The 230,686-nt window shown below is 40.6% G+C and carries 216 protein-coding genes, 2 tRNA genes and 1 pseudogene (1 of these 219 cut by a window edge); 131 read left to right on the forward strand and 88 right to left on the reverse strand.

All coding sequences use genetic code 11. From position 1 onward, the window contains the following. On the reverse strand, nucleotides 1-1,629 hold the 5' portion of the coding sequence (locus EHO58_RS13500) for a cyclic nucleotide-binding domain-containing protein (RefSeq protein WP_135680281.1). The gene continues 906 nt to the left of window position 1, outside the view; the window shows 1,629 of its 2,535 coding nt (coding positions 1-1,629); its start codon is at nucleotides 1,627-1,629; its stop codon lies off the left edge, out of view. Nucleotides 1,630-1,803: 174 nt separating this feature from the next. On the opposite strand from EHO58_RS13500, the gene EHO58_RS13505 reads away from it, so the two are divergent. Continuing rightward, nucleotides 1,804-2,940, forward strand: a complete 1,137-nt coding sequence (locus tag EHO58_RS13505) for a DUF1343 domain-containing protein (protein WP_135680282.1) — start codon at nucleotides 1,804-1,806, stop codon at nucleotides 2,938-2,940. Between the two features lie 180 nt (nucleotides 2,941-3,120). Here the strand turns inward: EHO58_RS13505 and EHO58_RS13510 are convergent, their stop codons facing one another. Both EHO58_RS13510 and EHO58_RS13515 read right to left on the reverse strand, forming a co-directional pair. Then, complete coding sequence (locus EHO58_RS13510) at nucleotides 3,121-3,357, reverse strand: hypothetical protein (protein WP_100709420.1); 237 nt, start codon at nucleotides 3,355-3,357, stop codon at nucleotides 3,121-3,123. Between the two features lie 6 nt (nucleotides 3,358-3,363). Further along, nucleotides 3,364-3,957, reverse strand: coding sequence for a hypothetical protein (locus EHO58_RS13515; RefSeq protein WP_135680283.1), 594 nt, complete (start codon nucleotides 3,955-3,957; stop codon nucleotides 3,364-3,366). 260 nt (nucleotides 3,958-4,217) lie between these two features. Between EHO58_RS13515 and EHO58_RS13520 the strand changes: the two genes are divergently transcribed. From EHO58_RS13520 to EHO58_RS13545, 6 genes are all read left to right on the forward strand, one after another. Further along, nucleotides 4,218-4,475 carry a hypothetical protein gene (locus tag EHO58_RS13520; protein WP_135680284.1) on the forward strand — a complete coding sequence of 86 codons (258 nt, stop codon included), beginning with the start codon at nucleotides 4,218-4,220 and terminating at the stop codon, nucleotides 4,473-4,475. Between the two features lie 63 nt (nucleotides 4,476-4,538). Next, nucleotides 4,539-5,066 (forward strand): hypothetical protein, encoded by a 528-nt coding sequence (locus EHO58_RS13525; RefSeq protein ID WP_135680285.1) that lies wholly within the window; start codon nucleotides 4,539-4,541, stop codon nucleotides 5,064-5,066. A gap of 90 nt (nucleotides 5,067-5,156) precedes the next feature. After that, complete coding sequence (locus tag EHO58_RS13530) at nucleotides 5,157-5,786, forward strand: CDGSH iron-sulfur domain-containing protein (RefSeq protein ID WP_135680286.1); 630 nt, start codon at nucleotides 5,157-5,159, stop codon at nucleotides 5,784-5,786. A gap of 528 nt (nucleotides 5,787-6,314) precedes the next feature. After that, entirely contained in the window at nucleotides 6,315-7,508 is a 1,194-nt protein-coding gene (locus EHO58_RS13535) for an LIC_11904 family protein (protein ID WP_135680287.1), read from the forward strand. 22 nt (nucleotides 7,509-7,530) lie between these two features. Next, the gene (locus EHO58_RS13540; protein ID WP_135626012.1) at nucleotides 7,531-8,598 is read left to right on the forward strand and encodes a putative Ig domain-containing protein; all 1,068 of its coding nucleotides are present in this window, start codon (nucleotides 7,531-7,533) and stop codon (nucleotides 8,596-8,598) included. A 9-nt stretch (nucleotides 8,599-8,607) separates the two neighbouring features. After that, the gene (locus tag EHO58_RS13545; protein ID WP_135626013.1) at nucleotides 8,608-9,054 is read left to right on the forward strand and encodes a hypothetical protein; all 447 of its coding nucleotides are present in this window, start codon (nucleotides 8,608-8,610) and stop codon (nucleotides 9,052-9,054) included. Between the two features lie 46 nt (nucleotides 9,055-9,100). Here the strand turns inward: EHO58_RS13545 and EHO58_RS13550 are convergent, their stop codons facing one another. From EHO58_RS13550 to EHO58_RS13560, 3 genes are all read right to left on the reverse strand, one after another. Further along, a complete protein-coding gene (locus EHO58_RS13550) occupies nucleotides 9,101-9,301 on the reverse strand; it encodes a hypothetical protein (protein WP_135680288.1) in 201 nt (66 codons plus the stop codon). A 138-nt stretch (nucleotides 9,302-9,439) separates the two neighbouring features. Then, nucleotides 9,440-10,900, reverse strand: a complete 1,461-nt coding sequence (locus EHO58_RS13555; RefSeq protein ID WP_135680289.1) for a bifunctional ADP-dependent NAD(P)H-hydrate dehydratase/NAD(P)H-hydrate epimerase — start codon at nucleotides 10,898-10,900, stop codon at nucleotides 9,440-9,442. 1 nt (nucleotide 10,901) lies between these two features. Then, nucleotides 10,902-12,056 carry an LIC_12708 family protein gene (locus EHO58_RS13560; RefSeq protein ID WP_135680290.1) on the reverse strand — a complete coding sequence of 385 codons (1,155 nt, stop codon included), beginning with the start codon at nucleotides 12,054-12,056 and terminating at the stop codon, nucleotides 10,902-10,904. Nucleotides 12,057-12,417: 361 nt separating this feature from the next. On the opposite strand from EHO58_RS13560, the gene rimP reads away from it, so the two are divergent. From rimP to EHO58_RS13670, 22 genes are all read left to right on the forward strand, one after another. After that, on the forward strand, nucleotides 12,418-12,843 hold the full coding sequence (gene rimP / locus EHO58_RS13565; RefSeq protein ID WP_244241195.1) for a ribosome maturation factor RimP: 426 nt from the start codon (nucleotides 12,418-12,420) through the stop codon (nucleotides 12,841-12,843). 2 nt (nucleotides 12,844-12,845) lie between these two features. Further along, nucleotides 12,846-14,213 (forward strand): transcription termination factor NusA, encoded by a 1,368-nt coding sequence (nusA, locus tag EHO58_RS13570; protein WP_135626017.1) that lies wholly within the window; start codon nucleotides 12,846-12,848, stop codon nucleotides 14,211-14,213. Between the two features lie 70 nt (nucleotides 14,214-14,283). Further along, nucleotides 14,284-17,055, forward strand: coding sequence for a translation initiation factor IF-2 (infB, locus tag EHO58_RS13575; RefSeq protein ID WP_135680291.1), 2,772 nt, complete (start codon nucleotides 14,284-14,286; stop codon nucleotides 17,053-17,055). A 7-nt stretch (nucleotides 17,056-17,062) separates the two neighbouring features. Further along, the gene (gene rbfA / locus EHO58_RS13580; protein WP_086446695.1) at nucleotides 17,063-17,416 is read left to right on the forward strand and encodes a 30S ribosome-binding factor RbfA; all 354 of its coding nucleotides are present in this window, start codon (nucleotides 17,063-17,065) and stop codon (nucleotides 17,414-17,416) included. Further along, nucleotides 17,373-18,299 carry a tRNA pseudouridine(55) synthase TruB gene (gene truB / locus EHO58_RS13585; protein ID WP_135626019.1) on the forward strand — a complete coding sequence of 309 codons (927 nt, stop codon included), beginning with the start codon at nucleotides 17,373-17,375 and terminating at the stop codon, nucleotides 18,297-18,299. The genes rbfA and truB overlap by 44 nt, the downstream gene beginning before the upstream one ends. Before the next feature lie 51 nt (nucleotides 18,300-18,350). Next, nucleotides 18,351-18,617 (forward strand): 30S ribosomal protein S15, encoded by a 267-nt coding sequence (gene rpsO / locus EHO58_RS13590; protein WP_100723501.1) that lies wholly within the window; start codon nucleotides 18,351-18,353, stop codon nucleotides 18,615-18,617. An 11-nt stretch (nucleotides 18,618-18,628) separates the two neighbouring features. Then, the gene (gene pnp / locus EHO58_RS13595; RefSeq protein ID WP_135626020.1) at nucleotides 18,629-20,716 is read left to right on the forward strand and encodes a polyribonucleotide nucleotidyltransferase; all 2,088 of its coding nucleotides are present in this window, start codon (nucleotides 18,629-18,631) and stop codon (nucleotides 20,714-20,716) included. 41 nt (nucleotides 20,717-20,757) lie between these two features. Continuing rightward, nucleotides 20,758-22,050 carry a M16 family metallopeptidase gene (locus EHO58_RS13600; protein ID WP_135680292.1) on the forward strand — a complete coding sequence of 431 codons (1,293 nt, stop codon included), beginning with the start codon at nucleotides 20,758-20,760 and terminating at the stop codon, nucleotides 22,048-22,050. Between the two features lies 1 nt (nucleotide 22,051). Beyond that, nucleotides 22,052-22,486 carry a dUTP diphosphatase gene (gene dut, locus EHO58_RS13605; protein WP_135680293.1) on the forward strand — a complete coding sequence of 145 codons (435 nt, stop codon included), beginning with the start codon at nucleotides 22,052-22,054 and terminating at the stop codon, nucleotides 22,484-22,486. 80 nt (nucleotides 22,487-22,566) lie between these two features. Next, on the forward strand, nucleotides 22,567-25,419 hold the full coding sequence (locus tag EHO58_RS13610) for an FtsK/SpoIIIE family DNA translocase (RefSeq protein ID WP_135680294.1): 2,853 nt from the start codon (nucleotides 22,567-22,569) through the stop codon (nucleotides 25,417-25,419). A 102-nt stretch (nucleotides 25,420-25,521) separates the two neighbouring features. Then, a complete protein-coding gene (locus EHO58_RS13615) occupies nucleotides 25,522-26,253 on the forward strand; it encodes a LolA family protein (protein WP_135626024.1) in 732 nt (243 codons plus the stop codon). A 25-nt stretch (nucleotides 26,254-26,278) separates the two neighbouring features. Next, nucleotides 26,279-27,406, forward strand: coding sequence for a helix-turn-helix domain-containing protein (locus tag EHO58_RS13620; RefSeq protein ID WP_135626025.1), 1,128 nt, complete (start codon nucleotides 26,279-26,281; stop codon nucleotides 27,404-27,406). A gap of 8 nt (nucleotides 27,407-27,414) precedes the next feature. Beyond that, entirely contained in the window at nucleotides 27,415-28,740 is a 1,326-nt protein-coding gene (gene rimO / locus EHO58_RS13625; RefSeq protein ID WP_135680295.1) for a 30S ribosomal protein S12 methylthiotransferase RimO, read from the forward strand. Continuing rightward, complete coding sequence (pgsA, locus tag EHO58_RS13630) at nucleotides 28,737-29,471, forward strand: CDP-diacylglycerol--glycerol-3-phosphate 3-phosphatidyltransferase (RefSeq protein ID WP_135626027.1); 735 nt, start codon at nucleotides 28,737-28,739, stop codon at nucleotides 29,469-29,471. Before rimO ends, pgsA begins: the two co-directional genes overlap by 4 nt. Further along, the gene (trpD, locus tag EHO58_RS13635; protein WP_135680296.1) at nucleotides 29,461-30,471 is read left to right on the forward strand and encodes an anthranilate phosphoribosyltransferase; all 1,011 of its coding nucleotides are present in this window, start codon (nucleotides 29,461-29,463) and stop codon (nucleotides 30,469-30,471) included. The genes pgsA and trpD overlap by 11 nt, the downstream gene beginning before the upstream one ends. Before the next feature lie 54 nt (nucleotides 30,472-30,525). Then, nucleotides 30,526-30,864 (forward strand): preprotein translocase subunit YajC, encoded by a 339-nt coding sequence (gene yajC, locus EHO58_RS13640; protein ID WP_100708269.1) that lies wholly within the window; start codon nucleotides 30,526-30,528, stop codon nucleotides 30,862-30,864. A gap of 40 nt (nucleotides 30,865-30,904) precedes the next feature. Next, nucleotides 30,905-31,615, forward strand: a complete 711-nt coding sequence (locus EHO58_RS13645; protein WP_135680297.1) for an SRP-less Sec system protein — start codon at nucleotides 30,905-30,907, stop codon at nucleotides 31,613-31,615. Between the two features lie 10 nt (nucleotides 31,616-31,625). After that, on the forward strand, nucleotides 31,626-33,566 hold the full coding sequence (secD, locus tag EHO58_RS13650; RefSeq protein ID WP_135626030.1) for a protein translocase subunit SecD: 1,941 nt from the start codon (nucleotides 31,626-31,628) through the stop codon (nucleotides 33,564-33,566). After that, the gene (gene secF / locus EHO58_RS13655; RefSeq protein WP_135626031.1) at nucleotides 33,559-34,497 is read left to right on the forward strand and encodes a protein translocase subunit SecF; all 939 of its coding nucleotides are present in this window, start codon (nucleotides 33,559-33,561) and stop codon (nucleotides 34,495-34,497) included. Before secD ends, secF begins: the two co-directional genes overlap by 8 nt. Then, nucleotides 34,494-35,777: a bifunctional diaminohydroxyphosphoribosylaminopyrimidine deaminase/5-amino-6-(5-phosphoribosylamino)uracil reductase RibD gene (locus tag EHO58_RS13660; RefSeq protein ID WP_135680298.1), complete on the forward strand. Its 1,284-nt coding sequence runs from the start codon at nucleotides 34,494-34,496 to the stop codon at nucleotides 35,775-35,777. The genes secF and EHO58_RS13660 overlap by 4 nt, the downstream gene beginning before the upstream one ends. Then, nucleotides 35,762-36,367: a riboflavin synthase gene (locus EHO58_RS13665; RefSeq protein ID WP_135680299.1), complete on the forward strand. Its 606-nt coding sequence runs from the start codon at nucleotides 35,762-35,764 to the stop codon at nucleotides 36,365-36,367. The genes EHO58_RS13660 and EHO58_RS13665 overlap by 16 nt, the downstream gene beginning before the upstream one ends. Nucleotides 36,368-36,579: 212 nt before the next feature. Next, nucleotides 36,580-37,785, forward strand: coding sequence for a bifunctional 3,4-dihydroxy-2-butanone-4-phosphate synthase/GTP cyclohydrolase II (locus EHO58_RS13670; protein WP_086446677.1), 1,206 nt, complete (start codon nucleotides 36,580-36,582; stop codon nucleotides 37,783-37,785). On the opposite strand, the gene pdxH is transcribed toward EHO58_RS13670, so the two are convergent. From pdxH to EHO58_RS13685, 3 genes are read right to left on the reverse strand one after another with little or no spacing between them, the layout of a single operon-like run. After that, nucleotides 37,782-38,423 carry a pyridoxamine 5'-phosphate oxidase gene (gene pdxH / locus EHO58_RS13675; protein ID WP_135680300.1) on the reverse strand — a complete coding sequence of 214 codons (642 nt, stop codon included), beginning with the start codon at nucleotides 38,421-38,423 and terminating at the stop codon, nucleotides 37,782-37,784. The genes EHO58_RS13670 and pdxH overlap by 4 nt on opposite strands. Before the next feature lie 5 nt (nucleotides 38,424-38,428). Next, on the reverse strand, nucleotides 38,429-39,274 hold the full coding sequence (locus EHO58_RS13680; RefSeq protein ID WP_135680301.1) for a prepilin peptidase: 846 nt from the start codon (nucleotides 39,272-39,274) through the stop codon (nucleotides 38,429-38,431). Nucleotides 39,275-39,284: 10 nt separating this feature from the next. Then, a complete protein-coding gene (locus tag EHO58_RS13685; protein ID WP_135680302.1) occupies nucleotides 39,285-40,400 on the reverse strand; it encodes a pyridoxal phosphate-dependent aminotransferase in 1,116 nt (371 codons plus the stop codon). 133 nt (nucleotides 40,401-40,533) lie between these two features. Between EHO58_RS13685 and EHO58_RS13690 the strand changes: the two genes are divergently transcribed. The 7 genes from EHO58_RS13690 (at nucleotide 40,534) to EHO58_RS13720 (ending at nucleotide 48,240) form a co-directional block, all read left to right on the forward strand. Next, entirely contained in the window at nucleotides 40,534-43,563 is a 3,030-nt protein-coding gene (locus EHO58_RS13690) for an AAA family ATPase (RefSeq protein ID WP_135680303.1), read from the forward strand. 33 nt (nucleotides 43,564-43,596) lie between these two features. Further along, complete coding sequence (gene smpB, locus EHO58_RS13695; RefSeq protein ID WP_135615770.1) at nucleotides 43,597-44,079, forward strand: SsrA-binding protein; 483 nt, start codon at nucleotides 43,597-43,599, stop codon at nucleotides 44,077-44,079. Beyond that, nucleotides 44,080-45,456 (forward strand): ribosome biogenesis GTPase Der, encoded by a 1,377-nt coding sequence (der, locus tag EHO58_RS13700; RefSeq protein WP_135680304.1) that lies wholly within the window; start codon nucleotides 44,080-44,082, stop codon nucleotides 45,454-45,456. It begins immediately after the preceding gene. After that, on the forward strand, nucleotides 45,453-46,085 hold the full coding sequence (plsY, locus tag EHO58_RS13705) for a glycerol-3-phosphate 1-O-acyltransferase PlsY (RefSeq protein WP_135680305.1): 633 nt from the start codon (nucleotides 45,453-45,455) through the stop codon (nucleotides 46,083-46,085). Before der ends, plsY begins: the two co-directional genes overlap by 4 nt. 79 nt (nucleotides 46,086-46,164) lie before the next feature. Further along, on the forward strand, nucleotides 46,165-46,851 hold the full coding sequence (locus EHO58_RS13710; protein ID WP_135626040.1) for a hypothetical protein: 687 nt from the start codon (nucleotides 46,165-46,167) through the stop codon (nucleotides 46,849-46,851). Nucleotides 46,852-46,987: 136 nt separating this feature from the next. Then, the gene (locus EHO58_RS13715; protein ID WP_008592748.1) at nucleotides 46,988-47,200 is read left to right on the forward strand and encodes a hypothetical protein; all 213 of its coding nucleotides are present in this window, start codon (nucleotides 46,988-46,990) and stop codon (nucleotides 47,198-47,200) included. A 113-nt stretch (nucleotides 47,201-47,313) separates the two neighbouring features. Continuing rightward, a complete protein-coding gene (locus EHO58_RS13720; protein WP_135680306.1) occupies nucleotides 47,314-48,240 on the forward strand; it encodes a DMT family transporter in 927 nt (308 codons plus the stop codon). Here the strand turns inward: EHO58_RS13720 and EHO58_RS13725 are convergent. The 9 genes from EHO58_RS13725 to EHO58_RS13765 form a co-directional block, all read right to left on the reverse strand. Further along, nucleotides 48,237-48,458, reverse strand: a complete 222-nt coding sequence (locus EHO58_RS13725) for a hypothetical protein (RefSeq protein WP_135626042.1) — start codon at nucleotides 48,456-48,458, stop codon at nucleotides 48,237-48,239. The two genes, EHO58_RS13720 and EHO58_RS13725, sit on opposite strands and share 4 nt — an antisense overlap. A 12-nt stretch (nucleotides 48,459-48,470) precedes the next feature. Then, nucleotides 48,471-49,685 (reverse strand): EAL domain-containing protein, encoded by a 1,215-nt coding sequence (locus tag EHO58_RS13730; protein WP_135680307.1) that lies wholly within the window; start codon nucleotides 49,683-49,685, stop codon nucleotides 48,471-48,473. A gap of 121 nt (nucleotides 49,686-49,806) precedes the next feature. Next, nucleotides 49,807-50,517, reverse strand: a complete 711-nt coding sequence (locus EHO58_RS13735; RefSeq protein ID WP_135680308.1) for a hypothetical protein — start codon at nucleotides 50,515-50,517, stop codon at nucleotides 49,807-49,809. Nucleotides 50,518-50,576: 59 nt separating this feature from the next. After that, complete coding sequence (locus EHO58_RS13740) at nucleotides 50,577-51,575, reverse strand: outer membrane protein assembly factor BamD (RefSeq protein WP_135680309.1); 999 nt, start codon at nucleotides 51,573-51,575, stop codon at nucleotides 50,577-50,579. A gap of 85 nt (nucleotides 51,576-51,660) precedes the next feature. Next, complete coding sequence (locus tag EHO58_RS13745; RefSeq protein ID WP_135680310.1) at nucleotides 51,661-52,755, reverse strand: hypothetical protein; 1,095 nt, start codon at nucleotides 52,753-52,755, stop codon at nucleotides 51,661-51,663. A gap of 319 nt (nucleotides 52,756-53,074) precedes the next feature. Further along, nucleotides 53,075-53,482: an acyl-CoA thioesterase gene (locus EHO58_RS13750; protein WP_135680311.1), complete on the reverse strand. Its 408-nt coding sequence runs from the start codon at nucleotides 53,480-53,482 to the stop codon at nucleotides 53,075-53,077. 3 nt (nucleotides 53,483-53,485) lie between these two features. Further along, entirely contained in the window at nucleotides 53,486-54,091 is a 606-nt protein-coding gene (locus EHO58_RS13755) for a TetR/AcrR family transcriptional regulator (protein WP_135680312.1), read from the reverse strand. A gap of 28 nt (nucleotides 54,092-54,119) precedes the next feature. Further along, entirely contained in the window at nucleotides 54,120-55,370 is a 1,251-nt protein-coding gene (locus EHO58_RS13760; RefSeq protein ID WP_135680313.1) for an MFS transporter, read from the reverse strand. A gap of 3 nt (nucleotides 55,371-55,373) precedes the next feature. Then, nucleotides 55,374-56,054 (reverse strand): biliverdin-producing heme oxygenase, encoded by a 681-nt coding sequence (locus tag EHO58_RS13765; RefSeq protein ID WP_135680314.1) that lies wholly within the window; start codon nucleotides 56,052-56,054, stop codon nucleotides 55,374-55,376. Between the two features lie 153 nt (nucleotides 56,055-56,207). Between EHO58_RS13765 and EHO58_RS13770 the strand changes: the two genes are divergently transcribed. Beyond that, nucleotides 56,208-57,380, forward strand: coding sequence for an SH3 domain-containing protein (locus EHO58_RS13770; protein ID WP_135680315.1), 1,173 nt, complete (start codon nucleotides 56,208-56,210; stop codon nucleotides 57,378-57,380). A gap of 12 nt (nucleotides 57,381-57,392) precedes the next feature. Here EHO58_RS13770 and EHO58_RS13775 read toward each other — a convergent pair whose 3' ends face one another. Beyond that, complete coding sequence (locus EHO58_RS13775) at nucleotides 57,393-58,445, reverse strand: serine/threonine protein kinase (protein ID WP_135680316.1); 1,053 nt, start codon at nucleotides 58,443-58,445, stop codon at nucleotides 57,393-57,395. Between the two features lie 45 nt (nucleotides 58,446-58,490). Next, nucleotides 58,491-58,919, reverse strand: a complete 429-nt coding sequence (locus EHO58_RS13780; RefSeq protein ID WP_167483219.1) for a tautomerase family protein — start codon at nucleotides 58,917-58,919, stop codon at nucleotides 58,491-58,493. 107 nt (nucleotides 58,920-59,026) lie between these two features. On the opposite strand from EHO58_RS13780, the gene EHO58_RS13785 reads away from it, so the two are divergent. Further along, nucleotides 59,027-59,599, forward strand: coding sequence for a TetR/AcrR family transcriptional regulator (locus tag EHO58_RS13785; RefSeq protein ID WP_135626054.1), 573 nt, complete (start codon nucleotides 59,027-59,029; stop codon nucleotides 59,597-59,599). Between the two features lie 31 nt (nucleotides 59,600-59,630). Here EHO58_RS13785 and EHO58_RS13790 read toward each other — a convergent pair whose 3' ends face one another. Next, nucleotides 59,631-61,454 carry a motility associated factor glycosyltransferase family protein gene (locus EHO58_RS13790; RefSeq protein WP_135680318.1) on the reverse strand — a complete coding sequence of 608 codons (1,824 nt, stop codon included), beginning with the start codon at nucleotides 61,452-61,454 and terminating at the stop codon, nucleotides 59,631-59,633. A 77-nt stretch (nucleotides 61,455-61,531) separates the two neighbouring features. On the opposite strand from EHO58_RS13790, the pseudogene EHO58_RS13795 reads away from it, so the two are divergent. The 3 genes and pseudogenes from EHO58_RS13795 to thiH form a co-directional block, all read left to right on the forward strand. After that, nucleotides 61,532-64,189, forward strand: a pseudogene (locus EHO58_RS13795) (chromosome segregation SMC family protein); the annotation flags it as partial. A gap of 135 nt (nucleotides 64,190-64,324) precedes the next feature. Then, nucleotides 64,325-65,137, forward strand: coding sequence for a thiazole synthase (locus EHO58_RS13800; RefSeq protein WP_135680319.1), 813 nt, complete (start codon nucleotides 64,325-64,327; stop codon nucleotides 65,135-65,137). Further along, nucleotides 65,118-66,254, forward strand: a complete 1,137-nt coding sequence (gene thiH, locus EHO58_RS13805) for a 2-iminoacetate synthase ThiH (RefSeq protein ID WP_135680320.1) — start codon at nucleotides 65,118-65,120, stop codon at nucleotides 66,252-66,254. The genes EHO58_RS13800 and thiH overlap by 20 nt, the downstream gene beginning before the upstream one ends. Nucleotides 66,255-66,257: 3 nt before the next feature. Here thiH and EHO58_RS13810 read toward each other — a convergent pair whose 3' ends face one another. The 3 genes from EHO58_RS13810 to EHO58_RS13820 form a co-directional block, all read right to left on the reverse strand. Beyond that, nucleotides 66,258-66,545, reverse strand: coding sequence for a Cys-rich protein (locus EHO58_RS13810; protein WP_135626059.1), 288 nt, complete (start codon nucleotides 66,543-66,545; stop codon nucleotides 66,258-66,260). A gap of 23 nt (nucleotides 66,546-66,568) precedes the next feature. Further along, a tRNA-Met gene (locus EHO58_RS13815) sits at nucleotides 66,569-66,642 on the reverse strand. A 124-nt stretch (nucleotides 66,643-66,766) separates the two neighbouring features. Beyond that, a complete protein-coding gene (locus tag EHO58_RS13820; protein WP_135680321.1) occupies nucleotides 66,767-68,014 on the reverse strand; it encodes a hypothetical protein in 1,248 nt (415 codons plus the stop codon). A gap of 319 nt (nucleotides 68,015-68,333) precedes the next feature. Between EHO58_RS13820 and glnA the strand changes: the two genes are divergently transcribed. Together glnA and EHO58_RS13830 are read left to right on the forward strand one after the other, a co-directional pair. Then, entirely contained in the window at nucleotides 68,334-69,755 is a 1,422-nt protein-coding gene (gene glnA, locus EHO58_RS13825) for a type I glutamate--ammonia ligase (RefSeq protein WP_135615791.1), read from the forward strand. A gap of 151 nt (nucleotides 69,756-69,906) precedes the next feature. Next, the gene (locus EHO58_RS13830) at nucleotides 69,907-71,622 is read left to right on the forward strand and encodes a glycosyltransferase family protein (RefSeq protein WP_135680322.1); all 1,716 of its coding nucleotides are present in this window, start codon (nucleotides 69,907-69,909) and stop codon (nucleotides 71,620-71,622) included. A 43-nt stretch (nucleotides 71,623-71,665) separates the two neighbouring features. Here the strand turns inward: EHO58_RS13830 and EHO58_RS13835 are convergent, their stop codons facing one another. Further along, nucleotides 71,666-72,424: a hypothetical protein gene (locus EHO58_RS13835; protein ID WP_135680323.1), complete on the reverse strand. Its 759-nt coding sequence runs from the start codon at nucleotides 72,422-72,424 to the stop codon at nucleotides 71,666-71,668. 329 nt (nucleotides 72,425-72,753) lie between these two features. On the opposite strand from EHO58_RS13835, the gene EHO58_RS13840 reads away from it, so the two are divergent. After that, a complete protein-coding gene (locus EHO58_RS13840; protein ID WP_244241179.1) occupies nucleotides 72,754-74,586 on the forward strand; it encodes an alginate export family protein in 1,833 nt (610 codons plus the stop codon). 229 nt (nucleotides 74,587-74,815) lie between these two features. Beyond that, nucleotides 74,816-76,222: a cytochrome c biogenesis protein CcdA gene (locus EHO58_RS13845; protein ID WP_135680483.1), complete on the forward strand. Its 1,407-nt coding sequence runs from the start codon at nucleotides 74,816-74,818 to the stop codon at nucleotides 76,220-76,222. A gap of 58 nt (nucleotides 76,223-76,280) precedes the next feature. Here EHO58_RS13845 and EHO58_RS13850 read toward each other — a convergent pair whose 3' ends face one another. Both EHO58_RS13850 and EHO58_RS13855 read right to left on the reverse strand, forming a co-directional pair. Further along, complete coding sequence (locus tag EHO58_RS13850; RefSeq protein WP_135680324.1) at nucleotides 76,281-77,243, reverse strand: prolipoprotein diacylglyceryl transferase; 963 nt, start codon at nucleotides 77,241-77,243, stop codon at nucleotides 76,281-76,283. Nucleotides 77,244-77,314: 71 nt separating this feature from the next. Continuing rightward, nucleotides 77,315-78,331 (reverse strand): M23 family metallopeptidase, encoded by a 1,017-nt coding sequence (locus tag EHO58_RS13855; RefSeq protein ID WP_135680325.1) that lies wholly within the window; start codon nucleotides 78,329-78,331, stop codon nucleotides 77,315-77,317. 59 nt (nucleotides 78,332-78,390) lie between these two features. On the opposite strand from EHO58_RS13855, the gene pcnB reads away from it, so the two are divergent. Next, a complete protein-coding gene (gene pcnB / locus EHO58_RS13860) occupies nucleotides 78,391-79,869 on the forward strand; it encodes a polynucleotide adenylyltransferase PcnB (RefSeq protein WP_135626066.1) in 1,479 nt (492 codons plus the stop codon). Between the two features lie 7 nt (nucleotides 79,870-79,876). Here the strand turns inward: pcnB and recJ are convergent, their stop codons facing one another. The 6 genes from recJ to EHO58_RS13890 form a co-directional block, all read right to left on the reverse strand. After that, nucleotides 79,877-81,781: a single-stranded-DNA-specific exonuclease RecJ gene (recJ, locus tag EHO58_RS13865; RefSeq protein WP_135680326.1), complete on the reverse strand. Its 1,905-nt coding sequence runs from the start codon at nucleotides 81,779-81,781 to the stop codon at nucleotides 79,877-79,879. A gap of 2 nt (nucleotides 81,782-81,783) precedes the next feature. Next, nucleotides 81,784-82,104 (reverse strand): bactofilin family protein, encoded by a 321-nt coding sequence (locus EHO58_RS13870; RefSeq protein WP_010515397.1) that lies wholly within the window; start codon nucleotides 82,102-82,104, stop codon nucleotides 81,784-81,786. A gap of 72 nt (nucleotides 82,105-82,176) precedes the next feature. Then, nucleotides 82,177-83,346, reverse strand: coding sequence for an iron-containing alcohol dehydrogenase (locus EHO58_RS13875; RefSeq protein ID WP_135626068.1), 1,170 nt, complete (start codon nucleotides 83,344-83,346; stop codon nucleotides 82,177-82,179). A gap of 82 nt (nucleotides 83,347-83,428) precedes the next feature. After that, nucleotides 83,429-83,752 (reverse strand): flagellar biosynthesis anti-sigma factor FlgM, encoded by a 324-nt coding sequence (locus tag EHO58_RS13880; RefSeq protein WP_008592868.1) that lies wholly within the window; start codon nucleotides 83,750-83,752, stop codon nucleotides 83,429-83,431. Between the two features lie 12 nt (nucleotides 83,753-83,764). Next, the gene (gene rsmI, locus EHO58_RS13885) at nucleotides 83,765-84,514 is read right to left on the reverse strand and encodes a 16S rRNA (cytidine(1402)-2'-O)-methyltransferase (RefSeq protein WP_135680327.1); all 750 of its coding nucleotides are present in this window, start codon (nucleotides 84,512-84,514) and stop codon (nucleotides 83,765-83,767) included. Continuing rightward, nucleotides 84,511-85,218, reverse strand: a complete 708-nt coding sequence (locus EHO58_RS13890) for an LIC11073 family putative lipoprotein (protein WP_425269456.1) — start codon at nucleotides 85,216-85,218, stop codon at nucleotides 84,511-84,513. Before EHO58_RS13890 ends, rsmI begins: the two co-directional genes overlap by 4 nt. 77 nt (nucleotides 85,219-85,295) lie before the next feature. Between EHO58_RS13890 and EHO58_RS13895 the strand changes: the two genes are divergently transcribed. Continuing rightward, on the forward strand, nucleotides 85,296-86,015 hold the full coding sequence (locus tag EHO58_RS13895) for an LIC_20245 family lipoprotein (RefSeq protein ID WP_425269450.1): 720 nt from the start codon (nucleotides 85,296-85,298) through the stop codon (nucleotides 86,013-86,015). Here the strand turns inward: EHO58_RS13895 and nadE are convergent. Beyond that, nucleotides 86,012-87,901, reverse strand: a complete 1,890-nt coding sequence (nadE, locus tag EHO58_RS13900) for an NAD(+) synthase (RefSeq protein ID WP_135680329.1) — start codon at nucleotides 87,899-87,901, stop codon at nucleotides 86,012-86,014. The two genes, EHO58_RS13895 and nadE, sit on opposite strands and share 4 nt — an antisense overlap. Nucleotides 87,902-87,928: 27 nt before the next feature. Continuing rightward, nucleotides 87,929-89,173 carry a 3-deoxy-D-manno-octulosonic acid transferase gene (locus EHO58_RS13905; RefSeq protein WP_135680330.1) on the reverse strand — a complete coding sequence of 415 codons (1,245 nt, stop codon included), beginning with the start codon at nucleotides 89,171-89,173 and terminating at the stop codon, nucleotides 87,929-87,931. 6 nt (nucleotides 89,174-89,179) lie between these two features. Between EHO58_RS13905 and EHO58_RS13910 the strand changes: the two genes are divergently transcribed. After that, nucleotides 89,180-89,797, forward strand: coding sequence for an HAD family hydrolase (locus EHO58_RS13910; RefSeq protein ID WP_135680331.1), 618 nt, complete (start codon nucleotides 89,180-89,182; stop codon nucleotides 89,795-89,797). Here EHO58_RS13910 and EHO58_RS13915 read toward each other — a convergent pair. Further along, nucleotides 89,769-90,509, reverse strand: coding sequence for a flagellar filament outer layer protein FlaA (locus tag EHO58_RS13915; protein ID WP_135626074.1), 741 nt, complete (start codon nucleotides 90,507-90,509; stop codon nucleotides 89,769-89,771). The two genes, EHO58_RS13910 and EHO58_RS13915, sit on opposite strands and share 29 nt — an antisense overlap. Nucleotides 90,510-90,608: 99 nt before the next feature. On the opposite strand from EHO58_RS13915, the gene EHO58_RS13920 reads away from it, so the two are divergent. From EHO58_RS13920 to proC, 3 genes are read left to right on the forward strand one after another with little or no spacing between them, the layout of a single operon-like run. Continuing rightward, nucleotides 90,609-91,292, forward strand: coding sequence for a hypothetical protein (locus EHO58_RS13920; RefSeq protein ID WP_244241180.1), 684 nt, complete (start codon nucleotides 90,609-90,611; stop codon nucleotides 91,290-91,292). A 2-nt stretch (nucleotides 91,293-91,294) separates the two neighbouring features. Then, nucleotides 91,295-91,960 carry a YggS family pyridoxal phosphate-dependent enzyme gene (locus EHO58_RS13925; RefSeq protein ID WP_135680332.1) on the forward strand — a complete coding sequence of 222 codons (666 nt, stop codon included), beginning with the start codon at nucleotides 91,295-91,297 and terminating at the stop codon, nucleotides 91,958-91,960. Further along, nucleotides 91,957-92,736, forward strand: coding sequence for a pyrroline-5-carboxylate reductase (gene proC / locus EHO58_RS13930; RefSeq protein ID WP_135626077.1), 780 nt, complete (start codon nucleotides 91,957-91,959; stop codon nucleotides 92,734-92,736). Before EHO58_RS13925 ends, proC begins: the two co-directional genes overlap by 4 nt. 118 nt (nucleotides 92,737-92,854) lie before the next feature. Here proC and EHO58_RS13935 read toward each other — a convergent pair. Next, nucleotides 92,855-92,927, reverse strand: a tRNA-Met gene (locus tag EHO58_RS13935). A 199-nt stretch (nucleotides 92,928-93,126) separates the two neighbouring features. Between EHO58_RS13935 and EHO58_RS13940 the strand changes: the two genes are divergently transcribed. The 12 genes from EHO58_RS13940 to EHO58_RS13995 all read left to right on the forward strand — a co-directional run bounded on the left by EHO58_RS13940 (nucleotide 93,127) and on the right by EHO58_RS13995 (nucleotide 107,068). Further along, nucleotides 93,127-94,191, forward strand: a complete 1,065-nt coding sequence (locus EHO58_RS13940) for a sensor domain-containing diguanylate cyclase (protein ID WP_135626078.1) — start codon at nucleotides 93,127-93,129, stop codon at nucleotides 94,189-94,191. Between the two features lie 65 nt (nucleotides 94,192-94,256). Continuing rightward, nucleotides 94,257-94,487, forward strand: a complete 231-nt coding sequence (locus EHO58_RS13945) for a hypothetical protein (RefSeq protein WP_020770850.1) — start codon at nucleotides 94,257-94,259, stop codon at nucleotides 94,485-94,487. Nucleotides 94,488-94,596: 109 nt separating this feature from the next. After that, nucleotides 94,597-95,616 (forward strand): retropepsin-like aspartic protease, encoded by a 1,020-nt coding sequence (locus tag EHO58_RS13950; protein ID WP_135680333.1) that lies wholly within the window; start codon nucleotides 94,597-94,599, stop codon nucleotides 95,614-95,616. Further along, nucleotides 95,609-96,763: a tRNA 2-thiouridine(34) synthase MnmA gene (mnmA, locus tag EHO58_RS13955; RefSeq protein WP_135680334.1), complete on the forward strand. Its 1,155-nt coding sequence runs from the start codon at nucleotides 95,609-95,611 to the stop codon at nucleotides 96,761-96,763. Before EHO58_RS13950 ends, mnmA begins: the two co-directional genes overlap by 8 nt. Next, nucleotides 96,760-99,024, forward strand: coding sequence for an alpha-hydroxy-acid oxidizing protein (locus EHO58_RS13960; RefSeq protein ID WP_135680335.1), 2,265 nt, complete (start codon nucleotides 96,760-96,762; stop codon nucleotides 99,022-99,024). Before mnmA ends, EHO58_RS13960 begins: the two co-directional genes overlap by 4 nt. 208 nt (nucleotides 99,025-99,232) lie before the next feature. Then, complete coding sequence (locus EHO58_RS13965) at nucleotides 99,233-100,444, forward strand: PilZ domain-containing protein (protein WP_135680336.1); 1,212 nt, start codon at nucleotides 99,233-99,235, stop codon at nucleotides 100,442-100,444. Then, a complete protein-coding gene (locus EHO58_RS13970) occupies nucleotides 100,419-101,408 on the forward strand; it encodes a pseudouridine synthase (RefSeq protein WP_425269452.1) in 990 nt (329 codons plus the stop codon). Before EHO58_RS13965 ends, EHO58_RS13970 begins: the two co-directional genes overlap by 26 nt. Further along, entirely contained in the window at nucleotides 101,405-102,853 is a 1,449-nt protein-coding gene (nhaC, locus tag EHO58_RS13975) for a Na+/H+ antiporter NhaC (RefSeq protein ID WP_135680337.1), read from the forward strand. Before EHO58_RS13970 ends, nhaC begins: the two co-directional genes overlap by 4 nt. A gap of 187 nt (nucleotides 102,854-103,040) precedes the next feature. Continuing rightward, nucleotides 103,041-105,047 (forward strand): right-handed parallel beta-helix repeat-containing protein, encoded by a 2,007-nt coding sequence (locus EHO58_RS13980; protein WP_135680338.1) that lies wholly within the window; start codon nucleotides 103,041-103,043, stop codon nucleotides 105,045-105,047. A 50-nt stretch (nucleotides 105,048-105,097) separates the two neighbouring features. Next, nucleotides 105,098-105,412, forward strand: coding sequence for a PLDc N-terminal domain-containing protein (locus EHO58_RS13985; RefSeq protein ID WP_100709492.1), 315 nt, complete (start codon nucleotides 105,098-105,100; stop codon nucleotides 105,410-105,412). Nucleotides 105,413-105,428: 16 nt separating this feature from the next. Continuing rightward, nucleotides 105,429-106,463 (forward strand): multicopper oxidase domain-containing protein, encoded by a 1,035-nt coding sequence (locus tag EHO58_RS13990; protein WP_135680339.1) that lies wholly within the window; start codon nucleotides 105,429-105,431, stop codon nucleotides 106,461-106,463. Next, entirely contained in the window at nucleotides 106,460-107,068 is a 609-nt protein-coding gene (locus tag EHO58_RS13995; RefSeq protein WP_135680340.1) for an SCO family protein, read from the forward strand. Before EHO58_RS13990 ends, EHO58_RS13995 begins: the two co-directional genes overlap by 4 nt. On the opposite strand, the gene EHO58_RS14000 is transcribed toward EHO58_RS13995, so the two are convergent. From EHO58_RS14000 to EHO58_RS14010, 3 genes are all read right to left on the reverse strand, one after another. Then, nucleotides 107,069-107,410 (reverse strand): DMT family protein, encoded by a 342-nt coding sequence (locus EHO58_RS14000; protein WP_135626087.1) that lies wholly within the window; start codon nucleotides 107,408-107,410, stop codon nucleotides 107,069-107,071. A gap of 87 nt (nucleotides 107,411-107,497) precedes the next feature. Then, entirely contained in the window at nucleotides 107,498-107,893 is a 396-nt protein-coding gene (locus EHO58_RS14005) for an Hsp20/alpha crystallin family protein (RefSeq protein ID WP_135680341.1), read from the reverse strand. A 10-nt stretch (nucleotides 107,894-107,903) separates the two neighbouring features. Further along, nucleotides 107,904-108,311 (reverse strand): Hsp20/alpha crystallin family protein, encoded by a 408-nt coding sequence (locus EHO58_RS14010; protein WP_135626089.1) that lies wholly within the window; start codon nucleotides 108,309-108,311, stop codon nucleotides 107,904-107,906. Between the two features lie 267 nt (nucleotides 108,312-108,578). Between EHO58_RS14010 and purU the strand changes: the two genes are divergently transcribed. The 4 genes from purU to EHO58_RS14030 all read left to right on the forward strand — a co-directional run bounded on the left by purU (nucleotide 108,579) and on the right by EHO58_RS14030 (nucleotide 113,724). Then, nucleotides 108,579-109,442 (forward strand): formyltetrahydrofolate deformylase, encoded by an 864-nt coding sequence (gene purU, locus EHO58_RS14015; protein ID WP_135680342.1) that lies wholly within the window; start codon nucleotides 108,579-108,581, stop codon nucleotides 109,440-109,442. Nucleotides 109,443-109,477: 35 nt separating this feature from the next. Continuing rightward, nucleotides 109,478-110,884, forward strand: coding sequence for an SLC13 family permease (locus tag EHO58_RS14020; RefSeq protein WP_135680343.1), 1,407 nt, complete (start codon nucleotides 109,478-109,480; stop codon nucleotides 110,882-110,884). Nucleotides 110,885-111,011: 127 nt separating this feature from the next. Further along, on the forward strand, nucleotides 111,012-112,451 hold the full coding sequence (locus EHO58_RS14025; RefSeq protein ID WP_135680344.1) for an SBBP repeat-containing protein: 1,440 nt from the start codon (nucleotides 111,012-111,014) through the stop codon (nucleotides 112,449-112,451). A 64-nt stretch (nucleotides 112,452-112,515) separates the two neighbouring features. Further along, nucleotides 112,516-113,724, forward strand: coding sequence for a CapA family protein (locus EHO58_RS14030; protein WP_135680485.1), 1,209 nt, complete (start codon nucleotides 112,516-112,518; stop codon nucleotides 113,722-113,724). Here EHO58_RS14030 and EHO58_RS14035 read toward each other — a convergent pair. Together EHO58_RS14035 and EHO58_RS14040 are read right to left on the reverse strand one after the other, a co-directional pair. Further along, entirely contained in the window at nucleotides 113,721-114,125 is a 405-nt protein-coding gene (locus EHO58_RS14035) for a type II toxin-antitoxin system VapC family toxin (RefSeq protein WP_135680345.1), read from the reverse strand. The two genes, EHO58_RS14030 and EHO58_RS14035, sit on opposite strands and share 4 nt — an antisense overlap. Further along, on the reverse strand, nucleotides 114,109-114,387 hold the full coding sequence (locus tag EHO58_RS14040; RefSeq protein WP_135626095.1) for a FitA-like ribbon-helix-helix domain-containing protein: 279 nt from the start codon (nucleotides 114,385-114,387) through the stop codon (nucleotides 114,109-114,111). Before EHO58_RS14040 ends, EHO58_RS14035 begins: the two co-directional genes overlap by 17 nt. A gap of 318 nt (nucleotides 114,388-114,705) precedes the next feature. On the opposite strand from EHO58_RS14040, the gene rpsF reads away from it, so the two are divergent. The 14 genes from rpsF to EHO58_RS14110 all read left to right on the forward strand — a co-directional run bounded on the left by rpsF (nucleotide 114,706) and on the right by EHO58_RS14110 (nucleotide 128,441). Then, on the forward strand, nucleotides 114,706-114,981 hold the full coding sequence (gene rpsF, locus EHO58_RS14045; protein WP_008592451.1) for a 30S ribosomal protein S6: 276 nt from the start codon (nucleotides 114,706-114,708) through the stop codon (nucleotides 114,979-114,981). Then, a complete protein-coding gene (locus EHO58_RS14050; protein WP_008592888.1) occupies nucleotides 114,974-115,414 on the forward strand; it encodes a single-stranded DNA-binding protein in 441 nt (146 codons plus the stop codon). The genes rpsF and EHO58_RS14050 overlap by 8 nt, the downstream gene beginning before the upstream one ends. Before the next feature lie 14 nt (nucleotides 115,415-115,428). After that, on the forward strand, nucleotides 115,429-115,743 hold the full coding sequence (rpsR, locus tag EHO58_RS14055; protein WP_086446611.1) for a 30S ribosomal protein S18: 315 nt from the start codon (nucleotides 115,429-115,431) through the stop codon (nucleotides 115,741-115,743). Between the two features lie 10 nt (nucleotides 115,744-115,753). After that, nucleotides 115,754-116,218 (forward strand): 50S ribosomal protein L9, encoded by a 465-nt coding sequence (gene rplI / locus EHO58_RS14060; RefSeq protein WP_135626096.1) that lies wholly within the window; start codon nucleotides 115,754-115,756, stop codon nucleotides 116,216-116,218. 12 nt (nucleotides 116,219-116,230) lie between these two features. Further along, complete coding sequence (dnaB, locus tag EHO58_RS14065) at nucleotides 116,231-117,553, forward strand: replicative DNA helicase (protein WP_135626097.1); 1,323 nt, start codon at nucleotides 116,231-116,233, stop codon at nucleotides 117,551-117,553. A 96-nt stretch (nucleotides 117,554-117,649) separates the two neighbouring features. After that, a complete protein-coding gene (gene aspS, locus EHO58_RS14070; protein WP_135680346.1) occupies nucleotides 117,650-119,455 on the forward strand; it encodes an aspartate--tRNA ligase in 1,806 nt (601 codons plus the stop codon). A 4-nt stretch (nucleotides 119,456-119,459) separates the two neighbouring features. Then, on the forward strand, nucleotides 119,460-120,428 hold the full coding sequence (locus tag EHO58_RS14075) for a PhoH family protein (protein ID WP_100723575.1): 969 nt from the start codon (nucleotides 119,460-119,462) through the stop codon (nucleotides 120,426-120,428). Further along, nucleotides 120,428-122,836, forward strand: a complete 2,409-nt coding sequence (locus EHO58_RS14080; RefSeq protein ID WP_135680347.1) for an HD family phosphohydrolase — start codon at nucleotides 120,428-120,430, stop codon at nucleotides 122,834-122,836. The genes EHO58_RS14075 and EHO58_RS14080 overlap by 1 nt, the downstream gene beginning before the upstream one ends. A gap of 82 nt (nucleotides 122,837-122,918) precedes the next feature. Beyond that, the gene (gene ybeY, locus EHO58_RS14085; RefSeq protein WP_208728823.1) at nucleotides 122,919-123,320 is read left to right on the forward strand and encodes an rRNA maturation RNase YbeY; all 402 of its coding nucleotides are present in this window, start codon (nucleotides 122,919-122,921) and stop codon (nucleotides 123,318-123,320) included. Continuing rightward, nucleotides 123,293-124,066 (forward strand): DNA repair protein RecO, encoded by a 774-nt coding sequence (gene recO / locus EHO58_RS14090; protein WP_135626101.1) that lies wholly within the window; start codon nucleotides 123,293-123,295, stop codon nucleotides 124,064-124,066. The genes ybeY and recO overlap by 28 nt, the downstream gene beginning before the upstream one ends. After that, nucleotides 124,059-124,316: a hypothetical protein gene (locus EHO58_RS14095; RefSeq protein ID WP_135626102.1), complete on the forward strand. Its 258-nt coding sequence runs from the start codon at nucleotides 124,059-124,061 to the stop codon at nucleotides 124,314-124,316. Before recO ends, EHO58_RS14095 begins: the two co-directional genes overlap by 8 nt. Before the next feature lie 20 nt (nucleotides 124,317-124,336). Next, entirely contained in the window at nucleotides 124,337-126,103 is a 1,767-nt protein-coding gene (gene argS / locus EHO58_RS14100) for an arginine--tRNA ligase (RefSeq protein ID WP_135680349.1), read from the forward strand. Continuing rightward, the gene (locus tag EHO58_RS14105; protein ID WP_135680350.1) at nucleotides 126,100-127,356 is read left to right on the forward strand and encodes a CinA family nicotinamide mononucleotide deamidase-related protein; all 1,257 of its coding nucleotides are present in this window, start codon (nucleotides 126,100-126,102) and stop codon (nucleotides 127,354-127,356) included. The genes argS and EHO58_RS14105 overlap by 4 nt, the downstream gene beginning before the upstream one ends. Next, complete coding sequence (locus EHO58_RS14110) at nucleotides 127,353-128,441, forward strand: TolB-like translocation protein (RefSeq protein WP_135680351.1); 1,089 nt, start codon at nucleotides 127,353-127,355, stop codon at nucleotides 128,439-128,441. Before EHO58_RS14105 ends, EHO58_RS14110 begins: the two co-directional genes overlap by 4 nt. Nucleotides 128,442-128,540: 99 nt before the next feature. Here the strand turns inward: EHO58_RS14110 and EHO58_RS14115 are convergent, their stop codons facing one another. The 9 genes from EHO58_RS14115 to EHO58_RS14155 form a co-directional block, all read right to left on the reverse strand. Beyond that, nucleotides 128,541-129,536: a response regulator transcription factor gene (locus EHO58_RS14115; RefSeq protein WP_135626106.1), complete on the reverse strand. Its 996-nt coding sequence runs from the start codon at nucleotides 129,534-129,536 to the stop codon at nucleotides 128,541-128,543. 1 nt (nucleotide 129,537) lies between these two features. Further along, nucleotides 129,538-130,662, reverse strand: a complete 1,125-nt coding sequence (locus EHO58_RS14120; protein ID WP_135626107.1) for an LIC_12097 family sensor histidine kinase — start codon at nucleotides 130,660-130,662, stop codon at nucleotides 129,538-129,540. A gap of 5 nt (nucleotides 130,663-130,667) precedes the next feature. After that, nucleotides 130,668-131,432, reverse strand: a complete 765-nt coding sequence (gene lenA / locus EHO58_RS14125; protein WP_244241182.1) for an endostatin-like outer membrane lipoprotein LenA — start codon at nucleotides 131,430-131,432, stop codon at nucleotides 130,668-130,670. Further along, on the reverse strand, nucleotides 131,368-131,748 hold the full coding sequence (secG, locus tag EHO58_RS14130) for a preprotein translocase subunit SecG (protein ID WP_135680352.1): 381 nt from the start codon (nucleotides 131,746-131,748) through the stop codon (nucleotides 131,368-131,370). The genes lenA and secG overlap by 65 nt, the downstream gene beginning before the upstream one ends. A gap of 134 nt (nucleotides 131,749-131,882) precedes the next feature. Next, nucleotides 131,883-132,635: a triose-phosphate isomerase gene (tpiA, locus tag EHO58_RS19740; protein ID WP_135626109.1), complete on the reverse strand. Its 753-nt coding sequence runs from the start codon at nucleotides 132,633-132,635 to the stop codon at nucleotides 131,883-131,885. 24 nt (nucleotides 132,636-132,659) lie between these two features. Continuing rightward, complete coding sequence (locus tag EHO58_RS19745) at nucleotides 132,660-133,841, reverse strand: phosphoglycerate kinase (protein WP_135626110.1); 1,182 nt, start codon at nucleotides 133,839-133,841, stop codon at nucleotides 132,660-132,662. Nucleotides 133,842-133,844: 3 nt separating this feature from the next. After that, complete coding sequence (gene gap / locus EHO58_RS14145; protein ID WP_100709523.1) at nucleotides 133,845-134,852, reverse strand: type I glyceraldehyde-3-phosphate dehydrogenase; 1,008 nt, start codon at nucleotides 134,850-134,852, stop codon at nucleotides 133,845-133,847. A 150-nt stretch (nucleotides 134,853-135,002) separates the two neighbouring features. Further along, nucleotides 135,003-135,560 carry a signal peptidase I gene (lepB, locus tag EHO58_RS14150; RefSeq protein WP_135680353.1) on the reverse strand — a complete coding sequence of 186 codons (558 nt, stop codon included), beginning with the start codon at nucleotides 135,558-135,560 and terminating at the stop codon, nucleotides 135,003-135,005. Between the two features lie 69 nt (nucleotides 135,561-135,629). Then, nucleotides 135,630-137,201, reverse strand: a complete 1,572-nt coding sequence (locus tag EHO58_RS14155; RefSeq protein ID WP_425269453.1) for an LA_3751/LA_3752 family putative glycosyltransferase — start codon at nucleotides 137,199-137,201, stop codon at nucleotides 135,630-135,632. 113 nt (nucleotides 137,202-137,314) lie between these two features. Here EHO58_RS14155 and EHO58_RS14160 point away from each other — a divergent pair, with 113 nt between their 5' ends. The 5 genes from EHO58_RS14160 to topA all read left to right on the forward strand — a co-directional run bounded on the left by EHO58_RS14160 (nucleotide 137,315) and on the right by topA (nucleotide 142,960). Continuing rightward, the gene (locus tag EHO58_RS14160) at nucleotides 137,315-137,872 is read left to right on the forward strand and encodes a gamma carbonic anhydrase family protein (protein ID WP_135626113.1); all 558 of its coding nucleotides are present in this window, start codon (nucleotides 137,315-137,317) and stop codon (nucleotides 137,870-137,872) included. Nucleotides 137,873-137,923: 51 nt separating this feature from the next. Next, on the forward strand, nucleotides 137,924-138,994 hold the full coding sequence (locus EHO58_RS14165) for a hypothetical protein (protein ID WP_135626114.1): 1,071 nt from the start codon (nucleotides 137,924-137,926) through the stop codon (nucleotides 138,992-138,994). Nucleotides 138,995-139,117: 123 nt separating this feature from the next. Beyond that, a complete protein-coding gene (gene cysK / locus EHO58_RS14170; protein WP_135615849.1) occupies nucleotides 139,118-140,047 on the forward strand; it encodes a cysteine synthase A in 930 nt (309 codons plus the stop codon). A 181-nt stretch (nucleotides 140,048-140,228) separates the two neighbouring features. Beyond that, nucleotides 140,229-141,077, forward strand: coding sequence for an oxygenase MpaB family protein (locus tag EHO58_RS14175; protein ID WP_135680355.1), 849 nt, complete (start codon nucleotides 140,229-140,231; stop codon nucleotides 141,075-141,077). Between the two features lie 38 nt (nucleotides 141,078-141,115). Continuing rightward, nucleotides 141,116-142,960, forward strand: a complete 1,845-nt coding sequence (gene topA / locus EHO58_RS14180) for a type I DNA topoisomerase (RefSeq protein ID WP_135680356.1) — start codon at nucleotides 141,116-141,118, stop codon at nucleotides 142,958-142,960. Here topA and EHO58_RS14185 read toward each other — a convergent pair whose 3' ends face one another. Together EHO58_RS14185 and EHO58_RS14190 are read right to left on the reverse strand one after the other, a co-directional pair. Then, complete coding sequence (locus EHO58_RS14185) at nucleotides 142,961-143,761, reverse strand: ABC transporter ATP-binding protein (RefSeq protein WP_135626118.1); 801 nt, start codon at nucleotides 143,759-143,761, stop codon at nucleotides 142,961-142,963. Then, entirely contained in the window at nucleotides 143,748-145,229 is a 1,482-nt protein-coding gene (locus EHO58_RS14190; RefSeq protein ID WP_135626119.1) for an HDOD domain-containing protein, read from the reverse strand. The genes EHO58_RS14185 and EHO58_RS14190 overlap by 14 nt, the downstream gene beginning before the upstream one ends. A 114-nt stretch (nucleotides 145,230-145,343) precedes the next feature. Here EHO58_RS14190 and EHO58_RS14195 point away from each other — a divergent pair, with 114 nt between their 5' ends. Both EHO58_RS14195 and EHO58_RS14200 read left to right on the forward strand, forming a co-directional pair. Continuing rightward, a complete protein-coding gene (locus tag EHO58_RS14195; RefSeq protein ID WP_135626120.1) occupies nucleotides 145,344-145,631 on the forward strand; it encodes a hypothetical protein in 288 nt (95 codons plus the stop codon). An 80-nt stretch (nucleotides 145,632-145,711) separates the two neighbouring features. Continuing rightward, nucleotides 145,712-145,954, forward strand: coding sequence for a hypothetical protein (locus EHO58_RS14200; protein WP_135626121.1), 243 nt, complete (start codon nucleotides 145,712-145,714; stop codon nucleotides 145,952-145,954). Between the two features lie 66 nt (nucleotides 145,955-146,020). Here EHO58_RS14200 and EHO58_RS14205 read toward each other — a convergent pair whose 3' ends face one another. From EHO58_RS14205 to EHO58_RS14215, 3 genes are all read right to left on the reverse strand, one after another. Beyond that, the gene (locus EHO58_RS14205; protein WP_135626122.1) at nucleotides 146,021-146,869 is read right to left on the reverse strand and encodes a hypothetical protein; all 849 of its coding nucleotides are present in this window, start codon (nucleotides 146,867-146,869) and stop codon (nucleotides 146,021-146,023) included. 187 nt (nucleotides 146,870-147,056) lie between these two features. Then, on the reverse strand, nucleotides 147,057-147,413 hold the full coding sequence (gene panD, locus EHO58_RS14210) for an aspartate 1-decarboxylase (RefSeq protein ID WP_008592788.1): 357 nt from the start codon (nucleotides 147,411-147,413) through the stop codon (nucleotides 147,057-147,059). Nucleotides 147,414-147,419: 6 nt separating this feature from the next. Then, complete coding sequence (locus EHO58_RS14215; RefSeq protein ID WP_135626123.1) at nucleotides 147,420-147,953, reverse strand: type II toxin-antitoxin system antitoxin SocA domain-containing protein; 534 nt, start codon at nucleotides 147,951-147,953, stop codon at nucleotides 147,420-147,422. Between EHO58_RS14215 and lipB the strand changes: the two genes are divergently transcribed. From lipB to EHO58_RS14245, 5 genes are all read left to right on the forward strand, one after another. After that, complete coding sequence (gene lipB, locus EHO58_RS14220) at nucleotides 147,931-148,620, forward strand: lipoyl(octanoyl) transferase LipB (RefSeq protein ID WP_135680357.1); 690 nt, start codon at nucleotides 147,931-147,933, stop codon at nucleotides 148,618-148,620. The two genes, EHO58_RS14215 and lipB, sit on opposite strands and share 23 nt — an antisense overlap. 65 nt (nucleotides 148,621-148,685) lie before the next feature. After that, nucleotides 148,686-149,657 (forward strand): LIC_12071 family protein, encoded by a 972-nt coding sequence (locus EHO58_RS14225; protein WP_135680358.1) that lies wholly within the window; start codon nucleotides 148,686-148,688, stop codon nucleotides 149,655-149,657. 6 nt (nucleotides 149,658-149,663) lie between these two features. Then, the gene (locus EHO58_RS14230; protein ID WP_135680359.1) at nucleotides 149,664-150,368 is read left to right on the forward strand and encodes an STAS domain-containing protein; all 705 of its coding nucleotides are present in this window, start codon (nucleotides 149,664-149,666) and stop codon (nucleotides 150,366-150,368) included. A gap of 37 nt (nucleotides 150,369-150,405) precedes the next feature. Then, nucleotides 150,406-151,995, forward strand: a complete 1,590-nt coding sequence (murJ, locus tag EHO58_RS14235) for a murein biosynthesis integral membrane protein MurJ (RefSeq protein WP_135680360.1) — start codon at nucleotides 150,406-150,408, stop codon at nucleotides 151,993-151,995. Nucleotides 151,996-152,093: 98 nt separating this feature from the next. After that, on the forward strand, nucleotides 152,094-157,067 hold the full coding sequence (locus tag EHO58_RS14245; RefSeq protein WP_244241183.1) for an LA_1737 family protein: 4,974 nt from the start codon (nucleotides 152,094-152,096) through the stop codon (nucleotides 157,065-157,067). 54 nt (nucleotides 157,068-157,121) lie between these two features. On the opposite strand, the gene groL is transcribed toward EHO58_RS14245, so the two are convergent. Together groL and groES are read right to left on the reverse strand one after the other, a co-directional pair. Continuing rightward, nucleotides 157,122-158,762 carry a chaperonin GroEL gene (gene groL / locus EHO58_RS14250; protein WP_100723604.1) on the reverse strand — a complete coding sequence of 547 codons (1,641 nt, stop codon included), beginning with the start codon at nucleotides 158,760-158,762 and terminating at the stop codon, nucleotides 157,122-157,124. Between the two features lie 18 nt (nucleotides 158,763-158,780). Further along, a complete protein-coding gene (gene groES / locus EHO58_RS14255) occupies nucleotides 158,781-159,068 on the reverse strand; it encodes a co-chaperone GroES (protein WP_100707090.1) in 288 nt (95 codons plus the stop codon). Nucleotides 159,069-159,250: 182 nt separating this feature from the next. Here groES and EHO58_RS14260 point away from each other — a divergent pair, with 182 nt between their 5' ends. The 3 genes from EHO58_RS14260 (at nucleotide 159,251) to amt (ending at nucleotide 163,673) form a co-directional block, all read left to right on the forward strand. Next, entirely contained in the window at nucleotides 159,251-160,762 is a 1,512-nt protein-coding gene (locus tag EHO58_RS14260; RefSeq protein ID WP_135680361.1) for a cryptochrome/DNA photolyase family protein, read from the forward strand. Nucleotides 160,763-160,841: 79 nt separating this feature from the next. Further along, a complete protein-coding gene (locus EHO58_RS14265; protein WP_135626129.1) occupies nucleotides 160,842-161,177 on the forward strand; it encodes an Mpo1-like protein in 336 nt (111 codons plus the stop codon). 222 nt (nucleotides 161,178-161,399) lie between these two features. Beyond that, nucleotides 161,400-163,673 carry an ammonium transporter gene (gene amt / locus EHO58_RS14270; protein WP_135680362.1) on the forward strand — a complete coding sequence of 758 codons (2,274 nt, stop codon included), beginning with the start codon at nucleotides 161,400-161,402 and terminating at the stop codon, nucleotides 163,671-163,673. Nucleotides 163,674-163,677: 4 nt separating this feature from the next. Here the strand turns inward: amt and EHO58_RS14275 are convergent, their stop codons facing one another. After that, the gene (locus tag EHO58_RS14275; protein ID WP_244241184.1) at nucleotides 163,678-165,021 is read right to left on the reverse strand and encodes an adenylate/guanylate cyclase domain-containing protein; all 1,344 of its coding nucleotides are present in this window, start codon (nucleotides 165,019-165,021) and stop codon (nucleotides 163,678-163,680) included. 236 nt (nucleotides 165,022-165,257) lie between these two features. On the opposite strand from EHO58_RS14275, the gene EHO58_RS14280 reads away from it, so the two are divergent. Continuing rightward, entirely contained in the window at nucleotides 165,258-165,947 is a 690-nt protein-coding gene (locus tag EHO58_RS14280) for an oxidoreductase (RefSeq protein ID WP_135680363.1), read from the forward strand. A 6-nt stretch (nucleotides 165,948-165,953) separates the two neighbouring features. Here EHO58_RS14280 and EHO58_RS14285 read toward each other — a convergent pair whose 3' ends face one another. After that, nucleotides 165,954-168,314: a PP2C family protein-serine/threonine phosphatase gene (locus tag EHO58_RS14285; protein WP_244241199.1), complete on the reverse strand. Its 2,361-nt coding sequence runs from the start codon at nucleotides 168,312-168,314 to the stop codon at nucleotides 165,954-165,956. 216 nt (nucleotides 168,315-168,530) lie between these two features. Here EHO58_RS14285 and EHO58_RS14290 point away from each other — a divergent pair, with 216 nt between their 5' ends. Beyond that, on the forward strand, nucleotides 168,531-169,292 hold the full coding sequence (locus tag EHO58_RS14290) for an SDR family NAD(P)-dependent oxidoreductase (RefSeq protein ID WP_135680365.1): 762 nt from the start codon (nucleotides 168,531-168,533) through the stop codon (nucleotides 169,290-169,292). On the opposite strand, the gene EHO58_RS14295 is transcribed toward EHO58_RS14290, so the two are convergent. The 3 genes from EHO58_RS14295 to EHO58_RS14305 all read right to left on the reverse strand — a co-directional run bounded on the left by EHO58_RS14295 (nucleotide 169,284) and on the right by EHO58_RS14305 (nucleotide 172,718). Beyond that, entirely contained in the window at nucleotides 169,284-171,038 is a 1,755-nt protein-coding gene (locus tag EHO58_RS14295) for an acyl-CoA dehydrogenase family protein (RefSeq protein WP_135680366.1), read from the reverse strand. The two genes, EHO58_RS14290 and EHO58_RS14295, sit on opposite strands and share 9 nt — an antisense overlap. 241 nt (nucleotides 171,039-171,279) lie before the next feature. Further along, nucleotides 171,280-172,086 (reverse strand): major surface lipoprotein LipL32, encoded by an 807-nt coding sequence (gene lipL32, locus EHO58_RS14300; protein ID WP_135680367.1) that lies wholly within the window; start codon nucleotides 172,084-172,086, stop codon nucleotides 171,280-171,282. A gap of 233 nt (nucleotides 172,087-172,319) precedes the next feature. Continuing rightward, a complete protein-coding gene (locus EHO58_RS14305) occupies nucleotides 172,320-172,718 on the reverse strand; it encodes a ParB N-terminal domain-containing protein (RefSeq protein WP_086446566.1) in 399 nt (132 codons plus the stop codon). Between the two features lie 195 nt (nucleotides 172,719-172,913). Between EHO58_RS14305 and metK the strand changes: the two genes are divergently transcribed. From metK to EHO58_RS14320, 3 genes are read left to right on the forward strand one after another with little or no spacing between them, the layout of a single operon-like run. Continuing rightward, nucleotides 172,914-174,074, forward strand: coding sequence for a methionine adenosyltransferase (metK, locus tag EHO58_RS14310; RefSeq protein WP_100709548.1), 1,161 nt, complete (start codon nucleotides 172,914-172,916; stop codon nucleotides 174,072-174,074). Further along, on the forward strand, nucleotides 174,074-175,033 hold the full coding sequence (locus EHO58_RS14315) for a transketolase family protein (protein WP_135626136.1): 960 nt from the start codon (nucleotides 174,074-174,076) through the stop codon (nucleotides 175,031-175,033). Before metK ends, EHO58_RS14315 begins: the two co-directional genes overlap by 1 nt. Before the next feature lie 41 nt (nucleotides 175,034-175,074). Further along, nucleotides 175,075-175,389 carry an ATP-dependent Clp protease adaptor ClpS gene (locus EHO58_RS14320; RefSeq protein ID WP_135680368.1) on the forward strand — a complete coding sequence of 105 codons (315 nt, stop codon included), beginning with the start codon at nucleotides 175,075-175,077 and terminating at the stop codon, nucleotides 175,387-175,389. A gap of 109 nt (nucleotides 175,390-175,498) precedes the next feature. Here the strand turns inward: EHO58_RS14320 and EHO58_RS14325 are convergent, their stop codons facing one another. Further along, entirely contained in the window at nucleotides 175,499-176,674 is a 1,176-nt protein-coding gene (locus tag EHO58_RS14325; RefSeq protein ID WP_135680369.1) for a MaoC family dehydratase, read from the reverse strand. 73 nt (nucleotides 176,675-176,747) lie between these two features. Continuing rightward, complete coding sequence (gene lsa23, locus EHO58_RS14330; RefSeq protein WP_135680370.1) at nucleotides 176,748-177,347, reverse strand: surface adhesion protein Lsa23; 600 nt, start codon at nucleotides 177,345-177,347, stop codon at nucleotides 176,748-176,750. A 96-nt stretch (nucleotides 177,348-177,443) separates the two neighbouring features. Here lsa23 and EHO58_RS14335 point away from each other — a divergent pair, with 96 nt between their 5' ends. After that, entirely contained in the window at nucleotides 177,444-179,408 is a 1,965-nt protein-coding gene (locus EHO58_RS14335; protein ID WP_208728813.1) for a M3 family metallopeptidase, read from the forward strand. A gap of 5 nt (nucleotides 179,409-179,413) precedes the next feature. Here the strand turns inward: EHO58_RS14335 and EHO58_RS14340 are convergent, their stop codons facing one another. After that, nucleotides 179,414-179,650 carry a hypothetical protein gene (locus EHO58_RS14340; protein ID WP_135626140.1) on the reverse strand — a complete coding sequence of 79 codons (237 nt, stop codon included), beginning with the start codon at nucleotides 179,648-179,650 and terminating at the stop codon, nucleotides 179,414-179,416. 121 nt (nucleotides 179,651-179,771) lie between these two features. After that, nucleotides 179,772-180,425, reverse strand: a complete 654-nt coding sequence (locus EHO58_RS14345; RefSeq protein WP_135680372.1) for a glutathione S-transferase family protein — start codon at nucleotides 180,423-180,425, stop codon at nucleotides 179,772-179,774. 175 nt (nucleotides 180,426-180,600) lie between these two features. Here EHO58_RS14345 and EHO58_RS14350 point away from each other — a divergent pair, with 175 nt between their 5' ends. From EHO58_RS14350 to EHO58_RS14370, 5 genes are all read left to right on the forward strand, one after another. After that, nucleotides 180,601-181,383 carry an SDR family NAD(P)-dependent oxidoreductase gene (locus tag EHO58_RS14350; protein WP_135680373.1) on the forward strand — a complete coding sequence of 261 codons (783 nt, stop codon included), beginning with the start codon at nucleotides 180,601-180,603 and terminating at the stop codon, nucleotides 181,381-181,383. A gap of 18 nt (nucleotides 181,384-181,401) precedes the next feature. Further along, entirely contained in the window at nucleotides 181,402-182,586 is a 1,185-nt protein-coding gene (locus tag EHO58_RS14355; protein ID WP_135680374.1) for a sterol desaturase family protein, read from the forward strand. 153 nt (nucleotides 182,587-182,739) lie between these two features. Further along, nucleotides 182,740-183,921 carry an acyl-CoA dehydrogenase family protein gene (locus EHO58_RS14360; RefSeq protein WP_008592059.1) on the forward strand — a complete coding sequence of 394 codons (1,182 nt, stop codon included), beginning with the start codon at nucleotides 182,740-182,742 and terminating at the stop codon, nucleotides 183,919-183,921. 87 nt (nucleotides 183,922-184,008) lie between these two features. Continuing rightward, the gene (locus EHO58_RS14365) at nucleotides 184,009-186,180 is read left to right on the forward strand and encodes a 7TM diverse intracellular signaling domain-containing protein (protein ID WP_135680488.1); all 2,172 of its coding nucleotides are present in this window, start codon (nucleotides 184,009-184,011) and stop codon (nucleotides 186,178-186,180) included. Between the two features lie 109 nt (nucleotides 186,181-186,289). Further along, nucleotides 186,290-186,928: an START domain-containing protein gene (locus EHO58_RS14370; protein ID WP_135680375.1), complete on the forward strand. Its 639-nt coding sequence runs from the start codon at nucleotides 186,290-186,292 to the stop codon at nucleotides 186,926-186,928. A gap of 11 nt (nucleotides 186,929-186,939) precedes the next feature. Here the strand turns inward: EHO58_RS14370 and EHO58_RS14375 are convergent, their stop codons facing one another. After that, nucleotides 186,940-187,875, reverse strand: coding sequence for an LIC_11366 family protein (locus EHO58_RS14375; protein WP_244241185.1), 936 nt, complete (start codon nucleotides 187,873-187,875; stop codon nucleotides 186,940-186,942). A 65-nt stretch (nucleotides 187,876-187,940) separates the two neighbouring features. Between EHO58_RS14375 and asd the strand changes: the two genes are divergently transcribed. The 3 genes from asd (at nucleotide 187,941) to EHO58_RS14390 (ending at nucleotide 191,087) form a co-directional block, all read left to right on the forward strand. After that, entirely contained in the window at nucleotides 187,941-190,163 is a 2,223-nt protein-coding gene (gene asd / locus EHO58_RS14380) for an archaetidylserine decarboxylase (RefSeq protein ID WP_135680376.1), read from the forward strand. Between the two features lies 1 nt (nucleotide 190,164). After that, nucleotides 190,165-190,494, forward strand: a complete 330-nt coding sequence (locus tag EHO58_RS14385; protein WP_135626147.1) for a DUF971 domain-containing protein — start codon at nucleotides 190,165-190,167, stop codon at nucleotides 190,492-190,494. A gap of 86 nt (nucleotides 190,495-190,580) precedes the next feature. After that, entirely contained in the window at nucleotides 190,581-191,087 is a 507-nt protein-coding gene (locus EHO58_RS14390; protein WP_244241186.1) for a hypothetical protein, read from the forward strand. Nucleotides 191,088-191,119: 32 nt separating this feature from the next. Here the strand turns inward: EHO58_RS14390 and ilvA are convergent, their stop codons facing one another. From ilvA to EHO58_RS14425, 7 genes are all read right to left on the reverse strand, one after another. Then, on the reverse strand, nucleotides 191,120-192,637 hold the full coding sequence (gene ilvA / locus EHO58_RS14395) for a threonine ammonia-lyase, biosynthetic (RefSeq protein ID WP_135680377.1): 1,518 nt from the start codon (nucleotides 192,635-192,637) through the stop codon (nucleotides 191,120-191,122). An 80-nt stretch (nucleotides 192,638-192,717) separates the two neighbouring features. Then, nucleotides 192,718-192,936: a hypothetical protein gene (locus tag EHO58_RS14400; protein ID WP_135626149.1), complete on the reverse strand. Its 219-nt coding sequence runs from the start codon at nucleotides 192,934-192,936 to the stop codon at nucleotides 192,718-192,720. A 132-nt stretch (nucleotides 192,937-193,068) separates the two neighbouring features. Continuing rightward, nucleotides 193,069-193,506 (reverse strand): SRPBCC family protein, encoded by a 438-nt coding sequence (locus EHO58_RS14405; protein ID WP_135680378.1) that lies wholly within the window; start codon nucleotides 193,504-193,506, stop codon nucleotides 193,069-193,071. Nucleotides 193,507-193,526: 20 nt separating this feature from the next. Beyond that, nucleotides 193,527-193,997: an SRPBCC family protein gene (locus EHO58_RS14410; RefSeq protein ID WP_135680379.1), complete on the reverse strand. Its 471-nt coding sequence runs from the start codon at nucleotides 193,995-193,997 to the stop codon at nucleotides 193,527-193,529. A gap of 66 nt (nucleotides 193,998-194,063) precedes the next feature. Further along, a complete protein-coding gene (locus tag EHO58_RS14415; protein ID WP_135680380.1) occupies nucleotides 194,064-194,519 on the reverse strand; it encodes an SRPBCC family protein in 456 nt (151 codons plus the stop codon). Between the two features lie 30 nt (nucleotides 194,520-194,549). After that, on the reverse strand, nucleotides 194,550-196,118 hold the full coding sequence (locus EHO58_RS14420; protein ID WP_135680381.1) for an MFS transporter: 1,569 nt from the start codon (nucleotides 196,116-196,118) through the stop codon (nucleotides 194,550-194,552). Between the two features lie 63 nt (nucleotides 196,119-196,181). Then, nucleotides 196,182-196,541 (reverse strand): ArsR/SmtB family transcription factor, encoded by a 360-nt coding sequence (locus tag EHO58_RS14425; protein WP_135626154.1) that lies wholly within the window; start codon nucleotides 196,539-196,541, stop codon nucleotides 196,182-196,184. A gap of 202 nt (nucleotides 196,542-196,743) precedes the next feature. On the opposite strand from EHO58_RS14425, the gene EHO58_RS19835 reads away from it, so the two are divergent. The 19 genes from EHO58_RS19835 (at nucleotide 196,744) to EHO58_RS14520 (ending at nucleotide 213,856) form a co-directional block, all read left to right on the forward strand. Then, nucleotides 196,744-196,974, forward strand: coding sequence for a hypothetical protein (locus EHO58_RS19835; RefSeq protein WP_135626155.1), 231 nt, complete (start codon nucleotides 196,744-196,746; stop codon nucleotides 196,972-196,974). Then, complete coding sequence (locus EHO58_RS14435; RefSeq protein ID WP_135680382.1) at nucleotides 196,971-197,171, forward strand: DUF2283 domain-containing protein; 201 nt, start codon at nucleotides 196,971-196,973, stop codon at nucleotides 197,169-197,171. The genes EHO58_RS19835 and EHO58_RS14435 overlap by 4 nt, the downstream gene beginning before the upstream one ends. A 161-nt stretch (nucleotides 197,172-197,332) precedes the next feature. Beyond that, nucleotides 197,333-198,406, forward strand: a complete 1,074-nt coding sequence (gene fliN, locus EHO58_RS14440; RefSeq protein WP_100723630.1) for a flagellar motor switch protein FliN — start codon at nucleotides 197,333-197,335, stop codon at nucleotides 198,404-198,406. Next, a complete protein-coding gene (fliO, locus tag EHO58_RS14445; protein ID WP_135680383.1) occupies nucleotides 198,403-199,191 on the forward strand; it encodes a flagellar biosynthetic protein FliO in 789 nt (262 codons plus the stop codon). Before fliN ends, fliO begins: the two co-directional genes overlap by 4 nt. A 56-nt stretch (nucleotides 199,192-199,247) precedes the next feature. Continuing rightward, complete coding sequence (fliP, locus tag EHO58_RS14450; protein WP_208728825.1) at nucleotides 199,248-200,042, forward strand: flagellar type III secretion system pore protein FliP; 795 nt, start codon at nucleotides 199,248-199,250, stop codon at nucleotides 200,040-200,042. Then, on the forward strand, nucleotides 200,039-200,302 hold the full coding sequence (gene fliQ, locus EHO58_RS14455) for a flagellar biosynthesis protein FliQ (RefSeq protein WP_100707118.1): 264 nt from the start codon (nucleotides 200,039-200,041) through the stop codon (nucleotides 200,300-200,302). The genes fliP and fliQ overlap by 4 nt, the downstream gene beginning before the upstream one ends. A 9-nt stretch (nucleotides 200,303-200,311) precedes the next feature. After that, nucleotides 200,312-201,091, forward strand: coding sequence for a flagellar biosynthetic protein FliR (gene fliR, locus EHO58_RS14460; RefSeq protein ID WP_135626158.1), 780 nt, complete (start codon nucleotides 200,312-200,314; stop codon nucleotides 201,089-201,091). Then, a complete protein-coding gene (locus tag EHO58_RS14465) occupies nucleotides 201,091-202,326 on the forward strand; it encodes an EscU/YscU/HrcU family type III secretion system export apparatus switch protein (RefSeq protein WP_425269454.1) in 1,236 nt (411 codons plus the stop codon). The genes fliR and EHO58_RS14465 overlap by 1 nt, the downstream gene beginning before the upstream one ends. A gap of 15 nt (nucleotides 202,327-202,341) precedes the next feature. Beyond that, nucleotides 202,342-204,459, forward strand: coding sequence for a flagellar biosynthesis protein FlhA (locus tag EHO58_RS14470; RefSeq protein WP_135626159.1), 2,118 nt, complete (start codon nucleotides 202,342-202,344; stop codon nucleotides 204,457-204,459). Between the two features lie 39 nt (nucleotides 204,460-204,498). Next, a complete protein-coding gene (gene flhF, locus EHO58_RS14475; RefSeq protein WP_135626160.1) occupies nucleotides 204,499-205,776 on the forward strand; it encodes a flagellar biosynthesis GTPase FlhF in 1,278 nt (425 codons plus the stop codon). Nucleotides 205,777-205,817: 41 nt separating this feature from the next. Continuing rightward, entirely contained in the window at nucleotides 205,818-206,723 is a 906-nt protein-coding gene (locus tag EHO58_RS14480; protein ID WP_020770813.1) for a MinD/ParA family protein, read from the forward strand. Beyond that, nucleotides 206,720-207,208, forward strand: a complete 489-nt coding sequence (locus EHO58_RS14485; protein WP_135680384.1) for a hypothetical protein — start codon at nucleotides 206,720-206,722, stop codon at nucleotides 207,206-207,208. The genes EHO58_RS14480 and EHO58_RS14485 overlap by 4 nt, the downstream gene beginning before the upstream one ends. A gap of 186 nt (nucleotides 207,209-207,394) precedes the next feature. Further along, nucleotides 207,395-208,195 (forward strand): RNA polymerase sigma factor WhiG, encoded by an 801-nt coding sequence (gene whiG, locus EHO58_RS14490; protein WP_100709575.1) that lies wholly within the window; start codon nucleotides 207,395-207,397, stop codon nucleotides 208,193-208,195. A gap of 104 nt (nucleotides 208,196-208,299) precedes the next feature. After that, the gene (locus EHO58_RS14495; protein ID WP_135626162.1) at nucleotides 208,300-210,282 is read left to right on the forward strand and encodes a FapA family protein; all 1,983 of its coding nucleotides are present in this window, start codon (nucleotides 208,300-208,302) and stop codon (nucleotides 210,280-210,282) included. A 5-nt stretch (nucleotides 210,283-210,287) separates the two neighbouring features. Next, nucleotides 210,288-210,653 (forward strand): hypothetical protein, encoded by a 366-nt coding sequence (locus EHO58_RS14500; RefSeq protein ID WP_100709577.1) that lies wholly within the window; start codon nucleotides 210,288-210,290, stop codon nucleotides 210,651-210,653. Nucleotides 210,654-210,714: 61 nt separating this feature from the next. Continuing rightward, a complete protein-coding gene (locus EHO58_RS14505; protein ID WP_135626163.1) occupies nucleotides 210,715-211,923 on the forward strand; it encodes a hypothetical protein in 1,209 nt (402 codons plus the stop codon). Then, a complete protein-coding gene (locus tag EHO58_RS14510) occupies nucleotides 211,923-212,204 on the forward strand; it encodes a DUF370 domain-containing protein (protein ID WP_008597280.1) in 282 nt (93 codons plus the stop codon). Before EHO58_RS14505 ends, EHO58_RS14510 begins: the two co-directional genes overlap by 1 nt. A 14-nt stretch (nucleotides 212,205-212,218) precedes the next feature. Beyond that, nucleotides 212,219-212,752, forward strand: a complete 534-nt coding sequence (gmk, locus tag EHO58_RS14515) for a guanylate kinase (RefSeq protein WP_135626164.1) — start codon at nucleotides 212,219-212,221, stop codon at nucleotides 212,750-212,752. A 69-nt stretch (nucleotides 212,753-212,821) separates the two neighbouring features. Continuing rightward, a complete protein-coding gene (locus EHO58_RS14520) occupies nucleotides 212,822-213,856 on the forward strand; it encodes a DUF3089 domain-containing protein (protein WP_135680385.1) in 1,035 nt (344 codons plus the stop codon). 52 nt (nucleotides 213,857-213,908) lie between these two features. Here the strand turns inward: EHO58_RS14520 and EHO58_RS14525 are convergent, their stop codons facing one another. From EHO58_RS14525 to fliF, 7 genes are all read right to left on the reverse strand, one after another. Beyond that, nucleotides 213,909-214,304: a TOBE domain-containing protein gene (locus EHO58_RS14525; protein WP_135680386.1), complete on the reverse strand. Its 396-nt coding sequence runs from the start codon at nucleotides 214,302-214,304 to the stop codon at nucleotides 213,909-213,911. Between the two features lie 6 nt (nucleotides 214,305-214,310). Further along, entirely contained in the window at nucleotides 214,311-214,952 is a 642-nt protein-coding gene (locus EHO58_RS14530) for a periplasmic-type flagellar collar protein FlbB (protein WP_100707131.1), read from the reverse strand. A gap of 157 nt (nucleotides 214,953-215,109) precedes the next feature. Then, nucleotides 215,110-215,682 (reverse strand): flagellar export protein FliJ, encoded by a 573-nt coding sequence (gene fliJ / locus EHO58_RS14535; protein ID WP_135680387.1) that lies wholly within the window; start codon nucleotides 215,680-215,682, stop codon nucleotides 215,110-215,112. 3 nt (nucleotides 215,683-215,685) lie between these two features. Continuing rightward, a complete protein-coding gene (locus tag EHO58_RS14540) occupies nucleotides 215,686-217,050 on the reverse strand; it encodes a FliI/YscN family ATPase (protein WP_135680388.1) in 1,365 nt (454 codons plus the stop codon). A gap of 198 nt (nucleotides 217,051-217,248) precedes the next feature. Continuing rightward, nucleotides 217,249-218,172 (reverse strand): flagellar assembly protein FliH, encoded by a 924-nt coding sequence (fliH, locus tag EHO58_RS14545; RefSeq protein ID WP_008592071.1) that lies wholly within the window; start codon nucleotides 218,170-218,172, stop codon nucleotides 217,249-217,251. Nucleotide 218,173: 1 nt separating this feature from the next. Continuing rightward, entirely contained in the window at nucleotides 218,174-219,142 is a 969-nt protein-coding gene (locus EHO58_RS14550; protein WP_135680389.1) for a FliG C-terminal domain-containing protein, read from the reverse strand. Further along, on the reverse strand, nucleotides 219,142-220,842 hold the full coding sequence (gene fliF, locus EHO58_RS14555) for a flagellar basal-body MS-ring/collar protein FliF (RefSeq protein WP_135626170.1): 1,701 nt from the start codon (nucleotides 220,840-220,842) through the stop codon (nucleotides 219,142-219,144). Before fliF ends, EHO58_RS14550 begins: the two co-directional genes overlap by 1 nt. 244 nt (nucleotides 220,843-221,086) lie before the next feature. Here fliF and EHO58_RS14560 point away from each other — a divergent pair, with 244 nt between their 5' ends. Together EHO58_RS14560 and EHO58_RS14565 are read left to right on the forward strand one after the other, a co-directional pair. Next, a complete protein-coding gene (locus EHO58_RS14560) occupies nucleotides 221,087-221,827 on the forward strand; it encodes a TrmH family RNA methyltransferase (RefSeq protein ID WP_135680390.1) in 741 nt (246 codons plus the stop codon). Between the two features lie 27 nt (nucleotides 221,828-221,854). Then, a complete protein-coding gene (locus tag EHO58_RS14565; protein ID WP_135680391.1) occupies nucleotides 221,855-222,736 on the forward strand; it encodes a DUF4349 domain-containing protein in 882 nt (293 codons plus the stop codon). Here EHO58_RS14565 and EHO58_RS14570 read toward each other — a convergent pair. The 6 genes from EHO58_RS14570 to EHO58_RS14595 all read right to left on the reverse strand — a co-directional run bounded on the left by EHO58_RS14570 (nucleotide 222,733) and on the right by EHO58_RS14595 (nucleotide 230,583). Beyond that, nucleotides 222,733-223,839 (reverse strand): M23 family metallopeptidase, encoded by a 1,107-nt coding sequence (locus tag EHO58_RS14570; protein WP_135680392.1) that lies wholly within the window; start codon nucleotides 223,837-223,839, stop codon nucleotides 222,733-222,735. The two genes, EHO58_RS14565 and EHO58_RS14570, sit on opposite strands and share 4 nt — an antisense overlap. Nucleotide 223,840: 1 nt before the next feature. Then, nucleotides 223,841-224,854, reverse strand: a complete 1,014-nt coding sequence (locus tag EHO58_RS14575) for an N-acetylneuraminate synthase family protein (protein WP_135680393.1) — start codon at nucleotides 224,852-224,854, stop codon at nucleotides 223,841-223,843. Between the two features lie 94 nt (nucleotides 224,855-224,948). After that, a complete protein-coding gene (locus tag EHO58_RS14580) occupies nucleotides 224,949-226,904 on the reverse strand; it encodes an LTA synthase family protein (protein WP_135680394.1) in 1,956 nt (651 codons plus the stop codon). 2 nt (nucleotides 226,905-226,906) lie between these two features. Beyond that, complete coding sequence (gene feoB / locus EHO58_RS14585) at nucleotides 226,907-229,048, reverse strand: ferrous iron transport protein B (protein WP_135680395.1); 2,142 nt, start codon at nucleotides 229,046-229,048, stop codon at nucleotides 226,907-226,909. Between the two features lie 3 nt (nucleotides 229,049-229,051). Further along, nucleotides 229,052-229,285: a FeoA family protein gene (locus tag EHO58_RS14590; RefSeq protein ID WP_135680396.1), complete on the reverse strand. Its 234-nt coding sequence runs from the start codon at nucleotides 229,283-229,285 to the stop codon at nucleotides 229,052-229,054. Next, nucleotides 229,282-230,583: an ABC1 kinase family protein gene (locus EHO58_RS14595; RefSeq protein ID WP_135680397.1), complete on the reverse strand. Its 1,302-nt coding sequence runs from the start codon at nucleotides 230,581-230,583 to the stop codon at nucleotides 229,282-229,284. Before EHO58_RS14595 ends, EHO58_RS14590 begins: the two co-directional genes overlap by 4 nt. Between the last annotated feature and the right edge of the window lie 103 nt (nucleotides 230,584-230,686).

Here is a 230,686-nt window from a genome sequence, read left to right on the forward strand (position 1 = left end):
ATCCGATTCTTTTTTGAAAACAGCGTTTCGGTTGTCCATCTTGACTTTGTCGAAGAAGTTCTGACCGAGTTCATCTAAGGAAGTAGGACACTCTCTTTTATAAATTTTTTCCAACCATTCCGTTCCATAATGGATCGGAATATCGGACACGGAAGTGATCGCATCCTTGAATGTGGACATGAACACTAACTGAGAATCATCCAGCATCGTTTCATCGAAGAAACCGTATTTCAACATCAGGTCTACAGGTTTCGGAACATTCTTATTTGAGTTGACGTATTTTTGGAAACATGCTGCGTAAATATCAAAGTAGGTTTTTGTAATAGACCTTCTTAATTTACGAGTATCGTTGTCTGAATCCAGAGGATTTTTTAAGGACTTGAGTTTCACCATCATCGCGGAAAACTCTTTAATTGCATCCCCACCTAAACCTGAAAATTGAATGATGCTAGATGCCGAATTCGCCAATTCTTTTCGAATTGCGGTTGCGTCAGCGGAACCATCCACAGAAATTCCGCTTCCATTCGATGCTGCTTTTGCAGTAGGATTAGAAGCCTCAAATTTTTTAGCAAGACCTGCAGTCTTTTCCAAAAACGATTTAATATTAGGAGAAGGGCTCGGGATCGCTGAACCGAAAATTGCCTGATGACCCGCAAGTGCTCTTTCTATCTTTTGCGAAACCACTTGTAAGATAGGAACTACGAATTCAGGAGGGGCGGTAGCATAACCATTTGCTGCCATATCCAGGATCAGGAAGTATTTTTCAGTAAGGCTTTCTACTCCGCCTAAAAGAAGAGAGAAGTTTTCATCTAATTCTTCTAATATACCTTTTGCGTTTTCCGTAATATTGTTCTGCACTCTTCCGAGTTTGTCACAGACATAGGAAACCATACTTGGATCGGGAGCGAATAATTGTGCGAGAAGATTCGGATCCGCTAAGATAACCTTACGAACAAAATTGAATTCTCCATCTTGGAATTCGATTTCTTCCGGATAATATTTCACAAGAAGCTGAGAATGATCTTCTTCTACATAATTTGCAGTCGGTCTTTCCGGAAGGATCCCGCCGTTATCGAAATAATGTTTTAAATTTTCACGAGCAAGTCGTAGTACCGGGTCCACAATTTCAGAACTCGGATCTGCAATCGGTTGTCCCGGTTTGATATCAGGAAAAACACTCGGATTGAATTGATAGTATAGAAGAGAAAGATTATCGTTTGTCTTTCCCATATCAGAAGCGATCTTTCTGAGTTGGTTTACTCTTTTGAAAGACTCAGTGATCTCTCTTAAAAGAGAACGACCTACCATGATCCCTAAAGAACTTCTGGCTGCGAGAGAACGACCCACAGTAGACGGGGACATAACATATGTAGAGAGCACACAGTCTTGTTCTGCAACAATAGTAAAAGGATAACGTCCACTACCGAAAAGAGCGGATGCACCAGGAGTCAAATTAGCTCCTGAAATTTTGAATAACTCCAGTTTTCTGCTACCGGGAGCTTCTACCAAATAACGTAAGGCTCCACTATGCAATACGTTGAGAGAATTTGCGGCGCTTCCTTCCGGAAATAAAACCGTCCCGGCTTTTATTGTTACTTTTTGATTTGGTACGCTTGTATCTAATGCCATACGATCGCTGTTGGGGCAAATTAAGAAGAAAACTATCCTTCCCCAAGAATGGAAACTCTTTTTTAAAGGAATCTCTAAAAAGGACCTTGGGGATAAGGCAAAAGATTTCCAAGACTAAGGCGCTTATAGTCCTGCTTGACTCCTAAACTTTCCGGGAAATAACCTCTTTAGAAAATGAAAAAAAGCAAAATTCTCTCCGATGCAAAATCCATTGGAATGATCACCAACCAGAGCGCATACGGTTGGAAAGGCGACTATCATTTCCGGATCATCCAAAAAGAGTACGGACTTAAAAAACTATTTTTGCCTGAGCATGGACTTTTTGCAGAACTGCAAGATCAGGTCTCAGGAAACGGGCTTATTTATGATTTGGGAGAAACTCAAGTCCTAAATTTGTATGGGGACAATGAGGAAAGTCTCGCTCCTGCAGAAGAAGTTTTATCCGATCTGGACACTCTGATCATAGATATCAGAGATGTAGGCGCTCGTTATTATACATTTTTAACCACTGCTTTATATGCGATGCAAGCAGCGGACAGGCTCTCTAAAAAAGGAAAACCGAGACCTAGGATTTTAGTATCAAATGCAAAAAATCCCGCAGGTTCTAAGATAGAAGGTTCTCCCTTAGAAAAAAGATTTTCATCATTTGTAGGGGTACAAGGTACACTACATAGACATGGCCTCTCTGCCGCGGGACTTTTAGAATATTATAAGGATAAATTCGATTTAAATCTGGAGCTCTATCGATTGGATCTGTATCCCAAAAAGAGTTCTGAGTTTTTATGGGTTCCACCTTCTCCCAATATACCTGCCCAAACAACTTGTTATGTTTACACCGGACTTTGTCTTTTAGAAGGAACTAATCTTTCGGAAGGAAGAGGGACCACTCGTCCATTCGAAACATTTGGAGCTCCTTATATCGACGATCTAGACAGATCCCTTTTGGAAAAACTCCAAGAAAAACAAAAAGGAGTTTTTAGACTCAGGCCCCTAAAGTTTATTCCGACCTTCCATAAACATGCGGGAAAAGTTTGTGGAGGTTATCAAATCCTATTAGATAAGCCTAAAAAATTCCATAGCCTATTATTCGGATTATTACTCATTCGCACCCTAAGAGAATTTTATCCTGACAAGTTTGAATTCCTACAAGGACCTTACGAATTCAGATCGGATTTACCGGCGATCCAACTTTTAGTGGGAGACCAATTCCTTCTGGATTATCTAGACGGAAAAAGATCTTATTCAGAGATCCAAGATTATTTGGAAGAAACAGAAAAGAAATGGAAGAAGGTCACGAAAAATTATCACTAATAGAGAACTTTATAGCTACGATGTAGGAATTCCAACATTGGGTGTTGGGATCGCCCCCGCCCAGGTTCGGGTGGGGGGAGTGGCCCGTGGGAGAGCTCCGTTCCTATATCATAAAATTCAAATCTTTACAATAAAATTTTACATCTTTTATTTGTAGGAATTCCAACACTTCGAAATTGCCTAAAGCGGTAGCCTGGAAAACTCAGCCTTCAATTTCTGCAAATCCCCCAGAAGGTCGTTAGGTGCAGGACGAATATTTTTAGCTAATTGAAGAGCGTTTTCGATTAGATCTAAGATCAGTTTTTTCTCAGTTATTGCCCTGATCTTAGGCATATGGCTCCAATCCTTTTTGAATAAGGAAGCTTTCTCATCCACGATCGCGACTATCTTGTTTAATGCTTGGATCTCTTCGTTCATAATATCTCAAAAATTAGGAATTTCTAAAGAAATGTTTTCAGCTTTACGGAGAATTTCTGCATGAAAGGATCTTTTTTTTCCACCTTGGAAAACATTGGTAATATTATTCAAAATTGATTTTTCCTGAGTTTTGCATTCAGGAGGAAGGTGAGTAAGAAGCTCTGAAGAAATTTCGTACCTGAAAAAATTCGTACTTCCAGGTTCTAAATTTTTAGAAGGCAAGGTCCAAGAATCTTCCAGACAATTCAGATCTCCACTTTTAATGAAAACTTTGATCTTATCTTCCGTATTCGGAAAAGACAAACTTTCAGTTCCTTTATTTTTTAAAAATAGGAAGAAGATTGGAAAGTCCTTAGAATTCTCTTTGCTGGAAGAAAGACGATAACTTACAAAACCGGAAGAAATTTCCTTAGATTCAGTCTGACCGGTAAAAGCCAAAGGATTCAGAAGTTTGGCAACTACGGAAAAAATAAAGAGTAATAGTATAACATCAAAAAAAAGGATTAGTTTAGAACGGTTATTTGATTTGCCCGCATCCTTGCTCTTGCGCAGGAAATCCTGGAATTCATCCGGAGAACGAGAGTGGTAACCTTTACTCATTATAGAAATTCCTGGTCCTTTTTCCATACATTACTTTTTTGCAGAAAAGATTGCAAGCATTCCTAAGAGAAATAATGACACTTGGTTTAGGATTAACGACTGACTAAAATAATCGAAAAGTATGTGAATTTGCACCAGAATTCGAAGAGCGAGAAATAAGGTGCCTTTACGAAGAAGCTTAAGTCTGTATTTACAAAATAACTGAAGATATTGGATATGCCGTTGCCTTGGTGCACGGATTGAAGATTTTAAGAATAAGTATGGAAAACATAAAATCTATAATTCTTGGCCCGGAGTATGATCAGGATTTGCGGAAGAAATTAAGAGACATTATCATCTCTTTGCAGGGGAAAATGGGGGAAAGTTCTTGGGGGCTTGCAGGTAGTCAGGAAATATTTAAAATTGATGCAATATTTCCTGAGACAATACTATCTGTTGAAGCTGAAACATACGTTGGTCTTTCTATCACTGGTGACGCAGGGTTGGTAGATAAAATTGCAGATTTGATAAAACGATGATTTTTACTACTGTTTTGAGCTCCGCATACTTCGTTGGGTGATAGAAGTCGAATCTTCAGTCTAATGATTTTTGAATATTGGAAAAAATTAGGAAGTAAGGTTAAGGCAAATAAAATAATGCTCCCTGAAAAGTTTAGTCCTAAGAGAAAAGAAAGTTATGATTTAATTACACTAGAGGATATACTGCATTCAGATGATTTGCATTTGATTTTTGCGCCTGTTTTAAAGGAAAAATATCCTGATCTTTATGATTCTAATAGGAATCAATATATCGGAAAAGTATCTTCGGGTTTACGCGATGATGGACGATTCCAGGTTACTGAAGAATTCGTAAGAGATGTTTTGAGAATGAATCCGAAGGGGTTTACTGCTGTGGATAATTATTTTATCTATTGGAATACAGAACCTAATAAAAAGATAATCCTTGAGGACATTAAGAATTATGGATATGATCGGCAAATTGATCCACGAAAAGTCGAATTTTTAACATCGTTAGAAGCTTACGATAGATTTGGATTATTTCTTTTAGCTGAGGCTGCTAATAACGGGCTGACTGGAATTAATTCTGCCGCAAACGATTCGGATTGCTGAAGTTACATTTATCTGCAGAAGGAAGAGAAGATCTCTTTAAAAAGCTTGTCGTTGGGCCTTTTTTAATAGAAGATTCGTTCGAGGCTTATCATGGAAATTGTAAAAGGAAAAGATGCCACTATTCTTTTCGATGGCAAAAAATGTATTCATTCCCGCAATTGTGTACTTTCTCGTCCTGATGTATTCGTTCCGAATGTAGAAGGAGAATGGATCTATCCAGATAAAGCAAGTGTAGAAGAGATCAAATCTTTAGCGTTAAATTGTCCTTCCGGCGCAATCCGTTTTGAATCGAATGATCCTTCTTTCAAAGAAACTGCTCCCCCCGTAAATGTTTTGAGAGTTAGGGAGAATGGCCCTCTTGCAATCCACGCTGATATTGAGTTAGAAGGTGTGGAAAAACAATATAGACTTACACTTTGTAGATGTGGGGCTTCTACCCATAAACCTTTTTGTGATGCAACTCATGTGAGCATTGGATTTACTGCGACTGGAGAACCTCCTGTCCAAGAATCTCAACCTTTACCTATTCGGAATGGAATCCTAAAAATAGATCCTACTAAAAATGGTCCTTTGAAGGTGAATGGGAATTTGGAAATTTGTTCCGGGACCGGAAAAGTAACAAATAGAACCACCGAAACGTACCTTTGTCGTTGTGGTGGTTCTTCGAATAAACCTTACTGCGACGGGACTCATCGCAAGATCAAATTTAAGTCTGAATGACTTAATCTACGAATCTCTCGTTTAAGTTAGAGTATAAATAAGGTCGATTCGGTTTTAATCTTCCATTTGAACCGAAAATCTAATTATTGCTCTTGCGATGTTCGTAAGCTTCTGTCTTTAAAGGAGAAATGGAACACAATGTCTTTGATAAAATCGTCGACGCTACTTCAGATTTCTTTGATTATATAGAAGTATTTTATAACAGACAATGGTCTTATTCCTTTTTTAGGTTTTATGAGTTCTGCAGAATAGGTATAACGAATTACTTAAAAAAAGGGCCTTCGAAAATTTAAATAGGTTGGGCAATAAAAATTCATAGCCTGTCACTCTAAAAGTCATCCCGGTAAGACAATTACTTAGATGAGAAATTTTCTAATACCTTGCTTAGGATACGGAACAAATTCGATTCAATTTCAATTTAGCTGACACTAGCTTTATGATTTTTCTCATTGAAAATTTTTACAGAAAATCGTTTTACACCTACTCTTTATGCATTTTTCGTGTCAATCATGCTGAAGGTTGTCGTAAATGCGCATTGTTCTACCGATTTTACTGATATTTTCCATTATTTCTTGTAATAAGCCTAAAACGATGGATTCCACTTATTTCGGTGGAATTGCTAATATTGGCTTAAATGATCCAGAAGGTTCGAAACCTAATATCGTTTTTTCTCAGGATCTACAGGTTAATTCTGAAATTTTAGGAAGGGCTCCAAAGCTGTTTTTTGGCCAAGGGGCGAGCATCGATTTGAGAGGAATTGAGGCGGTAGACGTCGCCGTTCTTGAATTCGGAAAAGGTGATCCGAGTTTAACGAAGACCCAAGAAACGCTCGTGATACTTGATTCTACTAGCGGCTCCATTTTGTATTCGAAAGGTAGCAATTCACTTTCTTATATCACAGATTCTTCTCTTAAAAATGCAAAAGGATTAGCTTTATTAGCAAATGGAGAAGTCTACGTTCTGACCGTTGAGAAAAAGGTGTCCGATTTATTTAGATTTACCGGAGGTATTCTGATAAAGAATTCCACACCGAAGGAATTGTTCGGTCCTTTTTTTAAGATCAAATCCGGAGACAACAAAAAGTCTCTATATGCATTTCAAGGTGATTCGATTTTTAAAATCGCACTAACCTTGGACTCTTTTGTTGATATATCTTCTTCTTTTGAACAGAAATTTAACGGAATAACTGCATTTGATATCGAGGGAAATTTATCTGTCGTTTCCGATACTTCCGGTACTAGAGTTTCCTATTTCAAAAAGCAAGGAAACATATTCAAGCTATACTCATCAAAACTAAATTTGGTTAAAACTTTAGGCGAGGTAGAGATCTCACATATTGTTTCGGATTTGGAGTTCTTGAAAAACGATTTTGTGGCAATCTCTTGCGTTTCAGATAATTATATCTTTATTGCTGATCCTGATTTTCAATTAAAGGCAAGTTATATGTCTTTGCCAGATGTTCGTCCATTCAAAGGGGTAAATCCTATTTTAGGATTAGCTTTGGATAATACCGCAGGGTCGTTATATATTTATAACTATAAAGTGCTTCAATCGTTAAAAGAATCTTCCGTTCAAAAAATCTACGCGTCCAGATGGCAATCGCCTGAAATTTCGGAAACTCTTTATAATTCAGTTGTCGGCAGAATTTTCGACGGAAGCTTGTCGCTCTCGACCGATCTTCTATCCCTTCCAGAAGTAATAGATTTTCTAAATAAAAATTGAAATGCAGAACCAAAAATCATCAATGAAAAAGATAATCATAACCTTAAACGTCGTTTTATTTTTAACAATCGGTATCTTCGGTGCGTATAGATGCGGTTCTAAACCGAACACTATGGAAATAATTCAATTGGTCTTAGTCCTTTGTTGGCCTATTCCAGAAGAAGATCGTCCGCAAATTTGTTTCGATGCCGCGCAATTGTATCTTGCTTTGACCAACGGATGTACAAGTTGCCCTGTCAATTATTCAATAGGATATTGTAGGAGATTGGATTACAATCCGGACGCTGTAGAGATTGGAAATGTTTGGGTGCCACAGAATGGAACTGGAAAATGCGGTCGAACGACAATTGTCTCAACGGGAGTAGTCACTTCCTATGATTGCGCTTATTCAACATGTAATACTACTGGTGCGGCTCAATCTTCGGCTATGTTGGATTCAGCTGGAGCATTTGCTACCGGAGCGAGTACTTGTCTGCCAGCAGGAATTAGTTCTCTTACACCTGCTAATGGAAGCGTAATCGCAACTAATACTGGAATCTCTGTTACTTTAAATAAGTCGGTTGATATTACCTCTTTGAATGTTGGGGGTAGCCTTGGAAATATTGATCCAAATTCTCTGCAGATTTCTCAGAAAAATCAGTTTAGAGATACAATTACGATACCTCCACAACCTGAATGGTTGACTGGAGCAAACAAGAATATTACGATTACTGGAGTAGATTTGGATGGGCTCCCTATTTCCCTGGACTTGAAATATAGCGTGTATGCCAATAATGCAAAACCTTTACCGGACTTCTTCAATTGTATGCCTAATTGCAAATTCGGATGGGGAGCTTCCTACTCCGTGCAATTCCAGGCAACTGGTGGATTTGCTCCATACACTTGGACGAAAGGCTCTGGAGCTCCGCCTGGAGCAGTTATGACTTCGAGCGGCTTACTTAGCGGCCCTGCAACCAATAACGTACTTGGACAATATGGTTTTCCTGTGACTGTAATGGATGCCGCCGGAACTACTATAACTAAGAATGTAATGATCGATACAGTGGATCTCGTTACCGCTTGCTTTTTGTTCGGTATTTGCTCACTATAAGGAATTGAAATGAAAAAGAAATTTGTTATTGTTCTTCTATTTTTCGCGGTATTTACTCATTGCGAATTTGAAAATGAAAATCGTAATTCAGAAACGAATTCATTGGAAGCTTTTTATAGTACGATCATAAGAAAACCGGCTCAGGTTCAATTTCGAAACAGCTCTTCTGTTGTTCAGAATTATACTTTGTGGCAAATGGACGTATGTCCAGGATCCAACATGTTTAAAGTATTAGAGTCCGGAAACGTAAATCCGGGAGAAACTTCTTCAAAATTTCAAATTTCCCAAGTTAGTAATTCGGATATTCAATATTTTCGCTTGGAAGTAAATTCAACTTGTTTGCCTACGAATAATTCGCCAGGTATCTATTCATTGTCTATTTATTCTCCCGCAAGTGTAACGATATGTGATTTTACATCTGATGATGGTGCAACTTACTCCTGCGAATTAAATTAGGAAATTGATAAAATATTTTTTCCAAGCTAAGTCGAAAGAATGCCTATCAAACCCATTTCATTTTACGTAACCACAGATAGACGGTCCAGATCGTTGTAATTGCAAAAACGATTAGAATTAGAAAGCGATATTGTAGGAAAAAATCGCTGAAGTAGGCACCGATTAACACATAAACGGATGCAACACAGAGTTTAAATATGATAAATTCCGCATTCGACCAACTCGTTTCTGCTTTAAAAAAATTCATAGATAATCTCCTTCTTCGATTATTATGAATAGTCTGTGATTAAAATTTTCGGCCAGTCAAGCTATATGCTCATCTTTGGGCGATTGATATATATTACTAATAGTAGGATTACCCGCAATCCCTCTGGACTTCGCGTTCCTAATCGATCAGCGTCCGGATCTTCTTTCTTATCCTACCTGCTGTAGGATAACCTTTACATAATTCAGCACAGTAAAGAAGAAGACTTTGGGAAAGCCTGACCGATTCTATTATATCTTCTCCTCTGGATAAGAAGAATGTTAGAATTCCTACAAGTAGGTCGCCTGTTCCCATAACTGCAAGTTTAGGTTCCTGGAATTCCCAAAAATACGAATTCCCTTCAGGTGTGAATAGAATGGAAACGGGTCCTTTTAAGAGTAAATAAGTTCCCTTTTCTTTTGCCCAAATTTTTGCATCTTCTAATGCGGAATATTGGCTTTCGTATTTTTTACCTATGATGGAAGACCATTCTCCCAAATGAGGAGTGAGTATTGTGCGAGGGCCAAGATGTTTTTCATCCAAATATTTCAAAGCACCGGCATCAAAAATCAGAGTTGTTTCTTTGGAAAATGAAAAGTGAGGAAGATCGGAAGCAGCAAGTCCTGGTCCAACACATGCCACACTTGCCTTTTTCAAAAATGGATAATCGGAAGATTTTTTAGAAGTTTCTAATCCGGAAACCATAAAGGAAGGATCTTTTTTTAGAACTTTTATGAGAGTATTCGCGGAAGGAGTGAGTATTTGGGAAATTCCTCCTCCTAGTTCCTGGAATGCAAGTGCAGAAGATAAAATTGCGCCTGACATTCCTTCCGAGCCGCCAACAAATACTGCCGATCCGTTTTTATATTTATGGGAATCTTTCGCTCTCGAAAGTTTGGAGACTAACTCTTCCTTGTTTGCTCTGGGAAAAAGATATTTGGAAGTTTTGGATTCTTGTCGGACAAATCCGATCGGATGAAATGATTTTCTGTCCTTGGACAAAGGATAGAATACATTTTTGATCTTAGGAGATCCTATTTCGGCTAGAATATCTGCAGCAAATCGGATCTTTTCATCGGGAGTATAACCGGAAACAGAATCGATACTTAATACCAACAAAGAATTTTTCAGTCTTTCTTTGGCGGAATGGATTTCCGTAATTATTTTAGAAATTTCTCCAGATAATGGACCTTTGAATCCTGTTCCTAAAAGAGAATCTACTAACACTTCTCCTGGGTTTACGGAATCGTTTTTAAATTTTTCCAAAGGAAAATTTGGGATCTTTAACCCTTCCGTTAGATTTTTATAATATTTCGTTTCTTCTGAGAAATTCCCTTCTTTGGAATAGATCTCCACAAGTGCACCTTCTGCCCTTAAAAATTGGGCTAAGGCGTATCCATCTCCTCCGTTATTTCCGGAACCGCAGAGTATAATGATCTTTCTTGCGGATCTAAAAATATCTTCCCAGGTTTTAAAAATGGAAAGTGCCGCAAATCCCATGAGCAAGGTCCCCGAAATTTTTCTGTCTCGGATGGTTTGTTCGTCTAGGAGTTTTGCTTCTTCTTCGCTGAATAAAACCTGGAAATGAGTAGATCGGCTCATTTTATTTCCATTTATGGATCTCTAAATAACCGGATCTGATCTTCATGGAATAGATCTCATCGTTTGTATCCATCCAAGTTTCTCTCCAAAGTCCGCGAGGAGGAGGGTAGTTGAGACGGATATTATTTACATGGTTTCCGTCTTCATCGTGGACCTGTAGTCTGATTGAATTTCCTTCTTCTACTTCTGTTTCCCAGATGAAGAAGTTATCATTGTTTAGGACCCAATATAATGTTTCGGAAGGATCTTGGATCTCTTTGATCGGAGTGATCCTTTTATCTTTGAGTTCATATTTTATGATCTTTCTGTTCTTGAATCTTCCGGATTTAGTTTCGTAAAAACTAAATGAGCCGAGTACATATTCTCCGTCCGGATGTGAGATAAAAGAATCAACATACCAAGTATAAGCTTCTCCCTGGTTCAAAGAATCTTTAAAATCGGAACCTTCTACCTTTTGTTTTAATTTTCCGGACTCATCAAAAATGCTAAGTCTCATCACTCCATTTTGTCTATGGAAAACGAATAATAGATCGTTGTTCCCTGCTTCCATTCTTTCCACATAACCGAATGGAATGGAACCGCCTATACCATCTGCGTAGATTGTTTGGGAAAGTTTTCCGGAATCATTTATTTTTAAGATCACGGAAGGAACTGCTTCTTCCGCTTCCGTACGGAACTCTCCGGATTTTTTTGTATAAATATTTTCAGCTACTTTGTCCGACTTTGCATCTTCTCTCGAAATTCTGGACTGAACATAGATATCATCTCCGTCGGAAACGGTAACCAATCCGATTCTTCCTAATTTGATATTATAAGTTTTGATTTTGTCCTGTTTTTCTTTGGAGTTTCCGATCACAAACTTCAGATCTCCGTCAGAGTTGAATGCTTTGATCAGGGATTGTTCGAAATCCGGAACGTAAATCACTCCGGAAGCGACTGCAACTTGGTTCGGAACATTTGTCGGAACCCGATTGACTATGCTCACCTGTAATTCTTTTAAATCTTTTCCTAATTTAACTCTTCCGTATAGGTAAGGATTATAATCATCCACTCGGAATTTGGAACAAGCTCCTATCACTAAGATAGAAGATAGAAAAAATGGAAGGTATTTGCGGACAGATGAGGTCCAAATTTTGGAAGTAAAAGAATTTTGCATGGTTCTAATAAAAACCCGAGCCTATTTTTGGTTTGCCCGGGACATTTCGTTACCATCCTTCTTTTTAGTATATGAAAACAAGCAATTTCGTTCGTATCGATAGGATGGCTCGGAACTAGGCGTATTTTTTACTTTACACTAGGGTTAGCCAAAAATATTTTGAATGAATATCGGGAACCACCCATTGAATGTATGGGAAAAACCTAAAAAATTCGGAGATAATCCTTTTTTGTAGGTTGTTTTTTCCTCTTTTTTGAGGCAAAACGAAGCGGTTCAGAGACTCTCTGTAAGGCCGGCATTGACAGTCAGTAAAGAAGTTATCGAAACGATCTTAGATCGAATCCTTCTCACTCCCGTCAAGCTGTATGCACTCATGGTTAGCCAAAGGCCAAACCATACGCTGATCGAGGTAGAGTTGGATCACCTCGAACACCCGTACGGTTCCGTCAGCCTTCTGGAATGTGAGCAAGTTTCCAGAAAACTGAATGAAGAGTTGGAGCAGATCTCACCAGATCTGAACTATACTCTTAAGGTTTCTTCCGCTGGTGCGGAAAGAAAACTGGTGATTCCCGAGGATCTGGATAGATTCCGTGGAATACCGGTCCGACTCGTCTACAAGTTAGAAGGGTCGGGCGATAAAGAAGGAATCTTTAAGATTCTGGATAGGAAAGAAGACAGGATCTTTTTAGAACCGTTTTCCAAGAGGAAGACAAAGGGTTTTAAAAAAAAGGAAGTCATTCTGGAATTGAAGGATATACTGAAAGGAAATTTGTACGTAAGTATTTGATTATGGCAGTTAAGAAGAAAGAAGTCGAAGTCAATCTGTTGGAAGCGATCCAGCAATTTTGTGCCGACAAATCCTTAGACAGGGAAGCCGTGATGGGAGTCATTCGTGATTCTTTGATTACCGCGTACAAAAAGAAGTCGGGCATCGAAACTCTTGAAGAAGAGGAAAGTCCGATCAAGGTAGAATTTGCTTCCTCCGGAGACGGAGAAAATGTAGTTATAATAGTGTCCCGCAAAGTTGTGGATTCTTCTCCTGCAAACGGTTTGGAAATTTCCTTAGAAGATGCTAAGGCTGTTTATCCTAACGCAACAGAGGGAGAAGTCCTGGACTTTAGAGAAAAGCCGATGGAGCTTTCCAGGATCATTTCATCTCAAGCAAAACAAATGGTATTCCAACGTTTGAGAGATATGGAAAAAGAACTTCTGTATCAGGAATACAAAGCAAAAGAAGGCGAACTAACTCACGGATATTTCCAACGTTGGAAAAAAGACGCGATGTCCATCGATCTTGGTAAGGTCGAGGGAGTTATGCCTAAGCGTGAGCAAAACCCCGGAGAAAAATATCATAGCGGGGATCGTCTAAAAGCAATCATACAAAAAGTTGAACTTCGTCCAAGAGAACCGATCCCTGTGATCACTCTTTCCAGAGCTTCTGCGGACTTTGTTCGTAAACTTTTCGAAATGGAAATCCCGGAGATCTACGACGGACTCGTAGAGATCGTAAACGTGGCTCGTCAACCTTCCATTCGTACCAAAGTAGTAGTTTATGCTACCAGAGGAGATATTGATCCTGTGGGAGCCTGCGTTGGTATGAAAGGGGTTCGTATCCAGTCCATCGTTAGGGAATTAGGAAACGAAAGAATAGATATCGTTCAATACTCTTCGGACCCGACAGAGTTTATCGCAAACGCGATCTCTCCGGCAAAACCTTACGATGTAAAGGCAGATTCCGTGGGTAGAGAAGCAATGGTAATCGTTCCTGAAGAACAATTATCTCTTGCAATCGGGATTAACGGTTCCAATGTAAAGCTGGCTTCACAGTTAACCGGATTTAGGATCGATATCAAAACAATAGCCCAGTATAACGAAGAGTTTTCTTCTCCAGAAGCGAGAGAGAGATTGGATAAATTATTCAGTCCTCCAGCTCCTACCGAGGAAGAGGAAGACGATGGAGCAACTGCTCTAGAAGATTTACCTGGACTTTCTACCCGCTTGATTGGCCTATTAAGGAGCGCAGGGATCAATAACGTCGAGACGTTGATCGAGATCAGCCAGGATGACTTGGCAAAACTCCCAGGCATAGGACAGACTACTGCTGCACAAATTCTTAGAATATTGGCGGAATCAGTAGAGTGGGTGGAGGAGAGCTAATCTCTCAATTTTGAGGGTTTGGGCTTAGGGACCCGTTTTCAGTACATCGCGTACTTGACCAGGACATTATATGGAAGAAAAGAATAAATCAATCAAGGAAAAGCTCCAGGGCTCTGCTTCTGCTGACGCAAGTAAGAAGAAGAAGCTGGTTATCAAAAAGAAGCCGGACGAAAAAACGCCTTCTACTTCTGCAAAGAAAGAAGCCCCCGCAGATCCAGCTCCAAGTAAACCGGCTGCTGCAGCTTCCTCCTCACCAAGCACTCCTAAAAGTTCTACTCCTCCTAAAAAAGAACCTCTCTTTCCGGAACCAAGCACTCGCCAAGAGCCTCCGGTTCCAAGATCTGCTCCTCCGGAACATATTTTGGGAGAAGGTAGACCTCCATTCCAGAGAGAAGACAATAATATTATAGTATCTCGTCCAAATCAGAGACCGACGTTCCCGAACCAAAATCGTGAGGGCGGCGGAAATTACCGAGGCAATCGTTCTGACGGAAACCAAGATTACCAAAATCGCGAAGGTGGTGGTTACCAAGGAGGCCAGGGTGGTCAAGGCGGCGGATACCAAAACCGTGAAGGCGGTGGTGGTGGATATCGCGGAGGCCAAGGTGGTCAAGGCGGCGGATACCAAAACCGTGAAGGCGGCGGCGGTGGATATCGCGGAGGCCAAGGTGGTCAGGGCGGTGGTTACCAAGGCGGTCAAGGTGGCGGCGGATATCGCGGAGGCCAGGGTGGTCAAGGCGGTGGCGGTTATCGTGGAGGCCAGGGTGGTCAAGGCGGCGGCGGATATCGTGGAGGCCAAGGTGGACAGGGCGGCGGATTCCGTGGTGGTCCAGGTGGCGGCCAAGGCGGTGGTTTCCGAGGAGGCCCAGGCGGTCAGGGTGGCGGATTTAGAGGCGGCCCTGGAGCAGGAACTCCACCTCCAGGTTTAGGACCTGTAGAAGGCGGAAGGGGAGTACCTTCCGGCAAAAAACGTAATGATAAAGATAGAGGCGGAAGACCGGAAGGTCAGGAAGGTTCTGAAAACTCTAGATTCTTCAGACAGAATTATAAAAAACAGAAAGTAAGCGGGCCTACTGGAGTTTCCGTACCGAAAGAGATCACTCTTTTGGAGAATGTCCAAGTAGGAGAACTGGCTAAGAAAATGAATCTTAAGCCGGGAGATGTCATCGGAAAACTCATGAAAATGGGAATGATGGTGACCATCAATAATATCATCGATGCAGAAACAGCATCCATTCTCGCTGATGAATACGGTTGTAAGGTAAAAGTAGTTTCTCTATATGAAGAAACTCTAATCGACGAAGAAAAAGACAGTCCAGAAGATTATATCCATAGACCTCCTGTCGTTACCATCATGGGTCACGTTGACCATGGTAAGACAAGATTATTGGATACTATCCGTAAGTCTTCCGTCATCGATACCGAATCCGGTGGAATTACACAACATATCGGTGCTTACCAGGTAAAAACAAATAGAGGGGAAATCACCTTCTTGGATACTCCTGGTCACGAAGCGTTTACCTCTATGAGAGCAAGGGGAGCTAAGGTTACTGATATCGTGATCTTAGTGGTTGCCGCTGACGATGGAGTAATGCCTCAAACTTTAGAAGCATTGTCTCACGCGAAAGACGCAAAAGTTCCTATCATAGTTGCAATCAACAAAGTGGATCTACCTGCTGCAAATCCTGATAAGATCATGCAAGAACTCGCTAACCATGGACTCCAATCGGAAGAATGGGGCGGGGACACGATGTATTGTAAGATCTCTGCGAAAGAAAATATCGGGATCGATAAACTTTTAGAATCCGTACTTCTACAAGCGGAAGTTCTGGATCTGAAAGCGAACCCTAAACGTAGAGCAAAAGGTACAATCGTCGAGGCGAAACTGGATCCGGGCCGCGGAGCAGTTGCGACAGTTCTTATCCAAAACGGAACCCTAAGAGTTGGAGATCCGTTCGTAGCTGGAGTATTCTCCGGTAGAGTTCGTGCGATGTATGATGATTACGGTCATTTGATCAAGGAAGCAGGACCTGCTTTCCCTGTTCAGGTAACCGGACTTGATGGAGTTCCTGATGCAGGAGCGCCTTTCGACTCTGTAGAAGATGAGAAGGAAGCAAGAAACATCTCTCAACACCGTATCGAATTCGAAAGAATTGGAAACGCGGGAGCTGCAGGTTCCAAAGTCACTCTGGAAAACATGAACGAGTTCATCAAACAGGGTGCATTAAAAGAACTGAAAGTAATTATCAAAGCAGACGTTCGCGGTTCTGCGGAAGCGATCAAGGAAGCCCTGGAAAAACTTTCCACTTCGGACGTAAAACTGAACGTGATTCAGTCCGGAGCGGGAGCTATCGTAGATATGGACGTGATGCTTGCATCCGCTTCTAACGCGATCGTGATCGGTTTCCATGTTCGTGCGAATCCTAAGACCATCGCACTCGCCGAGAAAGAAGGCGTTCAGATCAAATACTACAACATCATTTATCAGGTTGTGGACGAGATCAAGATGGCGATGGAAGGACTCCTCGAACCGGAAAGGATCGAAGAAGTTATCGGAACTGCAGAGATCAGAGAAGTTTTCAAAGTTTCCAAGATCGGAAATATCGCAGGTTGTATGGTTACTTCCGGAAAGATCACAAAAGCTTCCGGTATCCGTGTGATCAGCGATGGGGTCCAAGTATTCGACGGAAAACTCAAATCTCTTCGAAGATTCAAAGACGAAGTCAACGAAGTGGTGAACAATTTCGAATGCGGTATCCAGTTAGAAAACTATAACGACTTCAAAGCAGGCGACACAATCGAAGCCTATACCGTCACAGTAGTAAAACGGAAACTGGAGTAGTGTTAGAGTGAATCCGATCCGTAAAAGGAAAATCGAAGCGGAGACGGTTCGGACCGTTGCCATGATGATCCTGGCCGGAAAAGTCAAGGACCCTCGGGTTCATATGGTTTCCGTTCACAGATCGGAACTCTCGGACGATTCCAAAAATCTAAAGGTGTACGTAACGGCTATCGTAACGGACAAAAAAAAGGAAAAATTACTCGCTGGATTAAATAGCGCCTCGGGTAAATTTGCCGCGACTCTTTCCACAAAACTCAATCTTAGGATCACACCTAGAATGAGTTTTGTTTGGGACGAAGAATATATCCAAGGTTTAGATGAATCCCTCCGACTTACGAGAAAACCAACAAATCCGGACTGAATTCGGATTTCTACTCTTGGATAAACCGATTGGAATGACTTCCTCCGATCTGGTTTTAAAAGCCAAAAAGACTCTCGGACTCAAAAAAGTAGGTCATACAGGTACCTTGGACAAGGCTGCCTCCGGTTTGATGGTATTGCCTGTAGGCACTTCTACAAGTTTCTCCCAAGTATTTTTAGGAAAAGACAAAGAATACGAGGCTGACGTACAGTTCGGCTTCTCCACTGACTCTGGAGACAGAGAAGGTTTAGTGGTAGAAGATTGGGAAACTTCTAAGATCCAAAAATGGTACCAAGAATCCATGCCCAAATTGGAAGAAATTCTTTCCAAGGTTTCCAGTTGGGAAGAACAGGTTGCGCCGGAAGTTTCCGCACTCAAGGTGCAGGGGCAGAGAAGAGCCAAATTATTCAGAGAAGGGATCTCTGTTCCACCAAGCATTCGTAAGATTAAAATATTCGAATTTTCGGCCGGAGACTTCTGCCCGGAAGGTTTCAAATTGAAGACTAGGGTTTCTGGCGGAACTTATATTCGTAAGCTTGTCATGGATATAGCGGAAGAAGCAGGTATCCCGATGTGCCTTAAGTCTTTGAATAGGACTAAGGTGGGCAAACTCAAGCTGGAGCAAGCCGATACCTATGAGGCATTATTGCTTGGAAAAGCAATCATCCATCCTCCGGAAGAAATTCTGGATATTCCTTCTGTTGAGATCCCAAGTACCGAGGTAAAAGACGTTTTTCACGGGAAAAAGATCAAACTGGACTGGATCCCGGCTCAGGAATTCCTACTTACCTCTCCGGAAGGAGAGATTTTGGCATATTGCAGAAGGGAGGGACTTCCTGGCAGCCTTTCTTATAAATATTTGAAGGTCTTTTCTAAAATTTAGCTTGGACAGGGGGCTAGGCCCCCGAAAATTGGCAACAGGTACAATCAAACTATGGTAACTACGGAACAAAAGAAGCAAATTATTTCCACATTTGCAAAAGGGCAAGGGGACACTGGTTCAACAGAAGTCCAAATCGCTCTTCTAGACGCTCAAATCAAAGATCTTAACGAGCATTTTAAAACTCATAAGAAAGATTTTCATTCTAAAACCGGTCTTCTTAAACTTATTAGCAAGCGTAAAAGATTACAAGAATACCTAAAACGTACTGATCTAGAACGTTATAAAAAACTAATCGAAGCTCTCGGACTCCGCAAGTAAGGAGTTCTCTCATGGCTAAATCTATTAATGGCCAATTTGGCCGTGATTCAATCACTCTCGAAACGGGAGATTGGGCGAAGCAAGCCCACGGGTCCGTAGTATATAAAACCGGAAATCTAGTTTTATTAGCAACTGTTTGTGCCGCAGACGAACCTAAAGAAGGCCAAGACTTCTTCCCACTTACTTGCGAATATTCTGAAAAAGTTTATTCAGTAGGTAGATTCCCAGGTGGATATTTCAAAAGAGAAGCAAAACCTTATGAGCATGAGGTTTTAAATTCAAGGATCATCGATAGACCGATCCGTCCTCTTTTCCCTGAAGGATATTTCTGCGAAGTTCAATTGCAGGTAACTGTTCTTTCTGCGGATAACGAAATTTCTACAGCTGGTCACGCGCTTAATGCTGCTTCTGCTGCATTAACGATCTCTAATATTCCTTTTAATGGTCCAATCGCTGGAGCAAGAGTAGGAAGAATTAACGGAGAACTCGTAATCAATCCTAGTAACAAAGAGATCCTGAATTCCGATCTGGATCTGGTAGTTGCAGGAACTAAAACCCATATCGTAATGATAGAGGGAGAGGCAAAAGAATTATCCAACTCTGAAATGTTGGAAGCGTTAAAATTTGCCCACCAACATATCGCTAAATTTGTAGAACTTCAAGAATCCTGGGCGAAAGAACTCGCTGTAGTTAAAAAAGAAGTCAAACTCAGAGTAAAAGATGAAACTCTTTTAGGCGAAGTTCGTAAATACGCATTCGATAAGGTTTCTGCTGCAAACAAAACTGCAGATAAAGCTTCTCGTAATAAAGAAATTTCTAATGCAAACAAAGAAGTTGTAGAACACTTCAAAGAAACCGTAACTGAGTCCGAAAAGATCAAGGACATCAAAAACTTCTTACATGAACTCGAGTATGAGATCGTAAGGGAGCAGGTATTAAAAGAAGGAGTTCGTTTCGACGGAAGAAAGTTGGACGAGATCCGAAATATCAGCGTAGAGATGAGCCCTCTTCCTGGAGTTCACGGTTCTGCAGTATTTACAAGAGGCCAAACCCAGTCTTTGGGAACAGTAACTCTCGGAACTGCATCTGACAACCAACGTTATGAAACATTGGAAGGCCAGAAAGAAAAGAACTTCATGCTTCATTATAACTTCCCTGCATTCTCAGTAGGAGAAGTAAGAAGATCTTCCGGACCAGGTCGTAGAGAGATCGGTCACGGAAACTTGGCAGAAAGAGCTCTTAAATTGGTTCTTCCTAAGCCGGATGATTTCCCTTATGTAATCAGAGTTGTGTCCGAAATTTTAGAATCCAATGGATCTTCTTCCATGGCTTCCGTATGTTCCGGATCATTGGCTCTAATGGCAGCGGGTGTTCCGATCAAGTCCGCAGTTTCCGGAATTGCAATGGGATTATTCTCCGATGAGAGTGGAAGATTTGCAGTATTATCCGATATCGCAGGATTAGAAGATCATTTCGGTGATATGGATTGTAAAATCGCAGGAACCAGAAAAGGGATCACCGCATTCCAAATGGACTTAAAAGTAACCGGTGTTGCGTTTAACGTTCTAGAAGCGGTCTTTGCTCAGGCAGAAAAAGCTCGTTTCCATATTTTGGATGTAATGGAAAAATCCATCTCCAAAGCTGCGGATTCGGTTTCTCGCACAGCTCCAAAAATTATCGTTAAATATATACCTAAAGATCGTATCGGGGAACTCATCGGTCCAGGTGGTAAAAATATCCGCGGGATCATCGAAGCATCCGGTGCGGATATCAATATAGACGACGATGGAAAAGTGACTATCGCTGGAGCCAACCAAGAGCAGGCAGAAAAAGCTGCAGGCATGGTAGAAGGTTTCTTCGCGGAAGTCGAAGTAGGAAAAATTTACGAAGGTAAAGTGAAACGTATTACCGATTTCGGTGCCTTTGTGGAGATCCTACCAGGTAAAGAAGGACTTTGCCATATTTCCAAATTGGATTCCAAACGTGTGAATTCAGTGAAAGACGTAGTGAAAGAAGGTGAGATCATCCGTGTCCGCGTATTGAACGTGGATAAAACAGGTAAGATCGATCTTTCCAGAAGAGACGCTCTCGAAGTTTAAAAACAAATAAGACCGGCGAAACTTTTTCGCCGGGTAGTACATTGGTTTTTCTGGAAGAAAAAAATCATAAAATAACATTAGGGAACGGGCTTGTAGTCTTGTTCCAAAGAGCTCCCTATTCAGTAAGCGTGTCTATGGGAGTGTATGTAAAAGTGGGATCCAGGTCCGAGACTTTGGAAAACGCTGGTTACTGTCATTTCCTAGAACATATGCTTTTCAAAGACACTGAAAAGCGAACTGCAAAACAACAAGCGGAAGATTGGGAAAGAGTAGGAGCTTACTCTAACGCGGCCACTTCCAGAGAATACACTTACTTTCATGCAACCTTAGCTTCCAGAGATCTGGAACTCGGATTGGAATTACTTTCAGAGATGATGTTCCAACCTTTGTTTAGAGACCAAGATATCCGTACAGAAGCGGAAGTTGTCTTGGAAGAAATGAAAGGTTACGAAGATTCTCCGGAAGACGCAATCCACGATTTTTATTATAATAATTTATTCAGAGAAAATTCTTTAGGAAGAGATATTATAGGGACTGAAGCCTCGATCAGAGGAGTTACTCCTACAAGTCTTAGAAACTTTTACGAAACCTATTATCATCCGGAGAATATGATACTTTCTCTTTCCGGAAATTATGAGCCGGAATTTGTATTCGATCTGATTTCCAAATATTTCTCCCAGTCAGTTAAAAAAGGAAAAGAAGGAACATTCGAAACTCCTAAAAAAGAATTCGGATATTTCCGCAAAGGGAATAAGGAAACCGAGCAAGCCTATTTCATTTTAGGCGGAGAAGGTTTTCCTCGTAATTTTCACGATGCAACTAGACTTTCTCTTCTCACACATGTTTTAGGTGGGGGGATGTCTTCTCGTTTATTCCAAAAAGTCAGAGAAGAAAAAGGACTTTGTTATCATATCACAAGTTATCCTTCTTCTTATCGTGATGTTGGGATCAATTCGATCGTATGTTCCACTTCCAAAGAAAGATTTGCAGAAAGTCTGGAATTAATCTTAGAAGAAGTTAAACTTTTTGTAGATAAGGGAGTTACTTCCCAAGAATTGAAAGATGCCAAGACCAACCACGAGGGAAGTCTTTCCATAGGTTACGAGCATACTGAAAGTAGAATGAATAATATCGCTTTCCAAGAGCTTTATTATGGAAAATACAATTCTTTAGAAAATAGGATCAAAGAGATCCATTCAGTAACTGAAGAAGAGATTAATCAAACCGTTCGAAAAATATTCGCACTTCCGGAGTTACATCTTTCCGTTTTGGCAAAATTAAAAGCGAAAGAAGAACAAAAAATAAAATCCATTTTCGGATCCTATTCGTACTAATATGAAAATCCCGGTTAAAAAGTTAAAAGAGAAAGCATTACTCCCGGAGATCAAAACTTCAGGTTCCGCCGGTTATGATATTGCTGCCTGTTTGGATTCCACTCTTACATTACCTGTCGGGGAAGTAGTTTTAGTTCCTACAGGACTTTCTTTTGCGATCCCGGAAGGATTTCATTTTGAGATCAGACCCCGCTCCGGATTTTCTACAAAGTTTAAGATCTTAATTCCGAATACTCCAGGCACAATCGACTCAGATTATAGAGGAGAATTAATGGTGCCTCTGCTGAATCTGGGAAAAGAACCTTATCTTCTCGAAGACAAAACTAGAATTGCTCAATTATTGATCCGTCGTACCTGGCATACTGATTGGGAGTTGGTGAACGAACTTCCTGAATCGGAAAGAGGAGCGGGCGGTTTCGGAAGTACAGGGTTCTGAACCTTTTTTCTAATCTGCGTCTCTTTTCTCGGAATTAAGTCTCTTTTCGGATTCCGGATTTCTGCCGATCCTTAGGGAGTATGGATAGAAGGGACCAAATTATCGGACAAAATATAGCGATTTGGGAAAAGGGACGGGCGGCATTGCCGTATCTTCTACTTTTCACCGGGATTTTTCTGACCCTTTCTCTGGGTTCTTTTACCATCGCCGAAAATGGAGTGGAAGCTAACCTTTTTGGTAGGCTCGGCCATTATCTTTCCTGGGGATTTTTATACTTATTCGGGAATGCTTCTTTTGTTCCTGGGATCATGCTTATCTTAACTGGTGGGATCCTTCTTGCGAAACCCGCTCAGGATGTTACGAACAAACTTCTTACCATTCCATTATTCTTACTCGCAGTCGCTGTGAGTTTGAATGTTTTCGGAAATGTTTCTACAGTTCCATTTGCATCTAACGGTGGAGTTCTTGGCCAAGCATTAGCTGTGGCCTTGGAATATCTTCTAGGTTCTACAGGAAGACTTCTCATCCATTTCGTGGTCTATTTTTACGGCATACTTGTTTATTTGAACGAATCTCCGGTCCATTTTTTAGGAAGGCTTCTTGCACAAAGCGGCGGGGACTGGAAGGAGCAATGGCTTTCCGGTTATATGAGTGGAAGAACCAAAAAAGAAGATGAGATCCCAAATTACGAACCCGCATTTGGCAAAACCAAATCTACTGATTGGTCCAAGGGTCTTTCCGGTATGATGAATTCAATTCCTTCTTGGAAAGAAACAAACACTGAAGTTTCGGAAGAGAATGTACCTCCTTGGTTTCGCAGAGAAGTTTCGGGACCTTCTTCGGAGAAACAAAACCCTGCGAAAACTCCTACAAATTTAGAATCTTATATCCAAAAAGCAAAGGGAAACTCTAAGTCCCCAGACTTAAGAGAATCTAACGTGCAGTATAAAAATTCGGGTCTTCTCCAAGGTTTTTTTGAAGACGATAGAAAAATTTTCCAATTCCAAACCGCTTCTTCTCGTCTTGTGGAGAAAGTTTACGGAGTTCCCGAAAGAAAAGAAGAAGTTCCGGCTGCTTCTTCTAAAAAGGCCTGGGAGATCTTGGATTTGAGAAGTGAAACTTCTACACTTACTTCTTTTGTCGAAGAAGAAGTTTTGCATGCGGTTCCTGAAACGGAAGAGTTTGAAGAAGAAATCCGACCATTTGTTTCTAATAAAGAAATTATAGAAGAAGTCTCGGCTGAAGAGGAAGAACTCCAAGAAGAAGGCGAAGAATTCGAAGAATGGACCGAAGAGGAAGATTCTTTAGACGAATTAGAAAACTCGGAAGAAGAATACGAGGAAGAAATAGAAGAATCTGAGGAGCCAACGGTAGTAGTAGAGGCGGAGCCGATCGTTATTCCTAACACTTTACTTTCTCCTCCTGTAGGAACTCCTACAGCTGCTCCTGAGAAGAAACAAGAGAAACCGAAACAATCTGAACTTCCATTTACTCCAGTTTCTATGGTGCCGGTATTCCGTTCTAAACGTTCCGTGTATCATATTCCTCTGAATCGTTTGAAGAGTAATCCTACAAAAGTCCAGGATGCACTTTTCAAAGTTGAATCCGAAAAGGTAGCTTTCGAGATCGAGAACGCACTGAAAGTGTATGGTTACGAAGCTAAGGTAGTAGGTTGGGAACGAGGCCCTATTATCACTCGTTACGAACTCACTCCTCCTCCTGGCGTAAAATTAGGAAGGATCACTTCTTTGACTGACGAGCTTAGAATGTATCTTGCAGTTAAAAATATCCGTATTGTTGCTCCTATCCCGGGTAAATCCACGATCGGTATCGAGGTTCCTAACAAACATAGAGAAGATGTTTTCCTCGGAGATATATTACGTTCTTCTTTAGCTCCTAAACCTAAAAAAGATCTGAATATAGTGATCGGTAAGGATATCTCAGGTAAGCTTGTTTCCATCGATCTAAATAAACTTCCTCACTTGCTTGTGGCGGGAACTACAGGTTCCGGTAAATCGGTTTGTTTAAATGCGATGATCGCTTCTCTCGTCCTGAATCTTTCTCCGGAAGAAGTTCGTTTTATCATGATAGACCCTAAGATGGTGGAACTCACTCTGTTTGAGGATATTCCTCATCTTCTTATGCCTGTGATCAAAGATGCTCGTAAGGCAACCAAGTCTCTTTCTTGGGTGATCCAGGAGATGGAGGCGCGTTATGAGGCTGTATCCCAATTGAAATGTAGGGATTTCCGTTCTTATAATGAGAAGGTAGAGGAGCATTATCACAAAGAAGGTTATAATAAAATGCCTTATCTTGTGGTGTTCATCGACGAGCTTGCCGATCTCATGATGGTTTCCGGAAAAGATCTGGAAGATGCGATCACTCGTATCAGCCAGAAGTCCAGAGCGGTCGGGATCCACTTGGTGATGGCGACCCAAAGACCTTCCGTTGATGTGATCACCGGTCTTATTAAAGCGAACTGTCCTGCAAGGATTGCATTCCATGTGGCACAAAAAACGGACTCAAAGATCATTCTGGATATGAATGGTGCTGAGTCTCTTCTTGGAAAAGGAGACATGTTGTACAAGTCTCCTACTTCTGCGGACCTGGCAAGGATCCAGGCTCCATTTATCTCTGAAGAAGAGATCGAGAAGATCGTGGAAGAGGCCAAAAAATACGGAGCTCCTACCTACGTAGAATTCGATTTGGAAGAAGAGACCGAATCTGAATCTGCAGAAGAAATGGATGAGGAGCTATTTGATAAGGCCTGGGAAATCGTAAGAACGGATAGAAAGGCGAGCGCGAGCTACTTACAGAGACGTTTGAAAATCGGCTATAACAGGGCGGCCAGGATCATGGAATTAATGGAAGAAAGGGGATACGTTTCTCCGATCCTGGGATCTAAGGGACGGGAAATTTTAAGGTCCGCATAAAAATTCGACCCGGTCTAGGAATTTCCAGGCCGGGAAAAGAAACCAAGTGACAGTGGGGCGGATACTCGCCATCCTGGAAAAAAATCCCTGCATTACCTGAGAATGAAAGATACCTTAAGCAATCGTTCTATATTTATCGCCTTAAGCCTGACCGTATTATTCGGCAGCTCCTCTCTAGGCGCTCAGTCATCCGCAAAACACCATTGGAATTCACCTTCTGAAGTGGTTAAAAAAGTCAGAAAAACTTTTTCGGACCTAAAATCTTATAAGGCTGATTTTGTAATCCAAACGGAATCGAACAAAAAAGTGGTCACTAAAAAAGGTGTCTGCTATTATAAGAAGGGTGGAAAGATCAAATATGAATTTTCAGATCCTTCCGGTGATGAGATCGTTTCCGACGGTAAAACTCTTTGGATCTTTATCAAAAGATTGAATGCCGCCGGAAAGCAGGATCTTACATTAAATAAATCTAATAAATCCGGCCCTATTTTTTCCCCAATGACGGAAGAGGGTCTTTCCAGGATTTTCAGAAAGTATCATTATAAATTCGAGTCCATAGAACAACCTCAGGTTTCTCCTAAAGACAATCGTCAATATTTCGTATTGGCTTTGGAACAGAGAGAGAAGATCGGCGGTTACGAAACTATGACCCTCTACGTAGACGCACAAACTTCCTTTATCAAAAAGGCAGTGGCGAGTGACGGAAGAGGTAAGACTACAACTGTGGAATTTTTCGGATTAGATCCGAATGCGGATATCGAGGATGGAGTATTTAATTTCCGTCCTGACGGTAATTCTAAAATCGTAAATAACCCCTTGGTGTCGGAAGAATAAATCTTCCTAGGAAAGGAGAGCGAAATTGAATCAGAAACGAGTAGGGCAAATCCTTAGAGAGGCTAGGGAAGAAAAAAAGCTCACTGTAAAGGACGTATCCAAAGATACGAATATTTCCGTTAAGTACATTCTCGCATTGGAGACTGAGGACTATGCTCAGTTTCCCGGAGAAACATTTACCATAGGATTTTTAAAAAACTACGGTAGTTACTTAAAGTTAGACACGGGGATGCTGATCAATTTATACAGAGGTGAAAAGATAGAAGAGTCTCAGGCTCCTTTAGAAGAACTCACCAAACCTACTTCTAATTTTTATTATGATCTAAATTTCGATAAAAACAAACTGATCACTGCTATTTCAGTTCTGGTAGTAGCGATCGCTGCGGTTTTAGTTTATACCATTATCGACGGATCTTCATCTGATGATGATGTCGCGGAAGAAAGTGGAAGAAGACTGGAGATCCCGGAAAATATAGATTTTATCAATCGTTCCGTTCCGGAAACAAGACCTGAAAGTTTTATCTTAACTGCGAACCAAGGTGTGAGCTTTAGCGCTTCCAACCAACAGTGTAAACTTTTCATCTCTTCCGTAGAACAAGGATCTGATACAAATACCGCAGTTCTTGCATTCAATGTGTATCCTGAATTGACTGTTTACAAATTCAGATTGTCCGAAGGTCAGGAAAAAGTTCTGAGCTATTCGATCCCTGAAATTTCTTCCTTACGTAGAAGTATCAGGATTGCCGCTCAAAGTGTGACCGGAAGTTCCGCAAAAGTTTTAGTTTCTTTAAGTGAAGAAGAGAAACAAGGCACTACTGTACAGTCTAATCCTCAAGGAGAGGATTCCACCAAAACTTTAGGTGATGTTCCGATCCAAGTTACATTATTTTTCTCTAAACCAAGTTACGCTGAGTTCATGATCGATGGCCAAATGGGTTTCAGAGGTCTTGTGCAAGGTGGAGAAAATAAAACTCTAGAAGCGAAAGATCGTCTGGAGATCAAAGTAGGAGACGGTTCCGCAGTGGAGATGATCCAGAACGGAAAACCTAAAGTGGTTTTAGGACGTCCCGGAAAATTAGTGAAGAAAGTTTATATAAAAACACCAAACCCTTACGATAGCACACAGTTTATCATTAAGGAGTTGGGCGAGTAAGGCTTCGTTTGGATAAAAAGTTCTACATCACCACTCTCGGATGTCCCAAAAATACCGTGGACTCCATGAGCATGCACCACTCCCTTTTGGAAGAAGGTTTTCTTCCGGCAACAAAACCGGAAGAGTCCGATTTCCATCTGATCAACACTTGTACTTTTATCCGCTCCGCAACGGAAGAAACCATTCAAACAATACTTGGTGCTGCCCACGCCAAAAAACAAGAAGGCCAGAAACTAGTCGTTGTAGGATGTTTTGCAGAAAGATATCCTAAAGATATCTCTGCAGAAATTCCGGAAGTGGATCTGGTTTTTGGGACCGGAAAATATTCCCAAGCAGGAAAGATTATCAAGGAAGCTTTCCGTAGAGATATTTCTTCTCCTGCAAAAACCGAATTCAACTCGGATATCGTGGAGAGAATGAAACTTTCTCCTGAGATAGAGAATTATTCCAAACCTTATGCATACGTAAAGGTTTCGGACGGTTGTAATAGAGGTTGTGCATTCTGTATCATTCCTTCTCTTCGCGGAAAATTCGTGGATTCTCCTCTGGAAGAGATCGTCCGAGATACGAAAAGGGCAATTGCTGCAGGTGCAAAAGAGATCTGTTTAGTTTCCCAAGATACAGTGTATTATGGAAAAGACTCCGACAAACTTCTGGATATGATCAAAACTGTATCTGATATAGAGAACCTGGAAATATTAAGATTATTATATCTATATCCGGACAAGAAGACTGAAAAAATCCTGAGACTCATGGGCGAGACTCCTAAGATCGCTCCTTATTTGGAATCTCCTCTCCAACATGTTTCCGAAAGAGTATTAAAAAACATGAATAGAAGTGGGGGATATTCCCAATTCAGAGATTTATATTCTCTCGCAAGAGAAATGAGACCTGATCTTGAGATCAGAACTTCTTTTATACTAGGTTTTCCCGGAGAAACAGGGGAAGATGTGGATGAGATCCTACGATTTGTAGAAGAGACTCGTCCTGAAAAATTGAATTTATTCTCTTATTCTCCTCAAGAAGGAACTAAAGGTGCAGATTTGTCCCAAACAGTTTCCGACAAAGAGAAGGCGAAAAGGATCAATCTGATCCGAGATACACATTTGAAAATCCTACAAGAGATCCACGAATCCAGAATAGGTAAAACTTATACTGCGATCGTAGATGGACTGGAAGGTAATACTGCAATCGTCAGACGTTTGCAAGATGCTCCGGAAATAGACGAAGTGGTTTATGTAGAAGATCCTTCTTTGAAGCCGGGCACAATCGGAAAAGTGAAAATCGAATCTTTTTACGAATACGACATGATGGGAACTTGGTTGGAATCTTGAATCCGAATATTAACTTACCCAACGCTCTTACCGTACTGAGAGTTGCTTCTCTTCCTTTTTTCATCTGGTTCCTGTACCAGAAGGAGCAGGCTTACCATATCGCCGCTTTGGTTTTATTTTCTCTGGCATCTCTCACAGATTTTATTGATGGTTATCTGGCCAGAAAATGGAAACAAGAGACCGAGTTCGGAAAATTTTTAGATCCACTCGCGGATAAGATCATCGTAGTGGGCTGTTTTACAACATTCATATTTTTACACGAACAAATCGAACTTTGGATGGTAATACTGATCATCGGAAGAGATATGCTGATCACGACCTTACGTTATCTTGCGATCCGTTTGGGAAAATCTATCCGAACCACAATGCTTGGAAAGGTAAAGACCGCCTTTCAGATGGGTGCCATTATTCTAATTTTGATCTTCTTTATATTAGTTTCTTCGAATAAAAGAATTTTGATCAATGAGGTCTACCAAAGCGGTAAACTTGCAGGAATGAGCGTTTTTGGGATAGCTTCCGAAAACGCAGTTGCATTCGTTAAGGTTTGGCAGGAAAACGGTGCCCCTGGCTGGAACGAATTGGTATTCGGACTAGGTGGATTTGTTCCGTATTTCGGAATGCTTTTGACCACTCTAATCACTGTACTTTCAGGAATACGTTATTTGATCTCAAACAGGGAAGTGATCCGTTACAGCTCTATACGGAAGGCCTTCGGTAAAAATGGAAATTAGACAAGCTATCATCAAAGTTCTAGAAAAAAAGAATCTTACAGTTTCGGAAGCGGAAATAGTGATCAATTCCGTAATGAGAGGAGAAGTATCAGAGATCCTACTTTCTTCTTTTTTGACCGCAATGAGAGCAAAGGGAGAAACCGTAGACGAACTATTAGGTTTCTGTTTAGCACTTCGCCGTAACGCGCTCAAACCTAAAACTGCTTTTCCATTCGATATGCTGGACACCTGCGGAACAGGAGGAGACGGAAAAGGAACAGTTAATATCTCCACACTTTCTGCGATTGTAATTTCTTCTTTAGGGATCAAGGTTGCAAAACATGGAAACCGTTCCGTTTCTTCTCATACCGGTTCCAGCGATATCCTCGGAAGACTAGGTTATAATACGGAAAAAACCCAAGAAGAGGTGGAATCCCATTTAGTGGAAAACGGATTTGCATTCTTATTCGCTCCGATGTGGCATCCATCCATGAAGTTTGCAGGACCTGTCCGTAAAGAATTAGGTTTCAGGACCTTATTCAATATGATCGGCCCTTTGAGTAATCCATTCTCTCCTCAGTACCAGATCATAGGAGTGTACGAGCCTGAATTGACCGAAACTTTTATCCGGGTTCTGCAAGGTTTGGGTTTGAGAAGGGCTCTAGTATGTCATTCTAGAGACGGACTGGATGAATTTTCCATTTTCGAAAAAACGGATTATACTCTGTTAGAAGACGGAGTTATTTCCAGGAAGGACTTCGATCCTAAAGATCTGGGTCTAAAAGATCTGAATCCTGAGGAAGTATTTACCAGCGGGCCGGACCAAGCCGAGTCTTTGGCTAGAAAGATCCTGGCAGGGGAGAAGATCGCGGGCACCCATGCAGTTGCCTTGAACGCTGGAGCCGGGCTTTTCACCTTGGGTAAAGCTAATTCTATCCTAGATGGATATAAAACGGCATTAGAACAGTTGGCTTCCGGAAAAACAGGCGCCTTCTTTCAAAATTTAATTACCAAGGGATAATAAAGGAAAATACTGGTCTCAAAAAGGACCAAAAAAGGAAACACAGGCTTCATCATGCTTAGCAATTTTCAAAATTTATTAATATTAGCCCAAGCGGATCCGGCTGGGGCACAAGGTGGTGGGTTTAATACTCTATTATTCATCCCGATCCTATTTATCATTCTGTATTTTATAGTGATCCGCCCTCAAAGAAACGAAGAAAAGAAAAGAAAAACGATGATCGAGAGCCTACAAAAAGGCGACGTAGTCATCACTTCTTCCGGGATCCATGGCAAGGTGGTAGAATTTAAGGACAATAACGAATCTGTTGTTTTGGCAATCGCTAAGGACACCAACGTTACCTTCAATTCCAGCACGATTTTAAGAAAGAAGGAAAAAGAGAAAGAGGCCTAATTCCCTTTTTCCGATAGTATCAGTATAATCGGTGCGACTCATGAATAAGATCCTATGCCTCCTTCTTTGTATTTCTTTGGCCCTTCCAATATTTGGACAGGACGGAGAAGAAATCGATTTTTTGGATAAGGTTTCCGAACCTAAGAAGACAACCACTTCTTCCAAAAAGACCCCTCTTGCAAAAGCTTCTAGAAAGAAAAAAGTAAAGAAGAACGCGGGTAAAAAGAAGAAGGTAGTCGAGTCCAAAGAGACCGAGCAGAAAGAATCAGAGCCTAAGAAAAAAGTAGATCCTGAGATCGCACCGGAAGATCCCTCTCAAGGAAAAAATTCAGGAGATCCTAACGGACCGAATGAAACCTCTGAGAGAAATCTAAATAAAGAAGTTTCTAATCCGGAAGTTTCGGCTGAGATCCAAAAGCCTTACTGGTTAAATGAAGAAACAAATTTAAGCCCTAAAAATCTGCCCGGTTATAATGCTAGCGCTTCTTCTTTACCTAAAGAAGATATTTCTATCAGAGAGAAGTTGGGAGAGATCCTAAAACTCGGAGACGATAAGAAAAAAGAAGAAGAGAAAAGAAAGGCCGCAGAACAAAAAGAACAGGGAGCAATCGCAGGATTTTTCTCTGAACATAAAAAGGCGATTATCATCATCGCAATCATACTTGCTTTTGCTTTATATCAATTCAGAGCCAAAGGCGCACGCGTCACTCGACGTTCCCCTGTGACCATCAATAAAGTGAGAAGAGACTAGGAGTCCGAATTTGAAATCTGTCCAATGGATTTTTGTTCCAATATTGGTAGTAGCGTCTTCATTGACGCTTCTTTATCCAAACTTCGCCGAAAGGGAATTGGAACTCGCAGTAAGAAAAGAATTTAAAGAATTACCTGAAGAAACCCGCAAAGAAGTTCTTTCTAATTTTGCGGAAAGATGGAAAACCGATTATAACCCGAAAAGCGATTGGCAGATCGAACCTGATCCTAATATTTTCCCGGACCAGGATTATTATCTAGTCAAAGGAAGATTTATCACTTCCGCAAAGATCAACCAGCTTTCTCAGGAAAACCAGGAACTCATCTTAGAACCTAAGAATAAACTTAGACCTACTTGGGTAGAAGAGTATATTTTCGGTGGAAGACCTTTGGCGATCCGTCTGGGATTGGACTTACAAGGTGGAATGAGAGTCGTTCTGAAAGGTGATTTCGACGACTATACTTCTAAATTAAAAGATTCTTATACAAAAGAGATCGAAGAGCTTACTCGCAAAAAAAGTGACGCTAGTCTTTCCGAAAAAGAAAGAAAAGAAGCTCAAGACAAACTGAAAGAGATCGAAAGTTATTTCGAATTAACTCCTAGTAGAAAACTTGCAGAGTTAGAAAAAGCTAAGTTGATCATCGACAACCGTCTGACCAACCAAAACTTGACCGAACCTCAGGTGCGTATCCAGAAGGACCAAGATTCTATCGAGGTTTCTTTACCAGGTGTAAGCAACTCTTCTCAGATCCTAGACATTATCAGAAACACTGAGACCGTGGAATACAGATTGAGAGAGCCATCTGATTCAAACGCAAACTCCAGAGGAACTTACCACGACGCGATTGAGTTGGAAGAAATGAAACTCATGAACGAGGGCAGAAAGGAAGAAACTGAGATCGTAAAATTCCAGAATATAGTTAAACAGAAACTGGGAAAAGACGAGCAGGATAAATTCCTGGCGGCTATGGAGAAGAAGTATAATATCCCTGAAAAGTATAAATTATACGTAAAATGGTCCAGAGCAAATAACCCTAAGGCATCCCTACTTCCTAGAGAATTTGTAGTTCTGGAAAGAGCTATCTCTCTCGACGGAAAGGACATGAGAAACGCTCGTGAGAGTTACGACCAAAACAGACTTTCCTATTACGTTTCCTTCTCCTTAACTTCTCAAGGTGCTGAGAAATTTTTCGATATCACTTCTAAAAACGTAGGAAGACAACTTGCAATCGTTTGGGGAGACAAAGTTATCTCTGATCCAGTAATTCGTAGTCCTATCGCAGGCGGTAACGCTCAGATCGACGGAGAGTTCGGACAAAAAGAAGCTACGGATCTCGCAAATGTGATCAGCGAGGGTGCACTTCCGATCCCATTAAACGTTCTGGAAATGAGATTTATAGGTCCTACTTTAGGGATCGAATCCATCGAAGTAGGATTAAAAGCGGTTCTTTTAGGATTCGCACTCGTGATCGTATTCATGTTGGTAATCTATAGATTGTCCGGCTTTGTTGCGGATATTGCACTTCTTGTGAACGTAATCGTGCTTATGGCACTTCTTTCCTTGATGGGATTCACTTTGACCTTACCTGGTTTTGCGGGGATCATCCTCACCGTGGGTATGGCGGTGGACGCTAACGTTATTATCTACGAAAGAATTAAGGAAGAATTGGCTTCCGGAAAACATGTGTCTGCCGCGGTTGCCCAAGGATTTGATAACGCTTTCTGGACGATTATGGACAGTAACGTGACTACTTTGATCTCAGGGATCTTGATGATCAAACTTGGAAACGGACCGATCAAAGGATTTGCGATCACTCTTTGTTGGGGTATCATCACTTCCCTGTTTACCTCATTGTTCTTGAGTAGAATGATCATGGATCTATTGGTAAACAAATTCGGAGTTCGTAAACTTCGGATCGGATTCAAAAAACTGGAGTCCAAAAATGTTTGATTTTATAAAATATAAATACGTATCCATTTCTTTCTCTGCCATCCTGATCGCTGTCGGGTTTGGAGTTACCTTCGGAAAATACGGAGGATTCGCTACTTCTTTGGATTTTGACGGTGGTTTAAGAGCCGTCGTAGAGTTTCCGGAGAATGTAGAACGTAAAAACTTGGAGGAGTATTTCTCCGCTAAAAATTTAGAAGCAGTTTTGGTTCTAATGGATAAGGATAAAAACGATTACCAAATCGATATAGGCCTTGGTTCCGTTGATCAGATCAAACAACTTTATATAGAAAGAAAAGGTAAAGATAGTGTAGAAGCAAAACAAGCTTCTGCGATCGACGCATTGATCGGTCTTTTACAAGAAGACTTTAAATTAGAAAAAAAGAAAATTCTCTCCGCGAACCAAGTAGGTTCCGTGGTGGGGGCTGAGTTAACTTCTACAGGGATCTCTCTTTTGGGCCTAACTCTTTTCTTTATCATGATATATTTGAGCTTCCGCTTCCAATTCAAGTTTGCATTGGGAGCTATCTTAGCTCTAATTCATGACTTAGTGATCACGATCGCATTTATCGGATTTTTCCAGATTAAACCGAGTGTTCCTATTATCGCGGCTCTTTTGACATTACTCGGATATTCAATCAACGATACGATCGTGGTGTTCGATAGGATCCGTGAAAATGCTGGGAATTTGAGAGATACATTTTCTAAAGTGATTAACCTTTCGATCAACCAAACACTTTCCAGAACTTTCAATACTTCTGTTGCAACTTTGATTTCCGTAGTTGCGATCATCATAGGTGGAGCAGTGGAGTTATACGATTTCGCGTATGTTCTCACTTTCGGGATTATACTCGGAACATTCTCCTCCGTGTTCATTGCTGCACCACTCGTGGATATCTACGATACTCTGAGTCAGAGGTGGAAACGCTCTTGAGTTCTTCCCTCCCGGATCGGATTCGGGAGGAATTGACTCGCTATTCCTTTGTCTCCACCGGATATTCCAGCCCGAATCCTCCGGTGGCCTGCGTTTTAGAAGACTCAAACACCGGTGAAATTTTGTCTTCTGCTTCCACACAAAAAGCCGGACAAAACCACGCAGAAAGAGAAGCATATCGTTTGCTTCGAGAAAAATTCCCGAACGGAAAACTCCCCGACCATAATGCTTACGTAACTTTAGAGCCTTGTTCTCATTACGGTAAAACTCCTCCTTGTATTGATCTTTTCCTAAAAAAAAAACCTGTTCGATTGGAATATGGCTGGAAGGACCCGAATCCTTTGGTGTCTTCTCATTCCGGTTTAAATAAATTATCAGAGATCGGAATTCAGGTGATTGAAAACGCCGAGTTAGCCGAAATCTCTTCCCAATTCCTGTTCGGTTTTAGATCCAGAATAGAAAAAAGAAGGCCTGCTTTTTTACTCAAAACTTCTCTCAGCAAAGAAGGTTATTTCAGTTCGGGAGAAGGTCTCAGAGAGAAAATATCTTCTTCCGAGTCGGATGTATTTCTTTCTATGCTAAGAGCTAAAGTTGATGCGATCTTAGTCGGGCCGAATACCGTAAGGGTAGACGATCCAGGTCTGGATTTTAGAATACCTTCTTCTTTGCCGAAGATCGCACCGCAGATTTTGCATGTGCCTGAGAATGTCGGTGTGAATCAAAATATAGGTAGGAACTCCTACAAAGGATTTTCGGGACTTGTCTCTAAGGTTTTGGAATATTCTTCTGATCCTGAAGTTTTTCAGATCCATAAAGAAAAAGAGAAAGATTACCAACCGCTTAGAATTTTCTTTTTATCGGATCAAAATTCGATCAGTCAAAACTTTTTGGAAAAACAAAATAATATAAACGATCGTATCGGAAAGAAGAATGCCGCATTCTTCTTGGATGAAAAAAAATCTTATGATGCAAATTTTCTTAAACGATTAGAAAATTTTTCTAGGTTTCCATTAGAGAAGGTTTCTTTCTCTGATATCCCCAGAATTTTAGAAGTTTTAGATTCTTGGGAGATTAACACGGCACTCGTAGAAGGTGGAAATTTTCTATACAAACTATTTTCTTCCATACTTTCGGAAGAAGATGCTATCTTACAAATCAGATCGAATGCCGTTTCTTTTCCAAAAGGAATCTTGCCTGAATGGAATGGAAAATTTTCCATGGAATGGAAGGCGGAACTCGGTTCTGATCTTTGGGAGTTGGGAAGATGTTCACAGGATTAATAGAGACTACCGGAAAAATTGAATCCGTCCAAGACACTGGGGATGGTAAAATATTTAAGGTAATAACCGCTTGGAAAGATCCGGATCTAAAAAACGGCGACTCTATTTCGGTCAACGGAGCATGTCACACCGTAACTTCCTTCCAAGAAAGCGGAAACAAATTCGAATTTTATTCTTCTTACAAAACTTTAGAGCTCACCAATTTCGGAAGTTTCCAAGTAGGAACAAAGATCAATTTAGAAAGATCGGTCCAACCCCATACCAGAATGGGCGGCCATTTTGTGACGGGGCATGTGGATCTTACAGGTACGATTCTTCTTTCTGAAGAAAAGGATTCAGGAAAAGTAAGAAGGTTCGTAATTTCTCATGATCCATTATTTACCAAATATTTTGCGGTCCGGGGTAGCGTAACTGTGGACGGAATTTCTCTCACGATCGTGGATTCTAAACCCGGTGAGTTTGAACTAGTTTTGATCCCGGAGACTCTTATTGTCACCAATGCTTCCGAAGCATGGAAGGTCGGAGCCAAGGTAAACTTGGAAGTGGACCTGATCGCGAGATATTTAGAGCAACTAGGTAAACACGGCTAAGGGTTTTTCACGCGAAGCCGCGAAGAAAAGAAGGTCTTGATTTTTGACTCCGAAAATCTTAGCGGTCTTTGCGCCTTTGCGTGAGCATCCGATTAAGAAGTTTGTTCCCCTGGCAGTATCTTTTGTTCGAATTACCAACTATCAGTCTCACTTTTCCGCGCCAGCCAGGATTTATCATGGAAAAAAAACAGTCCAAGAAATGAGGTGGAATCATGATCGGCTCCATTGAACAGGCAATCGAAGATATAAAAGCGGGGAAGATGATCATTCTCGTGGATTCCGAAGATCGGGAAAACGAGGGAGATCTGGTTTGTGCCGCCCAATTCACTGATAAAGAAAAGGTGAATTTTATGGCCACTTACGGGAGAGGCCTAATTTGTTTTCCTATGGAGGGAGACAGACTCAGACAATTAGGTCTGAACAGAATGGTGGACGACCTAAGTTTGGGTGACAAACACGGGACCGCGTTCACAGTTTCCGTTGACGCAAAAAACGGAACTACTACTGGGATTTCTGCCCAGGATAGAGCGACTACAATCCAAGTACTGATAGATCCTAAAACCACTCCGGGTGACCTAATGAAACCTGGTCATTTATTTCCTTTGCAAGCAGTTTCGGGTGGAGTGCTCAGAAGAGCTGGTCACACAGAAGCGTCTGTAGATCTTTCCAAACTTGCGGGTCTTTATCCTGCTTCTGTAATCTGCGAGATCATGAATGATGATGGAACCATGTCTCGTCTTCCTGATCTGGAAAAATTCGCAGAAAAACACGGACTCAATATTTACACTATCGAAGATCTGATCCGTTACAGAAGGAAAAAAGAAAATCTAATTCATTTGGAAGTGGAGACAACTCTTCCGACTGAGTATGGAGATTTTTCCGTCAGAGCTTATTCTACAATCATCGACGACAAAGTCCATGTTGCATTAGTAAAAGGTAAAATTGATAAGAACGACCCTATAATGGTCCGCGTACATTCCGAGTGTTTTACCGGGGATATTTTCGGAAGCGGCCGTTGTGATTGTGGGCCTCAACTCCATTCCGCTCTTTCTATGATCGCTCAAGAAGGGAAGGGAATCCTTCTTTATATGAGACAAGAAGGTAGAGGGATCGGTCTGATCAATAAACTTAAGGCTTATAATATGCAGGACCAAGGTTTGGATACTGTAGAAGCGAACGAGAAATTAGGATTTGCTCCCGACCTTCGAGAATACGGAGTGGGCGCTCAGATCCTGAAAGATATAGGTGTAGGTAAGATGAAACTTCTTACGAACAACCCTCGTAAGATAGTCGGTTTGGAAGGTTATGGTCTGGAAGTTACGGATCGAATTCCTATAGAAATTAAACCTACAGGGAATAATCACCATTATCTATTCACTAAAAAAATGAGAATGGGGCATTTGCTCGGACTGAACTAAGGTTGTAGTCTGGTTTTTGCCCAAGAGCCGCTTTCTTTTCGGAATAAGATACGATCATGTAAGCGGCTTCTTCGTCCCTGCCAAAATTCTATTTCAGAAGCTTCTAATATATATCCTCCCCAGTTTTCAGGTAGAGGAACGGTTTTGCCTTCGTATTTTAGTTTTAGATCTTCATAATGTTTATCTAAAATAGATCTGTCATCGACCGGATCACTTTGAGAAGAAGCGAGTGCGCCTATTTGACTTGCGAAAGGTCTGGAATGAAAATATTCTTCCGAATTTGCTCTCGAAACTTTGGAGATCTTTCCCCTGATACGGACCTGTCTTTCTAATTCCGCCCAGAAAAATACAAGGCAGGCATTCGGATTTGATTCTAATTCTTTTCCCTTAGCGCTTGTGTAATTGGTATAAAATTGGAATCCTTCTTTGTCGATCCCTTTGAGTAATACGATCCTTGCGTCAGGCATTCCGTCTTTTCGAACAGTTGCCAAAGTCATAGCAGTAGGCTCTCTTACTTCCGAATGTACAGCTTGGTCGAACCAGGTTTTGAAAAAATCGATGGGGGAATCTCCGATATCTTTTTCGTCCAGAGATGCTTTGCTGTATTCGTTACGGATATCAGAGATCTTATTTTCCATATTTCTTATAGAATGAGATCTGCCCAGTTGGGAAGTAAACCTGAATTTGAAAGCATTCTGGCTATAAATGTCAATACTAGTCCGATCGAAAAATAAACTCCCATAGGGATTGGGACTTGTCTTAAACTTTCTCCTTTTTTTCTTTTCAGGACAGTGATAATGATCGCGATCCCATAAGAAGAATTTAAGAAAAATATCCACCAAGGATGTATGCTTAAGAATGCAAATGCGGGTGCGAATATTGCGTCCGCAAATCCCATACTCGCAGGAAATATAAAATAAATTAAGAAGAATACAGCGGAGAAGGAAACATAAACGATTAACTCAGCTTTTCCCGGAACAGAATCAAATAATAGATAATTTGCCAATGCACCGAACAGAACGATAAAAGGCAAATTTTCATAATCCAAGGAAAACTTTTTGAAGTCGGTGCTTGCCGCGACTAGTAGATGCCCGCATAAGGCCACGAATGCAAAACTTCCTAATAATTTTCCGGAAAGAAGAAAGGAGACTACGAATAATAATCCGAATACTGCCTCGCATAGAGAGTATAATGGATTGATCGGAGCCTTACAATTCCTACATTCTTTTTTAGAGATCCAATATCCGAATACTGGAATGATTGAAGCACCTTTGATCTGTGTTCCACAGGATTCGCAGGAGGAAGGTTCTATTAAGATCTTTTTAAGTCTAAAAAGTTTAGAACCGATCTTTCTTTCTTTTCCGTAATAGAATCTAAGGATCCTATAGGCTAACGTAGAATAAAAACTTCCCATGGAGAAGGAGACTAAAATGCCTCCAATCCAAATGAAAAAGATCAAATATGGGAATTCGGAATAGTACTCCGCCAAAAATTTTCTCTTAAGAAGCCAGTTCTTTTAGTGCAGTTATGCCTCGTTTCAGATTCTCCCATTCGGAAGCAAAACTGATACGGATATATTCTTTGGAATCTACGAATATATAACCAGGGACTAAGATCAGGCCTTTTTCTTTTACTGCTTTTACGATAAAATCATCATCCTTCTCCTTTATTTTTAAGAAGAAGTAGAAGGCACCCCCGCTTTTTTTCAGCTGGTAATGATCCTTTAGATTTTCGTAAACAAAATCCCTTTTTTCCTTATAATCATCTATATAAGGTTGCATATCGGTTTTAAGAGCTTCTATCCCCATCCATTGGGTCACAGAAGGTGCACAAACTAAAGTGTATTGTTGTAAGGTGGTTAACGTTTTTATAATAGGAGCTGGAGCGACTATGGATGCTAATCTAAGTCCCGTCATACTATATGTTTTGGAAAACCCGGAAAGAGTGATCGCTCTTTCATAAAAAGATCCAACGGATAAGAAAGACTTATCGTAATCGAACTTCTCGTAGATCTCGTCGGAGATCAAATAAGCCCCCGTTTTCTCTGCGAGTTCCGCAAGCGCCGTTAGTTGTTTTTTAGTCAAAACGGTTCCGGTAGGATTAGAAGGAGTGGAGAAGATGATGATCTTCAACTTTTTGTCCTTGAATACATTCAGATCTTCCGGTTGGAAATCTTCCGAAACAGTATTCATCTTCCCGCCATAAATTTTGATATAAGCAGGATACATCAAGAAATGAGGAGTTACTACAAGGCACTCATCTCCTTCGTTCAAAAGAGAATTGAAAAGTAATAAAAACGCGGAGCTGATCCCGGAAGTAACTAAAAGACGTTCCGGACTTGCGTAATCGATCCCGTTTTCTTGTTTGTATTTTTGGGAGAGAGCTTCTTTCAGTTCCGGAATTCCCGCCGTTAATGTATAAGCGGTTTTTCCGTCGCGTAAAGCTTTGACTCCGGCTTCTACAATATTCGGAGGACAAGGAAAATGAGGTTGTCCAATGGAAAGATTGATCGGGTCTTTTAAGGTCCCGGCAAGTTCGAATGCTTTTCGGATGGCTGAGGAATCCAAACCTTGGATTCTTTGCGCTAGTACATAATCAAGGGTACTCTGGCTCATATAAATACGCTAATGTAGGACCTATTTGTTCGTCAAACTGGATTCGTGGAATCAGTTGGAGTGTCCAACCAATCGTTCTCAGAAATAACGAAATGAGATTGCCTCGGAATTCCACTTTCCGGATCTTGGGGACATGGATACAATTTCAATCGCCGGCATCAAAGTACCTAAGTCTAAATTAGGAAATAACTCCGGCTCTTTAGGTTCCGATCTGGTGGAGACTGATTCCACAGTTAGGAATTTGCAAAATATTCTGTATCCTCTTCTGGAATCCCGCCCGGTGCTACTCGTTGGAGATGCTGGTGTTGGAAAAAACGCACTCATCTATTATATCAACTTCAAGAGAAATCATCCGACTGCAAGATTCAGTTTTAACGAGGACACTCTTCCTGAAGATCTAATCGGTTCTTATCGTTTACTTTTGGATGGAAAAGGTTTCGCTTGGGGAGATGGCCCATTAACTTCGGCAGTCAGAAGTGGTGCAAGTTTTGTGGCGGATGAGATGAACCTTTGTCCACCTCATATCATCAAACGTTTTTCCACTGTTTATGAATCCAATTATCTAGAACTGATCGAGGGAGATGGAACTCGTATCCATGGTGCGGAAGGTTTCAATTTTATAGGAACCCAAAACCCATCGGAAGGATTCGAAGGACGTAAACCTCTTCCTTTTGATATCACCAGATATTATTCTACTGTATTCATAGATCCTCATACTCCAGATGAGATTTTGTTCATTTTAGGAAAATTATATCCGAACATGGATACTGATATTCTTAAATCCTGTATCCGTATTTCACTCGAGACTGAGACCAAAGTTGTTTCAGGTAATTTAGGAAAAGGTGATTTAGAAAAATATCACTTCAATATCCGAAATCTTAAAAAACTTTGTAATCGTATTCTCGCCCTAAAGGCTGATCAACCTGAGCTTAGATTCAGGGAACTCTGGAATTTCTACGTAGAACCATTCCGCAAAGAAGATGATCGCAATTCTCAAATTGAACTTCTACTCAAAGAAACTGGATTAAAATCCAAGCCGAACCTTCCTGAACCTAAGTTCGAAGTTCATAAGGGATCCTTATTCTGCAACGATAAGGAAATCCATGTAACGAATGAGAAGACTGCAAAAGAAATTCTATCCTCTGTTCCGATGCCTTTGAAACTAAGAGAGTTTGCGGAGAAGGTTTACTCTGCGGTTCAATTTAAAGAAAACGTTCTGATCGAATATTCTGAAGAGCAGGATCCTCAGCTCATTCTACCTTTATTCACTGAGATCAGCGGTGTTCCTTTAGAAGCAGTTCATCTTTGTAAAGGAATCCACACCGCTGATATTATCGGTGCTTTAAAACCGATCGCGGGTTCCCAAGTCGGGTGGGTAGACGGCCCACTTACTAAAGGTATTCGAGAAGGTGGAAATATACTGATCACCAACTTGGAAGCGGCAGGAGCGGAACTCGTAGAAAAACTGAATATGCTTACGGATGATGCAAGAGCACTTGTTCTTCCTCCTGAAAGTTCGGAAGATAAACCTCTTTCTTTAAAAGAAGATTCTCGTATCTTCGCATTGAAATTATTCAGAAAAACTAAGTCTACTCCTACAATTTCTAGAGCATTCCGTAACAGATTCACTTCTGTTCTGTTCCCGGAACTGGAAGATAATGCGACACTTAAAGAAATCCTAAACTTCTATCTGCCGGAAGGAGACCTTGTCTCTAAAATGGCGGAGTTTCATACTAAGATTAAGGATCTTGCCAAAAAGAGAACCATCGGTTCTGCGAATTTAATGCCTTATACATTCGGACTTTCTAATCTTCTGCAATGGAAGGATCATATTCTTCGCTACGCGGATGAGTCTCTCGGAAAAGAGGGCTTGCGTGAGATCGCTCTTAGAGGCGGAAAGATCGCTTATTCCAATCAGGTTTCTGATCCTGGAGAAAGAAAAGAGTTGGAGAGAATTTTAGAATTCTCCTTATCAGGAATCGAGATTGTATCGGACTTCTTCCAAACCTTGGAGGATAAGAAAAAAAAAACTCTGACCCCTTCTACCGAAATCGAAAAGAAACGTTGGTGGGATCCTGAATTACATAAAAGAGAACCTCTTACCGGAAAAGCGGAACTTAAAAACTCAGGAAGAGAATTAAGAGAAGGCCTGGAGATCAATACTCCTGAAACGGGCGGCCAAAGAAAAGAAGGCCCGGACGCCTGGTACGGACAAGAGACCAGAGGAAACATGGGCCAAGGTGAACCCGCAGGCGGAGGTGGAGCCTGGGGTTATCGCACTGAAGAATTATATAAAGCATTCTTAGCAAAGCGCAGGATACTTTGGGAATACACAATCCAAACAAGCATCAAAGAATTTAAGGAAGTATTCGGGCGCAGTTTGGAAGAAGTAGAACTGAACCTAGAAAGACTTTTTGATCCGGAAATAGATATCAACCGGATGTATAGAAGTGAAGGTTCTCGCATCGACACCAGAAAATATATATCCTTTCTCTCCGGAAAAGGGGACTCTAAGGTATTCGATAAGACCACGATAGATAAGGATGAAGAAAAACTAAAAGGTGTAGAAGTCGCCTTCTTGGTTTCCAAGTCCCGTAGGATCTTCAACTTCGAATATTCTGTCGCTACATTATCCGCAATGCTCTCCAGCGCTCATATCCTGGATGAACATGACGTAAACTTCTCCGTAACGGCTTATTCTGATAGAATGAACCGAAAAGACAGGATCGATTTGGTTCAAGTGAAACGAATGGACGAATACTTCGACTCCAAAAAGGAAGAGGAGATGTTCGATTCTCTCCGCTCGGACTGGCAAGGGGATTCAATCGAAGAATACCAGCTCTTAGAACAGATAGAATCCTACTTTTCCCCGGAGGCCCAGACGAAAATACTGGTTATGATTTCGGACTTTAGGGGACAAAGGGGTAAAACGGAGATCGAACAGGAGATCCAATCCCGAGACAATAAACGTCTAAAGGCAGAGATCCTTAAACATTCGAATAAAAATTACGTGTTTTTGGGTGTGGGACTGGGACGCAGATATATTGCGGAACATTTATTTCCGGATTCTATCCAAATCACTTCCGAAAACTTTTATAATATGCCGAATTTAATCGGAGCAGAACTGGGAAGATTGATCCTGACTCACCATTCTTCCCGATAACGGCAGTGCGGGTATGCCCCGCGCTTGGGAACTATGGCAACGAAGAAGGAAAAAGACAATAGCCCTCAACCTCTGGTAAATAAAAAAGCCAAGTTTAACTTCGAATTGATCTCATTCATCGAAGCAGGCATCGTTTTGTCCGGATCGGAAGTTAAAAGTCTCCGAGAAAAAAAAGCAAACCTCACTGATGCATTTGCTAAGATAAAAAACGGAGAAGTTTACCTGGATAGTTTTTCCATCACTCCGTATAAGAACGGGGGATATACAAACCATCCTGATATTCGCCCACGTAAACTTCTACTGAATAGAAAAGAGATAGATAAACTAGATAAACAGATCAAAGAAAAGGGATTGGTGCTCGTCGCTACTAAAGTATATTTCAAAGAGAACCGTTGGGCGAAAGTCGAGTTAGCATTAGGAAAACCTAAAAAGCTCTATGATAAACGGGAAGATATGAAAAAAAGCGACGCAAAACTGGAAATCGCGAGAGCGATGAAGACCAAGAATTACTCCTAAATGTCCTCTAAAAAAAGAGTTCCGATTATAAGTATCGTAGGACGCCAGAATGTTGGTAAGTCCACATTATTCAACGCACTTCTTAAAAAGAAATTAGCGATTACCGAGGATTACCCCGGTGTGACGCGTGATGTTCTTCGTGCTCGTGTTTTAAATCCGGAGAAGGGACTAGACTTTATTCTGGCAGATACTCCTGGTCTGGATATAGAAAGACCGGAAAGTCTGGAAGAAGCAGTTCTTGAAAATGCTTTCAGACAAGTTGCTGAATCCGACCTTGTAGTTTTTCTTCTAGACCTACATGAGGTCACTTCTTACGATTCCAAACTCATTGATAAATTCAGAAAAGACCCTGAACTAACTCAGATACCGGTTCTATATTGTGTAAACAAAGTGGATCATCCGGAAGACGAAGAAGACCTGGATTCTTTTTATAAGATGGGTCTGTCAGAGATCTTACCGATCTCTGCAATAGGAAGAAGGAACCTTCCACTTCTTCTGGAAAAAATTGCATTCTTACTTCCAACCGCGAAAAGAAAAAACCAAACCACGGAAGAAGAGGAAACGCCTTCTGTTTCTACCGAAGATTTCAGTCTTGCGATCGTAGGAAAACCGAATGCTGGAAAATCCAGTTTATTAAATGCACTTTGCGGATATGATAGAGCGGTTGTGAGCGAAGTTGCAGGAACAACTAGAGACTCGGTAGATACGACAGTTACCTTCGACGGAAAAAAAATCCGTATTACGGATACTGCAGGTATTCGCAGGAAATCGGATAAGGCAGAGGCCCTGGAATTTTATTCTTACCAAAGAACAAAAAGAACCATTCAAAATTCCGACGTGGTCATTCATCTTTTGGACGCGCTCAAAGGTTTTGGGGAATTCGATAAAAAGATCGTAGGAATGCTCCAAGAAGAAGGAAAACCTTTCTTACTCGCCGTAAATAAATGGGATGCAATAGAAGAAAAGGATAATGATTCCTTTAAAAACTACCAAGAACGTTTATACTCCAGATTTCCTCTCCTTAAAGAAATACAGATCATCACTCTAAGCGCTAAGGAAAAACAAAGGATCCATAAGATGATGGAAATGACCATCGATCTTGCGGCCCGTTCTAAGAAAAAGATCTCTACCTCGGAATTAAACCAATCTCTTCGGGCTTGGATGGCGGAAGCGGGTAGGTCCTTCTCCGCAAATAAACCTCCTAAGATGTTGTATTGTACACAAGTTTCCGTTTCTCCGTTTCATCTCATCTTATTCGTGAACCATATAGATTATTTCAAATCAAACCTATTAACTTTTATAAAGAAGAAGTTAACGGAGAAGTATAATCTGAAAGGGATCCCGATCCGTTTAGAATTGAGATCTGATCGAAAATGAACGAGCTATACTTATTCTTCTTACCTGCATCTTTCCTTTTAGGCTCAATTCCTTTCGGATTTTTAGCCGCTAAATTTAAAGGAATAGATATCAGACAAAAAGGAAGCGGGAATATCGGTGCCACCAATGTAACTCGCATGCTTGGTTGGAAGATAGGACTTCCCGTTTTACTTTTGGACATTGCTAAGGGCGCGGTGTTTCCACTCGTGATCCGGTCGATCTATGGAGAGTCCCAAGAATATCTTTCTCTTTTTTGTGGAGTGGCAGCGGTCCTTGGTCATATGTTTTCTCCTTTTTTAAAGTTTAAAGGGGGGAAGGGAGTGGCCACGAGCTTTGGAGTATTTGCAGTGCTTGCTCCAGGACCGACTCTTATCACCTTAATTGTATTCTTAAGTTTGAAGAAGATCTTCGGTTTCGTATCGATTGGATCGATAGGAGGAGCAATCACTCTACCTATTTCGTACTATCTACTTTCTTTAATAGACGGTAAAAGTTTTAATACTCCTGTCTTTTGGGCAATCATATGTATCAGTTCAACTATCTTGGTTTTACATAGGACAAATCTGATCCGTTTGATCAAAGGCCAAGAATTTGCTTCCGATAAAGAGAAGTATAAAAACCAAGAATAAACTTTTTCTAAAATTCTCAAAGATCAGTTTTAGGCTTGAATTTGAGGATGACCCGATCTAAAAATCTCCCTTAAGGTTTATGATTCACAAGGAGATAGACGAAAACCGTACCAGAGAAGAAAAGATCGAGAGTTTGAATCGATTCTTGCAAGCTCATCCTTTGGCAGAGATCCAGGACCTGTACAAATGGCTCTATTACGGGGAATTTGGAGAGATCGCCATTCAGGAATTTTATACCGAAAAAAAGAATGCTCCTGCTCTTCACTCCATGTTAGAAGAGTTAAGATTCGACGGTGATAATAATATTTCTCCCGAAAATGTTTGGGAACCTCTAGGTTTTTCCCAAAGATACCTAATGATCTATCTTACTCCATATTATAATATGGAATACCCTTTGATGAGAATAGTAAATCTAATCCAAAGATCTTCCGCATTCCAAGGATATCGAATGAGATTCAAACTAGATTGGATCTTACTCAAAGATGAAATTGTTTCTAGAAATATTGGATTTTCCAAACAAGACTTTATTAATTTCGAAGACAGGATCCAATTTCACCAATTGCCTGAATTGGACTTCTCTGATACATTCAAACAGAATTATCCTGCCGCCAAACGTATTATCGCTGGTAAGTTATTCTTCGAATATTTTCCTGAATTTATAGGTGAACCAAGAGGGTTTACCTTACTCGAGGACGAAGCAGGTTCCTCTATACCGGAAGAGGAAGAAGAGATGGTATATCCTCGTTGGGAAGGTGAGGCTCTGTAGGAGCTCCTAAAATCTTCTTTGGTTCGTGTGTTGGAGTTCCTACACGCGCGACTAAAGTGGCCTTTTTGACCCGAAATTTATTTCTTTACAGAACTTCCTGAATAGTCTAAATTTTGTAAAAATAGGATTCGCAGTTATGTTACAAGAAATCAACGCAGCCGGAAGCAATAACCGAGCAGCCCAACAATTCTCCCAATCCGAATTCACCATCCGTAATATGCCGGATCGTCTTCATCCGCTCAGCAACATGGATACTGTTGTGACAGCGCCGAAGAGTCTCGCCAAGGTAGGCGTAAATACCGACGATCAAATTACTCGCAGGGGTTATCTAATCGATCTAAATGCATGATCTTTCAGATACAGACTAAAGTCGAAAGGAAACCCGGCACCTAAGGCCGGGTTTTTTATTATACTCCTCTTCAAAGAGAGAACAAAAAAACTGGTAATGAGGCAGAACTAGGGATGTTCCAAAATCAATCTATAAAATTCTTTATCCTACTCGTAATTGCTATGGTGAGCTGGGGATTCGCTTGGCCTTCCGCAAAATCAATCGTGGGGACCGAACCTCCGATCGTAATTGTATTCTGGAGATTTTTAGCCACAGCGCTTTCTTTAGTTCCAGTATTGATCATCAGAAAAGAATCCATTGCCTTACCTGATAAAAAAGGATTATTACAAGTAGCAATAGGCGCTGTCTTATATACAATATACAATCAATTCTTCCTATTAGGGCTTAGCCAAGGTTTGGCCGGAGCAGGTGGGGTACTCGTCACCACAATGAATCCGATCTTTACTTATATCTTGGTCCATACATTCCAAAGAAAACTTCCTTCCGGAAAAGAATTTATAGGTTTGTTCATCGGATTAACCGGTGGATTCTTACTCTTAAAAATTTGGGAAGGAGATTGGACCTTACTCTTCCAATCAGGGAATGTTTATTTTTTACTCTGTGCATTCAGTTGGGCAATTCTAAGTATGAATAGTCATAGCACAGGGCAAAGAATGTCTCCGATGGTGTACAGCTTTTATGTGTTCAGCATCGGAACAATACTGGATCTATTTCTTGCATTTCCATACGATCTAGGCGGAGTAATGGACAATAATTGGAATTTCTGGGTCCAATTACTTTATCTTTCCGTAATATCCACGACTTTCGGGACCACTGTGTATTTTTATGCATCCAGTAGATTGGGATCCAGAACTGCAAGTTCCTTTATATTCTTAGTTCCGGTTACCGCACTTTTGGGAAGTTGGATCTTTTTGGGAGAAGAACCTAAATTGAGCACATTACTCGGAGGAGTATTCGCGATTTCTTCTGTGATTATACTGAATAGAACTCAGGGAAAAAAAGAAGAAGTTTTAGAAGAAGAACTAGAAGTTCCGAATTAACCCCAGTTACTTTTATAAAAATGTCTGCCTTTAGGAGCCACCTGGAAACCTTCCGGGTGCTCCACTATCAGACTGGCCTCTTTTAAATCTTCTAAATGAGGTCTCAAATTCCATTCGGTAAGAGAAGTATTCAGTTCTAAATCCCTCATAGTGAGAAATCCTCCTTCGGAAGATGCCCTATAGATATCTTGCAGGATTTGATTTTCAATAACGCTCATTGAAACCGTTTTTTAGTACAGGCGAGGAGCGGTCACGTCTAAAAATACGTAAGCACCGGATCCCACTTCTCTGCTAAAAACGATCAGATCTTTAACCGCGTCGCTATCAAAATATCTCTCGCTCATTCCCCAATCATCAGGCTTTCTCATCGAATCTCTAAGCTGCCTATAAAAATAAGGAAGATAAGACCAATTTTTACCGATCCCATGGCTCGTTTCCCTAAAAGAATCTTCACCGGTTCTCATATAATAAGGAGATAATTGAGTTCCTTTAGAATCAGTGATATAAACCCTATGGATCTCTTTAGAAGATTGAAAAACCGTATATGCATCTATCAAATATCTATTCGCTATTTGTAATATAGGAAAAGGGTTCAGAAGTTCCCCTAAAGTTAGCCTGATCTTATTTTCAAAACTCAACTCTTGCTTAAGTGTTTCCATCTTTTTTTGATGAAAAAATTTCACCATTTCTTTGATGGATAGAGAAGGTTCTTTGCCTGTGGAAAGTTCTGCTCCGGGTCTCAAAAGTAAAAATCCCTGTAGGAATCTGGCTCCGCCTTCTAATGCAAAGTATAATTCTTCTTGGGTTTCCAAACCTTCGTATAAAACGGAAGCTCCCAGGGAGAATGCAAGGTCACGTATATGTTCCAATACTTTTCTAACAGATGGAGAACGAGAAGATGCTCTGATTAATCTGAGATCTAATTTTAAAAAGTCCGGGCGGAGAAGTCCCACTCTTTCTATACCGGAAGCCTCCGAGCCTAAATCGTCCAATGCGATCTTAAATCCGTATGCGCGGAGAAGGTCCACTGCGATCCTTAATGAGTCCAGGCTTCCCGAAAATTCCTCTTCAGTGACTTCTAAAATAATACGATTCGGTTCTATTCCATATTCTCTGGCTAAACGTAATAATCTGAAAGAATCAATCCTTTCATTTTCCAATTCTCTATAAAGGCGATTAGGAGAAATATTCAGAAATAATTTGGATTGGTCCGGATGAACTTTAAGTTTTTCTAATGCTTTTCTCCAGAGGCTTTCTTCTAATTCTCCTAATTCAGAATCAGATAGTCCGGCTTCGGCAGAGAATAAATAACCGGCAGAAACGATACCATCTACGGTCTTTTTGCGAGCCAAAACCTCATGAGCGAAAATTTGTCCATCTTCTACGGACAAGATCGGCTGGAAGAAAGGTAGGATATCAGTTTCTTTGCCGATTACTTGCTCCATATTCGTTATATCGAATGAAGCATTTGTTATATCAAATGGAATCTGCCGTCCGAACTTGTTTTGCCTGGAAATTGTTTAATATAATTAAATATATTTAATATAACTAAAAACAAAATACACTCTATGGGTTTGACGCCGTATTATAGTGAAGAGAATATTCTATGATCTCTGTAAGCACTTTTTCATCAGAGATCGCGAGAGCGGCACCCCAAAATATAAAAGGCCATCCGAACCAATGTTTAACTTCAGTTGAGGGGATATGTATTTGTTCGACTCGATTTTTTAGATCTATCCTTGAAATTTCGATATTCCATTCTTCCTTAAAAAATCCGGGAAATAGTAAAAGAGAAAAGGAAGATGGATATAAGGACCAATGTATTCTGCGCTGAAAACCTCCGACTTTGACGGTTATCGTAGAAGAATAATTTTGATCGTCTGATGGATCCGGTGAATCGTAAAAACAATTTAAATCTTTTTTGGTCTTACATAACTCCGTTGAAATATGTGAAATTTGTTCTATGAACCATTTTTTTCTAGGCGGATAATACTTAAATACGGAACTCACGGCATTGCCGGATGCAAAATCCGCCGGCATCCAGTCTTTTATCCAAGACTTACAAATGTTTGTGTTACCGTCGCAATTCGGAGATTTATCCTCCTTCTTACAAAACTCTATACATCGATCTCCTGCTAAAAAGACCTGTAGTCTCACTGGTTTTATCGAATTATTTTGGACCTGTTTCGGAACGGTAGGTAAGGAAGTCATGGATCTATAAATACATCCATAACTAGGAAATATGATGGTAAGAAAAAAAAGGGACCGAATTATCATGGCGCTTATCCTATATAATTCGAGTCCCTTTCTTATTGCTATTAAGATTAGATGCAGATTTAATTAGGCTTTTTATTTTTTCCTTTTGGCACTATGATTTGAATATCCTGATTTTCGGTTTCTATTACTTTTTCCGGTTCAGGGAAAGCGTTTCGGAATTCGTTCATTTGTTTTTCATTATATCTGTTTGCGGCATTGATCACTCTATATAAATGATCTTCTTGCTCTCTATTAAAATTGATTGAATTCGTTGTAGCGAAATCATCCCCCAGAAAATCGACAAAAAAGAAACCTGCAAAGAAATCGGCTATTTCTGTATAATGAAGTTCAACTTCGGCTCCTATTAAAACAAATCCTACTTTACCTCCGTTACTCCAATAGTCCCGATAATTTATATAAAGAGGATTGTTCGGCATATGTACAAAGAAACCGTCCCAAGTACCTGCATAGGCTCTTCTTCCCGTTCCGATCCTTCTTCCATGAATTGCAGCTCCTCCAAAACCTAAAAACGCATACTCGGCCGAAGATTCTTCCGAAATCCCTAAGTTTCTTTTTTGTGACCAACCGAAGGATACCGTTCTTCCTGCGTATAAAGTTGTCTGCATAGCGCGGGTATTCCAACTACTTACACCGATTTGGGGGCCGATAGATATATTTAAACTAAATATATCTAATAAATCTAATAGACGATCCGGAATATACCATGCTAGTCTCTCGAAAAAGCCGCTTTCTTCGGGAGATCTTTTGGCAAAACCTTGCCCCAAAGCATTATCGTATTTAGTCCTTCTTTGCCAAACTTCAGGTAATTTTTCCCAGAGAATTTCAGCTTGTGCATTATCCGGATAAATCCTAAAAACTGCTCTCAGAGATTCTGAAGCTTCTCCATATTTTTTTTCCTGGATAAGACGTTCCGCGTCGTTTAATAAATATTTCGCAGATACGTTTACTTCCTTATACGCCGGGGCAGACGCACAATTTAGGATCGAGGCATTTAAACAAAATAATATTAGAATTCCAAAATATATTTTAAAGTAAGATAATTTTTTCTCGAAACTCATCTTGTTCTCTTTCTCCTGGAATTTTAGGAAACTTTCCGACGATTCATTAAATTTTCTTGGTTCCAAAATTTATACGACTCCGTTCTTAATATTTATATCCGAATTCGATTCCGAATTGTGATCTTGTGTCTCTGGAATTCGGGAAAGGACCCATAGGTGGAGACGCTAATGTAAATAATAACTGAGATATATCACTTGAAATTATTAAATTCCCAGAAGACGGTACATCAGCGTCTTTAACTTTTTGTGTAGAATCTTGGTAAGCGAATGAGACCCTAAAAAAGGAAATTTCGTTAATATAATACCTATATCCTAAGGAAGTTCTAAAACCTTCTAATTCACTCTTTACGAGCCCAGTTGCTTTGGAGGCAATTGGTAAATATGTGCCTAAAGAGGATATGGACATAGAGAGATATTGGTTTTCGTATTTGGAATCGTTTCCGAAACTTTTAAAATATTCGAAACCGAAATCGAAACTCGATACTGGAGATAGATTGAGTTTATAATTCATCCCAAGCACAGCATTTCCGAAAGTTTCTGCAAATTTGATCTTCTCTTGGTTAATGGCGTCTATCCCAGAATAAGGCGCTCCGTTGGAAACTCCGACATACGGATAAGGTTTTGAAGAAGTGCTGAACGTATTTCCATAGGCTTCAACACCTATACGAAAAGCTAGATTTTCTAAATATTTGTTCGAGGAGTTTTCGAAAAAGAAAAAATCCGTCAAAAAAGCGACCCTAGATGTAATCAGCTTATTATTTGAATAAGTCCTGAACGACAGATCCGTAATACTTACAGGAGAACCCATATACGGCTGAAAATTTAAGGTTGCTAAGTCGTTTAGATTATTACTTCCAGAATGCAAGTTTGCGTGAGATAGGAAATAATTCGTTTTAATAAAATTGCTATGTCTAATATCAGTTTCCCATTCTATTCCCTGTCCCTGGAAATTTGCAATATTAGGTTTTACGAATTCATTTGAGCCTGAATTTACTTGGTTGATGGCCCTAGTATTTATGAGACTCATCGCATTATTTGCCGTAGCCGAGTTTACGGAAATGTTCGTGATCCTAATTCTAGAAAGTGTATATCCTTCTACTGTTTGATCCGTGTCTTTCGAATATACGGAAGAACTTAGTAAAAATACGCAAAGTAAGATCCAAGAATTAATATATCTCAAAAGAAATACCTCGACTTGCTTTATCAAAAGCGAATGACGTTTGGGTTAATTAGGATTAAATTCTGAACCCGGTTTTTATCTCAATTATTTATGTAAAAATAATGTAAAAAAAAGAATATTCTCCCACCTATGACGATTTATGCGCACTTAACTTAGAATTTATAATATCGATTAGCTGATTTATCTCAAACGGGGTATGCGGATTTGCTGATAAGAGAAAGTTTTAATGAATAGTGCATCAAATACTTACAATATTTTTTCGGAAAATCAGGTCTTGGCCCTATCTTTAGAAGATCCTACTATAAGGAAGTTAACTTTCTTAAAGAACTTCCATAAACTTAGCGGGACGTTTTCGATTCAGATCGAGTAAGGTCCACTCTGTGCTAGCTTGGCAGGCAAGCTTTCCATTCGATAAAAGTATTTTCTGTTCGAACACAGCTCTTGTAGGAGAAGTTAAAACCAGATCCGATTCGATAGTGATCTCTTCCGGATAAGAGATCTCTTTTATAAATTTCAGATTCAAATTTAAGATCACAGGACCAAAACCTTTGTCTGCAAATTCTTCCATGGGAGCTCCCCAATCTCTCATGGCTCTCATTCTGGCCTCGTCCAAATAACCTTGGTAGTTTTTATTATTCACATGCCTGTTTGCATCCAGCTCGTCCCATCTTACATTTAAAGAATGTTTATGACCTTCTCTGATCTTTTGTCTTTCTGCAATTTGCATGTCTTATTCCTTATGGTCCAAAATTTGTATTAGAAAATTATAAAAGTTTTCCGCAGGTTCCAAAGAGCCTGTTGCCCTTCCTACGAGTAGGGCTCCTCTCCAGGAGGATTCCAGAAACAAAGCGAATTCTCTATCCGAGCTAGTAATATTCAGTTTTTTGAATGATCGGAGTTTTTGGATTGCGGAGGCCAGTTGGTCCAAGGCGGAATCAAAATAATTTTTAAGAGGTTTTTGGAGAGAAGTTTCAGAATATCCCAATTCCTGACCAAACACATTAACCAAACAGGAAACTCCTTCTTTTAGGAGTTTTTTCTCCAGTTTGATCCTTTCCTTATATAAATTTAAAAGAGAAGAGATCGGATCTTCTTTTGTTTTTTGAAGGATCTGCTCATTCCATAAGATTGCATTTTCAGAATAATATTCTAATACTTCTGAGGCAAAGTTTTGCTTGGTAGTAAAATAATTATAAAATGAGGCCTTCGGGATCTCTGCCTCATCAGCGATTTCCTGTATACCTGTTGCGGAATATCCGAATTTACGAAAACGATCGATCCCTTTCAGGATAAGAGTATGCCTCTTCTCCTGAGCGGATTCTGCACTGATTCTCATACAAAATTAATACGACCAATCGGTCGTATTAATCAAGTCTTTTTTCTTTCTCTAAAATTTTAGATAATAGGGGTAGGGTGCCTAAAACTAGTAAAATTTCCAAGGCTCCATACAAGATCCCTGTAAATTCCAGACCTACGGTTTTGTCGTATGTATGACTAAAAGATTCTTGAACCGAGATGGAGACCAAAGGTCCTAAAAGGAATCCCAAGGATCCAAGGCCTGTGAACACAGTCATGACACTCGCGTTAAAACCGCTGGGTGCAAGGGAAGAGGCAAGCCTCATCGCAGGCACATACATGATCCCTGCGCCTATTCCACAAGCGATCATGGAAAAGTATAGTCCTGAAGAAGTATTCAAAAACCCAGTACTCGCTTGAGCAATTCCGTAAATGAAAGAACCGATCCAAACTAATGTGATAGAATTCCATTTTTTAGAAAGGAGTGCAGCGGGAAGAGATAATACACTCATTAGCAGGAACATGACTCCGAAAAGTCCACCTACTTGTCCCGGAGAAAATCCAAGGTCTTCCCTTAAATGTAAATTTAAGGAACTTAAAAAATAACCTACAGTAAATCGATCCACAAAATGGAAAGCGATCGGAACGAGTAATAAAGGAGAAAGTGATAAGGCTGTTTTTGTTTTTTTCCAACCTTCCCATTCTAATTTTTTTAGAGTACCTTCTTCTAAAAAGAAAAAAGATAAAAATCCCAAAACTAAAAGAATGGATCCACCCACAAAAAAGGGTAGAAGAGGATTTTTATTTCCTAAAAACCCAAGCGACTGGCCGACTCCTCCTCCTAACGTGAGAAGTGTTCCGCCTAATCCGAATAAAATTCCTTTATTATAAAAACTAGATGTTTGGTCCTTCTCCTTGTCCGAAATACAAGTGAGAAGTAAACCTATAACAAAAATATGCGCTCCTCCCTCTAAAAATCTCAAAACAAAAAGTGAAGAGATATTTGGCATAAATGGGAGAAGGGCTAACAAAAACGCGTCCAATATAGCAAAAGTTCCGATTAATTTTTTTCTGGTCCCTAATTTATCCGATAGCCATCCTGCTAAAGGTGAAAATAAAAAAGAACCAAGCATCGCGGAACTTTGGAACCAGGCTACTCCGTATCCGGTTCCACCCAATCTATCTTTTATGATCTCTTTATATACCGGCACGATCATCGTAACCGGAAGCATAGCTAAAAAGATGAAGGATAATGTGATCCAGGGAAAAGAATCCACCCCCAGGGAGGAGGATTCTTTTTTGGCAGATACTTTTAACAAAAATCAGTGCCTCGCAGGACTTGCTAGAACTTCTTCGAATTTGGCTTTGCCTATGGAGGAGATCAAGGTTTCTTCCAACTCGTCGAAAATTTTTCCGTTCAGTTTGAAAACTTCATTTGCTTCTTGTACGATTTTTTCTTTTTCAGAATCGGAGAGAGGAAGAGAATCCAAGGTGTTTCTATATTTATCCTTAAAATCTTTCGGGCTGGAAATTTCAGGGAATTCATAAAAATCCAGACCAGATGTTCCTTCAATCCCTAAAGCTTTAGCCGCCACTCTTTTTAAGATCTGCCCGCCGGAAAGATCTCCTAAATAACGAACATAACTGTGAGCTACTAATAATTCAGGTGAAGTATTTGCAATTTCTCTAATATGTTTTACGTAAGTTTCTGTAGCCGGGGTGGTCTTTGGAGAATGTCCCGATTGAAAAAAATGCGCCAGGTCTTTTTCGATCATTCCTTTTCTGTATAATTCAGGAAATCTGATCTTTCCTACGATTGGATGGTCTTTTTTGTTTTCCAACTCTTCTTCCATTGCAGCATAAACGAAATAAAAAGATTCCAAATGTTTAGCGTAACTTTTGGGCTCCAATACTCCTTTCATAAAGCAGCGAATGAATGCGTTGTTTTCCGCGATGGTATGAGATTCGGAGGTTCCGTCTCTTAATGCTTGGGCTAGGCTCATGGGGTTTCTCCTGACAATACTGTGACAAATCTCTAATTTTAGGTTTGAGAGTCAATCTCAAAAAATTAATTTTGGTAGAATTGCCTGGGGAGAGAATTTTGTAGCTTATTTTGTCTTTGTTAGTCATGCAAGCCTCTATACTTTATTAAATCGATGTATTCTAGAGCAATATTCGTTCTCTTCTTATTTATTCTTTCAGACTGTATAACTTCAAAATCAATACCGGAAAGCGAACTTCGCAAAATTGAATTTTCTAAATTAAACACTTATTATGCGGGAAAGGACGGAAAAGGTTATGAAACTCCTGACGAGTCTTCAACTGCCATAGTGCAGTTTTTGAACGGTCAAAAAATTAAAGTTTTAGAATCTCTTTCAGATCCTCGCAGAAACTTATACGGCTGGGTGTTGGTTCAAACTGAATCGGGTACGAAAGCTTGGGTTAAACGAGAAACTATAAAGGCAAAGTTATTATTTAACGAAGGGATCGGTGAAATTTATTCAATATCTAAACCATATGATAATAGCGGTTTAGTTTCCGAATCTAAACTTCCCGGAGAAAATATCGGACTAATTTTAGATTTATTTATTCATAAGGGAGAGATCGTTTCTTTCGGGCCATGGGAAAAGAAAAATTACAAACAATTTTCTGTGAGTTCCAAGGAAGATTTAAGGTACCTATCATTTAAAAGAGGACAAACCTTAGAATTAGGAAAGGTAAGAAGATTAGACGAAAAACAGGACGAGCAAGTCGGATGTTGGTTCGGTTATCCATTCAATGCGCGTATAAAACTTTCTGATCCAGAGATTTCTTATAAAGAAGATTTGGTATTTAAAGGTGATATCCAACCTAAATTGCCACCTGGGAAGATTGAATATGGAATTAAGAATAAAGATCAAATAAAGATCCTAAATTTACTTGCAAAGGAACTTATTAGATATGCTCCAAAGGAAAGTTTAGGAGAAATTCCTGAATTAAAATGTGATGGAGGAGAGCATTGCCATATTTCTCTTTGGAGTCTTCCTGAAAAAAAATATCTTTTTGCGACTTTAGAGGGCCGACATGAGGTCACCGGTAAATTTCATTCCTTATTTTTAATCGTTTCACTTGAAGAAGGCAAAGAAAAGGTAGTTTCCTATTTGTTCGATCAAGGATTTGAAACTGCAGGACGTTTTTTTACTAAACTTACCGATATGGATGGGAATGGTATTCCGGAAGTTTGGGTGGGTGACCAAAATTCTCAAAATGAATCTTATATTGAAAGAATCTTTTTATTGGACAAAGATCTATTTTTACGTCTGGGGGAAAAGTATGGGACCGGTTGTTAATAGAAGTATTAATCAATCCTCCATATCCCAGAAAAAATCCTTATTCGTAAGCTCAGATTCTTCAACTTTTTGAAAGGAGTTCCTACCATCTTCTTCGGAAGATAAAGGAAGATCCGAACCTAATCTTTCCAGATCCTGGGTTTCTCTTTCCCAATATTCTTCCGTTCCGAAATGAGGAAACGCATTCGGGAAAGAAGGGTCTTCCCAACGTTTTGCGATCCATGCAGAATAATGAATATACCGTAAGCCGCGCAGAGGTTCCACCAGATCAAACCAAGAAGATCGAAATTCCCGAAATTCTCGGTAACCTTCTAAAAAGATCTCTCTTTCATACTCGGAGGCTGAGTCACCAAATGGAAGAAGCATCCAAAAATCCTGGACTGCAGGCCCGGTAACAAAATCGTCGAAATCTATAAAACAAAGCCCGTCTGCGGTTTGTATTAAATTTCCTTTATGGCAATCCCCATGGATCCTATGGAATGGCATGTCTTTGGAAGCTTCGGAGAATGAATTGAAAATTCGATTGCAAGCATCCTCGTATCTTTTCCAGAGATGAGTGGGTAGGAACTCCTTCTCTTTTAAAAAACGTAAAGGTTCCTCGCCGAAATTTTTGAGATTATATTCGATCCTATGTTTAGATTGTTTTGAGGCTCCTATATTATGGATCCTAGCAAGTAGTCTTCCGGTTTGGATCAAATTGTTTTTGTCCAACTCTTCCACTAGTCTTCCTTTTTGGAGAGGCCAAATCGTATAATAAATTCCTTTTGTTTCTCTGACTGTGACTCCGTTCTCTAAAGGTAAAGGAGCTACTACTGGGATCTCACCTTCTTCCAACTCTTTTAGAAAAGAATGTTCTTCTAATATTTGATTGAGAGTCCAACGTCCAGGGCGATAGAATTTTACTACGAGTCTTCCGCCTTCTTCTAAGCCGACATCATATACTCTATTTTCTAAACTGTTTAATGCGAGGCAATGCCCGGAAACTGAAAATCCAGCATCTTCTACCGCTGATAAAACGGAATCTATATCCAGTCTATTATAGAATTCTTTGCCTGGGATTTCCATGATTGCTAGTATCCGTACAGAAACTAGCAATCATAGGATTTTTTATTATTTTGCGGCTGCCGCTTTCGCCGCGAGAGCTGCAAATTCTTCCTTACCAAAAGCAGTTCCCGCGATTCCCCATCCTCCTTCCGCGGCTTCCGTTAGAAGCACCCAAGTCCGAGAGGCTTGGCTTGGATCACTGGAGATCTCTACAACGATCTCAGTGATTTCCTTCACGAGTTGTTTTTGCCCATTCCGGTTCAATACTCCGGGAGGTGTGATCACTTGGACACGGACAGTTTTAGCAAGAGCATCGGCAGCCGTTTGGACAGATGAGGCTTGCATTTTATGGATATAGGCAGCGGTATTTTGCAAATGAAGTGGGCCGGGTTCCGTTACTCCTTCTGCGCGTAAAACTGCACGGGTTAGTTTTTCCCCGAGTTGGCGGTCCTTCTCCGGGGGAAAAAGATCGTTTGGTGCATAAACGTCTATCATTGGCATAAAATGGCTCCTAAAAATATTCTGGATTACTATCGTCATCCAGAATAAAGATGAAAGTCTTTTGACAATCGTGTCAACTGTAAAAACTGGAGTTTTGAATAATGGGCCATTCACAAACGAATAAATCAGAAAGTAGGGAGAAGATCCTTAGAGCCGCAGCAGACCGTTTTAGGGAATTCGGAGTCAACGGCGTCGGTTTGGATGCACTTATGAAGGAAGCCGGCCTGACTCATGGCGGGTTTTATCGTCATTTTTCTTCACGAGAAGAGCTGGTGGGAGAAGCTATCGAAAAGGCTCTCCAAGATGGAAGTCGAAATGTGCAGGATACGGTTTCAAGAGGAAAGGAACTTTCTCTAGAAGGTTTAATTGATGCCTATTTGAGTAAACGTCATAGGGATAATTTAGCAAGTAGTTGCGCAGTAACTTCACTTTCTGCCGATACGATCCGAAGTAACGAGCACGGAAGATCTGCGTATACCCGCCAGGTGAAAGCCTATCTAGATCTATTGAATGGACTCATTGAAAAAAAAGAAGGTTCCGAAGAGAAAGTTGTATTGGCTTTATCTACGTTAGTAGGCGCTTTGTCTATTTCCAGAGCCGTGAATGATACGAAACTTTCCCGGGAAATTTTAAAAACTGCTGCAAAAGAATTAAAATCTTATCTGAAATCTTAAAAATCGAATTCTGTAATTTTGCTTGGACAATCTAATCTCCAGCGAGGAGCTTTCTTCTTAAGCCGGTAAATTCCTTTAAAATAGCTCCTAGGAATAATTGTTTTTTTCTTTCCTCGTCCAACTTATCTTTATGGCGAAGAATATAAACTTCCGTTTTTCGGATCAAATATCTTAGATCTTCCCATTTTCCTAATGTATCTCGAAAGAGCGAAAGTAGATCCGTATAAGCTTCTTCTTTTTTTTCCGGTTTAGAAAATTCGTTTTTGATGGTATCTATTGTTTCTAATAATTCTTTTTTGAATTCTGTAGGAGATCCCACCAAAGTTTCTTGGATCAAATCCGGTTTCCAGGCAGGGAATTCTTTCCAGAAATATTTATGATCTTGGAATCCTTTTAGGATCTGTGTGGCTTCTTCCGGTCCTATATTTTCCGCGTTTTCTATTTTAGCGCCTTGGGTGTTTACATTATATACGGGAAAGTCCAAGGACTTGGAAGATTCTTCAAACCAATGTCTGTATAAGTCCAATACATAATCCGTTAATACTTCTCCACCTGTTACGGATGGAACATATCTTGTATCTCTTTTTCGGACGACTGCTTCATTGATTTTTTCTAAACTCATCTTTCTGGAAAGTAAGGTTAGCCATTTTTCGTTATGATGGGTTCCGGTAGAATGGATTTCTCTTCCTGAATACGCCAAGTCTTGGCCTACTAAAAAGCAGGGTTTACATCCTAGGCTTCTTAACAGGTCGAATGCAGTTGTGGCAACACTTCCTCCGGATTGTACATCTCCGATCGGGCCGAGTAAAGATTCAGCGCTGGAACTTCCTGCGGTTGCTTCTCTTTTTAATTCTCCGGAGGCATCTACTAGATATTTTGCAGTGATGCTATGAACCACCGATTTAAATTTCAGATTCCTTAATATAGGAGGGGAGCTGACTAGGTCCGCGAATAAAGGAATTGGGGATGTATCTTCTCCTAAAAAATGGAATACAGAATGTGTTTGCGCATCTAATGTCATTACGCCATCAGGTATGATCCCGTATTTTAGTAAAACTTTGAGCGAAGTGTCGCAAGACATTACAAAAACTTTATCTCGTATACTCTTGATCCATTCACATTGTCTGCGTAGGTTCGGTCCTGCAGAAACAAGTAGGGAAGGTGTTCCGTTAAACTTTTCTTTTAAGGATTCTATTTTGGTCTTAGGACTTGGAGGTGATAAAAAGTTTGCGGTGTTTACGAGTGAGTTTCTGACCCAAATCCTTTCGAATTCGAATTTGGTGAGTAGATCGCTCATTTTAGATGAGAGAATTTTTCGAAGTCTTATATCCGTTTCGGCATAAAACATTTCTTCTAAAGAAACGCTTGCAGCGTTCCGTAAAATTCTGATGCCTGAAACTCTTTCTACTGGAAGAGATTCTAAATAATTCCAAAGAAGAGAAAGTGAATTTTCTCCCAAGAACAAATGCCTTCCTGGAACTTCCATAACAGGTTCCAACCATTCTTCCCAAAGTGGAAAGAGTAGATCCCTGTCTTTATCAATGAGTAATAAAATTTGTCCCGGTTCTAATTTGGATTCTACCTCTCGGATCAAATGTGGATTCCCGAGTCCTAAAATTGCGACCAAATCTGTGGATTGTATAGAAACCGAATCCATTTGGCGTTTTGCTTGGGTGAGAGGTGCTACCGCACTTGCCAATGCTCTTCCTTTTTTAGAGAGAAAGAACTCATTTTGGTTTTTGGCAGCCTCAAGTCGGAACTCCAACATTTCCGTTGGAGGATTTTGGAAATACAGGCTGAGATAGGGTTTTTTCCCGAATATTTCTCTTGTTTTTTCCGGGAGATCGTGAGACATAATACTCCTAAGCATTCCAGAGTCCGCCCGATTCTGGTCACTTGCAATCAATTTCCCAAAGAAACACAAAAATACATATGTATCTCAAAAGCCTGAATATTGTTGGATTCAAGACCTTTGCGGACGAGACAGAAGTTCTTCTCGATCCGGGATTTACCGCAGTTGTAGGACCTAACGGTTCCGGAAAATCGAATATAGTCGACGCTTTAAAATGGGTCTTCGGCGAAAAATCCGCCAAAGGTCTTCGCGGTGATAAGATGGATGATGTCATCTTTCACGGTTCCGAAGCTCGTAAGCCTGCGGGTTTTGCGGAAGTCAGCGTAGTTTTTGATAATTCTTCCAAACTTATCAAGATGGATTATCCAACCATCAAATTGACCCGCAGATTATACGCGGATGGAAATAACGAATATCTAATAAACGATTCTCGTGTACAACGTAAAGAGATCGAAAAGATCCTACTCGATACCGGTATCGGAAAATCAAGTTACTCTATCATGGAACAAGGAAAGGTGGATCGTATCCTTCATTCCAAACCGGAAGAGAGAAGGCTGATCTTCGAAGAGGCTGCAGGTATTTCCAGATTCAAGATGGAAAGACAAGAGGCTCTTAAAAAACTTTCCGACACGAACCAGAACCTTCTTCGTATCCAGGATATTATGAATACGATGAAGAAGGAGATGGAAGTTAAGGAAAAACAAGCTGAGAAGGCTGAAGAGTATTTCAAACTCAAACAAGAGTTGGATGAAACCGATAAGATCATCCGATATATCAAATTTTCCACCTTAACTAAGAAGCATGAAACTTCTGAGAATGAATTAAAAGAAATTAAAGAAAAGAACGTAGTCCTTCTGGAAAGAATATCCGCGGAAACCGGCAGGATCGAAGAGTTAGATCATCATAAGTCCGACTTAGAGAAGAAGGTCGCAGAGATTGACAAAAAACTTTTGGATCATCTCACCCAAACACAGATCCAAAAAGACAAGGTGGAAAGTAATAAAGGTATTATCCTAGATTATTCCGATCGAATTTCCGATATCAGAGAATCCTTAACTAAAGAAGAGTCCGCTCAAAGCCTTCTTCAGATCGATAAAGAAAAATTAGAAAAAGAAGCGATCGATCTGGAAGGAGAAAGTAAATCCTTAGAGCTTGGGATCGAAGATCTTCGTAAAAACAAGACTGAGATCGAAGCAAAGATAGAAGCGGAGAATACTTCTATCCAAGAAAAGGAAACTAAGATCCAGTCGAATGACAAACGACATGTGGAACTCCGAGAAAGATTAAAAGAAGTGATCTTTGATCTAATTTCTCAGCTGGAATCCCGTAAAAAAGAAGCTCAATCCACGGAAGAAGAAAGAAATCGTCTGAAGGAACTCCTACTGGGAGAAGCGGATCGTATTCATTCCGTCGAAACGGAGCTAAAATCCGCATTGGATTCTTATACGGGAGAAGAGACTAAGAACAAACTCTCTTATCTTGCTGGAAAACTAGAAACTGAAAAGTTCAGATCTCAATTGGGAGAGTATTTTTCCTTAGAAGACAGTATCCGTACCTTATTATTTGATAGAGACGGATTTTTATCTCAAAAAGAAGGTTTAGACCAAGAGATAGAAGATCTGATCTTAGAGAATGAAAATCTTACACGTTCTATCAAAGAATCAGGATTATTAATCGAGTCATTGAGAGAAGAAGCGGAGAATATCCGTGAGAAGATCGTTTATTTAGAAAAACGAATCTTAGAATTAAATTCCGAAAAGAATGCTAAGTTAGAATCCGCTAAGTCTCTTACCGTAAGGATAGAAGAGACCCAAAAAAGAATTCTGGCAGCGCAGGAATCCATCAAAACGTTGGGCGCTAAAAAAACGGAATTCGAAAAAGAAGTGATCGAGCTGGAACAACAGATCGAGAACAGATATAACGAATTTTTGGAAATGAGCCGTGCTCTTGATTCTGAAAAAGAAGCACTTCGAAATATCGTAAAAGAGATCCAAGGTCTTAAAAACGAGATCCAGAAAAACCAAGAAGATTATAAGAATTTATTCCCTATCTTGACTGAAAAGGAAAAGGCAGTTTCCGTTTATAAGGTCCAACTGGAATCTTTCTCGGAAGAATTGTATAATGATTATTCTATCTCCGAGCAGGAACTTGCCGACGAGTTTAAGGATAGAAAACCTGAAAAAGGGGAAAGTGAGACAAAACTCAAACGTTTGAAATCCGACATCCAAATGTTAGGTTCCATCAACCCTCTTTCCATCGAAGAATATAGAAACGTAAAAGAGATCTACGAACATCATCGCACACAAAAAGAAGATATCGAAAGATCTAAAAATGATATCACTGAAATCCTGAAAAACATCAATGAAGAGTCCGAAAAACTTTTCAGAGAAACATTTGAAAGGATCAGAGAAAATTTCCAGGAAACATTCTCCACATTATTCAATGGCGGAAAAGCAATGCTCGAACTCGTGGACGGAGAGGATAGCCTAAACGCAGGTATCGAGATCATGGCAGAACCTCCTGGCAAACATGTTCAAAACCTAAGACTTCTTTCCGGTGGAGAAAAATCACTGACTGCGATCGCTCTGCTATTTGCGATCTATATGGTAAAACCTTCTCCATTCTGTTTCTTGGATGAGATAGATGCAGCACTTGATGAGGCCAATAAGCTTCGTTTCTGCCAGATCTTGGATAAGTTTAAAGATAAGTCCCAGTTTGTGGTGATCACTCATGCTCAGTCTACGATACACAGGGCAAATTCGATTTTCGGGGTCACAAACGAAGAACCTGGGATTTCCAAAATTATCAGCTTGAGACTGGACGAAGCCAGAGATTTTGCTGGAAGAGCGACCGAAGCAGTATAATCTGGAATTGTGGCGGAATCAGACGATCTAATCATCGCGGGCAGAAGGTTCAAATCCAGACTGTTTTTAGGCACCGGCAAGTTCTCTTCCGGTGTTTCTTTGGAGAAGGCGATCCATTCTTCCGGAACGGAAGTGGTAACTGTTGCTTTACGCAGAGTGGATCTGTCTTCAACTGAAGATGATATTCTCACCAAGATAGACCGGGAAAGAATATTGCTTTTACCTAATACAAGTGGTGCCCGGGACGCAGAAGAAGCAGTCCGACTTGCAAGACTTTCCCGTGAACTTGGCGGGGGCGACTGGGTAAAACTAGAAGTGACCCCTGATCCAGTTTATCTTCTTCCTGATCCTATCGAAACTCTAAAGGCAGCAAAGATCTTAGTAAAAGAAGGATTTAAGGTCCTACCTTATATCAACGCAGATCCTATTCTTTGTAAACATTTAGAAGAAGCCGGTTGTGCTACAGTAATGCCTTTAGGTTCTCCAATCGGGACCAACCAAGGGATTCGCACCTTGGCAAATTTAGAAATTATCATAGAACAATCCAATGTGCCGGTGGTTGTAGATGCAGGACTTGGACTACCTTCTCATGCAGCGCAGGCAATGGAACTCGGAGCAGATGCAGTTCTTGTGAATACTGCAATTGCGATCGCTAAAGATCCTGCAAAAACGGCATACGCATTCAAACTTGCCACAGAAGCAGGAAGAATTTCCAGATTATACTCTAATTCAGGAATTTCCACATCCAAAAAAGCTGCAGCCTCCAGTCCTCTTACAGGATTTTTAGAAGAAGAATCTAGAAATGTACACGGAGTTATTTGATAAAATCGCCTTCTCAGAAGCGAAGGAAAGAGTATTATCTAAATCTAAATTAGATATAGAGTCTGCACTTCATACTTCTCATTCCGGAAAAGTCCTCAATTTCGAAGAATATCTCTCTTTATTGCATCCATCTGCTGATTCTTATTTAGAAGAGATGGCGGAACTTTCCATTAACTGGACCAAAAAGAGATTCGGTAATACGATTTCTCTCTATATGCCGATGTATCTTTCCAATGAATGTAGGTCTTCTTGCGTTTATTGCGGATTCAGTTTTGAAAATAAGATCCCCAGAAAAACTTTAAACGAGTCTGAGATCCGGGCCGAGTCGGAAGTCCTATATTCAAAAGGAATCCGGCATCTTCTCATTTTAACCGGAGAAGATTATTCTATCACAAATTTAGAATATTTAAGATCCGCGGTCCGTATCTTAAAATCCTATTTTGATTCTATCTCCATAGAAATTTATCCGATGGACCAAGAAAAATACGAGGTATTGATTGGAGAAGGGGTAGAAGGTTTAGTAGTCTACCAAGAGACCTATGATCCGGAGGTCTATTCTAAGTATCATCTACGCGGGATGAAAAAGAATATGAGATATAGACTGGATGCTCCCGATAGAGGAGGCCTTGCCGGTTTTCGTCGTATTGGAGTAGGTGCACTACTTGGGCTTTCGGATCCGTATGGAGAAATGTTCCGACTTGCTGAACATGCACATTATCTTTCCAAAAAATATTGGAGAACTACCATCCAAATTTCTCTTCCTCGAATGAGACCTGCAGAAGGTGAGTTTGATAAGACGATTTTTGTGTCCGACCGAGAGTATGTTCGGTTTTTATTTGCACTTCGACTTTTTTTACCGGATAGCGGACTTGTTCAATCCACAAGAGAATCTATTCGGATGAGAAATCATCTCGCAGGAATGCCGATCACCCATATGTCCGTGGAATCTAGGACAGATCCTGGAGGTTATTCAGGCGGGGAAGAATTGAAACAATTCGAGATAGAAGATACTAGAAAGATCGAAGAATTTACTGAGATGTTAAGGAAGAAGGGACTGGATCCAGTCTTTAAGGATTTCGACCGGGCATTTTTACAAGTACCCGATCGAATGAATTAGAACTTATTTTTTACCTTTATAACTGTCCATTAAGCAGCTATTAAAAGGTGCACATTGGCCTGAATGAGTTTCGTAACAAGAAGTAACTGCTGAATAATTTTTGCGGCAGGTATTCAAACAACCGGCTCCCACTTTTTGTTTATCTGCAGCACTAAGCTTTTTTTGCCCTTCTACGCAGGTTGTGTAAAAATCACAGATCTGGTTGCATGCTTGGCTTTGAGCGGAAACGGAGGAGAATCCGGTGAAAACCGTAGCTAGCAAGATTAGGGTTGCGAGGATTGTTTTTTTCATGGGTGTGTTTTCTCCAAAGGACCTAGCGACGCAGGGATTCGAACCCCGGACCTGCGGATTATGATTCCGTTGCTCTAACCAGCTGAGCTACGTCGCCGTTATTCCTAGGAAATACCTTTGAAAGGTATTTACCGGTCATTTTTTTTGAAATACCGGCATTGTCAAAGATTTCTCTCCGGGAGATTCCGAAACCTTCCTAGGATAAACTGGCCTTATATTCCTTAATCTGACCTTTGCCCGATTAGAATGTTCCAGCTTTCGGGTGTTTTTCCGTTCCCTTTTTGTTCCGGATTTAGTAAATTTTTTCTTTCTAAGAGTAAATTTTCTAGACGAGTCTGTAATGTTTTTCCTAAATTTTCCCACTCAGTTTTTAATTCTTCCGGAAAAGAAAGTTTAGAATGAGATTCTAGTTGAGAGAGAAGGTCAGGGATCAGTTTTTCTTCTAGTTCCTTCTTCCTAAGTTGGAAATGTTCCGATAAATCTTTTTGAGAATTTGAATATTCTTGTTCTAATCTTTTTAGAAGGTATCTATCCGTTCTACCTGAATATTTATCCAATAAATGAACGACTTTTTCTTCGAAGATCGCTTCCATTCCGGCCTCGGTTTTAGGATGAAATTCTTTCCCAGTCCATTCTTCTAATTTGCTCAATATGTCTTTGTGCTGAGGCCTTTCTTCTATCCAACGAGAAACTAATTCCTCATATGCTTCTGCAAGAACGCAAGCGAGTATCAAAAGTTGTAGCCCGAATGAAAAATGGATCTTAGGTTTAAAAACGAATTCATTCTCAGATTCGATTTTCCCCAATGAGGATAAAAGGGAGAAGTATTTGGAATCTGCTCTTTTATATAAGAACTTTTGGATCGTTTTTTCCAACAGAGAAGAAGATCCGGAGACTAATTCGTATTCATGAATTTCTCTGATATCCGTCAAAGATCCTACGAAAAAGGCTTTGGCTAGAGAGAAGGAGGAGGAATATCTTTTTCCATTCTCTTTTTTTCCCCATAATTTTCTTTCTAATAGTAGGGAATTTGAATGTTTCTCTTCTTCTTTCCAAACGATTTCAGGGATGGAATGGATCTCTATTCCGAAAATTTTGCTGAGTTGTTCTTCTGATCTTTCGATCTTTTCTAAAATATGAATATAAGAGTCGGTTAAGCTAGTTCCTTCTGAGATCCAAAAGCATAGTTTTTTTCCGAATAATACCGGAGGGATTAAATAGGAGAAGGTAACTGAATCAGGGTTATCTATTTGCGTGCGGATCGGATAAGATGGAAGTGTAGAGAGTAGTTTAGAAGAAGGAACCCATTCTTCCAACGGAACTAAAAAGTATTCTTCTGCTCCATTCTCCTTTGCCCATGCCAACACGGTTTGAAAATATTCTTTTGAGTTTGGAATTCCTGTTTGGACACCCGTCTCGGCTGAAAAAGAAAGTTCGGATGGACTAGGCCATTTGGCAAGGGTCTGCATGGTTTCTCCCATGATTATATTTTGAGCGTAGTGTACCAAACTAGCGCAAGACAAAGGACAGATAGATCTAAAACCTCGGGTCTCAAAATTCTATCGAATCCATTCAATCGGAGTTTTTTACTGATTGCCTCAGGTTCAAGGATTTTTAGCCTGAACATGGACTGCTTTTCAAGGGGCTCATCCTTTTTTTATTGGGAAGGAAGATACTTGCAAGATGGGTATTAGGATTTGGCACATCTCTTGCATAAGCATAAGCAGGACACGCTTTTCGCGTGCGAATTAGAGACCCCTAGTACAAAGATATAGGAGATAAGTATCAATGGCGAAAAATGCCGCAGAAGTGATCGCTTTCGCAAAAGCGAACAAGATTCTTTTCTACGATTTCCGTTTTACGGATATTAAAGGAGCTTGGCACCACGTTTCTTACCACGTAGATTCCGTAGAAGAAGACACTTTAAAAGGACTTCCTTTTGACGGTTCTTCCATCCCTGCTTGGCAGCCGATCCACAAATCGGACATGCAGTTGATCCCTGACCCAACTTCCATTTTTTTGGATCCGTTTACTGCAGACCCGACTCTTGTAGTATTCTGCGACGTTTGGGACATCTATAAGAACCAAGCTTACGAAAAATGCCCTCGTTCCATCGCTAAAAATGCGGTGAAATATCTGAAAGATACCGGGATCGGCGATACAGTTTACTTCGGACCAGAAAACGAATTCTTCCTTTTCGACGGTTTGAAAGTAAGAGACGCGATCAATATTCAGTATTATGAATTAGAATCTTCCGAAGGTATTTGGAATTCTCACACTGATATGCCTGGTTCTATCAACACAGGACACCGTCCAGGAACCAAAGGTGGTTACTTCCCAGTAGCTCCTGTGGATTCTCAAGTTGATCTTCGTGCAGATATCGTTAAAACCCTTCATAAGATCGGAATGGAAACTTTCGTGGTTCACCACGAGGTTGCTCAGGCTCAAGGTGAGATCGGAGTTAAATTCGGAACTCTTATTGAAGCGGCAGATAACGTTCAAAAACTGAAATATGTTGTTAAGAACGTAGCTCATAAATGGGGAAAAACTGCAACCTTCATGCCTAAACCTCTTTACGGAGATAACGGTAACGGTATGCACTGCCACCAATCCATTTGGAAAGACGGTAAAAACCTATTTGCAGGAAACGGATACCAAGGTTTGAGCGAGCTTGCTCTAAACTATACCGGTGGTGTATTGAAGCATGGAAAAACCGTAGCTGCTTTCACTAACGCTTCCACAAACTCTTATAAGAGACTTCTTCCAGGATTCGAAGCTCCTGCGATCTTAGCTTACTCTGCTCAGAACCGTTCCGCTTGCGCGAGAATTCCGTTCGTTAGCGGCGAAAAAGCTAAACGTGTTGAGTTCCGCTTCCCAGATTCTTCTGCGAACCCTTATCTTGCATTTGCTGCATTGCTTATGGCAGGACTTGACGGAATTCAGAACAAGATCGATCCGGGACCACCTCGGGAAGAAGACTTGTTCGAACTTTCTCTGGATGAGATCCGTGAGAAGGGAATCCAACAAATGCCTCACACTCTTAGAGAAGCAGTTGAGCATATGTTGGCTGGTAAAGAAATTTTCAAAAAAGGAAATGTATTTACCGAAGAGTTCATCCAAACCTACAAAGCTTACAAATTCGAAACCGAAATTTGGCCTTGGGAAGGACGTCCTCACCCATTCGAGTTCCTTACTACTTATTCTTGCTAATCGTAAGAATTCAGTATGGATTAAAAAACCCCGAGATTTCTCGGGGTTTTTTATTTGAGAAGGGCAGATTACCCCGTTCTTGACAAATGCGATAAGATTAAGAGCATAGACATCCTATAATAAGTGATTTTTACTTAATGGATGTCCTGTAATGAATGGTAATTTTCTGAAAGAATTCAAAATTAATAGATTCAAAGAAATTTTTCTTAAAGTTACACCCTTTATCATTATAGTATGGTCCACGTACTTTGCGTACCAGAATAAATTTTTACAAGACGACGCATTCATAACTTTTCGGTATTCGGAAAATTTTGTAAAGGGACTTGGGATCGTATTCAATCCCGGAGAATATCTAGAAGGATACACTAACTTTCTTTGGATGTTATTAGTTTCTTTAGGAATCCCGCTTGGGATACCTCCTGAAAAATTCTCCATTCATTTGGGTTTATTTTTCTATTTAGGGACCTTATCGGTTTGGTTTAGAATCGCTAAGTCCTTATTCAAATCCGACGAATTTTATATAATAGGATTTCTCTTTTTATTAGGCTTTAATTATTCTTTTTCTTCGTATGCGACAGGAGGACTCGAGACCTCATTAATCACTTTCTTGATCAGCGTCGTTTCTTATATCACATTAAGAATTTATGATCAATCTAAGTATTCGGCTTTATCTTTGATATTAATGAGTGTCGCTCTTGCGTTATTGGTCCTTACTCGAATGGATGCCGGTTTAGTCGCCTTGGTAACTGGACTTTTCTTATTATATAATATAAGGAATCAAAAGAGTGAGTCGATTCGATTTTTAGCACTAATTTCTATTCCTTTCGCATTTATTATTGGTGCATGGTTATTATGGAAATTGAGCTATTACGGCAGTATTTTACCGAATACATTTAACGCCAAGGTGGGCGGTAAAAATACGGATAGTTTAATTGCTGGGTTGGAATATTTTCAAATATTCTTATCTATATATTCTATTGGTCCATTTTTAATTTTAGGGATTCTGTTCGCGTTTTATAGATCAAATTTCAAATTTTATTCCTTTTTGGGTTATATAGGATCCTTGGTTGGATTGATCTCCTTATATATACTCTGGGTGGGAGGGGACTTTATGGAATTTCGATTTATAATACCTATTTTCCCTCCAATAGTATTAGCTTTATTTCTTATTTTTAAAGAACAAGCAAAGGCGAGCTTATTAATAGGCTCCATGTTAATCGTTACTAGTATTTCTTCTTATTATTTCAGATTACAAGATAGGTTCTTTTTGGAGCCTATCTCGAATTTTTCGACAGTAGAAACTACTCGTATGTTGGAAAGACATCTGAAATCTCCCTATGAAAATTGGAGTTTGATCGGTAAAAAATTCCAAGAATATTTCGGAAATTCTCAAGTCAGAATAGCCTTAACACCCGCAGGAGCTATTCCTTATTATTCAAAACTTTATACATTAGATATGCTTGGCCTAATGGATACTAATGTTCGAAATCCGGATAAATTTCTAGCTGCCGAATATATGAAGAGCGGGCATAAAAGATTTTCTAAGATAAGTTATTTGAAAGAACAACAAGTTAATTTAGTCATTGGACATCCGGTAATTAATCTAACGAATGATTTTGAAGATCAATTTCCTGTTGAGGCAGCTGTTATAAGCTCAAGAATTCCTCGTATAAAGATAAATAAAGAAGTGGTTTTAAGGAACTTTTTTCCTTATATATCTGCGGAAGAAATTGCAGGCGTACAGTCCCTAAATCTGCTATGGATCCCTGTTAATGAATCAATAAAAGTCCTAACAATTTATTTAAGTCCATCAGAGTTCATTGATCAAAAGATTATAGAAAACAAATGGGAACTGATTCGGCTTTAAGTTTAGGATCGATACTTTTTGTTTAGAAGATCTATAGCAAAATTTAAGGGATCTGATCTAGGTTCGGTTTATCCGCTTCCGGATATTTAGCCAAATATGCCCCTACAGTTTCTCTTTTTTTAGTCAGCCTTTCTCTATGATCGGAGATTATCTGTCCGAAGTCTAATTTACCTGTGATGATCTCGTATCTTTCCGTTTCAATCGTTCCTAGATCCAGATCATAATCAATCTCTGAGGCTTGGTCCGCGTATTTTCTGGAAGCTTCCCAATAAGGAATAGCCTCTTTGTAGAATGAATCAGCTACTTCGAAGGATTGTTTGAGCTCGTGGGCAAAATCTAAATTATAAAAATATAAATGCCTTTTATCGAATTGAGAAGCGATCCTCATATAAGATCTCATAATCTGCAGATTCATGTGCATAAAGATCAGAAGTCTATATTTATGATATTCTTCTTCGTTAGTTACTCTGCAGAGTGCATTTCTTGGATGCCGGAATCTTTTTTGTAAACCTGCTTTTAAGAAGAATATATTCCTTCTGAGCTCATTCTCTTTATAATGAAGTTTGAGACCGTACATCTCGTAATAATCTTCTAAAAACTTCGGTTCCCATTTATGGAGTTTATAGGGCACCCAATCGGAAAACTTGGTATATACACCATTCTTTTCGTATTCGTAATTATAATCCAAGTCCGGTTCCGTACTGATGGAAACGGGAATTGAATTCAATTTTTGTAATGTAGGGGAGAATAGCAGAAAGACTAAGATGCTGGCTCTAGCTATATATTTGGTCTCTCTGAGCATTCTATCTTATTCTATCGGTCTTTCTGTACAATCCTGGATGGAAAAGAAGTTTCGAAATATTCTACTTTAGCAGAGGAAGAGACAATTTGGCATGATAAATGCGAGTTTTTAAATTAAAAAAGCGACTGAAGGTCAAAAAATCTAAGAAAATATCAAATAAATTGTTTACAGAATCTGTTAAACTCCGATTTATATCCGCTATATTGGATTTTAATCCAAAATAAGGGACTCCCCATATGTTAAAAAATACAGTTACAAGCCGACCGAGTCGGAACAAAAAAAATTCACTCTTACCAGTCCGACTCTTTTTGTCCTTCGGACTTTTCGGATTGGGAACCCTATGGGCCCAAGGTGTAGAGCCTCCTAAACAGGAGACAGTGACACAGGCGGAGACTATTCCGGCCAAGCCTGCTGCAGAAGAAAAAACTACTGCTCCTTCTACTCAAACTACTCCTGCAACTGCGACTAGTAATGCAGATGCTAAGGACAAAGAAAAGGAGAAGGAAAAACCTCCCGCTCCCCCTTATAAAAGTCCTTGGAAAGGTAAGTTAGACGGGGAATTACTTGGTACCTTACTCTTAACTCCGGAACACCAGGATACAGTTAAGAAAAACCCAAATCTTTGGATCACTGATAATCTTCGCTTCGGTATACAGATCCGTCCTAGATTCGAAAATTTTAATAACCAAGATTTTGACAAATCTACAAGTGATTCCAAAAACTACGTTACCCAAAACAGCCAGTTCTGGACTCTTTTGGATATCAATGAATCATTCGCGGTGAAATTAACCATCCAAGATACTCGTCTCTATGGACAGTATAAAGACCCGAGTGGAACGGGATATGGTCCTACTTCTTTTACGAATTCTATCGGAACGGCATATGCTCCTGGAAGTCAGATTCCTGTAAAAAATAATACGGACGTACGAGAAGCTTATGTGATCTGGAAGGATTTTCTTCCTTATACAAAAATGTATTTAGGTCGCCAGACTTTCTCTTATGGAGATTCCAGGATCATAGGTGCTCGGAATGATAGTCAGATCGGTAACTCTTTCGATGGGGTAAGAGTTGCATTTGATACCAAAACATGGTCTACACATGCAGGTTATACTGTTCTTGCAGAAGAGAGTAATGGTCCTAACGGGTTTGTAACCGCAAATAACCAGAAAGTCAGCGGGGCAAGTGCGCTTAATGATACTTATCTTGCATTCTTATACAATACTTGGAAACCTTCCGAAGAGTTAGTGGTAGATTTGTATGAGATCGGTGTTATCAAAAAATACAATACTACCACAGCTTCCGGGCCTCTTGTAGATCCGAATCTAAGAACAAACGGTCGGGACAATCTATTCACCACTGGTATTCGTTTAAGCAATAGAACCGCATCCGGTAGAAGTCTTCCTGCAGGAAAATCTTGGGACTGGGGTGTAGAATATGCAGCCCAAACAGGAAGTACCGGTCAGACGATAAACGCTTCCTGGGATACTTTGAATACTACCATCGGAACCGGCGCGAACAAACATGCTGCCTACAAGGAAACAGTTCAGCATGACGCTTCCTTCTTCTTGGCCCAAACCGGTTATAACTATAAAGGTTTCCGTATTGGAGTACAATTCGCAAGAGCTTCCGGTGACCCGAACAGAACTGACGGAAAATCAGCAACCTGGGATCCTTTATTTGCTACAAGATCCGGAGGATTCCCTTATTTCGATTCAGGGAACGGTATTGCGAACGCTGCCTTCTGGGCGAACGTAAGAACTTCTTCCATTCATCTCCAATACTATGATGAGACATGGGGAAGATTCATTTTTGCAATCTACGATATTCGTAAGGATAAAGTCCAAGACGCATGGTATGACGGTAATAGGACTGCAGTTACAGGAAGCACAGGTTATGATGCGAACGGAAATTTTGTCGCGAACAAGGCTGTTACAGGAAGTACTGAAAACGTCGGTAATAATCCATTCCTGAAAAATTGGCAACCTGGACACAGACTTTTACTGGAGTATGATCTGATTTATATCAAGAAGATCAATGATTACTTCTCGATCTGGGCAGGAGCCACTGTTCTTTACGCGGGAGACGCGATCAAAAACCAAAAACAATTCAATTTCGATCGAAATAGTACCTATTTCTCACTCACTCTTCAGTTCGCCATCTGAGGAGTCGTTCATCTGATGCCCGGTCTTTTTTTAGAAAAGGACCGGGCTTTTTCTGTCCTTTCTACCTTTCCGCATCGTCCAAACAAGTACGGACCAAATCTAGGGGTGTCCTTCCGGGAATTCAGGATTGACCATACTTTTAGAAATCGCAACTTGGTTTCGAGGTTATGGAGCCGATAATGAATCTTAGGAGAAAGACAAATCCTGTTTGGGTCTAATCGTCCATCTCATGAAGAAAATTCGGATCCTTCTTTCCTCAATGTTCGGCCACAGAGCCGGACTTCTAATATTCTTCTTTTTCCTAACTAGCTCGTTACAGGCCCAATCCCAGGTAGTTTCTGAATCCTGGATGTCTTCTCTAAACAGATGGCTGGAAACCGGAATTTCAGGTTCTGAGTTCGGATTTCATTCCGCAATCTTTCTGGTCTTGGGAGGATTATGCGCGAGCCTTCTTCCTTGCGTTTATCCTTTGTATCCAATCACAGTCGGGATCATAAAAGCAAGGGGAGAAACTGCCACCAACAAAATGTTCCATCCTTTGGTGTATTATGCCGGGTTGGCCTCCATGTATTTTTGTTTCGGTCTCGTGGCAGGAGTTTCAGGTGGAGCGTTTAATACCGTTCTAAGATTTCCAGGAACGAATCTATTTTTAGCCGTAATTATCTTTTTATTAGGACTTGCTTCATTAGGAATTTTGCATCTACCGATTTTCCCTGTGAAAGAATGGAAAGGCTGCCAAGGTTGGAAGGGAACCTTCCTTTTGGGAATGGGAGCGGGCTTTTTATCTTCTCCTTGTGTGGGCCCGATCGTAGTTGCGATTCTTATCCAAGTGACTGCCGGGGTCCAAAGTATCAGCGTTTATTCTTTAGCGGTTTCCGCGTTTAAGATGGCCTTGTTCGGGCTTGGTTTAGGATTGCCGTTTTTATTTTTAGGAGTGTTCGGTCTTTCTCTTCCTCGTGGTGGTAAATGGACTAGATGGATACAGATCGTTTTAGGATTTGTGGTCTTCTATTTTGCCTGGTCTTATTATACTAAGGCAATGCAATTATGGTCTGTTCCGACGGATTTGAGTGTTGGTATCTTGGTTGCTGCTCTTGGAGTTTTGGCCACTGCATATTATTACCAACCTGCATCCCTTCTCCGCACAGAAAGAATGAAGAAGGCATTACTTCTTACAGGACTAATTTGTTCTAGCGCTATCTTGATCCGACTTGCGGGTTGGGGTGTTGTTCCAGGCGGGATCAAGAAGGATCTTGTAGAAGAGCACGGAAATCTGGAGTGGCATAGAATTTCTGATACCGCATTCGAGACTGCTCGAACGGAAGATCGTTTGGTGTTTGCGGATTTTTATGCGGATTGGTGTTCTAATTGTAAGGCTTTCGAAGAGTTGACCATCTCCGATCCGAATTTGAACCAGGCCTTAGGCAAAACTATCCTTTTGAAGATCAAGGATGATGATAAGGATTTTCTAATATATGAGAATGATCCTAGATTCCCTGAATTAAAAATCGGACTTCCATTCTTTGTGATCTTCTCTGCAGACGGGAAGGTTCTTTTTAAAACTACGAATTATTTAAATACTGCGGATATGATCAGAACGATCAAAGGTGAAAATATCCACGCCTCAGGTGAGTGAGACGCGGAGAAGTTCATAGCTGCATTTTCACGCAGAGGCACTGAGCCTCAGAGATTTTTTAAGCCGGGACCGGTTCTTTTTCCCAGAGTTTCCATTTCACTAAGAAATATAATCCGACCAATATGATCGCGATTGATACGTACTGAGATTGAGAAAATCCATGCCAGTAATATCCATTTAAGAAGGTAGTAGTTTCTCCATTTGCTCCTGGAATGTTTGATTGAACAGGAGGATCGAAGAATGGGATCACTGCTTTATTCACTCTTAAGAACTCAATCGCAAGTCTTGCAAATCCATGTAGGATTAAATACTGAGCACCTAAGCTGAATTTTTTGAAGTTTTGGAATCTTGCCCATTTTTGGAAGTAAACGAAAAATAGGAAAGATACGGCCGATTCCATAACTGGAGTATTCCAAACTGGAACGCCGCTCGGAACTGCACTTGTTGGCCAATAGGTGAATGTTAAAACCGGAATGTCAGCATGAGTTGCAAATCCGTAACAACCGTCTCCGGAAACAAAACATCCTAATCTACCGATTGCATAACCCAATGCCATGCTTGGAATTGTGGCATCCAAGTAAGCTTTTACATCCAATTTGTTTTGGATCATATATAAGCTAATGAATAAGATCCCGAAAAGGAATCCCCCATAAAATACCAAACCGCTTCCGGAGAATAAACTGGACCATAGTCCTGGACGACCAGGGAAGCCGTCGAAGTGGGTGAGTGGATAGAGGTATTTTCCGTCAAAACCTGGGGTATCCACGAATACTTGGTCCCAGATCTCGAAGATAAAAAATATCTTAGCGCCTACGAATGTTCCGAAAACTCCTAAGATTAAAAGCCAATCTGCATGAACAGGTTCCAGATGTTTTCTTTCTAATTCCTTAGGTAAAAAATAAGAAGCCGCTAAAAAGGCGATGACTACTAAAATGCTAAATGTGGAAATTCCTTCCCAACCGCTGCTGATGTATTTCTGGACGAAAGGTACTAGTCCGGGAATATCTATGACTTTATACATGGTTCCTTCTTTGGATCTTTTTTCCCTTATATTCGTTCCCCGAATCGGGAAAGTTTCGGAGAGATTAAAATTTATTCCATATTTACGAATTCTGCAGGATCCATAGGGGGATCATAACCTATATGGACCTCGTAATGTACGTGAGGACCTGTGGCCTTTCCTGTGGACCCTACATTGCCTATATGTTGGCCTCTTGTGACTAACTGTCCCTTTTCTACAAAGACTACGGAGCAGTGTCCATACACAGTGTAAAATCCGTTCAAATGGTTGATACGGATACTTTTTCCGAGTCCACCGGCAGATTGTCCATTATCTTCTATCACACCTGGAGCCGTTGCATAGATAGGAATTCCTTCGCCTGCAGCAAAGTCAATACCCGAGTGGAATTCTCCCATCTCCACTAGACCGAATGGATCCACCCTTCCTCCGAAAGTAGAAGTCACAAATCCTACTCCGGGTTTTAAAGGACGGCCTCTAGGCATCGCGTATAGAATCGATTCTCTTTCTTCCAGATAATCGAATGCATTTTGGAATGCATGTTTGATCTTGTATAATTCAATATTTCTTTCTGCGAAACCTTCGACAGTATCGGAATATAGATCCATGTTAGTCGAAGATTCCGGAACATTTTTTTTCAAGCTGAACTCAGGTACATAATCGAAGGTGAGAATTCTTTTCCAGGGAACTTCTTCCCAAGCTACTAGATTTAACTGTTCCGTTTTCTTTTCTAATCCGGAAATTTCTTTCTTAGCATCTTTGAGAAGAGAGTTATAATAAAGAAATAACCCGACATTATTGTCAGTCTCTCTGATCAACTCCCGATTTGGTACAAAGAAGAAGTTCATATAGACTACAAATGCACTCGCGAGCAGAAAAAGTAGGACAGATAACACTCCTAAAAACGCGGCCATAAAAACACTTAGCTCTATGTTCAGTACAGCTTCGTGATCGTGAGGTACGAGTAGGAAAGAAATTTTGCGAGAGCCTTTTTCTTTGATTTTTAGCCAGGAAGAACGAAAGCGAAGATACTTGATCTTCAGCCTTTCTGCGGCTCTGGGGCGGTCTTCGAACTTTGCCTCGTTGTTCATAGATTTTTACTTGCAGGTAGGGGTCCGACAGGGATTATAGGACTTAACTATCCCATCATATGAAATTTCTGTCCAATCTCTTCAAGAAAAAAATAGGATCCGTCGACGACATTCTTATTTATCCGGAGGGACGGAGGTTCTATCGGGATTCGCATCCGATCCGTAAGACCATGATCGACGAGGATGCGGTAAAAATCATCCACCGTCTTCATAAATTCGGATACAAGGCCTATATCGTGGGCGGAGGAGTTCGTGACCTTCTTTTGGGACGCAAACCAAAAGATTTCGACGTGGTCACCAACGCGACTCCGAATCAAATTAAGAAAATCTTTAATAACTGCCGTATCATTGGTCGCAGATTTAAGATCGTTCATATTCTCTTCAAAGGAAAGGTGATCGAGGTAAGTACTTTTCGTTCTCTTCCTGAACATCGTTTCGAAAAACATGTAGAAGAGCAGGATTATCTGATCAAACGTGATAACAAATTCGGTACTCCTCAAGAAGACGCCGCCAGAAGAGACTTCACAATTAACGCGTTATACTATGATATCCGTAATGATTCCATCGTGGATTATGTGGGCGGATACGAAGATATCCAAAGCAGACAACTGAGAGTGATTGGAAATCCGGATATTTCTTTTAGAGAAGATCCGGTCAGAATGTTGCGCGCGGTAAAGTTTGCAGTACTCTTAGGTCTTAAAATAGATAAAGGGACTTCCAAATCTATTAAGAAGAATGCCTATGAGCTGGAAAAAGCTTCTTCTTCCCGCATGTTGGAAGAATATAATAAAATTTTCCGCACCTGGAGAACTTCCCTTATATTCCAAGGTATGGCCCAAAATTCTCTTTTAGAAGTTTTGCTTAAAGAAGCATTCGAAAGAGAACGTAGAAAAAATCCGGACTTCGGCGAAAAGTTTTTAGAAACCAGAGTTGGAAAACGTTTGGCGATCGCGGACAAACTTCTTTCCGAAAGAGAGGAACTTACTCCTCAGATCTTTTATGCACTTTTATTTTCCGATCTTGCAGAAGAGTCTTTAACTAAGAAGAGTGGGGGGCATTTAGTTGCTTCCTTAAAACTAGCTTTGGAGCCAATTTTCCAAAGATTAGGAACTCCTAAAAAAGATAAGGAAAGGCTGATCAAGGTATTTGCGTCTCAAGAAAGATTTACTCATATTGAAGACGATAAAGCCTCTCAGAATAATTTCTTCCGCAAAAAAGACTTCTTTTACGACGCGTTTTACGTTTATAAGATCAATGCGATCGCGGACAATAATGACAAGGCCCTACAATCCGCATTCTTCTGGGAAATCTCTCTTCGCAAAAGACCTGTCCTACCGAATAGTATCGGTGGCGGCGGAGGCAGAAGAGAAGGTGGACAGCAAGGCGGAGGACGTCCAAACCGAAACCGCAAAGAAAGAGAAGGCGGCGGTGGCAGATTTAAGGATCGTAACAGAAAGGGCGGTCGCCAAAACGGAGAGCAGTCTAAACAACAGCCGGAATCAAATTCCGAAAATTCCGATTTTAACGAATCGGATTGATATCGATCTATTCAAAGGATTGGATTACGAACTGAAGGTTCGTCTTTCCTTTGAAAGTGTTCTCTTCCAAACTTCCCCAAAGATCCAACTCACCTTTTTCTCTTAACACTTGCGAGAACTCTTCGGCTTTATTCCAGATAATACATTGTATAGATTCGGAAGACGCTAAAATTTTGAACCTTGCATGTTTACCGTCTGATAAAGGACGATAAGAAAGTATTCTTGCACCTTTTATGGAAAGTAGTGGAGCAGGATTTTCCATACCGAATGGTTCAAATAGTCCAAGCTCGGTATATAAATTTTCTCTTAACTCTTGGGGTCTCAGGCTCACTAAACTTTTAGTCTCTTCTTGTAAGCCGGTAATATTTTCGGATTCCAACCAACTTCCCGCTTCTTGGAAAAGGATTTCTGCGAGTTTCGGGATCTGATCGATGGAAAGAGAAAATCCTCCGGCTTCCTTATGGCCCCCGAATTGGTGAAAAACATTCTCCGCTTTTTTGAGAAGGTTTAGAACATTCTCTCGTCCGTAAGCTCTTACACTTCCTTTTGCATGTCCATGATCGGGTGCAATGAATACGACGGGTCTTTTGTATTGTTCCACAAGTCTTGTGGCTACAATTCCGGAAACACCAGGTTCAAAATCAGGTTCATAACAAAAAAGGATAGGCCTTTCCGTTCTTTCTCTTTTTCTTTTCAGAAAACCTTCTACCCTGAATAAATTTCTTTTGGTCCTTTCTCTTCTTTCTTCGTTTAATTTTAGAAGGTCCGTTGCCAAGGATTCCGCTTCCTTGTCCGAGTTGGAAAGGAGAAGTCCGAGTGCTGCTTCCGTTTTTTGCATTCTACCTGCGGCGTTCAATGCAGGACCGATGCTCCAACCTAAATCTCTGGAGAGTACCTTCTTCTTATCTAGATCTAATTGAGAGAAAAGTTTTTCTAAACCCGGACGATGTGAAAATTCTCCCGTTTTGATCTTTTGAAGAGTATAACAACCTTCTTTAACTATGATCCTATTTTCTCCTACGAGAGGCATCATGTCGGTGATCGTTCCTATCGAAGCAAGGTCCAGATTTTTCAAAACCTGTTCCCAGATTGCAGGCGAAGAAGAAATTTGAGAATAAAAAACTTCTCTTTCAGGATACTGGGTTTTGGAAGTGGTAGGCCAATCTATAAAACTACCGGAAAAACGTTTTTCCGCATCCGATTTGTCCCCTTGGAAAAGTTTGATCCCGTTTTTTACAAGAGATCCGCTAAAAAATGTCTCTCCGTCAGGGACCCATACCAAGGAATTATAATTTTCTAATGTAGAATAAAGCCATGCAGTGATCAGTTTCCATGAAATTACGGAAGTGCAGATCTTTTCGGTAGGATAAAGAGAATCCCCTCTTTTAGGAGAGATCAGTTTACAAGAAGAAGGTATCCTTTCCGGGATCTCGTGGTGATCCAGTACAATTACCTGCATTCCTTCCTTATTCAATTCTTCTATTTCTGAACTATTGCTTGTTCCAAAGTCAAGTGTTACGAGTAGGTCAGGTTTGACCTCTCTCACATATTTCATCGCAGGTTCACAAAGTCCGTAATCTTCTTCGCTGGAAGTTTTTACTGTGAGTTTTCCCGGATGTATTCCTCTTAAAAAATTAGCGAGTAGGCTCGTGGAACAAACACCATCGCTATCTCTATCCCCATAGAGTAAGATGGATCTATTTTCCTTAACTGCAGTTTGAAGAATGCGGATAGATTCATCCATATCCGGTAATAAAAACGGAGAAGGAAGATCTGAGATATTTTGGGTAAGGACCTTAGAAGGATCAGAAGCCCCTCCGAATTTTGTCCCAAACACATGGGATTGGAGGGGAGTTAGGCCTTTGATGGAAGAATTTGGTAGGTTATAAAAATCCGGTCCATGCTGGGGCATAATTACATGATGCAATTTCCGCTGAATTTTGCTCCCGATTCTATTTCAAGATCCGGGGTGCGAACGTCTCCGACCAATTTTCCCGTCTTGCGAACGGAAACTTTGGAGGCAGCGCTGATATTTCCTTTTAGGTCTCCCTCGATTTCCAGGGTCCCTGTTTCGATATCAGCCTCGACTCTTCCGGTTTCTCCCACGATCAAAGAGCCTGTGGTCTCAATGGTGCCCTTGAATTGGCCCTTGATCTTCAGTGCGTTATTGAAACGTAGTTTGCCTCGGAATTGGATGTCTTCCCCGATAATCGTGTCTATGGATTCTTCGCTCATGAGTCTCCATTCTCGGACCCTAACCAGGCCTTTCAAATGTTTTTCGAAGACATAAATCTGTTTTTTTGCGGATTAGAACGCGGCTACTAAGATTGTCTCGATCTCGTTTTTGGGAAGTTCTCTAGGTAGGGAATCCAGGAAAGGAAAAGAAGAAGCAAGACTTGCGATCCCAGGCAGATCTATCTTACGAACCTCATATTCAGAAAGCCTTTGAGGGATCTTGAGTTCTATATAAATTTTACGAATCCCTTCTACAGCTTTAATGGCAGCCTCGATCACCGAAATATTGGTGATATCCTCGTCCAAGGCTTTTGCGATCATCACATACTTACCCGCGGAGGAAGTAAGATTATATTCCATTACGTGGGGAAGAAGAATGGACATTGCTTGGAAAACATCCAGGTTCGTTAGGTTAGAAGCAGCTAAAGAAAGTGCATAACAAAGTCCTAATGAACTGGAAGAGTGGGACATTCCCACAAGTAAACTCGCACCAAAGATCGCGTTTTTATACTGCAAGTTCTTAGGGTCTCTGATAGCAGGAACCAAGTTTTTATAAATGATCTCAATCGCTCTTAAAGAAGAAGAGTTTGTAAGTTCATTCGAATATTTAGAAAGAATACTGTCTACTGCGGCTGCTAAAATTCCCACCCCAACTTTTGCAACGTCTGCAGAAGTCATGAAGCTACTGATCTTAGCGTCAGCGATCACCATCTCAGGAAAAAGGAACTCGTTGGAAAAATAACGAACAGTCCTATCATCGTCCATATATACTGTGGCAGTAGGAGAACATTCTAATCCCATAACAGGGTGAGTGGGGATTAAGATAAGAGGGATCGGTTTTTTAAGCCTAAGATTTTTTTTCAGAATAAAAACATCTTCTGCGAAAGCATCATTATTCGCAAGAAGTGCGACTAACTTAGCGGTGTTTAAACTTTCGTAAGAACCATAACCAATGATACAATTTGCGTTTGAGATCCTCGCAAAGTAAGCGGCTGTATCTAGTTCTTTTAATGTAGGTTCCTTCTCTATATTATCATAAAGAATAACACCATCTATATGTTTCTCTAAAGAAGTTTTGATGATGGAGAACTCATCCATATTTTCCAACTCACTTTGAGTGGAAAGAATGACTGCACGATTGCCTACGTTCTTAACGAAGTTACCCATTTTAAAGCCGCAATCGACTTCAAAATGGATTTTGGTGGGAAAACTAAAATTGATCCAGTCGGGGAGTATCGGCATTGTGTGTCGTTCTCCCTTTTAATTGAGAGGAAGTATGTAAAATCCGGAATCCAAGGGAAACAATTCCGGATTTAAGTTTGGATTAACGGCCTAGAAAAGATTCTGCGATACGATCAGCAACTGCGTTCAAGATCTCAGGGCTGAGATTATCGTAATCTCCGTTCTTAAGTTTTTCCTTAACTTCTTTTAGCTTAGTAGAGCGTTCAGAATCCACTGGACTTGCTACGATCTTTTGTGCGATCGTTTGCACTTCCGCTTGGATACGAGCTTCCGAAGCTTTTTGTTTTGCAGTGTCGGAAATAGAAATATTGTCGAATGATTCTTTAGATTCAGATTTGCGTACAGGAGTCGACTTACGTGGCTCGTAAGATCCTCCACCAATGCCGCCTATTTTATCGATAGTCATGGGTTTTCCCTCTCACTCCAAAGTATCGGCATCTCCGACACGTCCGTTAAGCATTTTTTTAGGATTTGTATAGATTAATACTACAAATTCGCCCTTTTCCGGGAATTTCAGGGATTCCAGGGTCTGAACAGGTTCTATTTTCAGGATTTCCTCATGGATTTTGGTTAGTTCTCTCCCTAAAAGAATAGGAGAATTTGGGAAAATTTCCCGGATCGCGGAGAGTGTATCTCGTATCCTATGAACGGATTCGAAGATGGTAAGTACTCCTTCGAAGTTTTCCCATTCTTTGAGTTGGTTTCTTTTTTTGCCCTTCTTCTCGGATAAAAAACCTAAGAATAGGGAAGGTTGTACCTGCCAACCTGAAACAGAAAGCATAGAGGTAAGTGCGCTCGCTCCAGGGATCGGAACGATCTGAATATTCTCTTCCCTCAAAATCCGAACTAGTTGGGAACCAGGATCAGAGACTCCTGGAGTTCCTGCATCTGAAACCAGAGCTAAGGTCTTTCCTGATTTTAGATCTTCTATAATACCTTTATAAGGTTCAGCGCCTTGGTCTTTATATAAGGTTCGAGTTTGGGTAGAAATTTCGTAAGTCTGTAGAAGTCTTCTGCTATGAGAAGAATTTTCGCAATAGATTACATCCACCTGTTTGAGGACTTGTATTGCTCTGAAAGTGATATCTTCTAAGTTTCCTATAGGAGTGGCGACTACGTAAGCGGCCCCTGGTCGAACGCTAAATTTAGAGTTAGGAGCCTCACTCATAGATTGCAACCCGGCGGAGATTGGCCCGCGGGGCAAGCGCAACCAGTCGCAGCAACTCCCTTAGTACAAGGATTGCAAGCGGTTCCGACAGGGCAAAGAGATTGGGTGGAACTAGAGCAACTTGCTACAGTGCATGCAGTAGGATTACAACTGGTATTGGTTCCACAATGATTCGGATAAATCGAACTACATCTTGTGACCGGCGAAGACATATTAGAAGTGATCCCCGTATTCAATAATGCTCTTAATGTGAAGGTATAGACCTCACATTTTTGGAACATCTGCACTGGAGAGAATGGCTGGTAATTTTCGATCGTATTTGTTACTACATTAGAAGTAGAAGCTTGGATCGCCAATTGAGGGAAAGAAGGTTGGACCCCGTTTTCTAAATACAGATTTGCGTTACTGAGAGTTTCTCCCGCAGAAGGGATGGCAAAAGTAATATAAAGATTATAACCTACAAACTGAGGTTCCATATTCGTGATATAATACTTCAGATCGTACTCGGGCCTATGAGTATCCAGGTTATCATACTTAGCAGTGATTGAAAAAATTTGAGGAACTCCCACTGGAGTTAAGAAAACAAAAGGGGATTGAGTCACCTCAGTATTCGTTCCACAAGAGGCGAAAAATAAAAAAAACGAGAATAAAACCGCCTGAACGGCAGGGGTTTTTAGGTTGCCTGCCTTTAGGCTCTGTTGGATTCTAAATTTACAACCCACAAGGATAGAATTCGACCTTGGAGTGGTCTTACAACTAAAAAATATGGGGCTTCCTCATCGTGACTAGAGTTCGAACATTATTAATTTCAGTAGTTTTTATAGTATTCTTCATCTTATTATTGGTGGTCTCATTTTGGACTGACGATGACGGTTCTGACTCCAAAAATAAACAAAGTGAAGCGGAAGCACTCGCCAGCATTTTCGGCGGCGGATCTGGATCTACTTCTGGACGCTCCGGTTATGGAAAAACAGGTGCGGATCCATCTCTATTCGATTCCAATTCCGATTTTTATAAAGCAGGAAAAGCGGAATATCGTGAACCGGAAGTAGGAGAACCTTCTTCCGAGAATAAATCCGGAGCTCCTGCTTCGGATTCGAATAACCCGGTAAATCCTCAGACTGGAAAACCATACACAAACGAAGAGATGGAAAGGTTTGCCCAACTTAAGGAGAAGTTTCCAAATAACTCACTTCTTCCTAGCCGCATGACACCTGCGGAAAAAGAACAAAGAAAAGTTTTTGAACAAAGAGTATCCGAAGCTACTAGAGCGGTTTTAAGCCGCACTGCTTCCAAGGATCAAACAGTAACGTATTACGATTATATGGAAAAACAATCCAAGGACAGATTGGAGATCGTAAAATACTTGGTGGATCTTCAAAAAGGATCAGGAGATCCTGAACAAGAGAAAAAATTAGAAACTATCCAACAAACTATGATCCAACAATTGGAACAAGTGCAAAAAGATAAACAAAGGGCTTACGAACAAGCTGGGCTTTAAAATGAGATCTCACTCAGGATCGGAAAACGGAAACTGGATTTAGGATCCAAACCGTATTCATCCAAATGGAAAGAAGGCGGGAGCCTTTCTCTTTTCCATTGGCTTGCAGAGAATAATTTTAAAAATTTCTTTTTGCCTTCTTCTGCTTCTTTTGCATCGGACCATTCCTGAGACTCTAAAAGATTCTCAGGAGATTTTCCTAAGAATACAAAATTCCTTTCTAATTTTTGGAGAAGAGGGTAAGGCATCAGATCCTTCTCATCTTCTTGTTTTTCAGAAAGTGGTTTTAATTCCGCGGTAGGTTTCGAATCGAGAATATCTTCGAGTGCGTTGATTTTTGGAAGGATGATATCTTTTCCTTCATACACATTCTTTAGCCAAGAAAGTACAAATTCTTTGCTCACACCTGTAAGAGGGGCAACGGAACCGGAAGAGTCTCCGTCCATCGTAGTATATCCTACACTTGCCTCACTCCTATTTCCTGTAGAAAGAAGAAGATGCCCGTTTAAGTTTGCAAGCAGCCATATGAGAGGGGATCTTACTCTTGCTTGTATATTTTGAAGTGCAAGATTATGATCTTTCCAGTTTGGAATAAGGCCTTTTACAGCGGAAATTTTTTCCAGCATGGATTTTACTTCCGAATCCACTGTGATCTCTGAATGAGTAAAACCTAATTCTGTCGAAAGTTGTTTTGCTGAATTTTTGGTTTGTTCCGAATTGTTTTCTGTTCCTTGGAAAAGTGTGAACAGAAGATTTTTAGGATCTAAACCCAAGGACTCCAAATATTTAGGTCCTAATTCTTTCTGGGAAAATAGAATTCCGGCTTTTACAAGAAGTGCACAGGCAGCACTGTCCGCCCCTCCAGAAAGAGATAATGTATAACCTTTTGTTTTGGATTTAATTAAATAATCAAATAGGCCAAGAGAAGTTGCTCTAGTAAAATCTTGGAATAGATCCGATTTGGAAACTTGGATAGAATTATCAAAACTCTTTTGGGTTTTAAGAGGAAGTATTTCTATTCTTTGCAGACCTTTTCCTCTGGATCTAAATTCTCTTGTACCGGAAGATCTGAAGTTTCTTGCACGATTGGATCTAAGTTCCGTGGAATCCAGATCCAAATGAGTACTTTCAAAATCCGTAAAATGAAGTTTTGGACCTTCTTTTTTTACATGCCCGTCCACGACCCCCATACAGCCGCCTTCGAAGATCAAGCGGCCCGATTCATTCCCATCTAAATTCGCATAAAGAATTGCAGTAGAAGAATTGCGTGAAGACTCTGAGAACATTTTTTTACGGATATCTTGTTTTCCCAAAGCAAAATGAGACGCCCCTGGTGAAAGAATTAGATCCGCTCCTGCTTCTACCAGGTATTGTCCCGGTCTTGTTTGGACCCAGGAATCTTCGCAGATCTCTATTCCAAAATTGAAATCTGCGCTTTCAAAAAGTAGGGAACCGAAAGGAAGTTCTGATCCGTCGGGAGTGATCGCGTAATTTCTGGATTCTTCTCCTTTTGTGAACCATCTGTTTTCGTAATGTACACCGGTTTGTGCTAGGTTTTGTTTCGGGACGAGCCCGAGTATTTTTCCGTTTTGCAATACTGCGGTCACATTGAATAGATAAGGGCTCTGGAAGAATGGAAGTCCAACAATGACCGTTTTACCGGATGTAACTTTTGCGATCTCCAAAAGACTTTTCCAGGAATGTTCCCAAACCCAAGGAAAATAAAAAGTGTCCTCACAGCCGTAACCTGAAATACAAAGTTCCGGAAAAAGGATCAGAGAAGAATTTTCATTAGCCTGTATGGCTGCTAGGATCTTTTCTCGATTTCCCTTAAAATCCAGGGCGGTCGTTTTTAAACTTACTGCTGTACAACGGTAGACGGACATTTCGCTCCTAGTATCCTCTATTAGGACTTAGAGAAAAGGATTTTTTATCTCCGAATAAATCCTCTCGGCGGCGCCTCTACCTGTTTCCACGAATTGTCGATTTGAGAATCGAATCGCCTCTTTTCTTTCTGAGCTTAATTGCAGTATTTCTAAAACTTCTTCTTTTGTGCGGATGATAAATAGCCCGCCTCTATGATTGAGTTCGATTGCTTCAGGAGCATGCGTGATCCTTGGGCCGCTTAAAAGTGGAAGCCCGAAGTATGCCGGCTCCAATACATTATGCACCCTATTATGTAATGCACCACCTATGTAAGCAAAGTCCGCGGCTCTATATGCATGTGCCAAGATCCCAAGCACATCGAATAAGATCACTCTGGAAGAAAGTGAATCAAACTCAGTTTTAGAATATAAAGTATAGTCGGAAGTGAATGATTTGATCTCAGATTCCAACTGAACGATCCTAGCAGGATCCGTTTTATGCGGAAAGATCCAGAATGAAGTATTTTTGAGAGAAGGTTCTTTCAGTAGTGGAAGTAGTAATTTTTCGCAAGGCTCGTAAGTAGAAGCGAGTAAAAATACCTGAGAGAATGGATAATTTTTGGGCCTTTTAAATTCTCTTTGGCTTGTTTCTATTTTTTGGATCACAGAATCGAATCTGGAATCTCCAAGTGTTTTGATATATTTTTTCTCTCCGAGTAATTCTTTGAACTTTTCTTCTCCGGAAGAATGAGAAGTTAGAATTTTATCGAATAAGGAAAATGCCGCCTTGTAAAACTTCTTCTTCAAAAATCCTTTTGGGACAGTGATCACTGCAGAAGCAAGGACGGTTTGGATCCTTCTTCTTTTAGCAGCCTGGAGTAAATTGGGCCAACGATCCCAGGCCATACATACTAAAACTTGGGGAGAAAATTTATCTAAGATAAAATTATAACTCCAAGGAAAATCCAAGGGAAGACGAAATTTCAGATCTGCAGGGAATGCTTCCAAACTAGAATCCCTGGCTGAATCGGAGAATACACTTTGTAGAATAAAAGTTTCCGGCTCCTTCTTCTTATATACTAGAGCGAGTGCCTTACATTGGTCTAGTTCTCCAACGGAAGCCGCGTGTAACCAGACTACTTTTTGCGCCTTGGGTGCAAAAGGGTAGGAGAGTATTCTTCTTTTATCTTCTTTTCTTGTTTTGAGAAAATTTTTTGCGGAAGGGATAAGCAGAGAGAAAACGAAAATCCAGGGCCAAAGAAGGATCGTCAAAATCCGATACGTTATTAGCATAGTGGTATGAGATCTCCTCTTTTTGTATTCGACCTAATGGATACCCTGATCCAGGACCCATTCCATCTGGCATTAAAAGAACTTTTGCCCAGAGAACATTGGGAAGATTTTAAGAACGGTCGGGAAAAGCAAGCCTTCTTAGATTTCGAAATGGGAAGAATCGAAGAAGAGGATTTTTTCCAGAGATTTTATTTGGATTCTCATAAGGATAAGGGACTTCCTCATCCCAAGGATCTGAAGGAAAAGATGTTTTCCAAGATCAATCCGATTTCCGAAACTTTGGAGATCGTAAAAAGCCTGAAGTCCAAAGGTTTTTCTGTGATCCTTGCCAGTAATTATTCGATTTGGTACAAAGAGATCCTGAAATTTCCGGAGATAGGAGAACTTCTTCATTCTCTGGATGCTTTGTATTTTTCCTGCGAGATGGGTGTTAGAAAACCTGCCCAAGAATATTACCAATGGATAGAGACTGATTTTCCCGGAAAAGATTATGTGTTCGTGGATGATAATCCGACGAATGTGGAAGTAGCGGGTTATATGAATTGGAACACTTTTAAGTTTAATCCCAAAAAACCGGGAGAGCTGAAGGAATTCTTTACAGAGCAGTACCCCAATTGTCTTTGACCTCTGCTCCAGGATAAGATTCTTCTCTGCTATCGATGAGTATTCCTAAACGATCCATATAAAAATAGAATTCACCTTTGGGTTGGAAAGGGTTCGGTTTGATCCGAATAGAAACCAGTTCCAAAGGAAAACGAAGAGATTGATTCAGTCTGATATTTTTTGCAGGCACCGCAATTTGAGTCTCTATTCTTTTCCAACCGTCGAACTTCAGATCTCCCAATTCTAAAACGATCTCTTTGGATTTTTTCTGATGAAATACCAACTCCAGAACAACATTATGATTATTGGAATAAGCCCAGAAAAACACACGCATTGGAATTCCAATGGGAAGACGGATCGGTTCCTTGGGTCGTATCTCTAGATGTTCATGTTTTGGATTTTCGAAGAATGTTTGGACCATCATGGATCTGTATTCTTCTTTAGGAGAAGCTTTATATAATTCTCTTTCTTTGGCGAATGCTTGGGAGTCCGGAACTTGGGAAACATAGTCTATCCTGTTTAAGAAAGAAACTCCTCTATAAACTTCCCAAGGCCTTTCGCCTTCGAAGGAATCCACTAGAAAAAGATTGTAATGCTTCCAATCGACTAGTACTTTTTCTAATTGAAGTACTCTGTTTGCCTCGTCCTGGTCTCTTTTGACAGGAGGTGCCCAGGTAGGTTTAGGAAGGATCCATAAACTTAGGCAAAAACAGAATAGAAAGGTCCGGATCACTCTAGATCTTTCGGTAGATTTTGTGGATCTCCTAATAAGAAGCCGGGTTTTTTGCCCAATTCTAGGGTTTTCCCAGCCGATAATTCTAAAAGGTATTTTATGAACCGGGATATTCTCAAAATCCTACTGAGCGGACTTCTCATCCTGCTACTTGGATCTCTTGCATTTTATTTATATGTGGAAAGGGATCGTATCGCCGCTTGGTATAAGGACAAAAATGTCCAAGTGGAGGAGAAGTCCCAACCGGAACGTACCATCCTTACTCCGGAAGAAGTGCCTGACGGAAAAGATCTATCTTCCCCCAGCCAAAACTTTGACTCGGATTTTTCCAAACCTAAGGATACCGTTACCGAACCTTCTTCCCAACCCTTACCTAAAGACTATGAGGTTCCAGGTTTAGGAAAGGAGAAGAAGGATAGTCTTTCCACAAAAACTTCCGAGAAGCCTGAGACAAAGGTTACTGAAACTTCCGATCTTCCTAAAAGAGAAGAAATGGATCGTCCTAGAACAAAACAAAGGGACGAAAGTTTAGTAGAATACGACGACGGTCCTAAACTCAAAAAAGAAAAACGTCATTCTAAAAAGTATAAGAAAAGAAGAGTGGCACATTCTTCCGTAAATGCTAAGATTAATTCTTTGGAAAAAAGAGTAGGGCGTTTAGAAAAAAAATTAGGAATGAAAAACGGATCTCCTAAGAAGAAGAGCAAGGTCTCCTTACGTAAACGTGTGGAAATCCTAGAACAAGAAGTCTCCGGTCTGAAAAAAAAGTCCAAGGCCGATTAGGCGTGGGTGTCTCTGAAAATTATAGATCTATAGTAAAAGAACTGGAGTCCCTGAAATCTGTAGGAACTCCCACACTCATTGCGGTTTCTAAATTCCAACCTAAAGAAAAAGTACAAGAAGCGATCTCCGGAGGAGTGATCCATTTCGGAGAAAATAGAGTCCAAGAAGGGATAGAAAAATTTTCCGGCTTGGGAAAACCGGAAAAAGATTTTATACTACATCATATAGGTCCCGTTCAATCTTCTCATATCCGAAAGTACGCAGGACTTTATTCATTCGTGCATGGAGTAGGTTCCGAAAAGATCCTGGAAGAATTGAAAAGAAGAATGGATGGGGACCGCTGGAAGATACGTTACTTTCTACAAGTCAATCTAACGGAAGAAGATTCGAAATCCGGATTTTCGAAAGAGGAAGTTTTGGAACTTCTCCGCAAAAAAGAAACTCTTAGTTCAGAGTTCTGTGTGTTAGAAGGATTTATGACCATGGGCCCAAGTTCTGGTGATCCGGAAGAAACACGAAAAGTGTTTCAAGAGATCGCGAACTTACGAAAAGAATTTTTGCCCCAAGGAAAACTATCCATGGGAATGTCAGGCGATTACAGGATTGCATTGGAAGAAGGTAGCGATTATCTTAGGATCGGGACCGCAATATTCGGAGAAAGAACATGAAATATAATAAGATCGGTATCATAGGCTGCGGGAATATGGGAGGAGCGATTTTACGTTCTCTCCAATCTAGAAAAATAGATGTGATCGGTTTTGATCCTTATCTAGATCCTAAAAAAGCGGAAGGAATGGTTTTAGAATCGGATTGGTCCAATTTCCAAAAGAAAACCGACCTAATTATCTTAGCAGTTAAACCTGCGGAGGTTTCTAAAACTCTTAGATCCTTAGAGGCCCCTAAAGCAATTCTATCTGTAGCGGCAGGTATCGATACTAAGATACTTTCTTCTTCCGCTCCTGCCGGATCCAAGGTGGTCCGTATCATGCCGAATCTTCCCATTCTTGTAGGAAAAGGCGCTTTGGGCTATTACGGAGATAAGGAATTATATGAAACCCTGAAAGAGATATTCTCACCTATCTCTTATTGTTTGGAACTTTCTAAAGAAGAACTAGTGGATGCAGTGACTGGACTCTCCGGTTCCGGTCCTGCCTATGTACTTAGGTTTATACAAAGTTTGGCAGAAGGTGGAGTTGCCTCCGGTTTGACATATTCTCAAGCATTGGAGCTCTCCATACAAACCGTGATAGGTGGCGCCGAATTACTTGCAAAAGAATTGGAAAAGAATCCTGATACTCATCCGGAAGTTTTGAAAAACAAAGTAACTTCTCCAGGCGGAACAACTATCGCAGGTTTAGAAGAGTTGGAGAAGAATAAGTTCCCGTTTGCTATTATCTCCGCAGTGAAAAGAGCGACAGAACGTTCTAAAGAGTTAGGAAACTAAATAGAAAGGATTAGCAGATAAGAGATTTGTTTCTTTTTTATAAGGAAAGAGTAGAAAAGGTAGAAATTAAACGTCTCTTTGTCTACTTTTGAGGATAATGATTTGATGTAAAACGCTCTAGCGCGGACAGGATTCGAACCTGTGACCTTTGGGTTATGAGCCCAACGAGCTACCGGCTGCTCCACCGCGCGGCGTCTAAAACCATGATTCCTGAGCCCAGGCTGAAAGTCAAATGAAAAAGTAAAAAGAGTTTGATTTCCCCGAGGAAAGCTTTTTGATGCTACTACCTCTCGCGGATCGACTTCACGGAAAATGTTTAGAGTCCGTAGGCGAAGAAACGGATTAGCGAAATAAATTATCTTTTCAATTTTGTATTGGGAGATTCCACAGTTGATCGGAAAAGACAATGATCCATTGATGATCGAATATTATGAGAAGAAGATCTATGATCAGAAACAACTTCTCGAGATCAGTAAGGCTCTTAATTCCACACTGGATTATAAGTATCTAATTGATGCTATTTTAAATATTTGTTTAGCTCAACTTCAAACTTTGAGCGCGGCTATCTTTTTAGCACCGGAAGCTGACTCTAATTATTTTGAATTGGAGCCAAGCTTTAAAGGATTCGATCTCGCAGAAGATGATGCAGGATTCAAGATCAAAACAGATGCACCTTTAGTTACTTTTTTAGAGACCAAACTTAAGGCAATGACTCCTGATCAAGTCGAAGAGTCCATGGGCTTAAGTCCTGAGCTGGAATTTTTAAGAAGAATCGGCGGAGACCTAATCATTCCTTTGAACGCAAAAGGAAAAGTGAACGGACTTCTTCTCTTGGGTGAAAAAATCACCATGGGAGAATGGATGGAAGAGGACAGAGACTTCCTCACAACACTTTCCACTCTTGCAGGAATTGCAGTAGAGAACTCCCGTCTATACGAACTTGCTACCGTAGATATGATGACCGGTTTGAAAGTACATCATTACTTCCAGACTAAACTGAAAGAAGAGATGGAACGTTGCCGTAAAAAGAGAACGAATCTTGCTCTTCTATTTACCGATGTGGACAATTTCAAAAAGTTCAATGATACTCATGGACACCAAGCAGGGGACCAGGTATTGATTGAAGTTGCTGCAAGACTGATCCAATGCGCGGGCAAACATGATATTGCCGCCAGATATGGTGGAGAAGAATTCTGTTTAGTCATGCCTGGAGCGGACTTAAAGCGTGGTTTTGAAATGGGAGAACGTTTGAGAAAAGCGGTAGAAGCTGCTTCTATCCCGAATCCGAACGGAGGCCCCGATTTCCAAGTCACTCTTTCTATAGGAGTTTCCGAGTTTTGGACAAGCGACCGGAACAATAAGGACTTGATAGAAAGGGCGGATAAGGCGCTTTACGAGGCAAAACACTCCGGTAAAAACAGGACCATTTCCTTTCAAATCCCGGTCCAGAACTAGTTTTTTCCATTTTTTCGAGGTATTTCGGGCTTATCGAATTCTAAAATTCGACCGAAACCTCTATCATGGAAAAACAACTTGAGCTGGACCATTATTATATCAGCCAGATCGAAGAGGCGGAGCTCGGAAAACGTATCCGAAACCGTGCCTTAGGAAGAGAAGAGTTCGATTTTTCTCCTTATTCCTGCTTTATAGAATATAAAGCAAAGGATACTCAGACAGGAATTGAATACAGAGACTGTGTAATTGATTACACTCGCTGTCCAAATTCTCGCTGTATCAAAAAACTACTGTAATTCGAAAGCGAACTTGGACGGAGTTCGCTTTTCCAAATTTCTTCCTAATAAAAAAGAATCGATTTTTTCCTTAAATTTGAAATCCTAATCGGGTTTTCGAACACTGGCGATGCTTTTTCTTCCGAATTGTACATTCAAAAAAAGAACTATTCTTTCCAGGATTGTCCTTGGGGCCTTCTTCTTTTATGTAGCAGGATGTACTACTTTCGATTTTCGGAATTTATTCTCCGGTTATATCCGCTACGAAAAAGAGGCAGGGGGAATTTGGATCAGACTTCCGCTCAAAGAAGTGGATCATCTTCCCGTAATTTATCTCTCCTTGGACAAAGACAGAGAACCTCTTAGATTTTTGATCGATACAGGTGCGTTCGTTTCCTTCCTTTCCGAAGACCATGTACCTGAAAATTCTCCTAAAAGAGTTTTGAGTGCAAGTTTTCCCGGCGGTTCTGTCCAGTCGGTCAGAAGAACGTTCAAAAACGATCTGTTCATTGGAGGGATCCGTCCTTTTGAATCCGTGGAATTTTATTCTCATGTATTCCCTAAAGAATTAAGAGTGGATGGGATTTTAGGAATGAATGCGTTCCTTGGTTCAGTTGTAGTTCTTGATTTACCTGATAGAATTTCTCTTTGGAGATCTTCTACTTCCAGTCCTGCTCCCGGTTTTTTGGAAGAAAATTTATTTCCACTATTTTTGAAGTCGGGCCAACCATCAGCGGTACTTCTTCGTCCGCCTGGAACCAGAAAAGAATCTTGGATCTTGGATACCGGGGCCGAATACAGCGTTTTAGACTGGGACACAATCAAATCGGATCATCTCACGGAATATGTAGAAGGTAAAGAAGCCACAGTATTCAATTTCGGTGGGGGCAGACTCCAGGCAAAGATCAGAACACTTCGGCCTTTTTGTCCTGTTTTTGTGAAAAACGATTCTGAAGGGATAGGCTTCTGCACACCGGAATTGGAGGTCTTTCCTGGAGGAATTCCCCCTGATGCTTTACATTCCGACCATAGGCGAGGGATCGTCGGGATCCTGGGCCGGAATTGGATGGAAAACTATCGAATTCTTTTGGACACAAAAAGGAGTCTTATTGGTATAGTAGGAAAGGAATCGGTCTCTGGAAATGAGTAAGGGTAAGATCATTGTAGCGATGAGTGGAGGGGTGGACAGTGCTGTCACTGCAGGCCTACTCATGGAAGAAGGTTACGAAGTGATCGGGGTCAACCTACGCACCTGGGAATATGAGGCACCTGCCTGCGATACCACTAAAAAATCCTGTTGTTCTCCCGAAGATATAAGGGACGCGAGAGATGTTGGTCTCTCTTTAAATATCCCTTTTTATGTGATCAAGATGGAGAAACTTTTCCAAGAGAAGGTCATAGACAGATTCGTAAATGATTACAAGGAAGGCAAAACCCCGAATCCTTGTGTGGAATGTAATACTTTCGTGAAGTTCGGTGCCTTATTCGAAAAGGCGCAAGCATTAGGAATTGATAAAATAGCTACCGGACATTATGCGAATATCGTAGAGATAGACGGAAGATATGCAGTGTCCAATGCTCAGGACATGAATAAGAACCAGGCATATTATCTGTATGGCCTGTCCCAAGAGAATCTTAAAAATACAGTTTTTCCTTTGGGTGGAATGACCAAACCTGAAGTGCGTGAGATCGCAAGGAGAATGGGACTTCCAGTCGCTGAAAAAGCGGAATCCCAAGAGATTTGTTTTATTCCTGAAAACGATTATAGAAAGTTTTTAGCTAAGAAAAATATTAATTTCACTCCTGGCGTTTTCAAATTACAAGACGGACAAATAATTGGAGAACATTCCGGAAAGGAAAACTTCACTATAGGACAAAGAAAAGGCCTAGGCATTGCTTGGAAGGCACCTTTATATGTGATCTCTATCCAAGACGACGGAACGGTTGTTTTGGCAGAAGAGAGACAAACCTTTGTAAGATCTTTTATCGTTGAAGATTTGAACCTGCAAGCTTGGGCTCCTGTTTTAGAAACGGAAAGTTCGGAATGTAGGGTGCAAGTCAGATATCGTTCCCGTCCTATCAGAGCAAAAGTAGTACGTAACGAAAACTTTATAGAAGTATTTCCTTTAGAAGAAGTAAAAGGTGTGGCTCCAGGTCAATCCGCAGTTTTCTATCCGAATGATTCGGATTATTTGCTCGCAGGTGGGATCATCCGAAAAGGAAGTGTGACTACCTACGAAAAATCGGATCTTACTATCTTAGAAAATTCGGAACTAGGAGTAAGCGTTCTTCCGTGAGTAAAAAAATCGCAGGTAAGACGATCCTAATCATTGGCGGAGGACTTTTACAGGTCCCAATCATCCAGACGGCAAAAACGATGCTTCTTAGGACAGTGGTGGCGGATATGAATCCGGAAGCACCTGGCCTGAAAATTTGTGATCTTCCTTTGATCATGTCCACAAAGGACATAGAAGGAATGGTGAGAGAAGCCAAAAAATTATCCGCAACTACTAAGATAGACGGAGTTATCACCGCAGGAACGGATGCGAGTATGACTGTGGCCGCGGTAGCTAACGCGTTGGATCTTCCTGGTATTCGTTTTGTGGATGCGGAAGCTGCTTCCAATAAAGTAAAGATGAGAGAACGCCTGAAAAAAGCAGGAGTTCCTATTCCCGGATTTGCTCCTGTATGGAGTATCCAAGATACACGTGACGCGTTGGAATTCCTACAATTTCCTTTGGTGATGAAACCTGCGGATAATATGGGTGCCCGTGGAGTTGTAAAAGTAAATAATAGAGAAGAGTTACAGGCAGCATTCAAACACGCCAAAAAATATTCTCCCACAGGTGAGATGATCCTAGAAGAATATATGCCTGGTCCCGAAGTTTCCGTGGATGCGCTTGCATGGGACGGAAAATATATGATCACAGGTCTTGCTGACCGTATCATAGAAAGAGAACCTTATTTTATAGAGATGGGCCATAATATGCCTTCTGCTCTTTCTCCTGAGATCCAAAAAGAAATAGAAGATGTAATGTTCAGAGGAATGCAAGCTCTTGGGATCAGAAGAGGTGCGGGTAAAGGTGATATCAAAGTAACACCTACCGGTGTCAAAGTAGGAGAGATCGCTGCCAGACTTTCCGGTGGATTCATGTCTGCTTTTACTTTTCCATTATCGAGCGGCATCAATTTGAATAGAGCCGCTATCTTAATCGCGCTTGGAGAAGAGCCGGATAATTTAGAGCCATTATTTCATAGAGTATCCATAGAAAGAGCCTTACTTGCACCTAAAGGGAAACTTCTTGCGATCGACGGATTGGAAGAAGCTAAGAAGATAGAAGGTGTAACTGATATTTATCTATTACATAAAGTGGGAGATATTATCCCCGAGCCCACGAATAATATTGAAAAAACTGGGCATGTGATCATCTCTGCGGAAAATTTAAGCCAAGCAGAGAGTGTATTCTCCAAAGTATTAGATACGATTAAATTTACCTGTGATGAATTATATTCTATTTCCGAGAAAGAGATTGCGGCCAATGCAAGGTCTCGCTTTGGAAAAGAGATCTGTTGGGTCTGCAAGGTTTGCGACGGAACAGACTGTGCCTCTGGAGTTCCAGGCATGGGCGGTGTTGGAAGAATGCTTAGCTTCCAGGACAATATAAAGGCGTTAGAAGAATATTCTATTCTACCCAGATATATCCGAGACAATGTCCAAGCAAGCACTGAAAGCCAATTTTTAGGACAAAAATTATCCACTTCTTTCATGTGTGCGCCTATGACAGGAGCAATCACTAATATGAGCGGAGCCATGGATGAATATACTTTGGCTGCGGTTTTATTGGAAGGATGTTTAGCTTCTGGCAGCTTAGCATGGTTAGGCGATGGAGCAAGTCCTGAAAAATATCTGATCATTCTGGAAGCTCTTAAAAAAGTAGAAGGTAAAGGGATTCTTATCTGTAAACCTAGAGAAGATGAAGGGTTGATCAAAGAAAGATTTCAAGAGGCAGAAGCTCAGGGAGTTCTTGCTCTGGGTATGGACATAGACGCTGTGAATTTCAAAACTCTGGTCCAGAAAAAAATCCCTTCTGTCACGAGAGGGGTGGATGCTCTTTCTAAAATACGTTCTTATACAAAACTTCCTTTTATCCTAAAAGGTGTGATGAGTCCGGAAGATGCTATCCTTGCAAAAGAAGCAGGAGCGGATGCGATCGTTGTTTCCAATCATGGTGGCAGAGTGCTGGACGATATGCCTGGGACCGCAAGAGTTCTTCCTATGATCCGCGAGGCATTAGGCCCCGATTTTCCGATCTCCGTGGATGGAGGGGTGAGAAGTGGGGCAGACGTTTTCAAAATGCATGCATTAGGTGCGAACAATGTTCTGGTCGGAAGGCCTATGGCGATTTCTGCTGTGGGCGGAGGGGTGGCTGGAGTCCGTTTTTTAGTAGGCCAATACACGGAAGGTTTGGCACAGGCGATGAATACGGTGGGAGTTTCCAGAATTTCCGAGATTAGGAAAGAATTTATTTTTAGAAAAAAAGAAGAAACTCCTTCTTAAATTCAAACTTAGATTTTTCTTTTTGCCGGAGTTTTGATACAATTCCACAAAAGGCCTTCCGGGCATCCCCACAACGTATTAGTAGAATATAATGCAAAAAGAATGATCCGGAAAATTCCTTGGAACCAGTAATTTCCTTTCCCTAAACGAGGGAGCCGCTAAACTCGGATTCCTTGTTAAAGGAAAAGGTCTCCTTTAGGAGGAAAGTTTGGATAGGACAGTCAAAGAAACAGAGGCTCTGACTAAAATCCTCCAAACATTGTTTGCGAGATTGCCTGTTTCCGTAGAAATTAAAGGCAGATCCTATCCTGCAAAAATTGTAGGGATCAAAGACAATATTTATCTTCTGGCTTCTTTACCCGGAAAATCGGATGGGGAGAAAACCAGGATCCTATTTCTCACTCATAATAATCATTTTTTCCATGGTGTTTTTACTGTTGTTCAAAGAAATGCGACAAACGGATTGGAATTACTTAGGATCCAGGCTGTAAAAGTCAGCGAGGCAAAACGTGCCCAAGGTAGGGTTGAACTGGAAGGCGGAGGTGGAGAACCTATCATTCTCACCAATATTATCAACCAACTTCATTTAAGACGTTCATTAGGTTTTATTGATAAAATAGTAGAGACAATCCTTCAGAAACATGCCAAAAAAATGAAGGAAACCTATCCTGATTCTTTGATCTATTTTTCGGATAGAATGGATAATAGACTTAGGATCATGTACAATTTCGAACAATCCATCTTTGTTACCAATCGTTTGGAAAGAAGTTCGGGTGGAGCAGGGCAAAATTTTGTTCCAATCGAAGAATATCTAAAACTTCTAACATTGAATAAAATTGAATCCAGATTTATTTCCGAAATTTCAGTTCTAATACGTTATAAAAATTATACTCCGCTTGGTTATGTGCAGGTTCTTTCTGACAAACCTATGGATACGGAAGATTATAATAAGATCACATTATTTGCCGCTGCAATTTCCAGAGATGTGATCGCTTCCGGATTCTTTCAGGAATCCAAGGAAAGATGTATGGCAGAAGACATCAGCAGAAGTGGACTTGGATTTTTCCATCCTCAATCCATTTTTTTCTCCAGAAGTTTTGCAGTGGGTGAAATATTACTCTGCGATGTACAATTGAACCAAGAATTAAGAGGAACTTATCGTGCGGTGATCCGGAATATCACGAACACAGATAAGATGTTCCGCATAGGTTTACAATTTTTTAATTTGAATTCCAAAGAAGAAGAAATGTTAAACCAATTTGTGGATTCCAGATTAGGACCGGGAGAAGGTTCCCAAGCACCGGAATCGACTGTCCAAGATTCAGGTCCTCCTTCTGAAGAGGAATCTGCGCCCGAAATGGAAACAGTTTCGGAAGAAGTGCCTGATATGGGTTTTGAAGGAGAAGAAGAGTCTGTCTAATTCTTCTACACAGGAAGGCCTCAAAACAAAGATCGGAAAAGAAGAGGCGGGCACTAGGCTTGATGTATTTCTTGCTTCCAGATTTACTTATCAATCCAGATCCAATTGGAGAAAAATATTAGAAGAAGGTAAAATACTCGTCCAAGGAAAAGTTGCAAAACCTTCTTATACAATCAAAGAAGGGGATGAGATACTTTATCTTCCCGGAGAAAGTTTCGAACCTCCCGTTCAAACCGATTTCCAAATTTTATTCGAAGACTCCCATTATATCGCTGTAGAAAAACCGGGAGATATTCCAATACATAGTGCAGGAAGATATAGAAAGAATAATCTCACCGACTTATTAGAAGAAGATCCTCGTTTCGAAAAAATGTATACCATCCATAGATTGGATAGAGAAACTTCGGGAGTTGTGGTTTTTGGGAAAAATTCGGAAGCTGCTTCTAAATTGTCCGAATTATTCTCCAAAAGAAAGGTAAACAAAACGTATATTTCTTATGTTTGGGGAAATTTTCCAGCATCCGTTAGAGCAAAAGGGTTCTTGATATCTGACCCTTCTTCTTTGATCCGTAAAAAAAGAAAATTTGTCTTTGAAAATTCTTTTCGAAAATTAGAAACTCCGGAAGAAGATTCGGAAACCTGCGAAACCAATTTTAGGAAAATCGGAGAAGGAACGTTTCAGGGGATACCCTTTTCTAAAGTGTATTGTTTTCCTAAAACGGGAAGACTCCATCAAATCAGGGCTACGTTATATTCCTTAGGATTTCCTTTACTCGGAGATAAAATTTACGGCAAGGATGAGGAAACATTTCTGGAATTTATAGAAGGAAAAGATCCGGACTTGATTGCCAGACTTGGAATGAACAGGCAGGCCTTACATTCCAGTTCTTTAAAGTTCGTTCATCCATTTACCGGAATAAAAACTAAGATCCGATCTAATTTACCAAAGGATTTTCCGGAATGAACGAAAAACCAGGATTTTGGATCTCCTTATTTCCACTTGGATTTTTGATCCTCTCTTTGAGTACTGCGGGATATTTATTCGGAAGTGGAATCGCAGAAGGACCTGCTCAAATTTTATTATTCAGTGCAGGTGCAATTTCCGCAGGGATTTCCAGGCTTAGAGGAATTTCTTGGGAGAAGATAGAAGACACAATTTTAGATTCTCTTCGAAATGTTTTGCAGCCTATACTCATTTTACTTTTAATAGGCGCATTGATAGGAATTTGGATCCGTTCCGGGATCGTTCCGGCACTCATAGTATGGGGGCTGGAATTATTAAAGCCTGAGATCTTCTTGCCTTCAGCACTTATCTTATCCTCGGTAGTTTCTTTGGCCACCGGAAGTTCTTGGTCCACTGCGGGAACTATAGGTGTCGCATTGATCGGAGTGGGGGCCGGGCTTGGAAAACCATTAGGAATGGTAGCAGGAGCCGTAGTCTCAGGAGCTTATTTCGGGGATAAACTTTCTCCTTTTTCGGAAACTACAAATCTTGCATCTTCCATCACCGGGGTTTCGCTTTTATCACATATACGTAATATGGCTAGGACTACTTTGCCCGCATTCGGGATTTGTCTTTTGGCATTCGGGTTTTTGGGTTGGGGTGGAAGCCAAGGTGAAACAGAAACTGCAACCGGACCCGTGATCTCCGCTTTAAAAGCTGAATTCCAAATTTCTTGGGTTCTGCTACTTCCGCCACTCCTTACATTCTTTCTCATCTATTTTAGGGTGTCTGCGATTCCTTCTATCTTTATCGGGATCTTGAGCGGAGGAGTTTGTTTTCTTATAACCCAATCCAATATATATGCAAATTCTTTAAACTTCCAGGATGCTGCTTCTGCCGCTTTTAAAAATTTAGTCTCGGCTGCATCCGAAGGCACAAAGGTCAAGACTGGACATACGGTTGTAGATGGATTATTATCCAGAGGTGGAATGTCTTCTATGCTTTCCACAGTTTGGCTGATTATCTCCGCTATGTTTTATGCAGGAATTATGGAAGGAGGTGGAATGACCCAAGTTTTAGCGGAGAAGGTTTTAAATTGGGCTAAGGCAAGAGGATCCTTATTCGCTGCTACAGTATTCACCTGTATGGGGACCAATTTATTCTGTGCAGACCAATATCTTGCAATTGTGGTCCCAGGAAAAATGTTCAAAGAGGCCTATTCCAGAAAAGGACTAGATCCTAGAAATCTTTCCAGATGTTTGGAGGATTCCGGAACAATGACTTCTGCATTAGTGCCTTGGAATTCTTGTGGTTCCTTTATGGCTACAGCATTAGGAGTTCCTACACATGTATATCTTCCTTACGCATTCTTAAATTTACTTTCTCCTTTGTTTTCCTTAATCACCGGATGGACGGGTTGGGGCCTGGCAGGAAAAGATCCTGAACTTAAAAAAGAATTATCCTGAACTCTTTTTCGCTTTTAAGAAGAAGATGCTTTCTATAACATTTGCTCGATTATAAATCTCAGAAAAATGCTTGTGTCGTTACAGCGATATGCGAAAATACTAAAAAAGTGAGCAAAAGCTCACATTTTAAAAAGGCATGTCTCGGGTGAAATTCCGAGATACTTCGAATATGAGGAGAGGAGTTCCGATGCCTAAATTCCATTTAAATAAAAGGTACGTTCCCATTATAGGACTATTGGTCCTGGGAATTTTGATGGGAGCCTTCGCTTCTTCTTGCAGTGGCAAAGAGGGAGAGACAACGGAAGGTTTTGCCCATGTGGTAATGGTGGATAATGCATTTTCTCCCCCTATGCAAAAGATCCCAATCGGCGGTCAGATCGAATTTATAAATTCTGGGGCCAACCCTCATAATGCGATCGCAGTGGATAAGTCTTGGTCTACCGAAAAAAGTTTCGGTAATATCGTGATGCCGAGAGGTGCCAAGGTAAAGATCAGTTATCCTAAGGAAGGAGTGTTTCCTTATTACTGCAGCTTTCATGCTTCTCCTGACGGAAAAAGCGGAATGGTTGCAGACATCGTAGTCGGAAATGCCGCTTATAACCCAGCTGCAAGAGCAGGTAAAGATTGGAAGGTCGCTGAAAAATTTTCAGGAACCACTCGTAAGGTTCCACAAATGTATCCTACCATCCAAAACGCAGTGGATGCCGCTTCTCCTGGAGATCTTATCCTGATCGACGAAGGTGTATATTACGAAGAAGTGGTGGTTACTACTCCTTCTCTTACATTAAGAGGAACGGATAGAAATAAAGTAATCTTAGACGGTCAGTTCCAAAGAGCGAATGGTGTTATCGTAGTTGGGGCAAATGGTGTTGCAGTAGAGAATATGACTGCAAGAAACGCAACCTTAAACGGATTCTTTTGGACAGGTGTAAAAGGATATAGAGGTTCTTATCTAACCGCTTATAATAACGGAGACTACGGAATCTATGCTTTCGATTCTGTGAACGGAGTATTAGAACATTCTTATGCTTCCGGATCTCCTGATGCGGGAATTTATGTAGGTCAATGTTATCCTTGTAAGGCAATTCTTTATGATGTGATTTCTGAGAATAGCGCCTTGGGTTATTCCGGAACGAACGCCGGAGGAGAATTATATATCCTCAGTTCCATCTGGAGAAATAATATCGTAGGTTTGGGACCGAATTCCTTGGATAGAGAACTTCTTCCTCCGGAAAGAGAAACTTATATTATTGGGAATTTAATCTATGATAATAATAACCTGACCGCTCCAATCAAACCTCTGGAATATCCTACTTACGGAACAGGGATCTTGATCGCGGGTGGTTTACATAATGTGATCAAAAATAACGTTGTGATCGGACATGATAACCACGGGATCGCGATCTTCCCAAACTTGGATGAGAATTTCTGGTTCTCTCATAGAAATATTGTAGAAGGGAACATTGTACATTCTTCCGGTTTTGGAGACTTGACTCTTGCAGGACCGATTAGTATTGGAAACTGTTTCTCAAATAATAAATTCCAGACCTCTGTTCCTCCTTTATTAGAAAAAACGAATTCTTGCGGTTCAGGGATCAGAATTCCAATGGGCGGAGAAATTTTCACTGCGTATAATGCGCTTTCTTTAATGGTGGATGCAACTCACGGAATTTATCCAAGTGGGGATTGGAAGAACCAACCGGTTCCTTCTCCCCAAGCAAATATTCCTGGTGGGGTTTCTGCTCCAATCAAACCTGCGATCCATCCTTTCGAAGACTTCGGTTTGGATTTGGATAAAGTAAAACTTCCGGAAGAAGCGGCTAAGATCCTGGCAGAAAGAAAACCTAAGTTCGGAGACGTTCTGGGCGGATTCTCTGTGCCTAAACCTTTGGATATCCAAATAGTGATATTCCGTTGGTTCGGATACTTACTTCCGCTACTTCTTTACGTATGTTTGGTCAGCTTAAGTGTTTATGATCTGGTTTCTAAATCGGAAATTAGTCCTGGCAAATACGTATGGTTAGCATTCGTTTCCTTAGTGCCTTATATCGGAGGAGGAGCTTATCTTCTTTCAGGCAAATCTTCTTATCCTAAATACCTGAGATTCACTTTGGTATTCGCCGGATTCGGAGCTTCTCTGGCATTCATTCTCTATCTTGGATTTACCATAGTAGGGAACGTCGGAGCGGGTTGATCTTAGGAAACTAATACATTAAAATTTTAGAATATATTAAGGAGTTATTTATGGAAACTACTCAATTTTACGATCCCGGATTTTTTACCCTACTTTTCAATTTTTACGGATACTATATTTTCTACATTTTATTCGCTCTCTGGGCTCCTTTAGCCCTGATCGATTTGTCTAAAAGAGAGGATGTGGATCCTAAAAAAGGAAGTTTATGGACTGCGGCGATCATTCTTGTTCCTCTATTCGGGGCAGGAGCTTATCATATTGTAGGCGGTTCTAAGATCCCATCTTGGGCAAAGAACAGTCTTGTGTATGGTGGAATCGGACTTTTGGTTTTAACACTTCTGATCTCCACGATCGCAAGATTCTAATAAACGGAAAGGTAATATGAATCGGAAGGATTTCCTTCGTTGGTTAGGAATAGGCGGTGCCGGACTCGCAGCGGGTACCGGGATCGCCGGAATTACCTCGGGTAAAAAAGAAGATCCACTTTGTAGGACAGGATCTTCCGTTCCTGGGCAGATTTCTTCTACTCCGAATCCTTCTATCCGACTGCCTGGATCAATAGGTGGGAATTCCTACGGAAGTATGGTCCATCCTCCTATGTTCGTGGACGCAGCGTTCTTGTCTAGGATGGAATTGAATGCCACAATTCCCCAAGCACCTCCTGGTTCTAAATTTCGTTCCGAAGTCAATATTATAGAAATGCCGTTGACTGTGGCTCATAACACAGTTGTGGATGCTTGGACCTTTGATGGTGTTGTTCCTGGAAAAGTGATACGCGCAAGACTTGGCCAGGAGATGGAACTTCTTTTTAGGAATCATTCCAATCATCCTCATTCTGTCCATTTTCATGGAACTCATGATCCGGGGCAAGATGGTTGGGAACCGATCGCTCCAGGCGCAGAAAGAATTTATAAGATCACTGCCGGTCCAATCGGTTTTCATCCTTACCATTGCCATGTTCCTCCTTTAGCGAGTCATATGTCTAAGGGTTTGTATGGTGGATTTATTGTAGATCCTCCAGGAGGAAGACCTCCTGCATTAGAGTTCATGTTGATACTTGCAGGTTGGGATCTAAATGAAACCGGTCGTAACGATATCTATGCTTGGAACGGTATCGCTGGATATTATGATCGTTTCCCGATCAAAGTCCCTGTTGGTAAAAAAGTAAGATTGTATATAGCAAATATGACTGAACATGATCCTGTTGCTTCTTTTCATCTTCATTCCCAAACATTTGATGTGTATAGGACCGGGACCAAACTTGTGCCTGATGAACATACTGATGTGATCACTCTTGGACAAACGGAAAGGGCAATCGTAGAATTTACACTTACTAAAAGAGGAAGGTATATGTTCCATCCTCACCAGACCCATATGGCTGACAGAGGGGCAATGGGTTGGATCGTAGCAGTATGAACTTTTTAAAATCGAATTATAAAAATATAATTTATTCTCTATTGATCCTTGGGGTAGGTTTCGGTGTCGGATATTATATGAAGAAGAAACCTTCTTCCAGATTCGCATCCGAGGCTCCTGTGGCGGAATGGAAAACCACAATCCTAAAAGATACGGATGGGAAAACTGTTCGCCCCTCGGAATTGCCCGGAAATTTATTCGTAGTATATTTCGGATTTTCCCATTGTCCTGATATGTGCCCGATGGCATTAAATGATATAGAAAACGCTTTTATATCCTTAAAAGATGATTCTAAAAATATTACTCCTGTGTTTATCACAATCGATCCTGAAAGAGATACTCCGGAAGTATTAAGAAAATATATTTCTCATTTTCCTGGAAAAGAACTCGTGGCCTTAACCGGTGGGAAAGATCAGATCGGGGAATTGCAGAAAGGATTTGGAGTATTCTCCCAGAAGACACAAATTCCCCAAGGCAATGGAGAATATGGAATGGATCATACTCTTTTTATCTATTTAGTAGATCGAACTGGAAATATACTAAGAGCTTATCCTACGGGAATCAAGGGAGAAGAATTAGCAAAAGAGATTAGAGAGTTACTGTAATCACTCTTTATCATAAAAAGCGAATACAACTGCAAGGATCACCAAGAAGAAGCTAACTGCGTGATTCCATTTCATTTTTTCTTTTAAAACTAAAATTGCAAACCCTACAAAAATGGTGATCGTAATCACTTCTTGTAAGATCTTAAGCTGGAATCCGCTTAATCCATCTTCTGCGTATCCGATCCGATTTGCCGGAACCATAAGGCAATATTCTAAAAACGCAATTCCCCAGGAGATCAGGATCGTTTTCCAAATGGGGAAGTCCTTAAAGAACTTCAGATGACCGTACCAGGCAAAGGTCATGAATAAATTGGAAAGAGTGAGTAATAGAAAAGTCCTCATAAATCCAGAAAAACCGAATGGAAGGATGGAGGCAAAAAAAAACCGGGTGGAAGCCCGGTTATCAAGTAAGGATTTGCTGAAAAACAATTAGTTAGTTTTGACCTCTATCTTTTTGCTCAAAGGTTTTTTCCTAGGAAGTTTGAGTTGTAGGACCCCGTTTTTGAGAACTGCGGAAATTTTATCTTCTTCCACAGGTTCGGATATAAGGAAGGTCCTTTTATAATCTCCAGTTCCGTATTCTGAATATCTTAAACTTCCTTTCGGTTCAGAAACGTTAGTTCTCGCAGAGATCCTAAGCTCGTCCTTCTCCAAAGAAATTTCAAGATCGGATTCTTTTACACCTGGAAGATCCAAAACAAGAAGATGTTCTTCTTCATTAGAGTAAAGATCCGTAGAAGGAGTGTAGGTCGCTCTTGGCCTCTGAGCCTTCTCTTGTTCAGTTGCAACTTTTTCTTCCGTTTTTAGTAATTCTGATACGCTCATTTTTTTCTCCTTATGCCTTTGCTTCTATACGGATCTTTCTTGGTTTTTCGCTTTCAAGGATTGGAAGCGTTAAGGTTAGAACTCCGTCTTTTACGGTCGCTTCTACCTTTTCCGAATCTATAGCTACCGGTAACTCTAATCTGCGTTGGAATTTGCCTCTGGCTCTTTCTATCCTGCGAGGTTTGTCTTGTGTGTATTCCTTCCATTCACCAGAGATTGTGAGAAGGTTATGAGCCACTGTGATCTCCAGGTCTTCCGGGGAAAGGCCGGGAACTTCTGCAGTAACCGTGATCCTATCTTGGTCCGTATATACATTTAGGGCAGGATATACCTGTCCACCTTCCGAGACTGGATCGAATAAATTATGGAATCTATTTTGAATTCTTCTGACTTCGCTAAAAAAATTTGGGCTTCTCATTATTGCCTCCTGGGCGTATTTAGCACTTATATATATAGAGTGCTAAAATTGAGAAAAGGTTCCACTATTTTTTATAAAAATTAGCACTTTTTTAATTAGAGTGCTAATGGCGGGAAATAGCCTATTTCCCTTTAGGATCCGCCTGATCCTGGCCCAAAGCATGATTTTGGAGGGAAAAAAGAAGATATTCCTTTTCTGGTTCAGAAAGAAGATTAGCCGAAATTTTAGACTTCTTAGGCAATTCTTTCAAAGCAGAAAGGAGAAATTTTGAACCCCGAACCCAATCTAAAAAAGAACCGAGTACTTCTCATTCGTTGTAAAGACGAGGCGGGACTGATCCACAGGATCACAGGATTTTTAGCAAATATTGGCGCTAATATAGTTGGAAACCAAGAGTTCGTGGAACCATTGGAGAAGGTATTCTTTATGAGAACTGAATATTCTCTTGAGAATAGTTCAAAAGAAGAAGGTCTCATTTCCGAACTTGGAAAAATCCTTCCGAAAGATGCTAAGCTTACTTTATCCAACCCAAAATTTCCCAAGGTAGTTTTACTTGCTACAAAAGAGCCTCATTGTTTGGGAGATATTCTTCTTCGTTGGAGATACGGGGAGTTGCCCATGGAACTTTTGGGTGTAGTTTCCAATCACGAAATTTTAGGAGATCTGGTCCGAGATTTTAAACTTCCTTTTCATTGTATTTCCAGCGACGGGATGACACGAGAAGAACATGAAAACCGATTGGATTCTTATCTGAAGGAACTCCAACCGGATTGGATCGTTCTCGCAAAATATATGAGAATACTCACTCCTGAATTCGTAAAAAAATGGGAGCATCGTATATTAAATATCCATCATTCGTTTTTGCCTGCGTTCGTAGGAGCAAAACCTTACGAGCAAGCATATAAGCGTGGAGTCAAGATCATAGGCGGAACTGCTCATATCGTGACTGAAAATTTGGACGAAGGACCTATCTTAGTCCAAGATGTTTGTCATGTGGATCACGGTTATTCTCCGGAACGTTTGGTTTTATACGGAAGAGATTTGGAGAAGGTTGTATTGTCCAAGGCTTTGCGCCTACTTTTGGAAGATAGGGTGATGATCTTTCAGAACAGAACTATCATTTTCGAATAACAGATGCGAATTGAATATTAGGTTTTTAGAAATACATGAAATTAAAATACGTCGGCTTTATTTTTTCCATACTGCTTGCTAGTGTTCCTCCATTATTTTCCTTTTACGGTTATGTTCCCGCTTCAGTGGGAGGAATGTTTTTTATATTCCTGATCGCTGCAGGATTATGGATTTTTGAAATTATTCCGGGTCATGCTACTTCTATCCTGATCATATTTTCAGAGATTATTCTTTTTTCTAATCCAGGAAAATGGGAATTCTTAAAACAATATGCCGGTCCCGGGAAACCGACTCCTCCTGCTGTATTTTTGGCATCACTTGCTGATTCAGCTGTAGTATTGTTTTTAGGAAGTTTTGCATTGGCCAAGTCCTGTGTAAAAGTAGGCGTGGATCGTTGGTTGGCGAATCGAGTTCTTCCTTATTTCGGAACTTCTCCTAAATTCGTATTACTTGGGCTCATGTGTATCACTGCAACCATCTCGCTTTGGATGAGTAATACAGCCACGGCTTCTTTGATGATCGCTTTGGTATTTCCATTGCTCATGGTTTTGGACAAGAATGAAAAATTTAGAAAAGCAGTTCTGATCGGAATTCCATTTGCTGCAAATTTAGGTGGGATTGGAACTCCGATCGGCTCTCCTCCAAATGTAATAGCATTCGCAAATTTGAAAAACCAAGGATATGGTGATTTTATTTCTTTTGGGACCTGGATGCTTGTGGCAGTTCCACTTTTGATCATTCTACTTTTTGCGGCATGGTTTTGGCTTTTTCGCGCATTTCCCGCAAGTGAGGGTTTAACTCTTTCTCTTCGTTATGAAACTATCTCAGAGGAAGGTTCCGAAAAAAAACTCAGATTTGTTTTATTCGGATTTTTAGCTACTGTACTTCTATGGTTGAGCGAATCATTTCATGGGATTCCAGCGGGAGTTGTGGCTTTATTTCCGCTTCTTCTTTTTACTGCTTTCGGAATATTAGAATCCAATGATTTACGTTCTTTGGAATGGGATGTTCTGATCTTAGTTGCAGGAGGGATCGCTCTCGGGACCGGAATAGAAAAAAGTGGGGCAGGGGCCTGGTTCGGAGAATTGATCGGTAAACAAGCAGGTCCAGGAGAAAGCCTTTGGGTACTTGGGATCTTCTTCTCGATTGGGCTTTTCCTTTCCACATTCTTATCCAATACTGCTACTGCAAATCTTCTGGTTCCTTTGGCACTTCCTGTCGCTACACTTTTGCTTCCGGGAAATGAATCATATGCGATCCAATTGGTTTTAGGATCTGCGTTAGGCGCCTCTTTAGCAATGTCCTTACCTGTTTCTACTCCTCCAAATGCAGTGGCTTATGCCGTGGGAGGTTTTGAAATCAAGGATATGGCCAAAGTAGGCGTAAGGATCGGGTTTTTGGGACTAGTTCTTGTTCTTTTCGGATTTCTAATTTTTAAATAATAGATTCCTAAAATTCATCCGCTAAATGCTTCGAATTTGGAATGGATGATAAAAAACGGGGAATGAATCTATCCTACGTTAGGTGAAAAGGATTCGAAATTTAGATGTAAAGAATGTTACTTAAGGCATGAGCTTTGCCGTAAGAAGATATTCTATTTCTATCCTGTTTATAGTTTTAAACACCGTTTCTTGTTCATCTCCCGGACAGTCCATTCCTGCGGAACTGGCTTTGCTCTTCGGGGGATCCACAGAGAATAATATTCCTTCCGAGCCTACAAAACCCTGGCCAAAATTTTTAGGAGTTTTTGGAACTTTAACTTTTGCATCCGGAGCAAGTGTAGATCCCGACGGAAATATAATCGTTACCGGATTTACGGAAGGGAATTTGGGCGGCCAACCTATGCTTGGCAAGTTGGATTCTTATATTACTAAATATGATGAAGAAGGCACAAGACTTTGGACCAGGCATTTGGGTGGAGGTCCTAAAGATTTCTCTAAGGGAAGTACTTACGGTCTTGCTATCAAGTCCGACAAAGATGGGAACATTTTAAGTACAGGAATGACAGTCGTAGAGATATTAGATGGGCAGAATAAAATCGGATACCAAGATGCTTATTTATCAAAATATGATAAAGATGGGAATAAAAAATGGACCAGAATGATCGGTGGGGGGAGTAACACTGATTTTCACGAGGGTACTTCTGCAGGAAGAGGAGTGTCTTCGGATCAATTCGGAAATATTTATGTAACAGGAACTACGAACGCAGGTACCTTCTTTGGCGAAAAGAACACGGCCGAACATAACGGTTTATTTATGGTTAAATACGATCCGGACGGAAACCAGATATGGGCGAGAACAGCACGCAATACCGGACCGGATAATATTGAATCGATTGCCGGCGATCTAACAATCGATTCGAATGGAGAGATCTATTTTGTCGGAGCAGCCCAAGGTGGTTTCGATGATCAAACCCAAATTGGGATAGAGGATGCGCTTCTAATTAAATATGATTCGGATGGGCACAAACTTTGGGTCCGCTTATTAGGCGTTCCTGATCAAATTTCAATTGCGAATGATATAAGCTTAGATCCGGGCAAAAATATTTATATAGTAGGTAGTACATCCGGTGAACTGGATGGTCAAACTCCGATCGGAACTACTGATACTTTTATAGTAAAATACGATAAGGATGGGAACAAACTATGGACCAGACTTATCGGAAATCCTGACTATTCTAGTTTTTTCAGGGCGGAAACCCAAGGTTTCGGAATTACTGTAGACCCAAATGGAAACTCATATATTGCCGGAACGATTTCTGCGGTAAAAATACTCTTCACCAATTCAATAAATAATGCTTTCGCAGCAAAATTCGACACGGATGGGAATTTAGTTTGGTCAAATTTGAAATATATGGAAGAGGCCACAAAATGTGAGGTCCGAGCCCAAGATGTAGTCCTTGGATTGAATGATTCATTTTTTGTAGTCGGTTATACTTCCTGTCTTTTAAATATAATGGATCCTGTAAACGGTATCAATAGCTTATTCATTTCAAAAGAATCCCCTTAAGTGTTTTTCTTTTTTCAGTATTTTATTTCCGAAAATGAATCGAGGACTAAAACTGTCCCGAAACATGTTGTTTTTCCGAAAACACTTCATTTCCTCGATTCGGATCTTTTTCTATTTTCCGTTTTTATTCTTGTTTGCCTGCGCTGGAGTTCCTGAAAATTCTTCCGGTTCCGAAAAACCTCCTGAATCGCAAACTAGTATAGTAGATAAGATCGAAACCCAAATAGAAAAATTATTTGGAAAAGAAGAAGATCCCGAAGTAGTAAAAATACTATTGGGTGGAGACGTCATGTTTAATTGGGGGATCCGGGATACGATCAAGTCCAAAGGAGAATTAGCCCCAGTTAAAGGTCTTAAATCCGTTTTTGAAACTGCGGACCTAAGAGTTCTAAATTTAGAAACTCCTGTCGTATCCGAAAAAAGTTGGGATCATGGTAAGGCTTACGTCTTCCAAGCAAAAGAATCCGATCTAGAAACTATGAGCTTCCTAGGAGTGGATCTTGTTTCTTTAGGCAATAATCACGCGATGGATCATGGTCCGGAAGGATTGGAAGAAACTTTCAAATTTTTAGGAAATAGAAAGATCGCTTCTATAGGTGCGGGAAAAAATTTAGAGTTCGCTTTTCGCCCTTGGATCTGGGAAGGGAAAGACACCAATCTTAGGATTTATTCTGCCACTAATGTAGCGGAAGGTAGATCTCATTACGCAGGGCAGACTCCAGGTGTTATGCCTTTGGATCCTGAACTGATCTTAAAAAAAATCCAAATAGAAAAATTCCAACTGAATTCATCTAAAACTTCTAAACGAGATAAAAAATCTAAATTAGTTTCTCCCGGAAAACAATTTAGGATACTTTCAATCCATTGGGGAGTGGAATATTCTCCTTTTCCAACTATCGAACAGAGAAAGATCGCAAAAACTTTGGCCGATGGGGGATTGGATATTATAGTAGGGCATCATCCTCATATTCCTCAAGGTATCGAGAAGATAGGAAACACGATCATATTTTATTCTTTGGGAAATTTGATTTTCGGAAGTAGGAACGCCTATTTAAACCATAACTTAATCGTAATACTTCATATTAAGAAAAACAAATTGATCAATATAGAGCTTGTGCCTATTTTTGGAAAGTTCCAAAACGAAGATCATTTGGTCAGGCCTCTTGAAGGAAAGGAAGCCGAGAATTTTTTAAAAGAAATTGCAGTCCTTTCCCAAGACTTGGGTACTAAGATTCGGATCGATGGGGACAGGGCCTGGGTGGAACTGGATTAAGCTACGTAAGCCCAATTTTCTATTCTCAATCCCGGAATTTTCTGGAAATGCCTTTCGTTATTCGTGACTAAGGTATAATTCAAATACAGGGCAGTGGATTCTATAAGTAGATCAAAGTCCTCGACTATACTCCCTTTTTTCTGTTGAGCAGCTTTGAGTTCCCCGTAGGTTTCCATAATTCCTTCGGTCAATTCTATCACCGGAAAAAGTTCGGCAATTCTTCGAACCGTCGCCAGATTTCTTTCCTTGTAGGTAGATTTCTGGGCTCCAAAGACCAATTCTCCGTAAGTGATTACGGAAACCGATTTGATGGAGTTCTTACGATCCAAAAAATTTTGCCGAACAATCGGATCTTCCTTTAAGCTATAGATGATGATATCAGTATCAATCAAATAGCTCATCTGCATCTTTCCCTAATGTGTTCTTGGTTCGAGAGGAGCGTATGTCCTTTACGATTTTATCAGGACTTCTGTCATCTACCCAAGAGCCTGATAATTCTAAAAAACCTAAGGTCTTACGTTCGGATTCTTTATTGTCATGTGCTAGATAGTTTTCGATCAGAAGAACTACTGCTTGGCTTACGGATCTGTGTTCCATTTCGGCCCTCCTTTTTAATGCTTCATAGAGTCTGTCGTCTATGTCCCTGACTTGTAAGTTTGCCATATTCTGAACCTTCCAGAAAATGGTGGTCTGATTTCATGAAATCGCAAGCAAAATTCATGAAATATACGCTGTAGGGACAGAAAAGACATTCCGTTGCATTGTTTGGAGAGTTAGAGGATGGACTCGGATAATGAAAATTAGAAATAGGAAAGGTTGGCGGAATATTGATTCTAATTACGCCTTAGCACCTTTTTGAGAGCTAAGACGCCCAAATCTATTCCACTTGACCCCTTGCCCCTAAAGCCGAAAATAGGACAAAATTCGGTTCTTCTGCTCGCCGCATTTGCGCAGACGGGCATTTTCCCATAGGAGAAACTTTTGAGAAACTACGAGATTACTACAATCACGCGTTCAACCGCGAAGGAAGTAGCTAAAACTGAAGTCCTAGAGATCTTCAAAAAGCATTCCATCAACGTTACCGCAGAAGAAGATTGGGGTCAAAAAAAACTTTGGCATCCAATCCAACACCAAGACTACGGAATATTCACACACTTCAAAGTGAATGCAGAACAATCCGCCTTAGAAAAGGTAGAGCGTGACTTTGGTCTGAACCAAAATTTACTTCGCTCTATGATCGTCCGCCTCAATGGCTAACGATATCAATCGGGTGACCCTTGTTGGGCGCCTGACCCGTGATCCGGAATTTAAAACCGTAAACGGGACTTCTCTTGTGAATTTTTCCTTAGCTAACGGTCGCACTTATGTAACCGGCGGAGAGAAAAAAGAGGAAACTCATTTTTTCGACTGCGAGGCTTGGGGAAAAGGCGCGGATATCATCCAGCAATACTGCAAGAAAGGCAAACAACTCGTGATCGAGGGACGCCTTAAGCAGGACACCTGGGAAACCATGGAAGGCAAGAAGGCCTCCCGCATTCGTATCGTTGTGGAAAATTTCCAGATGATAGGCGGTGCAAGGGAGAATGGAAGCGGAGAGTACGGCTCTTCCGCAAATAGCGGATCTTCTTCTTATTCATCTGCTCAAGATGATATGGGAAGTTCTGCAATGGACGACGATATACCTTTTTAACGAGGACAAAACTCATGTCAGATAACGAAGTACAAGAAGAAACAAAGCAGGAAATGACTGCTGAGGGCATGCCTTTAGATCAAGATGGAGGACGCCCCCCTAAAAAACAAAACAAGTATAAGAAGAAAGTTTGCCGTTTTACCGCAGACCCTGAACTTGCTAAACAAATTAATTATAAGAATACCGAACTTTTGGAAAGATTTATCACTAACCGTGGTAAGATCATTCCAAGAAGAATTACCGGAACTTCTGCAAAGTATCAAAGAATACTCGCTAGAGAGATCCGCAAAGCGCGCAGCATCGGTCTTCTACCGTTCAAAGTAAACTAAGGAGAAACTAATGAGAGTAATATTACAAAAAGATGTTTCTAACTTAGGAGACGCGGGAGATGTAAGGGAAGTTGCGGACGGTTTCGCTCGTAATTTTCTTTTCCCTCAAAGACTCGCTGTAAGAGCTTCCGAAGGTAAGACCAAAATGGCTCTTCACCAAAAGAAACTTGCAGATCTTAAAAAAGAAAAACGCAAGAAAGATATGGAATCCGTATCGAGTGGACTAAACGGAAAAGAATTCGAAATTTCCGTTAAGACCGGAGGCGGGGATAAACTTTTTGGAGCGGTAACTCCTGCTGATGTAGCAGCTTTGTTGAAAACCGCAGGATTCGAAGTAGACAAACGTAAAATCGAATTCCCAGAGCCTATCCGTAACCTAGGTTCCTTTAAATTAAAAGTGCGTCTTGCAGAAGGTATCCTCCCGACTATCACAGTTCATGTGAAGAAAGAGGAAGTCGTTTCTACCGAAGCGTAAGCCGGAACAAGAATGCAATCCGACTCCTTGTTCGAACTGGAATCCGAGAAGTCTTTTCTCGGATTTCTTCTTCTTAAAGGAGCGGATAATCTAATCGATATCCCCCTCGTTCCCGAGGATTTTTACCAAGATACAAACAGAAGAATTTACAAGGCGATTCTGGACCTTGTGGACAAAAGGATCGCTGTAGATCCGGTTTCCGTCCTAAACTTCTTAAAAGAAAACTCCCTACTCAAAGATCCCGAAAGAGAATATGAATATATTTATTCTCTTTATAAGGATTCTGTAGTTTCCCATCCACTGGGTTATTATGCGGAAAGGATCAAACGTCTTTCCGAAAGAAGAAAATATTCGAAATTATTAATGAACGCCCTGGAGTTGATCCAGAAAGAACCGGGCGAAAACGAATCTGTATTCAATCAAATTGAACAAAGTCTTACCGATGTTTCTAGATCTGCGGATGTAAAAGGACTTCTTCCTGTTTCCGGGGATAAGGCGGCGCTCTCCGAATATATCAAAGAGATCATGGAGAGTAGAGGTCAGATCAAAGGTCTCAGAACTAATTTTACTCAGTTTGATGAGATGACTTCCGGTTTGAAAGAATACGAGATGATGGTCTTGGCCGCGAGACCCGGTAACGGTAAGACTACCTTGGCTTTGAATATTGCATCCAACGTGGCGCTGATCCATAATCGACCTGTGGTAATTTTCTCTTTAGAGATGAGTAGAATGGAACTTCTACTCAAACTTGTATGCTCTTATGCTCAGGTAGAATCGAACAAATTAAAACGTTCCGAAGTTACCAAATCGGATGCTCCCAAGTTGATTGATGCAATCATTAAGGTAACTTCTTCTCCTATTTATATTGATGACTCCGGTGCACTAAGCGTAGACGATTTTAAGGGAAGGGTCCGTAAACTTCTCACCAACGAAACTCTTGGACTCATCATTGTGGACTATCTACAGCTCATGAACGATCCCAAAAATAGGGACGGGGGAAGACAACAAGAGGTTTCCTCGATTTCCAGAGCTCTTAAACAGATGGCCAAAGAAGCAAGATGTCCCGTCATCGCACTTTCTCAGATGAACCGTTCCATTGAGCAAAGATCCAAGGACCAAAGACCTCAACTTGCGGACTTAAGAGAGTCGGGTGCGATCGAGCAGGATGCGGATATTGTTACATTCATCTATCGTGGAGAGAAGGGAAAGGACGAAGAGGAAGATCCCAGAATGAAGGGAATGGCGGAGATCATCATCGCCAAAAACAGGTCCGGACCAACAGGTTCTTTTCCACTTGCCTTCCGACCTGAACTTTCCAGATTTGATAACGTGTAGATTCGGAAAGATCGAATTTTGCAGAACGGTAGCCTTATCCAGGTGTTAACCGAACTGGGCATGCACTCATATAATAAATAAGGAACTGGAATTTCTTTGGAAGATTGGATTTTAGAAGGTTATAAATCAAGAGCCTGGGCGGGAGAAGTAACTGACGCCCAAGAGGGAAAAACTCTCACTTTATTCGGTTGGTCTTTCCGATTCCGGGACCAAGGCGGGGTCATCTTTGTGGATCTCCGTGATAGAACAGGGATACTTCAAGTAGTATTACGTAAAGAAATCCTGGGAGAGAACTTTGTTTCTGCAGAGAAGATCCGCTCCGAGTACGTGATTGCAGTCCAAGGGAAACTTAAAAAACGGGATGCGGAAAGTATTAATCCCAAAATGAAAACCGGGACGATTGAGCTTGTTGTAGACCAATTGATTATTCTGAACTCGGCAAAAACTCCTCCTTTCTCCTTGGATGAGTTCGAAGAGATTTCCGAAGAGAACAGACTCAAATACAGATATCTGGATTTCAGAAGAGACGAACTTAAGAACAGAATGATAAAACGTCATGAGTTCGTATTCGCAATTCGTAATTATCTAAATTCTCGTAAGTTCGTAGAGATTGAAACTCCGATCCTGAACAAGTCCACTCCGGAAGGAGCACGCGACTTTTTGGTACCTTCTCGCTTAAACCCGAACTCATTCTATGCTCTTCCTCAGTCTCCTCAGATCTTTAAACAGATCCTGATGGTTGGGGGAATGGAGAGATATTTCCAGATCGTAAAATGTTTCAGAGATGAGGACCTAAGAGCTGACAGACAGCCTGAGTTCACTCAGTTGGATATGGAATTCTCCTTTGTTTCTCAAGAAGAGATCCTTTCCGAGATTGAAGGTCTATTCTCCAAAGTGATGAAGGATGTATTCAGTCTGGATTTCAAGGGCCCATTCTCTAGAATGCCTTATAAACAAGCCATGGAAGAATACGGTTCCGATAAACCTGACCTTCGTTTCGGAATGAAATTGGTAGATGTTTCGGAGATCGTAAAAGATTCGGATTTCCAGGTATTTGCAGGTGCAGTTGCAAACGGCGGAGTAGTAAAAGCAGTCTGTGTTCCTGGCGGTTCTATAATTTCCAGAAAAGAGATAGAAGATCTGACTGCTTGGTTGAACCGAGATTATAAAGCAAAAGGCCTTGCTTACATGAAACACGGGGCAGAAGGATTAGAATCCACTATTACAAAACGATTCACTCCGGAAGCTCTTTCTAAAATCGCAAGTATGGTCGGCTCAAAAGAAGGAGACATGGTCTTTTTCGGAGCGGATGAAAGAGAAATCGTAAATCATTCCCTAGGCGCTCTACGTCTGAAACTTTCGGAAAGATTTGACAAACCTGCAGAAGGAAGCTTTCATATTTCCTGGATCGTGGACTTTCCTATGTTCGAGTGGAATAAGGACAGCAAACGTTGGGATTCCTTGCACCACCCGTTCACTTCTCCTGGAGATTCCAGTTTGGAAATTTTTTCTTCCGAGGAAAGACTCCAAAAAGAAGCGGGAAATGCACTCGCAAAAGCTTACGATCTGGTGCTAAATGGTGTGGAGATCGGTGGAGGTTCCATTCGTATCCATTCCAAAGATGTGCAGACTCGAGTTTTCTCCACTTTGGGGATCGGACCTGAGGAAGCTAAAGAAAAATTCGGCTTCTTATTGGAGGCCTTGGAATATGGGGCACCTCCTCATGGAGGGATTGCATTCGGAATAGATCGGATCATGATGCTGATGACCGGCGGAAAATCCATCCGAGATGTGATCGCATTCCCTAAAACACAGAAGGGTGTTTGTTTGATGAGCGAATGTCCGTCTGAAGTGGAAGAGAAACAGCTCCAAGAATTGAAGCTTAGGTTGATAAAGGTTTAATCGTATCAGGAAAGAACAGTTTACTTTCGAAAACCAAGACCTGTATCGTAAGATCTGCGGGATCAACGATACGGGTGTCAGAAATTTGGAAAAACAATTGGAGATCGATCTAATCCCTCGAGGGAACGGTTTCCAGGTAGAAGGAATTCCTACAAAGGTGGAATTCGCCTTAGATTTTTTCAGATTATTGGAAACCAATTATAGGGACAGACCGGACCGTGATTTTACGGATTCATTCGATTTCGGTTATCTTCTCAAACAAGCCACTCGGGAAAAGAAGAAGGAAGAGCGTAAGTCGGATGACGAGCCTTTCAAACCTAATGAAAAAATTCTCACCACATACAAGGGAAAACATCTTTATTCCAGGACTAAAAACCAGGAAAAGTATATTCAATCTTTCTTAAATAATCTGATCACTTTCGGGATCGGTCCTGCTGGAACCGGAAAAACATTCTTATCGGTCGCAATGGCTTGCAGATTTTTGCAAAATGGGATCGTGGATAAGATCGTTCTAACAAGACCTGCGGTAGAAGCTGGAGAAAATCTAGGATTTTTACCCGGAGATTTGAATCAAAAAGTGGATCCATATCTTCGTCCGGTTTACGACGCTCTGAACGAATGTATCGGTTTCGAAAAAACCCAAGAATACATAGCGCTTACAAAAATAGAGATCGCACCGGTAGCATTCATGAGGGGAAGGACTCTCTCCAAAAGTTTTATCATTTTGGACGAGGCCCAAAACTGTACTCTGGCTCAGCTTAAAATGATTATGACCCGTTTGGGCCGAAATTCCAGGATGTGTATCTCCGGAGACGTGACCCAAATCGACTTAGAACATGGTAGATCTGGTTTCGATCGTGTGGTAAACTTATTCAGACAGACGGAAGGAATCGGCCAGGTGTTTTTCGGAAAAGAAGATATCACAAGACACCCTCTGGTGGAAACCATCGTGAGGAAGTTCGAGGAATTGTAATGTTTCCTTTGGGATCACTATTAGAAAGAGGGATGGCTTGGATAACGGATACTTTGACCAAGATCCGTCCGATTTCTTTCGTGAGAAAATTCCAGGTAATCCTCACGGCGATCACTTTGATTATCGTGACTTGGATGCTTGCGATCCCATTTTTCGGTCAGGACAAAATTAATCTTTCTCAAGACGGTCCTTATTCGGAAGGCAAAAATGCTTTGGATAAAGTTGTCTCCACTAAAGATATAGTTTACGAAGACGAAGAAAAAACGAAGGCCAAAAGACTGAAGGCCTTTCAATCAGCCCCTAATTTTTTTGATAGAGATTATAGAGTTCTAATAGATGTAATTCGCCCCGCTATCCAAGAGGATATGGAGAAGTATAGAGAGCCTAAACCTACCGGTGAGGTGAAAACTTCTGCAGAATTGCTGACTGCAGTTCCAAGATGGAAAAATAGATCCAAAGAAGAGTTAGAGCTACTACTTAAGACTCCAGGTAAGTCCAGGGTCAGGGATTTGGTCCAACAATATAGTAATTTAGTTTTTTCTAATTTTTGTATTTTGAGAGACCAGCCTGGAGATTATTCCGCGATCCGTTCTGCGGAAGCAAGAGTTCGTAATTCAGGTGCTAGCGGAAATAAGGAGCAGATCTCCTCCGTAGAGGGAACACTTGTGATCCCTCGTATGTATCTATATAGGGATAGCGCTACAATAGATTCTTTGAATCGTTTGGCTGCGGAGAAATTACAGGCCACAGATCCTCAGCTTCTTTCTGTGATCCAAAAACTTGCACTCACTTACGTATATTCTAACCCGGCTTGTACTTACAACGTAGAAGAAACCAAAAATCAAAAACAAGCCGTCATGGATAGGACGGAGCCTGTTAGTAGCAGGATCAATGCGGGAGAAACCATTGTAAAAGCGGGAGAGATCATCACTCCCGATATCTATCAGAAATTGCTAATAGTAAATAGATATGCCACTCGTGCCAATATCGCATCCATTATATCTATTCTTCTGATCCAATCCATTTTTGTAATTATAGTTTATGCGTTTTTAAAGAAGTATAATCCAAAACGATTGAATGACGTATCGAGTAACGTGATTGTATTCACTTTGATCTGGTCCCTGGTATTATGGGCTTATCTTGCATCTAAGGCATTCTTCAGTTTTGAGAATAGTTACGATTCCGTATTTTACTTTGCACTTGTGATCCCGACCGGAATGGTTTGTCTGATCCTGTCCATGATCTACGATGAACAATTGTCGATTGCGATCGGATTTTTCCTGTCCTTCTTCGTGTTTGCCGCTTCTAGATACAATCCTACTTCTTTCATTTTAGCTTTCGTGATGACTGTTGTTGCGGCCACTTATGGAAGAAAAATGAGAAAGAGGATCGATTTTATCAAGGCAGGGTTCTATATGGCCCTGGTCCAAATATTGATCTCTTCTTCCGGATATCTATTCGATTCCAGGAATTATTGGGTGGCAGTTCCATCCGGATCTTATATGAGAGACCTTTGGGAATCGAATATATTCAGATTGTATTTATTATGTTTAGTGAATGGATTCGTATGTTCCACTTTGACTCAGCTACTTCTTCCTATCTATGAGTATGTGTTTAATATACCTACCAGATTTAAGTTGCTGGAACTTGCAGATACAGGTCATCCATTGCTGCAGGATCTTCTGACCAAGGCACCTTCTACTTATACTCATACTTTTTTGGTAGCTGCCATGTCAGAAAGGGCGGCTCAAAATTTGGAATTAGATTGGCTTTTGACTAGGGTTGGTGTGTATTTCCACGATATAGGTAAGATCCCGAATGCAGGATTTTTCGTAGAGAACCAACACTTGATCCCTAAAAAGGAAAACATCGATAAGAATAATCCAGCGAAGGCAGCTAAAATAGTCATCGATCACGTCTTGGATGGAATAGAGATGGCTAAGAAGGCGAGGCTTCCTCGGGAAGTCATCGATTTTATCCCGGAACATCACGGAACTTCTACCATGGCGTTCTTCTATCATAAGGCTCTTGCGGAACTTTCTCCTTCTCAAAAGAAAAAATTGAAAAAAGCCGACTTCCAATATCCGGGCCCTAAACCTCAAAGAAAAGAAACCGCGATCGTTATGATTGCAGATAGTTTAGAGGCAGCGAGTAGATCCTTGGAAGAAGTAACTCCGGAAGCTTTAGATGCACTCATCACTAAGATCGTGAACGGTAAATTGACCGAGAACCAATTGGATGAATGTGGACTTACCTTAGGAGATCTGGAAGTCGTAAAATATTCTTTCAAAGAAGTTCTTCTTTCTAGTCTTCACTCCAGACCTAAATATCCTAAGCCTGAGGATACAAAAGCTTTGGAGGAGAAGAACAAAAATATTCTGGGGAAACACGCCCCTAAGAGTCATTGAATTGTTCGAGTTTTCTTCGGATTTCGATCCGAAATCTCTTCCTGTTTGGTTATCTGAAACTGCTCTGGGATCTCGGTGGGAAATCTTAAGTGCATTCTCTTTTCCTAATGTAAATACTCATCTATCTTTGGTTTTGACTGATGATGAATCGATTCAAGAATTGAATCGTGTTAGAAGAGGGAAAGATTATGCGACTGATGTTCTTTCCTTTCCTTTAAGTTTTGATCTGACTCCTTGGGAACTTCCCCCAAACAAAAAAGAAAATTTCGGACCTATCTTGAGTTTAGGTGAGATTGTGATCTCTTGGGACACATGCAAGGCCCAAGCAAAGAATATCGGCCATAGTGAAGAAGATGAATTTTTCAGATTATTCGTGCACGGCTTTTTACATTTAATCGGTTATGATCATGAACGAGGAGAGGACGACGAGGCTCTAATGAAGGAGAAGGAGGATCTATGTCTGGATCTGGTTCTGGGGCCTTAAAAAAAACCACTGGAATCGTGATGGAAAGCCGCATTCTTCCCGAAGGTGATGCATTTTTACGACTTCTACCGGAAGAAGGAGAAGTAGGAAGTTTTAGAGTAAAAGGGATTAAAAAAAGTAAGACAAGACCTATAGCCGCAGTGGAACCCGGATCTCTTACCGTATTAGATTATTATTTTACGCAAGGAAGAGAAACGTTTAACGTAAAAGAGATCGGATTGATCAGAAGATTCGACAAGGCGAAGACAGGATATTCAGGAACAGTTTTAGTTTCGTATCTGGTGGAACTTGTTTCTTCCTTTTTGACGGAAGGTGGTTCTCATCCGATGGAATATAAACTTCTTCTGGGCGCCTTAAAAGAATTGGACGAAGACGGTTACAAACCTGTGTTCTTACCTTTTTTTAAACTGAAGTTATTATATGTGGGTGGGTTTTTATCCAAGGAAATGGAATGTGCAAGCTGCGGAAAAAATCTTTCGGAGATCCAATCCTGCACTTTGGATGAAACTCATTTCGAAATAGTCTGCGGGGATTGTGGAAATCCTAAACCGGACAAGTATGGACTCGTATTATTCGTCCAAGATTGCCTTGCATTGAGATACAGGGACCTGAAAGACAAAAAGATTTCCCTTGAACTCCTGAAGGAGGCGGATAGCTTAAGCAACCGGGCCTTAAAACCTCTACTTGGAAAAAGACTTAAATCGGAACCTATGTTGTACGAATCCCTAGGGGAAAATCTTGGATAAACTTTTTAAAACAGCATTCTTACTTATCTATACTGTAGGCTTGGTCTTTCTGATCGTCCTTCAGGAAAGATGGGGGAAGAAGGATATCCCACCTCGTCCTGTTATCTCCGAGGCATCTAGAAATTGCCAATATCTTGAATGTATCCTGAGGGAGAAAAATCTGGTCCTTGGGGCCCTGGATAAAAGTTGGAAACTGATCGGAAGCAAACGACTGTTTCCTGATTGGGATGATAACTCCCCTAAAAAATAGGAATTACTACAAAAGTCAGAATGAAAGAAACGGAAACTCTTAAACAACTCGTTTTAGAAGCTTTAAAGGAAGGAGTAAAACTCTATTGCGAAAAAGAAGCGCCTAACGTTTCCTTTGCGGATTTACGGATCCGAATAGAATATTCCAGAGAAGAATCCTTCGGAGATTATTCCACTTCTTTCGCTTTGGAAAATTCCAAACTTCTGGGCAAAAAACCTTTGGATTCCGCAGCTCTTCTTGTGAGTTATCTGCAGGCTAAAACGGATCTATTCGAAAAGGTGGATTTTACTCCTCCCGGTTTTGTGAATTTTCGGATTTCTCCTTCTTTTTTGATCCGATTCTTGGAAAACACGATCCAGAAAAAAGAACTATTTCCTAAATTAGAAAATCCTAAAAAGATAAATTTGGAATTCGTAAGCGCGAATCCGACCGGACCGCTAAATATTGTTTCCGCAAGAGCTGCCGCTACAGGAGAAGCATTTGCAAATCTGCTCAAAGCGGTAGGTCATTCTGTAGATAAGGAATTTTATGTAAACGATTACGGAAACCAGGTGTTTTTACTTGGTGTTTCCACGATGGTTCGTATTCGGGAAACTTTGGGAGAAACTTCTTCTATCCAAGAGAATGCAGAAGACGGAAGATCCATCGATGAGCTACTTTCCCAAAATGTGATCCCTGCGGAAGGGTATAGGGGAGATTACCTCAATATAATCGCTAAACAATTATTAGAAAATTCGAATACTGAAAAAGAGATTAAATCCCATCTCGAAAAAAAGGAATATTTGGCTCTCGCAGAGAAATGTTCCCGTTGGACTGTAGAATCCAATTTGATCTGGCAAAAAAAAGATTTGGATCTATTCGGAGTAGGTTTTGATAGATTTTTTTCCGAGACAACACTTCACGAATCCGGAAAGGTTTTGGGAGTGCTCGAAAACTTAAAAAAATCCGGCAAAGTTTTTGAAGAAGAAGGTAAACAAGTCTTTAGATCGGAAGATTACGGAGACGACAAAAATCGTGTGGTCGTTCGGGATGATGGACGTCCTACATATCTTCTCGCGGATATAGCTTATCATAATGATAAAATTTCCAGAGGTTATGAGAAGATCATAGATATCTGGGGACCGGACCATCACGGGTATATAGCAAGACTTGCAGGTGCAGTCCAAGCATTAGGTTATCCTAAAGAAAATTTCCAAGTGATCATAGCTCAACAGGTCAATCTTCTCATGGCCGGACAGAAGATGAAAATGAGTAAACGTGCGGGAGAATTCCAGACAATGGAAGATCTTCTGGGTTATTTGGGAAAACATGCAAAAGATGTGGCACGTTATTTCTTCACGATGAGGTCCTTGGATTCTCCTCTGGATTTTGATCTGGATTTGGCTAAGGATGAGTCGGATAAAAATCCTGTATTCTATCTACAATATGCACATGCGAGAGTTTGTTCTATATTCAGAGAAGTAGGAACTAACTCTGATGCAAGCGCATTAGAAAATCTTGAAATGACTGAAGAGAGAAAAAGACTTCTTTTCTGGATCTCTCGTTTTCCGGAAGAAGTTCTGGATGCAGCAGCGACCTTAGAACCTCATAGGATAGCGAATTATCTACAGAATCTTGCAAGAGCATTCACTCAATTCTATATAGCAAAAAATAATAGGCTGAAAGATTCCGATGAGTCTACAAGACTGGGACTCGCAAGGATTTGCCAAGCAGTTCGTGTTGTGTTAGCGGAAGGTTTAGCTCTACTCGGAGTTTCTGCTCCTGAAAGATTGGAGAAAGAAGATTGAATCCACCTCGGGTCACAGTCATTTCCACAGGTTCAGAGCTGACTGCGGGAAGAAGCCAAGATACAAATTCTTCCTGGATCGCGAATGAACTTTTTGGTTTAGGCTATTCTACCGAAAAGTTTTTAGTATTGCCCGATGATCCTAAACTGATCCGAGATGAGTTAAAAAATTTAGCTTCTGGAGCTTCTAAGGAAAGTCCAGTTCTTCTTGTGATGACAGGCGGTCTTGGACCTACTGAAGACGATTATACTTTGGAAGTGGTATGTGAACTTACTTCTTCGAAAGCAGTGCTGAATGAAAAAGCTCATGATAGACTCCAGGCATTATATCGTCTTCGTGGAAAAGGATTCCAAGAGGCTCTGACTACCGCATTAAGACAGGTTTCTATTCCATCCAATTCTACCGTTTTAAATAATTCCGTAGGAATTGCTCCTGGATTTTGGTCGGAACTCCAACCAGGTGCTTATCTGACTTGTATGCCCGGGGTCCCTTCCGAGATGGTGACTATGTTCAAAGAGGAATTGGTCCCTTTGATCCAGAAACAATTCCAATCCGGAGAACTATATTCAGATTTTTTGTTTATCTGGGGAATGAGTGAGTCCTTATTCCAACAAGAATTTATAGAGGGGATTGAAACATTAAAGAACGGTAAAGCAGTTTGGGGAGTAGCCGCTAAAAAAGGATTTATCCGAGTCACTTACCAATCCGGAGACAAAAACTTAGTCCAAGAGCTGATCGAAAAAACCAAAGAGAAATATCGCGGACTTTGTACAGGGGATTTATTCGAAGAATTTCCAAAACTCCTCTCTGAAAAAAAACTTACCCTAGGAACGATTGAAAGTTGCACAGGTGGACTCGCTGCTAAGATACTTACGGACCGTGCAGGATCTTCCGAGTATTTTTTAGGATCTGTGGTCAGTTATTCCAACCTGATCAAAGAAAATATTGTCGGGGTAAAAAAGGAAACTCTGGAAGCACACGGTGCAGTGAGTGAGGAAACCGCAATAGAGATGGCGGATAACGGAGCAAGGATTCTCGGGACGGATCTGGCAATTAGTATTACAGGGATCGCTGGACCTGGTGGTGGAACTCCTACAAAAAAAGTAGGAACAGTATTTATAGGAACCCATATCAAGGGTCAACCAACGGAAGTGAAGGAACTCTTTCTGCCTTTTAAGAGAGAACTCTTCCGAGAAGTGGTGGCCGCCACTTCTCTTTATCTAATGTATAATCGATTGAGGAAACTCGTATGATCTATAGGATTTTGGCCCTAAGTTTAGTATTCTTTTTAGGATTTTATTATTTTTTAGGGAATCCATACGAATCTGCGAGAACCGTACAAAAAACCTGGTATTGGAATAAAGAATCTAAATTAGCTAGTTTTCCAGATCCTCGTAGCGATTTTGATCCGGAGAGAATCATCAACGGATACAAAACTAAAACTTCCTATATCAGAATTCCTTGGGGAGAGTCCATTCCGACAGACGATTCACTCAGAATTGAATACCCACTCAGAGCCAAAGGATATTTGGCTTACAAAAAAATCGGAAGTTCCGTTGAGTTTTTTTCGGAAGCAGGAGAACTACTTTGGACCAAAGATTATAAAAGTTATCCTCGTATTCATCCGGATGGAAATCTTGTTCTCTTTTTATCCGGAGATAATAACCAAGTTTTAGTTTCCGATATTAACGGAAACACCTTGGGTGCTAAAAAACTTGACGGAAGATTTTTGACCGACATCTCATTTGCTCCAAAAGGAATTTCTAATGGAGAAACTGCAGTCCTATTTTCAGGCGGAGAATTATTTCTTTTAGATGGAAAAGGAGAAAAACTTTTCGAAGCTAAATTAGGGGAGAAGGAACCCGTATTTGCAAAAAGCCTTTCTATTTCCGCTAACGGACAAAAGATCGCAGTTCATTTTTTGAAAAACAATAGAGACTTTATCCGAGTATATGACAGAGACGGATCCGAATCGGAAGAATGGAATCTAGGTAGAGTGATCCCTTATAAAGTGAATTTAGCTGTCTCGAATGACGGTGGAGTTCTTGCCGGTTTTTCCGATAAACTGACCTTATATTCCAAGTCAGGAAAAGTGATCTTCGAAAAAAATCGTAATAAGGCACAATCTGTCTACCAAACAGTATTCCACTCAGGTTCTTGGTTTGCAGGAGAATGGGAAGGGGTTTTATTCTTCTTAGATGAAGAAGGTTATATCCTTAAAGAAGAAAAGATCCGAACCGGAGAGAAACCGTTTCGCTTTTATTCTTCCGGCCGCAATGGAGAAGCATTTTTGGAAGGCGGAAGTGATATCGTTCTTTATCGGGAATTGCTGAGATAGATTGTCGTGTAGGAACTCCAACGTCCGCCGCTTAACAATCCTCAGCGGCTCTGCGCCTCTGCGTGAATAATACTCAGCGACTTTTACAAACTCCGTGTCTCAAACCTCGTAAATCGACAGAGACTTATAGCCCTTATTGGTCTGCTTATCTAATAACGCGATAATTTCAGTTCTTGTATCCTTCTCTATATTGAAGATCAGCTGATCAGAGATCTCTCTACAGATATACAAACCGCGACCATGAGAATCCGCAAGACCTGCAGGCAAACCTGTCGGGCTGTCTACAGTGATATGTCTGTCTAAACGTTTCAAAATTTCTTTTTTGTTCAAAGAACCGAAATGATCTCGAACTACTACAATATAAGAATTCTCCGCTATCCCGTAACCAATCTCAAAATAATCGGTTTCAGCGAGTTGTATATGTTCCAAAGGAACAAGTAGATCCCGTGAAGGAAGTTCATACTGATATTTAGAATTTCCCTTAGAGTCTCTCGGTGCACGGATCATTGCGTTAGAAGTTAGCTCTTCTAAGATTTGCTGGACCGCATTAGGAGCTCCTTTTTCGATCAGGAATTTACCAACACGATTGCAGATATAATTTCGATCCTTGTCCGAACTGATCTTGCGGAATACCATCCCGTTTTCCGGTGGGACTAAAAATTCTTCTTCTCCATCTCCTTCTAAGATTTTGAAGTCCGGACCGAAATATTTTTCTACTCCGAAAATATCTTTGTAGAGAAGTTTTTTGACCATCACAGTGATCAGGTTAATATCCAAGAAAGAATATTTGGGAATGATATTCCAGATATCGTGTTGGTAGGCGAAGTTTATATAATCATTAATATTATAAGCGGTCATTAATGAATATTGAACTGAAGGATATTCCTTTTGGATTGTCTTAATCAGATCCAATCCTGATTTTCCAGGCATACGAATATCCGTAATGACTAGATCCACATGTTCCTTAGAAAGAATTTTAACCGCCTCATCGTAATTTTCTGCATCGAAAACTTCGTAATCTCTGACCAGGATATCTTTTACCGCCTCCCTGATGGAATGTATATCTTCTACTACTAAGATACGATGATTGGACAATTTAGTTTCCTTTGGGTTGTACTAATGGAAGAGAAATTTTAAATCTGGTCCTTCTATCATAAGAACGAACAGTCAATTCTCCTGAATGTTCTCTTACGATAGAGTGGCAGATGGAAAGTCCGAGACCGGTTCCGATCCCCGACTTATTTTTAGAGAAGAATGGAGAGAAAATTTTATCCAGCATATCTTCCGGAATTCCCCCCGCGGTATCTTCCACAAAAATATGCATCATATTACGAGTGCGTCGTACTTCTACTTTGATCTTACCTTCTCCATAATCGTAAGCTTGTAGAGAGTTTTTGAAAAGATTAATAAACAATCTCTCCATCTTGACCGGATTAAATTGGAAGGTCATACCAGGTTCACTTAAAATTTCCCATTCCGTGTTTTTGGAAAGAACAGGATAGACCCAAGTGACTGAGTCCTTTGCTTTCATTATGGTTTCATGAATATCCGCGTTTGTAGTAACTAATTTATCCGGTTTAGCAAAACTGATCACATCTAAAACGATCATCGCGGCACGCGTAAGATCTTCTTTGATCATCTCCAATCTTTTACGAAAAAAAGTCGGATCCATACTTGATAAATTATTCATTAAGTTTTGGAGAGTGAGACTCATACCTGTGAGTGGGTTATTCAACTCATGCGCCACACCGGAAATAAAAATACCAAGAGAAGCAAGGTTACGTATTCTAAGATTCTCTTCTTCTTTTTCTTTGATACGAGTGATATTGCTGATCTTCTCCACTATGGAGACAATACTTCCATCCTTACGAATTGGGAAAAAATCTAAGTATAATGTTTCTTTTTGGTTGTTGGCCACGTGGAATATTTCACGCCCAACTTCTCCCTTTCCTTCGAACTGAGCGTCGAAGTCCGGTTCGTTTTCGTGATGGTCCTTCATCGGACAATAGGGACAAACCGCAGAACGATTGTACAGAACCTCGTAACATTTTCTACCAAGGGTAGAAGGAAAATCCGGCTCACTTGAAAATTCAAGAGTGGCCTTGTTTACACGACGAACCCTGAAGCCTGAGTCTATTAAAACTAGGGGCTCCGTGATTCCGTCCAGAATTGCTTGGAGTTCCTCCGCTCTTTCGTGGAGGTTTTCCATTAGGGATGACATCCGGATCAATATTCTAGGGATTCTTTATAACTTTGCAGTAATTTTTTTTGATTTCTGGAAGAATGTTGAGACTGCATTTCTTGGAGTCTTAGAACGTGCACGAAAAAATCCTCGATCAGTTTTAAGTAAAATTCTTTCTTAAACTCGGATCTATCCCGGTTTACCCCCTCATCAGGTAGGTAATTCAGAGGATATTCCGCCTCTTTACCGTTCTTATCTGCATAGATTACCAGATCATCCACATTATTATCCAAAGGAGTGGTGTCCGTCATACGGATCATGATCGTGTCTTCTGCGGAATAATTTGCAGTTTTAATTTCAGAAACCACCTTAGAAAGAGTAGATCCGTTAAATTCCAGAAGAATGGACTTTTCTTCCGCTTTTTCTATCCCGCCCGGAGTAGTAGATTGGGTCACTGAGAACTTAGTGATTTTTACACCTTTACGGTTCGGATAATTTCCTACCCAAGTTACCAATGTCCCGATAGGCAAAGCTTCCATTCTTTCGAATTTCAAAAGTTCTCTTGCGATACTTAGGCTTTCATACGCACGTAAGATACGCTGGTTCAACATTTGGGTAGAAGAAGAGGAAGAATTGTTCTGGGATTTTGTCCCATCCTGGTTTTGAGCGTTTATGGAAAGAGAGGAAAGTAGAAGGAGCAGAACGAAGACGGCCTGAAAAGCCGCCTTCGGAGAGAAAGTAAAATTAAGGCTTAGGTTGCGCTGGAGTTTCGGTACTTGGAGCGGTAGTAGGCGCGGATTCTTGGGCATTTGTCCCTCCTTGGTTGCCCTGGGCCTCTTCCGCAACAGGTGGAGGAAGGATCTCAGGTGTTGGAGTGGTATTGTATCCACTAGTCTTCGCAAAAAGGAAAGAAAGAATCAGAGATAGAGCCAAAAAAAGAAGTCCAGCAACTCTGGTTGCTTTAGTCAAAACATCCGCAGTAGAAGAACCAAAAACCGATTGGCTTGCTCCTCCACCAAGAACTCCACCCATTCCTCCTTTGCCTGTTTGGATCATAACAAGAAGGATCAGAAATAGACTGACGAAAACGAAAAGAACAAGGATGGTTCCGGTGATAAAGCCCATGAGTCGAATTCCTAAAGGTAAAAAGGTATATATTTTGGCGAAATAATCCGCTTTAAATCCAAACTACCGCCAAGCCCTAGGCTGACAAGCCGTTTAGTAGTTTCCTGAGTGGCTTCTATGACGGTAGGAATAAACTAGAATAAAGCTAAGAAGCTTTCTAACTTTTGGCTGGCCCCGCCTACGAGCCCTCCATCGATATCAGCTTGGGATAGAAGTTCCTTCACGTTATCGGCTTTTACCGAACCACCATAAAGGATAGGCATCACATCCGAGATTGTTTTCCCATTTTGGAATAATCCGGAAATTTCTTTTCTGATAAATGCGTGTGCTTCTTGTGCTTGAGCTGGGGTTGCTACTTTACCGGTTCCGATCGCCCAAACAGGTTCATAAGCTACCCAGATACGAGGGAACTGGTCGCTTTCGATAGAACCTAAACCTTCTTGGATCTGCTTTTTTAGAACTTCGAAAGTATTTCCTGATTCTCTTTCCGCCAAAGTTTCTCCCACACAATACACTGCAGTGAAACCATGTTTTGCAAGATAAGAGATCTTTTGGTTACAGAATGAGCTTGTTTCACCCAAAAATTGTCTTCTTTCGGAATGGCCAACGAGCGCAAATTTGATCCCTAATTCTGAAAGTTGGTCCGGCCCAGTCTCACCGGTCATAGCAGTTAGAGGAGCAGGGTAAATATTCTGTGCGCCGACTGATACTTTCGAATTTTCTAATATTCTCGCAACGGAAGCAAGATGGATAGAAGAAGGAAATACAACGGCCTTTTTATTATCCGGAAGAGAAGAGGACTTTTCCTTTAGGCCGCTTGCCAAAGCAATAGCTTCCTTTTCGGAAAGATTCATTTTCCAGTTACCAGCGATAATTTTAGGGCGCATATATATTTCCTTTGATTCGTTAGATTATTGATTTAGAAGAGCAACAACTCCGGGGAGTTTTTTACCTTCTAAAAATTCTAAGGAGGCTCCTCCTCCAGTAGAAACGTGAGTGATCTTATCTTCCACCTTAGCCTTATTGATCGCAGCGATGGAATCTCCTCCACCTACTACGGTTCTGGCTTTGGACTTAGAAACCGCTTTTGCGATCGCCATGGTTCCCGGTGCGAATTTATCGAATTCGAAAACTCCCATAGGACCGTTCCAAACGATGGTTGCTGCATTCTTAATTACTTTTTCGTAATTTGAGATAGTCTTAGGACCTATATCCATTCCCATCCAACCGTCCAAAATTCCCATCTTGTCTACGGTTTTGGTTTTTGCATCCGCAGAGAATTTATCTCCGATGATATGATCCACGGGAAGTTGGAAATCCACACCTGCGACTCCGGCTCTTTCAATCAGTTGGAAAGCTTCTACTTCGAAATCTTTTTCTACTAAAGAATTTCCGACCGGGATCGCTCTGGATTTCAGGAAGGTATAAGCCATTCCACCGCCGATCAAAATATGATCCACTTTTTCGATCAGGTTTTTGATCACACTGATCTTAGAAGAGACTTTAGAACCTCCGATGATAGCAACGAAAGGTTTTGCAGGGCGGGAAAGAAGGGAAGAAAGTTCGGTGATCTCTTTGTACATCAACAAACCTGCAAAAGAAGGTAGAAGATGTGCAATTCCTTCCGTAGAAGCATGGGCTCTATGAGCCGCGCCGAATGCGTCGTTTACATAAACATCAGCGAGAGCAGCCAGGCTTTTTGAAAAAGCGGGAGCATTCTCCTCTTCTTCTTTATGAAAACGTAAATTTTCCAGAACCAGGATCTCTCCGTCTTTTAGTTCTTTGGAAAGTTTTACGACATTCTCTCCGATCACGTCTTTGGAGAATATTACGGAAGTTTTAACTAAACCTTTAAAAACTTCGTAAACAGGTTCCATAGAATATTGAGGATCCGGTTTACCTTTAGGGCGGCCAAGGTGACTTGCGATCACCACCCTAGCACCTTTTTTTACCAATAATTCAATGGTAGGAAGTGTCTTTTCAATTCTAGTCTTGTCGGAAACTTTACCGTTATCCAGAGGGACGTTAAAATCGACCCTCAGAAAAACTCGTTTCCCCTTGACGTCCTCGTTTTCGAGTCTGGGTAATTGCATCGATTAACCTTTTTTAGCCATATAACGGATCAGGTCTAGAACTCTGTTAGAGTAACCCATCTCGTTATCATACCAGGAAACTAATTTAAAGAATCTGGAATTTAACTCGATACAAGCATCCGCGTCGAATATAGAAGAAAGGGTAGAACTTAAGAAGTCGTTAGAAACAACCATCTCATCAGTGTAACCTAGGATCCCTTTCATTGCTCCTTCAGAAGCTTCTTTCATTTTTGCGGAAATTTCTTTTAGGCTGGTTTCTTTAGTAGTTCTAACAGTTAAGTCCACAACGGAAACATCCGGAGTCGGAACTCTGAAAGACATACCGGTCAGTTTTCCGTTCACTTCAGGAATACAAAGACCAACCGCTTTTGCTGCACCTGTAGAAGCCGGGATGATGTTTTGCATTGCGCCTCTTCCACCTCTCCAGTCTTTTTTAGAAGGACCGTCAACAGTAGGTTGAGTGGCAGTAGTAGCGTGGATAGTGGTCATCAGACCTTCTTCAATCCCGAAATTGTCCAGAACCACTTTAGTGATCGGTGCAAGACAGTTAGTAGTACAGGAAGCGTTGGAAACTACATGATCCTTGCTTGGATCGTATTTTTCGTTGTTCACTCCCATAACAAAAGTAGGGATGTCCTTGTCTTTTGCTGGAGCAGAGATTACTACTTTTTTAGCTCCTGCTTTGATGTGTTTTTCAGCGCCGACTCTATCAGTGAATAGACCGGTAGATTCGATCACATAGTCCACTTTCAGATCTTTCCAAGGGAGTTTTTCTGGATCTCTTTCGGATACACAAAGAACTTTTTTGCCGTCTACGATAAGTGCGTCTTCAGTATGCTCCACGGTGCCGTTAAAACGTCCATGAGTAGAATCGTATTTTAAAAGATATCCTAGGTTGTCCGGAGTTACTAGATCGTTAATTGCTACAAATTCAATATTTGGGTCTTTGATTCCGGAACGGAATACCAAGCGACCGATTCGGCCAAAACCGTTGATAGCGATTCTTGTCATTTTCTTCCCTTTATTTCCTTAATGTTATTTGATAAAACAGGAGCCTTTGGCTCTTCAAATACATGTTTTTATAACAAAACCATCCTGAAAATCCGTTTTTTCGCGAATTTTAGGATGGATTCTAATAGAAAAAGGCGATTTGCAGGTAGGTTAGAACACCTTACCGATGATCTTTTCGAAAGGAAGAGGGCCGAAATCTCTGGAATCCACACAATCGTCTCGATTATCGCATAGAAGAAAGTAATTTCGATCTTCTACAGTTAGGTTGGAAAGATTATCCCTATTAGAATAAGTCCCTGAGAATGCCGGTCTTACATCCTTAAATTGTAAAGAGAAGTCGGATTTATCCTGAGCTTCAGAGATCCCATTCCTATAAAGAACCTTGTCCTTTATGGAAATTTGGTCCCCTGATTTTCCCATGATGCGGACAAGTGTTACTTTTCCTTTTTGTGTAGGATGTTCGACTAGGACCACATCACCTAAGAACAAGGAAGAGTCTCGAACAAATCGGGAGATATAAATTCTTTTCCCTTTGGGAAGAGCAGGAGACATTTCTTCCGTTTCTGGAACGAATGGAAATACAAACCAGATCCGAATGGCGGTCGCGAATAAAAATCCGACCGCAAGAGAGATAGAAATTATCTGAGCGAATTTTTTACGGTCAAATTTTTTCTCCTTCTCTCCGAACTCTTTCTTAAATGAGAACATTATAAGCTAAGGTAAGAATCTAGTTCCAAAAGGTCAAAAGAGATTTTGGATCTACTATATTTTATATACTTATCTAAGTTTTAAATTTCCTATACTAAATTTCAAACTCGCTTTAGCTAATTCTTCCCGGTTATCCAGGTTGGAGCGTACCGCAGATTCAAAGGATTCTTTTTCCCAGATCATTTTGCCGATCCCATATGCAAATTTGGAATTTTCTTTAATCGTACTCTTTACCTTTTCTCCGAAAATTTCATCATTTGCTTGGATCAGTGCTACTTTTTTACCGGGATAAAATTTGGAAAGATCGGATAAAAATTTGGGTAAGTCTTCCGCTAAATAAACCCTGAAAATTATTTTATTAAAATAATCCGAGCCGGCAATATATGCCAAAGAATCATCCGAAAAAATCCAGATTTCGGAATTTGTAGAATGCAAAGCTAAATTATTAGCTTCCTGTTGTTTGCGCCCTTCTTTCACATATTTTAAGCCGATCAAACCGCATAGGAAAGAAAATAGTATACATGTCAAAAACAGGATTCGAAGAAATTTGAACTTTCTTCTCTTTTTTAGAAAATAATAATATTTAGAGAATAAGATCGCAAAAGGAAATACTGCAGGTCCGAAAAATCTAGGTCCCCAGTTATTAAACCCATCATTTGGGATAATAAGTAAAACTAAAAAGATATAACTTAATGTGGACCCTAAAAGGATTCTATTTTTGGGAGATAATTTTTTCCAACCTGCAAGTAAAATGGGAAAAAGAAGAAGAGATGCAGGCATATACCCGAAATATCCTAATTTCAAGGTTCCGAAAAATAATAATGTTTTTGCCCATTCTAATCTAGTCGTATAGGAAACATTAAGACCGGATTCATTAATTAAAAATCTGGGTCCTAAAAAATGCCCATAGTCTATAAAATTAAATAAAAAGAAAACTCCGACTGATATTGCTGCACCCAAACAGAAAAATAAGAATTCGGAAATGGATTCTTTGAATGATCCTTTTCTGTTTCCTGAAAAAAGGATCCAGAACGCAAGTGATGCGCAATAAACTAAACCTTCATGTCTGAACCATACAGAGATCCCACAAAAGATCCCGGAGAGGATAAATTTTACTAAAGAGTTTTTTCCCCTTAAGGCGAATGTTAGAGAGAGTAAAGCGGAGAGCATGAAAAAACTATGCTCGGAATATTCCACGCTTAGGATCCAAGCGAATGTTCCTAATCCAGCGATTGCTAATGAAAGTTCGGAGAATTTCCATTTCTTATAAAGAAGTAATAGTGAAAGTAATAATCCGATCGCACTTAAATAAGGAAGAGCTGAAAATCCTAAAGCCCAGAGCCATAAGGAGGAAATTGCGGCGAAAAAAACCGGGAAAGCGCTTAAATGTCTTTGATCTAATTTTAAAAAAACGTTATCCTGAACTGGAAAATATTTATAGTCAGGATCGAAATCCTTTCCTGGATAAAATAATTCTTCGGATTGGAACTTATTCTGAAGTAAAGAATAAGATTGGACTAATTTATTATGTGAGTCCCAATTAAATGAATATTTTGGCTTCAAATAATTTACGCTAGAAAAAACAACTCCGATCAATAAAATAGCAAAAAGCCAGATTCTATTCTTTCTTAAAAAATTCATATATTGCGAGAATGTTTCTATGGAAATTCCTACTGTAAAGAAAAGTTTAGAAATTTTACACTTGTTCTCTTTTTGAAAAGGCTTAGAATTGAACTGCGACTGAGGGAAAATATATGCAAGAAGTAAATCTGGCCGGAAATATATTAGAATACATGGGCAAACGTCCTATCTTCAAAGATGGAGTGTTTTTAGCTCCAGGTTCTTTGGTAGTAGGGGACGTAGTGATCGGAAAAGATTCCTCTATCTGGTTCCAAACATTGATACGGGGAGATGTGAATTATATTCGTATCGGGGACAATGTAAACATACAGGACATGACGGTTGTCCATGTTTCCAGAAACACCCATCCGGTGGAAATCGGAGACAACGTTTCCGTAGGCCACAGGGCCGTTCTTCACGGATGTAAGCTTAAAAGTAATTCATTCGTTGGAATGGGTGCGATCATCATGGATGGAGTCGAGTTAGGAGAATATTCCTTCGTGGCTGCAGGTGCTATGGTGACCCCAGGCAAGATCATCCCACCGGGAGCAATGGTGATGGGATCTCCTGCAAAAATCGTAAGAGATATTACGGAAGAAGAAAGGAATCTGATCGAGAGAACCGCCGTAAATTACGTTAACTATAAGAACAATTATTTGGATGATTTCTCCTATAGGATCAGTATAGTTTAATTTTCCAAAATTTTCCTATACGTTTAGGGAATATGCAGAATACTTTACTATGTGGGCGAAACAAAAATTCCGGGAGTATATCTAAGAGGGACAGGGGTCATAGGTTGGCCTCTGGCTTCTTTGTTATTATTATTAAAGAATAAATTCGGCGGTTTCCAAGTATTTGTAGAACCGTACAAATTACAAAAATCAGAAATTCCCCAGATACTTTCCCTACTCGAAAAAGGCGGGATCATAGTAGACGATGGTTCTAACGGGGTTCGGAATTTTTTTCCGGAATGGATCTCCAAACAAGATGCATTGTCCCAATCTCTCGTAGTATGCGATTCTTCTCCTCCAGGTGTTGCGGATAAAAGAAAGTCTGAATATTCGGAACCAATTTACGACCAGATCAAAATTTTTATCGCTCAAGGAAGTGAACATTCTTTCGGGCCTCAGTTTTTGTATCCGGAAAGTTCTCCCCTCTTGGAAAAAAATCCTCCTAAATTTATACATGTTTCTACATGTAATACTCATACGTTAGCCGGAATACTCAGACCCTTCTACTCTGAAAAGCCACAAGAGCTAACGAATATATTAGAAGAGGCGGATTTTTTCGTGATTCGTAGAGATGCGGACATGGCAAAAAATGATCCTCACGTAACAGGTCCTTTACTTGTTCTTCCTGAATCGCCAACAGGCACCCACCATGGTAGATTATTGAACGAAGTGTATGAGGAGTTAGGATTTAAGATCAAATTAGGATCTTCTTCCGTGACGATCAATTCTCCTTATATGCATTTGATCCGTTTTCATCTCAGACTCAAGAGAGAAGTAACTAAAGAATGGCTGGTTACTAAAATAGATAACGATCCATTCTTAAGTACAACAGAACTTGTTTCTACAAACTCAATCTTCTCCTCCGGAAGAGATCGAGGATTATATGGCAGAATTTTTTCGCATGCAGTATTCCCACTTTCCGCCTTGGAAGTGAATGGAAAAGAAGTGCGAGGATATGCTGCCACACCGGGAGATTCGAACGTGCATATCTCTAGTATCTATGCGGTTTATAAAGGGTTAGGACTTTCTTTCGGACCGGAAACGGAAGCCTTTTTAGCCGGAATTGTCTTGAAAGAAGTTTAGATCTTCTTAGAAATATCCAGACAGTTTTGATCTTTTTTCATTGATCGCATTTGATATATTGAAAAAGATGTTTAATATATTGACAAGTTCACAAAAATCCAGCTGCAGAGGTAGGAATTCCTAATGAAAGCAAATAATATCTTAGAGACGATCGGTAATACTCCCCACGTAAAAATCAACCGACTCTTTGGATCCAAATACAATGTATATTCTAAATTAGAGCGTAGCAATCCAGGCGGTTCTATCAAGGATCGTATCGCGCTTTCTATGATCGAGGACGCTGAAAAAAGCGGAAAACTCACTAAGGATACAGTAATCATCGAGCCGACTTCCGGGAACACTGGTATCGGTTTAGCTCTTGTTGCGGCAGTAAAAGGATATCGTTTGATCCTTGTAATGCCTGAGTCTATGAGTGTGGAAAGAAGAAGAATTATGGCTGCTTATGGCGCTGAATTCGACTTAACTCCTCGTGAAAAAGGAATGCCTGGAGCAATCGAAAGAGCAAAACAACTGGTTTCTGAAAATCCAAAAGCTTGGATGCCTCAACAGTTCGAGAACGAAGCAAACATTAAAGTACACGTAGAGACTACTGCAGCTGAGATCCTAAAAGATTTCCCTAACGGAGTGGATGTTCTGATCACTGGAGTAGGAACAGGTGGACATATCACTGGAGTTGCTAAAGTTTTAAAGGAGAAGTTCCCTAAAACTAAAGTATTCGCAGTTGAGCCGGAAGCTTCTCCAGTTATCTCCGGAGGAAAACCTGGACCACACCCGATCCAAGGAATTGGAGCTGGATTCATTCCTAAAAACTTACACACTGATCTACTAGACGGAGTGATCCAAGTTTCTAAGGATGAGGCTTTCCAATATGCACTTCGTGCAGCAAAAGAAGAAGGAATTTTCTTAGGAGTATCTTCCGGTGCATCTCTTGCAGCGGTTGCTAAAAAACTTCCTGAACTTCCGGAAGGAGCTACAGTTCTTACATTCAACTACGACACTGGAGAAAGATATCTTTCTATTGAAGGACTTTTCCCAGTTCCTTCTAACGGCTAAGATTTAATCTAAGTCTAAGTTTTGAGAATCCCGGCCTAAACCACCGGGATTTTTTATGTACGGACCCTTATCGTTTGAAATAAAAGTTTCGAATAAAATACTTGCTTTTCGAATTTAATCGAACATCTGTGCGAAAAAGTGGAAAAATAAAAAGTTCGGTATCAAAGGAAAAAATAAACAGATGTTCAACCGTTTGAAAATACTAAAACAAATTAATGAATTAGATGCGGAGAAGGATGCACAGAAGATAGTATTTCTCGCTGGAAGTTATGATTTCCCACAAGATGTGGAAATCTCACTCGCTATTTCCTTCTTCAGAACATTTGCAATTCCTTCTATTTCTAAAATATTAAATACAACCAAACGATTCGAATCTGCAGGACAGAAAAGATACGACGATACCGCGTTAATCTTGGCGGAATTTATAGAGAATGGACTGGATAGTGAAAGAGGAAGAGAAGCCATGAGAAGGCTGAACCAGATCCATAAAGAGTATGATATCAAGAACGAAGATTTTCTTTATACACTTACAACATTTATATTCGAGCCGGATCGTTGGAATCAAAAGTTCGGCTGGAGGAAAAGTACTGAAAAAGAAAGACTCGCCAATTTCTATCTTTGGAAACGGATCGGAAAAATGATGAATATCAAAAATATTCCGGAAACCTACGAAGAAATGTTGGAGTTCAATCTAAAATTCGAAAAAGAAAACTTCTACCGAACTAAAGATTCAGAGCAGGTAGCGCTTGCCACAATGAAGATCGCTTCTTCCAGAATTCCTAAAATTCCCGGTTTGGAATATTTAGTCTATCATGCAGTATATTCTTTGATGGACAAACCTCTTAGAGAAGCAATGGGATTTCCGAAAGCAAATCCGATCGTAGCCGGTTTAACCTATACGGTTTTGAAACTTAGAGCATTTTTTCTTCGTTATTTTTGGCCGCCTAGAAAAACTCCTTATTACGTTACCAAAAGAAATAACCCTACATATCCAAATGGATATTTGATTGAAGAGTTAGGACCACATTAGAAAAATACGGAAGGGCCGAATTTCCGGTCCGTTCCGAAATGTCTGTCCTAGTACTTGTAGAATCTCCTACCAAAGTCAAAACGATCTCTTCCTATTTGGGAAAAGAGTATAAGGTGCTTGCCACCTTCGGGCACATTTTGGATCTTCCTACGGACCGTATCGGGATCAAAATTGAAAAAGATTTTGAACCCGAGTATGTTCCTCTCAAAGGTAAAAAGAAGATCCTATCTTCTATTCTAAAAGAAGCAAAGTCTCATTCTTCCGTGCTCATAGCAACCGATCCGGATAGGGAAGGAGAATTTATAGGATATATTCTGGCCCAAAAATTAGGGAAGAAGGCAAAGATATCCCGAATTCGTTTCCAAGAAATCCAAAAGGACAAAATTTTACAGGCTATCTCAGAGCCCGATGAGATCGATCTGGACTTGGTAGATTCTCAAAAAGCAAGAAGGATCTTGGATAGACTGATCGGATATAAGGTGAGCCCATTTTTGTGGAGAGCGGTAAGCGGAGAAGGGCTGTCCGCCGGAAGGGTGCAATCAGTCGCTCTAAAATGGATCTGTGAAAGAGAAGAAGAGATCCGAAGTTTTATTCCAATAACTACCTGGATTGTCTCTGCTACAGTATTTTATGGAACCGGAGAAAATGAAAGAATCGTTTTTTATCCCAAGAAAGAAGCATTCCCCACTCAAAAAGAAGCGTCTGAATTTTTAGATTCTATATTAAAAAAAACGAAAGTATTACAAATTACAGAAATAAAGGAGAAGTTAGGAGAAACATTGCCTCCACCTCCTTTTACAACCGCTACTTTACAACAGGAAGCATTTAGGGTCTTAAAATTTTCCGCCTCCAAAACGATGAAACTTGCCCAGGAATTGTATGAGGGAACGGATCTGGGAAAAGGAAAATCCCAAGGATTGATCACTTACATGAGAACTGATTCGGTCCGGATCGGTGAAGATGCAAGAGATTCTATCCGCAAAAAGATCTTCTCTAAATTCGGAAAAGAATTCGTTTCGGATAAAGCCCAAACTTATAGGCTCAAAAAAACGAAAGGGAAATCCCAGGACGCTCACGAAGCAATCCGACCTGTGGATATTTTTTTAGAACCTTCTTTCGTATTCGAAGTGGCGGATCGCAACCTAAACAAAGACTCCAAAAAATTATACGAACTGATCTGGAAACGAGCAATTGCTTCCCAAATGAAACCGGAAACCTGGAAAAGATTAGAGTTTATAACAAACGGAGGAGGAGAAGTTTGGGAAGGAGAAAAACTTTTCACTCTCGATCCTGGTTATAAAAAGATCTATAATGTAAGTGCGGATATTCCTCCTAATTGGAAAAAAGGTGATACTCTAACTCCCGATCCATGGGAGATCCAAGAAAAAACCACGGAACCTCCTCCTAGATATACGGAAGCAAGTCTTGTCTCCAAGTTGGAAAAAGAAGGGATAGGAAGACCTTCTACATTCGCTTCAATCCTGGAAACATTATACAAAAGAAAATACGTATACTCCGAAAAAGGAAAATTATATGCGGAGACTCTTGGAGAAAGAGTAAATGTATTCTTACAGACAGCATTTGCGGATCTATTTAGAGAAAAATTTACTTCCGAAATGGAACAAAAATTAGATTCTATTGCTTCCGGAGAAGAAAGCAGGTCCAAGGTTCTTTCAGAATTTTATTCCGTATTGGATTCTCAATTAAAGAAAACGAATATAATCGCTATAAACAAGCAGATAAAAGAAAAACCAAAAACTCCTAAATACGGGATTTGTCCTGTATGTAAAGAAGGGGAGAGGGTTCGGAAAAAATCCTCGAAGAAAAAAGAATATTATATCTGTTCTAGATTTCCACAATGCGATTACGCGGAATATATTTGATTATTTTCTCTCGGTAACTGCGACCCAGGTGCCGTTACGATTTTCCGCTTCTACCTTACGATCGTATAGATCGGAAAGTCTCGCAGAAGTGAATGCTTCCTTGATATCGCCAGAGAATAGAATTTTGCCTGATTTCAGAAGAGCTGCATTTTCGTAAAATGGAGGGATCTCGTCGATCCTGTGAGTGATATAGATGGAAGTGAAGTTCCGATTCTTCTTATATTCATCCAAGAAATCTATGAATTCCTCTCGAGCTGTAAGATCTAATCCGGAGCAAGGCTCGTCTAAGATCACAAATTCGGGAGAAGTGCACATTGCTCTTAGGAAGAGAATCTTCTTCTTTTCTCCGGATGATAATGTGCGGAATAATTGATTTCTTTTAGCACCGAAACCGTTTTCTTCTAAAATTCGCTCCGCTTCTTTTTCTTCCCAGGCATTGGATTCTCTATAAAAACCTATGGTGTGAAAAAAACCGGTAAGAAGAACATCATAAACGGTAAGACTTTTTTGGAGTGCGCTTTCCTGCTGGGAAGAATCCAGGATCCCAATTTTATTTCTTAAGATCTGAAGAGGAGTTTCTCCGAATGTTTCTCCAAAAAGATTGATCCTACCTGCAGTAGGCCAAACGGAACCATAGATTAAATTTACAAGTGTAGTTTTTCCTGCACCGTTACGGCCTAATAGAACCCAATGTTCTCCGGAATTGATCTGAAAATCGATCCCATCCAGAATAGGAGTCCCGGATCTATAAAACTTAATTCCGTGTAAATTGAGCAGGTTATTGGATTCAGTTTTCTTCATTCGCGATCTCGTAGGCCTTTGCTAATTTTTCGCAGGTCTCTTCGAACTTTGCCTTATCATCTAACTGGAATTTTTTTAGTATACTCGAGTCAGCTGCGTAATAGCTGGTTTTTTTATCCAGATAATCGCACATCATATTTGCTACGTATACGGAATCAACTAAATCCGTATAAATCGTGTTAGTCGCCATGAAGGCTCTATGGTGAAATTCGATCATATGAACAAGGTCCGGAGGAAAATCCCATTTTCTGGCGAGCATAGCTCCCAGGGTAGGATGAGAAATACCTGTGGAAATTTCTTCTAAGATCGTGGAATTGGAAAGGTCCCTATTCTTTTGGTAAGATGCCAAACGTTTGAATAATGTTGGATCCAATGAAAGCAAAATGAATTTTCCTAAATCATGGAGTAAGGCACCGACTGCTGCGATATCGGAAAGTTTTCCGAGTCCCGCTCTTTGAGAAACCTGCCTCGCGAAAAAGCTCGCGAGGTTGGAATGGTTCCATACTTCCTGAAGTTTGGAATATCTTCCTTCCATGATCTTTCGTACACCTGAGACATACAAAAGATTTCGGACGTTCTTTAGTCCCACAACCTTAACAGCTTGGACGATCGTATTTACTTTATTCCTACTTGCGAAACCTGCGGAGTTAGAAAGTTTTAGAAGGTCCGCACTAATAGCAGGGTTTCTTTCTATTTCGTTTGCAATTACACCTAAATCCGAGTCGGGATTATTACAAAGGTTTATGATCCTTGTAAGAGTATGAGGAAGAGGGGGAAGTCCATCTACTTCCGACAAGATCCTGTCCTTCAGTTTGGTAGCCACATCCAACGGAACAATTTGTTTAGGGATCACTAAGGTTGCTCTTGTGATCTTGCCGTCAGTCTCTATCTTAAATTTATCAGAACCTATGCCTGAGTTTTTTAATAATAACTGTATGAGTACAAGTCCAAGGCCAGCGCTCTCTTGGCTGTCCGCCATGGAAAGAAATGCATCCGATAGATCGTTGAACTTGCTTGCAGATTCTAATCTTGCTTTGATCCTTTCCGATTCTTGGGGAAGAAGTGCCGCATCATTCTCAATCAAAAAGATCAGATTCTGGTTCATGATCTTTGCACGAAGACGTACGGATAAATTGGAACCTTTGAGTATCTTCTCCTGCTCGTCCCATTTATGAATGATATCTTCCAGAAAACGTTTCATCCCTTTATTATAATGAGATGCCTCGTTTATATTCAGCCCCTCCGAAAGGAAAAAAAGCCTTTTGGCGTTCGCTTTATTAGCGTTCATCAAAAGTTCTTTCAGAATGGTAGAAACTACTTCTGTGAGAAATAACCTGTCCAGGTTTCCCAAAACCTGGAGAAGCAGAAGATAGATCTGCTGATGGTCCTCGTCCGAAATAAATCTATATTCCAGTTCGATATCTTTTCCCGAGACAAGGGTTTCCGTGAGTTCTGTCGGATTTAGCATTCCCTCAAATTTGGGCCTAAACTCCCTTGTCGCAAGAAAAAAAATGCGCTCCATTCTTCGGATTGGGCACCTGTTTGTCCGGGGAAAACCTAAAATATCATATGGGGGCCGGAAATGGAGAAGGAGCCAAAAAATTCAGAGCAAGGATCCGAAAAAATCGGCGGAGATTTACAGGAAGAACTCAGGTTTTTTCTAGAAAATCGATTGGATGGACTTTTGGACGAGGCGGAGAAGTTCAGGCAAACCAAACAATCCTACAAAAGGGGTAGATCCAAGTTTTTGAGAAAGGAGTCTATTCCGGAAAAAAACCAGGGATTTCTGCCGTTTATCTATTCCATTTCCAAACAAAGGGAGGGGAACAGGGAGGAGCCGGAGTCTAAAGTATCAGGGGATGAGTCTTAGAATGAGACCCGCCCTAGATTATTTTCTCATTAGCTAAATAAAGATGGACATTTGGATGGAAAGATTCATGGTAGAGGCGAATGGATAGCAACTTCTTCTTCGAAGAGGCTCCTGAGGACTCGGAGAGTCGAGATATCTTAGATATCATGGACTCCTACCGTTACATGAATTCCTCTTACTTTTTCGATTTTATATCGGATGGAAGATGGGATCATGGAAAAGGTTGGGTGGAGAAAAACATCGACCGAGGCCAATGGACCACAAGATTCGTTCCGGGCAGCATAGATCGTTACCGTCGACCGCAATCCGGTCAAAGTCCCTGAGCACAAAAAAGGACCCGCTTCTTGGGTCCTTTTTTATTAGCCAGGCTTGGATCGCGACTTTAAGTCTTAATTCACCAATTTTAAACCGTTGATGTCTATAATCTTACGATAGACCAATTTGTTCTTCTCTTTTTGAGGGTTGAAGATCAGAACTACAACCTTATTAAAAGTAAAATATCCAGGACGATACTCAGTGTAGTGGTGAGAGAAGATCGTGGATTTATACTTAGCGTTGTATACGGTATAAGTATGTTTGCTCAAAGTATCATGTTTTTGTTTTTGCAGATCTTCTGCAGTTTGAGGCACGAAATTACTGATTAGAACCTTGTCTTTTGCAGGACCTTCTTCTCCGTAAAGAACGATAGGAAGTGCATCCTTAGGATTATTAGTAAGATAATGAACTAGAGTGTCCAGATTCGGGTTAGGGAATTTTACTTTTTCTCCTTTCGCGATCTTTTCGTCGTAGCTCTTCTTTACTTCTCCGTACTTCTTCTCTCCCCAAACGTTTTTGCTGTCTAGTTTTACCGGAACCAGATTCTGGAAGTTTACTACTTTTGTTTCTTCTTCCACATCGTATTGTCTCCATTTAGGGAATGGAACCAGTTCTCTGCGATCATCTACTCTAGAAAGAGGGGTTTCGTTTACTGCTAAAATATAAATGGAGAAGTTTGCCGCGTCGAAGTCTCTATTCTCGAGTTCAACCATTACGTCCATGAACTCGCCTTTTCCGTTATCCGCATGTCTACGGAAGAAGGAAACTTCTTTGACTAAGAGTCTATCATCGTAATACGCGAGTGGATAATATTCCACGCCTTCGGAACCTTTGCTTTCCTTCTCGGCATTGTTTTGGCCGGAAATGCCATTTCCCAAAATTAAGAATAATAGGATAAAAGAAAATTTTGCGACGGATTTCATGCGATTTATTGTCCCAGTACGGTTCTTCATATTGAATATCGACTTAAAAGCCCCGAAACTTAGCCGTTCCTTCTCCTTTTCCTCAAAAAAATGAGAAGAATTCTGCCTCGGGGGAAAGAACGGATCGATTCTATCTGAACTAGGAAATTTAGTCCAGCGGATAAAGTTTGGGAGAAGCCTAAAGGAATTAGGCTTTTTTGATATGGTTTTTGTCGTCCACAAGAACGACTTGAGGTTTATAACCTTTTGGCAGGTCTTTTTCTTCCAGGGAGCCGTAGGAGATGATAATTACTTTGTCTCCTTTCATTCCGAGACGGGCAGCAGCACCGTTCAAACAGATCTCTCCTGAACCTCTTTTGCCTTCGATCAGATATGTCTCGAATCTGGATCCATTGTTTACATTTACAACGGAAACTTTTTCGTAAGGAAACATTCCAGCGGCATCTACCAAATCCATATCTACCGTCAGGCTTCCCTCATAATTGAGGTCGGCGTCGGTTACTGTGGCTCTATGGATTTTACCTTTACAAACAGTGATGAGCATTCGTGTTTACTCGCTAAAAAGTACCTTAAATATTTTGCCCGAGATATTCAAAAGCGTTTTTCTCTTAAAGAAATGGATTTTAGTGTTAATAGTTTCTTTGCTAAACTTAATTTCCGAGAAAAGGGGAGTAATCACGTAATTCTCATATAAATTCGGATACACTCTATTTTCGTCGTAAACACTTCCTTTGAAATTTTCCAGAACTTTGCGAAGGATCCTTTTTTCCTGACGATTCAGGTCTATCTCATCCTCATGCTCTGTTCCGACCCAGTTTAGTAAATAACCAGAGATCCCGGTCTCGGTCAATTTTGGGAGCACATCTATTAGACGATTTTCTTTTAGGTGAAGAAGTGCCTGATTCAGTTCCATCGGATAAGGAGAATCTTCCAGATGGATATACTTTTGCTCAGTAATCACTTTGGCGTATTTTTGGAAGAATACTCCATCGGAAAGATACACCAGTTTTGCAAGTTCCTGGCGGTTTCTTCCTCGCGGAGATCTTTGGAGTATAAAGGAGATGACTTCGAGCAGCTTTTCCATAAATAATACGAGTGTGCAGGCTTTTTCCCTGAAAAATCCCCTTCCGTACGAAGATTACGTCCTCTTCCAGGAGAAGTCCCGGGAAAATAGAAGGGAATCGATTCTATTTTTGGAACACCCTCTTACGATAACCGGGGGGATCAATTATAATATCGACAATCTTCTCCGAAATGAGGACTTCCTTTCCGAACACGGAATCTCTCTCCAATATATAAAAAGAGGAGGGGATTATACCGCTCACGAGCCCGGACAGATCGTTACCTATGTACATTTGGACTTAAAAAAAAGAGAAATTTCCATCTCGGAATTTCTGGACGGGGTCCTTGAATCTGCAATTTATTCCACTAAGAAAGTTTGGGATTTGGATCTTGTAAAAAATCCGAACGCTCCCGGGCTTTATCTTTCTACTTCTCCTAATCGTAAAATTCTTTCTATGGGGGTTTTGTTTAAGTCCTGGTTTACTAGTTATGGGATTGCTCTCAATGTTTCTAATGATTTTTCCGCCTTCCAGTGTATTCACCCCTGCGGACAGGACTGGAAATCCATGATTTCAGTCTCTCAGTTGGGACTTTCCAGCGGAGAAGATAAGAAGAAGGAATGGATCCAGACTTTTCAGTCCAAGTTTCTGGAAAATTTAAGACCGATTCGAGATAAGATCCGCACCTAAACGAGATTTTATTCTTTAGAAAAAAGCCGAAATCGGCCGATTTTTAAAAGAAGAGAGGTTCTCAGGTGCAAATTTTCAAACATATTCTATTTTTCATTTTAGCACTATTGGTTTGCGAAGGGATCGCTGCCGGAGCCTCTGCATGGTCTTTTCTGGAATCTTCTCTTGCGTCCTTTGAGCAGATCAAAAATCTTTCGGACCAAAGAGCCAGAGATACGATCGGCGCCATCTCTAAATCAAGCGAAGGAAAATTAAGCAAAGACAGATTAGAAGATCTGAACTTTGCATTCACAAGACTCGTAAAAGTGACTTCGGGAGATAAAGAAGGATTTATCATTTCCGAGATCAGCATGACTGATGATTCGGGAGTGGTTCTTGCATCATCTAATGAAGATTATGTTTCCGAGTCTAGGACCAAAAGAAAACCGGAGCCTAAGTTTTTATCCACTAATTATACTGCCGCTCATCATTTGAGAAAATGGCAGATAGGGACTCCTATCCTTTTGGGGGAAAAGAATACATTCCAAAATGATAAACTGATGCAGATTGTTTCTCCTTATTTCCCTGAAATTTCCGAGCCAAGTGTTCTTCTTTCCATGGCAGTATATCATCCCGAAAAATTGGAAAGGGTAGCTTCTCTCCATATGAAATATGAAAGAGGGAACTTCGCACATTTTGTGAAGATCCAGACAGAACTTTTCTGGTGGACCTTACAGAATAATGCGATTATAGCACTTATCTGCGCCCTTATATTAGGATTTTCTCATCTACTCATTAAAAGTGTTCGTACATCTTTTACTCAGGATGGAAAGTATATTGCGGATCCTTCCGCTCCTCCTTTATGGGAGAAGGTTGACTTCGCACAAACCGAAGGACCTATCCGTTGGAGAGAAAATGTTTCTTCTACTCCTTCTTACCCAAGCCAAAACCCGGCACCTATTTCTCAGAGCCATGTTCCGGCGGTATCGGCCACTTCTACTGCGCAAGCAGTCAATCGTGAGAAAGCGGAAATTATAGACGCTATTTATCTAGGATAAACTTTTTTGGAAATTCATACTACAAAACTGGGACATATATTGAAGGTAACTCCTAAGGGGGTTCTTGATTCTTATTCTGCATTCGATCTGGTACGTTTTATTAAAACTCGCTGGGAAGAAGGGGAGAGACTTGTTCTAGTCAATTCTCGTTTTGTGGAATATATAGAAGAAGATGGAATTTCCGCGCTTGTAGAATTGAAAAACTTCTTCGAAAAATTCGGCGGCAATATTGCATTCAGTGATTGGAATGAAGAAGGTTTATTAGTCTTAGGATTATTCGGTTTGAATAAGAACCAGAACTTCTTCTCACATGAGAAGGAAGCGGAAGTTTGGCTTTCTTCCTTGAAGATCGAGGATAGAAGGACTTTATCGGAGAAGTCGGAAAGTGTTTCTTCTCTCAGACAAACTAAACCTATACAGTTTTATTCGAGTCCTTCTTCTTCTTTAACTAAGTCGGACGTGTATGTTCCCGAGATCAGCACTGTTCCCATCCCAGGACAAGAACCTGTAGAGAAGACTCAGATCGGAAAGGATCTGGATCATTCTTTGGAGGTTGCGCGTAATATCCAAGAACGAGTTTTATACTGTGAGTCTTGCAGGGCAAGGCTTAGGATTAAAACTCTTGGACGTCACCAATGTCCTAATTGCGGAATTCAGTTTGACGTGAGTCGCACCGGTGGAGTTCGATACTTAGAGAAACTATTAGGTTAGTTTCAGTACGTCGGAAACACCGACCACGTAGGATCTCTTGTCCCAAGCAGCCAGAAGAAGTTTCGCTCTTTCTTTTTACACCCTCGTTTCCAGAATTTTAGGAGTGTTCCGTGACCATTTTATGGCCGTGTCTTTCGGGACAGGCACAGTGGCCTCTGCATTTTCAGTAGCTTATAGATTGCCCAATATGTTCCGCAATCTATTGGCAGAAGGAACTCTTTCCCAATCTTTCATGCCATTATATTCGGATGCGGAGAAGGACGGAGTAGTCGCCGCTCGAAAGATGAGCGGTGCCGTATTAAGTTTTCTTTTTGTAATTCTTCTAAGTTTCGTAGTTATCGTTTTTACATTTTCTCCATTTGCGCTTCCTATTCTGGTAGGAGGAACTGCAGAATATTCGGGTCTTGTAATAGAACTTACCTATATACTATTTTTCTTAATCGTTACTGCAAGTTTGTCTTCGATCTATATGGCGATCTCCAACGTCAAAAATAGATTTTTTGTTCCTTCTCTTTCGCCTATCATTCTGAATTTAAGTTATCTCACTGTGTTTCTTGGGATTTTCCCTTTTGTAGATTGGGAACTTTTGACTAAGGTGAGAGTTCTTTGTTTTGCGATCGTAGCGGGAGGGATCATACAATTAGGAGTCCAAGCCTGGTACGTTTCCAAAAACGGAGAAGGTCCGATATTCTCCTGGAATTATAAACATCCGGCTATTTCAAAAATATTTAAACTAATGTTGCCTGCAGCAGTCGGAGGTGGTTTTTACCAGCTTGGACTTTTGGTGGATATTTTTCTAGCAAACTATGTGCAGAATACGAATCCGGGTTTAGGTGCGGTTGTTAGTTTGGATTATGCACAGAGGTTGGTACAACTTCCTACCGGTATCATTGGAGTGGCACTTGCCACCACAACTTTACCTGCGTTACTTTCTTCTTTAAAACAAAACAAACATTCCGAGGTTCCCAAGGAAATGTTGGGGGTTTTGGGATTTGCAGGATTTTTGACTGCGCCTGCCGCTCTGGGAATCGGTATCTTAGCCGGACCAATTTTGGACTCCATATATTATGGAGGAAGGTGGGATCATTTAGCTACGGAAACTACGATATTACCTTTGGTATTTTATTCATTAGCTGTTCCTTTTTATAGCATGAACAAAGTTTTGATCTCCACGTATTATGCATTTCAAGATACTAAAACTCCTTTGAGAGTCCAAGCATTCACATTCGTTTTGAATCTCACTTTAAACTTTTCTTTGATTTTTTTTCTAAAACATTCCGCGATCGCATTGTCTTCTGCCGTATCAACCGTAGTGACTTGGACCTTACTTTCCGGTTATTTAAAAAAGCATGAAGTCGCTTTTCCTTGGGAAGGGTTTCTTTCCAAAATTGCAAAACTGATCCTGCCACTTTTAGCAATGGCTGCATTTTTATTTTTTTATAAAGAAATGATCCATCCTTGGGCTTTAGGTTTTCTCTCCGAAAAGGGCTTAAGTTATGCGAATTCTTCCAGGATCTCGCTTTGTGCCGCAATTCTTCCCGGCATGGCAATTTTTTTCCTGATCAGTCTGCTTTTGGGTCTGGAAGAGATAAGGTTAATAGCTGGAAAAATATTTCGCAAGAAGTAATTTTGCCCGGTAGATCCGCGGTGAAAAATTGGGACTGGCTCCTTCTAAGGTAAAAATTCTGAGGGGAGAAAAGAGTAAGTTAAAACTTCTAGAAGTTTATGATTAGAAATTTTCTGAAAAATTTTTATACTAAAATCGGGAGCGCTATTTTATTTTTTCCGGTTCTTCTGATTTGTTTATCTTTTGAGATCCATGCTACGGATTATTTTGATACTCTTACTTCGGAAAAGAAACCTATATTAGGAAGTGATAAAGAAGATAAGTATACTTTTAAAGTTTCCCCATTCGCGAGTATAGAAAATTGGGGGCCGCATTATTCTTTGAATCTGCTGGTTCTTTATACTTATACTGATTATCCTAAGTTTAAGCAGACTAGTTTTTTTCCTTTATTCGATCATATATCCGCAAAAGAAAACAAATCTTATAAATCCTATCTTTTTCCGATCTATTATGCGCAGCGCATCCAGGACTCTCAATCCGATTCTGAAGTAAACTATTCCTTATTTCACTATAACTCTTTCGAATCCAGAGGAGAAAAATTTTCGGAGAGTTGGATATCTTTTCCTTCTTTCCTTCCTTTGTTTGGTAGAAGCAAAACGATTGAAAGTGGCAAAGAAGAATCCTTTTATTTTGCAGTTCCTTTTCTGTTTTTTCGAAATCGGAACTTGAATGATGATTGGAACCATTTTCTGATCTTTCATTGGGGAGAAGATAAGGAATCTTCTTACGGTTCCATCCTTCCTTTGGTGTATTGGGGTTCCGGTAAAAGGAAATTCAATTTCACTCTTTTTCCGATCTTTTTCTATAATACATTATATAATTCTTATTCTGATAAGGAAGATTTTCATTTTACCATCTTTCCTTTATTCTCTTATAATTCTTGGAATTCAGGGGAGGAAGGTTCCTTTTTTACTCCACTTTTCGGTCAAACTTGGAAGGAGACTCCTCAACTAGGAGGTGGCGGGAAAGAAGAGGAAAAAATTTCCTATTATTTGGCATTATTCTTAAATCGTAACTATCATAATGGTGAATTACAAAATTATAATGCAAATATCCCGATCTTATTCAGTCGGAAATGGGAGAAGGGAGGTAAATCCGATACAAATATAGCATTGATCGGTGGTTGGAGCGCAAACGAAAAGGGAGATTATTCTTCTTCTTATCTATTTCCTCTCGTGTTCCACAAAAAGAATGAATATTTATATATTTTCCCCGCGTATTTCGATAATGGCACGGAGAAATATGGTTTATTGCCTATTCCATTTTATCATAAACGTACTGCGACTGAGATCGATTTTTATGCATTAAATTCTTATTATTCTAATGATTGGCATGGAAATTCTAAATTTTTATTTTTTCCTCTCTATTATCATTCATTTACGCCAAATCAATCTAAAGTAATCACTCCTCTTTCCTATTATTCTTCGGATGCTTTAGGAACGACTACCTTGTTTCCTTGGTTTTTATATTATAGAAATAAGGAAAAAGAAGCCTCTCAGAATTATTTTATAAATACTTATCTTTCTTGGGATGACCAAGGGAAATTTCAGCGTGGATTTTTCTTCCCTCTTTGGTTCTATAAATCTGGGGATTATTTTCATTTTATTCCTTTGTGGGCAAAGGGGAATCAGGCTGGGAATGAATATACTTGGATCATTCCATTATTCACTTATTGGAATAAGACTCGAACTTGGGTAGGTCCATTTTATTCCAGAAAAAGTGAAATCGGCGGTCAATATGAAAGGTGGATCTTATTCCCATTCTGGTATTTTTACAGAGACTCATGGCAGGGAGCTAAATCTGAAAGTTATACACTTCTTCCTATCTTCCAATGGAACGATACCTCCGAATACAAAGAACTAATAACTCCTTTGTCTTATTCAAAAGAATATAAGACAAAGTTTGAAAAATATTCCTTAGTTACATTATACGAAAGGTATGACACCGATCAGGAGTCCAGAAGAAGGATATATCCGTTTTATTTTTCAAATACTACCAATGAATATTCCTATTGGAACGTTCTAGGACTTATGGGTAGAGGTTTTGATAAAGCGGGAGATTCCAGATATACTTATTTGTTTCCCTTCTATTTTTATAAACGGGATAGTTTTCATTTAGTTTTGCCTTTATTTTTGAAGTTTGGAAATGATGACGATAATCATAAACATTTCGGTCTTTTTCACTATTATAATACTTCGACTGAGAAAGATAATACTTGGATCTGGCCTGCTTTATGGTTCACTAATATTGATAAGGTCCGCAAAGAGGAATTTACTACTAAATTCCTTCTTTACTGGAATTGGAATACTCCGCGTAGCAAAGGGAATATCGTACTCCCTTTTTACTTAAAATATGAAGAAGCAGATAAAACTTTAGAGCTTGTGCTTGCTTACTCTTCTTCCCAAACTCTTGGTAATTTCGGGGCAGGGGCAGGTTCTACTGAAAAGGAGTATTATTTAGACACTGATGTTTCTCTGTTTTATAATCTTTTTAGTATATCAACTAGAACTTCCATTTCCAAAGAACGTTTCGAATTTTGGAAATCTAAACATCCAGTTGAAGAGATACCAGTCGAAACGATTAAAAAAGATACGGCTGCAGACAAAAAGGAGGAGAAGGACGGTTTAGCAAAATATAAATCATTAACAAGAGAATCTGTTCGTTCTTTCTGGGGAATGAGTGCCTTGTTTGGGATTTTTAGTTATGAAAGAGGCGATGATCGTCATCATTTACGACTTCTTCCTTTGGCTTGGTATTCTTGGTCTGAAAAAAACTCGGACAAGGTGTCTTTGTTTGCGCCTTTTTATTTCTGGGGTAAGATAGCAGATGAATCCTATTTTGCTGCCGGCTTTATTTTGCCTGTTTATGCTCGGCAGTCTAAAGGATCAGATTTCCAAGAATCCTACTTACTATTCGCTTTCTTAAGAGGAAAGCAGGGAGAGGTAAGGGATTATTCAGTTCTATGGCCGATCACTAGATTTTATACTTCACCGGATGCTTGGGGCTTTAGGATCTTTCCTTTTGTTGCTCATGATGAGTCTAAAGATCATTCTCGCACAATTTCTCCTTTGTATTATTATAAACGGATCGTAGAAGGAAATACTACCACCAGATTTTTTCATTCTTTACCTTTGCTGTTATTTTTATATCATTCCGGTTCTGAATCCAGCCAGAATCAAGATCTATTCCAGGAAAAATCCTATAGTCTCTTAATACCGTTTTATTTGAGTTATGGTTCTAAGATCAAAATCCCATCGGAAGAAGCATTTGTATCCAAGTTTTATACATTATTATCCGCTTATTCTAATAAGAGAGAATTGAATGGAGAGGAATCGTCTTCTCTTCTCACTCCATTCTACTATTATTCCAGATATAAGGGTGCTTCTGAAACTTCGGAACAGGCAACTAAACTGGACTTTTTATTTTTTCCAACGATTTACTATAAACGAAATATCTCGGAAAGCACACTTTTTGTATTAGGATATTATAAAGAATCTTCTCCTTCCGTTTCTAAGTGGAATTTTCTGGGCCTGGTATCTTCTTCCGATGAGAAAAAAGGAGAAAGGGTCTCTAACTATTTTCATATATTTCCTTTTTATTTTTCAGGGTCGGAGAAGGAAGGGGAGAAGGTTGTAGAAAGTTATACTACTATACCGATCCTTTATTACGGTTATAGAAAAGGAAATGGTTCCGGATGGAATGTATTAGGATTATTAAGCGGTTCTGGTTCGGACCAAGAAAGTTCTTTTGCGATCTATCCTCTCTATTCTAATAAGGAAAAAAATATCCCGAATCTACTTAAAGAAAGAGTTACTTGGGGACTTTTGTATTATTCAGATAGAACCGAATTCCAAACAGGAAGTTGGAATTCATTCAACGCGAACCCTTTCGGGATCTTTTCCTCTTCCGGAAGTAAAAGTTTAGAAACTAGTTCTTCTTTTTACTTTTTACCAATCCCACTTTTATATTCTTATTCTGAGAAACAAACTTTGGAAAATCGAGAATATTTTAAAAGGGAAGTGACCTTTCTGAAATTGATAGATTATTCCAAATCTGAATCCGTTTACTTTAAAGAGGGTAGTGCGGATAAGGTTGCGGATCAATGGAGGGATTTTAGCGCATTCTTCCTTTTTTCGAATACATTACATACAGTGAAGGATCTTAAAAAAGAAGAAACGACTAGTATGTATTTCAAATCTTATCTTTTTCCGGTATATAGATTTGAATCTGAGAGCGATCCTTTTAAAAAGGAAAAACACTTAAACTTTTTGTTAATTACCGATTATAAATCCGGAAATTCCGGTTTAGAAAGATTAGTGGTCGGTCCCGCTTTCTATTTGGACAATTCGGAACGTACCGCATACGGATTGGCTCCTCTCGCATTCTATAGGAAAAGTAAAGAGTCCAGATTCTGGTTTGCATTCGGTTTTTATAGTTATAAGGATACTGATTGGGATCGCTGGGGATTTGCGGGAATTTTTGATACAAACTATGAGAACTATCAAAAGAGAAGAAATCTAAACTTCTTCTTGGGTCTGATCCATACAGAATTGGAAGAACAAAGAACCAAAGTTGCGATCTTTGGCGGACTCTTGGGTGGATATGAAAGAAGGCCTGATTATTCGGATACGAATTTCCTTTGGTTGCGTTGGAAATCAGTTCCGGGAGAGACCTTGGCGAATTTTTTACCGGTCTATTATTATCATTCGGATCCATCCGGAACTGCAACTTTGATACCTCCGGTCCTTGGATATTTCTCTTCTGAAAAAGACGGAAGATTCGATATGCTCGGATTAGGATTATTATACTATAGAAATCAAAAAATTTCCAAAGAAGAAGATCTGATGCTCGTAGGCCCTGGATTATTCTATTATAGACAGTATGGGAATAATATGAACGGATTACATGCTATGGGAATTTTGGCGATCCCTGGAATGGGAGGTCTTCTCTGGGATTGGGAATACGAGACTAAGACCAAATATAGCAAATACTCTATTCTACATTTATTATATAGTCATACGGTCACCAAGGATGGAAAAGAGATCGATAGAATATTCAGCATCAAGTTATAAAAAAAGCCGAGGATTTCTCCTCGGCTTTTAACTTTCCGAAAGGAAGAGCTGGCATTACATCATGCCGCCCATTCCTCCCATACCGCCCATTCCACCCATAGGAGGCATTCCGCCACCGTCTTTTTCAGGTTTGTCGGTGATTGTAACTTCTGTAGTTAACAACATTGATCCGATAGAAGCAGCGTTTTGGAGAGCAGAACGAACTACTTTCGCAGGGTCAACGACTCCAGCTTGTAGTAGATCTTCCCAAACCATAGTAAGAGCGTTGAAACCTTCGTTTCCTTTTTTGCTCTTTGCTTGCTCTACGATTACGGATCCTTCCAGACCAGCGTTAGAAGTGATCATACGGATCGGTTCCTCTAATGCGCGGAAGATGATTTTTGCTCCAGTAGCTTCGTCGCCTTCTAATTTAAGACCTGCAACTGCTTCTTGAGCTTTTAGAAGAGTTAATCCACCACCAGGAACGATTCCTTCTTCTACTGCAGCGCGAGTAGCTGAAAGTGCGTCTTCCACACGGTGTTTTTTCTCTTTCATTTCTACTTCAGTAGCTGCACCAACATGGATCACTGCAACACCGCCAGCAAGTTTAGCTAGGCGCTCTTGAAGTTTTTCGCGATCGTACTCGGAAGTAGTATCTTCGATCTGTTTTTTGATCTGACCTACGCGGCCTTGGATATCTTTAGAAGCACCTTGTCCTTCGATGATAGTGGTGTTTTCTTTATCCACGGTAACTTTTTTAGCACGTCCCAGTTGTTGAACTGTTGCGTTTTCTAATTTCATTCCGAGGTCTTCGGAAATCACTTGTCCGCCGGTAAGGATTGCGATATCTTCCAACATCGCTTTACGACGATCTCCGAATCCAGGAGCTTTAACAGCCACGCAAGAGATAGTTTTACGAAGAGTGTTTACTACGATAGTAGCTAATGCTTCTCCTTCTACTTCTTCTGCGATGATTACTAAAGGTCTTCCTGCTTGAGCGACTTTTTCCAATACAGGAAGAAGGTCTCTCATAGAAGAGATCTTTTTGTCGTAGATCAGGATATAAGGATCGCTTAAAGTAGCGATCATTGCTTCAGGATCGGTTACCATATAAGGAGAAACGTATCCACGATCGAATTGCATACCTTCTACCACGTCTAAAGTGGTTTCGATAGATTTTGCTTCTTCTACAGTGATAACTCCGTCTTTTCCGACTTTGTCCATAGCATCTGCGATCAGATTTCCTATATCCTTGTCGTTGTTTGCGGAGATAGTCGCAACGTTAGCGATATCTTTTTTGTTTTCGATCTTAACTGAACGTTTTTTGATACTTTCTACTGCTGCATTAACCGCTTTATCGATACCGTGTTTAAGTGCCATAGGGTTTGCACCAGCGGTAACGTTTTTCAATCCTTCGTTAACGATGGATTGAGCGAGAATTGTAGCGGTGGTAGTTCCGTCTCCAGCAACGTCATTCGTCTTTGTGGAAACTTCTTTTACCATCTGAGCGCCCATGTTCTCGATAGCGTCTTCTAGTTCGATTTCTTTTGCTACGGTAACTCCGTCCTTAGTGATGGTTGGAGATCCGAATTTTTTGTCGATTACTACGTTTCTTCCCTTAGGACCAAGGGTAACTTTTACAGCGTTTGCAAGTTTGTTGACGCCTTCTAAAAGTTTACGTCTAGCTGTTTCATCATACTCGATAATTTTTGCCATTTTTATTTCCTCGGCCTATTACTTTTTCACGATGGCAAGAATGTCGCTTTCGCGGATGATTAAGTATTCTTTACCTTCGGATTTAATTTCAGTTCCGGAATATTTGCCGTATAGAACGACATCACCAGCTTTAACTTCTAGTGGTATAAGCTTTCCGTCTTCATAACGTCCGCTTCCTACTTCTACAACTTTTCCCTCTTGCGGTTTTTCTTTAGCCGTATCAGGAACGAAGATGCTGCCGATTTTTTCTTCAGCGTCTTGTTTAGGCTCGACCAGAACACGGTCACCTAGCGGTTTAATCGCCATGACTTTCTCCTTTTAGCACTTGAAATAAATGAGTGCTTGAATATAAATTCCAGGAAATCCGAAACAGGGGTAGGCGGTCAAGCACTTTGAATCATAGAGTGCTAAAATATTCGTTAAAATCCGCTTAAACCCTCGAATTTTTCATTTCCCGTTTTTTGGGGAAGAGCGTCTAAGGGAGAATCTTGTTTTCAGAAAGAAATTTAATCAGAGTAAGAGAAGGGAATAAAAAGCCCGTCTTAGAAGAAGGAGAATATATTCTCTATTGGATCCGAGCGAATCGAAGGTTGGCTTGGAATCATTCTTTGGATTACTCCATCCACCTTTCCAAAAAATTTAAAAAACCTTTGGTAATCTTCGAATCCATCATGATGGATTTTGAATGGAGTTCTCCCAGGCTCCAACAATTTCTTTTAGAAGGAATTTGTGATACTGCAGAAGACGCAACCCGTATCGGTCTTACATATTGGCCTTTTGTAGAAACTAAAGAACATTCTCTTTCTGAGATAGTTCCAGGTATTTTAGAAAAAGCTTCTATTGTGGTTACGGATGATTTTCCTTGTTTTTTTCTTCCAGAACATGAGGAGAAGATTTCCGAAATCCTAAATTGCAAACTGTTGCTCGTAGATTCTAATTCTATCACTCCACTTGCTTCTTATGAAAAATCATTCGGATATGCAAGGGTTTTGAGACCTAAACTTCATGATAGGTTTGTGGAATCTTATGTTCATAGATCCAATCCAAAACCGAATCCAAAAGGAATTCCAAGTTCTGATCATTTAAAAAAGCCGAAGTTTCTATTTTCAGGGAAGAAGGAGGACATCTCTTCGTATCTTTCAAAAATGCGTTCTCAATTTCCGAATGTTCTTCCTGTTACTGGTAAAGCTGGGGGAAGAAGAGAGGGTTTAAAACTTCTGAAAAAATTCCTGAAAGAGGGACTTCCATTTTATTCGGAAGAAAGAAGTGAGCCTAGACCTCCTGAAAAAACTAAATCTTCCTATTTATCTCCTTATTTACATTTTGGAATGATCTCGGTAGATGAGATCGTTACTGCAGTTTTAGGATCTGATCCAAAGATAGATTGGAGTCCTGATATATTAAATCATTCTTATAGAGGAAAAAATGAGGGTTTTTTTCATCCGAACCCGAATATAAATTCTTTTTTAGATGAACTTCTGACCTGGAGAGAACTTGGTTATCTTTTGTTTTATAAGGAACCGAGTTTTAGAAAAGATCTCTCCATTCTTCCGAATTGGGCAAAACTTTCTTTAGAGGCTCATCGGGGGGATAAAAGAGAATACATATATTCAAAGGATGAATTTGAGAAGGCGACGACCCATGATCCTATCTGGAATGCAGCTCAGAAAGAATTAGTTCTTACAGGAACCATCCAAAATTATCTCAGGATGTTATGGGGTAAGAAAGTGATAGAATGGTCTTCTTCACCCGAAGAAGCATTTCGTATATTAGAAGATTTGAATCATAAATATGCGTATGATGGAAGGGATCCTAATTCTTATACCGGTATACTCTGGTGTTTTGGAGCGTTTGACCGACCTTGGTCCCCGGAAAGAGCAGTGCTCGGAAATATCCGTTATATGTCTTCTGATTCCACTTCTAAAAAATTCAAAATAAAACCGTATCTGGAATATATCCAATCTCTGGAAGGATTGTCGGAACTACGACTTTTTAAATAACATATGTTATTATAAATGAAAGAGAAGTTGTTGCGGATTCTTTTTCCCTGCCGTATCATGTAGTTCCGGAGGGACAAAGATGACTGAAAACAAAAAATACGAAACCCTACAGGAATTCTGGCCATTCTACCTGAGAGAACATTCAAACAAAATGAACCGGGTATTCCATTTTATAGGAACGACATGTGCTCTTGTGTTTATCGTTTCCGCAATCTTCTATCTAAACGCTTGGTACTTACTGGGAGCATTGTTTAGCGGATACTTTTTTGCATGGATCGGGCATTTCTTCTTAGAAAAAAACCGTCCTGCCACATTTATTTATCCGTTCAAATCTTTCGTAAGTGATTGGAGAATGTATTTCTGTACGATTACCGGACAACTAGGTAAGGAATTACAGAAAGCGGGAGTGAAGTAAGTTACCTATATTGCGGAATCGCAGGATAGGGATTTTCACGTTACCTGCGATTTCGTGATCATTACCCCATTTGAGGGATATTCTCTTGTTACTGAAGCGGTGTAAGATTAATTCGCTTATTAAGTAACGTTATAAATTATTGTCGGCTTACGTTTTTTTCTTTCTCAATCTATAATCAATCAATACATAGGCTCATTCTTAGAACGAAGAGAGGTTCTCTGATTGGATCCCGTTCTTCCCGCCGCCAAAGAATTAGCCAAGAATGTAGACATCTTATGGGTGATTTTCGCTTCCGCACTTGTCTTTTTTATGCAAGCCGGTTTTCTACTTTTAGAATCCGGATTAGTTCGATCTAAAAATTCGATCAATGTAGCGATTAAAAATCTACTCGATTACGTTGTAGGAACAATCTGTTTCTTTTTGATCGGTTATGGTTTGATGTATGGGACTAGCTTTAATGGTTGGATCGGTAAGGATCTATTTCTTTTAGAGGGTCTTAGCACAGGCAAAGAATTTGCCTTCTTCCTTTTTCAAGTTACTTTTATGGGAACGGCGGCGACCATCGTATCCGGTGCGGTCGCTGAGAGGATACGATTCCAAGCATATTTGGTCTGCTCTCTTTTTGTTTCATTATTCATATATCCTGTTTTCGGTCATTGGGCATGGGGAGGAGGTTGGTTAAGCCAATCCGGCTTTCATGATTTTGCTGGAAGTTCGGTAGTACATTCGGTCGGTGCTTGGGTATCTCTTGCTGGAGTGATTGTCCTCGGGCCTCGAAAGGATCGTTTCGATTCTGATGGAAAGCCTAGAGAATTATACGGCCATAATCTTCCTTTTTCCGTTTTGGGAACTTTCATCTTATGGTTTGGCTGGTTTGGATTTAACGGGGGAAGTACACTTTCTCTCACTGATTCAGTTCCGAAAATTATCGTGAATACTAGCTTAGCAGCTTGTGCAGGTTGTTCTGCCGCTATCATATTCGATTATATCACAAAAGGTGTTCCTCATGTAGGAGGCGCGATTAACGGAGTTCTCGCCGGATTAGTCGCAATCACTGCGGGTTGTGATGTAATGAGTCCCGCTTCTTCTTTGATCATTGGACTAATCGCAGGCATACTTGCGGAAGTTGCAGTATGGATCATGGAAAATTTTCTAAAATTAGACGATGTGGTGAGTGCATTTCCAGTTCATGGAGTCGGGGGAATTTGGGGAACCTTGGCCGTGAGTTTATTTGCACAAGAAGAATCGTTACGCAGTTGGAATCAGTGGCAGGCTCAACTTACGGGTATTGCAGTCTGTGCGATTTGGGCTTTCAGTATGGGACTCATTTTATTTTTCTTAATGAAGTTTACTATTTCAATCCGCGTATCTTCGGAAGAAGAAGATAGAGGATTAAATGAATCCGAGCATGGTGCCAAAACAGTGTGGTTGGATTTAATGAATGCAATGAAATACGTGGCCGATTCTAAGGATTTAAGAAAAAGGATCGATGTAGATCCGGGAGTTGAATCGGGAGCAGTCGCAGAATTATTCAATCGTTTACTTTTGAGCTTAACCCAAATCATAGGAGTTGTAAAAGAAAACTCGGATAAGATTGAAAATGAATCCGGTCATTTAGAAAATTCCACTCTTGCTATTACGAAAGAGATAGAAAACCAAAAAGAAAAAACGACCTTAATAAGGGAAACTTCGGATCTATTAGAAACATCTTTAAAAGCAGTTTTAGATCTAGTAAGGGAAGAAAGAAGAAGGTCATCCGAAATGAGAAGAATGTCCGAGGAGATGTCCCAAGGAATGAAGGAACTCCAAACTGATATTTTAGCATCAGACCAAATCAGTGACTCTATACAATCTATCGCATTCGCCGGGGAAAAAACTTTAGAAAGGACCGTCAAAAGTATGCAAGGCCTAAACGGTTCCGCTAAAAAGGTGGAGGAGCTCGTAGGAATTCTCCAAAAAATAGCGGAACAACTCGGAATGTTATCTATTAATGCATCGATTGAATCTGCGAGAGGAGGAGATAAGGGATTTGCAGTGGTTGCACATCAAATCTCTGTTCTTTCCGAAAAGACAGCTTCTAACGCGAAGCAAGCAAATATGTATTTGAGAGATATATGGGAAACTGTAAACGGATCATTACAATCATTAGCCGAAACTGTGGATTCATTTAAGTCGATATTGATCAAAATCCCGGAACTTTCAAAAACCATGAAAGGTGCTTTTGATTCAGTGAGAGATTATTCTTCCAGATCCGAGGATTTAGAAACTTCTATCCAGGGAGTTGCTGATATGAGTGAATCGGTTGCTGCAGATATGGAGAAACGTTATTCTGAATTGAGTCGAATGAGGGATTTTTTCTGTGAGATCGAAGATGGTGCAGTTCGGATTGGATCGTTGCTCGAAGACTTACAAAAGATGAGCCTTATGTTAAGCGGTCAAACAATCCGAATGCACCGGGTTGTGGATATTTTTAGAATAGAGCCTACTACTAACTGAATTCTTAAGCCCCGACAGCAACTACAGTTACCGGTTTTTCTTTTCCTTTTACTTGTACTGGAGGAAGTGTCTCTCCTCTGAAATTTGCACCTGCAAGTTTCCAGGTTTCTTCGGAGACTAAAAGTTCTTTTCCGAAGTTTTTAGTAAGAGATTCAATTCTGGAAGCAGTGTTAACCGCGTCTCCGATGACTGTGAATTCAGAACTTTTGCTCGTTTCTATATTCCCGGAGAATACTTCTCCCGTATGAATTCCAATTCCGATCCTTACAGGTTCTAATCCTTTGGCTCCTCTTGCTTTATTAAATTCTCCTAATTTTTCTAACATCCTTTGCCCGCTTTGTAAGGCGCGAATCGCGTCCGAGGCAGGGTCAGCGGATGGATAAGGTGTTCCGAAGGTAGCCATGACAGCATCTCCCATATATTTATCCAAAGTCCCGCCGAATTCAAAAACACAATCGGTTAATGTTTCTCTAATGGAAGAAAGGAATCTACTTAATTCTAATGGATCCATATTTTCTGAAAGTGCTGTAAAGTTGCGGATATCAGTAAAGAGTATTGTAGCAGTTTGCCTTCTTCCCTCCAATACATTTGGGTTGGTCATCATTTCTTCCACCATTCCAGGGGAAAAATAACGAGAAAGTAAGGATCTTTGTGCTTCTCCTTCTCCAATTCGTCTGATCATGATCAAAGTTCTCAAGATCCCAAAAGCAAAGAAAAATGCCAAGATCAAATAGACCATAGGTCTTCCGAATAATGCGTCTGTGACGAGAACATTCGGTCCCATTACATAATCTCCCCAATCTTTCGCGAATACCATCTTGTCGTATATTAGCGCATAGGAGAAGATTCCGAAATAAACCAAATAGAATAAGATAACACTTAAGACTACGTATCTTAATCTGAATTGGATCAATGAAAACGCAAGTGGGAAGAATAAGAAATTCATGATAGGATTTTTAATTGCGAATCCAAGATCGAATGAATTTTGATGAAGGGTATAATATAATAATAAGGAGCTGATCACGAAAAAGTCCGAGACCAATGCTAAATAAGAAAAACCTTTAATCGCCCAATGAGTGCAGGTCCGTATTACATATGTGTGCCCGATCGTAACTGCAGTGAAAATTCCAAATGCGATCCCGTTTACGAGCGCATCTCCACTTTTCCAGTTTAAGGCCAACTGAGCCGCGAAAAATATTAGAAGCAGGTATCGGAAGGCGTTAGATACATATGCGCCTATGATTTCTTCGTTTTCTAAAACCTTACGGACCGAATCGTCCATTTTACTTCGATCAGTTATTTCCAGAATATTACAAAGAAACTTAGGTAGATAATCTTTGATAGGCATAGCTCCCTAAAATACTCCTTTCCATTTTTGCTTCAATCGTTTCTTATTGTTTTCGACTGAATCGAATAACAAAAGGAATGTTATAATTCCGAAATAAAAACCAGAATCAGTGGAACTTTTAGATAAGAGCCTGGTCGGCTCTTGAAGCCCGAGACTAAATACTTGTAGATAACCAAGGTTTTGGAACGGACTATAAAACCCAGATCAATCAATCTTGGGCAGAACAGGATGGAAGAATGAACCATAGAGTTGCAATCATTGCGGGCGGAACTGGGCTCGTCGGCGGAGAACTTGTGCAAGAATTATTGATAGATCCGTCCTGGGATAAGGTTTATCTTCTGGTCCGAAAACCTTTGGAATGGACTCATTCCAAATTGGAATTGATCCTTGCAGATTGGGAAAAGCTGAATGAGTTTCCTCCAGGTGTGACGGATGCGTTCTGCACTTTGGGGACTACGATCGGCAAAGCGGGCTCTAAGGAGAATTTTAAAAAAGTAGATTTAGAGTATCCATTGCGTTTTGCTAAAGTCGCAAAGGAGAAGGGCGTAAAATCTTTCTTTATAGTAACTGCACTGGGTGCAGATCCAAATTCTTTCGTATTTTATAATCAGGTAAAAGGAGAAGTAGAAGAAGAAATTTCCAAACTTGGCTTCGAAACTTTCGGGATTTTCAGACCTTCTCTTTTAGAAGGAGATAGAAAAGAATTCAGGTTAGGGGAGAAGATCGGGTCTAAACTTGCTTTTTTGATCAATCCTCTACTTTTGGGCCCGCTGAAAAAATATAGATCCATTCATGCAAAGACGGTTGCTAAGTCCATGGTGAACCTAGCCTGGTCGGGTAAAAAAGGAAATCATATTATAGAATCGGATAAGATCGCAACATTAGGATCTTCTTCCGCTCGAGGGAATCTAGAAAATTTAATATAGTTTTGATTAAGATTTTCCGTTTAATCTTTTTAAGATCTCGGAAGCGTTTTCGTTTTGAGGGTCTAATTCGAGGCTTAGTTTAGCATAGTTAACCGCTTTTTCTGATCTTCCCAATTTCAGATTTAAATCGGCGATATGTGCTAGATTTGCCGGGATCCCTGGATTACGAAGTTGTATCCTTTCTGCGAGCTCTAAAGAACGATTGTAATTTCCGATCTTTTTGAAACAAAAAGAAGCGGTATAGATTATATCTGTATCACCTGGATTTTCCTCCACATAGGAATCCATAAGAGAACAAGCCTCTTGATAATTTCCATTTCTATAATGGAGTCTGATTAAATCCCTCTTTAATATTTGGTTTTCCGGAGAAAGGTTTAAGGCTTCTTCTATTGTAAGAATTGCTTCAGGGATATTTTTATTCCTTAAGAACTCTCTTGCTTTTTTGCTTAGATTATGGACTCCCTTTCCGGCCTTTGTTTTATTTAAGGATTTGCCTGGATCATATTCTATCCGCAAAAGTGAAAGATCGTCTGTAATCCTTCCTCTTGATTCCAAATTGGATAGAATAGTTTGAAGATTACCTTCGGAAGATTCTACTATTTTCATAAACAAGGATTCATCCTCGTTCATTGTTTTTTCTCCCGATCTTGTAGGGATCTCTAAATCGTCTCTTCCGTCGGATCCTATCACTAAAATATCTGCCGGCTGGAGTCTGAAAATTTTTACACTTAAACTTCCTTCCATGCCTGGAGTTCCTAATTTTCTATATTGCAAACTTTCTTCTAGGAAAGAAGCTTTTCCATCTCTGTATAAGACGGACCAAGGATGTTCTGCATTAATATAGTATAATATGCCTGCCTCTTCATCTAAAACACCTAAGACCATAGAAACCAACATACTTCCGTCGAAACCTTGGAATAATTTATGCAATTCAGTAAATGCATTCTTTATCCATTTTTCGGCGTAAAGAGAGTAGGTATTTTCATTCGTTAAAGTTCTTTGTAGAATGGAGTGGAATGCCGCTCCAAGAACAAGAACCCCACCTGCTCCTTGCAGAGATTTCCCCATTGCGTCCGCGTTTAAGAATACTGTGTATTCCTTTCCTCTTAGAAGGATTTCTTGCGCGATACAAATGTCTCCGCCTATCTCACTTTCTTTTCCTTTAAATACGAAGTTCTTCTTTTGTTTAATTAGAAAATCGACTTTTGCTTTTCTTCCAGTGGTTCGATTGATCCCTAAAGGTTTGATTAAAAGAGAAGTAAGAAAATAATCCCCATCCTGTTGTTGTTTAAGTTCTTCTACGGTCCGTAATGTTTCTCTGAGTTCAGAAGTTTTTTCTTCTACTAAAGACTGTAGATGTTCCCTGATCCTTCCTATCTCTCCTGTGGCTTTCGCGAAATCATTCGCAAATCCTAAAAATTCCCTATCGATCGAGACTAAAGGAAGTTTTCCTGGCCCTCCAGCGGCAAGATCATTTGCAGATTTTCCGATCTGCTCTAAAGTAGTAGAGATGGATTGGAAATATAGAATGATCAGTGTGGTTGCTGCAAAAAAGGTTAATCCGATAAAGAATGCGATCTCTAAATAAGAATCCGGTCTCAGGCCTACGTAAACCGCTAGGATTGTGAGAGATAATAATACTAAAGAAAGTAAAAATCCGAATTTCCCTTTAAGACCTAAAAATCCGGAAGGGAAATTGGAAGAATAAGATCTACTAAGCAAAACTTTCTTTAACATTACCCTTTTTGGGCCGGTTATATAATCGGTGATTATATAACTAAATCCGCAATATACAAAAACCGCAGCAAGCCATCCTAAGAATATATATAAAAGTTCCTTTAAGTTATAATCAAATAACAAATAGGGAATAACGCTGGAGAGAAGGACAAAACTTCCGTAGCAGAATGCGGATATCATGTTATGTAAAGGAAGGCGTATCAGATCAGATAAAATTACATCCAACTCTTCCGAGGAGTTCCTACGTATAGAATGAGTTGGATTCAGTGTTCTGTTGATCCTTATGATATGTGCTTCAATTCCTGAAATGCCTATTGGTGCGAGCAATCCATATTGGACACCATGTAATATAGTCACAAGTAGGGTCGCGAATACAAAACAAAGGACGATTATATAATGGGTTTGAAAAGCAAACATCGGAATGGTAGCAGATCCGAAGAAAAAGGCGTAAACCGCTCCAAACCAACCACCCGCTAGGGAGAATGCTACAATGGAAAAAGTATAGGAAATCTTTTTGTGAATCGTCTCAAAAAGACGATAAAAATATCTCTGAGTCATCTCGATTATCCTGGAATGTTCCGGATCTTTATGGAATACAGAAGAATAAGACGTAACGATCCTTCTGAACATATTTTGCAATGAAAGAAATTTTTTCCTACTACTCTTTATCTAATGCAGAATAATTTATAGAAAGATGTGGATATCATAAAGAGTATTACGTCGATAAGAATCGATTGGATTTTATTTTTGTGAACAGTTGTTTACATTCATTTGTCTTGATCGGATATTTTGCTTTCCAAATAGTCCGATTAAATTAATTTCTCCAAGATCTAAAAGGAAGGGAAGATGGATATTAAAGGTAAACGTATCGTGATCACCGGAGCCGCATCTGGAATAGGAAAGGAGACTTTACTCAAACTTCTTAAATTCGAAGGTGTCAAAATTTTAGCGGTAGATCTGGATCCTTCTCGCTTAGATGTTCCGGATAATAGAGTAAAAAAATTTAAATGTGATGTTTCTTCCTCGGAATCTGTGGATAAAATTTTTAAGGAAGCCGAAAAGGTTTTGGGCGGTATTGATATCTTTTATGCGAACGCTGGTTTTGCTTACTATGAGGAAATTAAAAAGCCTGATTGGAAGCGTATGGAGAAAATTTTCCAGACAAACGTCTTTTCAGCACTCTACGGATTACAAAAAGTCCAGGCAGAATATTCAAATCCTGTATATTATATCATCACCGCTTCAGCTATGAGTTTTCTTTCGATTCCTGGTTATGCGTTGTATTCTGCAACAAAGGCTGCAGTACATTCCTTTGCAGAAGCATTTCAGTTCGAATTAAAAAAACCTCATAAACTGATGATCGTTTATCCGATCGCTACTCGGACGAATTTTTTCGACTCTGCCGGTAAGAAGGTGCCTGTGCCTTTTCCTTCCCAGACCCCTGAGCAGGTTGCCTCAGCGGTTGTATCTGGGATTCGCTGGAATAGAAAGAAAGTATTACCTTCTAAAATATTTACCCTGATGATGTTCTTAGACAGATTTTTGATCTATCCACTTCGAATTTATCAGATCATTGAGAACTGGAAACGTAAACGAGCTCTAAACTAGGGCAGGGCTCTTTTTATTCTCAATACGGATTTTATTATATTCTAATAGAGCGGTACTATCTTGGTTATAAGAATGAACAAGAGCCACTCTTTCTCTTTTGGAGTCCCCATCCAACTTTTTCAGACCTCTTTCCAGGATCACTCCTATGATAACTCTGGTTGCGGATTCTACTAGCTCGAAAGCAACCTCATCTTTGGATGTTCCATTTCCGAGAGACAGATAAAGTTCATGGGATTCTTCTAATTTTTTGCGATTTTCTATCAATTCTATAGAAGGGGAGAAGCTGGACATTTCCTCGTCCAGATATTGTCTTAAGATACCTTTTGTTCCGAGACCAGTAACAATTCCTCCAATGGCTGCCACAACCTGCAATTGTGTGGTTCCTTCGTAAATATTAGTGATCCTCACATCTCTATAGATCCTGGAAATATCGTAATCGTAAGTGTAACCGGCTCCTCCGTGAATTTGGAGTGCGTCGAATGCGATCTTATTTGCCTGTTCAGTAATATAATATTTGGATAATGGAGTGAATAAATTGGCGAGTTTCTCCCATTTTTTGAGACCTTCGTCCTTTTTGATTTTCCTTTCGTCTATACCGGATTCTTTCATTTTTTCGGATTTCCAGTGATATAGGTCTATAGATCTGGAAGCTTCTTGTAAAATGGAACGCATTGCTAGGATTTCTTTGTCCATTAGATCCAGCATTTTTTTCACTGCAGGGATATTTCTGATCTTCTTGCCGAATTGTTCTCTTTCATCTGCATATTTTTTTGCTTCGTAATAGGCTGCGGCTCCGATTCCCATTGCCTGTCCTGCGATGGAAAGTCTTGCGCCGTTCATCATTGCCATGGAATATTTTACAAGTCCGTAACCTTCTTCTCCAATTAATATACCTGGAGTGTTTTCATAGACTACCTCGCAGGTGGGGGAACAATGTAATCCCATTTTTTTCTCTATTCCTGCTATCTCTACGTCTTCACTTTTTACTATAAAGAAAGAAAGCCCTCTTGCGCCGCTGGTTGGACTTCCTGTTCTCGCTAATGTAAGAATGATAGAAGGTTTATCATCGAATCCGCAGCCATGAGTGATAAATCTTTTGGTACCGGTAATTCTCCAGACTCCATCTTCTCCTTTGATAGCTTTTGTTTGTAAGTTGGGAAGATCTGATCCATAATTCGGTTCTGTGAGTGCCATTGCGCCGCATAGTTCTCCGGCTGCCATTTTAGGTACGTAAGCTTGTACCATTTCTTCCGAACCGAATCTTTCGATTGTCTCGGCAAGGTTCATACATCCTAAAGCGATCGCAAGTGAACCATCTGCTCTGGAAAATATTTCCATAAGCATTGCTTGGACTGTACAAGGTAGTCCCAATCCGCCATGTTTGCGTCCTATAGAATAGGGAAGAATTCCGGCTTCTTTCACCTGATTGACTGCGTTTATCATTTCCTTTGGGAATTTAACTTTACCTTTTTCGTATATTAAACCTTCTGCATCCATTTTTTGAGCGAAGGGCGCCACTTCTTTTCCCGCGATCTCTCCCGCAGATTCTAATACGGATCTATAAAATTCGATGGCTTCTTCTTTACTTCCCGGGGCTAATGAAAGTTCTTCTTTTCCGGTTTTTTCATATTCTTTTTTGTCCGAAAATCCTTGTTCGAAAGCTTCTACTACTTCTTCCCAGTCTATTAAGGATTCGAAATATTGTTTTAAGTCTTCGTTCTCTAAGAAATAATTATTTTCGAGCATGGATATTCTCCGAATAAAAATGAACTTTTGTTCAGTGTGATTACGTTTCTTAAGGAAGCCTTATTTTATGATTTGTATCTGGAAAGGGAAAAAAGAAAGGAATCTCTCCTTTTTTTAGAAATGAACAGTATTCGTTTAAAGGAGGCGCAGAGTTGAAAAGAGCTAAAGAGAGAAGAACATAAAAAAAGCCGCCGGTTTTACCCGACGGCTTTCGGCTTTAAGCAAAGCTGGGTAAGAAGGATTACTTCTTGTCTCCAGCAACTGCAGCTTTCAATTTTTCTTCTGCATCAACAGCCAATTTTTGCAATTCAGCTGGGTTTGCGTGAAGAATAGGAGAAAGACCTGGAACACCTGGAGGGCCAAGAACTCCAACAGTAGCTACGAAAGAACCTTTAACTTCGCCTACTTTGTAAGTAGTGAAGGTAATTCTGTATAAACCGCGAACTAAAAGTTTTTTAGTGTCGATGTTTTTAAGTTCATCCAAGCTTTTTGGAATATTAGGAATTTGGATACGAAGTAAAGAGTTGTACTTGTTGTGACGCTCTTCATTGTAAGTATCGTCTCCATCATCATTGTCGCCAAGATTTTGAAGAGCTTTTCCTTTAGCTGCTCCTTCGATTTGGTTCGGCATAATAGCTGCTAAGCGCTCTACGCGAATCCAAGTATCGAACCAGTTCGGCATGCTTTTTTCTTCTGGAGTTGCAGCTTTGAAAGCCTCGCTCTGGAAGTCGCCGCTAGATGGCTCACCAATTTCTCCGGTAGGGGAAATTAGACGAACACCTAATTCAACGATAGCTGCTGGAACCCAAACAAAAAGGAAATATGATTTCTTTCCGTTTACTACTGCGTCAGCGGCTTGTCCTGGTTTGATGTATCCCCAATAGTTCACAGTTTCAGAATAAGGTGCGAAAAGCTTCTTAACTCCTACTCCTGGAATGTCTTGTTCTCCGACCGAGAAATTACTTTGTAGGCCGGGAAGTCCACCGATACATGCAGCAAAGCTGACCATTATAGCGGTGGAGATTATAAGGATCGAAGATTTTTTCATTCGAGAGATCTCCTTGGTATGGATTGCTCAAGATAGAGAAGAGATTCCTTTTTGTAAATCTAATTAATAAATTTTTGTTTCCTACGCCTCTTTTGCGGTGCAAAATTTTTACAAAGCGGTAATTTTACGTCTCAACAGGATCATATAACAAGTTCCATTTGGTAAGTAAAAAAATTTCCAGGTCTCTTAACAGAAACGTTTTGAATGAGGGGATGATGGATAGGTGATTTAGTTTAGTTTTTGAAAAGCCAGGACCAAAACCATTCCCAAAGATCCAATAACCAGGCAAACAATCTACCAAGGATCCCAGTATGGGAATACCTTCTTAATAGCTTTTGGGCCCTTTCTTGTTCTTCAGGGGTAAACGGTAGCCGTACATTGTTTTCTTCGGCTTCGATCAAAACTCTTTCTTTTTTACTTCTTACATCTACGATTCGAACATCAACATATTCCCAGCCCAGAAGTTTCACACATTCCAGGCGTCTTTCGCCAGAGACTAATTTATTGTCCAGGTCGATAATGATCGGATGCAAAAGCCCTAAGTTTTGTATGGAAGATTTGAGACCATGTAAGTCGCCTAAATCTTTACGAATGCGGTTCTTTACCTTAATATCGGAGACCCGAATTTTCATCTAAGAAATGCTTTTTTCACCGTATAAATCCTACAAATCAATTTCACAAGTTTTGACTAAATTTCCCACGGAACTCCTATTGGATTGGGAAAGGTCGGGTCGGATTCACTTGACAGTGACGACTTACATAGGTTTATAGTTTTAGGCGGGGAAGATTCTCCCCTTCGAAATAATTTTAACAGGAATTACAATCGAATGTCCCTTCAAGACTTCATCTTTACCTCGGAATCCGTATCGGAAGGACACCCGGACAAGGTTTGTGACCAAATTTCCGACGCAATTCTGGACGCTTATTTAGCTCAGGATCCAAAATCCAGGGTAGCCTGCGAAACTTTAGTGACTACCAACCTCGTGGTAGTTGCCGGAGAAGTAACTAGCAAGGGAAAAATCGACGCTGTAGAGATCGCAAGAAATGTGATCAAGGATATCGGATACAACGACGTTTCCTTAGGTTTTGACGCCGAGTTCGCTGTAGTTTCTTCTCATATTCATGCTCAAAGTCCTGACATTTCTCAAGGGGTTACCGAGGGAGAAGGTCTGTTTAAGGAACAAGGAGCAGGTGACCAAGGTTTGATGTTCGGGTTCGCTATCGACGAAACTCCTGAACTTATGCCTATGCCTATCTATTACTCTCACGAGTTAGTTAGATATTTGTCTGGATTACGTCATGACGGCAAATTGAAATGGTTACGCCCGGATGCAAAGTCTCAGGTAACTGTGGAATATAAAAACGGAAAACCTACTAGAATTGATACCGTAGTAATTTCTACCCAACATTCCCCAGATGTTTCTCACAAACAGCTTGAGGAATCTGTAATTGAAGAATGTATCAAGAAAGTAATCCCAGCCAACTTCTTGAAAGATACGAAATATTTTATCAACCCAACTGGACAGTTCATCATCGGTGGACCACACGGGGATACCGGTCTGACAGGACGTAAGATCATCGTGGATACTTATGGTGGTTATGGAAGACATGGTGGTGGAGCATTCTCCGGAAAAGATCCATCCAAAGTGGATCGTTCCGCAGCATACATGGGTAGATATATCGCGAAAAACGTGGTAGCTGCAGGACTTGCATCTCAGTGCGAAGTTCAGTTGGCATATGCGATCGGTGTTGCTGAGCCTGTTTCGGTTCATGTTGACACTTTCGGAACCGGTAAACTTTCCGAAGAAGAGATCGTAAAAAGAATTAAAGCAAACTTCAAACTGACTCCAAGAGGGATCACCGAGTCCTTACAATTATTGGAGAAGGGAAGAAAATACAGGGAAACCGCTGCTTACGGACATTTCGGAAGAAGTGGAGAAACATTCACCTGGGAAAGAACTGATAAAGCAGGAGCATTGAAAGGTTAATGGGAGCAGTATCCGCATCTAGCGCAGATCAAAAAGCAACCAGAGACGGTTATGGAGACGCATTACACGAATTAGGTGCAAAACGTTCCGATATCGTAGTACTAGACGCGGATCTTTCCGGTTCTACTAAAACCAATAAATTCTCAAAAGCATTCCCGGATCGTTTTTTCAACGTAGGAGTTGCAGAGCAGAATTTAGTGGGGCATGCAGCGGGACTAGCTCTTGCAGGTTACGTTCCATTTGCCTCTTCTTTCGCGATGTTTTTATCCGGAAGAGCATGGGAAGTGGTGCGTAATAGTATAGTTTATCCTTTCTTAAACGTGAAATTAGTAGCTTCTCACGGTGGAATTACAGTGGGCGAGGATGGAGCTTCTCACCAATGTATCGAAGATTTTGCCACTATGAGAGCCATACCTGAAATGGTAGTGATCTGTCCTTCCGATTATAACGAAACTAAACAGATCATCCATGCAATTGCGGATTATAAAGGACCGGTTTATGTAAGAGTAGGCCGTCCTAATCTTCCTTTGATCGAAAGAGAAAATTATAAATTCGAGATCGGAAAAGCGGAAGTGATGAGAGAAGGTAAAGACGTTCTTATCATCGCAAACGGAGTTCTGGTGAACGAGGCTATGATCGCAGTAAAAGAACTGGAAGCAGAAGGCATCCAGGCCACTCTTTTGAACATGGCTACGATCAAACCTATCGATAAAGAAGCTATATTAAAATATGCTAAACTTTGCGGTACTGTCGTAACTTGTGAAGAGCATAATGTGATCGGTGGACTCGGTTCCGCAGTCAGCGAATTTTTATCCGAAGAACATCCAGTTCGAGTTCTGAAATTAGGAATGAAAGACAGTTTCGGTAAATCCGGTACTTGGTCCGGGCTTCTGGATTATTTCGGGCTCAGATCCAAAAACATAGTGGAACTAGCGAAAAAAGCAGTCCAATCCAAATAACAAAAAACCCGGTGTTTTGCCGGGTATAAGTTTTTCGTGCCATGCCTAACTCACCCTCAATAGAAGAAACCACCACAGAAGATCCGGCGCAAATCGGCGGACCCTGGAGAGTGGTTTTATGGGATGATAATGAGCACACTTACGAATATGTGATTATGATGCTTATGGATGTTTGCAAGATGACTCCGGAGCAAGCCTTTAGTCACGCTGTAGAAGTAGACGCCCAGAAAAAGACGGTAGTGTTTGCGGGTGAGTTAGAACATGCAGAACATATCCAAGATCTAATTTTAAATTACGGCCCGGATCCGCTTCTTCCAGCATCCAAGGGTTCAATGAGCGCTACGTTAGAAGGTTAATTTTTAGCTGCGGTTTTCACGCGAAGCCGCAAAGACCGCGAAGTTATTTTTATTTTAATCCTTGGCGTTCTTGGCGACTTAGCGTGAGGAAAACTCAGTGTAAACTGAATTACTTCTTCTTAATTAAGATCTTTCTTTCGATTTCGAAAATTTTCTCAGGAAGTTTTTCCTTACCGTGTTTTTTCTTATCGTTCTCTTTTAAGAATAGATCCGCTCCGAATTTTTCAAAGGCATCGTTTGCTTTGATGTTTTTCAGACCGATGAATTGAAGATGAACTTCTCCCGCAGGGATTCCGAACTCTGTTCCTCTATCTTTTACGGAAAGAACCCTGGTGATTGCTGTCACAGTGTCTCCGCTGAAGGAAGGTTGAGTATGATATCCTTCTGTGAATCCAAGATCCCAGATAACATTTTCAGTTACGTCTCTGGAAGAAAGTCCACATAACCATGCGAATACAAGTCCTCCGTAAACGACCGGTTCTCCACCCATTGGTCCGGAAATTCCGGAAGAGTAAAGTTTGTCGTAATGAAGCGGGTGAGTGTTCCCAACTCTATAAGTCCAAGGGAAATGTTCGTCGGTGATTGTTCTTCCATTTTGGTGGATATAGATCTGACCTGCAGCGAAATTTTCGAAATAAGTATCTGTCCAGGTAGAAGTTTCGAAACCTTTTGGAAATTTTAACTCAGGAAGTTCGATCACTGGGCTATCAGTCTCAGGGAAGAAAGTTTCTTTGATCACCGGTTTTGGAGTTCCTTTCGGTTTTCCGTTAGAGTGATAGATCATGATCTTTCTTTCGTATTGGAGTACTAATTCTCTATTTTGGTTCAAACAGATTGTACGAACATGAACGATCCCCGGTTTATCCGCACCCTTATCATCTATTTTGATAATTTTGGTTTTAGCAGAAAGAGTATCTCCCGGATATACAGGTTTCAGGAATTGAACATCATAGTATCCAAGGTTCGCGAGTGCTTTTTCCGAATCGTTTTGAACTCCTAAAGAAAGTGCCACGTTGAACACCATCAAAGGAGAAACTAATAGATCCTTAAATCCATGAGCTTGTGCATAAGGAGCAGAAAGATAAAGTGGATTTGCTTCCATAAAAGTGGTAGCAAACTCTTGTGCAAAAGAACGATCGATTGTCAGTTCTCTTGGATGTTCGAAAATTGCACCTTCTGTAAATTCTTCCAGATATCTGCCGTAAATACCCCGTTTTACGGTTCCGGTTTCCACCGGAGTTTTGGGACCTAGTTCCGCGAAGGGGGAAGTAGGGATTTTAGCCATAGGAGAACTCCTGCTTCGTTTTTAGTTTCTTCCAGGATTTTGAGATCCTCCGGTCGGAAAAGGCTTTTTCCTATCAATAAGTCCCGAAATACCCGTCTAGTTGGCTCCTGGATCCGAAACGAAACTCTGAAATTTGGATCTCTTGTTTAGAAAGTTCGGGATTATTATCCTTCTCCCCAAACATATGATTCCAGGTGTTTACGTAGAGAATCGGCAGTGAGTTCAGATTTTCCAAATGGGAAGAAGAAAGTATCCGGTCTTTATGAACAACCGGGTCCTCTTGGAAGATCTGGTCTCCTGAGTAAACATTCTTCAAATCCAATTGGAAAGTTTTACCATCTGGTTCTAATCGGACTAAAAACGACTCAATGTCGTAGGTCCTACCATAACGTATCCTTCTGTAAATTCTATAGAAAAAATCCTTCCAGGCGCTTGGGTGGATCTCATCTCTAAACACAAGGCTAACCTCCCATTCAAATCCAATAGGAGTAATATTCGCCTGACAATAGATCCCTACCAGATCATTCCCAGTCTGCACATCTATCTCAGGCTGGGATAAAAGGAATAGATCCGACTTAGGACAAATTCCTTCTGTGGTTGGGAATACAGGCAAAGGGGGACTCGTGCAGCCTAAATAAAGAAAGAATAGCAGGATGAGAAGATAAGATTTCATGAGAGGGTCGGAATGGGGGAATTCGAATCAGTTTTTCAATCTTGTCAAGATGGAAAATAGGTGCTTTTCCATTCGGGAAGAGAAAGTCTGGAATCGATGAGTTCCTCAGTTCTATTCAGAGAATTTCCCCAAATTGCACTTTCTGCCCAAAAGGAGAAGGTGAGAGAAAAGATACAAAACACTAAAAAGGTTTTGGAAGAAGTTTTACAGAAGAAGGATGTAAATTACGAGTCCGTAATACGCCCTCTGAATGATTCCATGGAGGAATTACAGGAAGAGTTCACTGTACTTTCCCATCTAAATAGTGTTAAGAACAGCGAAGAAACCCAAGAACATTATACGGAGATACTTCCTGAGATCACGGAATTTTATACTGAACTAGGACAGAACGAAGAATTATTCAAATTATACTCTCAAATTTATGAGAAAGAAAAATCTAATTTAGACAGACCTAAGAACAAGGTTTTAGAAGATGCAATCCTTCAATTTAAATTGGGCGGAGTAGGTCTTCCTGAAGATAAAAAAAATCGTCTGCAAGAAATCCAACTTAGGCTGTCCGATCTTTCCAACCAATTCTCTCAAAATCTTTTGGACTCTACAAATTCTTTCGAAATGAAAATCGAATCAGAAGAAGATGTAAAAGAGATCCCTGAATCAGATAAGACATTATACAAAAACGAAGACGGGACTTATACGTTCACTCTTCAATTCCCGAGTTATAATTGTTATATGACTTACGGAAGTAATCGTTCCAAAAGAGAAGAATTATATAAAGCATATGTAACTCGCGCACCAGGAAACGGTAAAATATTAGAAGAGATACTGGCTCTCCGAGATGAATCTGCGAAATTACTTGGATATAAAAATTATGCGGAATCTTCTTTGGCGACTAAGGTTGCGGATTCTCCAGAGCAGGTTTTGGACTTCTTACAAAAAATTGGAAAACTAGCCAAACCAGTAGCAGAGAAAGAAATCTCAGAACTCAAAAAATTCGCAGAAACACTTGGAATTCCGGACTTCAAAGCATTCGACAGTGCGTATGTTTCTGAAAAATTAAAAAAGAAGGACTATGATTTTGATGAAGAGCTGACCCGTCCTTATTTCGAAAAGAATACTGTGGTAAAGGGAACCTTCTCTTTTTTGGAAAAACTTTTAGGAGTCCAATTCGAGAAGACGAATGCTCCTATTTGGGATCCTAAAACGGAAGTGTATCATGTAAAAAACGGCTCAGAAATTATCGCAAGACTCTATTTGGACCTGGAAGCAAGAAAGGACAAACAGGGTGGAGCCTGGATGAATCATTGGGAAACTAGAAATAAACTTTCCGGTAAAACAATCCTTCCTTCCGCATTTGTGGTTTGTAATTTTCCTCCTTCCAAGGATTCCGCTCCTTCTCTCTTAAACCATTCGGATGTAGTAACATTTTTCCATGAAATGGGACATGCACTTCATCACCTTTGTGCAAAAATAGAAGAGCCCCCGGTGAGTGGTATCAATGGGGTAGAATGGGACGCAGTGGAATTTCCTTCTCAGTTTTTGGAAAATTTCGCTTATGAACCTGAAGTTTTGGACTTCTTCGCATTCCATTATGAAACAGGAAAACCTATCCCGAAGGAACTCGCCCAAAAATTAAAAGATACTAAAAACTTTTTGGCCGCTATGGGAGTGGTTCGACAGTTAGAATTTGGAATTTTTGATATAAGGATCCATCTCCAAAAATATTCGGAAGAGGAAGTGCAAAATATTCTGGATACTGTTCGGAAAGAAGTAAGTGTACTTTTTCCTCCTGGATATAACAAGTTCCAGAATGGTTTCGGCCATATTTTCTCCGGAGGATATGCTGCAGGTTATTATAGTTATAAATGGGCAGAACTTTTAGCGGCAGACGCGTTTTTTGCCTTTAGATCCAAGGGAATTTTTGATACGGATCTTGCCGTAAAATATAGAACTGAGGTTTTGGAAAAGGGAGGTTCCGAAAACGCGATGGTGCTATTCAAACGTTTTCTGGGAAGAGATCCTGAGCCCGATGCTCTATTAAAACTCTATGATTTAGTAGCCTAACGGAACTAAGAAAGTTTTTTGCGGAAGTTTTGAAGCAATTGTTCCGTGCCTGAAAGTAGTAATTCTATTTGATCGGAATCGATATTATAGACCACATTCGTCTTTAAAGAATCTTTAAAGGCGTTTGCGTCTATCGTTTTCTGATCGTAACTATCCTTTAAAAAATTGTACCATCCGGCTAGGATCACTTTTAAGTGAGGAAGTTCTTTGATAGGGACCGAAATGACTTTCTCTGCTTCCATAAAGACACCAGCAGGTTAATTTGCGAACCGAACCAGTCAACCAGATTTTTTGCAACTAGGTTTGATCCGAATTTTTCTCAGGAAAAAACGCGGCGCACAAAATCTGAGATTTAGATCCGCTCTATTTGCGGAGTCTTTTTAAAGCTTTCATCACGACTGACTTTGGTTTGTCCACTTTTGCGGCATTTGGATTCTGCATCATCATATCCAGATATGCTTGTAGTCCCGAAATTTCAAAAAGTGGATTCGGAGAGATCCAATCAGAGATATGATCGTTTATGATCTGAAAGGTGGCAAACGCAGAACAATCCGCTGCAGAGAATTCTTTGCCTGCAATATAAGGAGAAAATTTCGCCACTCTGGAAAGAGCCCTCGCTCCCTTTTGGATGGAGAGTTTTGTGAGTTCCACAGTTTCAGGTGAGATCGTTTTTCCTTCTACGATAGACTCGTACAATCTGCGTGCAGGGATATCTATATAATTTTCGATGAAGGATATAATTGTTCTAACTTCAGCCGCTTCGAATGGATCAGCCGGGATCAAACGTTTGGTATTCGGATAAGCATCATCTAAAAATTCCAGAATTGCCTGGGACTCTACCAGATATTTTCCATCTACTTCTAAGTAGGGGATTTTTCCCATCGGGCTTTTTTGTAGGAACTCCTCGTCTTGGGAGAATGGAGTGCGAATTTCTTCGAACTCCAAACCTTTTTCCAAAAGTGCCAATTTGACCTTATTCGTATAATTGCTGATCGGATAACCGTGAAGTTTTATCATAAGAGGCTAGGATCATCCAATTAGAAGCGGGATGGTAAAGTCTTTTTCATGACAGATCAGAAAGAAAGGGAACTTGTATGAATTTTCAATTTCTACTTTCCTGAAAGGAAATCTAAATCTAAAATTGGCTGCGAAAAAAGCGATTATACTCTTTCGAAAAGGAATCTTATAGGTTATGAAAAAAACAGCATTAATTACCGGAGCAAGTGTGGGCATCGGGTATGAAATTTCCAAATTGGCCGCAAAAGACGGTTACGATCTTATACTCGTAGCAAGAAATCTGAAAACATTAAACTCAGTAAAAAAGGAAATGGAAAGTTTGGGAGCGAATGTAGAAGTTCTTTCCGCAGATTTATCCGATCCAAAAACTCCTAAAAAAATTTACGACTTCGCTAAGAAGAAAAAAGCGATCGTGGATCTTTTAGTGAATAATGCAGGCTTTGGAACGAACGGAAAATTCCATTCTTTGGATCTAAAAGAGGAATTAGATCTTATCCAAGTTAATGTGACTTCTCTTGTAGAATTAACTCATTTGTTCTTGAAGGATATGAGAGAAAGACATACTGGAAAAATTTTAAATGTGGCTTCTACTGCTGCTTTCCAACCGGGTCCTATGATGACAAATTATTATGCATCCAAGGCATACGTTCTATTTTTCTCGGAAGGACTTGCGGAAGAAGTTCGTAAAGACGGTGTGAATGTTACTTGTCTATGCCCTGGGCCGACTAAAACCGAATTTTTCAAAAGAGCGGAGATGGATAAATCTGCGATCTTAAATAGCGGTCTTGTTCCTAAAGCGGATGCGGCTTACGTAGCAAAGGTAGGTTACCAAGCAGTAAAAGCAGGTAAGGCAGTTGTGATTTCCGGGGTAGCGAACAAGGTAATGGCACAATCCGTTCGGATCTCCCCAAGATTCCTTGTACGTAAATTGGCAAAATTTCTAAATACAGTAAACTAAATAGTAAGAGTGTGGGATATGCAAGAAACGATTTTGGACAAGGCGGTTCCTTTTTTCTTGGGACTTGCCTTGATAGAATTTATATGGGGAAGAAGGAAATCAGTTTATAGATGGAATGATTCTGTTTCCGATCTAGCAACCGGGATTTTATATTCTTTTACAGGGGTTATAATTACCTTAGGCGCCATTCTACTATATGATAAAATTAGAATATATTATTCTGTCCAAAGCCTTTTTCATTTGGGGGATTTTCCATCTTCTTCTCCTTTGATAAAAACTGCAGAGGGTTGGCAATTCAACCTAGAATCGTTTCTTGCATGGACATTTGTTCTCATCGCTGTTGATTTTATTTATTATTGGTTCCATAGAGCAACTCATGAGATCCATTTTCTATGGGCCTGCCATGTGACCCATCATTCCAGCGAAGAATTTAATCTAACTGTTGCACTTAGGCAGTCCATGTTCCAAAGGATCTTTGAATATGCTTTCAATCTTCCTTTGGCTTTGCTCGGAATTCCTTGGTGGATGTTCTTTATTTGCCATGGTATCTTGAAGATCTATCAATTCTGGGTCCATACTAGATTAATCGGTAAATTGGGTTGGATGGAAAAAGTGCTTCTGACTCCTTCTCACCATAGAGTCCACCATGGAAGAGATCCAGAATATTTGGATAAGAATCATGGCGGGATACTCATCCTTTGGGATCGTTGGTTTGGAACATACACGGAAGAGAAGAAGGAGCCGATCTACGGATTAACGGAACCTCTTCCTACATTCAATCCTATCTGGGCAAATTTGCATGTGTATATTTCTCTTTGGAATTTAGTGAAGGCCACCCCTAGTTGGAAAGATAAACTTCTTCTTCTGATCAAAAAACCGGACTGGAGACCTGATTCGTTAGGAGGAGAGAAGAAGGTCCCTGAAATAAACAGATCCACTTATACGAAATTCGATCCGACCATTTCTAGTTCCAGAAAGGTATATGGAGTTTTGCAATTTGTCGTTCTTGCGGGTCTTTCCGTCTATCTGTTGAAACTTATAAAATTGGGAAAGATATCTTTGGCTTTGTATTCAGGCTTTGGTCTTTGGTTCCTCTTTGCTTTTTTAAGTTTAGGTCTTGTATGGAACGGAAGGACTAAAATGGAAAAATGGGAAGTTCTAAAGTTCGTATTATTAGGTGTTCTGGTTTGGAATCTAAAATAGTCTCTTAGATTCTATCCTTTAGTTCGTGTAACAAACAATCCACATTCTCTCAGGCGAGGTGAAAAGCTTCGCTTGATCAATCTATACCTTCTTCTAAAGATTGCCTAGGAATCAAAATCCGAATTTGAAATAGAATATCATTGGGAGGCAAGCTTGAATTCACCGCTTCAATTCGAATTACCAGAGGAATTACAACAACTCAGAGAACTGGTCAGGGACGTAGTCAGAAAGGAAGTCGTTCCGAACAGAATGCACTACGACGAAAATAACGAGTATCCGAAAGCTATTTTACAAAAATTTAAAGAAGCAGGATTATACCAGGCATTGTTCGACGAAGAACATGGTGGACTAGGTTACGGAATGATGGGAGGTATCGTCCTCGCTGAAGAAGTTTCCTGGGGATGTTTAGGTGTGAACACCGCATTTACTTCTACAAAATTAGGCGCTCTACCGATCGATGTGGGAGGGACCAAGGCTCAAAAAGATAAATGGCTTCCTCTTCTTGCTTCGGGAGAAAAAACCGCTGCATTCGGTTTATCGGAACCTGGAGCGGGCTCCGACGTTCCTGCAATGGCTACCACTGCAGTGAAAAAAGGGGACCGTTATGTTTTGAACGGAACAAAACAATGGATCAGCAGTGCAGGCCAAGCTGATATTTATACAGTATTTGCGATGACTGATAAAGACAGAGGTCCAAGAGGGATTTCTTGTTTTATCATAGAAAAAGGAACCAAAGGATTTTCTTTCGGAAAGAAGGAAGATAAGTTGGGAATCAGATGTTCTGAAACAAGACAACTTATTATGGAAGATTGCGAGATCCCTGAAGAAAATCTTTTGGGCGGAAAAGAGAATATGGGATTCTTACATGCGTTCAAGACTCTTATACTTTCTAGACCTGCTGTAGCAGCAGGAGCAGTCGGTTTAATGCAAGGTGCATTCGATGCAGCGATCGAATATGCTAGGGAAAGGGAACAATTTGGGACTACAATCGCTTCTTTCCAAGCAATCCAGCATATGCTTGCCGACATGGCCATCAAGATAGAAGGATCCAGACTTCTGACTTATAAAGCGGGAGTGTATGCGGAGACTTTCCATAAGGATGCTGCAAAATTTTCCGCAATGGCAAAATGTTATGCATCCGATTCTTCCGTCCAAGTCGCGTCAGACGCGGTGCAAATTTTCGGCGGATACGGATATACCAAAGAATACCCGGTGGAAAAATTTTACAGGGACGCTAAAATCCTACAGATCTACGAAGGCACAAGCCAGATCCAGAGGAATGAAATTGCCGCAGGACTCATAAAAGATGCGGCGTCCAAAAACAAAAAAGGCTAAAATCCTCTTTTAGTCTCCGAGGGGAGAATTTTGACTTGCTTGCCGATCCGGTACGGTCAAACTTTTCCCTCCGGTTTTTTAGAAAGAGTGAAAGGGTTTTTGGACATCCAGAATTTTCTACCTTGGAGAGTTTTTTGTAAACTCTCGTTCATTCTTTTGACCCTTTCCATTTTTAATCCGATTTTTGCGTTCGATCCTTCTTCTCTTCCTTATGATGGGATCTCTTTGGTTTCTTACGCGGAGGTTTGGGTCGACGAAGAAGGGGATACCGGTTTCGAAAAAATGCAAAGGCAGGAGTTTTATCCTCTTCCTTCCGCGAGTTTAGGATATTCGGACCAGGCTCATTGGTTCAAGATCCCTCTTGAAAACAAATCTTCAAATTCAGTTTCCTGGATTTTGGAAATCCATTATAGCCAATTGGACAAGGCAGAATTATACCTGGCCTCCAAAGGGGACAAGGTTTTGTTTCGAGGAGGGGACAGAGTTCCTTTTAGCGAGAGACCTATCCAATATAGATTTCCTAGTTTTCCTTTGGAGTTAAAAGCAGGAGAGAAAGACACAGTTTATCTAAAGATCCAAACTAAAAGTTCGATAAACTTTGCTGCGTTCGCTTATAAGTCCGAGGACTTTTTCTCTAATATAAGTAATGAGCAGATATTACTTGGGATCTATTTCGGATCTCTTTTGGTAATGGCATTATACAATCTATTTTTGTTCTTATCCACCAAGGAAAAAACGTACTTAGCATTTTTCGGGTATGTGGGTGCCGGAGTGCTCGCTCAATGGTCACTTCACGGATATTCTTTCCAATTTTTCTGGCCGAACTCTGTAGTTTGGGCAAGCCATATCATCACTTCTTTTACTTTTTTGGTTTCAGGGACGACTGCGGATTTTATCCGACTTTATTTCGATGCTCCTAATAATTATCCGAACTCTAATAAGGTTTTAAAAGGAATATCAATTTTATCTTATGTACTTGTAGTAGTCGGATATTTTTTCCCGTTTGGATTTGCATTAGCACTTTATGTTTTTTTATCCACGATCACCTTGGCAGCAATCTTGTTTTTGGGCTTCCAAGGGTTTTCAAGGAATTTAAGGTCCGCACTTTTCTTTTTGGGAGCTTGGATCGCACTCGTTGCCGGAGCATTCGTATTTACTTTACGTTTTTCAGGGATCATTCCTCATACAATCTCTTTGGCGTATTGGGGAGTAGAGATCGGAACCGCGATGCATATTCTTCTTTTGGCATTAGCCTTGGCTGATAGGGTCAATGATCTGTCCAAAGATCTTTCTTCTAAGGTGGAGGATCTGAACGAGGCAAAACATGCAATCGAACAATCCGAGCTAAGGTTTAGGAATTTGTTTGAAGGAGCGGAAGAACTTCTTCTTACATTGGACCAAGAAGGGAATATCAAGGATGCGAACCGTACTCTTTCCAGACTCACGGGTTATAAACCTGCAGAAGTAGAAGGCAAAAATTTCTTGGATCTGATCTATACTCTGGATACGCAAGAAGGATCTATCGTACTTCTTCTTGCAAAAGAGAAATTAGAAGAACATTTAAGAACCAGGAAAACTGTGGAGTTCCATTCTGAATTCAAACAGAAATATGTAATGGAACCTAAACCGGTAAAGATCCGCCTCCAATCTTTTGAGAGTGAGGCGGGAAGGAAGGTATTAGGTAAAGTTTCTGAAATTTCCGAAGACATTCTGTCCCGCTTTTTACTCTCTGAAAGTATGCATTTTACTGTGAATAATTATCTCAGAAATGCGGATATCCTGAGTAGGCAGCTGACTTCTAATCTGAGTCAATTTGCCGGTTCCGAAGTGATCACTGCGATTCGTACATGCCTTAGAGAAGTTTTGATCAATGCGATCGAACATGGGAACTTGGGCATCAGCTTTGATGAGAAAACGGATGCGATGAAGTCGGGAAATTATATGGAGTTCATCCAAAAAAGACAAAGAGAGGCATTTTACGGGGCTAGGAACGTAAAAGTGGCTTATTCCCTGAATTCAAAACGGATCGGTTTCGAGATAGAGGACGAGGGAGACGGCTTTGATTTTAAGAAGGTGTTAAATTTGGACGGAGAAAAACTGAACGAGGAAAGTTATACTCATGGTCGTGGGATCATGATGACCCGAAAAGTTTTCGATGTGGTGAAGTTTAACGATAAAGGAAATAAAGTCCTTCTGATCAAATACCTCCAAAAACCTCTCAAATACAAAAGAGAGCCCAGTTCCTTAGATATTGATTAATATTTCCTAACTTATATTCTATAACCCAATTTTACAGTTGATTTGATCTTAGATCGGCTTAGACCATTGTTTCGGTTATAAGCCAGCGCCGAGAGGTTTAATCATTCTTATGAAACATGTATATCTGATCGTATTTCTTTTAATTCCTATGCAGATATTTTCTTGGGATCTGGAGAAGGAAAAAAACGGGATCACTGTCCATACTAGAACTGTGGAAGGTTCCGAATTAAAAGAGTTTCGTGGAAAAACAAAACTTAAAACTGATCTGAATACTGTGATCTCTTTAATGGAAGATAATCCGAATTACGTTACTTGGTTTAAAAATTGTAAACATGCAGAAGCGGTTAAGGTCCTGAATACGAAGGAAAAGTATATTTATATCCAGAATGGTGCTCCTTGGCCGGTGAATGATAGAGACTTTGTGATCCATACTGTTTTTAGTCAGGACAAAACTACCGGAGCGGTAACTTATTCGATCCGGCCTGTTGCAAATATAGTGGCCGAGAAAAAGGGACTAGTAAGAGGAACACTTAAGGGTTTTTGGAAATTTGTTCCGGTAGGAGACGAGATAGAAGTTACCTACCAGATACTAAGTGACCCGGGTGGAAGTATCCCTACTTCTATCGCGAATTTTGTGGTGGTAGATATTCCTTACGAAACATTAAGGAAAATGAAGGAAAAAGTGACCGAGTCTAAATATATTAACTCTCAAAAACACCCGGATTTGATCCTTCCAGTTTCTAACTAAGTATTAGGATTTTATAATTTATAATTCACGCCGAAAAACAGTCCGCCATATGCGGACTGCATGTCCAACTTTCTGGAATATTGGTTGGAAAGTAGTATATTGTCTTGGTTCGTAGATTCCGTAAGAGGAGAAAGTCTTCCATCCTGTCTTATATAAAATGAGGCAGTATCTCCGTTAAAGGAGCCGTCGAATGAAGTGATATTGATCCAGGCCAAATAAGTCCCGAAACTTAAACTAACTCTTTCATTGATCGGATGGATCAAGGAACCTTCTAATCTGAATTCTAATCCGCTTCCTCTCATATTTCCATTTTGTTGGTAATATTCTTTTCCGTTTGTGGCGTAACCTTTCGTTACCCATAATGCTCTTGTGATCCCGAGGCCAAGCCCTGTTTCCCAACGGAAGTATCTGTTCAGTCTACCTTCTTGCCAGACCATTCCTAAAACGTAAAAACTTTCCATTTCGAAATTCAGTTTAGTATAAAAAGGTTCGGAGGTAAGGTTAGTGAGATGAAATGGATCGAAATATCTATATCCGCCTATTATCCCGACCTTAAAATTTTCGCTTAGCCTGGTCCTGGCTAAAAATTCTCCTTGGATACTTCCTCTTGTGTTTTCTTGCTTTGTTTGGCTTGCCACTAGAGGATTCAAGTTGGAACTAAAACCGTTTAAATTCTGATCGAATCTGTTCGGTCCTCTCATTCCAAAGCCGAATCTGGCGCCGAATTCCCAAGTATCCGGAGTTTCTGGAGCCCTGTTTTCAGGCATTTCCTTCAGTTTAGGAGTGGTTATAACACTTTCTTCTGCACCCAAGGAAATCATTCCGAATACTAGCCCGGTCAGGATGATAGAATAGACACTTGCTCTTCTACCTTTAGGCCCCGACGACTTTTTAAAAAGGAGTGGTTTTGGGACTGGATGCGTGAAAACTGTGTAGGAGCCCGGCATGCTAGCAGAATTTTCCGGGCCAATAATTCTAAAAGCCTTTATTTTTAAGGAAAAGATGGATTGGAATGCTAACAACTAAACTATTTCCGTTCTTGGATTTGGATCTTTTAAAACCATATTTTTATTTTTTACTCTTCATCGGGTTGTACCTAACATTCCGTTTAAAGTTTCCACAAATCCGTTTTTTATTCTTAGCGATTAAAATTTTTTCCGGGAACATGGACTACAAAGGTTCCAGAGGACGTTTAGTACATTCTCAAGCATTCTATGCCGGAACAGGATCTTCCTTACTTCCGGGAGCAGTGCTTGGTTCCGCACTTGCATTAGTATTAGCGGGTCCGGGAGTTTTACTTTGGATCTGGCTTTCTAGTTTTCTGATCATGCCACTTCGTTTTGTTTCTTCCACACTTGCGATCCGATTCAGGATCAAGTTGGAAAGTGGAAGATATCTTTCAGGTCCAATGTATTTTATAGAAAAAGCGCTTAGAGCTAGATGGCTTGCTATCGCTTTTTCTTTGGCTTGTTTGTTAACAGTACTTTCTATGGGAAGTGCGATCCCTATTTTGGGAGCTTCCTTTTTAGCACAGAATGGACTGGATATCCAAGGGATGACAGTTCCGTTTTTAGTTTCTATCATAGTAGTATTCGTAGTATTAGGCGGGATCAGAAGGATCGGAAAAGTTTCCTCTTATATCGCTCCTATAGGTCTCATTCTATTTTTCTTAAGTTATGTTCTATTGTTCAGAGATCATCTGGGCAATTTTTACTTTTTCTTAGAGTCCGTATTCAAAGAAGCGATGCAACCATTCTCCTTACTACTTGGAGGAGGATTTTCTCTCGCAAGGATTTTCAGCACAGGAACAGGAATGTTCTTCTTATCCACTGAAACCGGGATCGGAAAGAGTGCAGGAGTAGCAGGTGTGGTTCGTACTGATTCTGCCGCGAAACAGGGAATCGTAAGCATGCTTGCCACATTTTTCGAAGGTTTTGTGATCTCTACTTTAGTGATCTATGCATTATTTTCCTTCGGAGTTAAGGATCTCGAGTCTGTTAAAAATTTCTTATACGTTCTAGTAAACGGTCCTACGGATCCTGCAAGACTGGCTTTAATAGCATCCTTCTTATTATTTTCCATAGTCGCTATCTCCGGATGGTTTTATACCGGTGAACAGAATGCCAGATATATCTTCGGGGAAAAATTCGCAAACGCGTATAGGATCTTATTTATAGCTTCTCTACTTGGTTCCGCTTATGCTTATGTTCAATACGGAGAAAATTTTTTATTACAAGTATTCGGTATCGGTTATGGGCTCGCACTTATTACTGCGGTCCCAGTGCTCATCAGTTTGGTCCTTTTAGCTAAGGTTGCTCAAGGGGAACTTAGGAAATTCCTGGAGGGTGGGGCACATTACGAGATCTTTAAGGACTTCTATCTTCTTCTTCTTTCTATCCTTCCTAAAAACTTGGTTTCTTTGTTATTTGGGATCTTGGCTTCTTTGAGACTGCCTAGATTTATCATGATCCCGATCTTAAAGGCGTTTGCAAAAGCGTACAAGATCAATTTGAACGAAGCAGAGTTGGAGATCCAAGAATATAATTCATTAAACCAATTTTTCACCAGAGCTTTAAAAGCAGGAGCAAGGATCATAGATTCAGCGGAGAACGCGCTTGTTTCTCCTGTGGATGCAAGGATCACAGGTTTTGGAGATATCAATGATCAGGTGATCCTACAGGCAAAAGGTGTGGATTATAATCTGAAGGAATTGATCGGAGGAGATAAGTATCTTTCCAAATTCCAGAACGGAAAATATATCACATTTTATCTTTCTCCCCAGGACTATCATCGGATCCATTCTCCTGCATACGGTAGAATATTAGGATATTATTATGAACCCGGAAAACTATTCCCTGTAAATGAATTGGCTGTTTTCGGGATCAGAGGACTTTTTCCTAAAAATGAAAGATTGATCACATTCTTACAGACTGAATTCGGACTCGTGGCTGTGATCAAAGTGGGGGCCTCTAACGTAGGTCGTATCCGTGTGACTTATGATAAAAAGATCATCACGAATACTCTTATTCGAACTACCAAAGAAGAAGATTATAAAGACGTTTCTATCATGATCGAAAAAGGTGCGGAACTAGGTAGATTCGAAATGGGTTCAACTGTGATTTTGATCTTAGAAAGAGATACTTTCGATTTTGCGGAACTTCCTCTGAACGAAAAGGTAACTTATGGAACCACGATCGGAACTTTCAGAAAACAGGTCTTAAAACTTCCTAGATAATATGAGTCTTAGTTTAAAAGCTACTACACCAGAAACCATAGAATTCGATGAGAATATTCTAAAAATAGAATGGAAAGACGGAGTTATCTCCGAATTTCCCCTATTAGAACTCAGAAAAAGATGTCCCTGCGTGGTTTGTAAGGGAGGTCATGGCGGAAAAATAGGAGCGACAACTGGCGGGATCAAAGATGCCAAATTATTGTCTTTTTCCAAGGTAGGAAGATACGCGATCAATTTGGTCTGGGGAGATTATCATAATACAGGCATTTACAGCTTTGATTCTCTCAGATTATATGCGCAGGGAGAACCTGGGGATCTGGGAATTCCCTGATTCTGTCTAGAACTACTCTTTCTAACTAAAATATGCCCTTTCCAAAGCCGAAATTAATAAAAGGCCTAACGGAGGGAGACAAAAGGGTGATCTTAAAATTTTTGAATCGGGTCCTTTTTGTCCTTCTGATATTTTCCGTATTCACTTCTCTTTCTCCCGAAAAGAAGAAGGAGCCGAATTCACCTCTTAACCTGACCATTCCTTTCGATTGGTTTCCTATGGAACCGTTTGCAGGAGGGATTTTTGCGGCAAAAGATTATAATGAGTCTGCAAGTGTTCTGATCACTCGAAAAGAATTAACTGAATCTATAGATCACGGTGCCCTGAACCGGGAATTTCAAATGGGAGTCATCGACTCTATCAAAAAAGGGAATGGCAGGATACTTGAATTCGGAGAATTAGAAGTAGCAAGTCGCCCCGCATTCAGGGTTTATTATAAAGATAAAGGAAGTAATCTTCATATTCTGCATATCACCTTGTTTAAGGAAAACGTAATGTATGGGATCATGTTCTTTTGTTTGGGAGAAGATCCAGGCCAAAGATACGATGTCCAAAAAATGGTAAAGAAGGCATATTTTAGAGTGGATACTTAAAAGTCCGACACTGTTCCTAACTTCGATCCCAGTCAAACATTGTGCAAAAACATTTTATAAGCTGGATTATCAGTTTCTTCTTCATAAGGATAACCTAAACTTTTAAGCCTTTCTCTAAAACCTTCTCTATCGGCAGAAGGAACTTGAAATCCGACTAATACTCTTCCGTAATCCGCTCCGTGATTTCTATAATGAAATAATGTAATATTCCAATTGCTTCCGACTGATTCTAAAAATTTTAACAAGGCACCCGGGCGTTCCGGGAACTCACATCTTAGTATGATCTCGTCTTTAAGTTCGGAAACTCTTCCACCCACCATATAACGAATATGGATCTTAGCTGTTTCATTCGCACTGATATCTAAAACTTCATAACCCAATGATTCCAATTCTGAAATTACTTTTTCTTTTTCAGAATTGGCACCTTTTAGTTTTAAACCTACGAATACATGTGCTTGTTTATCGGTAGCATATCTATAATTGAATTCGGTTATGATCTTATTTCCTAAAGTTTGAACGAATTTTAAATAACTTCCAGGTTTTTCCGGGATGGTGACCCCGAGTAAAATTTCCCTGGATTCTCCAATTTCCGCTCTTTCTGCCACATGTCTAAGCCTATCAAAATTCATGTTCGCGCCGCTATTGATAGCTATAAGCGCCCCGGTTCGATTCGGATTTTGGTTGGCGTAAGATTTTAATCCTGCAAGGGACAATGCACCTGCAGGCTCTGCGATCACTCTCATATCCTCGAATATATCTTTGACTGCGGCACAGATCTCGTCTGTGTTTGCTACTAATACATCGTCTAAGAGTTCTTTACAAACTTTGAATGTTTCTTCTCCTGCTTGTCTGACTGCAACTCCGTCCGCAAATAATCCGACTCTATCTAAGATAACTCTTTTGCCGGCAGAGATTGCTTCCTTCATAGAAGCAGCATCCGAAGGTTCCACTCCGATCACTTTGATTTCCGGTCTTAAAAATTTAATATAAGAAGCAACTCCTGCTGCTAAACCTCCGCCTCCGATTGGAATAAAAATCGCTTCGATCGGATCCGGATACTGCTGTAAAATTTCTAAACCGACTGTTCCTTGTCCTGCGATCACATCCGGATCGTCGTAAGGATGAATGAATTTTAGTCCTTTCTCCTTTTCTAATTTTCTGGCATGAGAATATGCTTCATCGAAAGTATCCCCATAAAGAATAATGTCTGCTCCGAAATATTGGACTGCTTCTATTTTTATAGATGGGGTAGTGATAGGCATCACGATGATTGCCTTGATCCCTAATTTTTGAGCGGAGAGTGCAACTCCTTGTGCATGATTTCCCGCAGAAGCGCAGATCACTCCGGATCTTTTTTCTTCGGATGAAAGTCTGGAAATTAAATTATATGCTCCTCTGATCTTAAAGGAGAAGATCGGTTGGAGGTCCTCCCTTTTTAATAGAACCGAAGAATTTAATCTTTGGCTCATTCTGATCATAGGGTCCAAGGGAGTATGGACCGCGACGTCGTACACTCTCGCGTCTAAAATTTTACGGATATAATCTATCACGAAAGAAATCCCCAAGGGCAAAAGCGCTCTTAGGGATAGAATTTAATCTACTAGGATTTACTACCAAAGATTTTTTGATATTAAGATCCTTGGATCCTGCGGAGAAGTTCCGCTAATCTTTCCAAGGCTTCCTCCCAGAAACGACTGATCTCTTGTTTTTCTTCCGGAACGGAAAATAAGGCTGTAAAAAAGATCTTTTTCTTACGAAAAATATCGTTCTGAATTTCTTTAGTTCGGATCTTTTCCTTATCGGGAGATTTATGAAAATAGTGGGAGTAACCTCCCACTTTCGAGTCCATCTTAAGCTCCGGCTCTTTTCCTTCTTTGAAAAGGAAAGATGATGATCCAAAAACTTAGTATTTGCAACGGATTTACTTTCATATTCTGTTTCCTTAATCTTTGTTTTTTGTTTTGTTTCCCATCCAGGGTAATTAAACCTTTGCCAGAAGTTCTTCTAAACGATCGAAATTCTGTTCATTCCCATCCACGGCATAAGCTTTGATCTGCTCACATTCTTCAGCAGTTTCGAATAACATTCTGAAAACCAATTTTGTCTTTTCTCCGATTGATTCGAATGTAGTAGTCACTTTGAAAATCGGGCCTGATAGATGATCGAATACTATCTTTTCCGGTTTTACGATTTCCTGAAATACACTTCGATTCGGATAATCTGTTCCATCTGGACCATGCATGGTAAATTTCCATTCTCCACCCGGTCTTTGATCAAAAACCTCGAAAGTATTCTTAAAACCTTTCGGTCCCCACCAATTCTTTAATTGGTCAGGGTCTGTCCAGGCTTGAAAAACCTTCTCTCTTGGAAAATTTACGACTCTTGTGCTTACGATTTCTTTAGGATTGTTTTGGTTCATATATTTCTCCCTAAGATCAATTAAGCAAACATTGCGGTAAGTTTATCGAGGGTTTGGGTCCAACCTTCTTCCATACCTTCCACTGCAGGATACAGTTCAGGATCCACTTTGATAGGAAGTGCACGCACTTGAAGTTCTGTTTGAGAACCTTTGTCCACAAATAGGATAGTGATCTGGATTTCTGCCGCGGGTTTTTTACCGTCCATCTCGAAAGCGATATAAGAAGAAAATACGATCTTTTCTAAAGCGACGATCTCCTTATAAGTACCGTTCATCGGATTGATCCCACCTTCCGGATCTCTCATATGGATGAGGATCTCTCCGCCTGGGCGAAGATCTAATTGGCAGAGAGGAGCCGTAAAACCATGAGGACCCCACCATTGAGATACCATATTAGGATCTGTCCAAGCCTTCCAAACTAGATCTCTTGGAGCATTTAGAGTCCTAGTCAGTATCATCTCTTTAAATTCAGGTTGTTTGATCTCGTTCACAAACTTCTTCTCCGCTTTTAAAAAATTATTATATTCTAAACTATTTCGGAATTACTCCGAATTCTATTACTTCTTTCCTAAGAAATTTTCTAGACGACCGAGAGTTTCCCTAAGTCCATCCAGCGCGAAATCTGCGACTTTTTTAATATCATCTTCACTCGGGAATCTGGATCTCATCGTAAGTTTGGTTTTGGAACCTTCTTCTTCGAAAAGAACAGTCACATGGAATTGTTTTGGATTAGAATCGTCGCCATGATCGTAGACCAATTTTTCAGGTTTTACTACTTCTATAAACTCGATACGGTTTGGATAATCTACTCCATCCGGACCATGCATTATAAATCTCCAGACCCCTCCGGGTTTTACGCTCATTTCATGAATGGTATTCGTAAAACCGTTTGGTCCCCACCAGATCGCCACGTGTTTTGGGTCAGTCCAAGCATCCCAAACTAATTCTCTTGGGGCGTCGAAAGTTTTAATTCCTATAATTTCTTTTCCAACGACTGAAACTTCTGCTTTCATTCTATTTTCCTTAATTATGTTCTATTAATATTATCTTGCTGCTTTTTCTAATTCAGGTGTTTCCGTAGCTGCTTCCGGTTCTTTTTTGTTCTTTAAGATGAAGAAGATCACAAATGCTAAAGCAATAGAGATTCCCACACCTAAGAAAGAAACAAAATGTAAAGAATCGGTGAATGCACCCTGGGCAGTGCTGAGCAATATTTGTCTACTTGGCTCAGGAAGTTCTTTGGCTACAGATACCGCAGAAGCCAGAGTATTATGAGAACTTTCCCATTGTTCAGGAGTGAGTCCGGGAAGCTCAATCGAATTGATCCTGGATTTGAAAATCGCAACACCAATACTTCCAAGTACTGCGATTCCTAAGACCCCGCCGAATTCGGCGGCTGTTTCCGAAATGGAAGCTGCAGCTCCCGCTCTTTCCGGAGGCGCAGAACCAACGATGATATCCGTTCCTAAGATCACAACTGCGCAGATCCCGAAAGACATGATGAGAGATCCTGCGATAATCATCCAGATCCCATTTTCGGTATTGATCAGAGTGTATAAATACATACCGATCGCGAGCAATACAAGTCCGCTTAACATCACGTATAATGGGCGCATAATACGAACAATCATATGGATCGTAAGAGATCCTATGATATTGCCTAACGCTCCAGGAAGAGTCCAAAGCCCAGCTTCCAAGGGAGAAAGTCCTAAGACCAATTGTAAGTATTGGGAAATAAACAAGAAAGCGCCCAAGCCTACGAAGATGGTCATCGTATTTCCGACGACTGCAGCAGTGAATGCGGGAAGTTTGAACAGCTCCAGATCTATCATTGGATCTCGCAAGGTGGTTTGCCTTTTAATAAAGACCGCTCCGACTGCTAATCCTGCAAGTATAGTAAGAATTGGGATTGTTCCCCAGCCATTCTCTGCGATTTGTTTCAAACCATAGATAATAGAAAGAACTGATACTAAAGATAGGATCGCACTCGGGATATCCATCTTTCCTGCATTAGGATCTTTGAATTCAGGCAGAAGTTTAGGTCCGACGATAAGTAGGACTATCATAACTGGAACGCTCATTAAGAAAACGGAACCCCACCAGAAATATTCCAGTAGAACCCCGCCCACAAGAGGGCCTATCGCTCCACCCAAAGAAAAACTCATCCCCCAGATACCGATCGCAAAAGTCCTTTCTTCCGGATCCAAAAACATATTACGAATTAATGATAGGGTAGAAGGAGCCAAAGTTGCCGCTGTGATCCCTAAGATCGCACGGGTCAGGATCAAAATTTCGGAACTAGGAGAAAATGCCGCAAGAACGGATGCCACTCCGAAAGCTGCCGCTCCATAGAGAAGAAGTTTACGACGACCAATTCTATCCCCCAGATTTCCCATAATCACAAGAAATCCAGCGACCAAAAATCCATAGATATCCATGATCCATAATTGTTGAGAAGGAGTCGGATTTAGATCCGCGGACAATTGAGGGGCCGCAAGATAAAGAACCGTTAAATCCATCGCATATAGCAGGCAAGGCAGCGCGATTACCGCCAAGCCGATCCACTCTTTTTTAGTGGCCTTTGGTGTGTTTTCAGTTTTAGTATCAGACATTCTGAATTTACCTTTTTATATAATTCTAATATAGCACCGGGACAAATTCCCGGTATAACCCATCTATTTTTCCGACTCTTTACTTTTGGCTTGGAGTTGCTGTAGATACGCGTCCAAACGATCCAAACTTTCTTCCCAGAAATGACGGTAATGATCCAACCAACCGGAAGCTTCTTTTAGACCATCCGGTCGTATCTTACATGGCCTCCATTGTGCTTCTCTTCCCCTTTCTATGAGCCCGGCCTTTTCTAAAACCTTTAGGTGTTTGGAAATTCCAGGCAGACTCATATTAAAAGGTTCTGCCAGTTCCTTAACGGTCGCCTCTCCGGAGACCAAATAGAGTAGGATCTCCCTCCTGGTTGGGTCGGCCAATGCTGCGAAAGTATTGCTCAGTCGATCAGATTCTGTGTCGTATTTAACCATTTAGTTAATTTACCATTTGGTAAAATACAGGACTTCAAATCGCCAGTCAAGTCCAATCTATTGAAAAAGTTGAAAAAATCTGGCTTAGGAGGCCGGTCCGGGGAAGAGAAGGGGGTATTTAGGGATTCTCACGCAAAGGTGCAAAGTTACAGGAAGTAAGATTTTTTACGCGCAGGTAGCAAGAATTCGGAAACGGAATGGCGTGAAGCATACGCATTATTTCGAAACGGATGTGTTGCATAGGAGGCCAGAGATTAAGTTGGAATGGTTAGAAGAAGCGATTCTATATCCCGACAAGAAGGCGGTCCAAGAGAATGGAAGGATAAGGTTTTGGAAATGGATTGACGAAGCCCAAAAATACCTTCGAGTAATTACTTTAGAGGATGGAGAAACGATTCATAATGCGTTTTTCGACCGAGGTTTTAAGAGATGAAGATTCGGCATTACCCTGATACTGATTCAATCTATATAGATCTTTCCGATCGCCCTTCAGCAGAGACTCAAGAGATAAATGTGGATGTGAATATAGATTTGGATGAAAGCGGGAAGTTGGTAGGTATCGATATCCATGGAAATGCTTCTCAATACGTAGACCTTTCTTCTTTTCAGATCGAAACATTGGAGACCTAAGGACTTTCTTCCTAAAATATACTTGTTTTTGCCTCTAATATGGGGTCTTATCTAGTAGTTCCCCGGCCTTTTCCCACCGATTTTCTGAGCAAGAAAAAAAAGGGTCGACAAATTTCTTTTTATTATGTCTCCTAATCCAAAACTAAGAGAGAGTGCCCAAGATGGGTGAAGGATCCCTTTCCCAGGAAGAAATAGACGCCCTTTTAGCGGGTGCAAACGATTCATTTGATCCAGGCAGCAGCATGGCTGCCGGAGGCGGGTCCAAGGAAGCTGCCGGTCTTTCACCGGTAGATAGGGACCTTCTGTCCGATTTTCTTTCTCATTGTTTTATGACTGCGGGGAATACCTTAGCGGCCATTCTTTCCAAAACTTCTAATTTCATGAATCCTACCTCCGAGGCAAAGTCCCGGAAGGATGTGGAAGCGGAACTTAAGTCCAACACGTTTTTATTATATTCTACCTATTCAGGAAATCTGAATGGCAGAGTTGTTCTTGCAATGGGCGCGGATAATGCGGCTCGTATTGCAAATATGATGATGGGTGGTTTCGATTCAGGTGGTCTGGACGAAGGCCAGCTCCAAACACTAAGGGATAGTTTGACCCCTATTATGGGAGCTCTTCAATCTCAGATCGCCGCTAAGACCGGAGGAGGAGTGAATGGTTCACCTGCGGAAACCAGACATGTAACTTCTCCTGCTGCATTGGTACTTCCGGAAGGTGATCCGCTCGTTCGGACCTTCTTCAATTTAGCTATTGAAGGACTTCCTTCATTTAGAGTTCAGTTCCTTCTTTCTTTATCTATGGCGAATGATATTCTCTCTCTTTCCAAAAGGTCCGGAGGAGGAGGGGGAGGAGATTATGGTGGCGGTGGCTACCAAGGCGGAATGGGCGGCGGCGGAATTTCCCAAGTAGGAATGAAGGGTGTTTCCTTCCCGAACCTCGCCACTGCAAGCGGTGCCCAAGGTACTCCGAATCTAAACCTTCTCATGGACGTTCAGATGTCTGTGACAGTGGAACTCGGAAGAACTAAGATGTATATTAAAGATATCTTAGGTTTGGGCGAAGGTTCCATCATCGAGTTGGACAAGTTGGCAGGTGAGCCTGTGGACCTTTTGGTGAACGGTAAGTTGATTGCGAAGGGAGAGGTCGTGGTCATCGACGAAAACTTCGGTGTGCGTGTAACGGATATCGTAAGTCCGGCCGATAGGATCAAGCCGGAGTCGGGAGGCGGATGAGCCGAATTTTTCAAACGATCCATTCGTTTTTTTCAGGATTCGGCTCCCTCGCTTTGGCGTTCGGAGTCTTTTGTATTTTATCGGGTATCGCCGGAGGATTATATTCCCAAGGTTCCGAAAGAGAACAAATGGACGAAGTTCTTAAAAGAGAACTGGGCACTGTTGATAAAAAAACTCCTGAGTCTTCGGCACCTTCTACTCCTAAACAAGAAGAGAAGAAGGAAGTTGTTCCTGAATCAACTCCGAATCCCGTGGAAGAAAGATATAAGCCTATTTCAGATGGGCCGAGTCTCGCAGGGATTTTATTTAGGATCGTTCTAGTACTCGGAATTCTTTGTGGAGCTGCGTATTGGGTTTTAAGGACTCTCGCAAAATCCAGAGAAGGTTCGCTTCCTGTTAGAGGAGAGATGAATCTTCTGGGAAGTTTGAACTTGGGCACGAACAAACAGCTCCAGATAGTGGAAGTGACTGGGCAAATTTTCGTGCTGGGTGTGGCGGATAACGGTATTAATTTAATCTCCGAGATTACGGATACGGAGACTAAAGCGAGGCTCCAGAGAATGAGGGACGAATTTAAACCTCCTGAAGGCGGTTTTTTGGTCACTGCTCTGGAACAATTAAAGGATTTGAATATTCGTCTTACTGGAAAATCGGAAGATGAAGAACAAACCCTTAGACAAACTCCGGGTGAAAGAAGAGAGAAGCAGAGAAAGCTCAAAGAGAAGTTAGACGAAATTAAGAAGGAAAGGAATAATCTGGAGAACGGATTATTCGATTTGAACTAGGGGGAAAAGTGGGAGAGGGGTTCGCTACAAAGGCAGAGAAAAAGTTTTCCGAAGGTATGAGACATAATAGAGTTATGTGGAAGATACTTTCTGGAGTTCTTCTTTTTGCCGTTTTGATCATTGCAATCCCGGAAGATATATTCTCCCAAGCAAATGCACCTAGGATTCCTATCCCGAATCTGAATATCAATGTAAACGAGGCAAAAGGTCCGAGAGAGACAAGCCTTTCTTTGATGATCTTGTTCCTAGTCACAATTCTTTCTTTGGCTCCTGCCATCGTGATGTCCCTAACTTCTTTCACCAAAATAGTAATCGTTTTGGATTTTGTGAGAAGGGCACTTTCTATCCAGAACCTTCCGCCTAACCAGGTAATGGTGGGTCTCGCATTATTTATGACATTCTTCATCATGGCTCCTACCTTGAATATCGTGTACGAGAAAGGTTTAAATCCGTACATGGAAGGTAAAATAGATACTAACGAATTTTTTGATAAGTCCATGATCCCTCTCAGAGAATTTATGATGAGACAGATCGGGACAAGCGGTGCCAAGGATGTGGCTCTATTTTTAAAGATCGGAAAAGTGGAAAACGTAGAATCATTCGACGATGTTCCGAATTACGTTCTTATTCCTGCGTTCATGCTTTCGGAAATAAAGAAGGCCTTTTGGATCGGGATCATCATTTTTATTCCATTTATCGTGGTGGATCTTGTAGTAGCTTCCGCACTTCTCTCCATGGGTTTGAATATGCTTCCTCCTGTGATGGTGAGTTTGCCGTTTAAATTGATCTTATTCGTTCTTGTGGATGGTTGGAACTTAATTGTCTACGAGCTCGTAAGGAGTTATAAATGACGGAAGTAGATGCAATCACTCTGATCAGAGACGCATTGTTTGTGACTCTTAAACTTTCTTCTCCCATTTTGCTGACTGCAATGGTGGTGGGATTGATCATAGGTATTTTACAAACCACAACTTCTATCCAGGAGCCTACGATCGCTTTTGTTCCTAAATTATTATCCATTTTTGCTGTGATCGTGATCTTTGCAGGCTGGATGCTCCAGACAATGACGGATTATACCAGGGATCTTTTCCTGATGATAGAGAAGTTTTAGATTAGAAAAATGGAATACTTTATCGGAAATTTCCAAGTGTTTCTTTTGATCCTGGCAAGGATCGTGGGGCTTCTGTCCGTGGCTCCTGTGTTTTCTTTTGCTTCAATCACTTTTGCTCAAAGGATGACTCTTGGTTTTCTAATCGCAGTAATTTTATTTCCAGTAAGTGCATCCTTTGTTCCTCCCATCCCAGGTAATATGGCCGATTACGGTTTAGTTGTGATGGCCGAAGTTCTCATCGGTATCCTCATGGGATTTTTAGTGAGCTTGGTATTCTCATCCTTCCAGATGGCGGGAGAATTTTTTAACGTCCAACTTGGTTTCGGTTACGCTGAAATTTTGGACCCGATCTCTCAAACAAGTCTTCCTGTGATCAGTACTCTTAAGAATATGTTGGGTATGCTTTTGTTTCTCTCACTGGGAGCTTACCGTTTTCTATTCGAAAGTTTGGTATATTCTTTTGAGAAGGTGCAAGTTTTGAAACTTGTGCCCGAGATCCAAGACGGACTTTATAAGGCAATGGAAGAAGCGATAGGGGCTATGTTCCTAGTCGCTTTTAAAATTTCTCTGCCGATACTCGGGGTTTTATTTTTAGTCACTGTTTCGGAAGCATTGATGGGAAAAGCTGCTCCTCAGTTGAATATTCTGCAGCTGAGCTTTCCTATTAAGATCGCGATCGGCCTTGTGGTCATGATCTTGATCGTTCCGTTTCTGATCACTCAGATGGACAACGCGTTCCAACTCTCTTTCGAAAAGATGAACCTAATGCTGAAAGGATGGCCGAACTAATGGGATCCTTTTGGGAAAAATTATCTGGAATTTCCTTTAAGACCGCCATGTTGGAATTCCTACGGCGCTTGAATATGCGCGTGTTGGAACTCCTACACGTGGCTCCACAAAAACAGCCAATTCCTGCTGCTATTCCTTTTCGTATCGACCTTCAGCTATTTGCAGCGGAAGACGAGGGACGTACACAACCGGCCAGCGAAAGAAGAAGAAGGGAAGAAAGGGAAAAAGGAAATGTTCCTAAAAGTCCTGAAGTTGCTTCTGCGATCGTTTTATTAGCAGGTATTGTTTTAATGTATCTCATGGGAGAATATTTTTTCATGAGATCTTATTATCTTTTGAGAAAATATTTTTTCGGAATACGTTCTGCGAATGTGGTTAGTTCGGAAACGGTAAGTGAACTTCTGAACAATGCTCTCGTGGATATTACTCAGCTACTTCTTCCTTTGATGGGGATTACGGTAGTCGCAGCAATCGTGGGCAATGTAATCCAAACAGGGTTTTTATTCGCACCTCGCGCATTGGCTTTTAATTTCGGAAGGATACGTCCTAATTTCAAAAAGGTATTTCCGAACCGCCAAACATTATTCAGCTTAGGAAAATCTTTAGTCAAAGTAGCTGCAATTGCTTGGGTTTCTTATTTTGTAATAGAGAAGGATTTTTTCAAAATTCTGATGCTCGGGAATATGGGACTCGAAGAATCAGTAGCATTAATCACTTACACTGCATTCAAAATTTTTATAATAGTAGGGATCCTATTACTCGCGATCAGCGTAGCGGATTACTTCTTCCAGAAATACGAATACGAAGAAGCACTCAAAATGACTCCTTCCGAATCCAAAAGAGAAATGAAGGAACAGGATGGTGACCCTTCTTTACAGGCCAGAAGAAGACAAATGGCCAGAGATCAGATCAAAAAAAGCAAGATGTTGGCAGAAGTTCCCAAGGCAGATGTGATCATTACAAACCCAACTCACTTTGCAGTGGCTTTAGAGTATAAGCCTAATAAGCACAGGGCACCTATTGTGATAGCTAAAGGTGTGGACGATTTCGCATTACGTATTATCCGGGTGGCTAAGGCGAATGATATCGCCACGGTAGAAGACCGCCCGATGGCAAGGACACTTTATGACGAGGTGGAAATTGGCCAGGAAGTTCCTGCTAAATTTTATACTGTACTCAGTGTGATCTTTACGAAACTTGAATCTTTCCGGAGAGCGTTCCGAAACGCTTCTTAAGCCTAGGAGAATATTATGGATAAGAAATGGTACACACAATCCGACTTCATCCTGGGTGCGGGAGCAGTTGCTATCGTTGGAATGTTAGTTGTTCCTTTGCCGGGATTTATATTAGACATTCTGATCTTATTCAGTTTGGCCTTAAGTTTGCTCATTGTTATGACTTCTTTGTCTATCAAGGAACCGTCTGAGTTTTCTGTTTTCCCTAGCTTATTACTTATAACAACGATCTATCGATTGGCGCTAAACGTTTCTACTACTAGACAAATTTTGTCAAAAGGTCCTGCGGTAAATAGTGCGATCATAGATGCATTCGGTTCCTTTATAGTAGGAAGTGAATCCGGTTTAAGTAAATACGTAGTTGGATTTATTATCTTCATAATCTTAGTGCTCGTTCAGGTTCTTGTGATCACTAAAGGTGCGACCCGTATCTCCGAAGTGGCAGCAAGATTTACGTTGGATGCATTGCCTGGTAAACAGATGGCAATCGATATGGAACTTTCTACTGGAAATATAAACGAGGCGGAAGCTCGTAAAAGAAGAAAGAAGATAGAAGCGGAAGTCGACTTCTACGGTTCCATGGATGGAGCGAGTAAGTTCGTGCAAGGGGATGTGAGAGCGGGACTTATCATTACTGCGATCAACCTGATCGGAGGAGTAGTCATAGGCGCAAGTATCCGTGGTGAATCTTTCGTTTCTGCAATCGAAACTTACGGAAAATTCACCATTGGTGATGGACTCGTTTCCCAGATCCCGGCACTTCTTACTACAGTTGCTACAGGTATCATCGTTACTCGTTCCGGTTCTGAATCGGATCTTGCAAAACAATTCAAAACACAGTTATTTGCAAATTCTAAGGTATTATACGTAGTCGCGGCCTCTATGGGGCTTGGTGCATTTATCCCCGGTTTACCTTTTATTCCAATGGTGCTTCTTTCCGGTGGTCTTGCTTATCTAGCATACTCACTTGAAAGAACAGTCCAAGAACAGCTCGAGGTTTTGGAGAAGAAGGAAAAAGAAGCGGTTGGAGATCGCAAACCTCGAGATTATTACGACGAACTTAGGATCGAGCCGATCGAGATCGAATTCGGTTATCATTTGGTGCCTTTAGTTGATGCTTCCCAAGGCGGGACATTGATGGACCAAATTTCCAATTTAAGAGGAAAGTTTGCTCGTGAAAGTGGGATCGTTATACCTCCAATCCGTATATTAGATAATTTGGAAATTCCTCCGGATCAATTCACAATTAAGATCAACGGAGTGGAAGTCGGTTCCAGCACGATCCGTCCTGAAAAACTGATGGCGATGCCTTCTGCAGAAAGCCAGGATCTTTCTTCTATCGAAGGAGAATCTTTCATGGAGCCTGCATACGGAAGGACTGCGAAATGGATCTCTGCCGATTCGAAAGGAGATGCGGAGTCCAAAGGTTTTATCGTGGTGGACTCTTCTACGGTTATCATCACATATTTAAGAGAATTACTTGCGACTCACGCTTCCAGTTTACTCGGAAGAGAAGAAGTCAAAAAACTTCTGGATCATTACAGATCTCAATATCCTACACTTATCCAAGAGTTGGAAGCGGACAAACCTGGGAATTTGGGAATGTTGCAACAAGTCCTACAAAATCTTCTCAGAGAAGGTTTGGGGATCCGCAATCTGGTCCCAATTTTGGAAACTGTCGCAAACAAAATGGGCAAGTATCCGAATCCTTATGTTCTTACGGAATTCGTAAGACAGGCAATCTCCAATACGATCGTAAAAGATTATATGGTAGATGGGAAATTACAGGTCATCGTGGTAGAAGGTCGGGTGCTCGACAGATTGAACAAATCACTCGCACAGGATCGTTTAGAAGGAAGAGATATTTTGGTCCTTCCTCCGGATTTCCAAAGAAGACTTTTGGAATCCGTAGCGGATATGAATCGCAGGGTCCAAGAAGGAAGAGGATTCCCGATCTATGTGGTGAACAGAGAAGTGAGAATGCCTTTTGCTTATTTCTTAGCGAAAGAATTTCCGCCTAGGAACTTTGCGGTTCTCGCATTAGAAGAAGTACATTCTTCCGTTCCTACGGTAATCGCCGGTGAACTCAGGATTGCACAAGCCCAGGCGGCGGAACCCGCAGAAGTGGTTTAGTAAAACGTAATATTTTAATCGAAAAAACAGGAGGATAACATGGATTTCGCAAAGATTAGGGGCAAGGATCTACAGGATTGCCTAATGCAGATGAAGATGAAATACGGCCCAGAAGCCCATGTCATCGAACATAGAATTTTGACCGAGGGCGGGGTATTCGGAACAGGACTCATGGCCCGTAAGGTTGTAGAGATCCAAGTCGGTATCCCTGAAAAGGCAAGTTCCAGAGAGAAGGTGGAGAAAAAACTCCAAGATCTAAAAGAACTACTCAAACAAAAGTCCACTCTTGGTTCTGAAAAAAGAAGAAGCCTGGAAGAATTGCCTAGTTGGGAAGAAAGAACTTCTCGCCCAAGCAGAGCTTCTTCTTTGCCAAAAGAACTGATAGAAGTCACTTCTGAAGAAATAGAATCCGAAGAAAATTTAGGACTTTCTTTCTCAAAAGAATTTGAACCTAAAATTTCCAGATCGGTCCGCAAAGAACAGGACTCCAATATCCTTAAAATGAGGGATAAACTCGTTAAAGAAGGAATGAGCGAGGCATACGCGGAAGAAATTATTTCCCAGGCTGAGCAGAGACTTTCTCCTTTGGATCGATCTCGTACCGTTTCTGTTCAGGAAAAAATTGTAGAAGTTCTTTCCGAAAGAGTGCAAGTGGAGCCGGACATTTTTAAGGGAACGAGAAGAGGACAAAGAAAAGTAGTCTTCTTTGTGGGACCTACAGGTAGCGGAAAGACAACAAGCATAGCAAAACTAGCCGCTAAGTATCATCTTCATATGGGAAAATCAGTTTCTTTATACACAACTGACAACTACAGGATTGCTGCAATCGAGCAGTTAAAACGCTACGCTGATACCATGGAAATGCCTTTTTATGCGGTCAAAGATCTGAAACGTTTTCAGGAGACCCTGGCGAGAGACGGATCCGAGCTGATCTTAATAGATACTGCGGGTTATAGTCATCGCAATGTGGACCAGCTCAGCAAAATGTACGGATACCTTTCCGCTTTCGGAGAAAGGGACAACGTTGAAAATATCCTTGTATTATCCGCCACATCTTCGTATCATCACACCCACTCCGTAATGAAAGCCTACGAGCCCCTTGGTTTCCGTAGAATTTTATTAACTAAACTGGACGAAGCGGAATTTTTGGGTGGATTTCTGGAACTAGCCGATACACTTAATAAGGGTTTTACCCATTTAAGTGTTGGCCAAGAAGTTCCCTTCGATATGATCCCAGCGGAAAAACACCAACTCGCTGAATGCGCAGTAAATCCGGAAAAACTCATCGAGATCCGTGGAGAAGTATTCTCCGCTTAAGGTTTCGGTAGAAAACCTAAGTCCCAGAGAAAGAGGTTAGGATGGACCAAGCGACTCAGTTGCGGAAACTTACCGAGGGTAATACGAGTTTGAAACTCGTGTCTTCAACCAAACCTATGACTAAGATTATAGCGATCGCTTCCGGAAAGGGTGGGGTCGGTAAAAGTACTATCTCCGTAAACCTTGCCATCTCTATGGCTAAGGCAGGACAGAAGGTCCTAGTATTCGACGGAGACCTAGGACTTGCTAACGTGAATGTGATCTTAGGGATCATCCCTAAATATAATTTGTATCACGTAGTCAAGGGACATAAAAGTTTAAAGGACATTATCATCCAAGCTCCGGAAGGAGTGGATATCATTGCGGGAGCAAGTGGTTATTCTCAACTTGCTAACCTGAACGATACCCAAAGAAATAATTTAATCAAAGGATTCGCTGATCTGGATTCCTATGATTATATGATCATAGACACCGGAGCAGGGATCAGCTCAAACGTGATCGGACTCACATTACCTGCGGACGATGTGATCGTAGTTACTACACCGGAACCTACAGCAATCACCGACTCTTATGGACTGATCAAAGCGATCGTTTCCCAAAGTAGAGATAAAAATCTAAAGATGGTAGTGAACCGTGTACGTTCCGCTATCGAAGGGAAGAAGGTTGCGGATCGTGTGATCGATATCTCCGGTCAGTTCTTAGAAGTAAGAGTCGAAAATTTAGGATTTATCTTCCAGGACGACGAGGTGGAAAAAAGTATCCGGGAACAAAAACCGTATATCATCCATTCACCTAAGAGCAAGGCAGCGGCTTGTTTGAATCGGATCACATATTCTCTTCTGAACCAGGAAATGGATGGTGGAGATGATTCCGGAATTACCGGCTTCTTCAAAAAATTCTTCAATTTCGTGGACGTTAGAGAAAAACAACAGAGCGAGGAAGAGTGAACCTACAAATTGGTTTTCTCGGTTTTTTCTCCTTTTTAGGACTCATCATAAGTCTGGTCTGCGGCATCATGGTCGGAAATTATTTCGGTCATATCGCATTCATTACCTTTTTATCCACAGTCGGTATGGCTGCTTTCGGATTCGGGGTATATTCCGTTTTAGCTTCCAAGGTTCCGGAATTTTTAGAGCTCTTAGGCAATTTCACAGGTACTCATTCCACTGGAGAAGACGATGGCCTCGAGGGTGGGGACCGCCATTCTCATTCTGGATTCGGGGATACGGATACTTCTACCCCTCATTTTGATTCTCCAGGTGGTAGCGCGGACGAAATTCGCGCTGCTGCGAGCGGAATTCCTCGTAAAAAAGCGGATAAATTCGGAGATCATATCATCGTAGAAAACATCGCGATAAAAAATGAGCCTAAGTTGATGGCGGAAGCGATCCGGACGATGCTCGCGAAAGACGACGGCAACCAGGAAAAATAGTAAAAATCTTTCCGACCAGATTCTTAATTTGTCGGAACTCCAACACGCGTAAATTGCTCTATTTCCGCCTAGAAACCCAATGAGACAAAAAACTGCTTGATTTCCCGTTTTTGAGACAAAAAATGCTATTGCAAATCGGTTTGGTCCACGACACTCTTAAGCAGAGGACCAGCCCATTCCGTAGTTATGTCCAAACTTTTCGATAAATACAATAATACGGATGAAACCGAACTTTGGAAGTCCTATAGGGCTACTAAAGATCAAAATATTCGCAGTTATCTTGTAGAAAAATATTCTCCTCTAGTCAAACACGTGGCCGGTCGTATTGCGATCGGTATGCCTCAGAACGTTGAGTTTGATGATCTTGTTTCATACGGTGTGTTTGGTCTTCTAGATGCGATCGAAAAATTCGATCCGGATAGACAGATCAAATTTAAAACCTATGCGATGACTCGTATCAGAGGTTCTATCTTCGACGAACTTCGTTCCATCGACTGGATCCCTCGCTCTATTCGCCAAAAAGCGAAACAGTTGGAGCAAATTATCGGAATGCTCGAGAACAAAGAGGGCGCTCATGTAGAAGATGAGGCGATCGCAAAAGAAATGGGGATCTCCGTTGAGGAATTCAACTCACTTCTTACTAAGATCAGCGGCACGTCACTCGTCTCTTTAAATGATATTTGGTTCCTTGGTGATGAGAACGACGAGGTTTCTTTCATGGAGACATTAGAATCTCCGATGAATATGAATCCGGATACCATCATCGAAAAAGAAGAGATCAAAAACGTGATCGTGGAAGCGATCAAGACACTTCCGGACAAAGAAAAAAAAGTAATCGTTCTTTATTATTACGAAGATCTAACATTAAAAGAGATCGGAGAAGTATTGGAAGTAACCGAATCCAGGATTTCCCAACTTCACACGAGAGCTGTCGCAAGGCTTCGTAGTAAATTAGGAAAGGTGAAATCGGTTATTAGTAAAAAGTAGGGGAATGCCTTCCCCTGGCCTGAGCCAAGGTCTCAGGCCACCCCTTCTCCGGGTAATCTGATTTTCAAAACACCCGGGCCCGATTTGCAGGAGGACAAAGGTTCTTGAGTCTTACATCCTTTCTAAAAGACCAATCCAAAGAACTAGACAAGCTCCAAAACGAGCAGGTAGAAGTTATAGCTCCTACCTTGGAAAAATGTCTGCAATTAGCGGCATCTCATCTCAAAAGAAAATCTCATGAGCTGGATTATATAGTAATCAAGCGTGGAAAGAAAAAACTTTTCGGCTCGGAGCCTTGGCATATCAGAGCTTCCATTCTGCCGGAAGATACATTCTTAGACGAACTTTCCGAACTGGACAAAAAACTCACGGGCGGATCAGGCAAATTAGTTTCCAAAGATCTGAAGGAGTTCCTACAGCCTAAGGACAGAGACGGAAGAGCAGTCGTTCAAATTTTCAGAAACGGAACTTATCTCACAATCTATCCTCCTTCCGGTGATGGAAAGGCAATCGAACTATCCGAAGTGTCTCGCCGGTTGTCCGTTCGAGGAATTGCGGAAGTAGATGATAATCAGATCCGTAAAATTGTAAAAGAGACCAAGGGAGAACCAATCTATATTTCCAATATGAAACCTAGGCAGGGCGCCGAGGGTAAAATGGTATTGGATATTGCTCCTGATAAGATGAGAGCAAAGATCACTTTTATTCCTCCAAAACCGGGTGGAAGAGATCTAGAGGTAAAAGACGTAGTCAATTATCTCAAGAACGCAGGTATTAAATACGGAGTTAAGGAAGAAGAGATCCAAAAAAGGTTAGAAGACGAATTCTATAACCAACCTTTCACAGCTGCAGAAGGTGATCCTCCCGTTAATGGAAAGAACGCGCAGGTTATCTTTCATGTTCGTATTAGCAAGAAGGTAGTCTTCCGAGAAGATGAATCCGGAAAAGTAGACTATAAGGACATGGACTTAATCGAGAACGTTGTGGTAGGACAACTTCTGGCGGAAAAAATCCCTGCAGAAAGAGGGAAATACGGTCGCACATTATTCAATGAACTTCTACCTGCAAAAGACGGTTTAGATACTGAGCTCAAACAAGGTAAAGGAACAATCCTTTCCGAAGACAGAACCAAACTCACCGCGGAAGTGAATGGGCAAGTAGTCTATGCAAGCGGTAGACTTTCTGTCGAAACGGTTTACAGAGTCAATGGTGACGTTGGAATTAAAACCGGTAACGTTACATTCTTAGGCTCGGTGATCATCACTGGAAACGTAGAGGATAATTATTCAGTTAAGGCCGCAGGGAACATTGAAATTTATGGTACTGTCCAGAAGGCAAATGTGGAAGCTGACGGAGATATCATTATTCGCCAAGGGGTTTCCGGAAGAGACGAGGCCCGTATTGAATCCACAGGCGGGAACGTAATCGCAAAGTTTATCCAGAATGCAACTGTAGTCACGGAAAAAGACGTAGTTGTACAGGAAGGAATTCTTCACTGTTTTGTGAGCGCAGGTGGAAAAGTAATCTCTAATGGTAAGAGGGGACAGATTGTAGGAGGTACGATCCGTGCTTCCGATACGATTGCTGCAAAGGTTATAGGATCTTCTGCAAACCCTGCTACAGAACTTATAGTAGGAACAGATCCTAAGGTATTAAAACAGATCTCCGAATACGAAGAAAAACTGGCCGAAAACCAAGATAAGTTCGAACAGATCTCTAAAAGTCTTAAGACACTCAAGGCAAGAAAGGAGAATGACCCTGCTTCTTTCACCCAAGACCATGAGCAACAGTTGGTCAAAACCAGCAAGGCTACCGAAAAACTGGAGATCCGAGTCCGGGAATACGAAAATGAGATCCAGAACCTCAAGGCATATATAGAAGAAAGAGCTGCAAACGGTAAGATCAGCGTCGAAAAGACCCTATTCGGCGGGGTGACCATCAAGATCAAAAGTGCTGACTTCAAAACCCGTAACGAGATCAAACATAAGACCTTCGTGGAAGAGAACGGGGTTATCCGACAATTGCCGTACCAAGATCCTGAACCGGATAAAAAAGACTGGAGAAAAAACAGATCTAGAGGAAAATAAAGGATATGAGGCTGAACGAACCTCTTTCCGGATACGGCGCTGCGAACGATCTGGTCCGAAGGACTATGGTGGAGAACCCACATACTCTTTCGAACGTAATCGCCCAGAACGAAAAATCGATCCGTGAGTATTCTATAGATAAAAAGTATGCGGTGCAAATGTACACCGAAACTTTTTCATTATCTCCTGAATATAGAGAAAGACTTCGTAACTCATACACCCAAAGGATCGGAGAAATAGAAAAGGAAATCCGTTCTTTTAAAGGGCCAAAACCCGAGGGTGGAAAGGAGAGAATTTTCTCCTATGATAAGAGCGGTAGAAAAACCGAAATTCGGACACCTACTCGTTCCACAGTGGACTATATAGCTTAAAAAACGCGCGGGCTTCCCGAGGAATGTTGTTGGAAATCTCCTCGAAAAGGACGCTTGTGCGATGGAACTATTCACAGTCCTATTCTTAAATATTATTATAGCCATAGGCTTGTATGTTGGTGTGTCCGCGCAAGTGACGAAGAGGATCCGTTCTCATATGATCCGTCGTATCAACGAAGAAATCCGGACCCTAGTAGACGAGATCCAAACGGAAACAGAAAGCCAAATCGAACTTTTAAATTCTAAGATCCAAGCTTATAAAATTTTGGTCCAACGTTCCGATTCTTTGGAGGATAAATACAAATCTATTCTCCAAAAATTGGAATCACTTCCTGAAAGAATACTTTCTAACGAAGGAATAAAATTAGAAAAACAGAATATTTCTTCTGAACCGATATTGGAATTCGAAACGGTAGAAGAAGAATTGGAAACAAGCGAACCTTCTATCCTTACTCACCGGGAAGAAGTGCATATTTCCGATGAGGAAAAATTTAAGAACGAATATCTGACTCTAATTAGAGAAAAACAAAAAGAGCTTAAAACTGCTCCGGCTGAATCATTAGAGAATAGAAAGCAGGAACTTGCCGCAAAAGCGGGAGAGGGCGTAGGTAGACTTTATAAACAAAATCTGAAAGAAAATTATTCTCCTGAAAATCCAAAACCGTTCTTGGACCCAGAGAGAAAAAATTCCCGAAAAGAAAATGTTCCTAGTTCGGAAGAAGATTCAGGAACTTTGGGAATTCTGAAAAACTTCGGCAAAACAATTAAGAATGTAATGGGCTGGAAAGATTCTCAGGAATTGATGTCTGAAATATCTCCGACTAGAACTCCTCAACCGATGTACAATCCAAGTTCTACATTTGATATTTCTTTGGATGGAGATCCATTCGAAGAAAATAAAATTGAATTTCCCGAAGATATTAGCGGGGGTTCTTTAAAGGCGGAACCGGATTATACTCCTGAATTGGATCCTAAAAAAGTGAGTTCTAAATCCAAAAGAACGGATAATAAAATTCCTGTAGAGGAGAACTTCGGAAAGATCCTGGAAAGAAAAATGACAGGTTACGTTCCTCAAAAACAGGATTCCGTAAAAATTTCTTCCGAAACGGCACTAAAAGACCTGGGAGAAGGGGCGAGTAAAATTGAGAAGGTAGTTTTCCTCTTGAAAAAAGGATACTCCCATGAGGAAATCTCAGAAGCCTTGGATCTCGCCACCGGTGAAGTGGATATTATAGAAAGATTTAGGTTGGAGAGAAATAGGAGGACCTAATGTCCCAATTTAGCGTCTTGAACGTTGGTTTTGGAAATATAGTCATGGTTTCCAAGATCGTAGGTATCATTCATTCGGATTCAGCATCCGCTAAAAGGATCCGAAACGAAGCCAAAAGTAATAACAGTTTGGTAGACGCGACTCAGGGAAAAAAGACCAGGTCCATCATAATCACTGACTCCAACCATTTGATCCTTTCCAACTTAAGAGTAGAAGCCCTCACAAGAAGGATAGAAAGCAGGGATAATTCTATCGCAGAAGAAGAGGAAGAAAAGGACTGAAATCTCCCAAACTAATCGTTCTATCCTCCGTAGCAGGAGGAGGTAAATCCACACTTATCCAAATGATCCGAGCCAAACATCCAGATTTGGCTTTTTCAGTTTCTTGTACTACGAGAGCTCCTCGTCCAGGAGACAAGGAAGGAGTAACGTATTTTTTCCTGAACAAAGAAGAATTCGAATCAGGGATCGATAAGGGAGAGTTTTTGGAATGGGCCAAGGTCCATGATAATTATTACGGAACTCCCGCAATATTCGTGAACCAATGTATGTCTGCCGGTAAATCGGTGATCATGGATCTAGACGTGCAGGGTGCGGCTCAGGTAAAACAAAAACTGGGCAAAGAGGCTATCACAATCTTTATACTTCCTCCGAATGAAGAAGAATGGGAAAAAAGACTGAGAGGAAGAGGAACCGATTCCGAAGAAAGTATCCTGAAACGTATCAAGAACGGAAAGGAAGAATTGGCTCATAAAGATGAGTTCGATCATATTATCGTGAACGATAAACTGGAGCAAGCGCTCTCTCGTTTGGAAGAAATTTTATTTTAAGAATTTCTATAAAATTCGGAAACCTAAACGATTCGCTACTTTCTTATTCTGAGCCTAGGATTAAGTAATATGAAATTCTTACATGCCTCCATTTTTATTTCCGTATTAACGATTTTTAGTTTTCAATGTATGTTTCTCATCAAACCAAAAAAGGATTTTGAAGAGAGTAAAAATTTAATTTCTCCTGATTATTCTAAGTCAGAATTTTGGGCTGCACTTCCGGATAAAAAGGATAACGCGGATCTTGTTCCTGAAAATTCCGGCTTAAAAGAAAATCAATCCTTGGCAGAGGCGGATACTTTTTATATCCATCCGACTACCTTACTTCTTCGTCCTAAATATTGGAACGGGGATCTAAAGGATGAAAGTTTAAACGAAAGAACCGATAAACATCCGATCAAGACCCAAGCAAGTGCATTCAACGAATGTTGTAAGGTCTACGCCCCGAGATATAGACAGGCTGCTTTTTTCGTTTTTACGAAGGACGCTCCGGAAGGCGAGGCAGCCTTGGATCTTGCATTTCAAGATGTGAAGAACGCATTTTTATATTATATGAAAAACTGGAATAAGGGTCGTCCTTATATCATCGCTTCTCATAGCCAAGGCACAAGACATTCTGTTCGTTTACTTAAAGAAGTAATTTCTTCTAATCCAGAATATAAGAAAAACCTGGTAGTAAGTTATTCGATCGGATTTCCTTTTAAACAGGAAGAGGCCGGTGTGCCGGTTTGTTCAGGACCGAAAGAGACAGGATGTGTAGTCGGTTGGAATTCCTATATCTGGGGAAATTCACCAGGTAGATTATTGGATAGATACGGGAAAGATGCTGTTTGTGTGAATCCTTTAAGCTGGAAACATGATGAAGAGGTTTCTCCTAAGTCTGAAAATTTAGGAAGTGTGAACCGAAGTTTTGATCAATTACTTCCGGGAGTTGCAGATGCTAAATGTAATTCCGGAGTTTTATGGATCCATGAACCGGAGATATCTAGAACTCCTAACTTAGGAAAAGATGGGAATTTACATACTGGAGATTTTCACTTCTTCTACGCGAATATTAGAAAAAACGCAAAAGAAAGATTGGAAAGTTTTTTAAAGAAGAAGTAGGGGGAGCGGAGTTTACAAAGTTTTGCAAATCCCCGCAGGTCGGTTGCGAGCTTTAATTCGTACAATAAGTTTGTTCTATGACGATAGAAGGCATATCCGTTCTTTTTCCGTCTATTTCTAACTTCTTGTTTTTTAGATAAAACCCGCAGACTTCTACATAAGAACCGACGGAGACTCGGTTCATTAAACTGTAATCATCAGAATCTAAAACCACTGGTTTTCCGGAGAAATGGACCACGAATCGGATAGAATTTCCTTTGTATAATACATGAGTAACTGTTCCGGCGACTCGGACAGTTTCCCCAACCGCTTTTCCCGGATTATTGACCAGCTCTTCGCCGGAAACATACTTGGGTTTTGCGGGCGCAGAAGCTTTTTTACTCTTAGAATAAATACTTCCCGCGCATAATACTAGAATTGAAAAAAAGAGGATCGTTTTCTTCTTCATAAAATTTTAAAGTTCTTCCGACTCGGAATTCGATTCAGGAGCCTTGATCACATCGGATCTGGACAACCATTTATTCGTAATATTCGCCCTACGTTCCGCTGGGAATAAGGTGAGAAGATAGGTGGTGATCGTTTGTCTACCGTCCTGTTCAGCGTCCTTATCCATTTGGATGAATACGTCTATGATATCTTTGTCCGGCCAATTGGTAAGCATCTGCACCGCGTTATCAGGAGGCATATTTGCTACCTTCTCCGCCATAACCTTAACCAATTTTCCTCTGCTATTCCTTTCGGATTCGGAAGATTTGAGCTCATTCTCCTTGGAAGTAAGACCTCGTTTGAGTTCCTCGATTTTCTCGAGTTCCGCTTCCAGGCGCTCTTTTTCTTTTTTAAGTTCGTCTTCTTTTTGAGAGATCTCGTCCCGATCTTTAGCGAGTCTTTCCATTTCTTTACGGAATTCCAACTTCTCTAATTCGGAAGGAGATTCGGAGTCAGCATTTACGAGTCCTGGTTCCGTTCTTAAAAAAGGAAAAATTTCGGCCGCGTCTATGATTTGAAAATAATGAAACGCAAAAAATCCGATCAACACTAGGAAGAAGATCAGAAGTACTAGATATACTGCTCTTGCTTTGTCGGTTAAACTTGCCACTTTTTATACCCGGATGTCCAGCCTGGAGCCAGAAATTCTTTTTTCCAATTCTCCTGCCTTATTTTCCAAATGAGAAATTTTATCTTGGAGATTTGCCATGCTCCCGATTAAAGGATCGGAAGATTCTACTGTTTTACGTACTTCTAAAAAGGGGAGGTCACTTTTTATAACGCTCGTAAAGTTTTCTGAGTTCAGAAAGTCCCGCATCTTCTGTACCGGTGCGCTCGACGCCTCCCGTATCATAGGTAAATACTTTCGGATCCCGTTTAGATCTATCATCCCCATAAATTTCCTCCCTCTGCTTCCTATAAAGATCTGCTAAAAATTGCTCTTCTGCCTGGATTTTTTCCGCCTTTCTATAGGAGTGCATATACTCCTTGAAGCGGTTTTCTTTTAGAAGTTCCAGTACCTTCTTCTCTTTTCTTGCCTCTGAGACTTCCGTTCTTTTTTTTTCAACCGGCTCATCGAAAGAACGTATTTCATTCTCTAATTCAGTATTTCGAGTTAAGAGTTGTCTCATATAAGTTTGTAAATAAGAATATTCTCTTAAGTCTGTACTTCCTGAAAGTGTAGTAGCAGATAAAGAATGTATCCTTGCGTCATTGGAATCTATTTCCGATTGTCTTTGGTTGACTTCTGCGACAAGTTCGGAAAGTTCTTTTAGTTTTTGGTCCTCTTTGATCTTCTTTAAACGAAGTACCGGTTCGAGTCTGAATTGGAATCTTTTCATAGATTAAAATTCCTCTTCTTCTCTTTCTTCTTTTAAGATATCTCTTAAGCCGCTAACTGTTTGCGGGAAAAGACTTCTTTCCATAAGTCTTTGTTTTAGATAAGAATCTATCTTATCTTTTTTGCGAATGGCAAGATCCACTTTAGGGTCTGATCCTCTTACGTATGCATTCAATAAGATCAATTCTTCCACTGAATTATAAGTGGAGATAAGTTCTCTGATCATACCGGCTCTCATGAACTGGTCTTCCTCAACTATAGATTGCATTACCCTGGAAAGAGAGGCAGGGATATCAATTGCAGGATAATGGTTTCTTTCAGCCATTTTACGCGAAAGGATGATGTGACCGTCTATATAACCACGGACTGCGTCTGCGATCGGATCTTCCATCTCGTCGGTGTCAGTTAAGACAGTATAAAACCCGGTGATACTTCCTCCGGATTTAGAAGTACCGGAACGTTCTACAAGTTTTGCTAATTTAGTAAAAACAGATGAACTAAAACCTCTTGTGATCGGAGGTTCATGGTTAGAAACAGAGATCTCTCTATTAGCATGTGCAAACCTGGTTAAGGAATCCATCATTAAGTTTACATGAAGTCCTTGTTCTCTAAAATATTCCGCAACAGAAGTGGCGAGTAGGGCGCAGTTTACCTGTTCCATCTTAGGTGCATCGGAGGTTGCGGCAAATACTACAGATCTTGCGAGACCTTCTTTTCCTAAGTCTCTCTCTAAAAATTCGTTCACCTCTCTGCCTCGTTCTCCCACAAGTGCGATCACGTTTACATCTGCGTTAGTGAACCTTGCGATCATACCTAGTAAGCTGGACTTTCCTACGCCGGATCCGGAGAAGATCCCTAATCTTTGTCCTCGTCCTACTGTTAAAATTCCATCTATAGCTCTTACCCCGGTAAGAAGAATGTCCCGGATCACAGGTCTATCCAGTGGATTGATACTTTCTCCTTCCGGAGATTTTTCTTCAGAAGTGATGATGAGCCCTTTTTTGTCGATAGGACGTCCTACACCATTTAGTACGCGTCCGAGTAGTTCTTTTCCCACAGGAACATTCAAACTTCTTCCCGAAGAAAACACGAAAGCGTCAGGATATACACCTTCTACAGGGCCGAGAGGCATTAGTGTATATACATGATTTTCGAAACCAACAATCTCGCATTGCAGGTAACCTTCTGTTCCTGCTTTTTGGACTTCCATTATCTCTCCGATCTTGGAGTCCGGAGGGCCTTCTGAATAAATTACGTTTCCGGAGACACGAACGACACGCCCGGATTTGCGGATAGTTTCCGTGCGGTCCAAGATCAGGAAATACTTGGAGATGACGTCTACCTTTTCGTGAAACTTCTTCTCTATCATGATCTTAGCTCTTAGATACCGGATACTGTCCCTAGGATTTTTCCCGGAGTCAAGTGATAATGAGAATATAACTGAATTATGTCACATCCGGGAAAAAAGCAAATCCCGTCGAAGTTACTACAAAGAAAACCCCCCTGACCCGACCGCCTATGGTTTCGGCGGCCGGGTAGGAGACTAAGTTTGGACGTGAATGTTAGATTAGATCGGCTCCGCATTTCGAATTGCTTCTTCGATTTCTTTGAGCTGCGTGGAGATCCTTGCATCGATGGCACCAACATCTGTTTCGATGATGACCCCGCCTCTGTCGACGCGAGAGTCTTCGTAGATATTGACCTTGCGAAGAGACTCCATAAGTTTGATAAGTTCGTCTTTGTGAGCTGTGGTGATTTCCAAGTCCGCAAAGTTGACTCGGATATCCACACGGTCCCTGTCCTTGATTCGTTTCAGGGCTTCTCTGATATTATTGAGTACGATTTCTTTACGTTCTATGATCTCGTCTTTGATGATCTTACGAGCGATGATCAGGATCATCTCCACCATTTGTTTTTCGGATGCTTGGATGAGTTCCGCACGGATATCGATCGCTTTACCAACGATGGTTCCGAGACGGTCGATAAGGCGTCGAACTTCTCCTTGTCCTTTTCTGAAACCTACTTCTCGTCCTGCCTCGAATCCTTTTAAGTAAGCCTCGTGTTCGATCTCTGCCGTTTTCATCTCGGCTTCTTTGATCATTCTTTCGGCTTCCATCTTGGCTCTTTCCAAGATCTGTTCCGCTTTGGCTTTACCGGAATCCTCTTCGAGTTTGATCTTCTCTTTGGAATCCTGGATCATTTGGAAGGCTTTTTTACGGCCTTCTTCCTCGATCTCCTCCGACTTACGGCGGGAGTCCTCGAGCATTGTTTTGATATTTTCTTCCGTTTCTTCTTTATAACGGTTGAGCTCTGCCTCGATCTCTTCAATAGAAGGGCCTTGGTATTGCTCTATAATATTTCCTTCTTGGTCGACTTCGAACTCTTCGGCGTCTTCGTCCCTATGGAATTTTTTATATTTATCCGGAATTTGCAGCTCTACCTGATCCTGCATGTCCGCGATTTGGATAGGTTTGAAGACTAGTTTTGCCATTTTAGTTCTTTCTCCGGAACTTGATTCTTCCTGATTCTACGGATTCCTTAAAAATTTCAAGTAGTCCGTTCTGAGCGGTTTCAATCTCTGCAAGGGAAACCGGTCCCATAGAATCTTCTTCCAATCGGATGGAGGAGGCAAGCGTTGGTGCCAGCCTTTCCAATAGGACCTGTTTCGTTTCCGGTTCTGTGCCCTTAAAAGCGGTCGCGGTTACGATCGGATGGATCTCGCCCATAAACTTGTTTAAAGCTTCTCGGCTCAGATCCATCAGGTCTTCCATTCGGAAGAAATGCTTATTTATATTTTCGGCAAACGACTGGCTCTTTTCGCGTATCCTGGAGAATAATTTCTGGGAATCTTGAGGGTCCAATTTCCCCAAAAGTTCCGCGGCTCTTTTGCCGCCCTTGTCCCTGGTAGGAACTCCTGAATCAGGCGATTTGAGGACTTCTCTTTTGAAGCGTAAAAACCTCTCCAAAGAGTCCAAAAGTCCCACAGAAGAAAGGTCCAAATTTCGGATCGAAAGTAGGATCTCCTCCTGGGTCTCTTCCGGGAATTCTTCCAGTACTCTGGCAGAAGTATCCGGATCCGCGTAGCAAAAGATAAGAGCTATTCTGTCTGAGGACTCTCCAGCTACGATCTTGGAAAGTTCTTCTTTGGTATAAGCTTTGAGTTCCTCGGACCATTCCGGTTCTGAAACTAAATCTTCTTTCAGGATAGTTTCGAGTTCTTGGATTAAGGCCAAGGTATCTCGGTCGATTCCTTCTTTTGGTACTCCCGAGAGTCCCTGTAAGAAGGTCCCTAAAAGTTCTCTTTCTTGTTTCGCTTCTAGTTTGCCGGACTTGTGAAAACTTTCTAAAAGTTTCGATGTGTCCTGAGGCCCAAGGTGGCGAAACACTTCCGGGGGAAGATGCTCCCCCAGGATTCGGAGGAGCTGTCCCGCCCGGTTTCTTTTTCCGGACAGGATACTCATTAGGTTGCTTCCTCTTCAGATAACCAGGTGCGTAGAAGTTGTGCCACTTCTTCCGGTTTTTCCCTGGCCAGGTTGATTGCGTTTTCGAGAAGTTCTCTTCTGAGTTTTTCGTCCAGAGAGAGTTCTACTTCTGCGCTTCCATCGTCCATGACTCGGAGAGCTGCTTCTCTCATCATCTGCTGCATTGCTGCGAGTTCTTCTTCGCGTAGTCTGCGGCGTCTTGCGATTTCTTTTTTGATCGCTCTGTAGATGAGGATAGTGAGTATTAAGAACAATACTATGACTAAAGATGCGATTACCATTTGGCGGATCGCTTTCTGTTTTCTTAATTCTTCGTCTTCTGCAGCGAACTGAGCTGTGCGGTCTTTAGCAATGCTGATTACGGAGATTTGGTCTCCTCTTGCTTTGTCTATACCTACCGCTGCTTCTAAGTTTTTACGAACGGTTCTGATATCGTCGTCAGAAACCGGGATATAAGTTCTGTCGTAACCAGTTCCGTCCGCGTTTTCTTTTTTAGTCCACTGACCGTCAACTACCACGGAGAGATTTACTTTTTCGATCTTCCAAGGTTGTTTTTGAACTTCGCTCACTCTTCTGTTGAATTCGAAGTTATTGATATTCTCGGTTTTTTTATAATCCGCTTTTTGATAGTCAGTGTCTTTGTAGCCGGGAGGAAGGTTCGGTTCTGTTCCTGCAGGTCCGTCAGGAGTGAATCCTCTTCCTGTGAATTGTTCGCTTGTTTCTTTGGAGGAAACTTTTAAACTATATCCGTCTACGATTTTTAGTTCGGAGTAAGGAGTATTCGGGTCATCCGGTCTTTCTATTACTGGAGAAACTTGGTTATCTTTATAAGATTCCTTGTCCCAGTTCAACATATACTCAAAACGAGTGATGTCTACTCTGTCTTCTCCGCCTAAGAACCAACGAAGAGTGTTTCTAACGTCGATTAATCGTTGGATCCTTTGTTCTTCTTGGATCCTCAATTTTTCTTGGACAACTCTAAGTTCCAATCTTTCTTTTTCTAAGTCTTCTTCGAAGTCGGAGATGATCTTGCCGTCCGCATCCGCGACTACTACGTTTTCCGGTTTGAGTTTAGGCACCGCTCTGGAGACCAAGTTTACGATACCTTTCACTTCTTTTTTGGAAATCCCTTCGACTCCGGGGATAAAATGTAAAATGACTGAGGCTTTTACTGGAGAAGCATTCGAGTTGAACAATTCATCTTCCGGTATTGCGATGTTCACGAATGCTTTATCTACAGGTCTTAGGGTCATCAAAGATTGTTCGATGGCTCCTTTTAAGGCCCTATACTTTTTGATGTCCTTATCAAACTGGGTCTCGGTGAATTTCTCCACGTTAAAGAGTTCCCAGCCTTGTACACCCGCAGGGATCAGGTTCTCTTGTGCAAGTTTAGTGATAATTTCTTGCCTTTGTTCCGGATCCACGCTTACTATACTTGTGTCTCCCGTGCTATACGAATAGCCCATGGAGTCCAATTTTTTGGTAACCTCAGCGAAATCCTTCGCAGTTAGGTTTTGAAATAGAATAACCTTATTCTTTTGAGAGGAAACGGTTGTCAGAAGCCCTAAGGCAACGACCACAGTGATCGCCACTCCACCTAAAATCAGTTTCTTTGTAGTATCTAAAGAGTTGAAGAACTCCTTGATATTGTTCAGAATCTTTTGCAATTGCTCGGGCATTTTCCTTCACCACCGGACAAGATAGGGGACATAATAGATTTTCGGAAACAAAGTACAATCCCTTTTTAAAAAAACTTTAGAATTTTTTTATTTTCTCCGGATTTTTTATATTAACTCTTTTGGGATTAGCCTCGAAGCAAAAATTAAATCTTGTTGTACATAATTACTATATTAATGTTTAGTGTAATTGTATCTGTTTCCGATCTTCACTTAGGAATTGTCTAGGAAATAAAACATTTTGAACATGAAATTCACCCAAGAACATTCAGATTTTATAAATCTAGCGGAAGCGATCCGGTTAGAAGAATATTTTAAAACTTTAATATCACCGGAGAAGGTCTCTAAGATCCAAGAAGTTGCCTCATTTCGTACAAAGTACTTAACAATTGTAATGGAAGATATATTCCAACCTTATAATGCTAGCGCTCCTGTGCGAACTTCTGAATGTTTAGGTCTAACAGAGATCCATGTTGTAGAAAATAGAAATTCCTATAAACCTAATGAAGGAATTTCTCTGGGCGCTCAAAAATGGATCAAAATTAACAAATACCAAAAACCGAATTTCGATAATACTAGACATTGTATAAGCGGTTTAAAGGAGAAGGGTTACAGGATTATCGCGACTTCTCCGCATACATTAGAAAATTCTTACGAATTGGATACTTTGCCATTGGATAAACCAAGCGCCATCTTATTCGGATCGGAAGAAAAAGGATTATCTTCTTATTCAATGGAAGAAGCGGACGTATTCCTAAAACTTCCTATGTATGGTTTTACCGAAAGTTATAATATTTCAGTAACAGTTGCAATTGTACTTTCTCATCTAACATTTAGGCTGAGAAAAGAAAGCCCAAACTGGGCTTTAACGACGGAAGAACAGGTTCATATCCGTAATTCTTATTATAAAAAATGCCTTCATAACGGAAATCTTGTGGAATCTGATCTATTACAACGGATCAGATCCGAGGCCACAAGGGTCCAATAAATCACTTCAGCCAAAAAGTAGGGTAGGATGGAACAATTCAGCGGCGTTTCTAAGTTTGTTAAAAAGTTTTCACTCGTATTTGCGGGGATTTTTGCATTTTTATTTATAATCAGGCTTATCTATAGTTATGCGGTTGGTCCTGAAACAAATATTGTAAACCAAGAGCAAGGTTCTTCTATCAATTTCGATTATGGACGTAAGAACTATGCATCTGAAAAATTTTACGCTCCTCAGGATAAGGCACCTATTTCTGCATCTTCTCAAAAATATGAGAAGGTAGCGGCAGTTTCTTCCAAAACTTCCGAGTTTGATGAAAACGAAAAGAAAACCCGCAAGATGGTAGATGATACAAAAGGAGTTATCCAATACGAACAAAGATCCGGACTTCCGGGTAAAAGAACATTGCAGTTGGGTATAGGCGTAAACCCGGACAAATTTGATTCTATGGTAGAATCTATCCAAACCATAGGTGTTATAGATTCAATTTCTGTGAATAAAACGGACAAAACAAACGAATACAAAAACATCACTGCTACTCGAATCTCTTTGGAAAAATCCAAAGCAGGGCTTTTAAGTTTAAAAGGTAGAAACGGTAAAATAGAGGAGTTGATCTCCTTAGAAAAAGAAATTTTAGAGATAGAAGGTAAGATCCAAGACTTAGGAGTGAAGTTGGGCGAGTTCGATCAGGAGAACGAATTCTGCACGATCAAATTTACTTTAAGGGAAACAGGTGCTGTCTCCGGTGGATTTATTACTTTTTTAAAAAAATGTAAAATATCTTTAGAATGGACCATCAAATACGGACTATTATTCTCTTTTTTATATACGTTTGCTGCCGTAGGTGGATGGATCACTTGGTTTTTCGGAGTGAAAATTTTAGGTTATTTGAAAGCTAAAGGAATTCTTTAATTCAGATTCGATTTAGAAAAGAAAAATTGTAAAAGTTTTCTCATTTGATTTGTAGGAACTCCAGCTCCGAGATATTCTCCGTCTACCCAGATCTCGAAATGCAAATGGATGTTTTCATCATTTCCTTTTGCTTCTCCCATGAGGCCTGAGTTTCCTACGTTACCTATCTCATCGCCTGATTTTACTTTTGCACCAGGTTTGATCCCTCTTTTGATGGAAGAAAGATGATTAAAAGAGGTCATCACCCCGTTTCCATGATCAATCCAAACCTGTCTGCCTCCGAAATCTTTTTCCACATAAGTGACCCCGTTTTTCTGGGCTAATGCGGAATATTTTTGGAATTCAGAAAGTGTCATAGGGGAATAATCTAGATCCGCACGGATAATCGTTCCATCAGCAGGAGAAACCAAAACATCCTGGAAGGTCAAACGTCTAGGCGGTCCTATCTTTTCTCTTTTATAATAAATATCCAATCCTTTGTGGATCCCATTCCTATATTCTCTCGGTGCTCCCGGGAGTTGGTAATCTTTTTCAGGAAGAAGTCCATCCGGAACAGGGTATTGGTATCCGGTGAATCTATTGGAAACCGAATTAAGAACAGTACCATTCAGTAGGATCTTAAATTCACCGATCACTATACTTTTTTCTTCTTTTTTAGGAAAATATAATCTAAGAATGGATGCATCGATCGGTGGAAGATTATGCTGATTGATCAGGTCTACTTTATCGTTCTTAAAAATAGTTTTCCAGTTTTCTTGGTGAAGAACCTGGATCTCATATTCCTCTGCGGCTCTTTTGCCTCGAAACATTGGTACAAGTATTTCTATTGAATTGATCAATCTTTTAGAGCCGAAATCTACAATGATCCATTCCGGTTTATTCTCTCCGGAAGAATACCAATAAGATTTAGGATTAGAATCGAATAGGTTGAATGCTCCGTATTCTTCATCGTAAGAAGAAGATACAGAATAGGAAAAAGGAGCCACGGTCACTTTTCCGAAATCTAAAAAATCCACTTCCGAACCCAGGGATCCATAGGATTTAGGTGCTGCAGATATGCCGAAAGAAAGAGCCGTAAATAAAAGACAGATTTTTCGGATCATATTAAGCTAAGAAAGATTCTCCCGGTTTTGGCCCTTTACCTTGTTTGACGAGGGAATTTGCCTCATCTAACTTCCAGGAATCAAAATATCTTTTATCTTCTTGGCTTAGGTCAGGACGAAGTGAGATAGGATTTCCGTTTTGGTCTGCGTATAATCCTCTTCTTCCGAAAAATCTTCCCCCTGCTTCCTGAGGTTGTACTATCTTTTTCTTTTCCCCTCTCATCTGAAATGCAATCCTCGCGTTTTCTACATACGTTTTTAGCTCGCTCGGGTCTACCGAAATAGTATGATCCGGGCCAGGGAGTGTTTTATCTAGAGTGAAATGTTTTTCTAGAACGTTCGCGCCGAGTGATACCGCCAATGCCCCCGCTAAACTTCCCGCAGTATGGTCCGAAAAACCTAGGGGACCATTAAATATATTTTTATAATATTCTAAAGTTTGTAAATTTGCTTTTTTCGGAGGAGTAGGGTAAAGAGAAACACAATGGAATAATACTAGATCTTTTACTTTTTCCGCCTCTAGAAGTTCTAATGCTCGAATGACTTCGAAACCTTCTGCGGCACCGCTGGATAAAAATAAAGGAAGTCCTGTCGCTGCACATTTTTGGAGAAGTTGTTTGTTTACGATATCTCCGCTTGCGATCTTAAGAGCTTTTACTCCTAAGTTTACTAAAAGGTCTACACTTCCCGGGTCCAAAGGAGTGGAGAAGAAAAAAAGACCTTCTTCCTTTGCCGTTTTTTGGAATTCAATATGCAGTTTTTCCGAAAGTTCGTAAGTCTGGAAAATATCCACCAGAACTTTCGCTTTAGGATTTTTAATATCTAAAAAATTTTCAGTTTTATAGGTCTGGAATTTTACCGCATCGGCTCCGGCTTTTTTTGCTGCCTGGATGGTCTTTTTTCCTAATTCCGGATCTGCGTTATGATTCAATCCGATCTCAGCGATTATAAACGGGGAAGAATCCGGACCGATCTCCCATTTTTCTTCCAAACGAAAACTTTTCGAAAAAGACATTCTTTCTCCTGAAATGAAAGGGCGATACCCTTAAGACTAGGATCGGAATCCCTGGTCGGAAAGGGAAGGATTTTTGGGAGAGTCGGCGCTTGCTTTATTTTTCCGGGAAGATTCGATTCGTATTCAAAAGTTCATAGCTCAGATTCAAGAATGCCTTTGCTTTTAGCTCATATTCATCGCAGGTTTCCTTGATAGATCCACACTTGGACTTGTGCTCGCTCCAAGGCATAGGATAAGCCTCTCTCAGTTCGCCTTCCGTGGATCGATAAAGAGCATATTCATTCTCGATCCAACCGATCACGCTGGAAAACGCAAAATAAGAGCCGTCGGTTTTAGATTCTCTAGAATTAGAAAGTAGGTCCTTACCGAAGGCAGAAAATTGTACCTTTTTACCTACAAGTCCTAGGATAGTCGGGATCACATCCAGTTGAGAAGAAATTTTCGGATCCAATCCAGGCTTTATATACTTAGGAGAATAGATTAAAAGTGGAATATTACGATCTTCGAATGGATTTAGATCTCTATGATGTGTATGATCTGCCACGAATATAAAGATGGTATTCTGAAAATACGGGGATTTTTTCGCCTTCTCCATAAATTTGCCGATAGACTCGTCCGAATAGGAGTAAGTATTGAAATAGTCTGAATCCTTCATTGTTTCCGGATAAGGATTTTTTCCTGTTTCAGGAACTTGGTAAGGGTAATGAGTGGTTAGAGTCAGGCTGACTGCTGCAAAAGGTTGTTTCGCATTCGAGATAGTTGCATGAAGTTCTTCTAATACGTCTCCATCATAAAATCCCCAGGCGCCCGATTTATATTTTCCTGTTTTTTCGATTTCCTCTTTTCCTATGATCTTATCGAAACCCCAATGAGGAAAAAGAAAACTCATATTATCGAATCCTACATCTCCACCATGAACGAAATATGTGGAATATCCCAAGGTTTTCAGCAAGGACCCAAGCCCTCCGAAGTTTCCTAAAACCTGATGTGTACGTACGACTGTGATACCAGGACGATCCGGAATTCCGGTAAGTACGGACATTAATCCGTTTACAGTTCTTCCTCCGGTCGCGAAAAATCTAGGAAAGTATCTACCTTCCTTTACAAGAGAATTAAAATTAGGGGCGAGTTCTTTTCCTCCTACAATTCCGTCTCCGTTCGGTTTCAAGAATTTCCCGGTCCAGCTTTCTAAAAGAATGAGAACTATATTCGGAGGAGTTTCCTTTCTGGTTTCTGAAGTTTCTCTTAAGAGAGGATATTCAGGATCTATAAACTTTGCACCTGGATAATCGATCTCTTTTTGTACGATCCGGATCGATTCTTCTTTAGACATTTGTAACTCGGGAAGAATCGATTTGGATTTTAGATCCATAATCGTAGTGAATACTCCATTCAAAGGGAGCTGGTTTAAGAACGGATTTTCTGAATGGATCGCTTCTGTGGATCTTAATGGTCTTGGCTGGACTCCTCCTCGAAACAATAATAATAATAAGATTATAGAAATAGGGATCTGTATCAATTCTTTGGTCTTATTTTCAGAAGAATATTGGTATCCGTTGTACTTTATAAAAAGATAAATTAATGCCGGGAGTCCTGCGAATATTCCGATCAGTCCCAGGATCACTTTTAAAGTGTCATTCTTGATTGCAGCTTCAATTAGAATGAGTAGATCTTTTCCTAAAAATACGAATCCTTCGTAGCCTAGGTGTTTGTCTGCTTCTCCGAAATAGATCGTATCTCCTATTAAATGCCCGGTCATCCATAAGAATAATGGAATGGGTAGAATTCCCCAAATATATCTGTAGGATTTCCAACGATTCGGGTAATGAAAAGAAGATAAGATCCAGGATAATCCTATTACGATAGAGATCACACAAAGGTCGAAACGTATTCCGATCAAAAAAGATAGGATTACTTCGCTAATAGAGGAATTTCCTAATTTGGAAAAATAGATAAAGAGTAGGGCGAATCTAAAAATAGTTAAAAGGATCAAAAAACAAAAAGAGTAAAATAAAATTATCCTAAGGTTTGCAGGTAGCCTTCTTATCATTCTTAATTCCAGCCTAAAAATTTAGAAAAATGGAAAACTAAAAAAGAAGAAGTATATGCAAGAACCGTCATGTATGTGAACATAAAAAACGGCCAGAAAAGTGAGTTTGTCTCTTTTTTTACTACAGCAAGAGTAGACATACATTGGCAGGCGAATGCAAAAAATACGAGTAAACTCAATGCACTTGCAATCGTCCAAACAGGTTTTCCGGTCTCCGGATCCTTATCCTTTCTAAGTGCAGACCTTAAATTTTCGTCTTCAGAATCTTCTCCTTGAACTCCGTATACGATGGATAATGTGGATACCATTACTTCTCTGGCTGCAAATGAAGTGATGATCCCAAGCCCCATTTTCCAACCGAAGCCGATCGGTTCTAAAACCGGCTCCATCATTTTTCCCATTCGTCCTGCATAAGATTCAGAGATTTGTAAGGACTTTGTTTGAGTAGGGCTTAAGTTTTCGTTTTTGGGACCTTCTACCCTTGGATAATTTGCCAAAAACCAAAGTATGATAGAAATGAATAAGATTACTTTTCCCGCGTTTCCTATAAACGCTTTGATCTTCTTATAAACCGTAAAAAATAAACTTTTGAGAGAAGGCCATTGGTATCTGGGAAGTTCCATCAGAAAGTATGCAGGTTCCGATCTGAAAAAAGTTTTTTTGAATAAGAAAGCAGCTCCCATCGAAGCGAACATTCCTAATAAGAAAAGGCCGAATAACGCTAGGACTTTAGGGGAGAAGATCCCGAAAACAGGTTCTGCCGAGAAAACCGTTCCTATTACTAAAATGTAAACTGGATATCTGGCGGAGCAAGTGATCAGAGGAGACACTAAAATTGTCGTAAGCCTATCCGCTTTGTTTTCGATCGTTCTTGTCCCCATGATCGCAGGAACAGCGCAGGCAGCACTGGATAGTAATGGTATAAAGGATTTTCCGGAAAGCCCGAATCTTCCCATAAATCTGTCCATTAGGAAGGAAGCTCTCGCGATATATCCGCTTTCTTCCATAATCCCTATGAATAAGAATAATAGACTGATCTGAGGAATGAATACTAAAACTGCACCGACTCCTCCAATCATTCCTTCTTGGATGAGAGAACGTACAGGCCCTTCCGGAAGATAATTGCCGGTCCAATCTGCAAGATCTCCGATCCTTCCTTCTATCCAGTCCATGGGCACTTCGGACCAGGTGAATAAGAATTGGAAGACCAATGCCATAATTCCTAAAAAGATCGTAAGTCCCCATACAGGGTGTAGCAGTATTTTATCAGCGAATCCTAAGATCCCTTTTTCGGAGATCTCAGAACCGGAAACCGCTTTAGATAAAAGTTTTTTGATCCATATGGATCTCTGGACCAGTTCTTCTCCATAAGAAAATTCTAATTTTGATTTTTGCCATTCTGAGCGAATGAATTCTCTGGTTTTTTCCGGGAAAAAATTGGAAGAAGGAAGTCCTGTTTGCAGATTTTCTCCGCTGAATTCTTTAAAACTATTTTCTAATACGAATCTAACTGAATCCGGATCATCTGCTGAAAGTTTAGAAAGTACCGACTCGATTAATGCGGTTCTTTTTTTATCCCAGGAAAAGCCAGGATCTGGTATTTTATAAGAAGAAGGATCAGTTAAAACTTTTTCTAAAACTTCTACACCTTCTCCTGATCTTGGATTTACGTAGTAGAAGGAAACTCCGAATGCCTTGGATAAAACTTTAAGATCTAAATGAACTCCTTTCTTTTCCAAGGTATCGTTCATTGTGACTGCTACTAACATTGGGATCTTGAGAGAAGATACCTGAAGTAAAAATTGGAGTCCTCTTTCTATCGCAACCGCATCCAATACGAAAATCAATTTGTCTTCAGTCTCTTTAGAGAGCAAGATGCGGGTGGTTACCTGTTTGTCTTCCGATTCTCCGCCTAAACTATATGCGCCCGGAAGATCTACTATATAAACGGTATTGTCTTCCGTATGGATGGTTCCTTCCGCTTTTTCTACGGTGACACCGTGATAGTTTCCCGTTTTTTGTCTGAGCCCCGTAAGCCTATTGAATAATGTGGACTTGCCGCAGTTTGGATTTCCTGTGAGTAATACTCTGAATTTTTCCGTTTTATGTTCCGGAGTTTGTATTTCAGTATTTAATAATTTCATAAACTAGTTCAATTCCAGAAGATCCGCTTCTAATTTTCGAATGGCCAATCGAACAAGGCCCAATTTTACGATCATCTTATCTTGGTCCTGGAATTTTCGGACCACAGTGATCTTAGTTCCGGGAAGAAAACCCATATCTAAAAGGTTTCTGACCAGCCCTGTTTTTCCGGATTTGTTTTTAATTCCGGTGATTTTTCCGGATTCTCCCTCTTCTAATTCGAAAAGTTTGGATTTCATTTTATGAATTTTTCCCTATCCCGGATCAGATCTAATTCAGGCGCGAAAGATTTTATATATCTATCAAAGTATAAGATTTGTTTAATGAGAAGTCCGAATTCTTTAGGGATCTTTAATCCGTTTCTATCTGAAATATCCCTGAACTCGAAAAGGATCGTGTTCATCTTCTTCTCATCGAAAGCGTCCAGCTCTCCCATTTGTATATCCAGGACCATTTTACTCATTTGATTAAATACGGTTTCCAGATCCTTGGCTAACTTTTTCTCGTCAATACCCGAGGCGGTTCCATCCATACGAACTAGGCCGCTTGCGATCCGGTCGGTTCTATTTAACGCTAGACCTTCTAAAAAGATCATTAATCCTTCCCATACCTTGGAGGAAATCCTGCCAACAATCCCGAAATCGATAAAACCGACCGTTCCATCTCTTAGGATCATTAGATTTCCTGCATGTACGTCCGCATGGAAGAAGCCTGATTTGGAAAGTGTGGAAAACCAGATCTCAAGCGCGTCGGAAAGGGTTTTGGAAGGATCTTTGCTGAATTTTCGAAGTGAAATTTCGTCGGTAATCGGAGCTCCGTAGAATTTTTCCATAACCAAAACTTTTTTGGTGCTGAGCTCTCTATAAATTTTAGGAACTCTTGCTCTGGTTTCTCCGGAAGATAGAAGGTATCTTTCGAATTCTTCGCAATTGTTTGCTTCTTTTACGAAATCTATTTCTTCTAAGATGGAAGACTGGAACATTCCCACCATTTCCGAAAGTCCTGATTTGTTAAGACCGGGTACGAATATTTCGAATAGTTTGGATGCTAAAAATAGAAGGTTGAGATCTGCTCCTAATGCACCTTCTATATCCGGTCTTTGCACTTTTACAACCACATCCAGGCCGTCTTTTGTGACTGCGGAATGGACTTGTGCGATAGATGCAGATGCCATCGGGACCGGGTCAATACTTTGGAATAATTTTTGGTAATCTCTACCCAGTTCTTTTTTTAATACTTTTTGGATCTCGGAGAAAGGAAGAGGTCGTACTGAATCCAAACATTTTTGCATTTCAGTTACTATCTCTTCAGGAAAAAGAGAAGGGGCAGAAGCGATGAATTGGCCTAATTTAATATACGTTGCGCCCAATTCTTCAAACGCCTCTCTTAATCGAACTGGAATATTACGGGATCCACTTCCTCCTGTAGCCAAATCCTTTAAAAGTAGGATGGTTTTGGTGGAAAAAACATAACTACTGGTCACTATACGACTAGCACTGTTTACCCCTTGCAGAAGTTGGTCTATGAATCCGGCCATTTCACTCCAGATTATGATAACTTAGAAGGAACACAATCCAAATCAGGGAGAAAAGATACTCTGTTCGGGATAAAGGAACCGAGAGAAAGGTACTCGGGTCTAT

Source organism: Leptospira selangorensis, from assembly GCF_004769405.1.
Classification (GTDB): Bacteria; Spirochaetota; Leptospiria; order Leptospirales; family Leptospiraceae; genus Leptospira_B; species Leptospira_B selangorensis.

Bases quoted from the DNA above. Each gene is read 5' to 3' on its own strand.
- EHO58_RS13505 (WP_135680282.1), top strand. From the start codon at position 1,804: ATGAAAAAAAGCAAAATTCTCTCCGATGCAAAATCCATTGGAATGATC.
- EHO58_RS13510 (WP_100709420.1), bottom strand. From the start codon at position 3,357: ATGAACGAAGAGATCCAAGCATTAAACAAGATAGTCGCGATCGTGGAT.
- EHO58_RS13515 (WP_135680283.1), bottom strand. From the start codon at position 3,957: ATGAGTAAAGGTTACCACTCTCGTTCTCCGGATGAATTCCAGGATTTC.
- EHO58_RS13520 (WP_135680284.1), top strand. From the start codon at position 4,218: ATGGAAAACATAAAATCTATAATTCTTGGCCCGGAGTATGATCAGGAT.
- EHO58_RS13525 (WP_135680285.1), top strand. From the start codon at position 4,539: ATGATTTTTGAATATTGGAAAAAATTAGGAAGTAAGGTTAAGGCAAAT.
- EHO58_RS13530 (WP_135680286.1), top strand. From the start codon at position 5,157: ATGGAAATTGTAAAAGGAAAAGATGCCACTATTCTTTTCGATGGCAAA.
- EHO58_RS13535 (WP_135680287.1), top strand. From the start codon at position 6,315: ATGCGCATTGTTCTACCGATTTTACTGATATTTTCCATTATTTCTTGT.
- EHO58_RS13540 (WP_135626012.1), top strand. From the start codon at position 7,531: ATGAAAAAGATAATCATAACCTTAAACGTCGTTTTATTTTTAACAATC.
- EHO58_RS13545 (WP_135626013.1), top strand. From the start codon at position 8,608: ATGAAAAAGAAATTTGTTATTGTTCTTCTATTTTTCGCGGTATTTACT.
- EHO58_RS13550 (WP_135680288.1), bottom strand. From the start codon at position 9,301: ATGAATTTTTTTAAAGCAGAAACGAGTTGGTCGAATGCGGAATTTATC.
- EHO58_RS13555 (WP_135680289.1), bottom strand. From the start codon at position 10,900: ATGAGCCGATCTACTCATTTCCAGGTTTTATTCAGCGAAGAAGAAGCA.
- EHO58_RS13560 (WP_135680290.1), bottom strand. From the start codon at position 12,056: ATGCAAAATTCTTTTACTTCCAAAATTTGGACCTCATCTGTCCGCAAA.
- nusA (WP_135626017.1), top strand. From the start codon at position 12,846: ATGGCAGTTAAGAAGAAAGAAGTCGAAGTCAATCTGTTGGAAGCGATC.
- infB (WP_135680291.1), top strand. From the start codon at position 14,284: ATGGAAGAAAAGAATAAATCAATCAAGGAAAAGCTCCAGGGCTCTGCT.
- truB (WP_135626019.1), top strand. From the start codon at position 17,373: ATGAATCCCTCCGACTTACGAGAAAACCAACAAATCCGGACTGAATTC.
- rpsO (WP_100723501.1), top strand. From the start codon at position 18,351: ATGGTAACTACGGAACAAAAGAAGCAAATTATTTCCACATTTGCAAAA.
- pnp (WP_135626020.1), top strand. From the start codon at position 18,629: ATGGCTAAATCTATTAATGGCCAATTTGGCCGTGATTCAATCACTCTC.
- dut (WP_135680293.1), top strand. From the start codon at position 22,052: ATGAAAATCCCGGTTAAAAAGTTAAAAGAGAAAGCATTACTCCCGGAG.
- EHO58_RS13610 (WP_135680294.1), top strand. From the start codon at position 22,567: ATGGATAGAAGGGACCAAATTATCGGACAAAATATAGCGATTTGGGAA.
- EHO58_RS13615 (WP_135626024.1), top strand. From the start codon at position 25,522: ATGAAAGATACCTTAAGCAATCGTTCTATATTTATCGCCTTAAGCCTG.
- trpD (WP_135680296.1), top strand. From the start codon at position 29,461: ATGGAAATTAGACAAGCTATCATCAAAGTTCTAGAAAAAAAGAATCTT.
- yajC (WP_100708269.1), top strand. From the start codon at position 30,526: ATGCTTAGCAATTTTCAAAATTTATTAATATTAGCCCAAGCGGATCCG.
- EHO58_RS13645 (WP_135680297.1), top strand. From the start codon at position 30,905: ATGAATAAGATCCTATGCCTCCTTCTTTGTATTTCTTTGGCCCTTCCA.
- secF (WP_135626031.1), top strand. From the start codon at position 33,559: ATGTTTGATTTTATAAAATATAAATACGTATCCATTTCTTTCTCTGCC.
- EHO58_RS13665 (WP_135680299.1), top strand. From the start codon at position 35,762: ATGTTCACAGGATTAATAGAGACTACCGGAAAAATTGAATCCGTCCAA.
- EHO58_RS13670 (WP_086446677.1), top strand. From the start codon at position 36,580: ATGATCGGCTCCATTGAACAGGCAATCGAAGATATAAAAGCGGGGAAG.
- pdxH (WP_135680300.1), bottom strand. From the start codon at position 38,423: ATGGAAAATAAGATCTCTGATATCCGTAACGAATACAGCAAAGCATCT.
- EHO58_RS13685 (WP_135680302.1), bottom strand. From the start codon at position 40,400: ATGAGCCAGAGTACCCTTGATTATGTACTAGCGCAAAGAATCCAAGGT.
- EHO58_RS13690 (WP_135680303.1), top strand. From the start codon at position 40,534: ATGGATACAATTTCAATCGCCGGCATCAAAGTACCTAAGTCTAAATTA.
- smpB (WP_135615770.1), top strand. From the start codon at position 43,597: ATGGCAACGAAGAAGGAAAAAGACAATAGCCCTCAACCTCTGGTAAAT.
- der (WP_135680304.1), top strand. From the start codon at position 44,080: ATGTCCTCTAAAAAAAGAGTTCCGATTATAAGTATCGTAGGACGCCAG.
- plsY (WP_135680305.1), top strand. From the start codon at position 45,453: ATGAACGAGCTATACTTATTCTTCTTACCTGCATCTTTCCTTTTAGGC.
- EHO58_RS13710 (WP_135626040.1), top strand. From the start codon at position 46,165: ATGATTCACAAGGAGATAGACGAAAACCGTACCAGAGAAGAAAAGATC.
- EHO58_RS13715 (WP_008592748.1), top strand. From the start codon at position 46,988: ATGTTACAAGAAATCAACGCAGCCGGAAGCAATAACCGAGCAGCCCAA.
- EHO58_RS13720 (WP_135680306.1), top strand. From the start codon at position 47,314: ATGTTCCAAAATCAATCTATAAAATTCTTTATCCTACTCGTAATTGCT.
- EHO58_RS13725 (WP_135626042.1), bottom strand. From the start codon at position 48,458: ATGAGCGTTATTGAAAATCAAATCCTGCAAGATATCTATAGGGCATCT.
- EHO58_RS13730 (WP_135680307.1), bottom strand. From the start codon at position 49,685: ATGGAGCAAGTAATCGGCAAAGAAACTGATATCCTACCTTTCTTCCAG.
- EHO58_RS13735 (WP_135680308.1), bottom strand. From the start codon at position 50,517: ATGATAATTCGGTCCCTTTTTTTTCTTACCATCATATTTCCTAGTTAT.
- EHO58_RS13740 (WP_135680309.1), bottom strand. From the start codon at position 51,575: ATGAGTTTCGAGAAAAAATTATCTTACTTTAAAATATATTTTGGAATT.
- EHO58_RS13750 (WP_135680311.1), bottom strand. From the start codon at position 53,482: ATGCAAATTGCAGAAAGACAAAAGATCAGAGAAGGTCATAAACATTCT.
- EHO58_RS13755 (WP_135680312.1), bottom strand. From the start codon at position 54,091: ATGAGAATCAGTGCAGAATCCGCTCAGGAGAAGAGGCATACTCTTATC.
- EHO58_RS13765 (WP_135680314.1), bottom strand. From the start codon at position 56,054: ATGAGCCTAGCCCAAGCATTAAGAGACGGAACCTCCGAATCTCATACC.
- EHO58_RS13770 (WP_135680315.1), top strand. From the start codon at position 56,208: ATGTATTCTAGAGCAATATTCGTTCTCTTCTTATTTATTCTTTCAGAC.
- EHO58_RS13775 (WP_135680316.1), bottom strand. From the start codon at position 58,445: ATGGAAATCCCAGGCAAAGAATTCTATAATAGACTGGATATAGATTCC.
- EHO58_RS13780 (WP_167483219.1), bottom strand. From the start codon at position 58,919: ATGATAGACGTTTATGCACCAAACGATCTTTTTCCCCCGGAGAAGGAC.
- EHO58_RS13785 (WP_135626054.1), top strand. From the start codon at position 59,027: ATGGGCCATTCACAAACGAATAAATCAGAAAGTAGGGAGAAGATCCTT.
- EHO58_RS13790 (WP_135680318.1), bottom strand. From the start codon at position 61,454: ATGTCTCACGATCTCCCGGAAAAAACAAGAGAAATATTCGGGAAAAAA.
- thiH (WP_135680320.1), top strand. From the start codon at position 65,118: ATGTACACGGAGTTATTTGATAAAATCGCCTTCTCAGAAGCGAAGGAA.
- EHO58_RS13810 (WP_135626059.1), bottom strand. From the start codon at position 66,545: ATGAAAAAAACAATCCTCGCAACCCTAATCTTGCTAGCTACGGTTTTC.
- EHO58_RS13820 (WP_135680321.1), bottom strand. From the start codon at position 68,014: ATGCAGACCCTTGCCAAATGGCCTAGTCCATCCGAACTTTCTTTTTCA.
- glnA (WP_135615791.1), top strand. From the start codon at position 68,334: ATGGCGAAAAATGCCGCAGAAGTGATCGCTTTCGCAAAAGCGAACAAG.
- EHO58_RS13830 (WP_135680322.1), top strand. From the start codon at position 69,907: ATGAATGGTAATTTTCTGAAAGAATTCAAAATTAATAGATTCAAAGAA.
- EHO58_RS13835 (WP_135680323.1), bottom strand. From the start codon at position 72,424: ATGCTCAGAGAGACCAAATATATAGCTAGAGCCAGCATCTTAGTCTTT.
- EHO58_RS13845 (WP_135680483.1), top strand. From the start codon at position 74,816: ATGAAGAAAATTCGGATCCTTCTTTCCTCAATGTTCGGCCACAGAGCC.
- EHO58_RS13850 (WP_135680324.1), bottom strand. From the start codon at position 77,243: ATGTATAAAGTCATAGATATTCCCGGACTAGTACCTTTCGTCCAGAAA.
- EHO58_RS13855 (WP_135680325.1), bottom strand. From the start codon at position 78,331: ATGAACAACGAGGCAAAGTTCGAAGACCGCCCCAGAGCCGCAGAAAGG.
- pcnB (WP_135626066.1), top strand. From the start codon at position 78,391: ATGAAATTTCTGTCCAATCTCTTCAAGAAAAAAATAGGATCCGTCGAC.
- recJ (WP_135680326.1), bottom strand. From the start codon at position 81,781: ATGCCCCAGCATGGACCGGATTTTTATAACCTACCAAATTCTTCCATC.
- EHO58_RS13870 (WP_010515397.1), bottom strand. From the start codon at position 82,104: ATGAGCGAAGAATCCATAGACACGATTATCGGGGAAGACATCCAATTC.
- EHO58_RS13875 (WP_135626068.1), bottom strand. From the start codon at position 83,346: ATGCCGATACTCCCCGACTGGATCAATTTTAGTTTTCCCACCAAAATC.
- EHO58_RS13880 (WP_008592868.1), bottom strand. From the start codon at position 83,752: ATGACTATCGATAAAATAGGCGGCATTGGTGGAGGATCTTACGAGCCA.
- rsmI (WP_135680327.1), bottom strand. From the start codon at position 84,514: ATGAGTGAGGCTCCTAACTCTAAATTTAGCGTTCGACCAGGGGCCGCT.
- nadE (WP_135680329.1), bottom strand. From the start codon at position 87,901: ATGTCCGTCTACCGTTGTACAGCAGTAAGTTTAAAAACGACCGCCCTG.
- EHO58_RS13905 (WP_135680330.1), bottom strand. From the start codon at position 89,173: ATGCTAATAACGTATCGGATTTTGACGATCCTTCTTTGGCCCTGGATT.
- EHO58_RS13910 (WP_135680331.1), top strand. From the start codon at position 89,180: ATGAGATCTCCTCTTTTTGTATTCGACCTAATGGATACCCTGATCCAG.
- EHO58_RS13920 (WP_244241180.1), top strand. From the start codon at position 90,609: ATGAACCGGGATATTCTCAAAATCCTACTGAGCGGACTTCTCATCCTG.
- proC (WP_135626077.1), top strand. From the start codon at position 91,957: ATGAAATATAATAAGATCGGTATCATAGGCTGCGGGAATATGGGAGGA.
- EHO58_RS13945 (WP_020770850.1), top strand. From the start codon at position 94,257: ATGGAAAAACAACTTGAGCTGGACCATTATTATATCAGCCAGATCGAA.
- EHO58_RS13950 (WP_135680333.1), top strand. From the start codon at position 94,597: ATGCTTTTTCTTCCGAATTGTACATTCAAAAAAAGAACTATTCTTTCC.
- mnmA (WP_135680334.1), top strand. From the start codon at position 95,609: ATGAGTAAGGGTAAGATCATTGTAGCGATGAGTGGAGGGGTGGACAGT.
- nhaC (WP_135680337.1), top strand. From the start codon at position 101,405: ATGAACGAAAAACCAGGATTTTGGATCTCCTTATTTCCACTTGGATTT.
- EHO58_RS13980 (WP_135680338.1), top strand. From the start codon at position 103,041: ATGCCTAAATTCCATTTAAATAAAAGGTACGTTCCCATTATAGGACTA.
- EHO58_RS13985 (WP_100709492.1), top strand. From the start codon at position 105,098: ATGGAAACTACTCAATTTTACGATCCCGGATTTTTTACCCTACTTTTC.
- EHO58_RS13990 (WP_135680339.1), top strand. From the start codon at position 105,429: ATGAATCGGAAGGATTTCCTTCGTTGGTTAGGAATAGGCGGTGCCGGA.
- EHO58_RS13995 (WP_135680340.1), top strand. From the start codon at position 106,460: ATGAACTTTTTAAAATCGAATTATAAAAATATAATTTATTCTCTATTG.
- EHO58_RS14000 (WP_135626087.1), bottom strand. From the start codon at position 107,410: ATGAGGACTTTTCTATTACTCACTCTTTCCAATTTATTCATGACCTTT.
- EHO58_RS14005 (WP_135680341.1), bottom strand. From the start codon at position 107,893: ATGAGCGTATCAGAATTACTAAAAACGGAAGAAAAAGTTGCAACTGAA.
- EHO58_RS14010 (WP_135626089.1), bottom strand. From the start codon at position 108,311: ATGAGAAGCCCAAATTTTTTTAGCGAAGTCAGAAGAATTCAAAATAGA.
- EHO58_RS14020 (WP_135680343.1), top strand. From the start codon at position 109,478: ATGAAATTAAAATACGTCGGCTTTATTTTTTCCATACTGCTTGCTAGT.
- EHO58_RS14025 (WP_135680344.1), top strand. From the start codon at position 111,012: ATGAGCTTTGCCGTAAGAAGATATTCTATTTCTATCCTGTTTATAGTT.
- EHO58_RS14030 (WP_135680485.1), top strand. From the start codon at position 112,516: ATGTTGTTTTTCCGAAAACACTTCATTTCCTCGATTCGGATCTTTTTC.
- EHO58_RS14035 (WP_135680345.1), bottom strand. From the start codon at position 114,125: ATGAGCTATTTGATTGATACTGATATCATCATCTATAGCTTAAAGGAA.
- EHO58_RS14040 (WP_135626095.1), bottom strand. From the start codon at position 114,387: ATGGCAAACTTACAAGTCAGGGACATAGACGACAGACTCTATGAAGCA.
- EHO58_RS14050 (WP_008592888.1), top strand. From the start codon at position 114,974: ATGGCTAACGATATCAATCGGGTGACCCTTGTTGGGCGCCTGACCCGT.
- rpsR (WP_086446611.1), top strand. From the start codon at position 115,429: ATGTCAGATAACGAAGTACAAGAAGAAACAAAGCAGGAAATGACTGCT.
- rplI (WP_135626096.1), top strand. From the start codon at position 115,754: ATGAGAGTAATATTACAAAAAGATGTTTCTAACTTAGGAGACGCGGGA.
- dnaB (WP_135626097.1), top strand. From the start codon at position 116,231: ATGCAATCCGACTCCTTGTTCGAACTGGAATCCGAGAAGTCTTTTCTC.
- EHO58_RS14080 (WP_135680347.1), top strand. From the start codon at position 120,428: ATGTTTCCTTTGGGATCACTATTAGAAAGAGGGATGGCTTGGATAACG.
- recO (WP_135626101.1), top strand. From the start codon at position 123,293: ATGTCTGGATCTGGTTCTGGGGCCTTAAAAAAAACCACTGGAATCGTG.
- argS (WP_135680349.1), top strand. From the start codon at position 124,337: ATGAAAGAAACGGAAACTCTTAAACAACTCGTTTTAGAAGCTTTAAAG.
- EHO58_RS14110 (WP_135680351.1), top strand. From the start codon at position 127,353: ATGATCTATAGGATTTTGGCCCTAAGTTTAGTATTCTTTTTAGGATTT.
- EHO58_RS14120 (WP_135626107.1), bottom strand. From the start codon at position 130,662: ATGTCATCCCTAATGGAAAACCTCCACGAAAGAGCGGAGGAACTCCAA.
- lenA (WP_244241182.1), bottom strand. From the start codon at position 131,432: ATGCCCAAGAATCCGCGCCTACTACCGCTCCAAGTACCGAAACTCCAG.
- secG (WP_135680352.1), bottom strand. From the start codon at position 131,748: ATGGGCTTTATCACCGGAACCATCCTTGTTCTTTTCGTTTTCGTCAGT.
- tpiA (WP_135626109.1), bottom strand. From the start codon at position 132,635: ATGCGCCCTAAAATTATCGCTGGTAACTGGAAAATGAATCTTTCCGAA.
- EHO58_RS19745 (WP_135626110.1), bottom strand. From the start codon at position 133,841: ATGCAATTACCCAGACTCGAAAACGAGGACGTCAAGGGGAAACGAGTT.
- gap (WP_100709523.1), bottom strand. From the start codon at position 134,852: ATGACAAGAATCGCTATCAACGGTTTTGGCCGAATCGGTCGCTTGGTA.
- lepB (WP_135680353.1), bottom strand. From the start codon at position 135,560: ATGTTCTCATTTAAGAAAGAGTTCGGAGAGAAGGAGAAAAAATTTGAC.
- EHO58_RS14155 (WP_425269453.1), bottom strand. From the start codon at position 137,201: ATGAATTTTTTAAGAAAGAATAGAATCTGGCTTTTTGCTATTTTATTG.
- EHO58_RS14160 (WP_135626113.1), top strand. From the start codon at position 137,315: ATGCAAGAAGTAAATCTGGCCGGAAATATATTAGAATACATGGGCAAA.
- cysK (WP_135615849.1), top strand. From the start codon at position 139,118: ATGAAAGCAAATAATATCTTAGAGACGATCGGTAATACTCCCCACGTA.
- EHO58_RS14175 (WP_135680355.1), top strand. From the start codon at position 140,229: ATGTTCAACCGTTTGAAAATACTAAAACAAATTAATGAATTAGATGCG.
- topA (WP_135680356.1), top strand. From the start codon at position 141,116: ATGTCTGTCCTAGTACTTGTAGAATCTCCTACCAAAGTCAAAACGATC.
- EHO58_RS14185 (WP_135626118.1), bottom strand. From the start codon at position 143,761: ATGAAGAAAACTGAATCCAATAACCTGCTCAATTTACACGGAATTAAG.
- EHO58_RS14190 (WP_135626119.1), bottom strand. From the start codon at position 145,229: ATGCTAAATCCGACAGAACTCACGGAAACCCTTGTCTCGGGAAAAGAT.
- EHO58_RS14195 (WP_135626120.1), top strand. From the start codon at position 145,344: ATGGAGAAGGAGCCAAAAAATTCAGAGCAAGGATCCGAAAAAATCGGC.
- EHO58_RS14200 (WP_135626121.1), top strand. From the start codon at position 145,712: ATGGATAGCAACTTCTTCTTCGAAGAGGCTCCTGAGGACTCGGAGAGT.
- EHO58_RS14205 (WP_135626122.1), bottom strand. From the start codon at position 146,869: ATGAAATCCGTCGCAAAATTTTCTTTTATCCTATTATTCTTAATTTTG.
- panD (WP_008592788.1), bottom strand. From the start codon at position 147,413: ATGCTCATCACTGTTTGTAAAGGTAAAATCCATAGAGCCACAGTAACC.
- lipB (WP_135680357.1), top strand. From the start codon at position 147,931: ATGACTTCGAGCAGCTTTTCCATAAATAATACGAGTGTGCAGGCTTTT.
- EHO58_RS14215 (WP_135626123.1), bottom strand. From the start codon at position 147,953: ATGGAAAAGCTGCTCGAAGTCATCTCCTTTATACTCCAAAGATCTCCG.
- EHO58_RS14245 (WP_244241183.1), top strand. From the start codon at position 152,094: ATGATTAGAAATTTTCTGAAAAATTTTTATACTAAAATCGGGAGCGCT.
- groL (WP_100723604.1), bottom strand. From the start codon at position 158,762: ATGGCAAAAATTATCGAGTATGATGAAACAGCTAGACGTAAACTTTTA.
- groES (WP_100707090.1), bottom strand. From the start codon at position 159,068: ATGGCGATTAAACCGCTAGGTGACCGTGTTCTGGTCGAGCCTAAACAA.
- EHO58_RS14265 (WP_135626129.1), top strand. From the start codon at position 160,842: ATGACTGAAAACAAAAAATACGAAACCCTACAGGAATTCTGGCCATTC.
- EHO58_RS14275 (WP_244241184.1), bottom strand. From the start codon at position 165,021: ATGCCTATCAAAGATTATCTACCTAAGTTTCTTTGTAATATTCTGGAA.
- EHO58_RS14280 (WP_135680363.1), top strand. From the start codon at position 165,258: ATGAACCATAGAGTTGCAATCATTGCGGGCGGAACTGGGCTCGTCGGC.
- EHO58_RS14285 (WP_244241199.1), bottom strand. From the start codon at position 168,314: ATGTTCAGAAGGATCGTTACGTCTTATTCTTCTGTATTCCATAAAGAT.
- EHO58_RS14290 (WP_135680365.1), top strand. From the start codon at position 168,531: ATGGATATTAAAGGTAAACGTATCGTGATCACCGGAGCCGCATCTGGA.
- EHO58_RS14295 (WP_135680366.1), bottom strand. From the start codon at position 171,038: ATGCTCGAAAATAATTATTTCTTAGAGAACGAAGACTTAAAACAATAT.
- lipL32 (WP_135680367.1), bottom strand. From the start codon at position 172,086: ATGAAAAAATCTTCGATCCTTATAATCTCCACCGCTATAATGGTCAGC.
- EHO58_RS14305 (WP_086446566.1), bottom strand. From the start codon at position 172,718: ATGAAAATTCGGGTCTCCGATATTAAGGTAAAGAACCGCATTCGTAAA.
- metK (WP_100709548.1), top strand. From the start codon at position 172,914: ATGTCCCTTCAAGACTTCATCTTTACCTCGGAATCCGTATCGGAAGGA.
- EHO58_RS14315 (WP_135626136.1), top strand. From the start codon at position 174,074: ATGGGAGCAGTATCCGCATCTAGCGCAGATCAAAAAGCAACCAGAGAC.
- EHO58_RS14320 (WP_135680368.1), top strand. From the start codon at position 175,075: ATGCCTAACTCACCCTCAATAGAAGAAACCACCACAGAAGATCCGGCG.
- EHO58_RS14325 (WP_135680369.1), bottom strand. From the start codon at position 176,674: ATGGCTAAAATCCCTACTTCCCCCTTCGCGGAACTAGGTCCCAAAACT.
- lsa23 (WP_135680370.1), bottom strand. From the start codon at position 177,347: ATGAAATCTTATCTTCTCATCCTGCTATTCTTTCTTTATTTAGGCTGC.
- EHO58_RS14335 (WP_208728813.1), top strand. From the start codon at position 177,444: ATGAGTTCCTCAGTTCTATTCAGAGAATTTCCCCAAATTGCACTTTCT.
- EHO58_RS14340 (WP_135626140.1), bottom strand. From the start codon at position 179,650: ATGGAAGCAGAGAAAGTCATTTCGGTCCCTATCAAAGAACTTCCTCAC.
- EHO58_RS14345 (WP_135680372.1), bottom strand. From the start codon at position 180,425: ATGATAAAACTTCACGGTTATCCGATCAGCAATTATACGAATAAGGTC.
- EHO58_RS14350 (WP_135680373.1), top strand. From the start codon at position 180,601: ATGAAAAAAACAGCATTAATTACCGGAGCAAGTGTGGGCATCGGGTAT.
- EHO58_RS14355 (WP_135680374.1), top strand. From the start codon at position 181,402: ATGCAAGAAACGATTTTGGACAAGGCGGTTCCTTTTTTCTTGGGACTT.
- EHO58_RS14370 (WP_135680375.1), top strand. From the start codon at position 186,290: ATGAAACATGTATATCTGATCGTATTTCTTTTAATTCCTATGCAGATA.
- EHO58_RS14375 (WP_244241185.1), bottom strand. From the start codon at position 187,875: ATGCCGGGCTCCTACACAGTTTTCACGCATCCAGTCCCAAAACCACTC.
- asd (WP_135680376.1), top strand. From the start codon at position 187,941: ATGCTAACAACTAAACTATTTCCGTTCTTGGATTTGGATCTTTTAAAA.
- EHO58_RS14385 (WP_135626147.1), top strand. From the start codon at position 190,165: ATGAGTCTTAGTTTAAAAGCTACTACACCAGAAACCATAGAATTCGAT.
- EHO58_RS14400 (WP_135626149.1), bottom strand. From the start codon at position 192,936: ATGGACTCGAAAGTGGGAGGTTACTCCCACTATTTTCATAAATCTCCC.
- EHO58_RS14405 (WP_135680378.1), bottom strand. From the start codon at position 193,506: ATGAACCAAAACAATCCTAAAGAAATCGTAAGCACAAGAGTCGTAAAT.
- EHO58_RS14415 (WP_135680380.1), bottom strand. From the start codon at position 194,519: ATGAAAGCAGAAGTTTCAGTCGTTGGAAAAGAAATTATAGGAATTAAA.
- EHO58_RS14420 (WP_135680381.1), bottom strand. From the start codon at position 196,118: ATGTCTGATACTAAAACTGAAAACACACCAAAGGCCACTAAAAAAGAG.
- EHO58_RS14425 (WP_135626154.1), bottom strand. From the start codon at position 196,541: ATGGTTAAATACGACACAGAATCTGATCGACTGAGCAATACTTTCGCA.
- EHO58_RS14435 (WP_135680382.1), top strand. From the start codon at position 196,971: ATGAAGATTCGGCATTACCCTGATACTGATTCAATCTATATAGATCTT.
- fliN (WP_100723630.1), top strand. From the start codon at position 197,333: ATGGGTGAAGGATCCCTTTCCCAGGAAGAAATAGACGCCCTTTTAGCG.
- fliO (WP_135680383.1), top strand. From the start codon at position 198,403: ATGAGCCGAATTTTTCAAACGATCCATTCGTTTTTTTCAGGATTCGGC.
- fliP (WP_208728825.1), top strand. From the start codon at position 199,248: ATGAGACATAATAGAGTTATGTGGAAGATACTTTCTGGAGTTCTTCTT.
- fliQ (WP_100707118.1), top strand. From the start codon at position 200,039: ATGACGGAAGTAGATGCAATCACTCTGATCAGAGACGCATTGTTTGTG.
- fliR (WP_135626158.1), top strand. From the start codon at position 200,312: ATGGAATACTTTATCGGAAATTTCCAAGTGTTTCTTTTGATCCTGGCA.
- EHO58_RS14465 (WP_425269454.1), top strand. From the start codon at position 201,091: ATGGGATCCTTTTGGGAAAAATTATCTGGAATTTCCTTTAAGACCGCC.
- EHO58_RS14470 (WP_135626159.1), top strand. From the start codon at position 202,342: ATGGATAAGAAATGGTACACACAATCCGACTTCATCCTGGGTGCGGGA.
- flhF (WP_135626160.1), top strand. From the start codon at position 204,499: ATGGATTTCGCAAAGATTAGGGGCAAGGATCTACAGGATTGCCTAATG.
- EHO58_RS14480 (WP_020770813.1), top strand. From the start codon at position 205,818: ATGGACCAAGCGACTCAGTTGCGGAAACTTACCGAGGGTAATACGAGT.
- whiG (WP_100709575.1), top strand. From the start codon at position 207,395: ATGTCCAAACTTTTCGATAAATACAATAATACGGATGAAACCGAACTT.
- EHO58_RS14500 (WP_100709577.1), top strand. From the start codon at position 210,288: ATGAGGCTGAACGAACCTCTTTCCGGATACGGCGCTGCGAACGATCTG.
- EHO58_RS14505 (WP_135626163.1), top strand. From the start codon at position 210,715: ATGGAACTATTCACAGTCCTATTCTTAAATATTATTATAGCCATAGGC.
- EHO58_RS14510 (WP_008597280.1), top strand. From the start codon at position 211,923: ATGTCCCAATTTAGCGTCTTGAACGTTGGTTTTGGAAATATAGTCATG.
- EHO58_RS14520 (WP_135680385.1), top strand. From the start codon at position 212,822: ATGAAATTCTTACATGCCTCCATTTTTATTTCCGTATTAACGATTTTT.
- EHO58_RS14525 (WP_135680386.1), bottom strand. From the start codon at position 214,304: ATGAAGAAGAAAACGATCCTCTTTTTTTCAATTCTAGTATTATGCGCG.
- fliJ (WP_135680387.1), bottom strand. From the start codon at position 215,682: ATGAAAAGATTCCAATTCAGACTCGAACCGGTACTTCGTTTAAAGAAG.
- EHO58_RS14540 (WP_135680388.1), bottom strand. From the start codon at position 217,050: ATGATAGAGAAGAAGTTTCACGAAAAGGTAGACGTCATCTCCAAGTAT.
- fliH (WP_008592071.1), bottom strand. From the start codon at position 218,172: ATGGCAAAACTAGTCTTCAAACCTATCCAAATCGCGGACATGCAGGAT.
- EHO58_RS14550 (WP_135680389.1), bottom strand. From the start codon at position 219,142: ATGAGTATCCTGTCCGGAAAAAGAAACCGGGCGGGACAGCTCCTCCGA.
- fliF (WP_135626170.1), bottom strand. From the start codon at position 220,842: ATGCCCGAGCAATTGCAAAAGATTCTGAACAATATCAAGGAGTTCTTC.
- EHO58_RS14560 (WP_135680390.1), top strand. From the start codon at position 221,087: ATGAAATTCACCCAAGAACATTCAGATTTTATAAATCTAGCGGAAGCG.
- EHO58_RS14565 (WP_135680391.1), top strand. From the start codon at position 221,855: ATGGAACAATTCAGCGGCGTTTCTAAGTTTGTTAAAAAGTTTTCACTC.
- EHO58_RS14570 (WP_135680392.1), bottom strand. From the start codon at position 223,839: ATGATCCGAAAAATCTGTCTTTTATTTACGGCTCTTTCTTTCGGCATA.
- EHO58_RS14575 (WP_135680393.1), bottom strand. From the start codon at position 224,854: ATGTCTTTTTCGAAAAGTTTTCGTTTGGAAGAAAAATGGGAGATCGGT.
- EHO58_RS14580 (WP_135680394.1), bottom strand. From the start codon at position 226,904: ATGATAAGAAGGCTACCTGCAAACCTTAGGATAATTTTATTTTACTCT.
- feoB (WP_135680395.1), bottom strand. From the start codon at position 229,048: ATGAAATTATTAAATACTGAAATACAAACTCCGGAACATAAAACGGAA.
- EHO58_RS14590 (WP_135680396.1), bottom strand. From the start codon at position 229,285: ATGAAATCCAAACTTTTCGAATTAGAAGAGGGAGAATCCGGAAAAATC.
- EHO58_RS14595 (WP_135680397.1), bottom strand. From the start codon at position 230,583: ATGGCCGGATTCATAGACCAACTTCTGCAAGGGGTAAACAGTGCTAGT.